This window comes from Flavobacteriales bacterium, assembly GCA_016715895.1.
In the GTDB taxonomy this organism is placed as follows: Bacteria; Bacteroidota; Bacteroidia; order Flavobacteriales_F; family PHOS-HE28; genus PHOS-HE28.
In genome coordinates, this window is record JADJXH010000004.1 from 229,125 (window position 1) to 459,810 (window position 230,686).

180 protein-coding genes, 5 tRNA genes and 3 pseudogenes (2 of these 188 only partly in view) are annotated in these 230,686 nt (G+C 66.2%); 82 read left to right on the forward strand and 106 right to left on the reverse strand.

Annotated features, from left to right (window positions below; translation table 11 throughout):
• The 16 genes from IPM49_09600 to IPM49_09675 all read right to left on the reverse strand — a co-directional run.
• Window positions 1-1,247: the 5' portion of a S9 family peptidase gene (locus tag IPM49_09600; protein ID MBK9274780.1), read on the reverse strand. 820 nt of this gene lie to the left of the window's left edge; 1,247 of the gene's 2,067 nt are visible here — the first part of the coding sequence; the start codon lies at window positions 1,245-1,247; its stop codon lies beyond the left edge, outside the window.
• A 146-nt stretch (window positions 1,248-1,393) separates the two neighbouring features.
• Complete coding sequence (locus IPM49_09605; GenBank protein MBK9274781.1) at window positions 1,394-1,654, reverse strand: hypothetical protein; 261 nt, start codon at window positions 1,652-1,654, stop codon at window positions 1,394-1,396.
• A gap of 29 nt (window positions 1,655-1,683) precedes the next feature.
• Window positions 1,684-2,241, reverse strand: coding sequence for a DUF420 domain-containing protein (locus IPM49_09610; protein ID MBK9274782.1), 558 nt, complete (start codon window positions 2,239-2,241; stop codon window positions 1,684-1,686).
• A gap of 30 nt (window positions 2,242-2,271) precedes the next feature.
• Window positions 2,272-2,976, reverse strand: a complete 705-nt coding sequence (locus tag IPM49_09615) for an SCO family protein (GenBank protein ID MBK9274783.1) — start codon at window positions 2,974-2,976, stop codon at window positions 2,272-2,274.
• A gap of 8 nt (window positions 2,977-2,984) precedes the next feature.
• A complete protein-coding gene (locus IPM49_09620) occupies window positions 2,985-3,356 on the reverse strand; it encodes a cytochrome C oxidase subunit IV family protein (GenBank protein MBK9274784.1) in 372 nt (123 codons plus the stop codon).
• Between the two features lies 1 nt (window position 3,357).
• Entirely contained in the window at window positions 3,358-4,227 is an 870-nt protein-coding gene (locus IPM49_09625) for a cytochrome c oxidase subunit 3 (GenBank protein MBK9274785.1), read from the reverse strand.
• Between the two features lie 25 nt (window positions 4,228-4,252).
• On the reverse strand, window positions 4,253-4,981 hold the full coding sequence (locus IPM49_09630; GenBank protein MBK9274786.1) for a cytochrome c oxidase subunit 3: 729 nt from the start codon (window positions 4,979-4,981) through the stop codon (window positions 4,253-4,255).
• Window positions 4,978-5,832 (reverse strand): protoheme IX farnesyltransferase, encoded by an 855-nt coding sequence (gene cyoE / locus IPM49_09635; GenBank protein ID MBK9274787.1) that lies wholly within the window; start codon window positions 5,830-5,832, stop codon window positions 4,978-4,980. The genes IPM49_09630 and cyoE overlap by 4 nt, the downstream gene beginning before the upstream one ends.
• A gap of 93 nt (window positions 5,833-5,925) precedes the next feature.
• Entirely contained in the window at window positions 5,926-7,524 is a 1,599-nt protein-coding gene (locus IPM49_09640; GenBank protein ID MBK9274788.1) for a hypothetical protein, read from the reverse strand.
• Window positions 7,521-8,639 (reverse strand): undecaprenyl/decaprenyl-phosphate alpha-N-acetylglucosaminyl 1-phosphate transferase, encoded by a 1,119-nt coding sequence (locus IPM49_09645; protein MBK9274789.1) that lies wholly within the window; start codon window positions 8,637-8,639, stop codon window positions 7,521-7,523. Before IPM49_09645 ends, IPM49_09640 begins: the two co-directional genes overlap by 4 nt.
• 6 nt (window positions 8,640-8,645) lie before the next feature.
• Complete coding sequence (locus IPM49_09650; protein ID MBK9274790.1) at window positions 8,646-10,208, reverse strand: hypothetical protein; 1,563 nt, start codon at window positions 10,206-10,208, stop codon at window positions 8,646-8,648.
• An 88-nt stretch (window positions 10,209-10,296) separates the two neighbouring features.
• Window positions 10,297-11,235, reverse strand: a complete 939-nt coding sequence (locus IPM49_09655; GenBank protein ID MBK9274791.1) for a GDP-L-fucose synthase — start codon at window positions 11,233-11,235, stop codon at window positions 10,297-10,299.
• Window positions 11,236-11,334: 99 nt separating this feature from the next.
• On the reverse strand, window positions 11,335-12,456 hold the full coding sequence (gmd, locus tag IPM49_09660; protein MBK9274792.1) for a GDP-mannose 4,6-dehydratase: 1,122 nt from the start codon (window positions 12,454-12,456) through the stop codon (window positions 11,335-11,337).
• 40 nt (window positions 12,457-12,496) lie between these two features.
• Window positions 12,497-13,333, reverse strand: coding sequence for a 3'(2'),5'-bisphosphate nucleotidase CysQ (gene cysQ, locus IPM49_09665; protein MBK9274793.1), 837 nt, complete (start codon window positions 13,331-13,333; stop codon window positions 12,497-12,499).
• 82 nt (window positions 13,334-13,415) lie between these two features.
• The gene (locus tag IPM49_09670) at window positions 13,416-14,714 is read right to left on the reverse strand and encodes an amidohydrolase family protein (GenBank protein MBK9274794.1); all 1,299 of its coding nucleotides are present in this window, start codon (window positions 14,712-14,714) and stop codon (window positions 13,416-13,418) included.
• Complete coding sequence (locus tag IPM49_09675; GenBank protein MBK9274795.1) at window positions 14,711-17,776, reverse strand: amidohydrolase family protein; 3,066 nt, start codon at window positions 17,774-17,776, stop codon at window positions 14,711-14,713. The genes IPM49_09670 and IPM49_09675 overlap by 4 nt, the downstream gene beginning before the upstream one ends.
• A 75-nt stretch (window positions 17,777-17,851) precedes the next feature.
• Between IPM49_09675 and IPM49_09680 the strand changes: the two genes are divergently transcribed.
• Genes IPM49_09680 through IPM49_09695 form a run of 4 tightly spaced genes read left to right on the forward strand, consistent with a single transcriptional unit; the run spans window position 17,852 to window position 22,220 of the window.
• A complete protein-coding gene (locus IPM49_09680) occupies window positions 17,852-18,292 on the forward strand; it encodes a cytochrome B (protein MBK9274796.1) in 441 nt (146 codons plus the stop codon).
• Window positions 18,293-18,294: 2 nt separating this feature from the next.
• A complete protein-coding gene (locus IPM49_09685) occupies window positions 18,295-18,639 on the forward strand; it encodes a cytochrome c (GenBank protein MBK9274797.1) in 345 nt (114 codons plus the stop codon).
• Window positions 18,636-19,868, forward strand: a complete 1,233-nt coding sequence (gene hflX, locus IPM49_09690) for a GTPase HflX (protein ID MBK9274798.1) — start codon at window positions 18,636-18,638, stop codon at window positions 19,866-19,868. Before IPM49_09685 ends, hflX begins: the two co-directional genes overlap by 4 nt.
• Window positions 19,869-19,928: 60 nt before the next feature.
• Window positions 19,929-22,220 carry a penicillin-binding protein gene (locus tag IPM49_09695; protein MBK9274799.1) on the forward strand — a complete coding sequence of 764 codons (2,292 nt, stop codon included), beginning with the start codon at window positions 19,929-19,931 and terminating at the stop codon, window positions 22,218-22,220.
• On the opposite strand, the gene IPM49_09700 is transcribed toward IPM49_09695, so the two are convergent.
• A complete protein-coding gene (locus IPM49_09700) occupies window positions 22,221-25,499 on the reverse strand; it encodes a glycoside hydrolase (protein MBK9274800.1) in 3,279 nt (1,092 codons plus the stop codon).
• A 53-nt stretch (window positions 25,500-25,552) separates the two neighbouring features.
• Window positions 25,553-27,196 (reverse strand): hypothetical protein, encoded by a 1,644-nt coding sequence (locus tag IPM49_09705; GenBank protein ID MBK9274801.1) that lies wholly within the window; start codon window positions 27,194-27,196, stop codon window positions 25,553-25,555.
• Window positions 27,197-27,392: 196 nt separating this feature from the next.
• Here IPM49_09705 and IPM49_09710 point away from each other — a divergent pair, with 196 nt between their 5' ends.
• The 5 genes from IPM49_09710 to IPM49_09730 are packed head-to-tail and all read left to right on the forward strand — an operon-like array spanning window position 27,393 to window position 31,618.
• Window positions 27,393-29,330, forward strand: coding sequence for a T9SS type A sorting domain-containing protein (locus tag IPM49_09710; protein ID MBK9274802.1), 1,938 nt, complete (start codon window positions 27,393-27,395; stop codon window positions 29,328-29,330).
• Window positions 29,327-30,130, forward strand: coding sequence for an MOSC domain-containing protein (locus IPM49_09715; GenBank protein MBK9274803.1), 804 nt, complete (start codon window positions 29,327-29,329; stop codon window positions 30,128-30,130). Before IPM49_09710 ends, IPM49_09715 begins: the two co-directional genes overlap by 4 nt.
• Window positions 30,127-30,915, forward strand: a complete 789-nt coding sequence (locus IPM49_09720) for a queuosine precursor transporter (GenBank protein ID MBK9274804.1) — start codon at window positions 30,127-30,129, stop codon at window positions 30,913-30,915. The genes IPM49_09715 and IPM49_09720 overlap by 4 nt, the downstream gene beginning before the upstream one ends.
• Complete coding sequence (locus IPM49_09725; GenBank protein MBK9274805.1) at window positions 30,912-31,439, forward strand: GNAT family N-acetyltransferase; 528 nt, start codon at window positions 30,912-30,914, stop codon at window positions 31,437-31,439. The genes IPM49_09720 and IPM49_09725 overlap by 4 nt, the downstream gene beginning before the upstream one ends.
• The gene (locus IPM49_09730; GenBank protein ID MBK9274806.1) at window positions 31,436-31,618 is read left to right on the forward strand and encodes a hypothetical protein; all 183 of its coding nucleotides are present in this window, start codon (window positions 31,436-31,438) and stop codon (window positions 31,616-31,618) included. Before IPM49_09725 ends, IPM49_09730 begins: the two co-directional genes overlap by 4 nt.
• Here IPM49_09730 and IPM49_09735 read toward each other — a convergent pair.
• A complete protein-coding gene (locus IPM49_09735) occupies window positions 31,615-32,592 on the reverse strand; it encodes a cytochrome C (GenBank protein MBK9274807.1) in 978 nt (325 codons plus the stop codon). The genes IPM49_09730 and IPM49_09735 overlap by 4 nt on opposite strands.
• A 108-nt stretch (window positions 32,593-32,700) precedes the next feature.
• Here IPM49_09735 and IPM49_09740 point away from each other — a divergent pair, with 108 nt between their 5' ends.
• Complete coding sequence (locus tag IPM49_09740) at window positions 32,701-34,395, forward strand: NAD(P)H-dependent oxidoreductase subunit E (GenBank protein ID MBK9274808.1); 1,695 nt, start codon at window positions 32,701-32,703, stop codon at window positions 34,393-34,395.
• A 498-nt stretch (window positions 34,396-34,893) separates the two neighbouring features.
• On the opposite strand, the pseudogene IPM49_09745 reads toward IPM49_09740, so the two are convergent.
• Both IPM49_09745 and IPM49_09750 read right to left on the reverse strand, forming a co-directional pair.
• A pseudogene (locus IPM49_09745) lies at window positions 34,894-35,106 on the reverse strand (hypothetical protein).
• A gap of 156 nt (window positions 35,107-35,262) precedes the next feature.
• A complete protein-coding gene (locus IPM49_09750; protein MBK9274809.1) occupies window positions 35,263-35,811 on the reverse strand; it encodes a cupin domain-containing protein in 549 nt (182 codons plus the stop codon).
• 91 nt (window positions 35,812-35,902) lie between these two features.
• On the opposite strand from IPM49_09750, the gene IPM49_09755 reads away from it, so the two are divergent.
• The 8 genes from IPM49_09755 to IPM49_09790 all read left to right on the forward strand — a co-directional run bounded on the left by IPM49_09755 (window position 35,903) and on the right by IPM49_09790 (window position 43,124).
• Entirely contained in the window at window positions 35,903-36,937 is a 1,035-nt protein-coding gene (locus IPM49_09755; protein ID MBK9274810.1) for an IS630 family transposase, read from the forward strand.
• Between the two features lie 139 nt (window positions 36,938-37,076).
• Window positions 37,077-39,941, forward strand: a complete 2,865-nt coding sequence (gene fdhF / locus IPM49_09760; protein MBK9274811.1) for a formate dehydrogenase subunit alpha — start codon at window positions 37,077-37,079, stop codon at window positions 39,939-39,941.
• Window positions 39,942-39,944: 3 nt separating this feature from the next.
• On the forward strand, window positions 39,945-40,391 hold the full coding sequence (locus tag IPM49_09765; protein ID MBK9274812.1) for a PIN domain-containing protein: 447 nt from the start codon (window positions 39,945-39,947) through the stop codon (window positions 40,389-40,391).
• A complete protein-coding gene (locus tag IPM49_09770; GenBank protein MBK9274813.1) occupies window positions 40,388-40,573 on the forward strand; it encodes a hypothetical protein in 186 nt (61 codons plus the stop codon). Before IPM49_09765 ends, IPM49_09770 begins: the two co-directional genes overlap by 4 nt.
• Before the next feature lie 70 nt (window positions 40,574-40,643).
• A complete protein-coding gene (locus tag IPM49_09775; GenBank protein ID MBK9274814.1) occupies window positions 40,644-40,826 on the forward strand; it encodes a hypothetical protein in 183 nt (60 codons plus the stop codon).
• Between the two features lie 325 nt (window positions 40,827-41,151).
• Window positions 41,152-41,454 carry a hypothetical protein gene (locus IPM49_09780; protein MBK9274815.1) on the forward strand — a complete coding sequence of 101 codons (303 nt, stop codon included), beginning with the start codon at window positions 41,152-41,154 and terminating at the stop codon, window positions 41,452-41,454.
• 138 nt (window positions 41,455-41,592) lie between these two features.
• A complete protein-coding gene (locus IPM49_09785) occupies window positions 41,593-42,747 on the forward strand; it encodes an ImmA/IrrE family metallo-endopeptidase (GenBank protein MBK9274816.1) in 1,155 nt (384 codons plus the stop codon).
• Window positions 42,747-43,124, forward strand: a complete 378-nt coding sequence (locus IPM49_09790; GenBank protein MBK9274817.1) for a DUF4411 family protein — start codon at window positions 42,747-42,749, stop codon at window positions 43,122-43,124. The genes IPM49_09785 and IPM49_09790 overlap by 1 nt, the downstream gene beginning before the upstream one ends.
• 342 nt (window positions 43,125-43,466) lie before the next feature.
• On the opposite strand, the pseudogene IPM49_09795 reads toward IPM49_09790, so the two are convergent.
• The 4 genes and pseudogenes from IPM49_09795 to IPM49_09810 all read right to left on the reverse strand — a co-directional run bounded on the left by IPM49_09795 (window position 43,467) and on the right by IPM49_09810 (window position 47,539).
• Window positions 43,467-44,453, reverse strand: a pseudogene (locus IPM49_09795) (hypothetical protein).
• A gap of 443 nt (window positions 44,454-44,896) precedes the next feature.
• A complete protein-coding gene (locus tag IPM49_09800) occupies window positions 44,897-46,291 on the reverse strand; it encodes a T9SS type A sorting domain-containing protein (protein ID MBK9274818.1) in 1,395 nt (464 codons plus the stop codon).
• Window positions 46,292-46,979: 688 nt separating this feature from the next.
• Window positions 46,980-47,357 (reverse strand): type II toxin-antitoxin system death-on-curing family toxin, encoded by a 378-nt coding sequence (locus tag IPM49_09805; protein MBK9274819.1) that lies wholly within the window; start codon window positions 47,355-47,357, stop codon window positions 46,980-46,982.
• Complete coding sequence (locus IPM49_09810) at window positions 47,354-47,539, reverse strand: hypothetical protein (GenBank protein ID MBK9274820.1); 186 nt, start codon at window positions 47,537-47,539, stop codon at window positions 47,354-47,356. Before IPM49_09810 ends, IPM49_09805 begins: the two co-directional genes overlap by 4 nt.
• 264 nt (window positions 47,540-47,803) lie before the next feature.
• On the opposite strand from IPM49_09810, the gene IPM49_09815 reads away from it, so the two are divergent.
• Complete coding sequence (locus tag IPM49_09815; GenBank protein ID MBK9274821.1) at window positions 47,804-48,934, forward strand: hypothetical protein; 1,131 nt, start codon at window positions 47,804-47,806, stop codon at window positions 48,932-48,934.
• A gap of 48 nt (window positions 48,935-48,982) precedes the next feature.
• Here the strand turns inward: IPM49_09815 and IPM49_09820 are convergent, their stop codons facing one another.
• The 3 genes from IPM49_09820 to IPM49_09830 are packed head-to-tail and all read right to left on the reverse strand — an operon-like array spanning window position 48,983 to window position 51,100.
• Window positions 48,983-50,008, reverse strand: a complete 1,026-nt coding sequence (locus IPM49_09820) for a S41 family peptidase (protein ID MBK9274822.1) — start codon at window positions 50,006-50,008, stop codon at window positions 48,983-48,985.
• A complete protein-coding gene (locus IPM49_09825; protein ID MBK9274823.1) occupies window positions 50,005-50,850 on the reverse strand; it encodes a hypothetical protein in 846 nt (281 codons plus the stop codon). Before IPM49_09825 ends, IPM49_09820 begins: the two co-directional genes overlap by 4 nt.
• Window positions 50,851-50,869: 19 nt before the next feature.
• Window positions 50,870-51,100 carry a hypothetical protein gene (locus tag IPM49_09830; protein MBK9274824.1) on the reverse strand — a complete coding sequence of 77 codons (231 nt, stop codon included), beginning with the start codon at window positions 51,098-51,100 and terminating at the stop codon, window positions 50,870-50,872.
• 283 nt (window positions 51,101-51,383) lie between these two features.
• On the opposite strand from IPM49_09830, the gene IPM49_09835 reads away from it, so the two are divergent.
• The 5 genes from IPM49_09835 to IPM49_09855 all read left to right on the forward strand — a co-directional run bounded on the left by IPM49_09835 (window position 51,384) and on the right by IPM49_09855 (window position 55,999).
• Window positions 51,384-52,463 (forward strand): histidine kinase, encoded by a 1,080-nt coding sequence (locus IPM49_09835; GenBank protein ID MBK9274825.1) that lies wholly within the window; start codon window positions 51,384-51,386, stop codon window positions 52,461-52,463.
• 3 nt (window positions 52,464-52,466) lie between these two features.
• The gene (locus IPM49_09840; protein ID MBK9274826.1) at window positions 52,467-53,228 is read left to right on the forward strand and encodes a response regulator transcription factor; all 762 of its coding nucleotides are present in this window, start codon (window positions 52,467-52,469) and stop codon (window positions 53,226-53,228) included.
• A 176-nt stretch (window positions 53,229-53,404) separates the two neighbouring features.
• Window positions 53,405-54,781, forward strand: a complete 1,377-nt coding sequence (locus IPM49_09845) for a hypothetical protein (GenBank protein MBK9274827.1) — start codon at window positions 53,405-53,407, stop codon at window positions 54,779-54,781.
• A 295-nt stretch (window positions 54,782-55,076) separates the two neighbouring features.
• Window positions 55,077-55,472, forward strand: a complete 396-nt coding sequence (locus tag IPM49_09850; GenBank protein ID MBK9274828.1) for a hypothetical protein — start codon at window positions 55,077-55,079, stop codon at window positions 55,470-55,472.
• Between the two features lie 146 nt (window positions 55,473-55,618).
• On the forward strand, window positions 55,619-55,999 hold the full coding sequence (locus IPM49_09855) for a hypothetical protein (GenBank protein ID MBK9274829.1): 381 nt from the start codon (window positions 55,619-55,621) through the stop codon (window positions 55,997-55,999).
• Here the strand turns inward: IPM49_09855 and IPM49_09860 are convergent.
• The 9 genes from IPM49_09860 to IPM49_09900 all read right to left on the reverse strand — a co-directional run bounded on the left by IPM49_09860 (window position 55,996) and on the right by IPM49_09900 (window position 66,431).
• Window positions 55,996-56,394, reverse strand: a complete 399-nt coding sequence (locus IPM49_09860) for a hypothetical protein (GenBank protein MBK9274830.1) — start codon at window positions 56,392-56,394, stop codon at window positions 55,996-55,998. The two genes, IPM49_09855 and IPM49_09860, sit on opposite strands and share 4 nt — an antisense overlap.
• Window positions 56,391-56,978, reverse strand: a complete 588-nt coding sequence (locus IPM49_09865) for a GrpB family protein (protein ID MBK9274831.1) — start codon at window positions 56,976-56,978, stop codon at window positions 56,391-56,393. Before IPM49_09865 ends, IPM49_09860 begins: the two co-directional genes overlap by 4 nt.
• Complete coding sequence (fdhD, locus tag IPM49_09870; protein MBK9274832.1) at window positions 56,975-57,799, reverse strand: formate dehydrogenase accessory sulfurtransferase FdhD; 825 nt, start codon at window positions 57,797-57,799, stop codon at window positions 56,975-56,977. The genes IPM49_09865 and fdhD overlap by 4 nt, the downstream gene beginning before the upstream one ends.
• 14 nt (window positions 57,800-57,813) lie before the next feature.
• Entirely contained in the window at window positions 57,814-58,389 is a 576-nt protein-coding gene (locus tag IPM49_09875) for a DNA-3-methyladenine glycosylase I (protein MBK9274833.1), read from the reverse strand.
• Between the two features lie 76 nt (window positions 58,390-58,465).
• Window positions 58,466-60,115, reverse strand: a complete 1,650-nt coding sequence (locus IPM49_09880) for a hypothetical protein (GenBank protein ID MBK9274834.1) — start codon at window positions 60,113-60,115, stop codon at window positions 58,466-58,468.
• A gap of 68 nt (window positions 60,116-60,183) precedes the next feature.
• Window positions 60,184-60,828: a response regulator transcription factor gene (locus tag IPM49_09885; GenBank protein MBK9274835.1), complete on the reverse strand. Its 645-nt coding sequence runs from the start codon at window positions 60,826-60,828 to the stop codon at window positions 60,184-60,186.
• Window positions 60,829-60,859: 31 nt separating this feature from the next.
• Complete coding sequence (locus IPM49_09890) at window positions 60,860-62,698, reverse strand: hypothetical protein (GenBank protein MBK9274836.1); 1,839 nt, start codon at window positions 62,696-62,698, stop codon at window positions 60,860-60,862.
• A complete protein-coding gene (locus IPM49_09895) occupies window positions 62,695-63,330 on the reverse strand; it encodes a response regulator transcription factor (protein ID MBK9274837.1) in 636 nt (211 codons plus the stop codon). Before IPM49_09895 ends, IPM49_09890 begins: the two co-directional genes overlap by 4 nt.
• On the reverse strand, window positions 63,327-66,431 hold the full coding sequence (locus IPM49_09900) for a hypothetical protein (protein ID MBK9274838.1): 3,105 nt from the start codon (window positions 66,429-66,431) through the stop codon (window positions 63,327-63,329). The genes IPM49_09895 and IPM49_09900 overlap by 4 nt, the downstream gene beginning before the upstream one ends.
• Window positions 66,432-66,503: 72 nt before the next feature.
• Between IPM49_09900 and moaA the strand changes: the two genes are divergently transcribed.
• Window positions 66,504-67,490, forward strand: coding sequence for a GTP 3',8-cyclase MoaA (gene moaA, locus IPM49_09905; GenBank protein ID MBK9274839.1), 987 nt, complete (start codon window positions 66,504-66,506; stop codon window positions 67,488-67,490).
• 40 nt (window positions 67,491-67,530) lie between these two features.
• On the opposite strand, the gene IPM49_09910 is transcribed toward moaA, so the two are convergent.
• From IPM49_09910 to IPM49_09965, 12 genes are all read right to left on the reverse strand, one after another.
• Window positions 67,531-68,553 (reverse strand): nucleoid-associated protein, encoded by a 1,023-nt coding sequence (locus IPM49_09910; GenBank protein MBK9274840.1) that lies wholly within the window; start codon window positions 68,551-68,553, stop codon window positions 67,531-67,533.
• A gap of 58 nt (window positions 68,554-68,611) precedes the next feature.
• On the reverse strand, window positions 68,612-69,520 hold the full coding sequence (locus tag IPM49_09915) for an NAD-dependent epimerase/dehydratase family protein (GenBank protein ID MBK9274841.1): 909 nt from the start codon (window positions 69,518-69,520) through the stop codon (window positions 68,612-68,614).
• A 90-nt stretch (window positions 69,521-69,610) separates the two neighbouring features.
• Window positions 69,611-70,528, reverse strand: a complete 918-nt coding sequence (locus tag IPM49_09920) for a bifunctional molybdenum cofactor biosynthesis protein MoaC/MoaB (GenBank protein ID MBK9274842.1) — start codon at window positions 70,526-70,528, stop codon at window positions 69,611-69,613.
• Between the two features lie 81 nt (window positions 70,529-70,609).
• Window positions 70,610-71,095: a molybdenum cofactor biosynthesis protein MoaE gene (locus IPM49_09925; GenBank protein MBK9274843.1), complete on the reverse strand. Its 486-nt coding sequence runs from the start codon at window positions 71,093-71,095 to the stop codon at window positions 70,610-70,612.
• 25 nt (window positions 71,096-71,120) lie between these two features.
• Window positions 71,121-71,345 carry a MoaD/ThiS family protein gene (locus IPM49_09930; GenBank protein ID MBK9274844.1) on the reverse strand — a complete coding sequence of 75 codons (225 nt, stop codon included), beginning with the start codon at window positions 71,343-71,345 and terminating at the stop codon, window positions 71,121-71,123.
• A gap of 4 nt (window positions 71,346-71,349) precedes the next feature.
• Entirely contained in the window at window positions 71,350-71,916 is a 567-nt protein-coding gene (locus IPM49_09935) for a molybdenum cofactor guanylyltransferase (GenBank protein ID MBK9274845.1), read from the reverse strand.
• Window positions 71,913-73,088: a molybdopterin molybdotransferase MoeA gene (locus IPM49_09940; protein MBK9274846.1), complete on the reverse strand. Its 1,176-nt coding sequence runs from the start codon at window positions 73,086-73,088 to the stop codon at window positions 71,913-71,915. The genes IPM49_09935 and IPM49_09940 overlap by 4 nt, the downstream gene beginning before the upstream one ends.
• Window positions 73,085-73,840 (reverse strand): sulfite exporter TauE/SafE family protein, encoded by a 756-nt coding sequence (locus IPM49_09945; protein ID MBK9274847.1) that lies wholly within the window; start codon window positions 73,838-73,840, stop codon window positions 73,085-73,087. Before IPM49_09945 ends, IPM49_09940 begins: the two co-directional genes overlap by 4 nt.
• Window positions 73,807-74,475: a ThiF family adenylyltransferase gene (locus IPM49_09950; protein MBK9274848.1), complete on the reverse strand. Its 669-nt coding sequence runs from the start codon at window positions 74,473-74,475 to the stop codon at window positions 73,807-73,809. Before IPM49_09950 ends, IPM49_09945 begins: the two co-directional genes overlap by 34 nt.
• Window positions 74,476-74,562: 87 nt before the next feature.
• The gene (locus tag IPM49_09955; protein ID MBK9274849.1) at window positions 74,563-77,376 is read right to left on the reverse strand and encodes a VCBS repeat-containing protein; all 2,814 of its coding nucleotides are present in this window, start codon (window positions 77,374-77,376) and stop codon (window positions 74,563-74,565) included.
• Between the two features lie 92 nt (window positions 77,377-77,468).
• On the reverse strand, window positions 77,469-78,590 hold the full coding sequence (locus tag IPM49_09960) for a bifunctional 3-deoxy-7-phosphoheptulonate synthase/chorismate mutase type II (protein MBK9274850.1): 1,122 nt from the start codon (window positions 78,588-78,590) through the stop codon (window positions 77,469-77,471).
• Between the two features lie 58 nt (window positions 78,591-78,648).
• Window positions 78,649-79,599, reverse strand: coding sequence for an OmpA family protein (locus IPM49_09965; protein ID MBK9274851.1), 951 nt, complete (start codon window positions 79,597-79,599; stop codon window positions 78,649-78,651).
• A 98-nt stretch (window positions 79,600-79,697) separates the two neighbouring features.
• On the opposite strand from IPM49_09965, the gene IPM49_09970 reads away from it, so the two are divergent.
• Window positions 79,698-80,441, forward strand: coding sequence for a hypothetical protein (locus IPM49_09970; GenBank protein ID MBK9274852.1), 744 nt, complete (start codon window positions 79,698-79,700; stop codon window positions 80,439-80,441).
• Here IPM49_09970 and IPM49_09975 read toward each other — a convergent pair.
• Window positions 80,431-82,164 (reverse strand): ABC transporter substrate-binding protein, encoded by a 1,734-nt coding sequence (locus IPM49_09975; GenBank protein ID MBK9274853.1) that lies wholly within the window; start codon window positions 82,162-82,164, stop codon window positions 80,431-80,433. The two genes, IPM49_09970 and IPM49_09975, sit on opposite strands and share 11 nt — an antisense overlap.
• 71 nt (window positions 82,165-82,235) lie before the next feature.
• On the opposite strand from IPM49_09975, the gene IPM49_09980 reads away from it, so the two are divergent.
• Entirely contained in the window at window positions 82,236-85,781 is a 3,546-nt protein-coding gene (locus IPM49_09980) for a hypothetical protein (protein MBK9274854.1), read from the forward strand.
• A 14-nt stretch (window positions 85,782-85,795) separates the two neighbouring features.
• Here IPM49_09980 and IPM49_09985 read toward each other — a convergent pair whose 3' ends face one another.
• Window positions 85,796-86,710, reverse strand: a complete 915-nt coding sequence (locus IPM49_09985; GenBank protein MBK9274855.1) for a hypothetical protein — start codon at window positions 86,708-86,710, stop codon at window positions 85,796-85,798.
• A gap of 86 nt (window positions 86,711-86,796) precedes the next feature.
• Between IPM49_09985 and IPM49_09990 the strand changes: the two genes are divergently transcribed.
• Window positions 86,797-87,507 carry a ComF family protein gene (locus tag IPM49_09990; GenBank protein ID MBK9274856.1) on the forward strand — a complete coding sequence of 237 codons (711 nt, stop codon included), beginning with the start codon at window positions 86,797-86,799 and terminating at the stop codon, window positions 87,505-87,507.
• 14 nt (window positions 87,508-87,521) lie between these two features.
• Here the strand turns inward: IPM49_09990 and IPM49_09995 are convergent, their stop codons facing one another.
• Together IPM49_09995 and IPM49_10000 are read right to left on the reverse strand one after the other, a co-directional pair.
• Window positions 87,522-88,967, reverse strand: coding sequence for a hypothetical protein (locus tag IPM49_09995; protein MBK9274857.1), 1,446 nt, complete (start codon window positions 88,965-88,967; stop codon window positions 87,522-87,524).
• Entirely contained in the window at window positions 88,967-91,741 is a 2,775-nt protein-coding gene (locus tag IPM49_10000; GenBank protein MBK9274858.1) for an SBBP repeat-containing protein, read from the reverse strand. Before IPM49_10000 ends, IPM49_09995 begins: the two co-directional genes overlap by 1 nt.
• A 135-nt stretch (window positions 91,742-91,876) precedes the next feature.
• Here IPM49_10000 and IPM49_10005 point away from each other — a divergent pair, with 135 nt between their 5' ends.
• The 4 genes from IPM49_10005 to IPM49_10020 all read left to right on the forward strand — a co-directional run bounded on the left by IPM49_10005 (window position 91,877) and on the right by IPM49_10020 (window position 103,803).
• On the forward strand, window positions 91,877-92,365 hold the full coding sequence (locus IPM49_10005; GenBank protein ID MBK9274859.1) for a GAF domain-containing protein: 489 nt from the start codon (window positions 91,877-91,879) through the stop codon (window positions 92,363-92,365).
• Complete coding sequence (locus IPM49_10010) at window positions 92,362-93,930, forward strand: Ig-like domain-containing protein (GenBank protein MBK9274860.1); 1,569 nt, start codon at window positions 92,362-92,364, stop codon at window positions 93,928-93,930. Before IPM49_10005 ends, IPM49_10010 begins: the two co-directional genes overlap by 4 nt.
• Window positions 93,931-94,074: 144 nt before the next feature.
• Window positions 94,075-98,679: a gliding motility-associated C-terminal domain-containing protein gene (locus IPM49_10015; protein ID MBK9274861.1), complete on the forward strand. Its 4,605-nt coding sequence runs from the start codon at window positions 94,075-94,077 to the stop codon at window positions 98,677-98,679.
• A 120-nt stretch (window positions 98,680-98,799) separates the two neighbouring features.
• Complete coding sequence (locus IPM49_10020) at window positions 98,800-103,803, forward strand: gliding motility-associated C-terminal domain-containing protein (protein MBK9274862.1); 5,004 nt, start codon at window positions 98,800-98,802, stop codon at window positions 103,801-103,803.
• Between the two features lie 5 nt (window positions 103,804-103,808).
• Here the strand turns inward: IPM49_10020 and IPM49_10025 are convergent, their stop codons facing one another.
• From IPM49_10025 to IPM49_10065, 9 genes are all read right to left on the reverse strand, one after another.
• Window positions 103,809-104,588, reverse strand: coding sequence for an amidohydrolase (locus IPM49_10025; protein ID MBK9274863.1), 780 nt, complete (start codon window positions 104,586-104,588; stop codon window positions 103,809-103,811).
• Window positions 104,576-105,718, reverse strand: coding sequence for a pyridoxal phosphate-dependent aminotransferase (locus IPM49_10030; GenBank protein MBK9274864.1), 1,143 nt, complete (start codon window positions 105,716-105,718; stop codon window positions 104,576-104,578). Before IPM49_10030 ends, IPM49_10025 begins: the two co-directional genes overlap by 13 nt.
• A gap of 106 nt (window positions 105,719-105,824) precedes the next feature.
• Entirely contained in the window at window positions 105,825-106,574 is a 750-nt protein-coding gene (locus IPM49_10035; protein MBK9274865.1) for a succinate dehydrogenase/fumarate reductase iron-sulfur subunit, read from the reverse strand.
• A gap of 37 nt (window positions 106,575-106,611) precedes the next feature.
• On the reverse strand, window positions 106,612-107,076 hold the full coding sequence (locus IPM49_10040; protein ID MBK9274866.1) for a four helix bundle protein: 465 nt from the start codon (window positions 107,074-107,076) through the stop codon (window positions 106,612-106,614).
• Between the two features lie 47 nt (window positions 107,077-107,123).
• On the reverse strand, window positions 107,124-109,139 hold the full coding sequence (locus IPM49_10045; GenBank protein ID MBK9274867.1) for a fumarate reductase/succinate dehydrogenase flavoprotein subunit: 2,016 nt from the start codon (window positions 109,137-109,139) through the stop codon (window positions 107,124-107,126).
• A gap of 28 nt (window positions 109,140-109,167) precedes the next feature.
• Complete coding sequence (locus IPM49_10050) at window positions 109,168-109,845, reverse strand: succinate dehydrogenase cytochrome b subunit (protein ID MBK9274868.1); 678 nt, start codon at window positions 109,843-109,845, stop codon at window positions 109,168-109,170.
• A gap of 147 nt (window positions 109,846-109,992) precedes the next feature.
• Window positions 109,993-110,415 (reverse strand): DUF1801 domain-containing protein, encoded by a 423-nt coding sequence (locus IPM49_10055; GenBank protein MBK9274869.1) that lies wholly within the window; start codon window positions 110,413-110,415, stop codon window positions 109,993-109,995.
• Window positions 110,416-110,418: 3 nt separating this feature from the next.
• Window positions 110,419-110,691: a hypothetical protein gene (locus IPM49_10060; GenBank protein MBK9274870.1), complete on the reverse strand. Its 273-nt coding sequence runs from the start codon at window positions 110,689-110,691 to the stop codon at window positions 110,419-110,421.
• 269 nt (window positions 110,692-110,960) lie between these two features.
• A complete protein-coding gene (locus tag IPM49_10065; protein ID MBK9274871.1) occupies window positions 110,961-111,995 on the reverse strand; it encodes an IS630 family transposase in 1,035 nt (344 codons plus the stop codon).
• 176 nt (window positions 111,996-112,171) lie between these two features.
• Here IPM49_10065 and IPM49_10070 point away from each other — a divergent pair, with 176 nt between their 5' ends.
• From IPM49_10070 to IPM49_10085, 4 genes are read left to right on the forward strand one after another with little or no spacing between them, the layout of a single operon-like run.
• On the forward strand, window positions 112,172-113,476 hold the full coding sequence (locus tag IPM49_10070; GenBank protein MBK9274872.1) for an aminopeptidase P family protein: 1,305 nt from the start codon (window positions 112,172-112,174) through the stop codon (window positions 113,474-113,476).
• A 38-nt stretch (window positions 113,477-113,514) separates the two neighbouring features.
• Window positions 113,515-113,805, forward strand: a complete 291-nt coding sequence (locus IPM49_10075) for a hypothetical protein (GenBank protein ID MBK9274873.1) — start codon at window positions 113,515-113,517, stop codon at window positions 113,803-113,805.
• 38 nt (window positions 113,806-113,843) lie between these two features.
• A complete protein-coding gene (locus IPM49_10080) occupies window positions 113,844-114,173 on the forward strand; it encodes a nucleotidyltransferase domain-containing protein (protein ID MBK9274874.1) in 330 nt (109 codons plus the stop codon).
• Window positions 114,145-114,483, forward strand: coding sequence for a DUF86 domain-containing protein (locus IPM49_10085; GenBank protein MBK9274875.1), 339 nt, complete (start codon window positions 114,145-114,147; stop codon window positions 114,481-114,483). Before IPM49_10080 ends, IPM49_10085 begins: the two co-directional genes overlap by 29 nt.
• 202 nt (window positions 114,484-114,685) lie before the next feature.
• On the opposite strand, the gene IPM49_10090 is transcribed toward IPM49_10085, so the two are convergent.
• The 3 genes from IPM49_10090 to IPM49_10100 form a co-directional block, all read right to left on the reverse strand.
• The gene (locus IPM49_10090; GenBank protein ID MBK9274876.1) at window positions 114,686-116,521 is read right to left on the reverse strand and encodes a T9SS type A sorting domain-containing protein; all 1,836 of its coding nucleotides are present in this window, start codon (window positions 116,519-116,521) and stop codon (window positions 114,686-114,688) included.
• Between the two features lie 101 nt (window positions 116,522-116,622).
• On the reverse strand, window positions 116,623-116,799 hold the full coding sequence (locus IPM49_10095) for a hypothetical protein (GenBank protein ID MBK9274877.1): 177 nt from the start codon (window positions 116,797-116,799) through the stop codon (window positions 116,623-116,625).
• The gene (locus tag IPM49_10100; GenBank protein MBK9274878.1) at window positions 116,799-117,095 is read right to left on the reverse strand and encodes a hypothetical protein; all 297 of its coding nucleotides are present in this window, start codon (window positions 117,093-117,095) and stop codon (window positions 116,799-116,801) included. Before IPM49_10100 ends, IPM49_10095 begins: the two co-directional genes overlap by 1 nt.
• A 282-nt stretch (window positions 117,096-117,377) precedes the next feature.
• Between IPM49_10100 and IPM49_10105 the strand changes: the two genes are divergently transcribed.
• From IPM49_10105 to IPM49_10130, 6 genes are all read left to right on the forward strand, one after another.
• Window positions 117,378-118,151: a response regulator transcription factor gene (locus tag IPM49_10105; GenBank protein MBK9274879.1), complete on the forward strand. Its 774-nt coding sequence runs from the start codon at window positions 117,378-117,380 to the stop codon at window positions 118,149-118,151.
• A 110-nt stretch (window positions 118,152-118,261) separates the two neighbouring features.
• Complete coding sequence (locus IPM49_10110; GenBank protein ID MBK9274880.1) at window positions 118,262-119,014, forward strand: response regulator transcription factor; 753 nt, start codon at window positions 118,262-118,264, stop codon at window positions 119,012-119,014.
• Window positions 119,014-122,046 (forward strand): histidine kinase, encoded by a 3,033-nt coding sequence (locus tag IPM49_10115; GenBank protein MBK9274881.1) that lies wholly within the window; start codon window positions 119,014-119,016, stop codon window positions 122,044-122,046. The genes IPM49_10110 and IPM49_10115 overlap by 1 nt, the downstream gene beginning before the upstream one ends.
• Window positions 122,043-122,354 (forward strand): hypothetical protein, encoded by a 312-nt coding sequence (locus tag IPM49_10120; protein MBK9274882.1) that lies wholly within the window; start codon window positions 122,043-122,045, stop codon window positions 122,352-122,354. Before IPM49_10115 ends, IPM49_10120 begins: the two co-directional genes overlap by 4 nt.
• Before the next feature lie 157 nt (window positions 122,355-122,511).
• Complete coding sequence (locus IPM49_10125; GenBank protein ID MBK9274883.1) at window positions 122,512-124,071, forward strand: hypothetical protein; 1,560 nt, start codon at window positions 122,512-122,514, stop codon at window positions 124,069-124,071.
• A gap of 129 nt (window positions 124,072-124,200) precedes the next feature.
• Entirely contained in the window at window positions 124,201-125,118 is a 918-nt protein-coding gene (locus tag IPM49_10130; protein MBK9274884.1) for a hypothetical protein, read from the forward strand.
• Between the two features lie 82 nt (window positions 125,119-125,200).
• On the opposite strand, the gene thiL is transcribed toward IPM49_10130, so the two are convergent.
• A complete protein-coding gene (gene thiL / locus IPM49_10135; GenBank protein MBK9274885.1) occupies window positions 125,201-126,256 on the reverse strand; it encodes a thiamine-phosphate kinase in 1,056 nt (351 codons plus the stop codon).
• Window positions 126,257-126,395: 139 nt separating this feature from the next.
• On the opposite strand from thiL, the gene IPM49_10140 reads away from it, so the two are divergent.
• The 11 genes from IPM49_10140 (at window position 126,396) to IPM49_10190 (ending at window position 137,148) form a co-directional block, all read left to right on the forward strand.
• Complete coding sequence (locus tag IPM49_10140) at window positions 126,396-126,722, forward strand: iron-sulfur cluster assembly accessory protein (protein MBK9274886.1); 327 nt, start codon at window positions 126,396-126,398, stop codon at window positions 126,720-126,722.
• Between the two features lie 78 nt (window positions 126,723-126,800).
• The gene (sufB, locus tag IPM49_10145) at window positions 126,801-128,249 is read left to right on the forward strand and encodes a Fe-S cluster assembly protein SufB (GenBank protein MBK9274887.1); all 1,449 of its coding nucleotides are present in this window, start codon (window positions 126,801-126,803) and stop codon (window positions 128,247-128,249) included.
• Between the two features lie 172 nt (window positions 128,250-128,421).
• The gene (locus IPM49_10150) at window positions 128,422-129,642 is read left to right on the forward strand and encodes a T9SS type A sorting domain-containing protein (GenBank protein ID MBK9274888.1); all 1,221 of its coding nucleotides are present in this window, start codon (window positions 128,422-128,424) and stop codon (window positions 129,640-129,642) included.
• A 29-nt stretch (window positions 129,643-129,671) separates the two neighbouring features.
• Entirely contained in the window at window positions 129,672-129,875 is a 204-nt protein-coding gene (locus IPM49_10155; protein ID MBK9274889.1) for a hypothetical protein, read from the forward strand.
• A gap of 131 nt (window positions 129,876-130,006) precedes the next feature.
• Window positions 130,007-130,753 (forward strand): Fe-S cluster assembly ATPase SufC, encoded by a 747-nt coding sequence (gene sufC, locus IPM49_10160; protein ID MBK9274890.1) that lies wholly within the window; start codon window positions 130,007-130,009, stop codon window positions 130,751-130,753.
• Window positions 130,754-130,867: 114 nt separating this feature from the next.
• A complete protein-coding gene (gene sufD / locus IPM49_10165) occupies window positions 130,868-132,133 on the forward strand; it encodes a Fe-S cluster assembly protein SufD (protein MBK9274891.1) in 1,266 nt (421 codons plus the stop codon).
• Window positions 132,130-133,428 (forward strand): cysteine desulfurase, encoded by a 1,299-nt coding sequence (locus IPM49_10170; protein MBK9274892.1) that lies wholly within the window; start codon window positions 132,130-132,132, stop codon window positions 133,426-133,428. Before sufD ends, IPM49_10170 begins: the two co-directional genes overlap by 4 nt.
• A complete protein-coding gene (locus IPM49_10175; GenBank protein ID MBK9274893.1) occupies window positions 133,425-133,856 on the forward strand; it encodes a SufE family protein in 432 nt (143 codons plus the stop codon). The genes IPM49_10170 and IPM49_10175 overlap by 4 nt, the downstream gene beginning before the upstream one ends.
• 106 nt (window positions 133,857-133,962) lie before the next feature.
• Entirely contained in the window at window positions 133,963-134,283 is a 321-nt protein-coding gene (locus tag IPM49_10180; GenBank protein ID MBK9274894.1) for an SUF system Fe-S cluster assembly protein, read from the forward strand.
• Between the two features lie 151 nt (window positions 134,284-134,434).
• Complete coding sequence (locus IPM49_10185; GenBank protein ID MBK9274895.1) at window positions 134,435-134,950, forward strand: DUF2480 family protein; 516 nt, start codon at window positions 134,435-134,437, stop codon at window positions 134,948-134,950.
• Window positions 134,951-134,967: 17 nt separating this feature from the next.
• Window positions 134,968-137,148, forward strand: a complete 2,181-nt coding sequence (locus IPM49_10190) for a hypothetical protein (GenBank protein ID MBK9274896.1) — start codon at window positions 134,968-134,970, stop codon at window positions 137,146-137,148.
• Here IPM49_10190 and IPM49_10195 read toward each other — a convergent pair.
• Window positions 137,142-139,043 (reverse strand): amidophosphoribosyltransferase, encoded by a 1,902-nt coding sequence (locus tag IPM49_10195; protein ID MBK9274897.1) that lies wholly within the window; start codon window positions 139,041-139,043, stop codon window positions 137,142-137,144. The two genes, IPM49_10190 and IPM49_10195, sit on opposite strands and share 7 nt — an antisense overlap.
• A 142-nt stretch (window positions 139,044-139,185) precedes the next feature.
• Here IPM49_10195 and IPM49_10200 point away from each other — a divergent pair, with 142 nt between their 5' ends.
• Window positions 139,186-143,049, forward strand: coding sequence for a gliding motility-associated C-terminal domain-containing protein (locus IPM49_10200; GenBank protein ID MBK9274898.1), 3,864 nt, complete (start codon window positions 139,186-139,188; stop codon window positions 143,047-143,049).
• Here the strand turns inward: IPM49_10200 and IPM49_10205 are convergent.
• From IPM49_10205 to IPM49_10230, 6 genes are read right to left on the reverse strand one after another with little or no spacing between them, the layout of a single operon-like run.
• Window positions 143,046-144,059: an amidohydrolase gene (locus IPM49_10205; protein MBK9274899.1), complete on the reverse strand. Its 1,014-nt coding sequence runs from the start codon at window positions 144,057-144,059 to the stop codon at window positions 143,046-143,048. The two genes, IPM49_10200 and IPM49_10205, sit on opposite strands and share 4 nt — an antisense overlap.
• 11 nt (window positions 144,060-144,070) lie before the next feature.
• The gene (locus IPM49_10210) at window positions 144,071-144,601 is read right to left on the reverse strand and encodes a 3-hydroxyanthranilate 3,4-dioxygenase (protein ID MBK9274900.1); all 531 of its coding nucleotides are present in this window, start codon (window positions 144,599-144,601) and stop codon (window positions 144,071-144,073) included.
• A gap of 52 nt (window positions 144,602-144,653) precedes the next feature.
• On the reverse strand, window positions 144,654-145,199 hold the full coding sequence (locus IPM49_10215) for a carboxypeptidase regulatory-like domain-containing protein (GenBank protein MBK9274901.1): 546 nt from the start codon (window positions 145,197-145,199) through the stop codon (window positions 144,654-144,656).
• A 55-nt stretch (window positions 145,200-145,254) separates the two neighbouring features.
• On the reverse strand, window positions 145,255-146,319 hold the full coding sequence (locus tag IPM49_10220) for a hypothetical protein (protein ID MBK9274902.1): 1,065 nt from the start codon (window positions 146,317-146,319) through the stop codon (window positions 145,255-145,257).
• A 45-nt stretch (window positions 146,320-146,364) separates the two neighbouring features.
• Complete coding sequence (locus IPM49_10225; GenBank protein ID MBK9274903.1) at window positions 146,365-148,356, reverse strand: T9SS type A sorting domain-containing protein; 1,992 nt, start codon at window positions 148,354-148,356, stop codon at window positions 146,365-146,367.
• Between the two features lie 18 nt (window positions 148,357-148,374).
• Window positions 148,375-150,441, reverse strand: a complete 2,067-nt coding sequence (locus IPM49_10230; GenBank protein MBK9274904.1) for a T9SS type A sorting domain-containing protein — start codon at window positions 150,439-150,441, stop codon at window positions 148,375-148,377.
• 152 nt (window positions 150,442-150,593) lie between these two features.
• Here IPM49_10230 and IPM49_10235 point away from each other — a divergent pair, with 152 nt between their 5' ends.
• Complete coding sequence (locus IPM49_10235; GenBank protein ID MBK9274905.1) at window positions 150,594-151,370, forward strand: SDR family oxidoreductase; 777 nt, start codon at window positions 150,594-150,596, stop codon at window positions 151,368-151,370.
• Here the strand turns inward: IPM49_10235 and IPM49_10240 are convergent, their stop codons facing one another.
• Entirely contained in the window at window positions 151,371-152,090 is a 720-nt protein-coding gene (locus IPM49_10240; GenBank protein ID MBK9274906.1) for a response regulator transcription factor, read from the reverse strand. It abuts the gene before it with no gap.
• Entirely contained in the window at window positions 152,053-153,444 is a 1,392-nt protein-coding gene (locus IPM49_10245; GenBank protein ID MBK9274907.1) for a HAMP domain-containing histidine kinase, read from the reverse strand. Before IPM49_10245 ends, IPM49_10240 begins: the two co-directional genes overlap by 38 nt.
• Window positions 153,445-153,570: 126 nt before the next feature.
• Between IPM49_10245 and IPM49_10250 the strand changes: the two genes are divergently transcribed.
• Window positions 153,571-153,786, forward strand: a complete 216-nt coding sequence (locus IPM49_10250) for a hypothetical protein (protein MBK9274908.1) — start codon at window positions 153,571-153,573, stop codon at window positions 153,784-153,786.
• Window positions 153,787-153,894: 108 nt separating this feature from the next.
• Window positions 153,895-155,337 carry an aldehyde dehydrogenase gene (locus tag IPM49_10255; GenBank protein ID MBK9274909.1) on the forward strand — a complete coding sequence of 481 codons (1,443 nt, stop codon included), beginning with the start codon at window positions 153,895-153,897 and terminating at the stop codon, window positions 155,335-155,337.
• Here IPM49_10255 and IPM49_10260 read toward each other — a convergent pair.
• Complete coding sequence (locus IPM49_10260) at window positions 155,303-155,470, reverse strand: hypothetical protein (GenBank protein ID MBK9274910.1); 168 nt, start codon at window positions 155,468-155,470, stop codon at window positions 155,303-155,305. The genes IPM49_10255 and IPM49_10260 overlap by 35 nt on opposite strands.
• Before the next feature lie 68 nt (window positions 155,471-155,538).
• The gene (locus tag IPM49_10265) at window positions 155,539-156,558 is read right to left on the reverse strand and encodes a hypothetical protein (GenBank protein ID MBK9274911.1); all 1,020 of its coding nucleotides are present in this window, start codon (window positions 156,556-156,558) and stop codon (window positions 155,539-155,541) included.
• Between the two features lie 79 nt (window positions 156,559-156,637).
• Here IPM49_10265 and IPM49_10270 point away from each other — a divergent pair, with 79 nt between their 5' ends.
• Together IPM49_10270 and IPM49_10275 are read left to right on the forward strand one after the other, a co-directional pair.
• Window positions 156,638-158,485, forward strand: coding sequence for an HD domain-containing protein (locus IPM49_10270; protein MBK9274912.1), 1,848 nt, complete (start codon window positions 156,638-156,640; stop codon window positions 158,483-158,485).
• Entirely contained in the window at window positions 158,374-159,327 is a 954-nt protein-coding gene (locus tag IPM49_10275) for a hypothetical protein (GenBank protein MBK9274913.1), read from the forward strand. Before IPM49_10270 ends, IPM49_10275 begins: the two co-directional genes overlap by 112 nt.
• Before the next feature lie 4 nt (window positions 159,328-159,331).
• Here the strand turns inward: IPM49_10275 and IPM49_10280 are convergent, their stop codons facing one another.
• On the reverse strand, window positions 159,332-160,156 hold the full coding sequence (locus IPM49_10280; protein MBK9274914.1) for a universal stress protein: 825 nt from the start codon (window positions 160,154-160,156) through the stop codon (window positions 159,332-159,334).
• Window positions 160,157-160,277: 121 nt separating this feature from the next.
• On the opposite strand from IPM49_10280, the gene IPM49_10285 reads away from it, so the two are divergent.
• From IPM49_10285 to IPM49_10310, 6 genes are all read left to right on the forward strand, one after another.
• A tRNA-Ala gene (locus IPM49_10285) sits at window positions 160,278-160,351 on the forward strand.
• A 159-nt stretch (window positions 160,352-160,510) separates the two neighbouring features.
• Window positions 160,511-160,578, forward strand: a tRNA-Val gene (locus IPM49_10290).
• Between the two features lie 159 nt (window positions 160,579-160,737).
• Window positions 160,738-160,805: transfer RNA gene (locus IPM49_10295), tRNA-Val, on the forward strand.
• Window positions 160,806-160,964: 159 nt separating this feature from the next.
• Window positions 160,965-161,032, forward strand: a tRNA-Val gene (locus tag IPM49_10300).
• A gap of 159 nt (window positions 161,033-161,191) precedes the next feature.
• Window positions 161,192-161,259 (forward strand) — tRNA-OTHER (locus IPM49_10305).
• Between the two features lie 37 nt (window positions 161,260-161,296).
• Window positions 161,297-162,181 carry a fructosamine kinase family protein gene (locus IPM49_10310; GenBank protein MBK9274915.1) on the forward strand — a complete coding sequence of 295 codons (885 nt, stop codon included), beginning with the start codon at window positions 161,297-161,299 and terminating at the stop codon, window positions 162,179-162,181.
• 66 nt (window positions 162,182-162,247) lie between these two features.
• Here the strand turns inward: IPM49_10310 and IPM49_10315 are convergent, their stop codons facing one another.
• Both IPM49_10315 and IPM49_10320 read right to left on the reverse strand, forming a co-directional pair.
• Complete coding sequence (locus IPM49_10315) at window positions 162,248-163,471, reverse strand: hypothetical protein (protein MBK9274916.1); 1,224 nt, start codon at window positions 163,469-163,471, stop codon at window positions 162,248-162,250.
• Window positions 163,411-164,199: a PQQ-binding-like beta-propeller repeat protein gene (locus tag IPM49_10320; GenBank protein ID MBK9274917.1), complete on the reverse strand. Its 789-nt coding sequence runs from the start codon at window positions 164,197-164,199 to the stop codon at window positions 163,411-163,413. The genes IPM49_10315 and IPM49_10320 overlap by 61 nt, the downstream gene beginning before the upstream one ends.
• Before the next feature lie 981 nt (window positions 164,200-165,180).
• Here IPM49_10320 and IPM49_10325 point away from each other — a divergent pair.
• Entirely contained in the window at window positions 165,181-165,357 is a 177-nt protein-coding gene (locus IPM49_10325; protein ID MBK9274918.1) for a hypothetical protein, read from the forward strand.
• A complete protein-coding gene (locus IPM49_10330) occupies window positions 165,324-166,169 on the forward strand; it encodes a hypothetical protein (protein MBK9274919.1) in 846 nt (281 codons plus the stop codon). Before IPM49_10325 ends, IPM49_10330 begins: the two co-directional genes overlap by 34 nt.
• A gap of 526 nt (window positions 166,170-166,695) precedes the next feature.
• Here the strand turns inward: IPM49_10330 and IPM49_10335 are convergent.
• Window positions 166,696-168,888, reverse strand: a complete 2,193-nt coding sequence (locus tag IPM49_10335; GenBank protein MBK9274920.1) for a histidine kinase — start codon at window positions 168,886-168,888, stop codon at window positions 166,696-166,698.
• Between the two features lie 86 nt (window positions 168,889-168,974).
• Between IPM49_10335 and IPM49_10340 the strand changes: the two genes are divergently transcribed.
• The 5 genes from IPM49_10340 (at window position 168,975) to IPM49_10360 (ending at window position 176,821) form a co-directional block, all read left to right on the forward strand.
• Entirely contained in the window at window positions 168,975-170,072 is a 1,098-nt protein-coding gene (locus tag IPM49_10340) for a hypothetical protein (GenBank protein MBK9274921.1), read from the forward strand.
• Window positions 170,069-170,842: a hypothetical protein gene (locus IPM49_10345; GenBank protein ID MBK9274922.1), complete on the forward strand. Its 774-nt coding sequence runs from the start codon at window positions 170,069-170,071 to the stop codon at window positions 170,840-170,842. The genes IPM49_10340 and IPM49_10345 overlap by 4 nt, the downstream gene beginning before the upstream one ends.
• Entirely contained in the window at window positions 170,826-173,675 is a 2,850-nt protein-coding gene (locus IPM49_10350) for a tetratricopeptide repeat protein (protein ID MBK9274923.1), read from the forward strand. Before IPM49_10345 ends, IPM49_10350 begins: the two co-directional genes overlap by 17 nt.
• Complete coding sequence (locus IPM49_10355; protein ID MBK9274924.1) at window positions 173,662-174,288, forward strand: Crp/Fnr family transcriptional regulator; 627 nt, start codon at window positions 173,662-173,664, stop codon at window positions 174,286-174,288. Before IPM49_10350 ends, IPM49_10355 begins: the two co-directional genes overlap by 14 nt.
• Window positions 174,289-174,451: 163 nt before the next feature.
• Window positions 174,452-176,821, forward strand: a complete 2,370-nt coding sequence (locus IPM49_10360; GenBank protein ID MBK9274925.1) for a TonB-dependent receptor — start codon at window positions 174,452-174,454, stop codon at window positions 176,819-176,821.
• 63 nt (window positions 176,822-176,884) lie between these two features.
• Here IPM49_10360 and IPM49_10365 read toward each other — a convergent pair whose 3' ends face one another.
• Entirely contained in the window at window positions 176,885-177,400 is a 516-nt protein-coding gene (locus IPM49_10365) for a hypothetical protein (protein ID MBK9274926.1), read from the reverse strand.
• 229 nt (window positions 177,401-177,629) lie between these two features.
• On the opposite strand from IPM49_10365, the pseudogene IPM49_10370 reads away from it, so the two are divergent.
• Both IPM49_10370 and IPM49_10375 read left to right on the forward strand, forming a co-directional pair.
• Window positions 177,630-178,852, forward strand: a pseudogene (locus IPM49_10370) (IS256 family transposase).
• A 248-nt stretch (window positions 178,853-179,100) separates the two neighbouring features.
• Window positions 179,101-180,750, forward strand: a complete 1,650-nt coding sequence (locus IPM49_10375) for a leucine-rich repeat domain-containing protein (GenBank protein ID MBK9274927.1) — start codon at window positions 179,101-179,103, stop codon at window positions 180,748-180,750.
• A 13-nt stretch (window positions 180,751-180,763) separates the two neighbouring features.
• Here IPM49_10375 and IPM49_10380 read toward each other — a convergent pair whose 3' ends face one another.
• From IPM49_10380 to IPM49_10430, 11 genes are all read right to left on the reverse strand, one after another.
• Window positions 180,764-181,471, reverse strand: a complete 708-nt coding sequence (locus tag IPM49_10380) for a LytTR family transcriptional regulator DNA-binding domain-containing protein (protein MBK9274928.1) — start codon at window positions 181,469-181,471, stop codon at window positions 180,764-180,766.
• Window positions 181,468-183,294, reverse strand: coding sequence for an ATP-binding protein (locus IPM49_10385; GenBank protein ID MBK9274929.1), 1,827 nt, complete (start codon window positions 183,292-183,294; stop codon window positions 181,468-181,470). Before IPM49_10385 ends, IPM49_10380 begins: the two co-directional genes overlap by 4 nt.
• Entirely contained in the window at window positions 183,295-185,553 is a 2,259-nt protein-coding gene (locus tag IPM49_10390) for a hypothetical protein (GenBank protein MBK9274930.1), read from the reverse strand. It lies immediately after the preceding gene.
• Between the two features lie 120 nt (window positions 185,554-185,673).
• Window positions 185,674-189,378 (reverse strand): right-handed parallel beta-helix repeat-containing protein, encoded by a 3,705-nt coding sequence (locus tag IPM49_10395; protein MBK9274931.1) that lies wholly within the window; start codon window positions 189,376-189,378, stop codon window positions 185,674-185,676.
• A 103-nt stretch (window positions 189,379-189,481) separates the two neighbouring features.
• Window positions 189,482-191,266, reverse strand: a complete 1,785-nt coding sequence (locus IPM49_10400; GenBank protein ID MBK9274932.1) for a tetratricopeptide repeat protein — start codon at window positions 191,264-191,266, stop codon at window positions 189,482-189,484.
• Window positions 191,267-191,304: 38 nt separating this feature from the next.
• Window positions 191,305-191,619 (reverse strand): LytTR family transcriptional regulator, encoded by a 315-nt coding sequence (locus IPM49_10405; protein ID MBK9274933.1) that lies wholly within the window; start codon window positions 191,617-191,619, stop codon window positions 191,305-191,307.
• Between the two features lie 3 nt (window positions 191,620-191,622).
• Window positions 191,623-193,470, reverse strand: a complete 1,848-nt coding sequence (locus tag IPM49_10410; protein MBK9274934.1) for a T9SS type A sorting domain-containing protein — start codon at window positions 193,468-193,470, stop codon at window positions 191,623-191,625.
• Entirely contained in the window at window positions 193,467-194,792 is a 1,326-nt protein-coding gene (locus tag IPM49_10415; GenBank protein ID MBK9274935.1) for a hypothetical protein, read from the reverse strand. The genes IPM49_10410 and IPM49_10415 overlap by 4 nt, the downstream gene beginning before the upstream one ends.
• A gap of 136 nt (window positions 194,793-194,928) precedes the next feature.
• Window positions 194,929-196,560 (reverse strand): right-handed parallel beta-helix repeat-containing protein, encoded by a 1,632-nt coding sequence (locus IPM49_10420; GenBank protein MBK9274936.1) that lies wholly within the window; start codon window positions 196,558-196,560, stop codon window positions 194,929-194,931.
• A gap of 107 nt (window positions 196,561-196,667) precedes the next feature.
• Entirely contained in the window at window positions 196,668-197,408 is a 741-nt protein-coding gene (locus IPM49_10425) for a response regulator (protein MBK9274937.1), read from the reverse strand.
• A 119-nt stretch (window positions 197,409-197,527) separates the two neighbouring features.
• Window positions 197,528-198,508 carry an aldo/keto reductase gene (locus tag IPM49_10430; protein ID MBK9274938.1) on the reverse strand — a complete coding sequence of 327 codons (981 nt, stop codon included), beginning with the start codon at window positions 198,506-198,508 and terminating at the stop codon, window positions 197,528-197,530.
• Between the two features lie 323 nt (window positions 198,509-198,831).
• Here IPM49_10430 and IPM49_10435 point away from each other — a divergent pair, with 323 nt between their 5' ends.
• On the forward strand, window positions 198,832-199,242 hold the full coding sequence (locus IPM49_10435) for a RidA family protein (GenBank protein MBK9274939.1): 411 nt from the start codon (window positions 198,832-198,834) through the stop codon (window positions 199,240-199,242).
• Window positions 199,243-199,265: 23 nt separating this feature from the next.
• Window positions 199,266-199,859: a hypothetical protein gene (locus IPM49_10440; GenBank protein ID MBK9274940.1), complete on the forward strand. Its 594-nt coding sequence runs from the start codon at window positions 199,266-199,268 to the stop codon at window positions 199,857-199,859.
• On the opposite strand, the gene IPM49_10445 is transcribed toward IPM49_10440, so the two are convergent.
• From IPM49_10445 to IPM49_10505, 13 genes are all read right to left on the reverse strand, one after another.
• Complete coding sequence (locus tag IPM49_10445; protein MBK9274941.1) at window positions 199,856-201,064, reverse strand: DUF418 domain-containing protein; 1,209 nt, start codon at window positions 201,062-201,064, stop codon at window positions 199,856-199,858. The two genes, IPM49_10440 and IPM49_10445, sit on opposite strands and share 4 nt — an antisense overlap.
• Before the next feature lie 16 nt (window positions 201,065-201,080).
• The gene (locus tag IPM49_10450; GenBank protein MBK9274942.1) at window positions 201,081-202,340 is read right to left on the reverse strand and encodes an agmatine deiminase family protein; all 1,260 of its coding nucleotides are present in this window, start codon (window positions 202,338-202,340) and stop codon (window positions 201,081-201,083) included.
• Complete coding sequence (locus tag IPM49_10455; GenBank protein ID MBK9274943.1) at window positions 202,337-203,557, reverse strand: agmatine deiminase family protein; 1,221 nt, start codon at window positions 203,555-203,557, stop codon at window positions 202,337-202,339. The genes IPM49_10450 and IPM49_10455 overlap by 4 nt, the downstream gene beginning before the upstream one ends.
• A 16-nt stretch (window positions 203,558-203,573) precedes the next feature.
• Window positions 203,574-205,130: a hypothetical protein gene (locus tag IPM49_10460; protein MBK9274944.1), complete on the reverse strand. Its 1,557-nt coding sequence runs from the start codon at window positions 205,128-205,130 to the stop codon at window positions 203,574-203,576.
• A gap of 87 nt (window positions 205,131-205,217) precedes the next feature.
• The gene (locus tag IPM49_10465) at window positions 205,218-205,955 is read right to left on the reverse strand and encodes a response regulator transcription factor (protein MBK9274945.1); all 738 of its coding nucleotides are present in this window, start codon (window positions 205,953-205,955) and stop codon (window positions 205,218-205,220) included.
• Window positions 205,956-205,964: 9 nt separating this feature from the next.
• Complete coding sequence (locus IPM49_10470) at window positions 205,965-207,737, reverse strand: histidine kinase (protein MBK9274946.1); 1,773 nt, start codon at window positions 207,735-207,737, stop codon at window positions 205,965-205,967.
• Window positions 207,734-209,206: an SLC13/DASS family transporter gene (locus tag IPM49_10475; GenBank protein ID MBK9274947.1), complete on the reverse strand. Its 1,473-nt coding sequence runs from the start codon at window positions 209,204-209,206 to the stop codon at window positions 207,734-207,736. The genes IPM49_10470 and IPM49_10475 overlap by 4 nt, the downstream gene beginning before the upstream one ends.
• 52 nt (window positions 209,207-209,258) lie before the next feature.
• Window positions 209,259-212,831, reverse strand: a complete 3,573-nt coding sequence (locus tag IPM49_10480) for an efflux RND transporter permease subunit (protein MBK9274948.1) — start codon at window positions 212,829-212,831, stop codon at window positions 209,259-209,261.
• Between the two features lie 42 nt (window positions 212,832-212,873).
• The gene (locus IPM49_10485) at window positions 212,874-214,031 is read right to left on the reverse strand and encodes an efflux RND transporter periplasmic adaptor subunit (GenBank protein ID MBK9274949.1); all 1,158 of its coding nucleotides are present in this window, start codon (window positions 214,029-214,031) and stop codon (window positions 212,874-212,876) included.
• Window positions 214,032-214,068: 37 nt separating this feature from the next.
• Window positions 214,069-215,400 (reverse strand): TolC family protein, encoded by a 1,332-nt coding sequence (locus IPM49_10490; GenBank protein ID MBK9274950.1) that lies wholly within the window; start codon window positions 215,398-215,400, stop codon window positions 214,069-214,071.
• Complete coding sequence (locus IPM49_10495) at window positions 215,400-216,014, reverse strand: TetR/AcrR family transcriptional regulator (protein ID MBK9274951.1); 615 nt, start codon at window positions 216,012-216,014, stop codon at window positions 215,400-215,402. Before IPM49_10495 ends, IPM49_10490 begins: the two co-directional genes overlap by 1 nt.
• A 265-nt stretch (window positions 216,015-216,279) precedes the next feature.
• Window positions 216,280-217,350 carry a hypothetical protein gene (locus IPM49_10500; protein MBK9274952.1) on the reverse strand — a complete coding sequence of 357 codons (1,071 nt, stop codon included), beginning with the start codon at window positions 217,348-217,350 and terminating at the stop codon, window positions 216,280-216,282.
• Complete coding sequence (locus IPM49_10505) at window positions 217,260-219,086, reverse strand: hypothetical protein (protein ID MBK9274953.1); 1,827 nt, start codon at window positions 219,084-219,086, stop codon at window positions 217,260-217,262. The genes IPM49_10500 and IPM49_10505 overlap by 91 nt, the downstream gene beginning before the upstream one ends.
• Before the next feature lie 133 nt (window positions 219,087-219,219).
• Between IPM49_10505 and IPM49_10510 the strand changes: the two genes are divergently transcribed.
• The 6 genes from IPM49_10510 to asnS all read left to right on the forward strand — a co-directional run.
• Window positions 219,220-221,571 (forward strand): tetratricopeptide repeat protein, encoded by a 2,352-nt coding sequence (locus IPM49_10510; protein ID MBK9274954.1) that lies wholly within the window; start codon window positions 219,220-219,222, stop codon window positions 221,569-221,571.
• Window positions 221,572-221,600: 29 nt separating this feature from the next.
• Window positions 221,601-222,245: a response regulator transcription factor gene (locus IPM49_10515; GenBank protein MBK9274955.1), complete on the forward strand. Its 645-nt coding sequence runs from the start codon at window positions 221,601-221,603 to the stop codon at window positions 222,243-222,245.
• A gap of 78 nt (window positions 222,246-222,323) precedes the next feature.
• On the forward strand, window positions 222,324-223,892 hold the full coding sequence (locus IPM49_10520; GenBank protein ID MBK9274956.1) for an SUMF1/EgtB/PvdO family nonheme iron enzyme: 1,569 nt from the start codon (window positions 222,324-222,326) through the stop codon (window positions 223,890-223,892).
• 93 nt (window positions 223,893-223,985) lie between these two features.
• Window positions 223,986-226,244: a hypothetical protein gene (locus IPM49_10525; protein MBK9274957.1), complete on the forward strand. Its 2,259-nt coding sequence runs from the start codon at window positions 223,986-223,988 to the stop codon at window positions 226,242-226,244.
• A 160-nt stretch (window positions 226,245-226,404) separates the two neighbouring features.
• Entirely contained in the window at window positions 226,405-230,628 is a 4,224-nt protein-coding gene (locus IPM49_10530; GenBank protein ID MBK9274958.1) for an FG-GAP repeat protein, read from the forward strand.
• A 36-nt stretch (window positions 230,629-230,664) separates the two neighbouring features.
• On the forward strand, window positions 230,665-230,686 hold the beginning of the coding sequence (asnS, locus tag IPM49_10535) for an asparagine--tRNA ligase (protein MBK9274959.1). 1,436 nt of this gene lie beyond the right edge of the window; only the first 22 of its 1,458 coding nucleotides appear in the window; it begins with the start codon at window positions 230,665-230,667; the stop codon falls past the right edge of the window.

The window sequence follows — 230,686 nt, forward strand, 5'->3', positions numbered from 1 at the left end:
ACCGTGGCGCCCTGGTCGATGAGCTTAGCCTTGGGCGCGCTGGCGTACAGCTGTGCCGGACCGCTAAGCCCGCTCTTCTGGTACACGAAGCCCTTGGGCGTTTCCACGAAGGCATCCAGGTGCCCGTCCGTGCTCAAGGGCGTGACGGTGTTGGTCTTGAGGTCGATCCGGAAGAGGCGGTGCTTGCCGAGGTCGTCGGCGGTGACGAGCAGGTTCTTGCCATCGCGGCCCCAGGCCAGGCTGGCGACGCTCCGGTCCCAGGTGGCGGCCACGTCGGTCACCGTGCCGGTGGTCAGGTCCATCACCTTCAGTTGGAAGCGGTCGGCCTCGTAGCCCGGGCGCTTCATGGCCTTGTAGGCCAGCCTGGTGCCGTCGGGTGAGATCACAGGCGATGCGTCCCACGCGGGGTTGCTCGCGGTGAGGTTCGTCGGGGTGCCGCCGGTCACCGGCACACTGTAGAGGTCGAAGTTGGTGCTCCACGGCTCCTTCTTCCCCGCGATCCGCGCGCTGAAGTACACGGTGCGGCCATCCTTGCCGATCACGAAGTCCTCGTTGCCGCCGAACGGCTTGGACGGCACATCCCCATCGAAGCCGGTCATCAGCGGCACGGGCTGGGCATTCGGATCCTTCAGCGAGAGGTAGTAGAGGTGGTTTCGGGTGCCGTCCTTCCAGGTGTCCCAATGGCGCATGAACACACGGTCGTACACCTGACCGGTGCTCTTCCCACCTTCTTGCGCGCTCATGCGTTCCAAGGTGCAGGCGATGGCGTCATCGCATTCCGGGAACACGGCCAGGGCCACCACCAGGCCGGAGCCATCCGGTGCCACGCGATAGGCCTGCACATCCAGCGGCAGGAAGGTGATCGGCTCGGCCGCCTTGCCAAGGGCGTCGGCCTTCCACACCTGCGTGAGGCCTCCATCCCCGCGGGCGCTCAGGAAGTAGAAACCCGACCGGTCACCCGACCACTGGATGTCACCGGCGCCCCCTTCACCGGCAGGCACCTTCACCTCGGGCTTCTTCAGGTCCGCGAGGTCCTTCATCCACAGCGTGCTCACCCCCCGGTTCGCCTCCATATCGGTGGCGCGCACATTGAACACCGCGGTGGTGCCCGCGGGATCCACGGCCAGGCCGCCGATGCGGTCGAGCATCAGCATGTCGGGATACGTGAAGGGGGCCTTCTGCTGGGCGGTGGTCGTGAGCGCCAACAGCAGACCTGTGGCGATGGTAAGGGTTCGACGGTGCATCATGGTTTCGACCGGGATGGGACGCAATGAACGAAGATCGGCGCTTCAGGCCATGGCTGAGTCCTAGGATCTTGATCCCTTGAGCCTTGATACTTGAAGCTTGAAGCTTGAAGCTTGCCTCGTCCGCCAAAGCCTTGGCGGAGGCGGGTTCAGCCTTGCGCCCCCGAGAACTCCTTGAAGAAGCCCACGATCCGCTTGCGGAAGAGCAGGAACAGCAACAGGTAGGGGACCGCCATCAGGTAGAGGATGCCCAGGTTGAGGCCACGGCCCACGTTCTGCTCGCCACCGAACGGTTGCTGCTGCCCCTCCACGGTGGCCTTGCACATGGCGCAGCCCTGGGCCAGCCCATCAGCCGGCAGGACCAGCAGCAGGGGTAACAGGAGCAGCAAAGGCCAGGCGCGGCGGAGCACGGGGCAAAGGTAGGCTGACACGCCCTGTCTCAGTAATACGGGCTGATCATCAGGTACACCACCACGCCGGTGACGCTCACATAGAACCACACGGGCCACACCCGTTTGGCCAGGCGGCGGTGCTCCGGGTACTGCGCCGACAGCGCGCGGTAGGCCGTGAACAGGATGAAGGGCAGGCTGAGACCGGCCAGCACGATGTGGCTGAAGAGGATCACGTAGTACACCAGCTTCACCGCGCCGGTGCCGCCAAAGGCCGTGTCGCCGGCGAAGAGGTGGTGGACGATGTAGCTCACCAGGAAGAGCACGCTGAGCGCCATCGCCGCCATCATGGCCGCGCGGTGGGCGGTCCAGCGGCCGGCCCTGGCGGTGAAGAGGCCCGCGAGCAGCAGCACGCTCACCAGGCTGTTGAGCACCGCGTTGATGCGGGCGAAGACGTGCACGTCCAACCCCTCAGGCGCCGGCACCTGCACCCGGTTGAGCACCACCACCGCGGTGAAGACGATGGCCGAGAAGGTCCAGATGAGGCGTTTGGCGGGACGCTCCTCCAGGCGGAGGCTGCGGGGCGGATGGGCTTCGCGGGGGGGCATGCGGGGTGAACGCTCGGCGGGCGGCGGGGTTCACGAGCTGCGCTCGGCGGCTTCGCGCCGGCGCACCTTCTCCTCCTTCAGCAGCATCTTGATGTCGCCCGCCAGGCGGCCCACCTCGGCCGTGCTGGTGCCATCGTAGTAGCCGCGGATGTGGCGGTCCTTGTCCACCAGCACGAACATCTCCGAGTGCAGGAAGCCGTCCGGGGCCATCACGTCCTCGCGGGCGGCCAGGAAGTAGCCTTCGCTGCCCAGCAGGTAGAGGTCGGCCTTGGGGCCGGTGAGGAACTTCCAGCGGGCGGTGTCGGCCTGGTGGCGGCGGGCGTAGGCGTTGAGCACCTCGGCCGTGTCGTTCTCCGGGTCCACGGTGTGGCTCAGGAACACCACGTCATCGAAGGCCTCGTCGTCGAGCTTGAGCTGCAGCTGCTGCATCTGGCGCGTCATGCGCGGGCAGATGGTGGTGCAGCGGGTGAAGAAGAAGTCGACCACCAGGATGCGGCCCTCCACATCGCGGTCGCTGAAGGGGCGGCCGAACTGGTCGGTGAAGGCGAAGGGCGGCACGGTGAAGTAGGTGGTGTCGCCGGGGGCGTTCACCTCCTTGGGGCCGTAGTAGGGCAGAAAGGCGTAGCGGTGCTTCGCCAGCCCCAGGGCCGGTGCGAAGAACAGGAACAGGAGCAGGATGAAGAGCGGGATGCCGCCCAGGATGGCGAGCTTCTTCCAGCGTGGCGCGGGGCGCATCCCTCGGCTCAGAGGAACTGCGTCCACAGGCTGTGGACATAGTTCGACTCCCAGATGGCGATGAAGAGCAGGTACAGGATGAAGAGCGCGTAGGGCAGCAGGATGATCGCGCGGATGTTGCGGCGCTCATCGCCCAGGTGCATGAACACGGCCACGATGTAGCCCGCCTTCACCAGTGTGAGGACCACGTACAGCAGCTTGATGGTGTTCCACGCCGAGGCGTCGAACCACTCCTTCCAGTAGGCGCCCACGGCCACCTCGATGGTGGTGACCACGGCCAGCAGGCCGGTCACCTGCCAGATCTTGCGGCGGATCCTGCGGCCCTCCTCCTCACCATGGTGGGCGTCCAGGCTGTACTCGATGATGTCGTCGCGCTCCATGTCAGAGGAGGTAGAAGAAGGTGAACACGAACACCCACACCAGGTCCACGAAGTGCCAGTACAGGCCGGCCTTCTCGACCATCTCGTAGTGGCCGCGGCGGTGGAAGACGCCCCGCATCACCATCAGCAGCACGATGAGGTTGATGACCACGCCGCTGAAGACGTGGAAGCCGTGGAAGCCGGTGATGAAGAAGAAGAAGTTGGCGTACTGGGGGGGGCCGTACTCGTTGCGCACCATGTTGGCCCCGTCGATGTAGGCCACGCGCTCGTTCCAGAGGGCCAGGGCCTCGGCGCCCTCCACATGGGCATGGTCGCCCTCGGCGGGCTTGAGGTAGTGGCCGGGCAGCGCCTTCACCAGGTGGAAGCCCGGGGCATTGGCCGGGTCGTGCGTATCGTGCGTGTCGTTGTGCACCCAGTATCTGGCGCCGTCGGCCGTGGTGATGTAGCCGCCGCCGCCATGGATGAAGTGGCTCCACTCCCAGGCCTGGCTGCCCACGAAGAAGGCGCCGCCGATCACCGTGAGGAAGAGCCACTTGATGACGCCCTTCTTGTCCATCCGGTGCCCGGCCTCCACGGCCAGCACCATGGTGACGGAACTGAAGATGAGGATGGCCGTCATCAGGGCCACGTAGATCAGCGGGTAGTCGCCGTGGAGGAAGGGCAGGGCGCGGAACACCTCCTCGCCGATGGGCCAGGTGTCCGTGGTGGCGTGGCGGGCGAAGCCATAGGCCACCAGCAGGCCGGAGAAGGTGAGGGCGTCGGACACCAGGAAGAACCACATCATCATCTTCCCGTAGCTGATGCTGAACGGGGAGCGCCCGCCGCCCCAGAGGACGTCGTTGCTCAGTGCCTTGGTCGCTTCTCCTGCCATGGGTTCCGTTTGTCCGGCCGCAAACCTAGTGAACGAAGGTCAAGAACAAAAAGAGGTAGACCCACAGGATGCCCAGGAAGTGCCAGTACATGGTACCGGCCCACAAACCGGCGTGGTCGGCCTGGGTGTAGGCGCCGCGGGCGGCCAGCACGAGCATCACCACAAGGCTCACCAGACCCAGGCCCAGGTGGGCCAGGTGGGCGGCCGTGAGGGCGTAGATGTAGGAGCTGGCCGTGTTCTTCTGCTCATCCAGATCGGCGTTCAATGCGGTCCGGCGCTGGGTGTCGTCCGGCATGTAGAACTTGCCATCCTCCAGCACCAGTTCCTGGCCCTGATGGCGGATCGTCCAGTCCTGGCCGTAGGTGCCGGTGTTCTGGAGCACCTTGCCCACCACGAAGTTGCCCTTGTCCACCAGCTGGCCCCAACCTTGGAACTGGCTGACGGTGAAGCCGATGCCGAAGGCCAGCGTGAAGGCGATCAGGAGCGGCACGCCGCCCATCTCGCCGCGGCGGACCCGCGTCAGGGCCATCTGGATGAAGAGGCTGCTGACAGCGATGCACCCGGTGCTCACCAGGAAGGCATCGGGCAGGCGGATGTCCACCCAGTAGCCTCCGCTCATGCTCACCACGTAGGCGCTGGTGAGCCCCGCGAAGAACATCACGATGGCGAAGAGCAGAAGCCAGGTGAGGAGCTTGCGGGCCTTGAGCTTGCGCGGAAGGTCCTCGATGGCCGGGGAGTAGGTGAAGGTGGTCATGAGCGGTCCAGCACGTAGGCGAGCTGCACCGCCGGGAGGTAGAGGAAGCTGGCGAACATCAGGCGTCGGGCCTGGCGCGTGTCGCCGGTGCGGTAGAGCTTCCAGGCGGGCACCAGCATCACCAGGCCGGCCACGATGGCCACGACCGGCGCCACGGTCCCCACACGATCGAACACCCAGGGCAGCATGCCGACGGGGATAACGAACAAGGTGTACAAAAGGATCAGGAAGGCGCTGGACCGGTCACGCTCCCCGCTGGGCAACAGGCGGAAGCCGGCGCGGGCGTAATCGTCGTGCAGCACCCAGGCGATGGCCCAGAAGTGGGGGAACTGCCACATGAACTGGCCGGCGAAGAGCAGGCCGGGGGTGAGCCCGAACTGGCCGGTGGCGGCCACATGGCCGAGCATGGGCGGAAAGGCACCGGGGAAGGCCCCCACGAACACGGCCCAGGGGCTGAGGCGCTTCATCGGGGTGTAGAGGGCCACGTACATGAAGAGGCTCAGCAGCCCGAGGATGGCGGTGAGCACCCCGAAGGCCGCCCACAGCATCCACAGGCCGGCGATGCCCGCCGCAGTGGCCAGCACCAGGGCGGTGGTCACGCTCATGCTGCCGCGCACCAGGGGCCGTTCGGCGGTGCGCTGCATCAGCGCGTCGGTGTTCAGCTCCCACACCTGGTTGAAGGCGTTGCTGGCCCCGGTGACCAGGGTGCCGGCGAGCAGCAGCAGCAGCAGGCCGCCCACGTCGAGCGCGCCGGCCGGGCTGCCCATCCAATAGCCGAGACCGGCGGAGAAGACCACCAGGCTGGCCAGGCGCAGTTTGAACAAGGCGGCCGCGTCGCGCAACAGGCCCACGGGGGCGGTGACGGCGGTGGCGGAGGAGCGCTGCACGGGGAGGCGGGGGTGTTCCGGAGCGGCGCAAAGGTAGCCCTTCGGCCGGCTCGCGGCTCAGGGCCTTCCGGTGCGCAGCTGCTGGTCGGTGTAGCGGTCGCGGAAGGTGGCGGCGATGCCGACGCGCACCCAGTGCTGCACCTGGGTCTCCCCCAGCTCGGGCACGAAGGAGCGGAACACATAGGCCGCCTCCAGCTGCAGGCCGGCCCGCTCGCTGAGCACATAGGCGCCGCGCAGCTCGTTGTGCAGCAGGTTGGCCTGCACCGGCGCCGCCAGGTAGAAGCCGTAGTTCTCCAGACGGCCTTCGGCATCGCGTACCGGGCGGTCCTTCTCCGGGCGGTACAGGTCGCTGCCCCAGGAGTAGAGGCCGGTGTCCACCCCCATCACCGCGAAGCTGATGTGCTCCCGCAGGCTCCAGCGCCCGCGCCGCCAATCCACGATGGCGAGCGACTCGTGGAAGTTGCTGCCGTAGGGGTGCGCCAGCGGCTGGGCGAAGTGGGCGTGGTTCTGCCGCGTATCGCTGTGGGTGTACATGAAGGGCCGCACGTAGTTGAACTCCAGCCGCACATCGAGCCCCTTCACCTTGAACGCGTCATAGGAGATCCAGCCGAGCTGGAAGCCCTGCTTGTTGGCGAACCAGCCCTCCCCGCCGCGCACCTCGCGCAGCAGGAATTCGTCCAGCACCAGCTGGCTGTAGAACAGGCTCTGCCAGCCGGCCTTGATGTTGAGGGCGAAGCCGAGGATGGCGTTGTCCGGCGAGCCCAGCCCGAACTCGATCGGGCGATAGAAGATCACCGGGTTCCAGTAGTTGAAGTCGAAGCCTCGGGGGTAGTTCGGGTCGTTGTCCTGCCAGATCACCGCCTCGAAGAGCCCGAAGTTGATCCGCGGGGTCACGTTGTAGCTGAGGTAGTGCATGCTGGTGGCCTTCCGCTGGAACCGGCGGGGCACCCCGTCCGCGCCACGGATGTCGTCCATCAGGGCGTAGAGGTTCACATAGCGCACCTTCCAGAAGGTGGTGGCGATGCGCAGATAGGGGTAGCTGGTGGCGTTGTCCGACAGCATCAGCGAGCGATGGCCCTCGCCCCAGAAGTTGCGGCCGCGCCCCACGGTGATGTTGAAGTAGGTGGAGGTGGTCCAGTTGAGGTGGGCGTTCCAGTCGTAGTGCGCGTAGGTGGGCGCGGTGCCGTAGGCGTAGCCCTCGGAGGGGGCGGCCCCGGAGGCCTGCACCAGGGTGTCCAGGTGGGCGGGAAAGCGTTCCAGCCAGCCCATGCCGTCGGCGTGCAGGGTCAGCGAGGGATGCAGGTCCACCTCGGCCCAGCCGCCGGCGCCCAGGCGGTAGGCCGGGTCGGTGGTGCGGGCGCTGGAGAGGCCACCGAGCAGGTCCACGAGCGGGGCACCACGGAAGCGGCCGCTGTCGCCACGGGCCCAGCGGTCCAGGAAGGGCAGCGCACCGGGGCGCGGCATCGTGTCGGCACCGGGCAGGGCGGCGAGGTCGCTGCGCAGGTAGGGCCGAACGGCGGTGTGCTGGTCGCCCTTCCAGCGGTGCAGGGCGGCGGCATAGGGGGCCTCCAGGGTACGGCTCAGGGGGAAGAGGCCCGGCTGGGCGGAAGCGGCAGTGGCCCACAGCAGCAGGCCGGACAGGAGCAGCGGCCTCATGGCGTGGCGCGCCGCTGTGGCAGGGCGAAGGGCAGCAGCGCGAGCACCACGGCCGTGCTGCCCAGCACCATCAGGCCCACATTGGGGTGCCACTTGCGGGTGAGCAGGCTGAGCCCGATGATGGTGAGGGCGTAGGCGTAGAGGGCGAACGTGGTGCGGCGGTGGCCCAGGCCCATGTCCATCAGGCGGTGGTGGATGTGGTTGCGGTCGGCGGCCAGGGGCGACACCCCGCGGGCGGTGCGCACGATGAAGATGCGCAGCGTGTCCACCAGCGGGTAGGCGATGACGGCCATGGTGAAGATGGGCGTGGGGATCTGCCGCAGCGGCAGCGGCAGGCGGCTGGTGTCGTGGTCCACCACCTTCATGGCCAGCACGGCGATGATGGCGCCGATGATCAGCGAGCCACTGTCGCCCATGAAGATGCGCGCCGGGTGGAAGTTGAACACCAGGAAGCCCACCAGCGCGCCGGCCAGCACGAAGGCCAGCAGGCTCAGGGCGATGTCACCGGCCATGTACAGCCACACACCGTAGACCGTGGCGGCGATGAGGCCGATGCCGCCCGCCAGGCCGTCCACCCCGTCGATCAGGTTGAAGGCGTTCACCAGCACCACGTAGGTGAAGAAGCTCAGCGCGATGCTCATCGCCGTGGGCAGCTCGTACACGCCGAACAGGCCGTGCATGTCGGTGATGCGGATGTCGGCGGTGATCACCAGGATGTAGCCCACGATCATGTGGCCCACCAGCTTCTTCACGGGGCTGAAGCCGATGATGTCGTCCTTGACGCCGATGAAGAAGAGCAGCACCATGGCCGCCAGCACGAACTTGAAGTCCTTGTAGGCCTGCCCCATGGCCTGGTAGAGGGCCTTGTAGCCCTCACCGTCCTCGCCGATCAGGGCGGCCTGAGGGAACCAGAGGGCATAGGAGAAGATGACGGCGGCGAAGATGATGATGCCGCCGATGGTGGGCACGCTGCGGTGGTGCACCTTGCGCGCATCGCCGGGCTCGTCCACCAGGTGCTTCAGCCGGGCCACCTTGATGAGGCTGGGCATGGTGAAGAGCACCACGATGAAGGCCGTCACCGCGCCGAGGATCAGGATGTAGCCGTGCTCCTTCATGGGCGGTCAAAAGTCGGCATACCGGTTGAACAGCGCCATGCGGAAGGCGGCGTAGAGGTGGCCGCTGTTCTGTTGGTCGGGCGCCGGGCTCAGGTCGCGCATCGAGTAGCCGATGGTGAACCGCATGTTGCTCATTTGGTTGATGAGGTAGCTGGCGTTGAGCTCCAGGTAGGTGAGCTGGCGGACGATGGGCCCGTCCGGCAGGGCCGAGAGCTGATCGGGCAGCAGCAGGTCGCTGCCATGGTTGGCGGCCAGGCTGTCGGGGCCGTCCGTGCGATAGGTGGCCAGGTTCAGCTTGGCCTGCAGCAGCACCTTGCCGCGGATGCGATGGTCCAGGATCACGACGGCCTCGTCGAAGTTCGCGCCGTACGGATGCGCCAGGGGCTGCTGCGTGTGGGTGTACGCGGTGAGCGCATCCCGCTGCATGTACAGGAAGGGCTGGGCGCTGTTGTACTCGGCCTGCAGGTGCATGTCGAGGCCGAAGAGGTCGAACCAGCGGAAACCGGCCTGCCAACCGTAGCGACCAGGCTTGTCGGTGACGCCCTGGCCGTACACGTACAGCTTGTCGGTGAGCTTCACGCGCAGGTCGAGGCCCAGCACCTGCTTGTGGTCGCCGTCAAAGCCGTTCACCAGCGTGTTGATGCCGATCACCGGGTTCAGGGTGAGGGCGTTGAACGGGCGCACGCCGCTGCTGTCGATGCGCTTGAAGATCGTGGCCTCGAAGAGGCCGACCGTCACGCGTCCCAGGTCGAGGCTCAGGTGGGTGAAGGTGGCGCGCTTCCACAGGAAGAGGCTCTCACTGCTCTCGCCGGTGGGCAGGCGTTGGAGCATGTTGAGCTGGGCGTAGATCGTGCTGTACTGCAGGCGGTCCTTCCAGCCCAGGTGGCTCAGCTTCAGGAAGGGATAGGTGGGGCTGGCATCGCTCAGCAGCATGCTCCGGTAGCCGTGGCCCACCTGGTGGCGCCCCTGTCCCAGCTGCACGTTCAGCCAGCGGCGCGGCGTCCAGCTCACGTTGCCCATGGCCCAGGCGTAGTCGAAGGCACGGCCGTTGAAGGGTTTCACCCGGGCCTCGCCGGGCACCACGCCCAGCTCGCGGGTCCTGTTCCACAGGTATTGCGGATAGATGGCCTGGTTCTCGAAGAAGGCGGTCTGGAAGGAGAAGCGCGGGCCCAGGTCCCCGGCGACCCAGAAGCCGCGCGTGTTGCGGTAGAAGCGGGTGGTGTCGGCGAAACGGCTCTGGTCGCGGAAGTCCTGACCGAGCTGGAGGTCGAGCATCAGGTCGGCGTGCAGGCGCACACCCTTCTTACGCACCTGCAGCAGGTGGCGGCGGAAGAGCACCTCGGTGAGCCAGTAGTAGCGCCGGGTGCTGTCGGGGCGGAAGCCCATCACACCGGTGAGGTCGGCGCGGCTCTGGATCACGGGCTTCAGCCCGGTGTGGATGCGCGCGGTGCGGCAGGCCGCGCTGCGTTCCACGTCCAGGTAGATGTCGCGCTGCAGGGGGATGTCGTTCTGCTGGGCGGCGACGCGCAGGGCCAGGGGCAGCAGCAAGAGGAGCAGGCGGCGGCGCATCAGCGGGGAAGGCCCGCCGAAGGTAGCCGATGCCGGAAAAGCAAAAGCCCCGGCGGACCGGGGCCTCGATGCGTTCATGGTCCAGGCCTCACACCTTCGCCAGCTCGCTCTTGGCGAACTCGGCGTACACGGCGGTGATGCCCTCGCGCAGCCCGATGCGGTGCTTCCACCCCAGGTTGTGCAGGCGGCCCACGTCCATCAGCTTGCGCGGGGTGCCATCGGGCTTCTCGGTGTTCCACTTCAGTTCACCGGTGTAGCCCACGATCTCCTTGATCATTTCGGCCAGGGCCTTGATGGTGAGGTCCTCGCCCGTGCCGATGTTCAGGAAGAGCTCCTCGTCGTAGTTCTTCATGAGGAAGTAGCAGGCATCGGCGAGGTCGTCCACATGGAGGAACTCGCGCATGGGCGAACCCGTGCCCCACACCTCCACGCTCGGCGCGACCGTCACCTTGGCGGTGTGGAACTTGCGGATGAGCGCCGGCAGCACGTGGCTGTTGTTGAGGTCGTAGTTGTCGTTGGGCCCATAGAGGTTCGTGGGCATCGCACTGATGTAGTTGCACCCGTACTGGCGGCGGTAGCTCTCGGCCAGCTTGATGCCTGCGATCTTGGCGATGGCGTAGGGCTCGTTGGTCTGCTCCAGCAGGCCGGTGAGCAGGCTCTCCTCCTTAAGCGGCTGGGGCGCCATCTTCGGATAGATGCACGAGGAGCCCAGGAAGAGCAGCTTCTTCACCCCGTGCTCGTAGGCCGAGTGGATGATGTTGCTCTCGATCATCAGGTTCTCGTACAGGAACTGGGCGCGGTACACGTTGTTGGCGTGGATGCCTCCCACCTTGGCCGCGGCGAGGTACACGTACGCGGGTTTCTCCTGGGCGAAGAAGTCGCGCACGGCCTGCTGCTCCTTCAGGTCGAGCTCCTTGCTGGTGCGCACCACGATGTTGGTGTGGCCCTCGGCCTGCAGCTTGCGCACGATGGCGCTGCCCACCATGCCGCGGTGGCCGGCCACGTAGATCTTGTCTTGCTTGTTCATCTGTCGGGGCGACGTTAACGTCGCCATGGATTTGAGGATCTCATCAAAAGGCGTGGGCGACGCGAACGTCGCCCTTACGAAGAGTGATCGCGTGGGCGATCACTCCTGTTCGTGCAGGATCTTGTGGCCGCCCTTCTTCAGGTACACGTCGCGCTTGAAGAGCTCCAGGTCGCTGGCCATCATCTCCTTCACCAGGGCCTTCAGGTCGTACTTGTGCTTCCAGCCCAGCTCGCGCATGGCCTTGGTGGGGTCGCCCTCCAGGTGGTCCACCTCGGCGGGACGGTAGTAGCGCTTGTCGATGGCCACGAGCACCTTGCCGGTCTTCCTGTCGACCCCCTTCTCCTTCTCGCCCTTGCCCTTCCACTCGAGCTTGATGCCCACCTCCCCGAAGGCGAGGTCAACGAAGTGGCGCACGGTGTAGGTCTTGCCGGTGGCGAGCACGTAGTCGTCGGGCTTCTTCGCCTGCAGCATCAGCCACATGCCTTCCACGTAATCCTTGGCGTGGCCCCAGTCGCGCTTGGCGTCCAGGTTGCCCAGGTAGAGCGTATCCTGCAGGCCCAGCTTGATCTTCGCCGCGGCGCGGGTGATCTTGCGGGTCACGAAGGTCTCACCGCGCAGCGGGCTCTCGTGGTTGAAGAGGATGCCGTTGCAGGCGAAGATGCCGTAGCTCTCGCGGTAGTTCTTGGTGATCCAGAAGCCGTACAGCTTGGCCACACCGTAGGGACTGCGCGGATGGAACGGCGTTTCCTCGTTCTGCGCATGCGGACGCACACCGCCGTAGAGCTCGGAGGTGGAGGCCTGATAGAACTTGGTCTTCTTCTCGAGGCCCAGGATGCGGATGGCCTCCAGGAAGCGCAGCGTGCCGATGCCGTCGGCGTTGGCCGTGTACTCGGGCATCTCGAAGCTCACGTGCACATGGCTCATCGCGGCCAGGTTGTAGATCTCGTCCGGCTGGATCTGCTGCACCAGGCGCAGGCAGTTCACGCTGTCGGTGAGGTCGCCGTAGTGCAGGTGGAAGGGACGGCCCTTCTCGTGCATGTCGTGGTAGAGGTGGTCGATGCGGTCGGTGTTGAAGAGCGAGCTGCGGCGCTTCACGCCGTGCACCTCGTAGCCCTTGTTCAACAGGAGCTCGCTCAGGTAGGCGCCGTCCTGTCCGGTGACACCGGTGATCAAGGCGACCTTGCGCTTCTTTCCGCTCGACTTCGTGCTTTTCTTGGCCATGGGGTCGGGGCGACGATGGATCGCCCATGGGTTTGGTTGTTCAGTGGACGATGAACCAGTTGTTCACCAGGGAATGCTTGTTGTAGCGCAAAGGCGCGTTCGTGGTCACATCGATGAGCGTGCGACCCGCCTCGTTGGCGATGGCGTGGCCGGCGGCGCTGTCCCACTCCATGGTGGGGGCGTAGCGCGGGTAGGCATCGGCGCTGCCTTCGGCCACCAGGGCGATCTTCAAGGCGCTGCCCATGCTGGTGAGGGCCACCTCGCCGTGCTGCTGTCGCATGCGTGCGATGTAGGCCTCGGTCTCGGGGCTCGCATGGCTGCGGCTGGCCACGATGGTGAAGGGGCGCTGGGGCATGGATAGCGGCAGGCGCTCGGCCTGTGCGGCAAGTTCATACGCCGAGGAGGCGCCCCGGGTTGCCGCCCGCTCGATCCGGTGGGCCCCACCCCCACCCCAGGCGAAGTAGAGCAGGTCCTTCACAGGCACGTAGAGCACCCCGGCGATCGGCCGCGCTGCGCCCAACGCACCGGAGGGTTCGCCGTCGCGCTCCATCAGCGCGATGTTCACCGTGAACTCGCCGTTGCGCTTGACGAACTCCTTGGTGCCGTCCAGCGGGTCCACCAGCCAGTAACGCTCCCAGCGCTGGCGCTCCTCCACGGGCAGTTCCTGGCCTTCCTCGCTGAGCACCGGCAGCCCCGTGGAGGCAAGCGCGGTCACGATGGCCCGGTGTGCGCGGCGGTCCGCCTCCGTGAGCGGCGAGCGGTCGTCCTTCAGCTCCACGGCGATGGCGCCGGCGTAGACCTCGAGGATCGCGCGCCCGGCATCGAACGCCGCGGCGATCGCCGGACCGAGCAGGTCACCGGGGGCCGTGTGCTGCATCGGGGGCCAAAGGTAGCCGCACCCGATGCGGGTGTTCCGCGCCGGCGGGTGCTTCCATCAACAACGCGTGTGCACGACGGCCTCAGGGCCTCGCGAGACGCGACCGATGCATCTCGAAGAGCTCCTCCTGCACGCTGTCCAGGGTGATGGCGCGGCCATCGATGAAGGCATAGCGCACCGCGTTGGTGCGCATGTCGAGCGCGTCGCCGGCCGAGAGGAAGAGGGTGGCGCTCTTGCCCACGGCAAGGCTGCCGTAGCGGGCGTCGATGCCCAGCACCTGTGCGGCACCCAGCGTGACGCAGCGGACGGCCTCCTCGGCGGGAAGGCCGTAGGCACGGGCGGTCCCGGCCAAGAAGGGCAGGTTGCGGGCGCCCATGCGCTCCATGTCGCCGGAGTAGCTCAGGCAGAAGGGCACCCCGCGTTCGTGCAGCAGGGCGGGCAGCCGATAGGGCAGGTCCACGTCGTCGTCGTTGCGCAACGGGAGGCTGTGCACTCGACGCAGCAGCACGGCCACGCGCTTGTCGCGCAGCAGGTCGGCGACGCGCCAGGCATCGTGGCCACCCACGATCACGGTGCGGTGCACGCCCATGCGGTCCGCGAAGAGCACGGCCTCCTGGATGTCCTGCGCCTGTTCGGCATGCACGAAGAGGGTCATCTCCCCGGTGAACAGGCCGGCCAGCGCCTGGATGCGGACATCGGCCGGTGCGGCCTCGGGCCGGCGGGCGCGGGCGGCGGCCTCGGTGAAGAGCTGCTCCAGCTCGCGCAGGCGGCGCTCCCGTTCCTCGGCCTTCTCCTTCACCACGGGACCGGGCTCGGCCCACCACCCATGCCGGCTGAAGGCCCTGGGCCAGGTGATGTGCATGCCATTGTCGTGGGCGATGAGCGCATCGCGGCGGTCCCAGGCATCGAGCTGCACCACGCTGCTGCGCCCGCTGACCACCCCGCCGCGCGGCACGATCTGGGCGATGAGCACACCGTTCCGGCGCACCGTGGGGATGATCCGCGAATCCACGTTGTAGGCCGTGGAGGCCCGCACCTCCGGAGTGATGTCCCCGGCCTCGTCCTCATCGATCGTGGCGTGCACCTGATCGATCTCGGCCAGGCCCAATGTGGCATCGGGCAGGATGAGACCCGGGTAGAGGTGACCGCCCGCGGCATCGATCACCGTGTCGTAGCGCGCCGCCGGGGCCGTGGGGCCCACGTGATCGATCACGCCGTTGCGGAAGCCGACGAAGCCGCCGGTGATCAGCCGGCCATCGCCGGTATGCACCTGCGCCTCGCGGATGAGCACGCTGCGGGACTGGGGCGGGGCGGGCGCCGGCCGCTGGGCCTGCACCGCACAGGCGGCCAGGGCCGCGAGAAGGGTCAGTGCGGTCCTCATGGTTCCTCGCCGAGGGTCTCACAATGCCAGTGTCCGTCCTTCTTCGGTGCGGGCGCCTCGGTGCGGGCGCCCAGTCGCTGCGCGGCGAGCACCTTGGTCACCAGGCGGTCGCGTTCGGTGCGGATCATCGCGCGGAGGCGCTCGTCACGTGACCGTTCGTACAGCGGCCTTCCGTCGACCAGGGTCATCTCGGCGCGGGCGTCGATGCTCAACGGATGGGCGCTCCACAGCACAAGGTCGGCGTCCTTGCCGGGCTCCACGGTGCCCATCCGGTGGTCAAGATGCAGCATGCGTGCGGGGTTGAGGGTCACCATCTTCAGGGCCTCCTCCTCGGGCACCCCGCCGTACTTCACGGCCTTGGCGGCCTCCTGGTTCAGGCGGCGGCCCATCTCCGCATCATCGCTGTTGATGCCGGTGAGCACACCGGCCTGCCAGAGCAGCGCCGCGTTGTAGGGGATGGCCTCGTACACCTCCCACTTGTAGGCCCACCAGTCGCTGAAGGTGCTGGCGGCCACCCCGTGCTCGCGCATCCGGTCGGCCATCTTGTAGCCTTCGAGGATGTGGGTGAAGGTGTTCACCGTGAATCCAAGGCTGTCGGCGAGGTCCATCAACATTTCGATCTCGCTCTGCACGTAGCTGTGGCAGCTGATGAAGCGCTCGCCGCGAAGGACCTCGGCGAGGGCCTCGAGCTCCAGGTCGCGGCGGGGCGCGGGAGGCGGGGCCGTGCGGCGACGGCGCGCTCCGGTCCTGGCGACCGCGGCCGCGTGGGCGTCGTGCAACGCACGGTGATCGCGGGCGCGCAGGAAGGCGTCCAGCATCACCTGCTCCACGCCCATGCGCGTGCGGGGGTACCGATGGCCATGCGGCGAAGTGCTCTGCTTGACGTTCTCGCCCAGGGCGAACTTGATGAAACCCCGTGCATCATCGATCGGAAAGGCGTCAGCAGAAAGGCCCCAGCGCAGCTTCACCAGGGCGCTCTGGCCCCCGATGGGGTTGGCCGATCCGTGCAGCAATTGCGCGGCCGTGACCCCGCCGGCGAGCTGGCGGTAGATGTCCACATCGTCCGGATCGACCACATCGGTCATGCGCACCTCGGCGCTGATGGCCTGCCCTCCTTCGTTGACGCCGCGCCGCAACGCGATGTGCGAATGCTCGTCCACGATGCCCGGGGTGAGGTGCAGGCCCGTCGCGTTCACCTCGCGCACCGCCGGTGGGGTCCGTCCGGTGAGCACGGTGGTGGGATCGAGGGCGGTGCCGACCGCGGCCACACGCCCCTGATGCACGAGGACATCCGCCTGGCGGAGGATGCCCCGCTCGGTGTTCGTCCATACCGTGGCGCCTTTGAAGAGGATGGTGGCGGAGTCGGGCACCAGGGTATCGCCGTAGGCGGAGAACGGCGCCCATACGGCCCCGGGCGCGCTGGCGAGCAGACTGTCCAGGGTCGCCTTGCGGGCTGCGGGATCCTTCACGGGCGCGGCATCGGCGCGGCGCACGGCGCTCCACGGTGTCCAGATATCGCCGGGGATCACCCCCTGGCCGTCCCAGATGGCACCCTCGGCGTGCACCGTACCGTTGAGCCGAACATCGCCAGCGCGGCCGATCGCCCTGGCATCGAAACGCAGTCCGATGCGTTCGCCACTGTGCGTGAGGTCGGCGGCATACTTCGCGGTGTCACCGGCGGCACCGCGGAGCGTCGCCTTGCGGTCGCGCCACCGTCCACCGGTCACCTCCAGGCGCAGGGTCCGCCCGTCGATGTTCAGGTCATAGGTGCCCCGCACATCAGGCAGGCTCCGGTCGGCCAGCACGAACCGTTCACCCGCCACCCAGGTCTCCTGCACGGCATTGTCCTCGGCCAGCAGGTGGTCCGTGGTGATGAGCAGGTTGGCCAGGGCCCCGGTGGCGAGGACGCCCAGGCGGTCCTCCAGACCGAGGTAGGCCGCGGGCACGGTGGTGCAGGCGGCGATGGCGGTGCTGCTGTCGAGGCCGCAACGCACCATGCGGCGCACCGCGGGCCACCAGTCCTCCGGCTCCTTCAGCCCGTGGCGGGTGAAGGCGAAGCGCACCCCGGCCTGGTGCAGGATACGGGGACCGTGGGGCGCGAGCTCCCAGTGCTTGAGCCGGGCGATGGGCACCTCGAGGGCGTCGTGCGGGTCACGGACATCGGGCGCATCGGGCTGCACCACGGGCAGGATGAGGTCGAGACCGGCGTCGGCCACCTCGCGCCATCGGGCAACCTCATCGCCGCCGCCTTTGACGATGGCCCGGAACCCATGCTCGCGTCCCAGGGCGGCGATCCGCAGGACATCCTCGCGATCGCGGGCCTCGAACACCCAGGGCAGGCGTTGCTGAGAGGCCAAGGCCTCCAATTCGGCATCGCGCAGTTCGGCGGCGCCCCCTTCGCCATACCAACGGGCATCCAGCAAGGTCTGCCGCAACAGGGCGATCGAGCCGGTGAGCGAGGACGGGTAGGGGTCGGTGGAGCTGCCCTTCTGAAAGGAGAAGTGCGCCGAAGCGTCGGCCACCAGCACATCCAGTTGCGGGGACCGGCCTGCCGGGAGCACCACCGCGCCGGTGCCGCGCACGATGCCATCGGGCTGGTGCACCCACACGGCGGTGACACCCTGCGCGCGAAGGCGGGCGGCCTGATCGGCATCGGGGGCGTAGCGGGCCGCCGCCCGCTGGGTGGCCCGCACGGCCGGGTTCCAATGGCGCGCTCCGGCCAGTGTGCGGGCGGGTGCCGGTGCGTCCTTGGGCATGCCGAGGTCGCCGTACGGCTCCACGAGCCCCGGCCACACATGCGCGCCACGCAGGTCGTGCACCACGGCATCCTTCGGCACGCTGACGTCCCTGCCCACGGCCGTGATGCGCTCCCCGGTCACCACGAGGGTGGCGTCGTACACAGTGCGGCCCGGCTCGGGATGCAACGTGGCGTGCACGAACGCGTGCACCGGCACGTTGCGGTCGTGCGGCCCGTTCACCGGGGCGGTCACCTGGGCCATGGCCGTCCCCAGGAACGTCACGGCGCACAGGAGGCCGGAGGCCGGCGGAAGAAGGGACCGCATGGGCGGCGAAAATAGGGGTGCGGACGCGGCGGCCCCGGCGACGGCTACCTTTGCCGCCCATCAGCAGCATCCCGCATGGAGACGAACATCCTGGGTTTCTTCCACAGCCTGTTGCGCTACGGTGTGCTGGCCTTCGTGGCCGCTGCCGGCCTCACGGCGCTCAACGGCCTGCTGCGCGGTCGGCCCATCCTGGTCTATGAGCGCACCTTGGCCATGGTGGCGGTGCTGCTGTGCCATGTGCAGCTGGTGCTCGGCCTCATCCTCTACTTCATGCGGTTCAAGGCCTTCGGCATGATGCAGCCCGCCCACCAGCGATTCTGGAAGATGGAGCACATCGGAACGATGGTGGTCGCCATCGTGCTGGTGACGGTGGGACGTGCGATGAGCAAGCGGGCCAAGGAGGAGCCGCGCAAGCAGCGGCTCATCGCCATCTTCTTCCTGATCGCCCTGGTGCTGATGCTGTGGGCGACGCCCTGGCCGTTCAAGGAGGTGGGGCGCGACCTGGGCTGGTTATGAGCATGCGCCTGCTTCCCCTTTTCGCGATCGTGTTGCTGGCCTGCACAGCAGGCGGTTCCACGGAGGATCCGGTGATGGCCGACACGCTGCCGAACGGCTCCCCGAACGGTCCGGCGCTGTTCCAGATGCACTGCACCCTCTGCCACGGCAAGGACGGAAAGCTGGGGCTGAGCGGTGCGAAGGACCTCACCCTGTCGGCGCTCACGCGGGAGGAGGTGAGCACGGTGGTGGCCGGTGGCAAGGGGAAGATGATGGGCTACCGCAACATGCTGAAGCCCGTGGAGCTCGACGCCGTGGTGGACCACGTGATGGCGCTGCGCACAAGCGCACCCGGGGGTCGGCCATGATCGAGACCACGCGGGCGAAGGCCGAAACGGCCGTGCTGGTGGGCCTGGTGACCGATGAGCAGGACGCCGGGCGGGTGAAGGAATACCTGGACGAGCTGGAGTTCCTGGCCACCACGGCGGAGATCCGCACGGTGAAGCGGTTCACGCAGAAGCTGCACCGGCCCGACGGGCGCACGTACGTGGGCAGCGGCAAGCTGGCCGAGGTGAAGGCCTGGATCGAGGCGAACGGCACCGACAGTGTGATCTTCGACGATGAGCTGACGCCCGCCCAGCAGCGCAACCTGGAAAAGGAGCTCGGGCGGCCCGTGCTCGACCGGCCCCGCTTGATCCTGGACATCTTCGCCCGGAGGGCCCGCACGGCGCACGCCCGCACGCAGGTGGAGCTGGCACAGTACGAGTACATGCTGCCCCGCCTCACCAAGCTGTGGACGCACCTGGAACGGCAGCGCGGTGGCACCGGCACGCGGGGCGGGGCCGGCGAAAAGGAGATCGAGACCGACCGTCGCATCGTACGCGACCGCATCGCCCTGCTGAAGGCCCAGCTGCGCGACATCGACCGCCAGAAGGCCACCCAGCGCGGCAACCGTGGCAAGCTGGTGCGCGTGGCGCTCGTGGGCTACACCAACGTGGGCAAGAGCACGCTGATGAACCTGCTGAGCAAAAGCGATGTCTTCGCCGAGGACAAGCTCTTCGCCACGCTGGACACCACCGTGCGGAAGGTGGTGCTCGGCAACCTGCCCTTCCTGCTCAGCGACACGGTGGGCTTCATCCGCAAGCTGCCGCACCAGTTGATCGAGAGCTTCAAGAGCACCCTGGACGAAACGCGCGAGGCCGACCTGCTGCTGCACGTGGTGGATGTGAGCCACCACGACTTCGAACAGCAGTACGCCACGGTGAAGCAGACCCTGAACGAGATCGGCGCCGGCGACAAACCCGTGATCGTGGTGCTGAACAAGATCGACGCGTACCGCCCGGCCCCGCACGACCCGGACGACCTGGCGCCCAAGCGCCGCGATCAGTTCACACTGGAGGAGCTGCAGCGCACGTGGATGTCGAGCATGGACGGTGCGGAGTGCATCTTCATCAGCGCGGCGCGACGCACGAACATCGACACCCTGCGCCGGTTGCTGTATGACCGCGTGAAGGCGCTGCACATCGCGCGCTACCCGTACGAGAGCGATCTGCTGTTCAAGGACGCCTACCTCGAAGGTCGCGTGGAGGAGGAGTGAGCCCGGGAGCGCCCGGCAGCGCATACGCACCGGTGCGGGAGGCACGTTGCACAAGGACCGATGGCGAGGAAGCGCGGCAAGGGGAAGGGGAAGCGGAAGGCGCCGGGGATCGGGGCCATCCTGCTGCTGCTCGTGCTCGCCGCCGTAAGCGGGCTCGGGCTGCTGGTGGCACTGGTGTCGTTCAACGTGTTCGGTCGGCTGCCCAGCCAGGCCGAGCTGGCCGCCATCGAGCATGAGGAGGCCACGCTGGTGTTCGCCGAGGACGGCACCTTGATCGGCAAGCTCTTCGCGGAGGAACGCACCAACATCCGCTATGAGGACCTGCCGCAGCACCTCATCGACGCCCTGGTGAGCACCGAGGACGCGCGCTTCTTCGAGCACCAGGGGGTGGACGGCACGAGCTACGTCCGCGTATTCTTCCGCACCATCCTCGGCGGTGACCGCAGCGCGGGCGGTGGCAGCACCATCAGCCAGCAGATCATCAAGAACCTCTATGGTCGCGAGCGGCACGGGCTGCTCACGGTGCCCGTGAACAAGATCAAGGAGGCGCTGGTGGCGCAGCGGCTGGAGCGCGTGTATGACAAGCGCGGCGTGCTCGTGCTCTACCTGAACAGCGTGCCGTTCGGCGAGAACCTCCATGGCATCGAGTCGGCCGCGCGCCGCTTCTTCGGCCGTTCCACGTCGCGGCTGAGCGTGGAGGAGGCCGCCGTACTGGTGGGCATGCTGAAGGCGAACACGGCCTACAACCCGCGCCTGCATCCCGACCGCGCCCGCGAACGCCGCAACACGGTGCTGGGCCTGATGGAGAAGCACGGCCACCTGGACGCGCGCACGGCGGACAGTCTTCAGGCCCTGCCGTTGAAGCTGCGCTACACCGGGCTCGACGCCTACGACGTGTACGGCTACTTCGTGGCCCGGGTGGCCGAGGAGGCCGAGGCCCTCCTGCGGGAGCAGGCCGCGGCAGCCCCCTCCGGCGGGAAGAAGAAGAAGGTCCTGCGGGCCCCTGTTCCGCCCGCGGCCCTCCCGGACCTGCGCAAGGACGGCCTGCGCATCCACACCACGCTCGATCCCGAGCTGCAGCACCTGGCCGTGGAGGCCTCGCGGGCACACCTCGCACGCATGCAGCCCAGGCTCGATGCGGAACTGAAGGCCTCAAAGGCCCGCACGGCATGGGAGCGCGCCAAGGGGCGGAAGGCCGACCGCGCTTGGAAAGCCGATGCCACCGCACCGCGCGAGCTGTACGACCACACCGGTGTCCGCGTGGACACGATCGGCCATCGCGACAGCCTGTGGCACTACCATCGCCTGCTGAACGCCGCCGTGCTGATGATGGAACCGGGCACCGGCAACGTGCGGGCCTGGGTGGGCGGCGGCCACCCCCGCTATCTGCCGTACGACCTGGTGAAGGCGCGTCGCTCCATCGCCAGCGCGATCAAGCCCGTGATCTATGCCGCCGCGCTGGAGGCCGGTCACGCGCCATGCACCTACCTCAGCAACACGCCACGCACCTATGCCGAATACGATGACTGGGCGCCGGGCAACTTCGACGGCGATACCACCGGCGGCGAGGTGGCCATGTGGGCGGCGCTGGCGCGCAGCATGAACCTGCCCACGGTGGACCTCTACTTCAGGCTGGACCAGGACTCGCTGCGCGACGTGGTGCGCGCCTTGGGCATTCCCGGTGTGCAGGTGCAGCATCCGTCGGTGTGCCTGGGTTCGTCCGACCTCAGCCTGCTCGACATGGTTCCGGTGTACGCGGCCTTCGCTGCACGCGGTCAACGGCCACGCCCACGCCTGATCACGCGCATCACCGACGCCGACGGCAAGGTGCTGTACGAAGCACCCCGTCCGCGGAGCCGGCGGGCGCTCACCGCGGAGGTGGCTGATGCCATGAACGCCATGCTGCGCCGAGCCGTGGACCAGGGCACGGGCACGGCGCTGCGCTCACGCCATGGCGTGGGTGGCGCCCTGGCCGGCAAGACGGGGACCTCCCAGGACCAGCGTGATGCCTGGTTCTTCGGCTACACGCCCGGGTTGGTGGTGGGCACCTGGGTCGGCGCGCGCGATCCGTCGGTTCATTTCCGCGGGGCCCTGGGCACCGGTTCGCAACTGGCCCTGCCCATCGCCGGGCAGGTGTTCCACGGCATCGAGGCGAGCAGTGAGCTGCGCCGGCGCTACATGCGACCCTTTACCGCGCCGGACTCCGCACGGTTCGTGATGGACTGTCCTGCCCGGCATGAGCCCGGTTGGATCGAGCGGCTGTTCGGGGGTCCGCCAGAAGACCCGACGGATACGAACGCGCGGCCCGGATTTCTGCAGCGCCTCTTCCGCGACCGGGAGCAGGAGCGCTGATCAGGGCAGTTGCGCCACACGCACCGCCGTAGGTACGCTGCCACCGATGTTCACCAGGATCGGGTCGCGGTCGTTGGTGCCCCCCGCGTACTTCACCACGCCGTCCATGTTCACATCCTCGCGCAGGTACCCGCCCACGGTGGCCGTGGGCACCGTGCCGCCGATGGCCGACAGGATGGGATCGCGGTCGTTGGCGGCGCCCGCGTACTTCACCTGCCCGTTGAAGGTGACGTCACCCGCCCAGAGCACCATGGTCCCGCTCAGGTTCTTACGCGCATCAGTGCCGAAGGTCGCCGTGGCCGGAGCGGTGAGGTCCACCGCCAGCGGAGCGCCGCTGAGCGTGTAGGCCGAGGCCGTCATCGCGCCGAGGTGGTTGCGATGCCGGACAGCGATGCGGTAGCTGCCCGTGGCCACGGTGAACGACAACGGCGACACACCGTCCGCCGCCACCACATCGCCATCTCGTTGAAGCAGGCCGCAGCGCGTGGCGATCACGGTGGAGGGTGTGGTGGCATCCCGCAACTCCACCACCACCCAGTCCACCACGGCATTGACGCCGCTGGTCTGCAGCACGGTCGGTGTGGTGGTCTCCCCTCCCCCGCCCACATGGGCATAGCTCAGGGCCGTGTACGGTTCGGTGAGGGGAAGGAGACCTGCGGTGCGGAGGTCGTCGCGCATGAGCTGATCGCCGGCGGACCACGGTCCCTCGAGCACGGCGCACAACGCGAGCTGCACCGCAGGGCTGTTGGGGGTCAGCCGGAAGGTGCGTAGCTGCTGCGGGGCGAAGGAGGCGGTGACGGTGCCGTTCACCAGCGGGGCGGCGCCCGTGTTCGTCTCGATGTGCGTGGTGGTCTGCACCGCGCCCAGGCCCCAGGTGGAGGCGATGGTCGTGCTCTGTGCCGCGTCGCTCACGTTCCACAGGCGTGCAATGATGCCGCTCGCCACGCCTTCCTCAGCCGGTTTCAGGGCCCAGAGCAGCACGTCGGGATCACTGAAGGTGAAGGCGCCGAAGGTGGTGGCGGGATACGGACCACCGTTCCCGGTGCAGGTGCCGACCACGAACGGGTTCTGGTGCTCCAGGGCGAAGCGCATGGCGGCCACCTGGTCGTAGGCGCCTTCATGCGGCCGCAGGCTGAAGCCGTAGTGGAAGAGCGTGTCGCCGTGCTGGTCGGGAATGCCCGGGCCGCTGCCCTGGAAGTTGCCGCCCGCGGTGAACCGCAACTGGCTGCTGCCGCTGTCGAAGGTGCCGGTGGTGCTGTTGCCGAGCTTCAGGAAGGCGGGGCCGCTGGCGCTCACCGTGAGCCCGTACTGCGCGTTGCTGATGTCGGCGAAGTGGCCGAGGGTGAGCTGGTCGTACCGCGCGTTCTGCGTGGCGTAGTGGCCGCCGTTGCTTTCCAGCTTCGCGGTGAGGATGGCGCCCAGCTCCTCATGGCGGACCGTGGCGTTCACGATCTGCACACCGTACGCCCAGTCCAGCATGCTGCTGAAGTTGTCCGTGATGCGGTCCTCCACGTCCACACGGTGCAGGTCCTTGTACAGGGTGACGCGCACGTCGTGGCCCAGGGGGATCACGCCTTCGGTCTGCACCGTCGCACTGATGGGGCCGTTGTTCACCAGGTACTTGATGCCACCGGGCGCCGTATAGGCTCCCAGGTCGTTCATGATCCGTCCGTTCACCGTGCCGGCGTAGCTGCGGTTGGCGAGCTTGTCGCGCAGGCTGGTGATCACCCCTTCGCCGCTCATGCTGATGCGGAAGCGATCGCTCTCGAAGAGGTGGATGTCCAGCGTGGCCGTGTTGGGCGCGACCGGCGGGTTACCCGGTTGCAGGGTGTACACCTTGTACCCGGCGGCAGGCACGTCCGTGGCCAGGATGCGCACGAAGGTGGCGCCGTCCTTCACGATCACCTGCGAGGGGATCACCGTGGCCGTGGTGCGGTCCACCACCTGCACGGGCTGCGGACCGGCATAAGGCAGGTCGGCCACATCGGTGCGCAGATGCCCCAGCGGGTTCACCACCACGAAGCGGAGCTCACCGCCCGCGTCGATCTGCGACCCCAGCGAGGCCAGCGCGTTGCTGAGGAGCTGGGTGCCGTAGCCGGTCACCTGGGCCTCCAGCCCACGCTGCCACAGTGCACGGTCGTTCGCGGGCACCACACCACCCACGCCGAAGTTGTGTTCCCAGTAGAGGCTGATGGCGGTGTGGGCCTCTTCACGCTGCGCGGCCATGTTCGACCACACGGCGGGGTCGTGGCGTGCGGCCAGCGTGGCCACGGCCTCGGCACTGCGCAGGCGTTCGATGCCGCGCCGCATGCGACCGGTGACCTCGGCGATGCTGGCGCAGTCCAGGTCCCACTCGTTGCCGAAGCTCAATGCCTGGCTGGGCAGCGTGCCGCCGTAGGTGGCCTCGATGTCCTCGAAGAAGTCCTTCATGTTGCTCACATGGCACTGCGTGGTGGCATCGCTGCGCGCCTGGGCCACGGTGGGAAAGCTGCTGTCCAGCGTGAGGGTGTTGTCCCATCCACGGCCGAAGGCACCGGCCACGGTATAGGGGTAGTTGTGCGGGAAGGCGACGCTGTTGAGCTTGTCCAGGCACTGGTCCACGGCGGTGTTGGGCACGAAGGCCTCGGCATAGCCGCCCAGGCCCTGGTTGTAGGTGAGGCTGTACCACTTCATCAGCACGCTGGAACCATCGAGGCCGGTGTACCGGTACAGCTCGTGCTCACGCTGGCCCAGGCCCGTGACCTGGGTGGCGCAGCCGCACACACCCTTCCAGCTGTAGCGCGCGCCCATGCCGTTCCACAGGGAGGCGAGCCCGAGCGGCTGGGTCTGGTTCTCCATGCTGATGGCCATGGGGATGTCGATGCCGTATTGCCGTTGCAGACGGCCGGCGTAGTAGCCGCTGCGGATGACACCCTCGGTGATGTTGCCGCCGTGCGTGCACACCAGTCCGTTGAGCGGCACGGTCATCTGGCCGCTCTGCAGCTGGGCGATCAGCCGGTCGAACTGGGCCGCCGGCCGGTTGCGCTTGTAGATCTCCACCCAGTACCAGCCGTCGCAGTTCCACTTGTTGCGGTAGGGTGCCGGGTTGCCGGCGGTGGCATCGTTGAGGTCCAGGTAGTGGTCGATCATCTGCGGGATCCACTGCTCGTGGTCCGCCACCGTGCCGCTCCACAGGTAGTCCGTGTGGTCGTCCGGGGCCAGGTAGATCCGGTTGGTCTGACCTTCGGCGAGGGTCGCCACGACGAGGGCGGGCCATAGGAAGTGGGAACGGCGCAGCATGGCGCAGGGGTTGGGTCCGGTCAAGGTACCGGATCGGCCGGACCTGGACAGCGTCAGCGCCGGCGGTCCATGCCGGGCACGGAGGCGGGGGCGCGCTCCTGCTGCGAAGGTGGCGGAGCCTTCACCTGCATGCCGTCCTTGTACTCAATGGACCGCGTCACACGGCCGTCGGTGTCCAGGAACTCCATGGTGCCGTGCAGGCGGCCCTGCACATAGCTCATGCGCTGCACCACACGGCCGCGGTGGTCGTACACCTCGCAGCGCCCGTGGGGGTCGCCGTTCAGCAGTTCCTGCTGGCGCAGCTTCACCCCGGCATCGTCGAAGTAGGACCACTGGCCGCTGGGCATGCCGTTCACGTAAGTGCCCTCACTGATCGGCAGGCCGGCGGTGTTGTACGCCACCCAGCGACCACCCCGCTTGCCGGCCGCGTAGTAGCCTTCCTCCTTCAGCTTGCCGTTCTCGTACCAGAACTTCCATGCGCCATCCTTCAGATCGTCCTTCCAGCTGCCTTCGTACTCCTGCTGACCATCGGGGTACCAGCCCTTCCACAGGCCGCTGATGCGCCCTGCCGTGAACCCGCCCTGGTCCTTCATGCGGCCGTTCTCGAACCAGCTGGTCCACTGGCCTTCGCTGAGGCCGTTCACGTAGGGGCCCTCCTGGAGCTTCTGTCCGTTCTCGTACCAGGTGGTCCATACGCCCTGCTTCACACCGTCCACGAAGCCGCCCTTCTTCCAGAACTGACCGCCCTCGTAGAAGTAGACCCAATCGCCCTGCTCGCGATCGTTCGCGTAGATGCCGGTGCTGCTGAGCTGGCCGTTCGGATACCAGTACTTCCACACCCCCTGCCGCTTGTCCGCCACGAATCCGCCCTGCATGTCGGGCTGGCCGGTGGTGGTGGTCCACACCCAGATGCTGTCCTTCAGGCCATCGCGGTAGTGGCCGGTGATGTTGGCCTGGCCGCTCCGGAAGAGGAGGCGGAAGGGCCCATGAAGCCGTCCGCGCTCGTAATGCTCCTCCTTCTCAAGCCTGCCATCGCTGAAGGAGTACGACCATGCCCCGTGTTTCACTCCGCCGAGGTAGGCGCCCACGGCCTTGGGGTTCCCCGCGGGATACAGTTCCCGGTAGGCGCCGCTGGGCACGCCGCCCACGTATGCGGTCTCCGTCTGCAGGGCCCCGCTGGCGTACCAGGTGCGCAGGGTGCCGGTGCCGTCCGTCACGGTGCGCTCGCCGGCCTTGTCCCATGCATCGAGCAGCAGGCAGATGGTGTCGGCGCACTGTTCGCGCATGTAGGGCCGGCCGTCGGTGTACCAGTACTCCCAGAGACCTTGCTTCCGGCCGCGCTGGTAGGTGCCGCGCTCCATGAGGGTGCCGCTGCGGTAGTAGCTCTGCATGAGGCTGTCCTGTTCGCCGCGGCGGAACCAGCCGTCGTGCTGCACCTGGCCGTTGTCGTAGAAGAGCCGCACGTGACCGTCGCGTTCGCCGCCTTTGAACTCTGCCTCCTCGTAAAGTCGTCCCTGCGGGTCCCAGAAACGCCACTGGCCCCACTCGCGCCCATTGACGAAAAGCCCTTCGCTGCGCTTCACGGTGCGGGTGCTGTCCCAGTGGTCCACGAAGGGTTGCACGGACTGGGCACGGAGGGCGCCGGAAGCGAACAGGAGGAGGAGGAGGAGGAAGCAGCTGCGCAGCAGGAGGGGCATGGCCTCAAAAGTACCCGGCGAGGCAGGCACCTTGTCAGGAGGAACGACGGATCATCCACGATCCGCATGGGGTGCGAACGGATCGCGGCCCTGCCGTGTTCCCACACGCGCCCCCTGTTGGGTCACCAAGGACCACGTACCGATGGATGAGCGTGAGGAGCACACGCGGAGCAGGGTCCCGGCTACCTTGCAGGCCATGAACGGGAACCGGGGCCGGCGCCTGGCGATCCTCGCCGGACTGGCGGGCGTGGTGCTGCTGCTGGCCGGCTGGAGCGCCGCCCTGGAGCCGCGCGGCCACCACAACCGGCTGGAGGATCTCCTGTTCCGCTCGGCGGACACGGACCTGGTGGTGCTGTACAGCACCTATTTCGCCACGGCCGGCCGCTGCGCGGGCTGCCACGGCCATGATGTGAACGGTGTGGCGAGCGTGGACGGCAGCGGCCGCGACGTGAACGCGGCCGACGACTGGCGCAGCACGATGATGGCCAACAGCGCCCGCGACCCCTTCTTCCGGGCCAAGCTGGAGCACGAAGTGCTGGTGAACCCCGGCCACCAGGGGGCCATCGAGGGCAAGTGCCTGGGCTGCCATGCGCCCCTCGGCTTCCACGAGCAGCGCATGCTGGGAGGCGCCCCCTTCACCGCGGCCATGCTGGACACGAGCACCATCGGGCTTGACGGCGTGAGCTGTGCGGCGTGCCACCAGCAGGACCCCGACAGCGCCGGCCGATCCTTCAGCGGTGACCTGCGCTTCAGCATCGACACGGTGTACGGCCCGTATCAGGAGGACGAGATCAACCCGGCGATCATGGAGTTCTTCGTCGGCTTCAGGCCCACCTTCGGGGAGCACATCGTGGATGGACGCACCTGCGCGGGCTGTCACACGCTGATCACTGAGACGGCGGACCTGCAGGGCAACCTCACGGGCGACCGGTTCGTGGAGCAGGCCACCTGGCACGAGTGGCTCAACTCGTCGTACAACGGCACCAGCGCCAACTGCCGCAGCTGCCACATGCCGCGCATCCAGGACAGCATCATCCTGGCCTCCGACTATTCGTTCCTTCCGGGGCACACACCCTTCGGGTTGCACCATCTGGCCGGTGGCAACGTGTACATGCTGGAGCTGATGAAGCAGCACCGCCAGCAGCTGGGCATCCCCGCCACCGACGTGCAGTTCGACAGCACCATCGCCCGCACGCTGCACAACCTGCGCCACCGCTCGGTGGACCTTGACGTGCAACTGGTGGACCGCAGCGCGGACACCGCATGGATCGATGTGACCCTGCAGAACCTCACGGGGCACAAGTTCCCCAGTGGTTACCCCAGCCGCCGCGCCTTCGTGGAGGTGGACGTGCTGAACACCGATGGCGACACGCTCTTCCACAGCGGGCGTATCGATGCGGCCTGGGAGGTGGAGGGCCATGATCCCGCCATGGAGCCGCACCACGATGTGATCCGCGGTCCGGACCAGGCCCAGATCTATGAGCTGGTGATGGGCGACGTGAACGACGACGTCACCACCGTGCTGGAGCGCGCCAAGAGCCCGTTGAAGGACAACCGCCTGGTGCCGGTGGGCTTCAGCACCACGCATTCGGCGTACGACACCACGCGCATCGCCGGCGTACCGGCGGCGGACATCGACTTCAACCACGATGCGCTCGGCCTGGAGGGCAGCGGCTCGGACCGTGTGCACTACCACGTGCCGCTCGGTGGCTACGAGGGTCCGCTGCAGGTGCAGGTGCGGGTGTGGTACCAGCCGGTGCCGCCCCGCTGGAACGCGGAGATGTTCGCCTTCAACGGCCCGCGCATCGACAGCTTCCGCACCATGGTGGACGGGATGGACGGCAGCCCCACGCTGGTGACGGCGGACAGCCTTTTCGTGGGCGCGCTGGGCCTCGGGGAGGGCGGAGCCACGACGGTGCTGGTGCATCCCAACCCCGCGCCAGACGGTCGCGTGACGGTGACCGGCCCCGCCGAGGTGCTGGAGGTCTTCGACGCGCAGGGGCGAAGGGCCGTCGTTCAGGTGGTGCGCCAGGGTGATCGGAGCGTGTTGCAACTGCCTTCGGTGCCAGGCACCTATCTGGTGGTGCTGCGCCACCGGGGTGTGGACCGCGTGGAACGCGTGGTGCGACCATGACCGCTCCTGTTCTCGCCTCCCTGCATTGCTATCCGATCAAGTCGGTCGGCGGCTTCGCCATGCACGAGGCGCGGCTCACCGACCGTGGGTTCGCGCACGACCGGCGCTGGATGCTGGTGGATGCCGCCGGGCGTTTCCTCACCCAGCGCGAGCTGCCCTCCATGGCGTGCCTCCGCACGGAACCGGCGGAGGACGGCTTCACGGTGATCGACCATCGCGATGAGGAGCACCTGAGCCTGCCCTGGACCTTGGAGGACGGCCCCGAACCCGAGGTGGACATCTGGGGAACGCGCGTGCGCGCGCGCGAGGCACCATCGGGCTGGTCCGCCTGGTTCAGCACGCGTGTGGGCGGTGCGGTGCGGCTGGTGCACATGCCCGATGCGACGCATCGCCCCATCGACGAGCGCTATGCCCGCGGGTTGACCTCGCTGAGCGATGGCTTCCCCTACCTGATCGTGTCGCAGGCCTCGGTCAATGCGCTGAACGAACGCCTCGACGTGCCGGTGCCCGTGGACCGCTTCCGCCCGAACCTGGTGATCGGCGGTGGCGTGGCGCATCAGGAGGACGGTTGGCGCGAGGTGCGGATCGGCACGGCGCGGTTCTCCCTGGTGAAGCCCTGCGCACGCTGCATCATCACCACCACCGACCAGCGCACGGGTGAGCGTGGCAGGGAGCCGCTCCGTACGCTGGCCACCTACCGCACGATGGACGGCAAGGTGCACTTCGGCATGAACGCGGTCGCCGATACGCAGGGCCTGGTGCGTGTGGGCGATCCCATCTCGATCCCGGACCGGCCATGATCCACTCCATCCTCGCCGACAAGGCCACCCGCCTCTACCTCATCCTGGGCGGCTTCTTCGTGGCCAACGCGCTCATCGCCGAGATGATCGGGGTGAAGCTGTTCCAGTTGGAGACCTTGCTGGGGATGCCGAAAGCGGACTTCACGCTGCTCGGCCAGCCGCACCTGAGCTTCGTGCTGAGCGTGGGCGTACTGCCCTGGCCCATCGTCTTCATCATGACGGATGTGATCAACGACTACTACGGCGTGCGCGGGGTCCGCTTCCTCACCCTCCTCACCACGGCGCTCATCGCCTTCGCCTTCGTCGTGATGTTCTTCGCCATCCGCATGCCGGCGGAGCAGGGCTGGTGGACCGGCAGCAGCGCGGCGCAGGGCGTGCCCGACATGCAGGCGGCCTTCACGGCCATCTTCGGCCAGGGCATGAACATCATCCTCGGATCGCTCACCGCCTTCGTGGTGGGGCAGCTGGTGGACGCCTTCGTGTTCCGCCGCATCAAGCGCATCACCGGCGACCGGCGGATCTGGCTGCGCGCCACCGGCAGCACCGTGGTGAGCCAGCTGGTGGACAGCGTGGTGGTGACCTACATGGCGTTCTGGGTCCTCAAGGACATGAGCTTCCCCATGGCCACGGCGCTGGTGCTCACCGCATACAGCTACAAGCTCGTCGTGGCCGTTCTGAGCACGCCGCTGGTATACCTCGTCCACGCCGGCGTGGAGCGCTATCTTGGCACGGAACGGGCGGCGGCGATGCGCCTGGCCGCGCTCCGCCAGCACGAGGTAGCATGAGCGATTCGGTGATCATCGAGCCGGTGAGCAAGGTGGACGACGCCGGCTTCCACAGGCTGGTGAGCCGGGAACAGGACCGTCTCCGCGCCTACTTCCCGGTGACCTTGGGCCGCTGCACGGACGTGGGCGCCACCCGACGCTACCTCAAGGAGCTGGTGTCCATGGCGAAGGACGGGACCTTCTTCTGTTTCGTGCTGCGCGACTATGAGGGTTCCGACCCCATCGGCGCGGTGTTCCTGAAGCAGTTCGACCGCACGGTGGGCCGCTGCGAGGTGGCCTACTTCATCGATGAGCCGCACAGCGGGCAGGGCTACGGCACCCTGGGGGTGATGTGGGCCGTGGACCATGCCTTCAGCCGGCTGGGCATGGGCAAGGTGGTGGCGCGCATCGCGCCGGACAACACCGCCAGCATCCGGGTGGCCGAGCACTGCGGCTTCCAGCGCGAGGGCCTGCTGCGCCGCGAGTTCCGCACCGGCCATGGCGAGCTGGTGGACCTGTTGTACTACGGGAATCTGCGCCCATGAACCGGCGACGACGACCCACGCGCCGCACCCCCGCCTCGCTGGACCGTTCGGCGAAGCGCGCCGCGCAAAAGGCCGCCGGGGCCTTCGACGGTCGCTTCCGCCCGCGCGTGGTGCGCAGCCGGAAGACCTACAGCCGCAGGCCCAAGCACCGCGGGGAAGGTCCCGAAGGCGCGGCCTAGGGGGCCGGCGTCCACTTCTCCACCCGACCCGCCACCGGCTTCAGCGCCGCCAGGTGGTCGTAGATCGCCCCGAGGTCCTGCTCGGTCATCGTGGCGTACATCGTCCACGGCATCACCGTCTGGAAGTCGCCCGGGCCCACCTTTGGATGGACGTAGGCACTGTCGGCGTACTGCTTGAACCGCGCGATGAACATGGCCTTGTCCCAGGCCCCGATGCCGTCCGTGGGGTGCGGCGTGATGTTCGGTGACCGCAGCACGGAGCCATCGGGGAAGGCGAAGGTGAATCCTCCGGCGAAGGGCTGACCCACACGTTCGCCCTTCACGGTGTTCGTGTGGCACTCGATGCAGGCGGCCGCATTGGTCACATACTCGCCATAGAGCGCGTCGGTCGGAGCGGGACGGTCCATGGGCTTTGGCGGCTCGGGCACCGTGCGCATGATGAGGTTCACCGGGAAGTCGATCGTGCTCTCCGGATAGGCCGGCGTGGCGATGGGGTCCAGGGAGCGCAGGTAGGCGATGATGCTGTGCACGTCCTCGGTGGCCAGCCTGTTGTAGTTCGGATAGGGCATCACCGGGAAGAAGGGATGACCGTCCTTGCTGACCCCGCTGGTGATGGCCCGGTACAGTTCGCCATCGGTCCAGTCCTTCAGTGCGAAGGGGGTGATGTTGCGTGCGAAGAACTCGCCGGGGAACTGCATGGTGCGGTCGAACTTGTCGCCGCCGGCCCCCAGCGTCCCGGGTTTGGGCGGACCGGCAAAGAGGCTCCAGTCACGCTGCGCGTGGCAGTCCATGCACACGCACACACTGTTGGCGAGGTAGCGCCCCCGTTCGATCCGCTCGGGGGTGAGCTCCACCTTCAGGTCCGCAGGCGCGTCCACATCGGGCAGGGCCTTTGTGATGTAAAGCAGTCCTGCACCGACGACCACGGCCAGGAGCAGGAGCACGGCAGCAAGGATCTTGATGAACCGTTTCATGGGACAGGTGGTGTTGGATGGAACGAAAGTGGCGAATGACGGATCACCACACAACCGGAAGCAGCGTCACCTGCGATCGAGGATCAACGCCTGTTACCTTCGGAGCGCATGTCGAAGAACATCACCTCCCTCTCCGGCCGCGACGGCAAGGAGCTGGACGACGCCCTGTGGGACCGGTTGCAAGCGGCCGCCGACCTTACGGGCACGCCATCAACGGACGCGCTCACCCGCATCGCGGATGAGTACCTCATCGGCGAGGCCATCACCTATGGCACCAGCACCTTCTACGACTTCCTGAAACCGGAGAACAAAGGCATCAAGGCCTACGTGTGCAACGGCAGCGCCTGCCTGGTGGCGGGCACGCAGGACAAGGTGCACCACGCACTGCGAAAGCACTTCAAGGAGGAGGAGATCGGGCACATGTGCTGCCTGGGGCGCTGCCACGAGAACAGCGCCTTCCACATCGGCGGTCGCAACTACAGCGGCGACAGCGTGGACCGCGTGGACGAGGTGGTGAAGGCGGTGCGTGAAGGTGGTGCGCACGGCGTGGCGGCGAACGGTGGGCACCATGTGGGCACCACCATGGAGGCCCCCATCCTCACAGCGCCCATGCCGCCGCTGCCGGAGTTCTACGCGGTGTGGGAGCGCGTGCTGCAGAGCGATCCGGCGGACATCCTGCAGGAGATCAAGGTGGCCACGATCCGCGGAAGAGGAGGGGCCGGTTTCCCCATGGGCTTCAAACTGGAGGCCTGCCGCAACGCCACCGACACCACCGGCAACGGCACCCCGCGCAAGTACATCGTGTGCAATGCGGACGAAGGCGATCCGGCGGCCTTCAGCGACCGGTACCTGCTGGAGCAGCGTCCGCACCGTGTGCTGCTCGGCATGATGATCGCCGGCTACTGTGTGGGGGCCGATACGGGTGTCCTCTACATCCGGGCGGAATATCCCGAAGCGATCGCCGCGGTGAAGGAGGCCATCCGGGAACTGGAGGCGGCCGGCTGGATCGGCACCGCCATCAAGGGCAGCGGCTTCCACTGGCGCTTCAAGGTGATCAAGGCGGCGGGTGCCTATGTGTGCGGTGAGGAGACGGCGCTGCTCAACAGCATCGAGGGCAAGCGCGGCGAGGTGCGCACCCGTCCCCCCTATCCGGCGCAGCAGGGTCTGTTCAACCGGCCCACGGTGGTGAACAACGTGGAGACGCTCGCCTGTGTGCCCTGGGTGGTGGAGCATGGCGGTGCGGCCTTCGCACGGCTCGGCTCCGAGAAGAGCAACGGCTCCAAGCTCGTCTGCCTGGACAGCGGCTTCAACCGCCCCGGTCTCTATGAGGTGGAGTGCGGCACCCCCCTCGCCCGTGTCATCGACGAGCTCGGCCAGGGCTTCGCCCGCCCCACCAAGGCGCTGCATATCGGCGGACCGCTCGGCGGCATCGTTCCGATGGAGAAGATCAACGCGCTCTCCATCGATTTCGAGAGCTTCCAGAAGGAGGGCTTCCTCCTCGGGCATGCGAGCGTGCTCAGCATCCCCGCCGGCTTTCCGATGATCGACTACCTGGAGCACCTCTTCGCGTTCACGGCGGCGGAGAGCTGCGGCAAGTGCTTCCCCTGTCGCATCGGTTCCACCCGTGGACGGGAGCTGATCCAGGGTGCACGCGACGGCCGGCGGATCGACCGGGCGCTGTTCCAGGACCTCATCGAGACGATGGAGATCGGGTCGTTGTGCGCGCTCGGCGGAGGACTGCCGCTCGGTGTACGCAATGCGCTTCAGTACTTCGGCGACGAGCTGCGTCCGGCGTTCACCTGATCGATGAAGGCGGCGCCCGAGCCGGCGCTCCCAACGCACGACGCGCCGCGATGCGGCGCGCCGGAAATGGCGAAGGGCCCGGAACCCGGGCCCTTCGATCGTATGGAGCCAGGCTCCTTACTTCTTCTTCGCGGCCTTCTTCGTGGCCTTCTTCGCGGCCTTCTTGGTGGCCTTCTTCGGAGCGGCCTTCTTGGTCGCCTTCTTCGCGGCCTTCTTCGTGGCCTTCTTAGCTGCCTTCTTTGCCATGACGGTTAAGGGTTTGAGACAAACGTATCACCTCGAACGCATCCACGCATCAAATGGTTGCAAGGATGTACCAACCAAATAGTGTTGATAACGATGAAGTGCGATCATCGATCCTCGCATCGCATCGCGGTCATGCGCGCATCCGTTCGTTCGCATCGGTCGCATGCATCACGTGATGCACATGGTGCTCCTGCATCGCGTCGCCGCCATCACGCATCGCTCCTGCCATCGATGCGTTCGGTGCCAAGCCGATCATCCCACCGCACGCATCCGGTTGCCCTTCGCCTCGTGCGTGAGCTCGCACAGGCCGAGCGCCTCCATCAGCGGTGGCAGGTACACGCCGAAGCGTCCACGCAGACCCTTCTTCAACCCATACCAGCCACCCACCGGGTTCTGCGGTGAACGCCCCCAGGCTTCCACGGTGCCTTCCTTGGCCGGCTTCTGCTCATCGGCCCCGCCGAGCTCCCTGGATCGCATGCGGACGTCCAGATGAGTCGCATGGGCTCCGATCGGCATGCGCAAGGGGACTGATCATTGATCGAAGCGCGTTCGCGCGATGCCTTGCGGAAGGGCAGCGTCCGTCATGGCCGCGTTGCCGGCCCTGGTGCGGAGCGCTTCCGCTCAGCGGAGACCCGCAGGCAGCGGCCACCGCTTATGCGCGCCGGTGAGCCGAGCGAGCAGCAAAGCGAAGCCGAAGAGGGCATCCTGCAACCAGAACGGCATGCCCGCCAGCCGGTACTCCTTCCGCATCTTCCACAACAGGTGCATGGCGGCCAAGGGCGGCACCTTGTTCCAATCGCCGCCGCGTTCCATCGCCGTATCGCCCATCGACTGCAGCATCCATTCGATATGCAGCGCCGGCTCGTACCAGAACTCCGCCTCCACCCGCTCGGTGGCGCTCCCATTGCGGAAGTTGTGCGCCTCGCCAGAACGGATCACAGTGCTCTGCCCGGGACCGAGGGTCACCTCCTTCTTGCCGATGGTCACGATCAAGGTCCCGCTGTTCACCTTGAAGCCCTCTTCCTGCCCGAAGTGGACGTGCGGACCCGGGCCTTTGTTGCCAGGCCCAAGGCTCAACGTGGCCTCGCTTCGTTGGCCGTTGGTGCGCTCGCGGGCATCGTTGAACTGGATGCGCTCGCCGATGGCATGGAGGTCGATCGTCCGTTTCATGCCGTTGCGGTTTCCAGCAAAGCTGATCGGTCTTATTGATCCGGCATCGATATAGCGGACGATCGGCACGATCTGTGGATCTTGCCGAGGCATGCGCGAGAACGACTCCAGGAAGCTGTCGATGCCCGAGCTCAATGAGCGTCGTAGGCAGGCGGTGCAATGCAGGCTCAAGGGCATGGGCCTGAAGGAAACGGCCGAACTCTGTGGCATGTCCCGCAACACGGTGAACGAAGCCTGGCAACGGTACAAGGCCGGTGGCTGGAAGGCCATTCGTGTGTGGAAGACCGGTCGCCCGGTGGGCAAGGGACGCATCCTGACAAGTGAGCAGGAGAAGGAGACACAACGGCTGATCCGTGACAGAACGCCCGATCAGTTGAAAATGCCTTATGCGTTGTGGAACCGGCAAGCGGTGCGCGAGCTGATCGAGCGGCGCTACGACCGCAAGCTGGCCATACGCAGTGTGGGGCTCTATCTGGAGCGCTGGGGATTTACGCCGCAGAAGCCACTGCGCAAGGCCTACGAGCAGCGACCGGAGGCGGTGCGCAAGTGGCTGCACGAGGATTATCCGGCCATCCGTGCACGTGCCAAGGCTGAAGGTGCCGTGATCCACTGGGGCGATGAGACCGGTCTGCGCAGTGATGACGTTCGCGGGCGCAGCTACTCCCTGCGAGGCCACACTCCCGTGGTCAGGGTGAACCACAACCGCCACGGCTGTTCGGTGATCTCCACGGTGACCAATCGCGGGGAAATGCGCTGGATGGTCTTCAAGGGCGCACTGAACAGCAGCATCCTGATCGGCTTTCTGAGAAGACTGGTCAAGGATAGCGACAACAAGGTGTTCCTGATCTTGGACAACCTCAGGGTCCACCACAGCAAGCCGGTCAAGGAATGGCTCGAGGAGCATCTGGAGAGCATCGAGGTCTTCCACCTGCCGAGTTATTCGCCCGAACTCAACCCGGTGGAAGTAGCGAACGCAGCGCTGAAGGATGCCGTCACCAAGCACGCTCCAGCACGCAAGAAGGGGCAGCTTGAACTCTTCACATCACGCTTCCTGCGTTCCCTCCAGCGACACCCCAAGCGCATCATCGCACTGTTCCAGAAAGACACCGTTCGTTACGCAGCCTGAGTCCAGATCATGAATGCCGGATCAATAAGCAATGCTGTGCAAGTCTCGCTCCACCGGCACTTCCATGCCCTCCTCATCCGAGGAGCAGGGTTCGAAGCTGGACGCGCCCTTTCTATCTTCGTGCGTTACGTATCTCGCCATGAACCAGCCCCAGGCCAAGACCGGCACCTCCGCCCCTCCCGCCGCCAAGACCCAGTCCGCCCCGGCCTCCTCCAACAAGGCAGCCGTGGAGGTCGACCTCGCCTACATCGATGGTGTGGCCTACCCCATCCACAAGGGCGAAACGATGCTCGCCTTCCTGAAGCGGCACAAGGGTCCCAACCCGGTGCCCACGCTCTGCGACGCGCCCAACCTGGAGCCCTTCGGCAGCTGCCGCGTGTGCAGCGTGGAGGTGGCCCTTCAGGAGGACGGCCCCAGCAAGGTGATGGCCAGCTGCCACATCCCCGTGGGCAAGGGCATGTACATCACGGTGAACAGCCCGCGCATGGAGCGGCTGCGCAAGAACATCGTGGAGCTGGTGCTCACCGACTACGACACCGAGCGGCTGAAGACCGAGGACCACGGGCGGAACGAACTGTACAATGTCGTCCAGCAGATCGGCTTCGACATCGACAGCGTGCGCTACCCCAAGGGGAAGAACCACCTCGACACGCCGATGGACACGAGCCATCCGTACATGGTGAGCGACCTCAGCGCGTGCATCAGCTGCTACCGGTGCGTGCGCGCGTGCGACGAGGTGCAGGGCGAGTTCGTGCTCACCATGGCCGGCCGCGGCTTCGACAACCACATCGTCAAGGGCACCAACGAAAGCTTCAAGGACAGCGATTGCGTGAGCTGCGGCGCCTGCGCACAGGCCTGCCCCACCAGTGCCATCACAGACGTGTTCCGCGCCAAGGAGACCAAGGCCGATGAAGTGGTGCGCACCGTGTGCACCTATTGCGGCGTGGGCTGCAACCTGGAGGTGAAGGTGAAGGACGGCAAGGTCGCCGGCATCACCGCACCGCTGGAGGCCGAGGCCAACCAGGGCCACACCTGCCTCAAGGGCCGCTACGCCTTCCGCTTCTACGACCACCCCGAGCGCTTGCGCACCCCGCTCATCCGCAAGAACGGCGAGCTCGTGCCCGCCACCTGGGACGAGGCCTACGACTTCATCGTGGACGGCTTCATCCGCATCCGCGAGCAACATGGTCCGGACGCGCTGGCCGGCGTGAGCAGCGCGCGCTGCCCCAACGAGGAGAACTACCTCATGCAGAAGTTCTTCCGCGCGCAGGTGGGCACCAACAACATCGACGCGTGCGCGCGCGTGTGCCACAGCCCCACGGCCCTGGGCATGCAGAAGACCTTCGGCACCGGCGCGGCCACCAACAGCATCGACGACCTGAAGGACACGCACACCATCATGGTGATCGGTGCGAACCCCACCGACGCGCACCCGGTGACCGGCGCCAAGATCAAGCAGCAGATCATGAAGGGGAAGACCCTGATCGTGATCGACCCGCGCCGCACCGAGCTGGCCCGCTACGCCCACTACCACCTGCAGCTGAAGCCCGGCACCAACGTGGCCCTGCTGAACATGATGATGCACTTCATCGTCAAGGAGGGCTGGGTGAAGCAGGAGTTCATCGACCAGCGCACCGAGGGCTGGGCCGATTTCAAGAAGGAGATCCTCGCCGTGGACATCGACGCCATGGAGCGCGAGACCGGTGTGGACCGGAACCTGGTGCGTGAAGCCGCGAAAGCCTACGCCAGCTCGCCCGCCGCCATGAGCTTCCACGGCCTGGGCGTCACCGAGCACTACCAGGGCACCTTCACCGTGATGCAGATCGCCGACCTGGCGATGATGACCGGCAACATCGGTCGCCGCGGCGTGGGCGTGAACCCGCTGCGTGGCCAGAACAACGTGCAGGGCGCGGCCGACATGGGCTGCCAACCCCACCAGGGGGCAGGCTACTTCGCGGTGGACGAGCCTGCGAACATCCGGATGTACGAGCAGTTCTACGGCGTGGAGCTGCCCCACCACGCGGGCAAGAAGATCCCGCAGATGTACGACGCCATGCTCGCGGGCACGCTGAAGGCCTTCTGGGTGGCGGGCGAGGACATGGCGCAGACGGACCCCAACACCCTGCACGTGCGCAAGGCCCTGGGCCAGCTCGAGCTCTTCGTGGTGCAGGAGCTCTTCATGACCGAGACCGCCAAGCTCGCCCACGTGGTGCTGCCCGCCAGCAGCTTCCTGGAGAAGAGCGGCACCTTCACCAACGGCGAGCGCCGCATCCAGCGCGTGAACGCCGTGGTGGAGCCCATCGAAGGCACCAAGAGCGACGGGCAGATCACCTGCGACATCATGGAGCGCTACGCCGCGAAGACCGGCAGGCGCAGCGGCAACGCCAGCAAGGAGTACCACCCGAGATGGGTACTGGAGGAGATCAGCCGCATCGTGCCCTTCTTCGCCGGGGTGAAGTGGGACGAGCTGGGCGAGAACGGCAAGCAATGGCCCGTGAAGCCCGACGGCAGCGACACCAAGATCCTGCACGCCGACACCTTCAAGCGCGGCCTCGGCAAGTTCATCTTCAACCAATGGGAGAAGAGCCCCGAGGTGCGCGAGAACGAGAAGGACTACCCCTACATCATCACCACCAACCGCGAGCTGGAGCACTACAACTGCGGCGCCATGACGCGGCGCACCGGCAACGGCGAGATCCTCACCGAGGACGTGCTGCTGATCAACCCCGCCGACGCGGAGAAGAACGGCATCGCCGAGGGCGACATGGTGTGTGTGGAGAGCCCGCGTGGCAAGGTGGACATCAAGGCCCGCATCACCGACGAGGTGAAACCCGGCATCCTCAGCAGCACCTTCCACTTCCCGGAGATCATGCTCAACATCATCACCAGCAGCGTGAGCGATTCACTGGCGATGTGCCCGGAGTACAAGGTGGTGACGTGCAGGATACGCAAGGCGAAGAAGGCGCACCTCCGTCAGGCTGGAGAAGTGGTACTGAAAGCCTGATCGATGCGCATCTACATCGACACCTCGGTCTTCGGTGGTTGTTTCGACGAGGAGTTCGAGGAATGGTCCTTGAAACTCTTCGAGCTGGTCGCAACCGGCAAATACACGGTGGTGATCTCGGATGTGACCGAGGATGAGTTACGGGATGCACCCGCACATGTCCGCGAAGTATTGAAGGACCTTTCGCAGAAGCAGTTGGAGGTGGTCAAACTCACGGAGGAGTCAAGAGCATTGGCCCATGCCTATGTCAAGGAGCGCATCGTCACCGCCAGGTGGAAGGCGGATACGGAGCACATCGCTGTCGCCACCATCGCCCAGGTTGACCTTCTGGTGAGCTGGAATTTCAAGCACATCGTGAATTACGACCGCATCCGGCTCTACAACGCTGTAAATTTGAAGCACGGCTACAAATTGCTCGAGATCCGTAGCCCAAGAGACCTGACCACATGAACACCGAAGCCAGAAAGAAGAAGCGCTTTGACGCCGTGGCCATGGTGCGCGAGATACGTGAGGCCCACTATCGCCGAGACACCGACCCCAACTTCGATCCAGCGGAGTTGAAGCGCATCAAGGCAAAGTGGACCAAGTTGCTTGAGGAGGACCTGAAGGCGCGGGGTAAGAAAGCGGCTTAACAACCGACGAGGTGAAGCCTGCCTACCGGCAGGCAGGCCCGGCATCCTCAGCAGCACCTTCCACTTCCCCGTGATCATGCTCAACATCATCACCAGCAGCGTGAGCGACAGCCTGGCGATCCCGTTAGGGCGGGACAGGTCGTGCCCGGAGTACAAGGTGGTGATCCCGCTGGGGCGGGACAGGCTGTGCAGGATCCGGAAGGCGCGGAAGGCGCACTTGAGGAAGGCCGGCGAAGTCCAGGTGAAGGCATGAGCTTGAGAGCACTGCTGACAGCGGTTCTAGCGCTATGCCTGATCGGGGCAACGCTGCCATCGCACCCGCTTCATCTGTCCGGTACAGTTCGGTTCAAGAGTGAGCGAGTGGACTTACGCGTGGAAGGGCTCAGCCTCTTTGTGAAAGCAGGTGGTCGGATCCTTGCGAAGAGCGATGTTGATAAGGATGGTCGATACGCCATCAACTTTACTCCAGGTGACCAACCTACTGTCGACTTCTACTATGCGGGCCTTGGTCACGATACCACCTTCATCAGGTCCTTCACTCGTTTCGAGAGCGATGTATTGATCTGGAATATTGACTAATGAGCACGCATTGGAACCTTAGTGCGCCTGCCTGCCGAAGGCAGGGCCAGGTGGACATCAAGGCCCGCATCACCGACGAGGTGAAGCCCGACATCCTCAGCAGCACCTTCCACTTCCCGGAGATCATGCTCAACATCATCACATCAAGTGTGAGCGACTCACTGGCGAGCCAGCTTTGGCGGGACAGGTCGTGCCCGGAGTACAAGGTGGTGATCCCGCTTGGGCGGGACAGGCTGTGCCGGATCCGGAAGGCGAAGAAGGCGCATTTGAGGAAGGCGGGAGAGGTGGTGCTTAAGGCGTAGGTTCTTGGGGCGTTCCGGCTCGAAGACTCGCCGTCGGGCCATCCGCTCGTAGTCCTCGCCGCCCTCGTTCCTCAGTCGGCTGTGGGCTTTCCGCTTCAATGCGTCGCGCGGCTTAGTTTTGACTTGAGCAATTGACCGATGGCAAAGAAGCAGTACAAGGTTCCGGTTTCCGGGGTGGTGGCGCAGTACGCCAGGACGAGCCTTGGCCTATCGGTCGTGGATGCCTGCAAGATGCTGGAGATTGAGGCTGAGGAATTGGAGGCCATTGAATCCGGTGTGGAGCAGCCAGGGATTTTCTTGCTCAAGTCGATGGCTAGGGTCTACAAGCGGTCTTTGACTTTCCTGCTCCTCACCGAGGTGCCTTACGAGAAGCCGTTACCACGCGACCATAGGACAGCCGGCTCTGTCAAGCTTGACCATTTCCATTCGAAGACCATCCTTACAGTTCGGAAAGCCCGTACGCTCGCCATCTCTCAAATAGACCTGCTCAGGAACTTGAACTTGCCGGTGCCGGCGTTCAAGCACCGCTCGACGTTGCAGGATGATCCCAAGGCATTAGGACAAAAGCTGAGGCAACAGCTTGAGTTGTTCCACCTCCGCGAGGAGGGTATTACAGATGCGCAGGCCTTGGAACATACCATCGAAGCGGTCTCAGCTCTTGGCGTGCTGGTCTATCAACTGAGTCTGACCCAGGACGGCCTACGGGGCTTCTCCGTTTTGGACGAGGAGGTACCGATCATCGTTCTGAAACGGCGAGGGGAAATGCCGACCGCGAGATTGTTCACGCTTTTCCATGAACTCGGTCACGTCATCCTTGGAGAAAGCGGCATGTGCGACCTGCACGCAGCAGATGGGGAGGCAATAGAACATTGGTGCAACAGCTTTGCCGCAGAGGTCCTGTTGCCGAGAGAGGAGCTGCGGCAACACACGGTGGTCGTTCAGCACCTCGCTGCAAATGCGGGTAAAGAGTGGGCAAGGGTGGAGTTGGCCAATATCGCCAAGGGATACCATGACGGCTTGGAGGTGGTATTGCGGGCATTGCTTTCTGAGAAGCTCACCACGCCAGAATTCTATGAGGAGCACCACCTGAAATGGAAAGAGAAAGCCTTTGGACGGGCAAAGAAGGGCCAGCCACGCGATACGATCAAAGGGAAAGTGCAGGAACGCGGACGTTCGTTCGTGCGCTTGATCTTCAATGCCTTTGACCGTGAACGGATCGGCGCCATTCAAGCCTCGCAACTCCTTGATGTGCCGATGGACCGCTTCTCCCAAGCCCGTCAACTGGTAGTATGATGAACTTGTTCGATGAGGATGAGGCCATCTATGCGTTCGACAGTGATGCGTTGGTGACACTTGAGCGATACTACAGCGACCTATCCGTCTTCGATGCGCTTTGGCAGGACCTGGCATGGCTTTCCCTCGCAGGCCGCTTCAAAGTCATCGACTTCGTGTACGACGAGGTAGTGGATAGCTACAAGGGCGACCGGGGGTTCCTGAAGTCCTGGTTGAAGAAGCAGCGCAAATACTGCTTCTGGGAAACCGATGAGAAGGCGATGATCTTATCGCAGCGGGTCATCAACGAGAATGTTAGGTCTGGGTTTCTGAAGCCTGGCAAACTGATTGGAGAGCGGGATGAGGCTGATCCATTCCTGATCGGGACGCTGCGGTAGAAGGTTTCATCATTGTCACCAAGGAGAAGACAACGGTCTCCAACAAGTTGCCGCAAGTGGCAGCGAAGTATGGTGCTCGCACCATCGGCATCGCGGACTTCTTGAAGGATCGCGGATTCAAGCTACAGCGCGGGTCTTAAACTCCCCCGCTGCCGCGAGTCTGTGAATCGTGGCCTTCACCGCACCCCAGCCACCCCCTTCATCACCGCTGCGCTCATCCGTTAGGCTTGTTCGTCGTGCCGCAGTCCGACCGTGTGGTCGATGGTATGTACCGGCTTGCCCAGTACCATGATCGCTGAGGTCAAGTGCGTGGCCCCACCATTGGGAACGAACGTTCCGGGCTCACATCAAGAAGCCGTTCTCCTGCTCCACGGGGCCGGGGATGTCGGTATCGCCGATCATTTCGCGCAGGTCGATCTCAATTCCGCGTGCGATCGAGGTGATGGGCACATCGTTGTAGGTGCCTTCGAAGGGGTTCTCGGAATAGTCACCGATCATCTCCATCAGGAAGAAGATCCAGATGATGAGCGCGCTCAGGAAGGGTGATACCCAGAAGAGCCAACCCGCTGAACGGCCGATGACATCGAGCATGCCCAGCGGCACGAACACGGCGAAGACAAGCGTCAGCCACAGCGCTGTGCTGGCGTACTGGCGCGGGAAGGGGAAGTTCTTGATCCGCTCCGCACGTCCCTGTTCCGCATACAGCTCAGCGACATGTCCGTGGAAGGCCATGTGCCGGAAGTCATCGAAGTAGCCGGCATCCCGCAGCTCCTGCAGACGGATGCTCTGGTTGCGCAGCAATTGGGTGGCCAGGTTGCTTTGCTGGTACACGCCGGACAGCTCCTGCTCGGGCAGGTATTTGGACATCTCCGCCTTGCATACCGGTCCGGGTTGCTCGCTCATCCGGGGCAGGTTCGCACTGTGCTCCAGCTCACGCGGATGCTCCCAAGCACGGGGCATCCGGAGCTGGTGGCGAAGGGCGGTGAGCCAGGCGATATGGCGATGGACGAGCTCGCGGCGGATGGCCTGGTCGTCCGGGCCCTTCACGAACGAGCAGACCGCAGCACCGAACGCGCGGCTGCTGTTCACGATGCCGCCCCAGATCTTGCGCGCCTCCCACGTGCGGTCGTACGAACTGTTGTTCTTGAAGCCGAGGTAGAAGGCCACCGCGATGCCGATGACGCTGATGGGCTGCCAGGGGATGCTGAGATCCGTGTGGAGCAGGTGAACAAGGATGTTCACCACGGTTGCGTAGGCCAGCCCGATGACAAAAGACCTCCTGGATCAGAAAAAGGTCATGAAGAAGCCGTAGTTGCGCTTGATGTACATGGGTGTGCTTGGGAGCGTGAAGATGGGGAATGCGGCAGGTCGTCGCTTGCATCCGCGATCGACCGGTCCGGAGATGCACGGGACAAGGGCCTCCACGGTTGAGCTCATGCCTGGCATCGCACCACGGTGGCCATCACCCACTCGCCCGCGTTTGCAACGCGGGCGATGATCCCGGCGCGCTTGCAGCGCGCACCGCTTCCGGCTCACATGGGTCATGGTCGTTGCAAACGACCTGCTTCCACGCCCGCGTTACAAACGCGGTCGAGCTCTGGCCAACGCGGGTCAGCGAAGGCTACCCCATCGGGTGGAAAGCCCGCGCGGGCACGCCTGCCCCGGGCCTGACCCGGGGGTGGACATCAAGGCCCGCATCACCGATGAGGTGAAGCCGGGCATCCTCTCTGGCACCCTCCACTTCCCGGAGATCGTGTTCAACATCATCACCATCAGCGCGCATGCACCACCTCGAACCGTGCCCGTGCCAGGCTGCGGCCGTTGGCATCACACAGGGTGGCCACATAGAGCCCCCCGGCCAGCGGGGAGGTGTCCACAACGACGCCGTCCGCTGATGCACCCGCCTGCTCCACCAACCGGCCAGCAGCATCCGTGATCTCGATCCACGCCGCCTGGGCCGCGCCGTCAAGGCGGATGTACATCGCATCATCCGCAGGATTGGGGCCCAGCGTCATGACGTTCATGTCGGTCGCTTCTTCCACAGCCGCGACCAGGCAGTTGAGGATCACGCCCACGTAGGCACCGCTGCTGGCGGCGATCACGATGTCCGGGAGCGCATCGGCATTGAAACGGCCCACGGCGAAGTCGATGGGATTCACGGCGGCGATGGAATGCACGGGAGGGCCGAACTGGCCCGCACCGTAGCCCGGGAACACCCGCACCGAATTGTTGGCGTAGTCCGCCACCACCAGGTCGCCGAAACCGTCGAGGTCCATGTCCACTGACCGCACCAGCGCGGGACTGATGCCGCCGTACATCGTCACGGGCGCCGCGAAGCCACCGGTACCATCGCCCATGCGGAAGGAGAGGGAGTCCGGGGACGGATACGAGTTGGACACCACCACGTCCATGTCGCCGTTCGCATCCACATCGATCGCCGAGGCGAAGATGCTGGTGTGCGGATGCGTGACGTGGGTCCGCGTTCCGAAGGTGCCGGGCCTTGTGCCCCACAGGATGCTCCAGAAGTGGACGACCTCGCCCAAGCCGGCCAGGTGGGTGTAGAGCACATCGAGGTGGCCATCCTCATTGAAGTCGGCGAGGTCCAGGGAAGTGGCCGGGACATCGGTGGGATGATCCGCGTGCGGCTGGAAGGTGCCATCGCCGTTGCCGATCAGCACGGCCAGGCCACCGCCACCCGCGCCATGGGGAACGAGCAGGTCGATGGCCCCGTCGTTGTCGAGGTCGCGCGCCATCAGGGTCCACGTTTCCCCGGAAGGGATGGCGTACGGGACAGGGGCATCAAAAGCTCCGCCGCCCAGGTTGAGCAGCACCTGCACATGGTCCACATGCGCGGTCACCAGGTCCGCGCGCGTGTCGCCGTTCAGATCGGCCGCGATGATGTCCACCGGGTACATCCCCACCGGCAGCGTGACGGCGGGCTGGAAGCTGCCGTCCCCATTACCGAAGAAGATCGACAGGTCGCCAGTGAGGTGGTTGCTCACGGCCATGTCCAGCAGTGTGTCATCGTTCAGGTGGCCGGCGGAGATGCCCCAGAGGTCAAGGCCGCCCGAGGCGACGAAGCCGGTATGGTCCAGGCAGATGTTCTGGCTGCGGAGCCCGCCGCCCAACGTGAGCAGGACCAACGCGCATGGAACGTCGAAGCGCATGGTCCGAAATTATCACCCTGGATGCGCCGCGCTCCGATCCTGGTGCCGCTCCGTTCAAAAGGATGGGCGATCGTTATTCACCGGCACGGTGCTGATCGTGCCTTAGCCCGCACGGCTACGCGTCTCCTACTTCCGCAGCTGGCGCGGATCTGTGATCCGTGTCCACCTCATCCAGCATAAGCAAGCCAGCCGATCGGCTGTCACTTCCGCATCCACCTTGCATTGGGGCTCATCCGATAGTGCTTGTCATCATAGGCCATCAATCGAGGGTCAGCAGTGGCCTTCTTGGACACATGCGGCTCTCGCCCGGCGCGGATGGCTGCGCGTTCCACACACCGGAAGTGGTGGTTGGCTAGTCGCTTGTAGGGCTTCGCCGTACTGCCTTTACAGATACCGAAGTAAGGTGTATGTTTCCTTGAACGGGCCATAGCAGGTCAAGACGACTGTTGTGCGGCGCGGGTTGTCCGACTCGTGCCTCTCCCGCTCGCCCGCGTTTGCAACGCGGGCGATGATCCCGGCGCGCTTGCAGCGCGCACTGCTTCAGGCGTACATGGTTCATGGTCGTTGCAAACGACCTTCTTCCACGCCCGCGTTGCAAACGCGGGCGAGCTCTGACCGTGCCGGACCCGGAAGGCGAAGAAGGCGCATTTGCGGAAGGCATTCGCTGCCGCGGGTCTGTAGCTCACGCCTATACCGCCACCACCCGCCCCTGCATCCACTCACCGATCTCATCCGCAGACGAACGACCTTCAGCGACGCGGATGGTCAGCTCGTAGAGTTCATCCTGCGTTGCTTCGATCCGGAAGCCCTCCTTGCGCAAGAGCAGAAGTGCGAGACCGAGGCCTGTGCGCTTGTTACCGTCCAACCACGGATGCCGGATGATCACGCTCTCCATCAGCGCGGCAGCCTTGGCGACCGGTGAAGGATAGAGATCCTCACCACCGAATGTTTGGTATGGCCGTGCCAAGGCGGCTTCCAAAGCACCCTGATCTCGCAAACCCTGCGCTCCTCCGAATGCCTCGATGGAACGCGCGTGAAACTTTTCGGCGAGGTCCAACGAGATCATTTCGCGAGCCGGGCCAACACCTCCCGGTTCTCCTCGATGATCTTGTCGATCAACTGATCGTCGCTCTCCTTGGTAGAGCCGACCTTCAGCTCATCGAGCAGATCGATGAGCTTGATCAACGCCTTGTCTGAAAGGCCTTCGATGGCTTTCGCGGCCTTCTCGCGGAGTTCCTTGGTGCTCATGGGTTGCGCCGTAGCACGGCGGAGGTGTATGGTCCAACAAAACTAACGCAACAGCCCCCCCCCCAATGCAGGGCCACCTGCTTTGGGCTCGTTCGCCCGTGCCGGTCCGTCCGAGTGGTCGATGATATGTACCGGCGCGCCGCCCACACGCGGCGCAGCGCTGATGGGAACAGACTCTAGTACTACCTTCTTAACGATCCTTGTGCTCCAGCTGCCAGCGTGGACCGATCTGCGCCACTACCTTGTCCGAACATCCAAGCCCGCGTGCACACCAGCCGTTCCTTCCTCGCTTCGCCGCTCCTTTCATCGCTGGTGATCATGGCCTCCTGCGACGCGCAGGTCCCGGCATCCACAGCGGGTGATGTGGTCGTTGCAGCATCGCCGGGACAGGAAGTGCGCATGGACACCGCCCAGATCTCCGACTACATCGTTGCGGCCTTGGAGGATAGCCAGGGCAACCTTTGGTTCGGCACCGTGGGCGATGGTGTGGTCCGCTACAGCGCCGACCCATCGGTCGTTCCGGGAGAACGCCTCCGCTACTTCACCTCGAAGGATGGCCTCGCCGACATGGTGGCCTCCAGCATCGTGGAGGATAAGCAAGGCCACATCTGGATCGGATCGCACGATGGCGCTACACGTTTCGACGGCAAGACCTTCACCGCCTACAAGGCACCGGAGGGATTGCACGGGGCGGGCTGCGTTCTGCTTGTGGACCGCAACGGGACCTTGTGGGCCGGCACCAACGATGGCGCCTTCCGCTTCGATGGCACGCGCTTCCAGCCTTTCGACATTCCCACTCCAGCGATCAAGGAACCTTCTCACAAGTGGGTGGCCGGCAAAGTGTGGGAGATCATCGAGGATAGCCGGGGTAACATCTGGTTCGGGCGCGATGGGTACGGCGCGTGCAAGTATGACGGCACGTCCTTCACCCATTTCACCAAGGAGGACGGTCTCTGTAGCAACAACGTGGCGAGCATTGTGGAGGACCCGCAAGGCCACCTCTGGTTCGGATCCATCACCTCGGACTTTCCGCCAGTACAGGAAGGTGGTTTGGCCCGTTACGATCCTTCGGCTTCGCTCAGGACAGGTGGCAAGGCGTTCACGCAGTTCCCCCACATGAAAGGGCTGACCGCGAACGACATCTATAACGTCTATAGGGATCGCTCAGGGAACCTCTGGATAGGTGCGGTCCGTGTGGGCGCGTACAAGTACGACGGGAAGACCTTCACACTGTTCGACCGCACCGACCGGCCTGACCTTACCAAGTATTTCGGCATCCAAGCGTTCGTGGAGGACCGGCATGGAACGTTGTGGTTCGGCTTCAGCGGTGGGTTGTTCCGCTTCAATGGGACCGTGTTCAAGAATGTGACACGGGGTGGGCCGTGGCAGCCCTGATGCCCGTCATGCACCCCCTGCCGCGGGTCTCTGACCCGTGGTCCTACCTCACGGCAACGCATCCATCGCCGCTTCCAACGCGGCATCCACCCCGGCATTGAGCTCCTGCCGATCGGCCACCGCCACCACGGCCGGAGACAATCCACGGCCCTCCCAGCTGATGCCGTTGGCATCGCGGTGGTCGGCGATGGAGAGCGTGACGCCCCAGCCGTTGGGGAGTTCAAAGAATGCGTTGTCCGCGAAGGCCCCGGCGGTGGTGTCGCCGATGTGCACCACGTGGGTCTGCGTGCGCATGGCCAGGGCGAAGGTCTCGGCCGCGCTCTGTGAGCCACGACCGGTGAGCAGCACCACCGGCTTCGCATACGCCGGTCCCGTGGGGGTGGTGGTCCAGGCCACTTCCTGCCCGAAGTCGTCCGGACCGGGACCGGTCTTACGGCGCACCCGCATGTACGTGGCGGCCTGGCCGGTGAAAAGCCCCGCACTGTACTGCGCGAAGGGATCGATGCCACCGGGGTTGTCGCGCACGTCCACCACCAATCCTGATGTGCCGGCCAGCGCCTGCACCGCATCGCGCAGGCCCTTGTCGTAGTCGTTGTTGCTGCCATCGAAATGACGGATGTGGATGTAACCATGCCCGTCCACGAGCCGGCCGTACGCCACCGCCCCGTTCACTTCCTGGTATTCCGTGAGGTAGTGGTCCTTCACCGTGGGAAAGTGGAAGGTGGAGTCGATGTAGGCCCCATCCACGAGGTCGATGGACCAGCGCGGTAGCTCGGTGCTGTTCGGATAGAGCGTGATGTGTGCATCGTTCAGGGGTGTGAGCATGGCGGCCAGCACCTCGCGCAGCTGCGCATCGGTCATGCCCTCGTGCACCTGGGGCCGGTACACGTTGCCGAGGCTGTCCCAATCCAAGGTCTTCACCCGGAAGAGGCCGTAGTGTTCCTTCACTGTTCGGTGCAGGCTTTCGAAGACGCTGACGGGATCGGCGGCGGGTTCATCGCCGAAGACCATCTTCTGGCAGGAGCTGAGCAGGACGGCGCCGGTGGCCAGGGCCAGGAGGTGCGAGGTTCTCATCGCTTGAGGAGGTTGTAGGTCAGGGCCGCTTCGAGTCGGCGGTGGAAGAGGCGCAGCTCGGCGGGATGATCGAGAATATCACGTTCGGCATCGTTCAGGTAGCCGATGTACAGGCCGAGGCCGATGGCGAACCGGCCCGAGAGCTGGTAGGCATAGCGCAGATCGAGCTGCGCCTGGAACAGCTGCCAGGGCGCCGCCCAGGTGGTGCCACTGTCGAAGAAGGAACTGATGCGACCCATGTTGCCCGGCACGGAGACCGAACGCGACCAGGGCTCGCGGGTCATGAGCGCCACGAGGGTGAGCGAGAACTCGGCGTTGATCCTGTGACGCCCGGACACGTACGACCTGCCGACCAGGCCGTCGAAGGTGGCGCAGGCCATCTGGCCCACCGGGGCGAAGCCCTGCGGCCGGTTGGCGGTCCACCCCAACGCCGGTCCGAAGTACCAGCCATTGCCATCCACCTGCGGACTCGCGTGGAAGGTGCGCGCCACGCGCAGCTCGGCCATCCACATGGGACGGTCCATCGGTATGCGCTCGTCGGTGATGCTGCCGTCCCATTCCCAGATCGGGAAGAGCGTGGTACGGGCACCGGTGCTCGTGGGTGCGAGCAAACCCCTGCCGTAGGCCAGGTGGAAGACCCAATCGCCCTTGGGGCCCGTGTGCGCATAGGTGAGGCCGAGGCGGGCGAGGTCGGCACGGTGCACCAAGTCGCCTACCTGCCGATCGCGCACCAGCAGCCGATCCAAGCCCGGGGTCAGTTGGAAGTAGCCTTGCTGGCCGTGGGCGTCCATGAGCATGCCTGCAAGTAGCAGGAAAAACAGGAGGTGGAAGGTGCGGTACATGGGGTGACCGATGATGAGTTCAGCGTACGGAGATCTTCAGGCTTCGGCCTGCCTGGCGCGCGATCCATCTGGCAAGGGTGTGACCCTTGTGCGGCCCATCACCCTTGGCAACCTGATGCAGGGCCTCGCGCAAGGTGGGTTGCCGTTCCTGCACGGGCGCAGGCACCGCCCCCTTGGACACGGGTCCCACTGCTGCCTGGGCATGGGCTGCCAGTTGAAAGAATGCCAGGAAGAGAATGCAGATGGGCATGCGCCGATGCATGGCGTTCGGTTCTCGGATGCAAACCTCCGCGGCCGGGCTGCCCTGCCAAATAGGAGGTGGTGTGAACCGGATAAAGAGCGACATGAAGTGGACACCGTGTCGCATGAGTATCCTTTGGGCACGGTCACGCGCTCCGCGCCATTGAACGTCGGAGTTCAGTCAGCGGACCATGCGGTCCATACGCACTTTCCGTCGGTACATGTCGATCAGACGCTCATCCTTCCGCAGGAGCGATCAACTTCGTACCGCGGTGGGTGCCACCCTGCCCAACATGACCAGAGCAGCGCAGGATCGATCGCTTGGAATGCCCGGAGCCTCGTCCGGCAGCCTCCTCTTCATGCGGCGGCCGCTCGCGCTCAAGCTGATCATCATCTTCCTGCTCTCGGCGCTTAACCTCACCGGCGATTACGATTGGAGCCGCACCAGCGCGACCCAGGAGCTCCTGATGGTGCTCACCACCCTCGGGCGCTGGGCCGTCACGCTCTTCGGCGCCTACGCCATCATCCAAGGGTACCAGCGTCGCTACCCGCAGGCGGACCAGAACTTCGACCGCCGTCGCGGGGCCTTTGTGTTCGTGCTGCTGCTCTGCTTCGCCACCAGCGTGGCCTCCGACTTTCCGGAAGAGCTGATCCTCCAGGGCGACCTGGATGAGCTCGGCTTCAACTGGGTCAATCACGTCTTCGGGGCGGTGCTGGTCAGCATCATCGTGCTGGGCGTGTTCGAACTGAACTACACCGGCCAGTTGAACGCCCGGCTCGTGGCCGAGAAGCAGGAGATGGAACGCCTGCACATGCAGAGCCGCTACGAGAGCCTGAAGAGCCAGGTGGACCCGCACTTCCTCTTCAACAGCCTCAACTCGCTCAGCGCCCTCATTCGCACGGACCCGAAGCGGGCCGAGCAGTTCGTGGAGGAGCTCTCCCGCGTGTACCGCTACCTGCTGCGTGGCCGCGAGCACGACCTCAGCTCCCTGGAGGATGAGCTGGAGTTCATCCGCTCCTACGAGCACCTCCTGAAGACCCGCTTCGGCAAAGGCTTCGTGCTGAAGATCGCCGTGGACGAGCACCTGCTGGGCCGGCGCCTGCCCGCCCAGGCCCTGCAGCTGCTTGTGGAGAACACCGTGAAGCACAATGTGATCTCCGAGGCACAGCCCCTCACGGTGACGATCCGCACGGTGGGCAACGACCGAATGGAGGTGCACAACAACCTGCAGCGCCGCAACAGCCGCATGCACTCCAACAAGGTGGGCCTGGTCAACATCACCGAGCGCTTCCGGCTGCTGGGCGCCCCGCCCGTGCAGGTGGAGGAGACCGCATCGGACTTCCGCGTAACCCTGCCCCTGCTGGGGGAATGAACCATGGACATCCTGATCATCGAGGACGAACAGCTCGGGGCGGAACGCCTTGCCGCGCTGGTGCACGAGATCGATCCCGCCCATCGCGTGCTGGCCATCTGCCCCAGCATCCGCGACAGCGTGGCATGGCTGGGCAGCCATCCGGCACCGGACCTTATCCTGATGGACATCGAGCTCGCGGATGGGCAGTGCTTCGACATCTTCACGCAGGTGGAGGTCAAGGCGCCCGTGGTCTTCACCACCTCCTACGACGAATACGCTCTGCAGGCCTTCAAGGTGAACAGCATCGACTACCTGCTGAAGCCCGTGCGCAAGGAGGAGCTGCAGGCCGCACTGGACAAGCTGTCAAGGCTTCGCTCGCAGTTCGGGGGTGGCACGATCGACGTCAACCGGCTGTTGGGGCAGTTGCAACAAGGACGGAGCGCGTACCGCACACGTTTCCTCGCCAAGCAGGGGAACAAGCTCATCGCCATCGGCATCGAGGAGATCGCCTACTTCTACGCCGAGGACCGCATCACCCTCTTCCGCACGTGGGATGGAAGGCGTTTCGTGGCGGAATACAAGCTGGAGGAACTGGAGACCATGCTGGACCCTCAGGACTTCCACCGGATCAACCGCTCCGTGATCGCCCACGTGCGCTCGGTGCAGGAGATCCACAACCACTTCAACGGCCGTCTGAAGGTGATCCTGAGACCGGCCTTGGACAAGGAGACCATCGTGAGCCGCGAAGGCGCCATGGCCTTCAAGCTATGGATGGGTAAATGACCCGGTCACATCATTAACTCAACCTCCCGACCATGGAACACCTGAAGCGCGCACCCAAGGCATCCCGCAGCTGGATCGACCGCCAAGCTGCGGAAGCGTTCATCCATGGTGGTCTGGTTCGGGCACGCGGGCTGAGTGCTTTCTTGTCCTTGTTGATCTGCCTGACCACGAGTGTCGTGCACGCGCAGGTCTGTGCCTGCGAGCAGGCCTTCCGATCGGTGCGCGCCTACTATGAGGAGAACCATCCGGGCTACAACGCCATGGACGCGCAGGAGAAAGCGTTGGTGAATGCCTCAGCGGATGCACTGCTGCAGGAGGTGGTCGCACGACGGCCTGCGGAGGAGTGCATCCTGTACTTGCAGCGCTATGGACAGTTGCTGCGGGACAACCACAGTTATATCGATGCCGTGCTACCTGCTCAGCAGGACGTGGACGAGAACGACCCCGAGGCGCTCGCGTCGTTCCGGCAGAGCGAGGTGTTCCGGTCCACCGAACGCATGCAGCTGGACACGGCAGCCTTGCTTCCAAGGCTACGCACGCTTCCGGTGGACTCCATTGAAGGCCTCTGGAGCGACCGCAACGGGACGTACGTCCTCGCGGTCGTTCGCCGCGGCGCCCCGCATCATGACCTCGCCGGGGTGGTCGTGTCCTCTACGAGCCGGTGCTGGGAACCTGGGCAGGTGAAGCTCACCTTGAGGCCGGTAGGGCATGGTCGCTACGAATGCCGGATGCTCACCCGGACCTATGGAGCGGTGTACTCCATCATCACCGTGCATTCGGGACGGATGGTCCCCTTTGGATGGCGCAAGCAGGTCAACAGTAGGGAAGCCGCCACCGATGCCCGCGCCTTCCGGTTCCAGCGCCTCGATCCGGGTGCCGTTGTGCTGCGACTCCCAAGCTTCAATGGCGCGCTGCAGGCCCAGCTCGACTCGTTCTACCGGGCGCACGACGCAGAGATCCGCGCGGCAAAGGACCTCATCATCGATGTGCGTGGCAATGGGGGCGGATCGGAGGCCTGCTGGATCGGCCTGCTGCCCTACTTCTACACCGCGCCCATCGACCTGGACCGCACGGAACTGCTGGTCGCGGCGGGCAATATTGAGCGCTACCGGGAGCGGCTGGCCGTGATGCGCGCCGATAGTGCCAACTTCGGGGAGCAGGCGATCGCTTCCATGCGCGAAATGATCAGAAGGATGGAAGTGGCGCCGCAGGGATCCTTCATCCCGCAATTCGCCCAGGCTCCCGCACCGATCGTGCTCGACACCGTCCTTGCTCGGCCGGAGCGGGTATGGATCCTGCAGGACCGCCAATGTGCCAGCGCCACGGAAAGCCTGCTCTACTACGCCGGTAAAAGCCGCAAAGTGACCACGGTGGGCAGCCGGTCGGGCGGGTTGTGGGCTTTGGCAATGTGCTGCCGACCACGGTGTGCGGCTATCCGATCGGCTGCACCACCACACGCTACCACGATCTGGCGCAGTACGAGTTCGTGGGGATCCCGCCGGTACTGCAGATCGCTGCGGATGAGGATGCGCTTAAGCGGGTGCTGGATATGATCCACGCGCGCTGAACGCCCGGCGTGGCACACGTCACCGGGAGCGCGGTGCCACCTGTCATCCGTCAGCTTTCCTGTTGCGGACACCTTGTGACCATGGGATCTGCTCCATTGTTCGCTCTCTAGCCCGGTCCATCCCATTACTGGCAGCCCCCATCCTACCACTGCTGTCCTTGGTATCGATGCTATCAGGCTTGGCTCGTGCGCAAGCGTTGGACTTCGTGAACCACAAAGGGCGGGTCATCGGATCTCACAACCTATTTCATCGGTAGCGAACTTTCGCAAAACCTCCAGCCATGTGGTGGAAAGCCCTCCTCTTCTGGTTCGTACTGATGGTGCTTGCCATTGGCAACGGCACGGTGCGCCTCAAGTTCATCATCCCGTTCACCGGCCTCACCGCCGGGCTGGCCATCAGCACGCTGATGCTTTGTGCGTTGATCCTGGGCGCCACCTGGCTGGGCATCGGTTGGATCGGCCCTTCGGATGCGAAGCAGGCCTGGGGCATCGGCGTGTTCTGGCTGGTGATGACGCTCGGCTTCGAGTTCGGTGCGGGGCACTTTCTCTTCAAGAAGCCTTGGTCCGAACTGCTGGTGGACTACAACATCGCGAAGGGACGCATCTGGGTGCTGGTGCCGATCGTGACGACCCTTGCGCCGTGGTGGATGGCGAAGGTGCGTGGCCTCGTCCCCTGAACCGCGCCGCTGCTCCCAGCCACGTCGAAGGTCCACGGCCCAGGGCCCGCCCTGATGTTAACCCTGTGTTATGTACATCTGAAGTTAGCTGCTACAGGCCGCTCCGTATGCGCAACCGGGCGATCTTCGAGGGCCAATTCACCGGTATGAGCAGCGCCCCGACCATTGCCCGCCCCATCGCAGGCACGTTGCGCGACACCGGCGCACACCTGAGCCGAACGGGCACCCTGCACATCCTTCGCGTGGGACGATTGGTACAGGAGCGGCCCACAGGGCTGACCTTCTCCGGGAGCGCATTCCCCCGTGCGGGCAAAGCGCGCAGCCTGCAGGTCACGTTCGTCCCCGCCGGTTCGGTGGTGCCACCGGCCACGTTCGATGAGGCCACGGGACGGATCCACCTCCACTACCCCGACCGCGACCACCCGGAGGTGCAGGACCTGCTGGCCAACCGCCGGTCGCGGCTGTGCTACTTCTGGCGCAGCGCGGACGGTCTGCGAAGCCGTGCCTGGCTGGTGATCTCCGGCTAGGGAAGGCGCGTGCCGATGGCTCCCCACCACGGAGCGATGCTGTACTTCAACCGGCCCACCTTCACGAAGGGGTCCTGCTTCAAATACCCCTCCACCTCTTCGCGCGTGTCGCAGTCGTAGAGCAGCAGACCGCGCCACCCCTCCCCGTTGGTGTCGAAGGGGCCGGCCATGACGATGAGGCCGCGCTTCGCCTGGTCACCCTGGTGGGCCAGGTGCTCCCGCTGAAGCGTGGCGGCGGTAAGGCTGTCCAGGGCGGGTCCATCGCCCCGGGTGTACAGCACGAACCAGTATTGCTTCATGTGGTAGGTGCTGTCCGCGATGGTGACGTCGAAGGTGCGCTGGGCCTGGACGGCACCGGAGAGGACCGGGAGGAGGAGAAGCAGGATGGTTCTCATAGCGGCGGAAGATGAGCGGCACGGGCGCGACGGAGCACCCCGTCGATGAAGGGTGTTTTGGACCGGGTATAGGCCGCGCGGTCGACGGGGTGGGCGGAGGCCAGTTCATGCTTCAGCGCCTCGTACTGCCGGGCCACGTCGGGATGCGCACGGAGGAAGTCGCGGAACAACAGCCGGTCCACCGTCGCCTCGTCCGGCTCGACCATGTGCACGTGGAAGGCCCGTCGACCGTCGGGATGCCGCCCGATGAACCACGCATAGTAGGGGGCCTTCTCACCCATCGTGGGTCTCCAGACGAACTCGTAGCCCAGGGCCTCCAAAAGGGGCACCACCTCTGAACGGACCCGTTGGAGGTCGTTGACCTCCACCTGGATGTCGACGACGGGCTTGGCGCTGAGGCCGGGAACGGCCGTGCTCCCGATGTGGGCGATGCGGGTGCAGAGGTCGGGCGGCAGCATGGCGCGGAGCCGGGCCTCCTCGGCGGCATAGCGGACCGGCCATTCCTCCGAATAGGGCACGATGGCGATGGGCTCGCAGGACAGTTCGGCGATCCGCTGTGCGCTGATGTTGGTCGTGTCCGTCATTCGCCGCCCGCGTAGAGGTTGAAGCGGTCGCCCCTCAGGAAGCCCGCGAGCGTGAGCCCGGCGTCCCGCGCCAGTTGAACGGCCAGGGAGGAGGGTGCGCCCACGGCGGCCATCAGCGGTATGCCGGCCACCACGCACTTCTGCACCAGCTCGAATCCGGCGCGCCCGCTCACCAGCAACTGACACCGGCCGAGGGGCAGGCTCGCCCGCAACGCGGCCCCGATCACCTTGTCCACGGCGTTGTGACGGCCCACGTCCTCGCGCAGCAGCACCAGCTCACCTCCGCGATCGAAGAGCGCGGCCGCGTGGATGCCGCCGGTGTGCCTGAACACGGTCTGGGCCGCGCGCATGCGATCGGGCAGCCCGATGAGGGCGGCCGCATCCACCGGCCCCCACGGTGTGATGGACCGCGCGCATTGGGCGTGCACGGCCTCGATGCTGCTCTTGCCGCACACCCCGCAGCTGCTGGTGGTGTAGACGTTGCGCTGCCAGCGGGCCGGGTCGAGGTCCACGGAGGGATGAAGCTCCGCGCGCACCACGTTGCCGCGCTCCTCCTCCTTCACGTTGGCGCATGGCTCCACGCGCAGCACCCGGGCGGGTCCGTCGACGAGGCCTTCGGTGAACAGGAAGCCGAGGGTCAGTTCCTCGTCATGCCCCGGTGTGCGCATGGTGACGCTGAGGCGCATCTCCCTTCGGGCCTCCAGGGGACCATGGCCCAGCCGGATCTCGAGCGGCTCCTCGGTCACCAGGATGTCGTCCATGCTCGCGACCATGCCCGCGTCCACGCGCTGGACCATCACAGGAGCGACCGGCGTTCGCATGGTGCAAGGTACCGCTAGCCCATCGCCTTGCGGAAACAGCCCACCAAGTGGTCATCCACCATGCCGATGGCCTGCATGTACGCGTAGACGATGGTGGTGCCCACGAAGCTGAAGCCCGCCTTTTTGAGTTCCTTGCTCAAGGCATCGCTCACCGCTGTGCTCACGGGCACCTGCCGGCTCTCCGTCCAATGGTTCACCACGGTGCGGTGGTCCACGTGTTTCCAGAGAAGGTCATCAAAGGAGCCGGTGCCGTTCTCCAGGATCCGGAGCCACGCCTGGGCGTTCTTGATGGCGCTCTCCACCTTGGCCCGGTTGCGGATGATGCCTTCATCGGCGAGCAGGCGCGCGATGTCCTTGGGGCCGTAGCGCGCGATGCGCTCCACGTCCCAATCGTCGAAGGCCTTGCGGTAGCCCTCGCTGCGGTGCAGGATGGTCTTCCAGCTCAGCCCGGCCTGAGCACCATCGAGCACGAGCTTGGCGTAGAGCTTCACATCGTCGTGCTCGGGCACGCCCCACACGGTATCGTGGTACGCGATCATCCGTTCGTCGGTGCCCGGCCAGGGGCAGCGGACCAGGACCTTCGTCGCCATGCCACGAAGTAATCGGAAAGCGGATCATGACGGGCGGCTTCCCCAGTGCCCGGAAGCTCATACCTCTGGACCGAGGTCAGTTGTCGCTGAAGGCGATCTCCACCCACTTGACGCCGTTCCAGACCAGGGTCATCGAATCGTCCTGGGTCAGGCTTCTTCCGAAGAACCCCCCACCGACAGCTTGGGTCGGTGAGTCGGAGATCAGGATACCATTGCCGCCAGTGGCGGTGCATTCGATGATGAGGAGCTGGCCGGCTGCCGAACCGGCACCCAGTGCGACCTGGCGAAACCCGGGAGTTCCCGTGGATCCGATCTGGAAATAGGTCCGATCGGTGGGATCGATCGGGAATCCTGTGAACGTGGCGGTCACCACGGCAGGCGTGGCCGTCACCGCGCCGTTCACATGCAGGGTGGTGGCGGGTGCCGTGGTGCGGATACCCACACGCCCGGTGGCGTCGATCCGCATGCGTTCTCCGCCGCCGTTCACGAACTGGATGTTGCGGCTTACGGAGTTGTGCCCGATCTGCAACCCCACATCGTTGAGCTCCATGGTGGCGGTATACCCGCTGCTGCTGTTCGCGCGGAACTCGAACTGGGCATTGGTCTGATTGAAGCGGACCTTTCCGCCCGGCACGTTCACGTCCAGGCCGTTGGCATTGCCCGCCGAGGCATTGGCACTGCCGAAGAGCGCGATGGCGGCACCGTTCGCACTGCTGCCTGACTGAGGACCGAGGAACATGTAGTCCGTGTTGTTGCGATACAGCAGCGCCGCGTTGTCCGCACTGAAGCCACCGTGGAAGAGCGCGCGGCCGACCACATGGAATCGCTCCAAGGGTGTTTGCGTGCCGATCCCCACGCTGGCGGTCACCGTGGCGCCATTCTGGCCGGCGATGGCTCCGAGCACGATGGCGTGGCTCTGGCTCACCTGGGCCCGGGCACCGACCGCCGTGGCATCGGTCAGCGAACCGGAGCCGAATCTGGTCATGAAGCCGAGGCCGGTGTTCCGTGATCCGGTGGTGAGGTCGATCCCTGCATCGGTCCCCACGAACGTGTTGCCGAGCCCGGCGCCGTTCAACCAGGACCCGGCACTTCGGCCGATCGCGGTATTGGCCTGCGAGAACGGCGCGGCCACACCGGCGTTCGCGCCGATGAAGGTGTTGAAGGACCCGTTCGCGTTCATCCGTCCGGCCTCGGCACCGACGTAGGTGTTGTCCGTGCCCGCCACGGTGGTGAACCGCCCGGCCTCCGCACCGATGCTCACGCCTCTTGTACCGCCGTTCGTTGCGCCGGCCAGGGTCCCGTACGCCACGCTCAACACTGGCGCGGCCTTGATGTAGCCGGAGGGAAGGTTGTTCACCCTGAAGTTCAAGCTCTGTGCGTCCGTGGTGCCGATGAACTGGGTGGCCGGGTCGGTGCCTGAGTTCCCCGCAAGCCGCCAGCCGGGACCCATGCTCAGCGGGGTCCACACCGTGCCATCGAAGTAGAAGAAACCGCCGGCCGTGCTGTTGAACACCAACAGACTGGTGGCCGGGGCGGGGATGGCGTTCATCTCGGCCGCGGTGACCCGAGGGATCAGCAGGCCGCGCTTGGTGCCGGCGATGGCGCTGCCGTCGATGTCCAGCAACGCGCTCGGGTGGGGCACCGAACCGTCCACGTTGATCCCGATGTTCTGCGCGGCCAGTGGAAGGGCCGCGGCGAGGACGAGGAAAAGCTGAAGGGCACGCATGGCGGGATCGTTGGAGCCTCAAAGCTCCAGGGCGGGCCAGACGGGCACAATAGAACCTTCGTTGACGATCAGCGCCCGTAGTAGCGGTTCACCGCCTCGGTGCGGTTGCCCACATGCATCTTCTTGTAGATGCGGTGGATGCTCTGCTTCACCGTGCCCTCACTGACGCCGAACCGGTCGGCGATCTCCTTGTAGAGGGAACCTTCGGCCAGGAGCTCGAGCACGGCCATGTCGCGATCGGAAAGGCCGGCGGCGACCTGCAGTCCGCCGGCCGGTGCGGGACGGAAGTGACGGATCACACGGCGCGCCACGGTCATGCTCATCGGGGCGCCGCCCTGATGGATGTCGAACACGGACGCGGCGATGCGCTCGGGGGATGCGTTCTTGAGGAGGTAGCCGTTGGCGCCGGCACGAAGGGCCTCGAAGACGAGCTCATCGGTGTCGTTCACGGTGTACATCATGAACTGCGCATCGGGCCATCGATGGCGCAGCCCGATGATGCACTCGATGCCGGAGGCCCCGGGCAGGTTGATGTCCATGATGACCACATCGGGCGCTTCCTGCACGTCGGCCGTGGCCAGGATCTCCTCGGCCGAACCGTGGACACCGCGAAGCCGGATGCCTTCGGTGGCGATGAACACGGCGCTGAGGACCTCCCGGATCACGGGGTCGTCCTCCACGATCCGCAGGGCGATGGGCGGGCGGGCTGCCATGGGGCGAAGGTGGCCGGTGGCGGCCATCCCATCAAGCTAACTTTCGTTGCCCGAGGGGCACGGTGAAGCGCAGATGCGTGCCCCGCCCGACGGGAACGAGCTCCACGCCGCCTCCGATGCCGGCCATGCGCTTGCGCATGTTGGGCAGGCCATTGCCACTGGAGCCGTTCAACCCCGACAGCCCGCGGCCGTCATCGATCACCTCGATGATCAGGCCCTCTGACCACCGCAGCACCAGGGTCACCCGGGTGGCATCCGCATGCTTCACGATGTTGTGCAGCGCCTCCTTCACGACCAGGAAACAATTGCGTCGCTCGGTGGTGCCCACGGTCAGGGACGGCCAGGGACCGTCGGCCTTCACGTCGAGCGGGATGCCGTGCTCCGCGAGGTAGGTGCGCGCGTGGTTGTTGATGTAGGCCACGAGGTCGGCGAGCTCGCCCTGGTCGTCCTGCAGGGCCCAGATGATGTGGCGCATGCTGGCCATGAGCTCCTCGGCGCGGCGGGCCTGTTCGCGGAGGAGCGCCTCCCGGTCGATTCGGCTCCCGGGCATCAGGGCCATCTCGCTGCGCAGCTTCAACCCGCTGAGGCCCACACCAAGGTCGTCGTGCAGATCGCGGCCCACCTGTTCGCGCACCCGCAGCTCGGCGATGGTCCGGTTCTGCCGTTCACGCATCAATTCGCTCTCCGCAAGACGACGACGCGTCTTCTGCCTGCCGGAGACGAGCAGGAAGATGACCACGATCACCCCCAGGAGCAGCCCGCCGATGGCCAGGATGAAGAGGCGGACGACGCGCGCGCGATCCAGCTCGGCGGCGATGCGCTGGCGCTCCAGACGCTCCACCTCCAGGTCGTTGTCCGCGCGGAGCAGCTCGTCCTGTGCGGCCAGGCCCGACCGGATGTTGCGGGCGGTGATGGTGCTGTCGATGCGGTGCCAGTCCGCCAGATCGGCCAGGGCCCCCTGGACATCCCCCAGCTGCCTCAGCGTGGCGCTGGCCACACGAGCGAAGTTGCGCTGGGTCACCAGCCCGATGCCGGAGCGGTTCTCCAACAGGTAGGCGCGGGCGCGTTCCAATGCACGGAGCGCATCCTCCCGCCTCGCGGCGACGGCCAGCGCCCGTGCGCGCCCCACCAGCGCATCCACGCCGATGTCGTGATCGGCGTGTTCGGCGGCGATCGCGAAGGAGCGGTCATACCGGTGCAGGGCGCTGTCGGCGCGATGCCGCTGCACGGCCAGGTTGCCAAGGCCCCACCAGGCCACGGCGGCGGCACGGCCCACCCCGGCCTCCTCGGCCAGGGCCAGCGAACGGCGCAGATGCCATTCGGCACTGCCATGCGCGCCCAGGGTGGTGAGGTAGGTGCCGAGGTTGCCATGGATGTGGTGCAGCTCGGTGACGGGATAACGCGCTTCGGGCCGCTGCGGGAACAGCCGCAGGGCCGCCCTGAGGTAGGGCAGGGCGAGCCGGTTGTCCTGGATGTTCTCGTGCAGCAGGCCCTTCATGTTGAGGACGTTCGCCATCAGCGTGCTGTCGCCGAGCCGGTCGGCCAGCGCTCCGCACGCATCAAGGTCCCGCATGGCCTCGTTGAAGAGGCCTTCGTAGTAAAGCACCTCGGCGCGATAGCTGAGCAGGTAACAGCGCGCCTCCTCATCGGCCTGCGTGCGAACCAGGGCCTCGTTGATCAAGCGCAGCGCCGAGTCCGCGTGGAAGGCGTCCATCTGCAGCAGGATGCCCTCCATCCTGCGGTGGAGGTCGGCATCGGGAAAGGGCGGGAGCTGGCGCATGGTGCGGCCCACGCGCTGCTGCGCACCAAGCGGTGGGACCATGCCGATCAGCACGGCCACGCACATGCAGGCCCTGACGAACGCCGTCATCGACCGAAGTAGCGGTTCACCGCCTCGGTGCGGTTCTGCACGTGCAGCTTCTCGTACATGCGGTGGATGTGCTGCTTGATGGTGCCCACGGTGATGCCCAACCGCTCACCGATCTCCTTGTACAACAGGCCTTCGGCCAGCAGCGAGAGGATCTGTTGCTCCCGTTCGGTGAGCCGCGCCCCGTCCACCGGGGCCGTCGACCGCGGCCTCAGATGCGCCACCACCCGTCGTGCGACATGGGCGCTCATGGGGCTGCCTCCACCGTGCAGCTCCCTCACCGCCTCGATGATCTCGTCGGGGGTGGCGCTCTTCAGGATGTAGCCGTTCGCGCCGGCCTTCAACGCCTCGAACACCCGGTTGTCGTCGTCGTGCACGGTGTACATCAGGAACTGCGTGCCGACGCACCGCCGGCTCAGCTCGCGCACACAGTCGATCCCGCTCAACCCCGGAAGGTTGATGTCCATGATGGCCACCTGCGGGCAGTTGGTGCCCAGTCGCAGCAGGGCGTCCTCCGCGCTGCTGTGGGCGGTGAAGAGCTCAAGCCCCGGCTCGTCCCCGAACAGGGTGCGGAGCGTCTCCCGGATGATGGGGTCATCCTCCACGATGCTCACACGGATGGGATCGGTGCTCATGCGCTGCGAAGGTCCTCCGGCCGGGTCGGACGTCCTATAGAACGAAGGTTAGGGGGGGCTTCCATCGGCACACGGAAGCGGAGGCAGGCCCCGGGGTGGTCGGGATCCGTGGAGCGCTCCAGGGTGAGCGTTCCGCCCAGGGCCGCGATCCGCCGGCCCATGTTGCGCAGGCCGTTGCCCTCGGTGGCCTCGGCGTGGGCGGGAGGCCCCGGCCCATCATCCGCGATGCGGACGTCCAGCGCCCCCTCACGCCAGGCCATCACCAGGCGCACCTGACGGGCGGCGGCATGCTTCACCACGTTGTGCAGGGCCTCCTTCACGACGAGGAAGATGTTGCGCCGCTGCTCCGCGCTCAAGGTCCGCAGCGGCATCCGCTCCTCCACGTCCACCCGCAGACGGATGCCATGCTCATCGCAATAGCGGCGGGCGTGGTTGGTGGTGTAGGCCACCAGGTCGGCCAGCTCGGCCTGGTCGGCGTTCATGGCCCAGATGATCTGGCGCATGCTGCCGATGAGCTCCCCGGCGGTCCGGGCCAGGGAGCCGAGGTGCGCGCGTTTGGCGGGGTCCTGTTCCACGCGAAGGGCCATTTCGCTGCGCAGCTTCAGCGCGCTGAGCCCGGCCCCCAGGTCATCGTGCATGTCCCCGGCGATCCGCATGCGCTCGGCCAGTACGGCCTGCTCCCGCTCGAACGCCTCGCGCTGCCGCCGCAGCCGCGCATGGAGGTAGGCCTTGAACCCGGCGAAGGCGGCCGCACCGATCGCCAACAGGGCGAGCGCCCGGAACCACCAGGTGGCGTGAAAAGGGGGCAACACCTGCACGGCCACTGCGGCCTCCTCCGGCGCCCAATGCACGCCGTCAAGGCTCATCTGCACGACGAGCTGATGCGATCCGGGGTCCAGATCGAACAGATCGATCCGCTTGGCGGCACCGATCTCCTTCCAGGCGGTATCGGCGGGAAGGACGCGGTAGCGGAAGAGCGGGACCTCACCGGGCATCACGCCGAGGCCGCCCAGTTCGAGCATCAGGGCCTTCCGGTCGGGTTCAAGGACCAGGTCCGCCGGCGCACCGAGCACGGTCGCATCACCCACGCGGTGGGCGGTGAACACCGGGACCGGCGGCAGCCCGTGTCGTTCGCGCAGGGGATCGTGCAGCAGGATCCGCGGACCGACCCCGATGGCGATGCGGCCGTCGGGAAGCTCCACCAGGGCCCGGGAGAACGCCTGCCCGTCCAGTGCCGAGGGCAGCAGCATCGCGGCGAAGGTGGCCGCGCCCGGTGGTCGACGCGCCAGCCCCTGTGGCGTGGCGGCCCAGATGGTACCGTCCCGCGTGGCGCACAGCGCCAGGATGCGCGTGCCGGGCAGTCCGTCGCGCCGCCCGATGTACCGCTCGGATACGCCGGCCGGGTCATGCACAACCAGCCCATGCTCATGGGTGCCCAGCCACAGCAGGCCATCCGGACCCTGGGCCATGCAGCGCACCACGCCGCCCACATGGGCGCCCGCCGCGTTCATCACGGCCGACCAGCGGCCCGCATGGAACCGGGCCAGTCCTCCGCCGTTGTTCAGCCCGGCCCAATGGCCACCGTCGGCCGTGGAGAGCCAGCTGAGCAGCATGAGGTTCGGCAGCCGCCCCCATGGACCGTCCGCGGTGTCCACGCGCTGCGCTTCACCCGTACGCGGGTCCACGCGCCACAGCCCGCGCTGCCAGGTGCCGAGCCACAGCGCATCATCGGTGCGCTCTGCGAAGGTGAAGGCGCTGACCGCACCGTTGGGCACCAGCGCGGTGATGCCGTCGGCGGGACGAAGGGTGGCGGCGTGTACATCCAGCTCGGCCAGGCCACGGCCCGTGCAGACCAGCACGCGCCCATCGACCGTGGCACCGAAGGCATGCACCAGGTTGGCGGAGTAGCGGACATCATCGGGCGCTCCAGGCACCTCGACCCGGAGTGCGGTGGATGCGCCGGTCCGGTGATCGACGAGGTGCACACCACCACCCTCGGTGCCCACCAGCAGCGTATCCTCTCCCCAGGCACGGATGACCGAGACCGCGAAGGGCGACGCATCGAAGGGAAGGACGGTATGCGCCTGCGCCCCCGGCCGCAGCACGGCCAGGCCCCCTGCGGTCCCGAGCAGGAACACACCGGAGCGCATCGTCCGCAGGCACCCCGCACGGGTGGATGGCGATCCGATCCCATCCGGTCGCACCTCCGACCAGGGCCCGTTCGGCGCGCGTACGAACAGGCGGTGCGTCCAGGTGGCGATCCAATGGCGGCCCTCGGCATCGAAGGTCTGGCAGCGCAGCTCGAACCGATTGGGCTGTTCCTCGACATCGGGCAATGCGGTAAGGTCGCCGGTCCGCAGGTCGTACCGGAACAGCGTGTAGGGGCCATGCCGCATGTACCACAAGGCCTGGTCATGCACGACCGGCGCCCCGGTGGCCGAGAGGTCCGACCATGGCAGCATCGTGCTGTTGCGGTGGTCCGTCCACCGATCGGTGGCCGCGTCCCACGACGCGATGCCCCGGGCCGTGGCGGCCCAGATGGTGGCCCTCGGTGCATCCCAGAAGAGCGAGGAGTTCGATCGCATGCGGCCGGCTGGTCCCTCCCCGGGTGGACGGTCCTGCACGCTGTGGAGCCGCCCGTTCCGCGGGTCGCCACGGAAAAGCCCCGCCTCGGTGACCACCCAGAGCAGGGTGTCGCCCACGGCCACCACCTGGCGCATGCGGTTGGCCTGCAGGGCGTCGTTGCCCGAGGCCGTGACCCGCACGTTGACGAAGGTGCCGGAGCGGGGCACGAACCGGGACAGCCCGCTCATGGTGGCGAACCAGAGGGTGCCATCAGGCGCCTGGTCGATGCAGTTGACCTGATCATGCGCCAGGCTGCTGCTGTCGACCGGGTCATGATGGAACGTCCGCACACGGGTCCCCTCCAGCCGGGCGAGGCCATCGGTGGTGCCCACCCAGACGAACCCATCACGGTCCTCGAAGACGGCGTGCACCTCGTCGGACGGCAGGCCCTGCTCCACACCGATACGGTCGAACAGCAGCTGGGCGTCCATGGCGAGGACCCTCAGCAAGGTGGCGATCAGCAGGATGGGACGCATGCGGGCCGGGCGGAAGCGCACAGGGCAAAGCTCGGCAAGCGGGACACCCGGGCGCGGGTCTATTTTTCGGGCATGTTGACCGACCGGCACGGCCGCACGCACCGCAGCCTGCGCATCAGCATCGTGGACAAGTGCGACCTGCGCTGCACCTACTGCATGCCGGAGGATCAACATTTCCTGAAGCGCGAGGAGTTGATGACCCGCGCGGAGATCCTCACCATCGCACGGCTCTTCGTGGAGCGCTATGGGATCGCCAAGATCCGGCTCACCGGAGGCGAACCACTGGTGCGACCCGATGTGGTGGACATCGTGCGCGACCTTTCGCAGCTGCCGGTGAAGCTGGGACTCACCACCAACGCGCTCAGTCTGCACAAGCACCTGGATGGGTTGATGGATGCCGGTCTGAAGGGGGTGAACGTCAGCCTGGACACCTTCGATGCGGATCGCTTCCGGAAGATCGCGCGACGCGATGGTTTCGACACGGTGCATGCCAACATCCTGCTCGCCCTGCGGAAGGGCCTCCGGGTAAAAGTGAACATGGTGGTGATGCGCGGGGTGAACGACGACGAGCTCCTGCGCTTCGTGGAGCTCACCCGCGACCACGACCTGCACGTCCGTTTCATCGAGTTCATGCCCTTTGCGGGCAATCAATGGGGCCGCGATCGCGTGTACACCTACGCCGAGATGCTGGGCCGCATTGGCAGTGCGCATGCCTTCGAGAAACTGAACGACGACCCGCACAGCACGGCCAAGGCCTACCGGGTACCGGGCTGGCCCGGCACCTTCGCGGTGATCAGCACGGTGACGGAGCCCTTCTGCGGCACGTGTGACCGGCTGCGGGTGACCGCGGAGGGCAGGATGCGCAACTGCCTCTTTGCCCGCGAGGAGACCGACCTGCTCTCCGCCCTGCGCCGTGGAGAGGACATCGCGCCCTTGATCGAGGCGAATGTGCTGGCCAAGCACGCCATGCTCGGCGGCCTGCCGCCCTTCAGGCCCGAGAAGCAGGAGGAGGTCCTGCACGACCTGAGCGAACGGCCGATGGTGGCGATCGGGGGATAGTTCATGTGCACATGTGCTCATGAGCACATGTGCACATGCCCTAGAGTTCCTGCTCGTAGTAGATCTTGTAGAACTTCCGGCCCTGGTCATCCACCCCCCGCTCGATCTTGTTGCGGTCGCCGTGGATGTAGATGTGGAAGTTCTTGTCCAGTTTCAGCACGCTCTTGAACACACGGGCCTGCTTCTTCACGGCGTCGGCGCTGATGGCGAAGCGGTCCTCCAGGTCCACGGCGCGCTCCTCCTGGAAGCGGTCGCCGAAGCGCTCGAAGGAGCCGATCACCTCCTCGCTTTGGAACACCTCACGGGCGAAGGAGCTCCGGTCGAACTCGGTGTTGTCCTTGAAGTACTGGACGGAGCGGTTCAGCAGGTCGATCTGGTCGGCCTTGGGGATCTCGTAGTCCTGCGGCAGTTGCTCGGTGATGAACGAGCGCGTCATCTCCAGCAGGTTATTGGTGCTGTTCACGTGGTCCTGTTTGGCACGGAGCCCGGCGAAGGCCTGCTGCCAGAACCCGCTGCGCGGATCGTCATCGATCACCAGCACGGTGTGCTCACCCGGGGTGAAGAGCACCAGCAGGGCCTGGTCCGGCCTGCGCCCCCCCAGCCCGCGTTTGAGGCGCATGCCGATGTGGCCCCCACTGACCTTGCTCTCCAGGAAGACCTCCTTGTCGTCGAACTTGAGGATGCCCAGCGCATCATGCACCGCCCCGGCCAGCTCCACGGCGTGGAAGCGGACGACGAAGAGGTCACCGCCGCGCACCTCATGCTCCGCGGCGGTGTCGATGAGGAGCTTGGCGATGGCCCGGGACACCCCGACCAGGTCCTTCGCCTTCGCCGCCTTGGCGCACAGGGCCTGAAGGGCATTGCCAGCACCCTGTGCTCCGTCGCCGAAGGTGTGGGTGACGGCCACCGAGGCGAAGGGCTTCAGGAAGAGGCGGCGCAGGAACTCCTGCTCCTCGGGCCCCTGCAGCACGGCGCTCACGTCGGAGAGCACGCTGGGCGATCCATCCGTGCCCACCCGGTGCAGCACCAATTCCTCCACCATCGCCTCCTTGCCGTTGATCATGCGTTGCGCGCCTGGCCTGTTGGCGAAGGCGAGGCGGCGAAGGTATTGGGGAGGGCTCTTACAGCGTGGCCTTGACGCCCGTGCGATAGTCCGTGGGGCGCACGTTCAGCGCCCGCTCCAACTTGCTGCTGTCGAAGCGGTAGTCGTGCTCGAACTGGTACATCATCTCCTTGTTCTCGCGCAGCACGGGCATGACCAGGCCCATCAGCGAGAGCATCCAACCCGGTGCCACCTGGATCGCGTAGGGCTTGCCGGCCAGCTCACAGGCCATGCGCACGAACTGCTCGCCGGTCATGTCCTCTTTGCTGGTGAGCGCATGCCACACCTGTCCGTAGGCGGAAGGCGTATTGCCCAGCAGCGCCACGCTCCTACCAGCATCCGGCGTGTAGGTGAAGGTGTGCACGGCCTTGGCATTGCCCACCCACTGCGGGGTCTTGCCCGCCCGCAGCCGCTCGAACACCGTGGCGTGGGTGAGGCTCAGGGTCGCGTTCGGTCCGTAGAAGTCGGCCGCCCGGATGATCATGGCCTGCAGCTCGCCACGCTTCACCTCGTCCATCAAGGTGGTGGCGATGCGGGCCCGCACTTCCCCTTTCCGGCTGCAGGGGTTGTAGGGCGTGTCCTCGGCCATCACGCCGTCCACCCGGCCGTAGGCGTAAACGTTATCGAAGAAGACCAGCTTTGCGACGTGGCGCTTGCAGGCATCGATGGTGTTGCGCATGACCCGCGGCCATTGGTCGGCCCACACGTTGGCATCGTACTTAAGCCCGGCCACCAGGTAGGCGACGTCGCTGCCCTTCACGGCCTCGCTCAAGGCATTGGCATCCAGCAGATCGGCGGAGAACAGCTCATCGGTGGCGTTCACCTGCTTCGGGTGGCGGCTCACCTGACGGACCTTGTCCGTGTACTGGGGTAGGAGCATGGAAAGTTCGTTGCCGATGACGCCGTTGGCGCCGAGGATGGTCTGCATGGCCGTGCGTTTGAGGCTCACAAGCTAGGATCGCCCCAGGCGCATCGCCCAACCGTTCCTGTAATTGACAGTGGATGGATCACACCCTGATCACATCCCATGCCTGAACGCATGTTCCTGCACCTTCACCACATGAAGCACGAACGGAAAAAGCGCATCCATCGTCTCCTGCGCCCCACGCGTGGATCCCGGCAGGGTGATCACCAGCGTTCTTCCGATCATGCCGGCGATGCCCCGGCTCATCATCGCCCAGGGCATGCGCTCCTGGCCATAGCTGCGCGCGGCCTCCATGATACCGGGTACCTCCCGGTCCATCAGGGGTGCGATGGCCTCGGGCGTGCGGTCGCGGGGCGAGAGGCCCGTGCCGCCTGTGGTGAGGATGAGGTCCAGGCCCTCGGTTGACCATGCGTTCACCCTGTTGGCGATCTGCTCAGGCTCGTCAGCGCACACGGCCTGCACGGGCACCTCAACACCCAGCTGCGCCAAGCGTTCCACGATCGCCGCGCCCGCCTTGTCCTCCTTCTTCCCACCGGCCACCCCATCGCTGATCACCAGCACGGCCGCCTTCACGGGCGTGTCGAAGCGGTCCTTCCAGTCGCTCTTGCCGCCCTTCTTCTCCAGCAGCCGGATGCCCGCGATCACCACGCCCTTGTCGATGGGCTTGAGCATGTCGTAGATGGTGAGGGCCGCCACGCTGGCACCGTGCATGGCCTCCACCTCCACCCCGGTGCGGTAGATGGTGCGCACCCGCATGGTGACGACGATCTCCATCGCCCCCACCTCGAACGTGCACGCCGCATGCTCGATGGGCAGCGGATGGCAATCGGGGATCAGCTCGTGGGTCTTCTTTACGCCGAACAAGGCCGCCACGCGGGCGCTCTCCAGCACATCGCCCTTGGGCACCTGCTTCCCGATAACTGCGGCGATCGTCGCAGAATTGGAAACGGTCACCAGCGCGGTCGCCGTGGCCTCGCGCAGGGTGGTGGGCTTGTGGGTGATGTCGATCATGAATGCAGGCGAATAGCGAATGGTCATTGGAGAATGGAACCAGGATCGGCACCATTCGCTAATCGCCAATGACCATTCACCCTATCCATTGGATTTCCAAATATGCCCACCACCCTCCACGATCTCCTTCCCGAAGATGGGCAGCTCGGCCTTGATGCGGTCCACCACCCAGGCCACGGCCTCGCGCGCGGCAGCACGATGCGGTGCGCTGGCGAAGACCATGAAGCACAGCTCGCCGGCCTTGATGGTGCCCAGGCTGTGGTGCACATGCAGACAGGTGATGTCCGGCCATCGGGCGAAGGCCACCTCGCGGATGTCCGTCATGCGCTCCAGGGCCATGTCCCTGTATGCGGTGTACTCGATGGCGACCACCGTTGCCGCAGGCGGATGACCATCCGCCCCTGCAACGTGGTCCGCGCGCACCTGGCCCAGGAAGATCTCGTGGGCACCGATGTCCGTGCGGGTGGCATGCCTGGCGATGCTCGTGGCGATGAAGGCCGGTTCGATCGGCCCCTCCACGAAGATGTCCCGCTTCTTATGCGCGGATCTTGTCGCCTCGGGATCCATCGGTGTCATCTGTGCCATCTGCGGATCAACCTCCGGCGAACGGGGGCAGCACGGCGATCTCCTCGGTGCCTGTGAGGGGCATGTCGCCGTGCTGGATCCTCCGGTCCACGGCGATCGCGTAGCTCAACGCGGCCAGGCCTTCGATGCGCTCCGCCAGCCGGTCCTTCAGTTCGCTCGTGCTGCTGGCGGACAGCTCGATCCTGTGCGTACCCGCGCGTTCCGCGATCAGTCCGAAGAGCAGCACCTCCATGGGCTCAAAGATCGGCCGGCGTATTGATGTTGCGGAAAAGATCGGGCGGCCAGCCCCCACGCCCCGGGGTCACGTCCACGGAAGCCCACCGGACCCGCTCCAGCGCATCGGTGAGCTTCAGGTCGCCGGCGTCGGCCGCCTGCTCGAACGGCGACAGGCACCTGAGGTGGTACGCCGCCGCGAGCGGCTCGATGCCGCGATCGTGCACGGGCACCGCCGCATCCACGGATGCGTCGCAATGGGCCTTCAAGCGAAGGATCAGGCGGTCGTTCACCGCAGGCATGTCGCAGGCCAGGGCGATGATGCGGCCATAGCGGCTGCGTTCAAGCGCCGTGATCAGACCGCCCAGCGGGCCCAGACCGGGGCGGCGGTCGCCGATGGTGCGGGCATGCGGATGACCATGCCGGTCGACATCACCGATGATGAGCAGCTCCCGCGCATGCGGGCGCAGCAGCTCCACCGCACGGTCCAGCAGCGTCGACCCGTCCAGTTCGATCAGGGCCTTGTCCGTGCCCATGCGGCGGCTGCGGCCGCCGGCCAGCACCACACCGGTCCAGGTCCGATCGTTCATGGCAGGGGACGGATCACGCGCACGCGGTCGCCGCTGTTGAGGCGGGTCCGCGCGGCCTCCAGGTGACACAGGACGGCGCCGCCCACCAGGCCGCCGAGCAGATGGGAGCCTTCATCCGGCAGCAGCTCCACCCGGCCGTCGCGCACGCGCGCCGCGCGGAACTCGTCGCGTTCGCCCTTGCGCTCCACGGATCCAGCCAGGGGCAGCAGCTCTTCCGCAGGACCGGGATGGCGGGCACCCTGCAGCGCGCGGAGGAAGCCGCGCACATACACCTCGAAGAGCACCAGCACCGCGCGGGGGTTGCCCGGCAGCCCGATCACGGGCGTTCCGTCCAACGTGGCGAAGAGCATCGGCTTGCCCGGTTTCTGGCGAACACCGTGGAAGTGGAGCGTGGCGCCCAAGTGCTCCAGCACGGGCCGCAGCAGGTCGTGCTCCCCTACGGAGGCTCCGCCGGTGGTGAGCACCAGGTCAGCTCCGGCACAAGCCGTTCGGAGCGCTTCGCACAAACCGTCACGATCATCCTGCACGGCGATGGGGGGCGAGGCCATGGGCGCGCCCACCTCCTGAAGCGCCGCCTGGAGCATCACCTCATTGCTGCTGTGGATCCGCCCTTCGGCGGCGCCATCGAGCGTGATGAACTCACCCCCGGTGCGGACCACGGCCACCCGTGGTCGTCGAGCCACGGTCACCGAACGGATCCCCGACGAGGCCAGCAGACCGATGGCGGCGGGGTCCAGGCGGTCGCCGCGATGCAGCAGCAGGTCGCCCTCGCGATAGCCCTCGGCACGGCGACGGATGTTGGCGCCGGGCGTGGGAGGTCCGACCAAGGTGCGGACCTGCCCGGCGGTCTCATCGCAACGCTCCTGCATCAGGACGGCCACCGCGCCTTCGGGCACGCAGGCGCCCGTGAAGATGCGCGCGCACTCGTCCGCACCGATGGGCCGGTCCAGCGTGTCCCCCGCGGCTACGGTGCCGATGCGTCTCCAAGGGCCCGGGCCGGAGCCCACGGCGTAGCCGTCCACCGCGCTCATGTCGAACCGCGGAAAGGCATCGGTGGCCACGACATCCGCGCACAGGAAGCGACCCACGGCACCGGACAGGGGTGCGACCTCCGCGGGAAGTGCGCGGACATGCCGCATCAGCGTGGCCCGGGCCTCCTGTACGTCGATCATGCCATCAGCAGCTTGGTGGAGGCGAGCAGAAGAACGGCGCCCAGCACCTGCCGCAGCCGGAGGTCGGGCAGCACGCGGGCACCCAGTGTACTGCCGATCAGCGCACCGGCCAGCGCGGCGAAAAGCCAACCGATGTGCAGGCCGGCCGGCGGGCCGACGGCGTGAAGCCCGACGAGCCCTGCGGCGCTGTTCACCAGGATGAAGGGTGCACTGACCGCGGCGGTGCGATGGGCATCGCCCCAACGCAGCAACAGAATGGCCGGGCTCAGCAGCACGCCGCCGCCGATCCCGACGAGGCCGGAGACCAGACCGATGGCCGCACCGAGGACGGGCGCACCCAGCGGATGAACGCGGCGCAGCGCAGTGGCCGGCGCTCCGAACACGCCCAGGAGGCGCAAGGCCGCCAGCAGCAGGCAGAACGCCAGAAGGCGCTCGTAGGTCTCCGCCTCCAGGGTGATCCGCGCTCCGAGGTAGGCCATCGGTACGGACAGGAGCGCGAAGGGCAGGAAGAGGCGCCATGTGAAGTGGCCGGCACGCGCGTATTGGACCGTGGCCACGGCGCTCACCAGCAGATTGAGCCACAGCGCGGCGGGGCGCATGTCCGCCGGGGCCTGCCCCATCAGGGCCATCAGCGCCAGGTAACCGCTGGCCCCACCGTGGCCCACGGAGGCGTACAGCAGGGCGATGATGGCGATGCCAAGGGCAGCGGGCATGGCGGTCAGGTCGGCTGCGGTGGCGCGAACCGGGTCCATCGGCTCCCCGCGTACAGGTCCAGGGCACCGTTCTCCACAGGTCGACCGGCCATGAGGTCGCCCACCCGTTGCTGCATGCATGCGCCCACGGCCTCCAGAACCTCCAACGGCACCTGGCGCATGTCGCACTCGTCCTGCCCCGGACCCGGCCGTCCGGCGAACACCTGCACACGCGTAAGCGACGGATCGCCTTGACCGTCCGGCGCATGCAGCACCAGCACCTGGCCCTCGCTCCCATGCACGGCTCCGCTGACGAGGGGGATCCGATGTTCCATGCATACCCGATCGATCAGGGTCCGCGCATGCACATCGTCCGTGCAGTCCACCACGATGCTGTGCTGCTCGACCAGGTTCGGCAGCGAGTCCGCGTCAGCGAAGGCGTCCACCACGTCGATGAGGGTGCCCGGCATGGCCTGGCGCAGCCATGCGGCGGCCACGGCCACCTTGGGCCGTCCCAGGTCCACCGGCGCGAAGAGCGGCTGGCGCTCCAGGTTGTGCGGCTCCACCCGGTCGCCGTCGACCAAGGTGAGTCGCCGGACCGGCAGCCGGGCACAGCGTTCCAACAGCGCATGGCCCAACCCGCCGATGCCGATCACCAGCACAGTGGACCGGAGCGGTGGAGCCGTGGAGCGCATGCCGCCAAAGTAAGCCGACGGAACAGGCATCAAACGAAGGAGCCTCCGGCGCGCGGCCGGAGGCTCCATTCACTCAATGACGATCGATCAGCGCACCGTCAAGCGGGTCACGCGCTGGCGATCGGCGGAGGCGAGGCGGACGATGTACTGTCCTGCGGCCAGATCGCTCACATCGAAGGTGAGGCGTCCCGCGTTGCCGGCACCGCCCACACTGCGCACCACACGACCGCTGAGGTCGGAGACCTCGACGGTGACGCGGGCTTCGCTGGCGGGGAACACCACGGCCACGGACTCATCGGCCGGGTTGGGCATCAGCTGAAGTGCATCCGCACCATCGTTCTCCCCGATGCCCACGGAGCTCACGGTGACGATGGCCTCGGTGCGCGGGCTGGCGCAGTCCACGCCGAAGGCCTCCACCTGCCAGTCGTAGAAGAAGTAATAGTACTGCAGGGCGTTCTGCCCACCGATGTTGGTGCCGGTGATGGCGCCGAGGGTGCCCAGGGCGTAGGGGTACGTGGGATTGCTGCCGAGGCCGTCCCGCCACAGGTTCGGCGTGCCCACGCAGCGCAGGGCATAGTTCCCGGGGCCCGGCACTTCCAGGCCGAGGGTCACCACCTGAGTGCCGGTGGGGATGTTGGGCGTGACGCTGGCCACCGTGCTGTTGTCGCTCATGTCGATCACCGAGATGGTGCGCACACCGGCGGTGTTGGAGTAGACCTTCACCGTGTTGATGGTGAAGCGCTCATACGCATCGAACAGCAGGTAGAAGCCATCGTTCTGGTGGTACTGACCGCTGGTGGTGTTGTCCACACGGCCTCCGCTGGCCGCGCCACCTCCGAAGGTGTTCACATCCTCGGCCCAGAAGCTGGTGGTGCTGTTCACGAAGGGCGTCGTCCACGTGTTGCCGCCGCCCAGTGCGGTGCCGCCGGAAGGCAGATCGTACCAGGTGATGGCCGCGCCCGTGGCACTGATATCGGCCGTACCCGGTCCCAGGATCGTGGCGCCCGTGGTGGCCGGTGCATCAGGCGTGTCGATCACCTCCAGTTCCACAGGGGCGGAGGTGAAGTTGCCACAAAGACCGGCCACGGTCACCGTGATCGGTCCGTCCGCTGTGGCCTGCACCGTCTGCGTGGTGGCGCCGTTGCTCCACGTGTAGCCGTTCGCCGGCGAACAGGTCAACTCCACCGCACCTCCCTCACAGAAGGTGGTCTCGCCGTTCACCGTCACTGTCGGCGTCTCATCGGGGTTCTCGGTGACGGTCACCGAGGCCTGGCTCCAGCAGCCCGTACCATCATCGATGGTCACCGTGTAGGTACCCCCTGCGGTGACGTCGATGCTCTGGGTGGTGGCGTTGGTGCTCCAGGTGTACTGGAAGCCGGGGTTCGCCGTGAGCGTCAGCGGGGTTCCGCCTGCGCAAACGACCAGATCCCCACCCGCCGCGATCTCGGCCACCGGCGCGATGCAGATGCCTTCGAGGAGGGTGATGGTCTGGTCCGCGTCGATGTCGGTGTAGCTGTCCACCTCACCGCTGGGCCATTGCACGACCAGGCTGTCCACCTCGGTGATGGAACCGAGGCCGAAGTGGAGGGTGGCGCTGTTCACCACACCATAGCTCTCGCCGCTGCGCACCTCGCGCACCTGGATGCCCCAGGGGCCCCAGATCTTCACCTTGGCACCGATGGCCTCCTTGTTGCTCTGCACGCCCACCAGATCGATGTCCAGCCAGTGGTTCCCGTTCGGGGTGTTCATCCACAGCCGGTCGGGGAAGCTGGGGTCGCCGTCCACATAGGCATCCCCATAGCTGGCGTACACGTCCGTGAACCCGTCCTCGTTGAGGTCGCCGAAGGCGAAGCTCAGCATGTTCTTGCCGGACGGGAACATGGAGGGCACCTCGGTGAACGTGCCGTCCCCGTTGCCCTTGAAGTAGTAGTCCGCCGAGCCGGTCATGATGTCCAGCCAGCCGTCATTGTCCAGGTCGCGGAACAGGCCCTGCAGGAAGAAGCCGGTGTAGGAGTCCAGGCCGCTGCCCGCCGTGACGTTCACGTAGTTGTTCGTGCCGTCGTTCTCGAACAGCATCAGCGTGGTGCTGTGGGTGGTGCTGAAGGCGTCGAGGTCGCCGTCGTTGTCGTAATCGCCGAAGTCGGTGGTCCACACCTGCTCGCGGTTCTGAAGACCGTAGTTGATGGCCAGGTCGGTGTAGTTGTTGTTGCCGTCGTTCACGAACAGGCGGTCCCAGCGCCGGGGGTCGTTCGGGTTGTTCACGCCCTGGCGGCAGTGGCTGATGTGCAGGTCGATGTCGCCGTCGTCATCGAAATCGGTGAACACGCTCGCGTAGTTCCCGCTCATGTCCGAGGCCGGGTTCGTGTTCCAGTCGATGAAGTTGCCATCGTAGAGCAGGTTCCCCGTGCCGTCGTTCATCCAGATGTTGTTCGGACCCACATCGTTGCAGGCGTACAGATCGGCCCAGCCATCCCCGTTCATGTCGGCGATGCTCACACCCTGGTGGAAGATGGTGGGACCATTGAGGTCGACGAGCTGGGACACGCCGCGCGAGGTGATGCGCAGGTACCGCGTGACGGACACGCCGCTCATGATGTCCTTGTGGCCGCTGCGGTCCATGTCCGCGATGGCCCAACCCCATTGGTTGCTGCCGTCCACCACCCCGTAATCGATCGTGGTGAAGGAGTGGTCGGGGTTCTGGTACAGGATGTACACATGCTTGCTCATGTCGAGCTGCACGATGTCATCCAGCCCGTCGAAGTCCATGTCCACCACGGCCATGCAACCTCCGCTGCTTGCGTTGTGCGACAGGTTGGTCGACTGGTTGGTGAACACGGGCTGCGCAAAAAGCCCGGTCGCGGACAACAGGAGCGCCGCCGCGGATGAGTAACGATGGACCATGTGAATGTTCGTGGTTGGGTGGTTCGGTTCCTTGCGGATCCCCCAAAGCTAGGCGGCTACCGCAGGCCGGACAACTGATCGTTGGCAGGTGCTTAGGATCCTGCCGCGGGTTCGAGGGCGCGTTCCCAGGCTTCGGTCTGTCGTCGGATGCTCTCCTGATGGACGGCGTTCATGAAGGCTTCGACGAAGGCCGGGCTGAGGCCTGAGCGGCGGCCCAGGTCGTGCTGGGCGGCCATGATGCGTTCCCAGCGCTCGGGCTGCAGGATGGCCACGTTGTGCTCCTTCTTGTACAACCCGATGCGTTCGGCGATGTCCAGGCGCTCGGCGAGCTTCTGGGCGATGTCCGCGTCCAGTTGGTCGATCTGATCGCGCAGTTCGTCCAAAAGATCCCGCAACCGGGGGCCCGGGGCTGCTTCGCGATGCGCCAGACCGGCCAGAAGCGCGCCCAAGGCCTCAGGGGTCACCTGCTGATCGCCATCGCTCAGGGCGTGCTCCGGATCGGGGTGCGCCTCCACCATCAGCCCGCTGAAGTTGAGATCGAGCGCCTGCTGGGCCACATCGGCAAGCCGGTCGGGGTGGCCGGCGATGTGGCTGGGGTCGCACACCATGGGCAGCCCCGGGCAGGCGGCCATCAGCCGGATGGGGAACTCCCACATCGGGGTGTTGCGGAACGGGGTATGCCCCGACCAACTGAATCCGCGGTGCACGGCGGCCATGCGTCGGATGCCGGCGCGGTGCAGACGCTCCAGCGCACCCACCCACAAGGGCAGGTCCGGGTTGATGGGGTTCTTCACCAGCACGGGCACGTCCACCCCGGCAAGGGCGTCGGCGATGGCTTGGACGCTGAACGGATTGGGCGTGGTGCGGGCCCCCACCCAGAGCAGGTCGATCCCCGCCTTGAGCGCGGCCTCCACGTGGTGGGGTGTCGCCACCTCCGTGGCCACCAGCAATCCGGTGGCATCGGCCGCGGAACGCAGCCAGCGCAGCGCGGGTTCGCCGGCCCCCTCGAAGGCGCCGGGCCGGGTGCGCGGCTTCCACACCCCGGCGCGCAACACCCGTACACGGGGGGCATGCCGCCGGATGCCTGCGGCCACGGCCATCACCTGCTCCTCGCTTTCGGCACTGCACGGTCCCGCGATGTGCAGTGGACGCTCCAAACCCAGACCCCATTGGTCCAGGGGGAGCGGGTCCAGTTCCGGCGTAAGGCGGCTCATGCTGCAAAAGTAGACCGCTGTCCCCGGGACATTGTTCGCGGCGTGGGCCCAGGCCGGATCAGTCCTTGACCAGGTTGTACAGCGCGGTAAGGTCCGGGGTGAGGATCACTTCGATGCGGCGGTTCTTCGATTTATCGGCCGGGTCCACCGGCACGAACTCGCTCCGCCCCGCCGCCGTGATCCGTCGCGGTTCGATCGCGCTGCCCTCCTGGAGGATGCGCACCACGCTCGTGGCGCGTTCCACACTGAGCTCCCAGTTGTCCTTGTAGGTGCTGCCCGGCAGGATCTTGTCCGTATCGGTGTGGCCCTCCACCAGGATGCTGATGTCGCGGTCGGACTCGATGGCCTTGGCCAGTTTCACCAGGGCGTCGCGCCCCTGCTTGTCCACCGTGGCGCTTCCGCTGGGGAAGAGCAGCTTGTTCTCCAGGCTCACGTGAATGCGCCCGTCGCGCTGCTCCACGGTGAGGCCCTTGCCCTCGAACCCGGTGAGCGCCCGGCTCACACGGTCCTTCAGGTCGCGCATGGCCGCGTCCTTGCGGTCCAGCTCGGACTGCAGTTCCGACAACCGGGCCTCGCGCTCGGCCAGGCGCTTGCTGCTGCGGGCGATGGAGTCCTCCTTGTTCTGGAGGTCGAGGCGCAGGGCCTCCAGATCGGTGAGCAGTTTGCGGTTCTCGCTGCGGTCGCCCGCGAGCAGCTTGTTGTACTTGTCCAGGAGCTCGTCGTTCAGTGCATTGATCTTGTCATACTGCTGCTGCATCTTCCGCAGGGAGGTGCCCAGCGTGGTGGTGTCCTGCTCCAAGAGCTTCACACGACGCTTCAGGTCGCTCATCTCGTTGGCCTGGGCGTCCAGGGTCGCCTGGGCGTCACGCGCTTTCGCCAGCGCGGCCTCGGATTCGGTGCGCATGGCGTCCATGGAGGACTGGAGCTCCTCGTACTTGCGTTGCGGCACGCAGGCGGTGAACAACAGGGTGAACACGAGGGCGGCCGGGGCGATGGAACGAAGCTTCATGACATTACCTTTCGGTTCACACAAAGGTCCCGCCCCCCCGCGTGCGCCATCACCAGGGAGCAACCTTTTTTGTGAACACGCCGTTCATCGTACAAGCCATGGCCCAAGCCCAGCTGCCCAAGGACTGGATCCTGATCCCGGCGATCGACCGGGAATTGAAGCACTATACCCTGCTGGCCTACCTGCAACGGGTCCGGCAGCGGTTCGCCGAGCGCAAGCTCTACCCCTACCTGCTGGATGTGGCCGACCACCTGAACGACCTGCTCGAACTACAGCAGCGCGCGGAGGGTCTGCGGGCCACCATGCCGCGGGACATCACCGGGCTAGACCCGCGCACGGGCACCGTGGCGTATGCCCCGCTGCCCGAGCCGACCGGTGCGCTGGGGGTGATCGATGAGGTGATCGACGATGCCGTTCCGGAGCTGCGCGACCACCTGGCCCAGGGCAGCGAGCTGCGCGAGCGCATCCGCGAGCACATCCAGTTCGGGCCGGTGGGGGTGCTTCCGCTCGATCCGCGCGCGGGCTACCTGCTGCTTCGCCAGGGCCCTGAGGCGCGCATCTACACCTATTCGGTCTCGCTGCTGCGTGATGCGGATGTCGACCTGCACTGGCGCAGCGTGGTGACGCACTACGTGGGCAGCCGGCCCCTGGGTCTGCGCACCACGTACGAGGTGATCCGCGCGGAGCTCATCGCCGGCCGGCCGCACCTGCCGGTGCCGGCCACCTTCGGCTTCGAGTGCGACTGGGAGGTGCCGCACATCGAGACCTTCATGCCGCTCGCCAAGCAGCTGGTGCACCGCTTCATCGCCACGGAAGTGGCGGGGGACCGGTTCAGCGGCTGACGCCGGGATCGGACCACACGCGGCCCAGGTCGCGCAGGTCCATCGCGTTCAAGGGCATGTCCCGCACATCGGGTCGCAGCAACCGGATGGTACGCTCGTGGTAGAGCGGGGTCACCGGCGCATCGGCCATGGCCTTGTTCTCCGCGGCAGCATAGAGCTGCATGCGCCGGGCGTCATCCACGGTGCGCTGCGCTTCGGCGAAGAGGGAGTCGAAGCGCGCATCGGCATAGCGGGTGGTGTTCAGGTAGGTGGGCAGGGCCGTGTCCGCCTGGGCGTTCTTGCCGTACAGCAGGGAGAGGAAGTTCTCGGCGTCCGGCAGGTCGGCCACCCAGCCTTCGCGCCAGAAGCGTGCGCGTCCGCGCTCGATGGACGTGTAGTGCTGGTCCATGGGCAGTACGGACAGGATGAGGGGCACGCCGAGATGGCGCTGCAGCATGTCCTGCACGGCCTCCGCCACCTGGATGTACCCAAAGCCGGGGCTGGCGTTCAGCACCACCTGGGGAAAGCCCTTCCCGCCGGGGAAGCCGGCCTCGGCCAGGAGCGCCCGCGCCGCCTCGGGGTCGAACCCGTGCCCGGCGACAACATCGTAGGGGTAACCGGACAGGCCGGGCGCCACCAGGCCATGCTCGGCGGGCACGGCCAGCCCGCCCAGCACACTGTCCACCAGATAGCGCCGGTCGATCGCGAGGCTGAAGGCCCGGCGCACCCGGGGGTCCTCGAACGGGGGGGCGTGCAGGTTGAAGCCATAGAACTGCACCGCCGAACCCGGGACGGACTGGAGGATGAACCGCTTCCGGCCGGACGCATCCACCGAGTCCTTCACCAAGCCGAGGCGGTCCACCGGCAGTTCGGTGAGGCAGGACAGGCGCCCGGCGAGGAAGGCCTCAAGCTCCTTGTTCTTGTCGGGGTCGAGGGTGATGCGGACGGCATCGAGGAAGGGAAGCGGGTTGCCATGCTCGTCGCGGTCCCAGTGATCGGGGTCGCGCTCCAGCACGAAGGCCTCGGCCGGCGAATAGGTGCGCAACTTGAACGGTCCCGTGCCGATGGCGTGCGCCATCAGGTCATCACCGTAGGCCTCCACCAACTGCCGCGGATAGATCCAGCAGCCCTGGTGCGCCAGCACCTGCAGGAAACCGGCGTTGGGGTGGGCCAGCTTGATGCGGAAGGTGTGCCGATCAAGCACCTCAAGCCCGGCGATGGGCGCTTCCCGGTCGCCGCCGGCGGCGGTGTTCGCATAGTGGGTGTTGGCGCCGAGCACCTTGTCCTGGAACAACCAGAACATGCGGTTCTCAGGGTCGGCCGTGCACAACGCGCGGAAGCAGTACAGGACGTCCTCCGCGTCCACCAGGCGGTCGTCCTCGGAGGTCAGCGCCGGATCCGCGTGGAAGCGGACGTCCTTGCGCAGGTATAGGGTGAAGGTGGTGGCGTCGGCATCCACCTCCCAGCGTTCGGCCAGGCAGGGCAGCACCTTCAGGTCGGCCGGATCGAAGCGCACCAGGCCTTGATAGATCTGCGAGGCGATGCGATGCTCGGCGGCCTGGGAGAGATGGAGCGGGAAGATGCTGCGCACCCCGCCGGCCTCGTTCATGTTGAAGACCCCGCCGTACTGCTTGCCTCCTTGAACGCGCCGAACGCGGTCCTCACCGTCGCCACCGCAGGCCATCAGCAGGGCCAGGGCCGCGGTGCACAACAGCCACGGGTTCCGTGCGTTCTCCAAGGTCACCGGCCAAATGTACCCGGGCCCTCAGCGGAAGGTCAGCGGCCTCCGGGCCGCTCATCAACGATCGGATCTTGATGGGCACCGGCTGCGTGAACGGGCTGGGTAATTTTCCGCCCTTGGGGCGCCACCCTTCCACCACCGCACCACGTCCGGCCCGTTCCCGGGGGGTCGTGCTCCTGCCCCTGCTGCTGGTGCTGGTGCCGGCGCTGCAGGTCCTGGGTCAGGGCCCCGGTGACAACCGGCGCACGCGCAGCATCGTGCTCACCGGCGACACCCTCGTGCTCGACACCCTGAGCATCGCACCGGGCAGCCTTTCCCTGTGGCGGGCAGGCGTCGAGATGCCGTCCACCGACCACTGGCTCGACCCCTACCGCGCCAGGCTCTGGGTGATCGGCGGCGCGGTCGGCGACACGCTCATCGCCCGGTACCGGGTGTGGCCCCTGCTCTTCGCCGGTGAACGGCGGCACAAGGACCGCATGCGGCTGCTGAGCGAGGACCCCGACCGGCGGGACCCGTTCAAGTACGAGGCGCCCTCGCAGCGCGAGGACCTCTTCGGCAACGCCGGCCTCAACAAGAGCGGCAGCATCTCGCGCGGCATCCTCTTCGGCAACAACCAGGACCTGTCGGTGAACTCCTCGCTGAACCTGGAGCTGAGCGGCCGCATCACGGACCGCATCCAGGTGCAGGCCTCGATCACGGACAACAACATCCCCATCCAGGCCGAGGGGAACACCCTGGAGCTGCAGGACTTCGACCAGGTGTTCATCAAGCTGTTCGAGGAGAACTGGGAGCTGATCGCCGGCGACTTCGTGCTTCAGCGCCCGAACAGCCACTTCCTCACCTACCTCAAGAAGTCGAAGGGCCTCTCGTTCAACACCCGCATCAAGGGTGCGAAGGCCACCAATGCGCTGGGCACCTCCGTCGCGATCTCCAAGGGCAAGTTCGCCCGCAATGTCATCCAGGGGGTCGAAGGCGTGCAGGGCCCCTACCGCCTGCGCGGTGATGCCGGTGAGACCTTCATCATCATCCTTTCGGGCACCGAGCGTGTGTTCATCGACGGCCAGCAACTGGTGCGCGGCCAGGAGAACGACTACGTGATCGACTACAACACCGCCGAGCTCACCTTCACCGCCCGCCGCCTGATCACCAAGGACCGCCGCATCACGGTGGAGTTCCAGTATTCGGACCGCAACTACATGCGCACGCTGGTGCGGCTGGACGACACCTGGACGCGCGGCCGGACGACGCTGCGGCTCAATGTGTTCAGCGAGCAGGACCACAAGGGGCAGCCGCTGCAGCAGGACCTCACGGACGAGGAGCAACGGGCCCTTGCCGAAGCGGGCGACGACCCCCTGGCCGCCGTGGCGCCCGGTGTGGATACCGTGGGCTACAACCCCGACCAGGTGCTGTACAAGGCGGTGGACTCCCTGGGCTACAGCCCGGTGTACGTGTACAGCACCTCACCGGACAGCGCGCGGTACCGCATCACCTTTTCCACCGTCGGAGCCGGGCTGGGCGATTATGTGCAGCAGGAGTTCACGCCCAACGGCCGGGTGTTCCGCTGGGTGGCGCCGGACACGGTGGGCGGTGCCATCGTGCGGCGCGGTGACCATGCCCCGGTGCGTGTGCTGATCCCGCCCCGCTCCCAACAAGTGGTGACCCTGGGCGCGGACCACAGCACCGCCGGCGGGCTGAGGCTGAGCACCGAACTGGCCTACGGCCGCTACGACCGCAACACCTTCAGCAGCCGGGATGCGGCGGACGACCAGGCCTTCGCCGCACGGGTGAAGGCGGACCAGGCCATCCCCCTGCGTGCGGCCGACAGCACCTGGGCGCTGGAGCTGGGGCTGGAGACCGAGGCGCTCACCGCCTCCTTCACCCCCGTGGAACGGTACCGTGCGGTGGAGTTCGAGCGCAACTGGAACGCCGTGGGCCGTCCGCTCGACGGCGACCAACTGCTGGCCGGTTTGGGCGTGGGCCTTCGGGCGGGCAAGGCCGGTCGCCTTCGCTATGTGATCAACACCTTTCAGGTGCGCGACCGCTACGCCGGATGGCGCCACGACCTGATCAGCGACCTGCACCCCGGCCGCTTCGACCTCACCGGCACCGCCAGCCTGCTGACCACCACGGACCCGGTGCGCACCGAGTTCATGCGGCACAAGGCCCGGCTGGCGCGGCGCATGCGCTGGTTCACCATCGGCGTGCAGGATGAGCACGAGCGCAACCGCTTTCGGGCGGACACGGGCTCGGCCCTGCTGGCCGGCAGCTATCAGTTCTATGACTGGGAGGCCTTCATCCAGAGCCGCGACACGGCCCGCACCACCTTCCGCGTGGGCGGCGGCCAACGCTACGACCAGGGCCTGCGGGACGGCGGGCTCGCCCGCAGCACCGTGGCCACGGCCGGCACGGCCACCCTGGGCGTGGGCCGCGATGCCCGCCACCGGCTGGCCACCACCTTCACCTACCGGCAGCTCCGCATCGTGGACAGCACCCTCACCACCCAGCGGCCGGAGGACACCTACCTGATGCGCATCGACCACGACCTCACCCTGGGCAAGGGCGTGGCCGTGTGGGACCTGTTCTATGAGCTGGGGTCGGGGCTGGAGCAGCAGCGCGAGTTCCTCTACGTGGAGGTGCCCGCCGGGCAGGGCCTGTACATCTGGAACGACTACAACGGCAACGGCATCAAGGAGCTCAACGAGTTCGAGCAGGCCAACTTCGGCTACGAGGCCAACTACGTGCGCGTGTTCGTACCCAGCAACACCTACTCGCGCACCTTCAGCAACCAGCTCAGCGCCTCGCTGGACCTGCGGCCGTCGGTGGCCTGGGGCGGGCGCACGGGCATCCGCCGGTTCATCGCCAAGTTCTCCGACCTGGCCTCCTTTCGCAGCGACCGCAAGACGAGCACCGATGACCTGGGGCAGGCGCTCGACCCCTTCCGCATCGATCCGGCGGATACGCTGCTCACCGCCTTCACGAGCTCGCTGCGCAACACCCTGTTCTACGACCGCACCAGCCCCAAGTGGAGCGTGGACCACACCTTCCAGAGCGACCGCACGAAGACCCTGTTGTTGAACGGCTTCGAATCACGGCTACGCGAGCTGAACCAGGTGCGCATCCGCTGGAACGCCACCCAGCAGTGGACAGCCGACCTGGAGAGTGAGGCCGGGCGGGTGGCCAACGCCTCCGATCTGCTGAGCGGCCGCACGTACAGCATCCGCCAGTACACCACCCGGCCACGGATCACCTGGAGGCCCAACACCGACCTGCGCGCAGCCTTGAGCTACCGCTACACCGACAAGCTGAACCGCGAGGAACTGGGCGGTGAGGCCGCCACCGTGCAGAACCTGGGTCTGGAGGCCCGCTGGAACACCGCCGGCAAGGGCAGCATCCAGCTCAACCTGGACCTGGTGGACATCCGCTACGACGGCGACCCCAACACCAGCCTGGGCAACGAGATGCTCGCGGGCCTGAAGGTGGGCACCAACTGGACCTGGAGCCTCAGCATCCAACGGCGGCTGAACCAGAACCTGCAGGTGGACATCACCTACAACGGACGCAAGAGCGAGAACACCCCTGCGGTGCACGTGGGCGGCGCGCAGATCCGCGCCTTCTTCTGAACGCCTGGAACGCCCTACTTCAGGTCGAAGGTGGCACGCCCCACCTTGCCCCCGCCCTCATACACCTCCACGATGTACTGACCGGTGGGCATCTCGCCGCTCGCGGTCCAGAACATGCAGGCATCCACCGGCACGCCCTGATAGTTGACCTCACGCTTCACGCTGAACTCGCCCTCCACGCCCTCGAACTGGAAGCGGTTGTTGGACTCGCTGGCCGGCAGCACCTGGCCGTCCGGGCTGATGATGCGCATGTACAGCGTCTTGTCGCCGGTGCGGGCCACCCGGTTCTCCCCGATGGTGAAGCAGCACTTCACCATCTCGGCCTTCTTGGCCCGGTCGGTGTCCACCTGCTTGCCGTTGTTGCGCAGCATCACGGCGCCGGCGCTCATGGTGGTGGCCGTGAGCACCGAGCCCTTGGCGATGAGGGCCTGCTGTTCAGCGGTCTGTTGCTCCAGCGCGTCCTTCTGTCCCTTCACGGTCCCCAGCTCCTGCGTCAGGTTGGCCTTGTCGGCGGTGAGCTGCAGATTCACCTGATTGAGCGAGTCGATGGTGGCCACATAGCCCTTCATGATCTTGCGCAGCGTGGCAGCCTCTTTCTGGGCCTTGGCGAGGCTGTAATTGCCCTTCTTCACCTGCTCCAGCAGGTTCTCGATCTGCTGCTTCTGGGCCTCCATCTCCACGTTCAGCTGCTCGTTCTCCGTCTCCAACGTGTCGTACTGGGCCAGCATGTCCTCCAGCATGCGCGTCACGTTCTCCTTTTCACTCGTCACCTTCACCACCTCCCCCTGCGTCACTTCCTCCTGGCGCTTGCTCTGCATGAGCAGATAGAGCATCACCACGTTGCTGATGAGCAGCAACACCACCAACGCCAGCAAGGCGACGTTGGAGCGGGGCTTGGCGGGTTGGGAGGGGCTGGAGGTCTGGTCCATGGGGGTTCGGGCTCGGGCGGCTAAATTACCCCCGTGATCAGCGGCCTTCAGGGCTTTCGATGGCAATTATCAACACATCGACCGGGATGGACCAGCGCTCGACGGCGGGCATCGGCCGGTGGGTGTTGGACGCCGTGGACCTGTTCCTGCCGCGCCGCTGCAGCGCCTGCGACCGTCCGCTGATGTCGCATGAGAAAGCCGTGTGTCTGCCCTGCGTGCACGACCTGCCGCGCACCGGCATGCACCTGCAGGCGGACAACCGGGTGGAGCGGCTCTTCCACGGCAAGGTGATGGTGGAGGCCGCCGCGGCCCTGCTCCAGTTCAACCGCCGGGGCCGCACCCAGCGGATGCTGCACCGCCTCAAGTACCAGGGTGACCACGCCGTGGGGCTCGAGATGGGCCGGTGGATGGCCGAAGCCCTGCGCGCCAGCCCCCGCTTCGCCACCGTGGACCACGTGATGGCCGTGCCGCTGCACCCGCAGCGGCTGCGCGAGCGCGGCTACAACCAGAGCCAGGTGCTGGTCGACGGCTTTCGCGAAGTGTGGCCCCTGCGCCTGCCCGACCAGGGGCTGATGCGCGTGGTGCGCACCACCACCCAGACCCGCAAAGGCCGCTGGGAACGCTGGACCAACGTGAAGGAGGCCTTCGAGCTGGGCGATACCCGGTCGCTCGCCGGTGCGCATGTGCTGCTGGTCGATGATGTGGTCACCACGGGGGCCACCCTGGAAGGATGCATCCGTGCGTTGCTGCGCGTGCCCGACCTGCGGGTGAGCGTGTGCACGGCGGCGACGGCGTGAGGGCGATCAACCCATCACCGCAGGGCCTTCACCGATCGAACCGCACCGTTCGCTTCCTCCAAACGCGCCAGATACACGCCTGGTGCAGCTGCGGCCAGGTCCACCACGTGGCCGTCGCGGGCATGGCTTTGCATCAGCACCAAGCGGCCTTGCGCGTCCCACACGGCCAACTGGCCCACCACACCTGCCGGCAGCCGAAGCCGCCACTGGCCGGGCTCCAGGGGGATCAACCAGGGGGCTTCGTCATCCTCCGCCGCTTCCATCACCGCCACCGGGGCGCTGCAATTCTCCACCTGGCCCAGCCACCGCGCCACGTGCCACAGGGTGTCGCCGTCGATGGTGATGAAACCGCCTGACATGTACAGCTCATCGCGCCACACGGTGAACCCGTTCGCTTTTCCACCCGGGGTTTGCATGGCATAGCTGCCCCCCAGGCCACACCAGCGGCTGCCGTCCCAGCGCGCGGCGTTCTCCGCCGGCACCCCGCCGGCGTAGTTGAACTGCCCGGCCACGTACAGGTCGCCGTTCCACGCGTGCAGGTCCAGCGCCACGCCTTGCGTGCTTGCGGGCAGCGCCGCCAGCAGCCCACTACCCAGGGTCTGCCACTGGGTTCCGTTGAAGCGCGCCACCATGTTGCCCGGCGCTCCGCCCGCCTCGAAGAACCACCCGCACACGTACAGCCAGCCGTCCTTGATCAGCACGTCCTTGATCGGGTCCAGGGTGCTCCACCCCGGCACAGCCTCCCAGGCCGCGCCGTTCCAGCGCATGAAGCTGTAGTGCTGCCCTTGCAGGGGGTCGAAGAACAGGCCGGTGATGTAGGGCACGCCCTGGTACTTGAAGGCGAAGCCCACGTAGCTGGTGGGCCCGTGGTGCAGCACCGGCGCCCGGTAGGGGCTGGGCACGATGGTATCGCCCACGTAAGCGAACACGCAGCTGCTGTCGTAGCCGCACAGAGTGCCCCGGTAACCGGTGAGGTACATGGTGTCCTGCGGAAAGTGCGGCACCAGGGTGGCCATACCGCCCACGCCGGGGTTCACGCAGGGCAGGCGCTCCCACCCGTTGGTCTGCTCGTTCCAGCGGGCAAAGGACTCGTTCACCACCGAATCGGCGTCCCAAAAAACGAATGCACCATTTGCGTGCAAGCGGCCGTCGATCCGCATGAACTCGTACATGTTCGAACAAATATTCCCGCCACCACAAACGCCCACCGGAGCAGGCAGTGCAGACCAAGTTGCCCCGTCCCACATGGCCGCACCAGCGGTGTAGATCGAATCAGCCCCCACTACAGCCCACTTGAAATTGCCGCCAACTAAGAGCTTATCCCACACACTGTCCCCGTAAACCACATTCACCTGCGAGTGCAGCTTTGCCAAGGGCTGCAAGGGTGCCCAGTACTGCCCCATGCCCGCCGCTCCGGTACCGCACATCAGCAGCACCGCCAAGGTCCTGGCGCTCCTCATCACCGCAGGGCCTTAACCGATCGAACCGCACCGCTCACCTCCACCAAACGCGCCAGGTACACACCCGGTGCGCGGTCGGCCAGGTCCACCACATTCCCGTCCTGCGCCCTGGCGACCATCTGCACCAAGCGGCCCCGCGCGTCCCACAGCTCCAGGCGGCCCGCATGGCCCTGGGGCAAGCGTACCTGCCACCGCCCGGGCTCCAGGGGGATCAACCACGGGGCTTGGTCCTCAGGGGCTGTCTCGGACACGCTCAGGTTGGGCGAGAGCCCGAAGCTGCAGATAAAGCCATCGTGGCTGTGGCCGGGATGCGGGTCGGTGGCGAAGAAGTCGTCGATGGGGTTGTAGTAGTGGGTGTTGTTGGTGGAGATCCAGCCATAACCACCGCCCAGGTTGTTGGTGAGGTCGCCATCGTACCAATCCAGCGGACTCAGGGGATCGAACTCGCGCAGGGGAAAGCTCAGCTGGTCGCTGATGGCGCCGCCGGCCAGGTAGAGCTCCGTGACGCTGGCGGCCACGCCCCAGCCACGATCGGCGTGGATGCCGCCCCAGTAGGTGGTCCAGATGGGCTCCTGGGTGGCGCCGTTCACCGCCAGCACGAAGGCATCGCGCCGGTCGCCACCGAAGGTGCCCAGCAAGGGCTGGTCGTACAGGGTGCCCGCCCCGGCATGCCAGATGCCGGTGGCGCTGCCGGTCTCCCCGGTGGCGTATAGGCGGCAGCCGGTGCCACCTGCGTTGCAGGCCGGGTCCACCTCCAGGTCCAGCACGGCATCGGGGCCCTCGCCGCCGTAGAGGCTACCCCAGAGCAGGGCGCTGTTGCCGTGGCCGAACTTGAGCAGGTAGCCATCGCCCTGGCCACCGGGCACATCCTGGTGCAAGGCGATGGGACCACCGGCGGGCAGCTGGGCGGCGGTGAGGTTGGTGCTGCGGGTGGTGCCCCCCACCCAAATGAAGGTGCCGAAGGCCTCGCTGCTCATCACCTCCAAGGCAAGCCCCAGTTCGCGGCCATTGCCACCCCAGTAGGTACACCATTCGATCTGGTAGGCGTCCAGGTTCAAGCGGTCCACATAGGCATCGCGCTGGCCGCCGCCGGGGGTGCCTTGGTAGAAGTCGGCCGTGCCGGGCAGGTCCACCACGTCCAGGGGAAAGAGCGCCGGGTCCGCCAGCCCCGCCGTGGTGCCGGTGAGGTAGGCGTAGCGGCCCTGGGTGGTGTTGAGCAGGCGCAGGTCGGCCAGGCCGGTGATCTCGCCCATGCTGCCGAAGGGGGTGCGCCACTCGGCCTGGTAAGCGCTGTTGAAGAGGGTGAAGAAGCCCCCGCCTACCGGCTTGCTGAAGGCGCCCGACGGCGTCACATACGGATAATCGTATTGCAAGGGGTCCAGCGGCGTCTCGCTCAGGCGGCCGCCCCAGGCCACGATCCCGTCCGCATCCACGTCCACGGCCATGCCTTCGGCCAGCCACACATCGCCCAGCGGGGCGCCGTGCGTGGTGCTCCAGTCCATGCGCCCATCCAGTTTCCGGAACGCGCTGAGGTAGGCGTTCGGCTTGGACCAGACCTGAACAGGATCGGTATCCGCATTCGCAAATGCCGATCCCGGCCAAGCTTGCAAAGGAAAATTCAAGCTCACCGTACTTCCGGTGACGAAGACATAATCCTTGTCGGTGTCGGGTCCGCGGTACACGGCCAGGTCATAGGCTTTGTCCAGGTCGGCCGCGCCGCCGCCGGCCGCGCCACCGCCCAGGTAGGTGGCCCATAGGATGCGCTTGGTGCTGCCCTCGAACTTCATCACCACCGCATCCTCGCCGCCCATCAGGTTGTCGAAGGCAGGTGGATAGAACTGCGTTCCCGTACCGATCGGAAAGTGCGACTCGTATGCATACCCGCAGACGTAGGCGTTGCCGTCCTCGTCCACATCAGCGGCGGTGAGCTCATCGGCATCGTTGCCGCCCACATAGGTGCTCCAGCCGAGGTTGCGCGGGTCGGTGGGTTCCCAGGCGCCCAAGGGCGGCGGGCCGATCTGGAAGATGAGGGGCAGGTGAATGTCGTAGGGGCCGAAGTCGAAGGTGACCTGCGTGCTGCCCTGCACGTGCTCGTACTCGGCGCTCCAATAAACTGGCACAATGGTCCCCTGGCCGTCCACTTGGAAGGCGATCGCCTCCTCCAAGCGGAGGAACTTCTCACCGAAGTACATGCGCAGGGCCCCTTGCCAGTCCACGTTCAGGCTGTCCTGCCCGGTGAACTGGAGGATGATCTGCCCGGGTTCGCTGCCCGGCTGGCACACGAAGGCCATCTTGGGCCCGGAGCGGCCGCCGTAGAAATGCTGGTCGATCTTGGGGTACACCTCTTTCTTGATGATGCGGCCTTTGGGATGCAGTCCGGTGGTGGCCGATGTACACCAAGGGAAGTAGAAGTTCTGTACCCAAGGCAGTTCGGCCGCATGGCCGATGATCGGCTCCTCGTTCGCGGATTCTCCCACAAGGGCCAGCTCCACGGAGCGCAAGGTGTCCGGTGTGCTCGCTGAGGTGTCGCGTTGGGCGAGGACGAAGCGTGAGCGGGTACCGGTCTGCACATAAACGCGCGGCAGCGTGCCACCGGTGTAGGCGATCACATCCTCATTCACGCTGCCATCATCGTTCAGGAGCTGCCCGGCGTTCAGGGTGTACCAAGCATTCCCCACGGTATCGCCGAAGAAATCGGGAACCTGTGCGCACAACGGGCCTGCGGCCAATATCCATGCAACAAGGAACGATACGGGTCGAAGTTGCTGTTCCATGGTGATGCGGGTTGATGTCCCGAAAGTAAGGCCTGTTGATCACGAATGATCGACTTTTTATCCACCGTTCCTCGATCCATAACGACCGGTCCGCCCCACCCCGCCCCCTCAGATACCTTTGCGGCCCTTCCCCCTATGGAGACCACGCTTTCACTGCCCGCCACCACGGACCGGGTGTCGCTCTACGCCGCGCTGATGCCCCAATTGCGGGCGCTGTTGGCGGAGGAACGTGACCCCATCGCCGCCATGGCCAACGTGAGCGCCGCCCTGCACCAGGCCTTCGGCTGGCATTGGGTGGGCTTCTACCGCGTGCTGGGCGCCGAGCTGGTGCTGGGTCCCTTCCAAGGGCCGGTGGCCTGCATGCGCATCGGCTTCGGCAAGGGCGTGTGCGGGGCGGCCTGGCAGCAGGAACGCACGTTGGTGGTGCCCGATGTGGAGCAGTTCCCCGGGCACATCGCCTGCAGCCCCCTGAGCCGGTCGGAGATCGTGGTGCCCCTGCGCGACCGGCACGGGCACGTGGCCGCCGTGCTCGACATCGACAGCAGCATGCTGAACGACTTCAGCGAGGTGGATGCCCATGCCCTGGCGCAGGTGGGCGCCCTGCTGGAACCCCTCTTCGAATGAGCCGGCACGCGGCGACCGCCCTGGTGGTGTTCCTAGCAGCCTGTGCCCAGGTGCGCGACCCCACCGGCGGCCCCAAGGACGAGGATCCACCACAGCTGGTGTCCGCCGAACCACCGAGCGGCACCACGGGCTTCACGGGCGGGGCCATCACCCTGCGGTTCGACGAACGGATCGACCTGCGCAAGGTGCGCGATAACGTGGTGGTGTCACCACCCTTGGAGACCCCCTTGGAGGTGACCCGCACCGGTCCGCGGGACGTGCGGATCGACCTGCCCGGCCCGTTGCTGCCCAACACCACCTACGTGATCAACCTGGGCCAGGCCGTGGTGGACCTCACCGAAGGCAACGCCGCGGACGAGCTGGTGCACGTGGTGGCCACGGGCGATGTGGTGGACAGCCTGGAGGTGGCCGGAGCGGTGCGCCACGCCTACACCGGGATGCCGGAAAAGGCCGTGGCCGTCCTGCTCTACGCCGAAGGCGACACCGCGGCCTTCACCACCGGCCGCCCGCGCTACATCGCCCGCACCGATGCCGAGGGCCGCTTCCGGCTGCGCTACCTGGCCGGGGGCCGCTACGCCCTTCGCGCGCTGCGCGACATGAACGGCAACCTGCGCTACGACCTGCCCGGCGAGGAGATCGCCTGCGACACCGCGGTGGTGGCGCTGCCCGGCGACAGTGCCATTCATGTGCTGGAACTGTACCGCGAGCCGGGCCTTCAGCCGCAGGTGATGGACGACCGAGTGCTGCCGGAAGGCGCGCTGCAGCTGGTGTTCAGCAAGCCGGTGGACAGCCTCTCGGTGCTCACCCCGGCGGATGGGCCCCGTCCCGTCTGGACCTTGGAGTGGGGCCTCGGAAGGGACACGGTGTTGGCGTGGCCGCAGGACACCACCCTGCTGCACGGCGTGCGCGTGATCCTGAGGCCGGATACCGCCCCGGCGGACACGGTGACCTATCGCAGGCCGCCTCGCCCCCCCTTCAACCTGGTGCTGCGCGCGGGTGGCCCCGGGCCCAAGGGGGTGCCCCTGCGCGCCTCCCGTCCGATCGACCGGGTGGACACGGATCGGATCGCGGCCACCGGCCCGGGGGCGGATAGCGTGCGCTTCGCGGTGGAGCGGGATACGACCGACCGACGCGTGCTTTGGATCAGGCCGAAGGCCGGACCGTCGGGCTCCATCCTGCTGAAAACCAAGGCCGTGCACGATCTGTATGGCGGCTGGAACGACAGCACCACGGTGGCCTTGGCGGCGCCTGACCCGGACACGTTCGGCAGCCTGAAGCTCACGTTCGACGGCGGATCCGAGGAGGCCCTGATCGCCCTGCTGCAGGATGCCCAGGGGCGGGCCGTGCGCCGGCAGCCGCTCTCCGGCGGGCTGCGAAGCGTGGTGTGGGAGGGGCTCACCGCCGGCACCTACGCCATCCGCGTGGTGCGGGATGCCAACGGGAACGGCCGCTGGGACCCCGGACGCTGGCGGGAGGGCACTCTGCCGGAGCCCGTGCTGACCCATCCCGAGCCCGTGAACGTGCGCGCCGGCTGGGACCTGGAGGTGAACTGGACCCTGCCCTGAGATGTTTTTCTGCGGCTGGCAACGCCGGGCGGACCCTTCGCGTCATGTAGTCGGTCCACCAGCGGCTGTGCACGACCGGTTCCCGTTCCCTGCGGTACCTTTCAGCACCGGCCGACCTTTGAGACCCGAACGAACCTGACGATGATGATGCGATCCTTTCTGTGCGCACTGCCCGTGGTGGCGGTGCTGAGCCTGGGCCAGGTCCATGGCCAGGGTGTGGTGCCTACGATGGGCAAGGAGTTCTGGCTCGGTTTCATGCAGAACTACCAGGGCAACCCCACCCAGAGCCTGGACATCTTCATCAGCTCCCCCGTGGCCACGGTGGGCGTGGTGACCATGCCGCTCGTGGGCTGGACGCAGGCGTTCAACGTGAGCCCGAACGTCACCACCACCGTGACGATCCCCATCGCCACTGCGATGCACTATCAATCGGACATCATCGACAACAAGTCGGTGCTGGTGCAGACGCAGGACACGGTGGCGGTGTTCGCCATCAACTTCGAGCAGTACACGGCGGACGGCACCACGGTGTATCCTGTGCAGTCCCTGGGCACCGAATACCGGATCCACGCGTATGGCGGTCTATCCGGTGTGGCCGGCCTCGCCTCCGAGTTCCTGATCGTCTCCACCCAGGATGACACCGAGGTGGAGATCACCACGACGGTGAACACCGAGGGTGGCCACGTGGCCGGTGTGCCATGGACGGTGCAGCTGGACTCCGGGCAGACCTACCAGGTGAAGGCGGCAGGAACCAACGTCACAGACGACTTCACCGGGACGACGATCATCGGGACGGCGCAGAGCGGTAGTTGCAGGCCGTTCGCGGTCTTCAGCGGTTCGGTGTGCACCAACATCCCCACCGGCTGTTACGCCTGTGACCACGTGGTGGAACAGAACCTGCCCAGGAACGTGTGGGGCCGGAAGTACTATTCCGTCCCCTACTCCACCACCACGGGCTACACATACCGCATCCTGGCCGATCAGAACGGCACGGTGGTGACGGTGAACGGTGGTCCGCCCATCAACCTGAACGCCGGACAGTTCACCGAGGTGAACGCTTACGGACAGGCGGCCTGCTTCGAGGGCAACGTGCCCTTCAGCGTGGCGCAGCTCATGGAGGGCATCACCTGCAGCGGCAACGGCGACCCTGCGCTGCTGATCCTGAACGCCGAGGAGCAGCAGATCGACAACATCACCTTCAGCACGGTGTCGTCCACGGTGATCACGAACCACTACCTGAACATCATCACGGAGACGGCGAACATCAACCAGGTCTCGCTGGACGGTGTGCTGGTGCCGGCGGCCAGCTTCACGGCCTACCCGGCCTGCCCCACAGCGGCCTATGCCAGCGTGCCCCTGACCCAGGGAAGCCACACGCTCACCTGCCCGGGTGGCCTGTCGGCCTATGTGTACGGCATGGGCAGTGCGGAGAGCTACGCCTACTCGGTGGGCTCCTTCACCCCGCTGCCGCCCATCAACATCGACTCGGTGTTCTGTGGTGTGGACAGCACCGGCACGCTGACCCTGGCCCCGCCCAACCCGCTCTTCAACCCGTTCTGGACGGTGATCTCCGACCCGACGGACACCCTGCACTACGGGTTCTCCTACACCTTCACGCCCCCCGGTAGTGACGTGTACGTGGTCACGGGTTATGAGAACCTGAGCCAGTGCGAGGAGCAGTACTTCTTCAGCGTGGAAGTGGACACGCCGCCGCTGCTGACACCTACCGCCAATGGGGTGCCTTCACCGGCCTCGATCACGATCTGTGAGTATGAGACGGTGCAGTTGAACGTGGATGTGGACCCACCCGGCACCTACCTCTACAACTGGTGGCCGGACCCGCAGTTGAACGATGGATCGCTGCAGAACCCGATCGCCACGCCCACGCAGAGCGGCTGGTTCTATGTGAGCGTGAGCACCCTGAACGGGTGCGCCGTGAGCCTGGACAGCGTGTACATCGACGTGATCCAGGGCGACATCCTGCTCTACGAGGCCAGCACGGCCGTGGACGCCCTGTGCCTGGGTGATTCCTCGCAGCTGGACCTGCAGGTGCACCAGATCATCGCCGAGGACCCCTTCGACCTGGTGTTCTCGCCGATGTGGAGCTCGATCCAGGGCGGCACGATCAGCAATGCCTGCGGATCGGTGTTCGGCGATGCGCTCTATTTCGACGGCGTGAATCCGCGGCAGGCCACCACGGGTGCGATGAACGTGATCAACGGCGGCAGTGTGAGCTTCGCCATCAAGATCGGTGCGGCGGCCCCGCCCTGCGACGATGCGGACCCGGGCGAGGACGTGGTGCTGGAATACTCCACGAACGGCGGTGGTGCGTGGACCGTGATGGCCACCCTCTGGGAGTACCTCTACCCGAACTTCACCACGGTGAGCTACCCCATTCCCCCTGCCGCGCAGACGGGAGCCACCCTCTTCCGTTGGCGGCAGCTGGCCAGCAGCGGCCCCGGCAACGACAACTGGAGCCTGGACAACGTCGCCATCGGCGCCCAAGGCACCACGGGGCTCACGATCAACTGGTCGCCCGCCGCCACCCTCAGCGCGGCGAACATCACCAACCCGATGGCCTACCCCACCAGCACGGGGTGGTACTATGTGCAGAGCACGCTCACCGGCACCCAGTGCAGCTATCAGGACTCGGTGTACATCGAGGTGGGTGCGCCGTTCAGCATCGCCATGACCCCGGACACCGCGATCTGCGACCTGGGCGGCATCCAGCTCGATGCAGCGCCGAGCTCGGGCACCAACCACACCTGGACGTGGACCCCGAACAACGGCACGCTCTCGGCCACCTTCGTCCAATCACCCATCGCCACACCGGCCACCACCACGGAGTACTTCGTGACGGTGACCACCGGCCAGGGCTGCAGCGCCACCGACAGCGTGACCATCACCGTGAACCAACTGCTGGGGCTGACGATCACCACACCGGATGACGACCTGTGCCAGGGGGAAAGCACCCTGCTCGATGCCACCATCGCCGGCAACACCACCAACCTGGTGTACAGCTGGACGCCTGCCGGCTCGTTGAGCGACGGCACCGTGCAGGATCCCACGGCCACGCCGTTGACCACCACCACCTATGTGCTGGCCGTCACGGACACCATCAGTGGATGCGTGCTGACGGAGGACATTGACATCACGGTGAGCACGGCCTACGTGGTGGAGGCCACCCCGGACACCTCGCTCTGCGATCCGGTGGGCTTCGTCCTTGACGTGCAGCACAACGTGCCGGGGGCCATCATCAGCTGGACCCCGACGAACCAGCTCGTGGGGGCCAACACCGCGAACCCGGTGATCACGTTCGACTCCACCGCCCAGTACATCGTGGTGGTGCAGGATGCCCTAGGCTGTTCGGCCCGTGACACGGTGAACATCAACGTTCCTTTCGACGACCTCACCTTCATCTCCGACTCGTCGCTGTGCGCGGGCCAGAGCATGGTGATCGATGCAGGATACCCGGGCAGCACGTATGCCTGGAGCACCACCGCCACCACACAGAGCATCACCGTCTCCGCAGCGGGCGCCTACACCGTGGTCATCACCGACACGCTCGGCTGCCAGGCCACCTTCACCACCAACGTGACGGTGGACCCCCTGCCGGTGATCGTCCTCGGGCCTGACACCTCGCTGTGCATCGGACAGAACTGGACCCTGGACGCCGGCAACCCGGGCAGCCAGTACCTGTGGAACACCACGGCCGTCACGCAGGCCATCACGGTGAGCACGAACGACCTGTACTGGGTCGAGGTGACGGATGGGAACGATTGTGTGAACACCGACAGCATCAACGTCGTGTTCGACCCGCTGCCGGTGATCGACCTGCGCGACACCACGGTGTGCATCAGCGAGACGATCACGCTGGACGCGGGCAACGCGGGCAGCAGCTACCTCTGGAGCACGGGTGAGACCACCCAGGCCATCCAGGTGGACAGCGTGAGCGCGACCTACTCGGTGGTGGTGACCACGCCCACCTGGTGCGTCGATTCCGCCGATGCGGTGATCGACATCATCCCCTTCCCCATCGTGGACCTTGGTCCGGACACGGCGCTGTGCGACACCGACACCATGGACCTGAACGCGGGCAACCCCGGCCAGGCCTACATCTGGAGCAACGGCGCCCTGACGCAGACGACCTTCGTCACCACCACGCAACAGGTGTGGGTGGACGTGTTCAACGGGTATTGCACCACGCGCGACACCGTGGAGGTGGTCTTCAACCCCCTGCCGAACATCATCACCGAGGAGGAGCAGGTGATCTGCCTGGACCACTGGCCGAAGAAAACCCTCCTGGATGCCGGAAACCCCGGTTGCACCTACCTGTGGAGCACCGACGAGGAGACACAGACCATCGAGGTGAACACCTACGGCTGGTACATCGTGGACATCACCACCCCGCTGAACTGCACCATCACCGACTCGATCGAAGTGGTGGAGTACTGCCCTCCGCAGTGCTTCGTGCCGAACAGCTTCACGCCGGACGGTGACGGGGTGAACGACCTGTTCATGCCGAGCGGCTACAACATCGCCACCATGGAGATGAAGATCTTCGACCGGTGGGGCGAGGAGATCTTCGCCGGCAAGGATGCGGAAGTGGGATGGGATGGCAAGCGCAACGGCACGGACGTCCAGGACGGCGTGTATGTGTGGAAGCTGAAGTACCGCTTCATCGAGGACGTGAACGGCATGATCGGCGCGGAGAAGGAGAGCGTGGGCCATGTGACCCTGATCCGCTGACGACGGGCGACCGTTGCTGCGAAGGGCCGGGGTTCTCCCGGCCCTTCGCCGTTCCAGGCCGGGAACCTTGACGGGTGGATCCCGTATGCACGGCGCGAACCACCCCGCTCTTCGGTGGACATGACCGCCCGAACCCCCTTCCTGCACATGCGCCCGGCACTGGTCGTCGGCCTTGTCGTCCTGTGCCTGAGCAGTGCATCGGCCCAGGTCAACGGCCCGATGCCGACCCTCGGCACGGACCTGTGGACCGGCTTCATGCAGAACGCCTATGGTGCCCAGGAGACGCGGTTGTACATCAGCGCGCCCTCCGCCACCACTGGCACGGTGAGCATTCCCCAGACCGGCTGGAGCCAGGCCTTCAGTGTTCCGGCGAACGGGGTCGTGCAGGTGAACGTCCCCAACACCGCCGAACATGTCGGTTCCGAAACAGTGACCGGAAAAGGGGTCCGGATCCAGGCGGTCGCACCCGTGGCCGTCACCGCGGTGAGCTACCAGAGCTACACCCATGATGGCACCCAGGTGCTTCCGGTGGAAGCGCTGGGCACCGACTACTTCGCCGAGGCCTACCGCGGCCTCCCCGGGTTCAACGAATTCTACAAGAGCGAGCTGCTCATCGTGGCCACCACCGATGACACGGAAGTGGAGATCACCCCCAGCGTGAACACCGCCGGGGGGCGGCCCGCAGGCGTCCCCTTCACGGTGATGCTCGACGAGGGCCAGAGCTATCAGGTGCAATCGGCCCTGTCGTCGCTGGACCTCACGGGCACGCGCGTCCGGGCCACAGCGGCGAGCGGTCCCTGCCGTCCCTTCGTGGTGCTCAGCGGGAGCATGTGCGCCAATGTGCCGGTGGGCTGCCCGGCCTGCGACCACGTGGTGGAGCAGATGCTCCCACTGGAGCGCTGGGGCACCTCGTTCAAGACCTTCCTGCCCGGCGGGATCTCCAATGCGACCGTGCGCGTCCTTGCCGGCCAGAACGGCACCAGCGTCACCGTGAACGGAGGCGCGCCCATCTCCCTGAACGCCGGCCAGGCCCACGAACTGAACGGACTTGCAGGCACCGCGTGCATCAACGCGTCGGCGCCCGTCTCGGTGGTCGTCATCTATGAAGGGTACAACTGCGCCAACGCGGGCGACCCCTCGATGGTGGTGATCGAACCGGACGACCGCACGACCACCTCCACCACCTTCAGCACGGTGAGTTCGCCGCAGATCACCGGCCACCGGGTGGAACTGGTGGTGCCCACCGCCGTGGTGGGCCAGGTGGCCGTGGATGGCACAGCCGTGCCGGCCGGCAGCTTCACGGCCTTCGCCACGTGCCCCACCTGGTCGCATGCCAGCCGCACGATCACCTCGGGCACGCACCGCGTCACCGCTCCGCAGGGCATCCATGTGTACGCCACCGGCTTCGGCACGGGCGAGAGCTATGCGTTCAACGCCAACGCCACCGAGGTACCGGTGGTGGTGCAGGACTCGCTGCTGTGCGTGAACGGGCCGGTGACGTTGACCTCGCCCGAGCCCATGGACAACCCGCAGTGGGAGGCCGCCAGCACACCGGGGGTGGTGCTCGCCAACGGGCTGAGCTACTCGTTCACACCCACCACCAACGACACGTACACGGTCTCCGGCACGGCACCGGGATCCACCTGTCCCCTGGAGTTCACGTTCCATGTCGGCATCCAGGTGCCCGTGACGGTGGAGGCCACGGCCAACGGAGGGAACGCGGCCCAGATCTGCCAGTACCAGCCCGTGCAGCTCGGCACCACGCCGAACCTCGACCCCAATGCCTATGCGCTGAACTGGACACCGGCGGCCGTGGTGAGCGACCCCACCATCCCCGACCCGGTGGCCTATCCGATGACCACCACGTGGTTCAAGCTGAACGTGACCAGCCCACTGGGCTGCGGCAGCGCCACCGACAGTGTGCTCGTTCAGGTGACACCGAACACGGTGCACAGTGTGGAGGCCATCACGGCCGACAGCATCATCTGCCTGGGGGACGCGGTGCAACTGGGCACCCGCACGCAGCGGATGATCGGCTTCGACCCGTTGGACAACACCACCTCGGCGATGTGGGCCCAGGTGCAGGGCGGTGGCGTGAGCGGCACCTGTGGGGCGGTCAACGGCAACGCGCTCCTGTTCAATGGAACGGGCACGCGGCAGGCACGCACCACCCCCGCCAACGTGCCCCAGGGCGGCACCCTGATGTTCAGCCTGTGGATCTCGGGCGGCACGGCACCCTGTGACGGTGCCGAACCCGGGGAGGACGTGGTGGTGGAATACAGCTTGAACGGGGTGGCCTGGACGGTGATCCAGACCTTGAACGAGTCGCAATACCCGGCCTTCACCCCGCTCACCCTGGCCATCCCGCCCGCCGCATGGTCCGCCGCCACGCACTTCCGCTGGCGCCAGCTGGCCAACAGCGGTGCCGCGCAGGATGTGTGGGCACTGGACAACGTGACGCTCACCCGGGTGGACAACACCGGGGTGCCGCTCCTGTGGTCGCCTGGCGCCACGCTGAACGATCCGACGAGCGCGAGCCCGGTGGCCACACCCCTGGCCGACACCTGGTACACCGTGGAGGCCACCAGCGGAACGGGATGCACGGTCAGCGATCCGGTGTTCGTCCAAGTGGCCCCGGCCTTCACCATCAACGCCGGGAATGACGTGCTGCTCTGCGGCGGCGGACAGATCCAGCTGCAGGCCACCGCCAGTTCCGGCCAGGGCATCCAATGGAGCTGGGCCCCGAACAACGGAAGCCTGAACAGCACGACCATCGCTGCGCCCATGGCCAGCCCCACCGCCACCACGACCTACACCGCCACGGCCACCAGCAGCATCGGATGCACGGCGAGCGATGCGGTGACCGTGACGATGGGGCCCCAATTGGGCCTCAGCCTCAGCGCCAGTGACCTCACGCTGTGCCAGGGGGAGAGCAGCCAGTTGAACGCCGTGATGCAGGGCACAGGGACCTTGCAGCTCCTCTGGAACAACGCCGGCAGCCTCAGCAGCGCCACCGCCCCGAACCCTGTGGCCACGCCAAGCGGGACGACCACCTACACGGCCACCCTCACGGACACGCAGACCGGCTGCAGCACCCAGGCCTCGATCACGATCGCGGTGACCACCGCGTACAGCATCGCGGCCACGGAGGACACCACCCTGTGCAACGCACTGGGCTTCCAGCTCGATGTGCAGCACAACGTGCCCGCACCGTTCACCATCGCGTGGACCCCGGCCGCCCTCCTGAACTCAGGGAGCATCGCATCCCCCACGGTGATGGCCGACACCACGATGCTCTTCGAGGTGACGATCACCGATGCGAACGGCTGCTCGGTGACGGATTCCGTGCGCATCACCGATGCGTTCGACAGCATGGTGAACCCGGTGAACATCGCGGGATGCGTCGGCCAGAACGTGGTGCTGGACGCCGGGTTCCCCGGAAGCACCTACGTCTGGGCGCACGGCCCGACCACGCAGACGGTCACGGTGACCGCCAGCGGCACGTACGTGGTGGAGATCACGGACGCCCAGGGCTGCCAGACCACCAAGACCTTCAACGTCGCGCTGAACGCCTTGCCAGCGCTCGACCTGGGGCCTGACAGCCTGCTCTGCGGGGTCACCGCGTTCACCATCCAGGCCAACAGCCCGGGCAGCACTGTGGTGTGGGGCAATGGCAGCACGGGGCAGCAGTTCCAAGCGACGGGCAGCGGCACCTACACCGCCACCGCCACCAGCGCACAAGGATGCGTGAGCACGGACGCGGTGACCCTCACCTTCGCGCCGATGCCGATCGACGCATTGCAGGACATCACGGCCTGCTCCACCACTTCGGTGACGCTCGACGCGGGCAACCCCGGGAGCTCCTACCTGTGGAACACGAACGCGACCGGCCAGTCGATCCCGGTGACCACGAGCGGCACGTACAGTGTGCTTGTGACCGATCCCCAGGGCTGCAGCGCCACGTTCGATGCCCAGGTCGTTCTGGTGGAACCGCCTGTGGTCGACCTGGGACCCGACACCACGGTTTGCACCGGTCCGGGTGTCGTGCTGGACGCCGGCAACCCGGGCAGCACCTACCTGTGGAGCACCGGCGCCACGGGACAGACCATCAGCCCCTCGCAGAGCGGCCTCTACGGGGTCCTGGTCAGCAACTCCGTCTGCCAGGCGTCGGACAGCGTGATGCTCACCGTGCTTCCCGGGCCGGTGGACGGACCGATCGACGCCACCGCGTGCACCGGCGAACCCGTGCTGCTCGACGCCGGCAACCCCGGAAGCACCTACGCCTGGAGCACCGGGGCGACCACACGGACCATCACAGCTGCCACGGCGGGAACGTACACCGTGCTGGTGACCACGGCGCAGGGCTGCACCGGTTCCTTTGATGCCGCGGTGACCTTCGTCCCCTGGCCCGTCGTGGACCTGGGACCGGACACGGCCCTGTGCCAGGGCGATGTGCTGACCCTGGATGCAGGCAACCCCGGCGCAGCGTACACCTGGAGCACGGGCGCCACTGCACGCACCATCGACGTGGTGCAGAACGGCACATACAGCGTCACCGTGGACAACGGATACTGCAGCGTGAGCGACGCCGTGGTGACCGGTTTCAATCCGCGTCCCAGCAGCATGCCCGTGCACCAGATCTTCACCTGCCTGGACGAGGAGCCGCATTTCGTGGTGATCGATGCCGGCAATCCGGGCTCGCGCTTCGACTGGAGTTCGGGGGAGACCGCACAGATCATCCTTGCCGGCGCGTACGGCTGGTACTTCGTCGACATCACCAACACGTTCAACTGCGGTCTGCGCGACTCGGTGAAGGTGAACGAGTTCTGCCCGGCGAGCATCTATGTGCCCAACACCTTCACCCCCAACGCCGATGGCATCAACGACACCTGGGGGCCGGTGGGCAAGAACGTGGCCACGATGGAACTGATCGTGTTCGACCGCTGGGGTGGAGTGCTTTGGCAGACCAACAGCCCCACCGACCAATGGGACGGCACCGCACATGGTGCGGAGGTCCCCAACGAGGTCTATGTGTGGAAGATGCGCTACCGCTTCGTGGACGACGAGCAGGGTGGCGTGGGCATGGAACAGGAGCGCATGGGGCACGTGACGGTCATGCGCTGACCCGATCAGAGGCGCAGCTCGAACGCATCGGCCTCCAGGGCCACCGGGAACTTCGCCCGGAAGTCCTCCAGCTCCGCACGATCCAGGATGGCGGTCACCAGGCCCTCCTGGGAGGGCTCCACAGCGGCCACCGCGGCCCCACGGGGACCGATCACCACACTGTCGCCGCTGTAGTGGATGCCCTTGCCGTCCATGCCCACTCGGTTGACCCCGGCCACGTAGCACTGGTTCTCGATGGCGCGTGCGATGAGCAACTGGCTCCACGGATAGCGCCGCGCCTCCGGCCAGTTCGCGACGTACAGGATGGCATCGTAGTCGCCGCGGTTGCGCGCGAACACCGGGAAGCGCAGGTCGAAGCAGATCTGCAGCAACAGCCGCCATCCCTGCCACTCCACCACCACCCGCTCACGGCCCGGGCTGTAGTGGTCCGTCTCGTTCGCGAAGCGGAAGAGGTGCCGCTTGTCATACACGGTGACCTGCCCGTCGGGCTTCACGAAGAGCCCGCGGTTGAAGCGGTGGCCGCCCTCGGCAATGATCACGCTCCCATAGAGGGCCGCATCCAGCGCGGCGGCCTGCGTTCGCATCCACTCCACGGTCGGACCATTCAAGGCCTCCGCGAGTTCATGGCTGCGCATGCTGAAGCCCGTTGTGAACATTTCCGGCAGCACGACGAGGTCGGTCGTGCCTTTCGATCCAGCGAGTTTATCGCTGAACATCGCCCGGTTCGCGGCCGCATCCTCCCAATGGAGCATGCTTTGCACCAACGTCATCCTCAGATCCCGCATAGCTTCTCGATCGCTGCGTCCAAGGTAGCGTCCTGCTTGGCGAAGCAGAAGCGCAGCAGTCGTTGACCGGGCGGAGGCTCCTGGTAGAAGGGAGAAAGCGGGATCGTCGCCACCCCGAACTCCCTCGCCACGCGTTCGGCAAAGGCCCGATCGCCCTCGTCGCTGATGGCACTGTAATCGGCCGTCTGGAAGTACGAGCCCTCGCAGGGCAGCAGCGTGAACCGCGAGTTCCTCATGCCGGCCACGAAGCGATCCCGCTTGGCCTGGTAGAAGGCCGAGACCTGCTCGTAATGCGCGGGCTCCTGCATGTAGGCCGCCAAGGCATGCTGCATCGGTGTGTTCGCGCTGAACACGTTGAACTGGTGCACCTTGCGGAACTCAGCCATCAGGGCCTTCGGGGCCAGGGCATAGCCCATCTTCCAGCCGGTGGCGTGGAACACCTTGCCGAAGCTGAAGATCACAAAGGCGCGTTCGCGCAGCTCCGGGTAGTTGATCGCGGAAGCGTGGGGCTCGCCATCGAAGACCAAGTGCTCGTAAACCTCGTCGCTCAGCAGCAGGATGTCGGTGCCGCGCAGCAGGTCGGCGATCCGCCGCATGTCCGCATCGCGCAGGATGGTGCCTGCCGGGTTGTGCGGCGTGTTGATCATCAGCATGCGGGTGCGGGGCGTGATGGCCGCCTTCACCGCTCCCGCATCGAACTTCATGTCCGCACCCAGGCGCACATGCACCGGCCTGCCGCCGAACAGCTCCACCGTGGGCGCGTAGCAGTCATAGGCAGGATCGATGATGATCACCTCATCGCCGGGATGGACGACCGCCCCCAGGGCCGTGAAGATGGCCTGGGTACCGCCCGCTGTCACCGTCACCTCCGTGTCGGGATCATAGTTGAAGCCGTACAGCCGCTTCACCTTGACCGCGATGGCCTCCCGCAAGGCCGGCAGACCCGGCATGGGCGCGTACTGGTTGTGCCCGGCCCGCATGGCCTTGTCCACCAACTCGATGAGCCTGCTGTCGATGGGGAAGTCGGGGAAGCCCTGGCTCAGGTTGATGGCGCCGCACTCCTGCGCGAGCTTGCTCATCACCGTGAAGATGGTGGTGCCGACGTGGGGGAGCTTGCTGGTCAACCGCATGCTCGGCTAAGCTAAATGGACGCGGGTCCGAGTTCACCACGGGCCATAGATAGGGAACAAGAAAGGCCGTCGATGACGGCCTTTCCAGTAGTTCATCAGTGATCTTTCACTCCTTCGTCACGCTCGCCGCCAGGTATTCCCTGTTCATGCGGGCGATGTGCTCCAAGCTGATGCCCTTGGGGCATTCCACCTCGCAGGCGCCGGTGTTGCTGCAGTTGCCGAAGCCCTCCTTGTCCATCTGGTCCACCATGGCCAGCACGCGGCGCTTGGCCTCGGGACGACCCTGGGGCAGCAGGGCGAACTGGCTCACCTTGGCGGCCACGAAGAGCATGGCGCTGCCGTTGGGGCAGGTGGCCACGCAGGCCCCACAGCCGATGCAGGTAGCGGCGTCGAAGGCCTTATCGGCATCATCCTTCGGGATGGGCACCGCGTTGCCGTCCACCAGGTTCCCGCTGGTGTTCACACTGACGAAACCGCCGGCGGCCTGGATGCGATCGAAGGACCCGCGGTTCACGGCCAGGTCCTTGATCACGGGGAAGGCCGCGCTGCGCCAAGGCTCGATGAATATGGTGTCCCCATCCTTGAACTTGCGCATGTGCAACTGGCAGGTGGTGATGCCGCGGCCCGGGCCGTGGGGTTCACCATTGATGAACAGGCTGCACATGCCACAGATGCCCTCGCGGCAGTCGTGGTCGAAGGCGACCGGGTCCTTGCCCTCGCGGATCAGCTGGTCGTTCAGCACGTCCAGCATCTCCAGGAAGGACATGTCCTCGGACACGTCGTTCACGGGATAGGTCTCCATGCGGCCCTTGTCGTTGGGACCGTTCTGGCGCCAGATCTTCAGTGTCAGTTTCATGGTGAATGGTCAATGGTGAATGGCGAATGGGCAGGCCTCATCTGCCATCACGGTCCTTGCGAAGTGATTCGTAACGGGCCTCGATCTTCACGATCATTTTGTTCAACATCCGCGCTATCGAGGTGAGGCGAGATGTGATCGGCGTAGGGTCCAAGCGGAGCTTGCGGTATAGCCGACGAGCAAGTTCCAGATGTGTTTCGAGCTCGTACAGTGAACCACGCGTGATCCGGAGGTAACTGAGCAGTTGGCGATCACTACTGGTGCCGCGGCCCCATCCTTCTGCGATGTTGGCAGGCATGGAAACCGCCGCCCGGCACATTTGGCTGACCAGGCCGAAACGCTCCTCGTTGGGCAGCAGCGCCGCGAACTCATACACCATCTCTGTGGTGTCCATGGAGTGTTGCCAGATGATGAGGTCACGGTAGCTGCTGATGGACCCATAGGGCTCGTTCGGCTCCTCCACGCAGAGTTCATTGAAGGCATCCAATCGTTCCTGGCTCATGTCAGCTCCGGGTATTTCCCATTCACCATTGACCTTTCGCCATTCACCTACTTGTAGCTCCGCTGCGTCAGTTTCACCTCCTCGAAGGTCAGCGGCTCCTTGTGCAGCTCGGCCTTGCCGGCCTCGCCCAGCCACTCCCAGGCGGCCACGTAGGCGAAGTTGGCGTCGTCGCGCTTGGCCTCGCCCTGCTGCGGCCCCTCCATCTCCTGGTACTCCTCGCGGAAATGGCCGCCACAACTCTCGTTGCGGTGCAGTGCATCCATGCACATCAGCTCACCCAGCTCCAGGAAGTCGGCCACGCGACCGGCCTTCTCCAGTTCCTGGTTGAACTCGTCGGCCTTGCCGGGTACGCGCACATCCTTCCAGAACTCTTCACGGATCTGGCGGATCTCCTGGATGGCCTCCTTCAGGCCCTGCTCGTTGCGCGCCATGCCGCACTTGTCCCACATCACCTTGCCCAGTCGGCGGTGGAACTCATCCACCGGCTTGGTGCCCTTGTTGTTGATGAAGTGGTTGATGCGGTCGGTCACCTCCTTCTCGGCGGCGTCGAACTCGGGACGCTTGGTGTCGATGGGGCCGGTGCGGATGTCGTCGGCCAGGTAATCGCCCACGGTGTAGGGGATCACGAAGTAGCCGTCGGCCAGGCCCTGCATCAGCGCTGAGGCACCGAGGCGATTGGCGCCGTGGTCGCTGAAGTTGGCCTCGCCCAGCGCGAAGAGGCCCGGTACGGTGGTCTGCAGGTTGTAATCCACCCACAGGCCGCCCATGGTGTAGTGCACGGCGGGGTAGATCTTCATCGGCTCCTTATAGGGGTTCTCGCCGACGATGTTCTCGTACATGTCGAAGAGGTTCCCGTACTTCTCGCTCACGACCGCCTCGCCCAGCTCGCGGATCTTCTCCTTGCTGGGGTTCTCCAGCTTCAGGATGTTCGCCTGGAGCTTGCCGTAGCGCTCGATGGCCGCGCTGAAGTCCAGGTAAACGGCCTCACCGGTCTTGTTCACGCCGAAGCCCGCATCGCAACGCTCCTTGGCGGCACGGCTGGCCACGTCACGCGGTACCAGGTTGCCGAAAGCCGGGTAGCGGCGCTCCAGGTAGTAGTCGCGGTCGGCCTCGGGGATGTCGCTGCCCTTCTTCTTCCCTTCGCGGATGGCCTTGGCATCCTCCAACTTGGCCGGCACCCAGATGCGGCCGTCGTTGCGGAGCGACTCCGACATCAGCGTGAGCTTGCTCTGGTGCGTGCCGCTCACCGGAATGCAGGTGGGGTGGATCTGCGTGTAGCAGGGGTTGCCGAAGAAGGCCCCGCGCTTGTGCGCCTTCCACGCGGCGGTGACGTTGCTGCCCATGGCGTTCGTGCTCAGGAAGAACACGTTGCCGTAGCCGCCGGTGCACAGGAGCACCGCGTGCGCGCCGTGCCGCTCGATCTCGCCGGTGATCAGGTTGCGGGCGATGATGCCGCGCGCCTTGCCGTCCACGACCACCACATCGAGCATCTCGTGTCGGTCGTACATCTTCACCGTGCCCTTGCCCACCTGGCGCATCAGCGCGCTGTAGGCACCGAGCAGCAGCTGCTGGCCGGTCTGTCCGCGGGCATAGAAGGTGCGGCTCACCTGCACCCCGCCGAAGGAGCGGTTGTCCAGCAGTCCGCCGTAGTCGCGGGCGAAGGGCACTCCCTGCGCGACGCACTGGTCGATGATGTTCGCGCTCACCTCGGCCAGGCGGTACACATTGGCCTCGCGGGCCCGGTAATCGCCGCCCTTCACGGTGTCGTAGAACAGACGGTACACACTGTCACCGTCGTTCATGTAGTTCTTGGCGGCGTTGATACCCCCCTGCGCGGCGATGCTGTGGGCGCGGCGGGCGCTGTCCTGGAAGCAGAAGGCCTTCACGTTGTAGCCCATCTCCGCCAACGAGGCCGCGGCGGCACCACCGGCCAGGCCGGTGCCCACCACGATGACATCGATGCGGCGCTTGTTCGCAGGCGCCACGATGCGCATGTGCCCCTTGTGGTAGGTCCACTTCTTGTCGATGGGACCGGGAGGGATCTTGCTGTCGAGCTTGCTCATGGAATTGCGGACGGATCTAAGGGAAGGATCAACCGGGGAAAGCGAACATCCACACCGGGATGAGGGCGAAGAGGATGGGCACCACCACGCCGAAGAACACCCCCACGTTCTTGATGATCGGGGTGTAGCGCGGATGGTTCAGGCCCAGGCTCTGGAAGGCGCTCTGGAACCCGTGCAGCAGGTGGAAGCCCAGCACGGCCATGGCCACCACATAGAACAGCACGTACAGGGGCTGCTGGAAGGCGGCCGCCACCACGGTGAAGAGGTCGGTGTTGCCCTCGGCATCCATCGGCAGGCCACCCCAGTGCATCTCGTACCAGAAGTGCTTCATGTGCATCACGATGAACACCAGCAGCAAGGTGCCCAACAGCGCCATCTGGCCGCTGTACCAGGTGCGGTTGGCGGAAGGCTTCTCCTTCACGTAACGGGTTGGACGGGCCTGGCGGTTCTGCATGGCCAGCAGGATGCCGTCAAAGGCGTGGAACAGGATGCTGAAGTAGAGCAGGTAGCTTACCACCTTGATCAACGGGAAGGTGGTCATGAACTTGGCGTAGGCGTTGAACTTCAGCCTGCCTTCCGGGCTGGCGTCCAGCAACTGCAGGTTGCCGGCCAGATGGATCACCAGGAACAGGCAAAGGAAAAGGCCCGTGAGGGCCATCCAATACTTCTTCGTGAGGGAGGAACCGAGGAGGGCTGTTCGTGCCATGTCTTCTTAACAGCGAACCACTGAGGTTCGTTCGGCCGCAAACTTACGGGGCGAGCGGTTGGCATGGAAGCCGAGGGGGGTGCGTCCCTTGTTTAGAACGGTTCTGATCAGGGCTGCCGCCGCCAATGGCAGATGGTCGGGCACGGCTTACTGACCTGGGTAGGCCTTCCGCGTGGCCGCGATGGACCGCTTGATCATCGCCTTCAACACCCTCAGGTCGATGTCGGCCAGGCGCTTCACGTACAAGCAGCCCTTCGTGGCCTTGTGCTTCCCCAGTTTGGCCAGCACCTCCGGCTCCAAGGCCTCCTGGCCCAGGTAGATGACCAGCTCCGGCTTGCGCGGGCTGAAGGCCGCGAGGGGCGCGCTGCCCGAATGACCGCTGGCGTAAGTGTAGTGGTAGGTTCCGAAGCCGATGATTGACGGGCCGTACATGTGGGGCTGCTCGCCGGTCAGCTCCTGCATCAGATTCACAAGCACCCGGCTGTCATCGCGCATCTCCTCCTTGGGGTGCTTGTCGATGAAAGCCTCCACATTAGCGGTGGTGGCCTGGGTCTTGTTGGCCTTCGCCATGGCTCAGAACTGCTTGTCCAGCTCGACGTACTGCACCTGGGCCATGTGCGGGAAGTAGGGCAGGGTGCCGATCAGCTCCTTCGCCCGGCCCAACTCCACCCCGCTCAGGAGCAGGAACGCCCCCGTCCGGTCGGTGCTGATGAAGAAGCTCTCGAGGAGCCCCTCCTCCTTCCACCGGTTGACGAACTCCATCTCCACCTTCTGTAGCTCCGGGGTGGCCCGGATGTGCGCCATGCCTTCGGGGGAAAGGGAGATGGAGACGAGGATGCGTTTCATCGGGATCGGGTTGGACGGGGCAAGAATAAGGAGCGGAGGTGATGAAGGTGGTATGGCCCCATGTGGTCAGTAATCCTGGGGATGATGTGCCGCGTGAGGGATAGGAGCAAGTAGCCCGCACCCCGAGGCTTTGCGAGGGGGAGGACTACTGCGGATAGCCCGACGGCGCGCTCCCGAGCGGAGGCTTTGCGCAGCGAAGGGACGGCGCCGGCACGCCCAGAACAAGCCTCAAGTCACAAAGCTATTGATCCGGCATTCATGATCTGGACTCAGGCTGCGTAACGAACGGTGTCTTTCTGGAACAGTGCGATGATGCGCTTGGGGTGTCGCTGGAGGGAACGCAGGAAGCGTGATGTGAAGAGTTCAAGCTGCCCCTTCTTGCGTGCTGGAGCGTGCTTGGTGACGGCATCCTTCAGCGCTGCGTTCGCTACTTCCACCGGGTTGAGTTCGGGCGAATAACTCGGCAGGTGGAAGACCTCGATGCTCTCCAGATGCTCCTCGAGCCATTCCTTGACCGGCTTGCTGTGGTGGACCCTGAGGTTGTCCAAGATCAGGAACACCTTGTTGTCGCTATCCTTGACCAGTCTTCTCAGAAAGCCGATCAGGATGCTGCTGTTCAGTGCGCCCTTGAAGACCATCCAGCGCATTTCCCCGCGATTGGTCACCGTGGAGATCACCGAACAGCCGTGGCGGTTGTGGTTCACCCTGACCACGGGAGTGTGGCCTCGCAGGGAGTAGCTGCGCCCGCGAACGTCATCACTGCGCAGACCGGTCTCATCGCCCCAGTGGATCACGGCACCTTCAGCCTTGGCACGTGCACGGATGGCCGGATAATCCTCGTGCAGCCACTTGCGCACCGCCTCCGGTCGCTGCTCGTAGGCCTTGCGCAGTGGCTTCTGCGGCGTAAATCCCCAGCGCTCCAGATAGAGCCCCACACTGCGTATGGCCAGCTTGCGGTCGTAGCGCCGCTCGATCAGCTCGCGCACCGCTTGCCGGTTCCACAACGCATAAGGCATTTTCAACTGATCGGGCGTTCTGTCACGGATCAGCCGTTGTGTCTCCTTCTCCTGCTCACTTGTCAGGATGCGTCCCTTGCCCACCGGGCGACCGGTCTTCCACACACGAATGGCCTTCCAGCCACCGGCCTTGTACCGTTGCCAGGCTTCGTTCACCGTGTTGCGGGACATGCCACAGAGTTCGGCCGTTTCCTTCAGGCCCATGCCCTTGAGCCTGCATTGCACCGCCTGCCTACGACGCTCATTGAGCTCGGGCATCGACAGCTTCCTGGAGTCGTTCTCGCGCATGCCTCGGCAAGATCCACAGATCGTGCCGATCGTCCGCTATATCGATGCCGGATCAATAAAGCCCCAAGCTTCAAAGGCGTGCCTTGGGCCTTGATGCTTGTAGCTTGAGAATTGAAGCTTCGCTCCCTCCCCTACCTTCGCCCTATTCACCTACGCCGAGGCTTCGGCGAATTACAATGCGATACACACCGCTCTCTGCGTCCACCTACCGCGAGCACCGCGCCCGTTTCCGCCAGCACCTGGAGAAAGGGGGTCTGGCCGTGTTCCACAGCAACGACATCATGCCCACCAGCGCCGATGGCACGATGCCGTTCAAGCAGGCCAGCGACATCTTCTACCTCACCGGCATCGACCAGGAGGAGACGATCCTGCTGCTGTTCCCTGATGCGGTGGACCCGAAGGACCGCGAGATCCTCTTCGTGCGCGAGACCAGCGAGCTGATCGCGATCTGGGAGGGCGCCAAGTTCAGCCAGCAGGAGGCACGCGACCTGAGCGGCATCGCCACCGTGCTGTGGACGAGCAGCTACGAGGCCACGATCAAGCGCCTGGTGCCGCAGTGCGAGCACCTGTACCTGAACAGCAACGAGCACCTGCGCCAGCACAACGAGGTGGAGACGCGCGAGGACCGCAAGAACAAGGAACTGCGCGCCCAGTACCCGCTGCACAGCGTGAAGCGCAGCGCGCCGATCATGCACCGCATCCGCAGCCGCAAGACGCAGGAGGAAGTGGCGCAGATGAAGCGCGCGATCGCCATCACCGGCAAGGCCTTCGAGCGGGTGTGCGGCTTCGTGAAGCCCGGCGTGAAGGAGTACGAGATCGAAGCGGAGATCACGCACGAGTTCCTGCGCAACGGCTCACGCGGCCATGCCTACACGCCCATCATCGCCAGCGGCTACAACGCCTGCGTGCTGCACTACATCACCAACGACCAGGTGTGCATCGATGGCGATGTGATCCTGATGGACTTCGGCAGCGAGTACGGCGGCTACGCCAGCGACCTCACCCGCTGCATCCCCGTGAACGGCCGCTTCACCGACCGCCAGCGCGCGGTGTACAACGCCGTGCTCCGCGTGAAGAACGAAGCCACGCAACTGCTGCGTCCCGGCACCCTGCTGGCCGACTACCACAAGGAAGTGGGGAAGATCATGGAGAGCGAGCTGATCGGCCTGGGCCTGCTGGACAAGACCGATGTGGCGAAGCAGGACCCCGAGCGTCCGCTGTACAAGAAGTACTTCATGCACGGCACCAGCCACTTCCTGGGCCTGGATGTGCACGATGTGGGCCTGTGGAACGAGATGATCCAGCCGGACATGGTCTTCACCGTGGAGCCGGGCATCTACATCCGCGAGGAGAAGCTGGGCATCCGCTTGGAGAACAACATCCTGGTGACGCGCGACAACCCGATCGACCTGTTCGCGGACATCCCCGTGGAGGCGGAGGCGGTGGAGGAGTTGATGAGCCGGAGGAAGGTTGAGGCGTGAGCGGCTCTGCTCTCCGGGTTCGTGGCATCGTTCGGAACGTGGGACGCACACTACAGTTCCTGCAACTGGGGCTCATCCTGTTCTTCGTGTACCACATCGTGGACGCATTCATCACGCCGTATCAAAGCGAGTGGCTCACGGCTGAAGCCTTTGTACCCGGGCTTATCCTCGCGATCCTCTTCTACAGCTTCTGTCTGCTGGTCACCCAATGGGTCGTCGTGTTCGCGGAACACCGGCTTGCTTGGTTGCTCTTGATCCCGATCGCGGTGGTCACGCTGGTGCCCTTTGCACTCCTCCTGCTGGAGCCGATACGCGTGATGGGCGCGTGATCGCGCATGAGCCCTAGCATTGCATTTAACTTCGCTCCATGCTCGCCGACCTGATCAACGGCCATCGTCAACAGTTCATCGACCTGTGCAAGGCGCACCGGGTAAAGGAACTGTATGCCTTTGGATCGGCGGTCAACGGCCCGTTCACGGCGCAGAGCGACGTGGACCTGTTGGTGGAGATCGAGCTGGACAACCCCGTGGAGGATGGTGAACGGCTATGGTCGTTCTGGGATCGGATGGAAGCGTTCTTCCAGCGCAAGGTGGACCTGCTTACGCCCCGCTCTTTACAGAACCCGGTGAAGAAGCGCGCCATCGAGGCCTCCAAGAAGCTGATCTACGATGGAGCGACTGGACGGCTACTATGCTGATATCCTTCGGGCCATTGACCTGATCGAGGCCTTCATGGCCCAGGGGAATGTCTCCTCGTTCGAGGCATACACCCGGCACGCACTGGTGAAGAGCGCCGTGGAGCGCCAGCTTGGCATCATCGGTGAAGCAGTGAACAAGATCCGGAAGCTCGACCCGTCACATCCGATCCCCGAGGCGGACCGCATCGTGCAGTTCAGGAACCGGTTGATCCATTCGTACGATACGATCGACGACACGTTCGTGTGGCCCATCCTCCAGAAGCACCTACCTGCTTTGAAGAACGCCATTCAGCAGGCGCGGAAGAGCTGAACACCTAGGGCAAACGCGTGGAGAACAACATCCTGGTGACGCGCGACAACCCGATCGACCTGTTCGCGGACATTCCGGTGGAGGCGGAGGCGGTGGAGGAGTTGATGAGCCGGAGGAAGGTAGAGGCGTGATCCGCTCCTCCATGCACCAGGGAGCCCCGCGAACGATCGCGGGGCTCCTATGGTCGAGATCGGGCCTGCCGCTACTCCTTCACCACCATTCGGGTGAAGCGTGCTCCGCTGCCCATCACCTCACAGAGGTATACACCCTTTGCCAGGTCGCTCACATCAACGGCCGAGCGTTCACCGGAAGTGCGCATCGCACGGACGACGCGCCCGGAGGCATCACGCAGCGTGAGCTCGGCGCCAGCGGCGATACCCGGTGTCAGCACCACGAGCTGCTCGGTCGCCGGGTTGGGGAACACCTGAACCCCCATGGAGCGGCGGTGGTCCGACAATCCCACGGTGACGAGGTGCGGAGCACAAACGGACAAGGCGTTCTCCTCGGCGATGCCGAACACTTCGGCCATGCCGCCCACGTCGCCGATGACGCTGGCGAGCGCACTGTCCGCCGCGGCCTGCAGGGCGTTGACACTGGCCAGCGGACCGCCGGAGGGTGCTTGGGCGAAGAGGTAGGCGAACAGCAGGTCGGCATGTTCGCCGGACTCCAGAACGAAGGGTCCGGTGACGCCGATCATGCGGCGGTCGCCCGGTGTGTTGCCCTCACCCACCTCGGACCACGGCGCCTGTGCCGCACCATCCGTGCCCGCTCCGAGGGGATCGCTGTCGCCAGGGTACATGAACCGCGCTGGCACCGCGTTCGGGTCCTGCGAGTACCCGTTCCCCCCGTAGGTCTGCGGCAGGCCGTCCAGCCATTGCCCGGCCAGGTAACGCTCCACATCAACGGCGGTCTGAGGGATGCCGGTGGCGCCGGATGCCGTGGAGTAGATGCGGCTGCTCGTGAGCCCGAAGCGCTCATTGTCGATCTGCTGGTCTGCAAAGCCCTGGCCGTTGAAGCCGGGGATGAGGGGAACGACCGGGTCGTCATTGCCATCGGCCTCCACCAGCGGACCCTTGATGAGCCGCACACCGAAGGCGGGGGGCTGGCCGCCATAGCCGGGGCCCCAGAAGGACGGACCATCGAATCCATCCCCGTTGTACGCGTACCACAGGTTGCGCGACGGGTCGGTCCCGATCATGTCATCCTCCGGGTCTCCCAGGTCGAAGTCGGTGTGCAACCCGATGCGCACATCGGTGTACGCGTTGCTGCTGCGGTTGATGACGTGCGCGCGCAGAAAGAGCGTGTTGGCCAGTTCGGGGTCGTTCGTATCGAAGACGAAGGGCATCAACCTGAGCTCGATGCCGAGCGGCGGACCCTGCGAGAAACTGTGCGGCCGTTGGTCGTTCAGCACCATGAAGCAGGCACGATCGCCCAGGATGCAGGGCACATCACCGAAGGCCGGATCGTAGGTGCCATCCCCATCGCGGTCCACGAACGGTGCCTGATAGGGGGCCAGGCCGAGGGCGATATCCCCCATCGCCGGCCAGTCGAGCAGGGACTGCGCGGGTTGGTATCCAGGGTACACGAGGGCCTCCTCGCAATCGGGGTCGTCCACACAGTCGTGGTAGTTCAGGTGCTGTTCGATGTCGAAGCGCTCCACGCACCAGATGCGGTCGTAGGCCTGGGCCACACCGGGCAGGGCGGTGGCGGAGCCGTCGGTGGTGAGCGGACCGGTCCAATAATCGGAATCGAACAGACCTCCATAGTCCGCCCCGGCGGCATGCAGCGTATCACCCGGACCACGCCCGGTGACCCACAATCCGCTGCCCCAGAGGACATGGGCGCCCGTTCCCGGCGGCACTTCGAACGCGGGGCTGGCCCCATCGGCCCCCGCACCGATCAAGCCCCAGGAGGTGAGCCCCACCTCCAGGCGGTCGTTCCCGATGGATGTGATCGCGGTGCCCTGTGCGGTCCCGTCAACGGGGATCGCCCAGGCATGCGCGGACAACAGCGCGAGGCAGAGTGAAGATCGGATCATGGCAACAGGGTTTGCCGCCAACCTATCGGAAGGTGAAGCGACCCGCATGCGCCGATCGACGGAAGGCGGTATCGGTTCAGGGACCGGTGCGGGAGAACGGCTCAGCTGCGCTCCCCGGTTGCGCCGGGCACCAGCACAAAGACCACCTCGACCTCTTTGCCGGCCGTGGTGCCGCTCTCGAAAGGAACATGGGCCATGCCGTTGCGATCGATGCGCAGCACATTGCCCACGATGGTGAGGGCCCGGTAAGAGGGAATGACGGCGGCGGGTGCGTGCATCAGACGGCGCGGCGCAGGTGGATGGGCTTCACCGTGCTCACTTCGCCATCGAGCACCATCAGGAAATACTCCTCCCCATCCAGGTCGGTGATGCGCACGCGCGTGACGGGTCCACTGACATCGCCGGTCTTGACGATCCGGCCGCTGGGGTCCACGATGTCGAACAGCGCATCCTGGGAGGCGGGGTCATAGTCGAACATCAGCAGGCGCTCGAGCTGGTCGATGCGCACGTGGATCTCGTGGGGGGTGGTGTGCTGGGCCATGGGCCTGTTCTTCACCCCGTTGTACGACATCATCGGGGGCAGGGTTGCCCAAGAACGCCGGAGGGCCGGCCCACCACCCGGCGGACCGACCCTCCACACCAAAACCTGACATGAGCACTGCGCGGTTCAACTGCCCTGGTCGGAGAAGATCCAGAGCTTGTGATGGGAGTTCATGGAAGCCATGGCAACAAGGGGTTTGCGTTCAATGGTGACCCCAACCTACCATGCCCGACGCCCGATCGCCAGCGCGATCCGGGCAACGGTCGCGACGAAGAGAAGAACGGTCGCTCCGGTGGTGCCGCTATTTTCGCCGGCATGGGGTCGCGGCGGATGCGGGCATTGATCGTGGACGATGAGGAACCGGCCCGGGAGAACCTGCGCCTGATGCTGGAGGACCTCTGCCCCGAGGTGGAGGTGGCGGGAACGGCCGATGGACCGGCGAGCGCGCGCGAGCGGATCGCGGAGCTTGACCCCGACCTGCTCTTCCTGGACATCCGCATGCCCAGTGGCACCGAGGGCCTCGACCTGCTGGCCGAGCTCCGCGACCTGCGCGCCCTGGTCGTCTTCGTCACGGCCTTCAAGGACTACGCGCTGCAGGCCTTTCACACCCATGCGGTGGACTACCTGTTGAAGCCGATCGATCCCGATGAGCTGCGGGCGGCGGTGATGAAGGCCCTCGAGCGGGTGCGTGAACAGCATGAACGGCCAGCGGAGGCCACGGCGTATCGCGCAAGGTTGAACGCCGCCGTCCGCGAGGCCTCGCTGCCCGCGGGCCGCATCGTGATCGATCACGCCAAAGGGTTCAAGCTCTTCGACCCGCACAACATCAGCCACCTGGAGGCCGAGGGCAACTGCACCCAGCTGCACTTCAGCGATGGCACGCGCTACCTCGACACCCGCACCCTGCGTGTGTATGAGGAACTGCTCGATCCGTCCTTGTTCCTGCGGGTGCATCGCTCGCACATCGTGAACCTGGAGCACCTGCGTGAATACCTGCGCGACGACGGCCATTGGGCGGTGCTCCGCGACGGGCGGAGGGTCCCGATCGCTCGCGAGCGCGTGGCCGAGTTCCTCGAACGCGTCCGCTGACGGTCCACATGGCCGGGATGACGGTCCGCTCGATCGGGCGCACCGGTCAGGCGACGGTCACCCAAGCCACCGCGGACCGACCTAGCTTGAGCCCACCAAACCCATCGGCCATGCGTGTACTGATCGTGGACGACGAACCCGACGCCCGGGAGAACCTGCGGATGATGCTGGAGGAGCACTGCCCCGACCTGGTCGTGGTGGGCTCGGCGGGAAGCGCCCAGGAGGCGCGCGAACTGATCGCGATGGAACACCCGCAGGCGCTCTTCCTCGACATCAAGATGCCGGGAGAGGATGGCTTTGCGCTGCTTCATTCCCTGCAAGGGCAGGAGCTTCCGGTGGTCTTCACCACCGCCTACGACGAATATGCGCTGCAGGCCTTCAAGGAGAACGCCCTGGACTACCTCGAGAAGCCGATCGATGTGGAGGAGCTCAAGCGGGCGGCCGCAAAGCTCCGCCGCATGGCGTCGGACCCCGCGGCCGCACCGCAACAGACCGGTGCCATCGCGGCGCTGCTCCTGGACCCCGCCTCCCCCTTGAGCAAACGCATGGCCGTTCCGGGTCGCGACGGGCTCACCTTGGTGAAGCATGAGGACATCCTCTACCTGGAGGCCAGCGACAGCTACACCACCATCCACACACGCGACGGCAAGCGGCAGATCAGCAGCAAGCACATCCGGGTCTTTGAGAACAACCTGGACCCGAAGCGCTTCTTCCGCGTCCACAAGTCATACATCATCAACCTGGAGCACCTGCGCGCGTTCAGCCGGGGGGAAGGCAACATGGCCGTGCTGGACAACGGCGCCATGATCCCCGTTTCGCGCCGCAAAATGCCCGACTTCCTTGCCCTGATCCCCACCTTCTGATGCGGCGCACGGGCTTGCTGCTCGGGCTGTTGCTCGGTTCCATGGGCCTGCTGCGGGCCCAGCAGTTCGGCTTCATCCACTACACCACCAGGGACGGGCTCGCCCAAAGCCAGGTGCGCACGATCGCACAGGATGAGCAGGGCTTCCTCTGGATCGGCACACTGGGCGGCGTGAGCCGGTTCGACGGCAGCGGGTTCCGCAACCACGCCCTGCAACAGGGGTTGCCCGATGCGCAGGTGAACGCCCTTCTTCCGCGTCCCGACGGCTCGATGTGGTGCGGCACCGGAGGAGGCCTCGTGAGCTTCAGGCACGGCACGGAGGTGATCCCCATCCCGCTGCCGGGCCTCGACCGCCCGCGCATCACCGCCCTGGCCACGGATGCGCGTGGGCGGGTGCTGATCGGGGTGGAGGACCGGGGTGTGCTGGTGCACGAGGACGGCAGGGTGCATGGTCTGGAGGGCTTTCCCACAGATACCGCCGGTACGGTGCGATCGCTGCTCTGCCTGGCGGATGGCACCGTCTACATCGGCCTGCGCAATGGCCTGCTCCGATGGGCCGATGGCCGCTGCACGACCGTGATCCTGGGCCGCGAGGACCGCTCCAACGTGAGCAGCATGGCCGCAGGCGAGGATGGCACCCTTTGGGTGGCCACGTTCGGACAAGGGGTCTTCGCGCTCCGGCCCGATGGCACCGTGGAGGAGATCGATGAGACCGACGGGCTCCTGCAGAACAATGTGCGCAGCGTGACGATCGATCGCCAGGGCCGCGTGTGGCTGGCCAGCAAGTTCGGCGTCAACGTCATCGAAGGCGGCCGCATCCGGGCGCTCACGGTGAACCAGGGCATGCCGAACGACAACATCTGGTGCGTATCGGTGGACGACAATGGCGACCTGTGGCTCGGAACGGATGGAGCGGGGATCCTGCGCTGGACCGGGGACCGGTTCGTCACCTACACGCAGCGCGATGGATTGTGCAGCGATCAGGTGATGTGCCTGGTGGCCGACAGCGCGAACGACCTGTGGTTGGGCACATATGGCAACGGGATCTGCCGGATGGATGGCATGGCGCTGGTGAGCACGTTGGACGGGCTGCCGAACAACACCGTATGGACCGGGCTGCGGCGCCGGGACAACAGCCTGTGGTTCGGCACCAGCGACGGGTTGTGCAGGCTGCGCAACGGCGTGGTGGTGCCGCTTCCGGACAGCTTGTCCCTTCGGGATGAACGCATCGTTGCCCTGCACGAGGACCCCGACGGCACGCTGTGGTGCGGCGCCCGGGAAGGGCTCTTCTCGATCCGCGAGGACCGGTTGCGGCGGGAACCCGGGCCGCCCGGCGTACCGCTCCGGTCCATCCGGGCCCTGCATCGCGACGGCGATGGCCGCTTATGGGTGGCCCATGAGGTGGGCGTGGCGCGGCGGGGCGCGAACGGCTGGACGACATGGGCCGCCGGGCGGGAGCTCCCGACCGGGGCGGTGTACTGCCTGGCCGAGGACCGCCGCGGAAGGGTCTGGGCCGGCACCGCGGACGGGCTGGTCTGCTTCACCGGATCCGGCCCTCGTGTGCTCCGCCTGGCACCGGACTTCGGCTCCAACTACATCGACCTGCTGCGTGTCACGAGCGACGGACGGATCTGGGTGGGCACCAACAACGGCCTGTTCCAGGTGGCACCGGACAGCCTGCTGACCACCGGGGGCGGGGTGACCCACTACACCAGCAGCGACGGGCTGCTGAGCCTGGAGTGCAACCTGAACGCATCGCATCTGGACACCAAGGGCCGGCTGTTCTTCGGCACTTCGCGCGGCCTGGTCCTGCATCCGCCCGCATCCGAGCCCACCCGGCACACGGACGTCATCCCGCTCCACATCACCGGCCTGCGCTGGTTCCTCCGACCCTCGGGCTGGGAAGGGCGGTCCACCGGTACCGACCGCTTTTCGGGGCTTCCCACAGGCCTTCTGCTCCCCTACGAACGCAACCACCTGACCTTCGATTTCACCGGCATCAGCCTGAGCGCGCCCGAACAGGTGGTCTACCGCTATCGCCTGCTGGGCCATGACAATGACTGGCTGCCGGAAACGGACGTGCGATCGGCGAGTTTCAGCAACCTGCCCCACGGTCACTACGTGTTCCAAGTGATGGCCAGGGGGCGCAACGGCCGATGGAGCCCACCGAAGGAATACGCATTTGATGTACAGCCGCCGTTCTGGGCCCGGTGGTGGTTCTTCGCGCTCACCGGGGCGGTGGTGATCGGCTCGGTGGGCGGTGTGGCCCGGTATCGTTCCGTTCAGCGTCATCGCCTGGAGCGCACCCGCCAGTTGATGCTCCGGTCACGCATGCTCCAGCTCGAGCAGCAGGCATTGAACGCCAACATGAACCGGCACTTCATCTTCAATGCCCTGAACAGCATCCAGTTCCACATCAACAAACAGGACCGGGCCACGGCGAACCGCTATCTCACGAGCTTCGCCAAGCTCATCCGCAAGAACCTCGATGCCAGCCAGAGCGACACCACTTCCCTGGCCGAGGAGCTCGAACGACTGGAGCTGTACCTCGTCCTGGAGCACATGCGCTTCAAGGACCGCTTCCGCTACATCCTGACGGTGGATCCGGGGGTGGACACGCTCCAGGTGCGGTTGCCGGCCATGATGCTGCAGCCCTACGTGGAGAACAGCATCTGGCATGGCATCCTGCCCACCGAGCGCCAAGGTCAGGTCACCATCCGGGTCGACCCGGGAGAGGCCGGCCGGGTGCGGGTCATTATCGCCGATGATGGGCTGGGCATCGAACAGAGCAAGGCGCGCAAGCAGAGCGGTGACCACATCTCCAGGGGGATCGAGATCACCAAAGGCCGGGCGGACGTGCTGCGGAACCTCCAAGTGACGGACATCAGGATCACCGGTCCCGAGCAGGTGCAGGGCGCGGACGGTCGGATCATGGGCACACAGGTCACCATCGACCTGCCGAGCAACGGTCCATCCCCTTCCACCGGTCCGGATTTGCGATCCGGCCCCGGGCACCTTACCTTTGGAACATGATGGTCCGGAACCTCATCGTCTTCCTGCTCATGGTGGTGGCCTTGGCCGCCTGCACCAAGGAGCAGGTCGCGCCTGCAGGAGAGGTGCTGACCGGAGAGGACAAGCGTCTGCAGCAGGGACCGAACGAGGCTGACCACGGTTCGACGTCCATCCTGAAGGAAGAGCCGCAGAGCTCGGAAGGCATTCTGCGCTCCGGTGACCTCGATGAGCAGGGGGGCGAGGACGACGGTGACATCTCCGATGATGGGGATGAGGATGCCGATGGTGAGCGCAACAAGAAGAAGAACATCGGTTCGTCAGGGAACTGAACCTGACGAACGAACGTGATCGACGCCCTGGTCTGGTCCAGGGCGTTGTCGTTCCGGCCGGTCCGTGCCGCTGCCCGCAGCAAGCGGGCCGTTCCTCGTGGTCGAGCACCCGGGCTGGGGCATACCGGCTAGCTTTCCTCTATCCAAGTCCGGAACCATGTCCAGGAAAGCGTCCGATCAGGTCCACCGGCTGATCCGTTCCATGGACGCGGCGGAGAAGCGCTATTTCAAGCTGTATGCGGGACGGCACCTGATCCGGGGGAAGAGCAACCACCTGCTGCTCTTCAACGCGATCTCCGCCATGGAGACGTACGACGAGGAGGCGCTGCTGCAGCGCTTCAAGGGACGCGGCTTCACAGCGCGATTCGCCATCGCCAAACAGCGGCTGCACAACACGATCCTGGAAAGCCTCTCGGCCTATCACGCGCAGTCATCCGTGGATGCCCGGCTCCGCCGGCGCATGCACGAGGTGGAGGTGCTCTACCAGCGCGCCCTGTACGCCGATGCGGAACGGCACCTGGCGGGTGTGGAGCGACTGGCCACCCGGCACGAGAAGCTGCACGTGCTGGTGGAGGTGCAGGTGTGGCAGCGCCGGCTGATGGAACGAACGCACTATCAACAGGCGACCATCGCCACCCTGAGCGACCAACGCGAGCGGGCCGCATGGCTTCGTTCACGGCTGACGGAGCTTGATGCCCTCTGGGACCTGAAGAGCGAAGTGTTCCTGACCCTCTACGGGGAAGGTCAGGCCCGCAGCATCGCACAGGTGGAACGGGTCCGGGCCATCATGGCACGGCGTGACCGCCCGGAGGTGGATGCGCACAGCTCGGCCCAGGCGCGCTACCTGCACCATCACCTGGAGGCCGTGGCCGCCTTCGCCACCGGCGACCTGGAGACCAGCCGTACGCACCTGCTCGCGAACCGGGAACTGCTGGAGGCCGAGCGTCCGAAGTTCATGGACGAACCGTACCGGCTGTTGGCGGTGCTGAGCAACCTGGCATACGTCTGCACCCGCACGGGACGCTTCACCGAAGCGAGTGAACACCTCCGAGCCTATCGGCTGGCCCCATCTGCCTGGCAGATGCCCGAAACGGAGGATCTGGAGATGAAGCTCTTCGCCACGGGCACCTCCCTGGAGCTCAGCATCCACTGCGCGAGCGGTGCGTTCGAGCAGGCCCTGGCGATGGTGCCCGCGGTGGAGCGGGGGCTGGAACGGCATGGCCAGGCACTGGGCACGCTCCGACGCACCGGGTGCATGTTCCAAGTGGCCGTGGCCCTGTTCGGCGGCGGCCGGCCGGTGGAGGCCCTGCGCTGGTGCCATCGCCTGTTGAACGAGGCCCGTGATGACCAGGGCGGCATCGTGGCCTACGCGCGGATGCTCGAGCTGATGCTCCGGCTGGAGACCGACGACAAGGAACTGCTGCCATACACCCTGCGCAATACGGAGCGGTACCTGAAGGACCGTTCGCGCACCCATCGGTTCGAACAGGTCTTCCTGCGCCTCGTCCGCGACCTGCTCAAGCCCTTGGACCACCGTCAGCAGCACGCGGCCTTCCGGCGCTTCCACGACGACCTCACCCTGCTGGCCGAAGACCCCTTGGAACAGCCCGCCTTCGAGCATCTCGATCCCCTGACCTGGGCCGAGAGCCACCTCACCGGCAGGCCCTACGGTGAGCTGGTCCGTGAGAAAGCGCGCGGTGGGAGCCGGGCGGCCTGAGGACGACGACGCGGCGGGGTGCTGAGGGACCTCGTTCCAGATCTTCGGGCGCCCAGGACCCCAACACAACGGTCCTGCGGATCAAACCCACCCTGCCATACCGTGTCCAATTGGAACAAACCTGTCAACATGCGCCATCCCCTGCTGCTCGCCTCGCTCATCCCGATGGTGCTGAGCGCCCAGGATCCCCTGCCCACGGACAGTACCGGTCTTCCCGGGGACCACTTCAGCCTGCAGGGGGCCTTGGAGCTCTTCAAGGACAACATCGAGCTGGAGGTGTTCGAAAAGGTCCTGAACATGGAGGACAACGAGGTGAACAACCTCGACCTGAACAACGACGGGCAGGTGGACTACGTGCGGGTGGAGGCGCTGCGCGAGGGTGATGCCGTGGTGGTGACGCTGCGCGTGCCGGTTAGCGCCACCGAGGACCAGGACGTGGCGGTGATCGAGATCGAAAAGGTGGGACCGGACAGTGCCATCCTGCAGATCCGGGGCGACGAGGACCTGTACCCGGAAGGCACCATCGTGGAGCCGTTCGCCGAGGTGGAAGGTGCCGCCAAGGAGGGCAAAGGGCCCTCGGCCCCTGCGCTCGTGCACATGCAGGTGGTGGTGAACGTGTGGGGCTGGCGCCCCGTTCCGTTCTGCTTCAGCCCGCGCTTCTCCCCTTTCTCCTCGGAATGGGCGTGGGGCAACTACCCGCCCTGGTGGCGCCCCTGGCGCCCGCATCCCTGGCGGATCTGGTGGAGCCGGGGTATTCACTACCGCACTTGGTACCGCCCATGGCCGCATTGCCGTGTCGTGCATGCCCATGCACTCTACATCCCGCGGCGTGTGCGCAGTACCACCGTGCAGGTCCGGTATCGCGATGCGCACCTGCACCATGCGAAGACACGGACGGCCCTGGCGCCCGACCACAGCCGCACACTGATGAACACCGGCCAGGCGAAACCCGCAAAAACGCGGCTCACGAGCAAGCCCGGCGTGCGAACCGCACCGCCCAGGGTCTCGCCCAAGCCGGCTAGGACGCCAAAGGGAGGAAAGAAATAGGGTGCCAGCCACCCTTGGTCAGTTCCGGATCACCGCCAGTTCGTCACCACGGCAGCGTGCCGTCCACGATCGATGCACTGGATCAAGAACGGGACCGGCCTGTGCTCAGGAACGCATCCCAACCTTGGGCCGTGAGCTCGTGCTCGCCGCCCTGCTTGTCAACAAGGCGGTAGCCGCTGTTCGCATCGGTCATGTGGCCCACCACCGTGAGGTCCGGGTTGCCCTTGATCTTGTCGTAGTCGCTTTGCGCGATGGTGAAGAGCAGCTCGTAGTCCTCACCCCCGCTGAGCGCGCACACCGTGGGGTCGAGGTGGAAGTCCCGGGCCGTGCTGAACGTGTGCGGGTCGATCGGCAGCTTCTCATCGTAGAGCCGCACGCCCACGCCAGAGCTGCGGGCGATGTGCAACGCTTCGCTGGCCAGCCCGTCGCTGATGTCGATCATGGCCGTGGGTTTCACTCCCAGTTGCTTCAGCAGGGCCACGATGTCCCTGCGGGCCTCCGGCTTCAGCTGGCGCTCCAGGATGTAGTCGTGGCCGGCCAGGTCGGGCTGGGCACCCGTCTCGGTGAACACCGCCTTCTCCCGCTCCAGCACCTGCAGGCCCATGTAGGCGCCGCCGAGGTCGCCGCTCACCACCAGCAGGTCGTGCTCGCCCGCGCCACTGCGGTACACGATCTCCTCCGGCTTGGCGGCACCGATGGCCGTCACCGCGATCACCAGGCCGCTCCTGCTGCTGCAGGTGTCCCCGCCGACCAGATCCACTCCGTAGTTGCGGCAGGCCAGCAACATGCCCTCGTAGAGCTCGTCCACCGCCTCCACCGGGAAGCGGTTGCTCAAGGCCAGCGCCACCGTCACCTGCCGGGGCTCGGCGTTCATGGCGTACACGTCGCTCAGGTTCACCACGATGGCCTTGTAGCCCAGATGCTTCAGCGGCATGTAGGCCAAGTCGAAGTGCACGCCTTCCACCAGCATGTCGGTGGTGATCACCTGATGAAGGCCTGAGGCGTCGATCACAGCCGCATCATCGCCGATGCCCTTCACGGAAGAGGGCTGGGCGAGCTGCACCCTAGAGGACAAGCGTTCGATGAGGCCGAACTCGCCCAGGGCGGAGAGCTCGGTACGGGAGGGGGTGTCTGCCATGGTCCTTGGGCCGCGAAGGTACCCGGCGAACCCCGGGACCGAGACAGGTGTTCCACCGCCGCCCTTGGCCGCCACGGCCGCGGGGTGTACCTTTGCTCTGGAACTTGTTTAGACTAATTCTAAATAAGCACAACGGACGATGATCAAGGTCTCCGAACCCGCCAAGGCGGAAGTCACCAAGCTCCTGGGCCAGGAAGGCCGCGGCCCGAACCACTTCGTGCGGGTGGGCGTGAAGGGCGGCGGTTGCAGCGGCCTGATGTACGACCTAGACTTCGACAACGAAATGAAGGAGGGTGATAAGGTCTTCGAGGACAACGGCGTGAAAGTGGTGGTGGACAAGAAGAGCCTGCTGTACCTGCTGGGCACCACCCTCGATTTCAGTGGTGGCCTCAACGGCAAAGGTTTCCAGTTCATCAACCCCAACGCCAACCGGACCTGCGGCTGTGGCGAGAGCTTCAGCATCTGAGTGTGGAACCAACGTCCCAGATAGGCACCTGTAGCGTCGACCCACTGGGTCGACCTACCCCCTAATAGCCTGAGCGAAATGGCACAAGACACCGACGATATCCTCCGCGAGGTCACCGAAAAGGAATACGCCTACGGTTTCGTCACGGACATCGAGAGCGAGAAGGCCGCCAAGGGCCTGAACGAGGACATCGTGCGCTTCATCAGCGCCAAGAAGAACGAGCCCGAGTGGATGCTGGAATGGCGCCTCGAGGCGTACCGCATCTGGGAGAAGATGGAGGAGCCGCACTGGGCCCACGTGCACTACCCCAAGATCGATTACCAGAACGCCTACTACTACAGCGCGCCGAAGAAGAAGCCGCAGCTCAACAGCTTGGACGAGGCCGATCCCGAGTTGGTGAAGACCTTCGAGAAGCTGGGCATTTCGCTGGAAGAGCAGAAACGCTTGGTGGGCGTGGCCGTGGACGTGGTGTTCGACAGCGTGAGCGTGAAGACCACCTTCCAAGCGGCGCTGAAGGAGAAAGGGATCATCTTCATGAGCTTCAGCGAAGCCGTGAAGGAGCATCCCGATCTGGTGAAGAAGTATCTCGGCAGCGTGGTGCCGCGCACGGACAACTACTTCGCCGCGCTCAACAGCGCCGTGTTCAGCGATGGCAGCTTCTGCTACATCCCGCCGGGTGTGCGCTGCCCGATGGAGCTCAGCACCTATTTCCGCATCAACGAGGCCATGACCGGTCAGTTCGAGCGCACCCTGCTGATCGCCGACGAGGGCGCGTACGTGAGCTACCTCGAAGGCTGCACCGCCCCCATCCGCGACGAGCACCAGCTGCACGCCGCCGTGGTGGAACTCGTGGCGTTGAAGGACGCCGAGATCAAGTACAGCACCGTCCAGAACTGGTACCCCGGCGACAAGGAAGGCAAGGGCGGCATCTACAACTTCGTCACCAAGCGCGGCCTCTGCCTGGGTGAGCGCAGCAAGATCAGCTGGACGCAGGTGGAGACCGGCAGCGCCATCACCTGGAAGTATCCCAGCTGCGTGCTGAAGGGCGACAACAGCATCGGCGAGTTCTACAGCGTGGCGGTGACCAACAACCGCCAGCAGGCCGACACCGGCACCAAGATGGTCCACATCGGCAAGGGCACCAAGAGCACCATCGTGAGCAAGGGCATCAGCGCGGGTCTCAGCAACAACAGCTACCGCGGACTGGTGAAGATCGGTCGTGGCGCGAAGGGCGCGCGCAACTTTAGCCAGTGCGATTCGCTACTGCTCGGTGACCGCTGCGGCGCGCACACCTTCCCCTACATCGAGAGCGAGAACCCGAGCGCGATGGTGGAGCACGAGGCCACCACGAGCAAGATCGGCGAGGACCAGATCTTCTACCTGAATCAACGGGGTATCGAGACGGAGAAGGCGGTGAGCCTCATCGTAAACGGCTATTGCAAAGAGGTGTTGAACCAGTTGCCGATGGAGTTCGCTGTTGAAGCCCAGAAGCTGTTGGCTGTAAGCCTTGAAGGATCTGTAGGATAGGAGTTTGGGCGTGCCCCCTCGCAAAAGCCTCGGGGTCGCGCTTTTCGCTGCTACTCCTCGCTCCTTCGTCGCTGCGGGGTATTCGCTTCAATCGCTCACGCAACCGTCCCGAATGATGTTCGCCACCATTTCAAAGATGCGCAGTACCTTGCCACAACAAACACCATTGCCCATGCGCCTCCTCTACTCTTTGGCCCTTGTCTCTCTCAGCATCGCCGCAAATGCTCAAGTGCCAAGCTACGTGCCCACGAACGGGCTCATCGGATGGTGGCCATTCAGTGGCAACGCGAATGACGCGAGCGGAAATGGGAACCATGGTGTCACCAACAACGCGTCACTCACCGTGGACCGATTCGGCAACTCGAATAGTGCATACAGCTTCAATGGTGTGGACCAGCTCATTGCGGGTAACATCAACGCGATATCGAACACTGCCTCCACCACAGTAACTGCTTGGATGCGCTATGTAGGGGACGCCGGAGGCCAGCCCTACGACACATACTTTCAACTTGGCACATACGGAAGTCACACCTTCGCTTATGCCTACGAATACGGCTCCCAAGCTTTCAACCTTTACTCGTTCTGCACTTACATACCAACTGTACCCCTGGGTAACCTGAACAATGCATGGCACTTTGTCGCCATTGTCGACTCAGAAACAGAATCCTTTCTATACGTCGATGGGAATCTCCTTGCGTCAGGCTCCGGCGGTCCAGCTGGCAATTGTTTTCAGGGCAGTTCTGCATTCAGCATAGGGTCAGCGAATTCCGTCACCGACAATCAATGGGTAACAGGCGACCTCGACGACATTGGGTTTTGGACCCGCGCATTGACCGCAACTGAAATCGATGCGCTATATAGTGCTGCCCTTGTTCCCCCTTGCGTCTCAACTGAGGTGCTAACTATGACTGGTCTAGATGCGAGTTATCAAACCACGGACGGTCCCGCGACATTGACCGGAACCCCTCCCAACGGCGTCTTCCTTGGTCCTGGCGTTTCTGGTGTGTCGTTCGATCCGGCAGCAGCAGGTGTCGGAACTCATACCATCATCTACACCTATGTCGATGAGAACGGATGCGTGAACTCCACCGGCCAATGCACGAGCGTTTCTCTTGGCATCGGCATCGGCGACGAGGATAACATGCCGCTCCAAGGCGTGCGCGTCTTCCCCAATCCAGCCAATGGTCTGTTCAATCTCGAATTGGAACTGCAAGGCATGGTGTCCTTGGTCGTGTTCGATAGCCGAGGCAGACAGGTGATGAACCAGACGTTCATGGCCAATGGCTCCAAGACTTTGCGCGTACTTGACCTGAGCCGGGAAGCTGCTGGGACCTATTCACTTCAAGTGAGCACAGCCAACGGCTCCGTCAGCCAGTCCTTGGTGCGCGAATAACCAGCTAACCACTCAACTAGAGCAAGCAAATGAGCGCCTGGATTGATCAAATCTTCTCTGCGGCCGAGGCAAATGGTGAGGGGGTCGTTCGGAGACAGAAATCTGACGTTGACGGTATGGGCCTGTTCCAAGAACTGATTCGCGAGGTCCGGAGGCGGAACTTCCATCTCCTCGAGATCGGAGACCAGTATGTCATCATCTGCAACACAAATGCGATCATCACGCATTGCTGACAGGGCTAGGCTCTCACGCGAACCATTGATTCGCTAGACTGTTCCATACTCACCCTTGGTCGCCTCCCACAGCGGCCCTACCTTTGGCCTCCGTTCGACTTTAGAACGGTTCTAAATAGTCGTATGAGACCATGCTGAAGATTGAAGGACTGCACGCCCGAATAGAGGGCAAAGACATTCTCAAGGGATTGAACCTTGAGGTCAAACCCGGGGAGGTCCATGCGATCATGGGTCCGAACGGATCCGGAAAGAGCACCCTGGCCAATGTGCTGGCCGGACGCGAAGAGTACGAGGTGACGGAAGGCTCCGTGACCTACCTCGGTGAGGACCTGCTGGAGCTGGCACCGGAGAAACGTGCCTGGAAAGGCATCTTCCTCGCCTTCCAGTACCCGGTGGAGATACCCGGCGTGAGCAACATGAACTTCCTGCGCACCGCACTGAACGAGACGCGCAAGGCGAACGGCCTGGAGGAGCTCGGCGGCAAGGACTTCCTTGCGCTGGTGCGCGAACGCGCCAAGCTGGTGGAGATGGACGCTGATCTCATGAACCGCAATCTGAACGTGGGCTTCAGCGGCGGCGAGAAGAAGCGCAACGAGATCTTCCAGATGGCGATGCTGCAGCCCAAGCTCGGCATCCTGGACGAGACCGACAGCGGCCTGGACATCGACGCGCTGCGCATCGTGGCCGGCGGCGTGAATAAGCTGCGCTCCACCGACAACGCCTTCATCGTGGTGACGCACTACCAGCGCCTGCTGGACTACATCGTGCCGGACGTGGTGCACGTAATGGCCGATGGCCGCATCATCAAGAGCGGTCCGAAGGAACTGGCGCTGGAGCTGGAGGCGAAGGGCTACGACTGGATCAAGGAAATGGCGTGATCGATCAGAAGATCAGATAATCAGACGATCAGATGATGAAATACCAAGGCCGCGATAAGGCACCCGTAGCGTCCTCCGATATGTATCGGAGCCATTGGGTCGACTGATGAAGCCATGACCACATTGACCCAGACCGACCCCAAGACAACGGTGTTGCCGTTGTTGCAAGCCAGCACCTGGCCCAACGCCGCCGAAGCCCTGGCCCAGGTAAACACCCTGCCAGTGCCCACCACCCGCACCGAGGCCTGGAAATACACCCGCGTTGGCAAGCTGTTCAAGGACGCATACAGCGCCCCGCAAGGTGATGCGACCGTCGCACTGCCCGCCCGCCTGCCCTTCGATACCACCCGCATCGTCTTCGTCAACGGCCACTTCCGCGCGGACCTCAGCGACGACCTGAAGGCCGACAAGGGCATCGTCGTCGACAGCCTGAAAAACCACTTGGCACACGGCCCGGTGAAGGCGCACTACGGCACACTGGCCCCCATCGGCGATCGTCTCTTCACGGCGATGAACACCGCTGCGCCTACGGATGGTCTGATCATCCTCGCCACCAAGGGCACTAGGACCAGCAAGCCGATCCATGTTCTGCACATGTCAAGCGGTGATCGGCAATTGATCCAGCCGCGCGATCTCTTCATGCTTCATGAAGGCACGAGCGTGGAAGTGATCTTCGAACACATCGGAACGGACGCATCATCATCACTCGTCAACAGCATCCGCGAAAGCGTGATCGGAGAAGGCGCGAGCCTCACCATCCACCTGTTGCAGAATGAAGGGAATGGTCCCGCACACATCGGCCTCGATGGCGTGTCGATCGGTGCGAAAGGCCGCTTCAGCATCGACACCACCACATTGAACGGTTCGTTGGTGCGCAACGAGGTGAACGTTTCCCTTGCTGGTCGGGAAGCGCATGCCGAACTGAACGGCGTGTACCTGTTGAACGGCACCACGCATTGCGACAACCACACCTACATCGGTCACGACGTGCCGGACTGCACCAGCGACGAGCTCTACAAGGGCATCGTGGCGGGCAAGGGCACCAGTGTGTTCAATGGCAAGGTGTACGTGGCGCCCGACGCGCAGCGCACCCGCGCCTACCAGAGCAACGCGAACATCCTGCTGGGCGACGACGCCAAGGTGTACACCAAGCCCGAGCTGGAGATCTACGCCGACGACGTGAAGTGCAGCCACGGGTGTACCATCGGTCGCCTGGACGAGAAAGGGCTGTTCTACCTGCGCAGCCGCGGGGTGAGCGAGGCAGAAGCGCGCAAGCTGATGGCCCATGCCTTCATCACCGAGGTGGTGGAGCGCATCCAGAACGAGGAGTGGAAGGCGGTGTTGACGGCCTTGATCGACAACAAACTCGCACACCTGTGAGCACCAAAGCGGCACCGGTCTCCCAAGCGTTCAACATCGCCGAGATCCGCTCGCAGTTCCCGATCCTGAAGGAGCTGGTGCACGGCAAGCCGCTGGTGTACTTCGACAACGCCGCGACGAGCCAGAAGCCGCGCCGCGTGATCAAGGCCGAGAGCGCCTACTACGCCACGACCAACGCCAACGTCCACCGCGGCGTGCATACGCTGAGCACCAAGGCCACCGAAGCGCAGGAGGCCGCGCGGGAGATCATCCGCAAGCACATCAACGCCAAGCACGCGCACGAGGTGATCTTCACCAGTGGAACCACGGCGAGCCTGAACCTGGCGGCGTTCAGCCTGGGACAATTGCTGTGGGGAAGTTCGCCTTCGCGCAAGGCTTTGGCGAACGAGGGCGACGAGGTGCTGATCAGTGGGATGGAGCACCATGCGAACATCGTTCCCTGGCAGCTGGCGTGCGAACGGCACGGGGCGAAGCTGAAGGTGATCCCGATCACGGACAGCGGCGAACTTGAACCGCGACGACGCGACGACGCGACGGGTAGCGCGACGAGCACTTTCACCGAGCGGACGAAGGTTCTCGCTATCTCGCATGTCAGCAACACGCTGGGCACCATCAACCCGGTGAAAGAACTGGTCGCGGAGGCGAAGAAGCTTGGCATCATCACCGTGGTCGACGGGGCGCAGGCCATCGCGCACCTGGATGTGGACGTGCAGGACCTCGGCTGCGACCTCTACGCCTTCAGCGGGCACAAGGCCTACGGGCCCACCGGCACCGGAGTGCTCTATGGCCGCGAGGAGCTGTTGGAGCGCATGCCCCCCTGGCAGGGCGGCGGCGAGATGATCGACGTGGTCACCTTCGAGAAAACCACCTACGCCAAGCTGCCCTTCAAGTTCGAGGCGGGCACGCCGCACATCGCCGGCATCATCGGCCTGGGCGAGGCCTTCCGCTGGATGGAGGACTACGACAAGGCTGCGATGGCGAAGCACGAGCACGCGCTGCTCGAGCACGCCACCAAGGAACTGCTCACCATCAATGGCCTACGCATCATCGGCACGGCGAAGGAGAAGGTGGGCGTGATCAGCTTCGTCGTTGAAGGCGTCCACCACTACGACCTCGGCACCCTGCTCGACCAGCAGGGCATCGCCGTGCGCACGGGCCACCACTGCACCCAGCCGCTGATGGAGCGCTTCGGCGTGAGCGGGACCACGCGGGCGAGCTTCGCGTGCTTCAATACGGTGGAGGAGGTGGATGTGATGGTGGCGGCGACCAGGAAAGCTGTCAAGATGCTACGATGAGCACCACGACGACATTGGCCCAGACCCAACAAGAGCTCATTGACGAGTTCGCCATGTTCTCTGACTGGCAGGACCGTTACGAGCACCTGATCGAACTGGGCAAGGACCTGCCCCTGATCGCGCCGGAGCAGAAGACGGACGACAACCTCGTGCGGGGTTGTCAATCGCGGGTATGGCTGCATGCCGCTCCGCAGAACGGCCTCGTGCACTTCACCGCCGATAGCGACGCGATGATCACCAAGGGCATTGTGGCGCTGCTGGTGCGCGTGTTCAACGACCGCACACCGCAAGAGATCCTGGGCGCATCAACTGAGTTCATCGATCAGATCGGCCTGCGGGCACACCTGAGCCCCAACCGCGCGAACGGGCTTAGCGCGATGATCGACCAGATGAAACGCTACGCCCTCGCCTACTCTTCCAAGTCATGAGGGAAATTCATTTCACCGCAACGGCGCAACGAACGCAACGGGTTACGCCACGTTGCGCATTCTTGGCGTCCGCTGCGGCGTGGCGGTTAGAAACTGAGCGTGCATCATGACCCCCGAGGAGAAGAAACAACTGGAGGAGAGCATCATCAACTCCCTCAAGTCGGTGTACGACCCGGAGATCCCGGTGGACATCTACGAGCTGGGGCTGATCTACGACGTGGTGATCCACGACGACGCCAGCGTGTACATCAAAATGACCCTGACCAGTCCGGCATGCCCGGTGGCGGGGACCCTGCCCGGCGAGGTGGAGCAGAAAGTGGCGGACGTGCAGGGTGTGAAGAGCGCCAAGGTGGAGATCACCTTCGAACCACCGTGGGACAGGACCATGATGAGCGAGGCGGCGCAGTTGGAGCTGGGGTTCATGTGAGTACATCCACAGATGGCGCCGATGACACAGATGAACACCTGGAATGATGGCAGGTTGGCAACAACCTGGCTACAGGGCACCTGTAGCGTCGACCCACTGGGTCGACCTATCAGCGTTGCCCCTGGATGTTGACCAAGCGTTCAAACAGGACATGTCGGATCAACCCATCATCAACAAAGTCGCCTCCTCCGGCATCATCACCCTCGACCTGGAGGAGATGTACCCGGCCGGTGAGCGCGTCGTCTTCGACCTGAAGCCGCTGCTGTGGCAGGAGATCGCCCTGAAGGAGGATGACCTGCGGGCCTTCTGCAAGGAGCACAACTGGTCGCAGTATGCGGGCAAGTTGGTGAGCGTGCACTGCAGCGCCGATGCCATCGTGCCCACCTGGGCCAATATGCTCGTGGCCACGCACCTGCAGCCGCACGCGGCCTTCGTCACGCAGGGTGATGCGGACCAATTGGAACGCGCCGTGTTCACCCGATTCGTGCAGCAACTGGATGTTGAGCCCTACCGCAATGCCCGTGTGGTGGTGAAGGGCTGCAGCAAGCTGCCCGTGCCGCTGAACGCCTACGTGGAACTGAGCGCGAAGCTGCTGCCTGTGGTGAAGAGCCTGATGTTCGGGGAGCCGTGCAGCACGGTGCCGCTGTACAAGGCGCCGAAGGGGTAGGGCGTATCTTCACGGGCATGCGGACCAGCCTGCTCTTCTTCTTCGTCTGTTCGTGCATCACGGCGTTCGCACAGGGTGTTCCGCGCAATGCCGCTGGTTCGCCGGTGGCGCCCGGTGCGGTGCCGACCAGCGGATCGCCCGATACCGCGCGCATCCGCAGTGAACATGGCTGGTACCTGAGCCCGCATGGCACGTTGCGCGTGCTGGTGCTGTTCGCCGAGGTGGTGTACGACAAGGACCCCGCACGCGACCCGCAGCCCGATGGGGCCGCGCACTGGCCGAAGGGCCGCCTGCCCCTGTGGAAGGACGAGGTCTTCGACCCACAACCGCTGCCGGTGCCCAAGGCGATGGTGACGCGCTACTACCACGACATCAGCCTGGGCCGCTACACGGTGCTGGGCGACCATGTGGACCAGCTGCTGCGCCTGCGTCAGAGCGAGCACGGCGACCTGCGCAGCGCCAATGACCTCAGCAGGGCGGCGGTGGCCGAGGCCAACAAGCTGGGCGCCCTGCGCACCGCGCATCGTCTTTCGGTGGCTGACTTCGACCTCTGGAAGGACGGGCGCACGCCTGGCGTGGCCAAGGAGGCCGGTCCGGACGGTCCGCACAGCTACGACCACGTGATGCTGATCCTGCGCAACAGCGGCCTGACCCATGGCCAGGGCAGCACGGACCCGGGCAGCAGCGGTGCCTTGTACGGCTACGAGAGCGACACCCAGAGCCGCTTCGGTGGGATGAACGCCCTGCCTTTCGAGATCCTGAAGCACGAGTTCAACCACCTGCTGCTGGGGGGCAACAACTTCCACAGCGGGGGCGGGAACGCTTCCAACTTCCAAAGCCACTTCATCCCCTTGCAGGGCGGCCACAGCATGATGGGGGCGGCGAGCAGCGCCCTGCTCACCTGCAGCGGGTGGGACCGCGACCGGTTGGGCTGGCGGGCCGATGGAGCGCCGTATCGCATCAATGCCCGTACCACGGACGGACGCTGGACCGACGGCGACCTGGACCCCGCCGAAGGCGATACGGGCGTGTATGTGCTGCGCGACTTCGTGACGACCGGTGATGCGATCCGGATCCGGCTGCCTTACCTGCCCGCGGATGTACACCCGCAATGGCTGTGGCTGGAGAACCACCTGGGCTTCGCCCGCAACGGCAGCCCGACGGACCGTTTTCACTGGGAGGCCGACAGCCGCTGCATCGATCCGGTGGAGCCCGGAGTCTTCGCCCTGGTGCAGGTGGCGCACGAGGAACGTGCCGGCAAGGACACCTACCAGGGTCATGCCGACTACCTGCGCGCAGTGCCTGCCACCGGCCTCTTCGACCTGGAGCTGCGCGGGGATACGCTGTCCACGGATTGTCCGTTCGGCGGAGGCCGCAGCATGCCCTTCTTCGCCGACAGCCGCGATGCGAACCCCTTGAGCGGCGGCCACGAGCTGGAGCTTCCGGTGTACGATCGCAACGGCGATGGCCGTCTCGACCGCCGCGAGCACTACATCCCCGGCACCCGCATCGTGGACGGTCGCACCACGGAGGAGGCCGTGTTCTTCGGCCGGCCCGAGCACGCCTTCCGTATGATCGGGAACCGTGCGCTGGGCCTGGCCACCAACCCCGGCACCGCCAACCTGATGACGCTGGTGAGCGCGGGCGGCAAGGCCCTGCACAAAGGCGGGGCGCCCGATGCGCGGCTGGTGGTGCTGAACGGGCTGCGCGTGGAGCTGCTCGCCCAGGCGGCGGACGGTGCGGCCACCGTGCGCGTGCGCACCGACGACAACGTGGTGGACCGGGAAGTGCGCTGGTGTGCGGACAGCATCGTGCTGCCGCCCTTGCGCGGACGCGGCGGGGTGGGCCTGAGCGTGGAGGCGGGCGCCCGCCTGCTGCTCGACCGGTCGGCCACGCCCACCCGCGTGGACCGTCCCGAGGAGGCCGACGGCCGCACCTGGTTCAGCGCACCGACGCGCTTCGTGGTGACCACGGGAGCCACCCTCCTCGTACGGTCCTCGGCGTCGCTGGAACTGGTGCGGGCCAGCGAACTGCACGTGCTCTCCGGTGCGACGCTGCGGCTGGAGCCCGGCGCGCGCGTGCAGCTCGACCGGTCATCGCGCATCGTGCTGCATGGCGATGCGGTGCTCGAGCTGCCGGCGGAGGAACGCCAGCGCCTGGAGAAACGCGGGCGGATCGAGCGGCGTGAGGGTCAGTAGGCCCGGACGTTCTTGCCCTGGCGCCAGTTGATGAAGGCCCGCAGGGCCACGCGGTCGCCGCCGGGCGTGGGGTAGTCGCCGGTGAAGTACCAGTCGCCCAGATGCCCCGGACAGGCCGCATGAAGGCCCTCGATGGTCTGGAACAGGATGCGCACCTCGGCGTTGATCCCCGGTGGGGTGAGCAGCTCGGTGATCTTGGCGCTGATGCGGTCGGCGCTGAAGGGGCGGTAGATGTCCTTCACATGGTTCACCATGCTGCCGAGCGGCTTGTCCACGTCGGCCATGCAGCGCTCGTACACATCGTCGATGATGTTCTCCTGCTTGGTCTCCTTCAGCAGGGCGATGGCCGCCTGGAAGGCCACGAGGTCGCCCAGCTTGGCCATGTCGATCCCGTAGCAATCGGGGTAGCGGATCTGCGGGGCGCTGCTGGCCACCACGATGCGCCGCGGACCAAGCCGGTCCAGCATGCGCAGGATGCTCTGCCGCAGGGTGGTGCCGCGCACGATGCTGTCGTCCAGCACCACTAGGCTGTCCACCCCGGGGCGCACGGTGCCGTAGGTGATGTCGTACACGTGCGCCACGAGGTCGTCGCGGGTGTCATCGCCGGTGATGAAGGTGCGCAGTTTCGCGTCCTTGATGGCCACCTTCTCCATGCGGGGCCGCAGGGCGAGGATGCGGGCCAGCGCGTCGGGATCGGGTGCGGGGCCGAGCTCCAGGATGCGGCGCGCCTTGATGCGGTCCAGTTCGTCCTCCAACCCCCGGACCATGCCGAAGCAGGCCACTTCGGCGGTGTTGGGGATGAAGGAGAGCACGGTGTGCTCCAGGTCGTGGTCCACAGCCTCCAGGATCGCCGGGCACAGCGAGCGGCCCAGGGCGATCCGTTCCTGATACACATCGCGGTCGCTCCCGCGGCTGAAGTAGATCCGCTCGAAGGAGCACGAGCGTTTCTCGCGGGGCTCCCGCACCAGGTGCTCGCCGTAGCTGCCGTCCTTGCGGATGATGAGGGCGTGCCCGGGGGTGAGCTCATGCACGGCCTCGGTGGGCACATGGAACGCGGTCTGGATGGCGGGGCGTTCGCTGGCCACCACCACCACGTCCTCGTCGGCGTACCAGAACGCGGGGCGGATGCCGTTGGGATCGCGCAGCACGAAGGCATCACCGTGGCCGATCATGCCGGCCAGGGCATAGCCGCCGTCGAAGTCCAGCGCGCTGTTCACCAGGATCTGCCGCACATCGAGCTTCTCGGCGACCACCTGCGTGATCTGCCGGTCGTTGTACCCCAACTGCCGGTGGATCTGCGCGATGCGGTCGTTCTCGACGTCGAGGAAGTGACCGATCTTCTCCAGCACCGTCATGGTGTCGCTGCGCTCCTTGGGGTGCTGGCCGATGCTGACGAGCAGGTTGAACAGCTCGTCCACATTGGTCATGTTGAAGTTGCCGGCCACCACCAGGTTGCGCGTGATCCAGTTGTTGAGGCGGCGGCGGGGATGGCAGTTCTCCAGGCTGTCGCGGCCGAAGGTGGCGTACCGCAGATGGCCCAGGAGCACCTCGCCCAGGAAGGGCACATGGGCCTTCAGCCATTCGGCGTCATCGGGCCGGGCGCCTGGCAGCCGCAGGGCATCCTCGTGGCCTTTCTGGACGCGGCCGAAGATCTTCTGGATGGCCTGCTTGTCAGTGCTGCGCTCGCGGTCGATGTAGGGCGTGCCGGGCAGGGGGTCCAGCTTGATGGACGCCACTCCCGCACCGTCCTGGCCGCGGTTGTGCTGTTTCTCCATGAGGAGGAACATGCGCTGCAGGCCGAAGAACGGGGTGCCGTGGCGTTCGGCGTAGTGCGCCAGCGGCTTGCGGAGGCGGATGAGCGCGATGCCGCACTCGTGCTGGAGGACGTCGCTCATCGGCGGCGGGCCGGCCGGGAGAGGGACCGGACCGCAAAGGTACGCCGCCCCGTCCGGCCGCTTCCCGTTCCATCGCCTCCCCTACCCGTTCCAAGCAACTTCCGGGGCCCGGGGCCTGTCTACCCAGCGTAATTTCGACGACGTGCTCCCCGCCCACCGGTCCATCGGCCTGGCCTTCGGCTTGTTGCTCGCCTGCGGCGCGTCGGGTGGCAGCGGGGTCACCTTCACGGAGAACCGCGGCCAGTGGCCCTCGCAGGTGCTCTATCGGGCCCATATCCCCGGCGGCGCCCTCTTCGTGGAGCGCGGCGCCCTCACGTTCGTGCTGGCGGAAGGCGGTGCCCACCACCGCCATGGACATGCCGGGGATGCGCACGACCACGCCGAACAGGACCCGTACAGGGCCCATGCCTACCGGGTGACCTTCGAGGGGGCTTCGGGCGGTGTGGGTGAGGGCCGACAGGTGCTGGGCCATCGCGAGAACCACTTCATCGGCAACGACCCGGCGCGCTGGGGCGCGGATTGCGGGGTGTTCCGGGAGGTATGGGTGAAGGACCTGTACCCGGGCATCGACCTGCGGGTGGATGGCAGCAAGGGCCTGAAGTACGACCTGCTTGTCCAGCCCGGCGTCGATCCGGGGCGGATCCGCATGCGGTACAGCGGCCAGGATGCGCTGGCGCTCGAGCAGGGCCGGCTGGTGGTGCGCACCAGCGCCGGCACTGTGGTGGAAGAGGCTCCCATCGCCTTCGGACCCGGTGGGGCCATCGCCTGCCGCTACCGGCTGGAGGGTGACCGTCTCGGCTTCGAGCTGCCGGACGGGTACGACGACCACGGCCTGCTGGTCATCGACCCCACCCTCACCTTCGCCAGCTACTCGGGCAGCACGGCGGACAACTTCGGCTTCACCGCCACCTACGATGCGGCGGGCAACCTGTACGGGGGCGGCATCGTGTTCGGCTTCGGCTACCCGGTGACGGTCGGCGCGCTTCAGACCAACCTGTCCGGCGGCACCATCGACGTGGGCATCAGCAAGTGGGACGCCACCGGCAGCACGTTGTTGTGGAGCACCTACCTCGGCGGTGGGCAGAACGAATCGCCGCACAGCCTGGTGGTGAACGATGCGGGCGAGCTGTTCGTGCTGGGCAGCACGGGCTCCAGCGACTTTCCCACCACGGCGGGCTGTTTCGACAACAGCTTCGGTGGAGGCCCCTCGCTCAACTTCACCATCGGCTACGGGTACAACCATTTCTCCGGCGTTGACGCCTTCGTGGCGCGGTTGAGCGCAGCCGGCAACGCACTGCTGGGGTCCACCTACGTGGGCGGCGCCGGTGCCGATGGCATCAACAACGACGGTGCCCTGGCCTACAACTACGGCGATTCGTTCCGCGGCGAGATCGCCCTGGACCCCAATGGGAACCCGGTGGTGGCCACCAGCACCGAAACGACCGGGCTTCCCGTCACGCCCGGTGCTCCGCAGGCGGCCTTCGGAGGCGGACAACAGGACGGCTATGTGTTCCGGCTCAACGCCCCTCTCACCAATCTGCTCTGGGCCACCTATGTGGGCGGCACCGGGGACGACAGCGCGTTCGGCGTGCAGTTCGACAGCAATGGCGAGGTCTACGTCACCGGGGGCACCACCAGCACGGACCTGCCGATGGCCGGCACCCCGTACGACGCAAGCCACAACGGCAGCGTGGACGGCTACATCATGCGGTACAACGCCACGGGCAACGCCCTTCTGGGCTCCACCTACCTGGGCACCGCCGCTTACGACCAGAGCTACTTCGTGCAGCTGGACACGGACGACGAGGTGTACGTGGTAGGTCAGACGAGGGGCAATTACCCGGTGACGCCCGGCAAGTACGCCAACCCCGGCAGCAGCCAGTTCATCCACAAGTTCAACCATGCGCTCAGTGGCTCGCTGTGGAGCACGCGCATCGGCAATGGCAGCGGTACGGAGGACATCGCACCATCCGCTTTCCTGGTGAGCGACTGCGGGCAGATCTACTTCTCCGGCTGGGGCGGCGCGGTGAACAACAACGGCGTGCCGAACACCAGCACCACCACCGGCCTGCCAACCACCCCGGGCGCGTTCCAAACGACCACGGACGGTAGCGACTTCCATCTGATGGTGCTGGAGCCCGATGCCATCGGTCTCAACTACGCCACCTTCTTCGGCGGCAACCTCAGCTCCGAGCACGTGGACGGCGGCACCAGCCGCTTCGACAAGAACGGCAACGTGTACCAGGCGGTGTGTGCGGGCTGCGGCGGCAACAGCGACTTCCCCACCACTCCGGGCGCGTGGAGCAACACGAACAACAACCCGAACTGCAACCTAGGCGTGTTCAAGTTCGCGCTGTCGCAGACCCTGGCGGTGATCGCCATCGACGGCCCGCAGTACGTGTGCCATCCGGGAACCGCGCAGTTCGCCAACCTGAGCAATGGCGGCAATACCTACACCTGGTACTTCGGCGATGGCGCCACCAGCACCGATTTCGAACCGACGCACGCCTATGGGGCACCGGGCACCTACACGGTGATGATGGTGCTGGAGGACAGCCTGGACTGCACGCCGCCGGACACGGCCTACGTGACCATCGAGGTGGTGGACCCGCTGGACGCTTCGGTGGACAGTGTGCCGGCGGTATGCGCCGGGTCCAGCGTCCAGCTTCAGGCCAGCGGAGGCACCAGCTACCTGTGGAGCCCCGGCACAGGGCTCAACAGCACCACCGTGCCCGACCCGGTATGCACCCCGTTGGCCATCACCACCTACCAAGTGCTGGTGACCGACCAATGCGGCACGGACACCGCCTTCGTGGACGTGGTGGTGGACGACCCCTCCGGTTTCGCCGGGCCCGACGTGGTGATGTGCGCGGGTGATGCGGTGGCCATCAGCGCGAGCGGAGGCGCCACCTACAGCTGGAGCCCGGCCGGCTTCGTGAACGACCCCACGAGCCCCACACCGCTGGCCTCCCCGCCGGACACCACGCTCTTCACCATCACCATCGTGACGGCCGATGGTTGCGTGGGCGTGGATTCGGTGCTGGTGATCGTGCAGTTCACTCCGCCCGACCCGGTCTCCGCGGACACGGCGGTGTGCGTAGGGGGCAGCGTGCAGCTCCAGGTGAGCGGCGGCGACAGCTATGGGTGGGTGCCGGCCCCCGGCCTCACCACGCTCACTGTTCCCGATCCGGTGGTGACCCCGCCCACCACCACGGACTACGTGGTGCTGGTGAGCAACACCTGTGGCACCACGCCGGACACGGTGACCGTGCTGGTGGTGGTGCCGATGGCCGATGCCTGGCCGGACACCCTGGTGTGCCCCAACGCGCCGGTGCCGCTCTTCGCCAGCGGCGGGGTGAGCTACATCTGGAACCCCGCACAGGGCCTGGACAACGACACCAGCGCCACCCCCATCGCCACGGTGGGAACGCCGACCGTCTTCACCGTGATCTCCACGGACGCCTACGGCTGCAGTGACACGGCCCAGGTGTCCATCGACCTGCTGCCACAACCGGTGGTGAACGCGGGCCCCGATATGTCCATCGATTACGGCGACGCCACCACCCTGGCGGCCACCGGGGAAGGCGCCTTCATGTGGAGCCCGGAGCTCTATGTGGAACAGGCCAACGGCGCGCTGCTCACCGTGCGACCGGAAACGAGCACGCTGTACACCGTGCAGCTGACGGACCTGAACGGATGCGTGGCCACGGACCAGGTGCTGGTGATCATCGACGGCGCGTTGTACGTGCCGAACACCTTCACCCCCAACGAGGACGGGATCAACGACACCTTCTTCGCGCTGGGCAAGGAGATCGACACGTTCCGGATGATGGTGTTCAACCGCTGGGGCGAAATGATCTTCGAGACGGACGTGCTGACCGGACGCTGGGACGGCACCTACAAGGGGGTGGGCTCACCGATCGACACCTACGTCTGGCGGGTGGACTACACCGAACTGAACGGCGAGGACCACATCCTGTACGGGCACGTGAACCTGGTGCGCTAGGAGCCTGGCATGAAGCGCTGGCGGGGCAGGTCGAGCCAGCTCAGCGCGGCACCGCTCAACAGCATCTCCTTGCGGGCATCATCCCAGGGCATGCTGCGGATCAAGGACCCGGGCTCCAGCTCACCGAGGGGGAACGGATAGTCGGTGCCCAGGGCCACGCGCTCGGCGCCCAGCATGTCCACGACGAGCTTCAGGATGGCGGGGTCGTGCACCAAGGCGTCGATCCAGAACCGGCCGAGGTAGTCCTTGGGCGGCACCTGGTTGTCCACCGCGCACAGGTCCGGACGCACCTCGAACCCGTGCTGGATGCGGCCGAGCGTGGCGGGAAAGCTCCCTCCGCCGTGGGCGAAGGCCACGCGCAGGCGCGGCAAGCGCTCCAGGAGCCCGCTGAAGATCATGGAGGTGATGGCCAGGGTGGTCTCCGCGGGCATGCCCACCAGCCAGGGAAGCCAGTACTTGTCCATGCGCTCCTTGCCCAGCATGTCCCACGGGTGCACGAACACGGCCATGCCCAGGGCCTCGCACGCCTGAAAGACATCCAGGAACCGGGGGTCGCCCAGGTTGATGCCCTCCACATGGGTACCGATCTGGATGCCGCTGAGACCGATCGACCGGCAGCGCTCCAGCTCCTGCACGGCCAGCGCGCTGTCCTGCATGGGCACCGTGCCCAGGCCCACGAAGCGGTGCGGCCAACGGTCCACGATGCCGGCGATGTGGTCATTGAGGAACACGGAAAGCTCCAGCGCGTCCTGTGGTCGGGCCCAATAGCTGAACATCACGGGCACCGTGCTCAGCACCTGGGCATGCACGCGGTGGCCGTCGCACTCGTCCAGCCGTACCAGGGGATCCCAGCAATTGGCCTGCACCTCCCTGAAGAACTTGTCATCCATCATCATCCGTGCACAGCCCGGGCGGTGATGGTCGAGGTGGATGAAGCCCTTGTATCCGAAGCGGGCCCCGAAATCGGGGATGTGCTCCGGCAGGATGTGCGTATGGACGTCGATGGCCAGCAGCTCGGCCATCAGGAGAAGCGCGGATCGGTGGCCATCACATGACCGCAATTGCGGCAGGTCCGCAGGGCCTCGTTGCCGTAGAACTCCCGGAAGCGTGGCAGGAAGTCCTTCTCGATGTTGTGCAGCACGAAGCGGTACTCGTGCAGCAGGGTGTTGCACTTCTCGCAGTACCACTGCAGTCCGTCCTCCAGGGCGCGGTCATCGCGTTTGCACTCGATCACCAGGCCCACGGTATCGGGACCACGACGCGGTTGATGCGGCACGTTCGCGGGCAGCAGGAACATCTCGCCCTCCCTGATGGGGATGGTGACGGCCTTGCCATCCTCCTGGATGCCCACCTCGATGTCGCCCTCCAGCTGGTAGAAGAGCTCCTCGGTCTGGTTGAAGTGATAGTCCTTGCGTGCGTTGGGGCCGCCGACGATCATCACGATGTAGTCGCCGGCATCGGCGTACAGGTTCTTGTTGCCGACCGGCGGCTTGAGCAGCGCGCGGTTGTCGGCGATCCATTGCTTGAGGTTGAACGGTCGACGGACGGCCATGGCGGTGGAGGGGTTCCGCCGCAAGTTAGGGCCGCTCTGGCGAAGGCCGGCGTCAGCGCTCGCGCTTCTCCACGCGACCGGCCATCAGCAGCAGGGCACCGTTGGTGCGTTGCATGCCCATGGTCCATTCGGGGTCCTGGGCGAACATGCCGGCCTTCTCGTCGTAGCGGATGCGGGCGAAGGGGAAGTCGAGCTCATCGGTGCTCACGCCGTTGTACTTCGCCTCGGCCAGCATGCCGATGTCCATCACCAGGGGTTCGAAGACCAGATCGTCCGCCGCCTTGGGGAAGTGCGTGTCGATCTGAACGCGCTTGGGCACGAATCCGGCCTTTCGGAACTCGATGCTGAAGCTCCGGTTCAGGGCCAGGCCCAGGGCGAACCTGCCGCTCCTGTCCGTGGTGATGGAGCCCACTTGTTCATTCTCCCTGTAGGTGATCACTTCGCAGCCTTCCAGCTTGCTGTCACCGTCGGTGATCCGGCCGGTGATCGGCAGCACGACCTCCTCCCCGCCCGATTGAGCGCGGGCCGTTGGGATGGAGAACAGGCCGGCGATCGGGATCAGGAGCGCAACGGCGGAACGGAATGGTCGGGAACGCATGGTATCAGGGATGGTGGCCCTGATACGAACGCATGGGTCCGGTGGTTCCGAACGGTCAGCGCACCACCCGCCGCACGACGGGAGGCGAGCCCTCGCTGTCCAGCCGGACCAGGAGGGCACCGCGGGCGACTTCCGGCAGGGTGATGCGGCTTGTGGAACCGGCTGACACCCAGCTTCGGTGCACGGAGCGGCCCACGGCATCGAGGACGGTGACCCAGGCACCCTGTTGGTCCCTGTCCGGCCCGATGCAAAGGACATCCCCATCCATCCACACGGCACGCTGGCCCACCTCCACTCCCTGCACACCCGTGCAGATCTCCACGAAGAGCTCCACGAAGTTGTCGCTGAGCTCCAGGCAGGCCCCATCGCTGGTGAGGTCGCGGATGGACAGGCCTGCTTCAAGACCGAACAGTGCCCCGTCCCAGCTCACGGCGTGGATCCGGTAAGCTCCATCACGAAGGGTGTCCGCCTCCAATAGGCCGCCGGGCAGTTCAGCGACGATGTTGTCGCCATCATCGGTCAGCACGAGGATCACCGGGGAGGTCCCCTGGGAGAAGCTCACGAAGGTCAGCAGGTCGGAGAGCCCGTCCTTGCAGATGGTCAGGGTGGTGTCGCCCTGGTCCGTCTTCACGATGTTGCCGTCGCAAAGCAACGGGGGCATGGCCGCACTGAGACAGATGCCGAAGGTGCCGGGGGCACCGAAATCGGTGTTGGTGAAGACCCGGACGCGATAGTTAGTGCCGGGTGTGGTGGGAATGGTGAACTCGAAGAGCGGCCAGACGCCGCAGACGAAGGAAGTGGCCAGGCAGCTGTCGGGCATCACCTCGATGCCCCAATCGGTGATGGAACCGGGGACCAGGCGGAGGAAGACCTCGCTGTGGATGTCGCTGTTGAAGGTGTACCAGACATCGGGGAAGGAGAGTCCGTTGCCATCGCACACCGGCAGGTCACCGCCCCAACTGGCCTGCCCGTTGTCGCCCGGCGTGGCAAGCAAGGGGCATTCCAGCAGGTCGTTGATGGTCAACGGCTGCGGGAAGGCGCAGCTGTCGTTCGTGGGGATCTGCGCAGCCACGCGCAGCGTGAGGGCGGCTGCGGCAAGGAGGGTCGGGATGCGGGCCATGGGGCGGAATAGGACCCGCCAAGGTAGCCGGAAAGGAGGAATGCCCTACCGGACGGTGAGCCGCTTCTGCCAGCTGCCATCGGCCGTCTCACAGCGCAGCACGTACCCGCCCGGCGCCATCCCGGTCAGGTCCAGGCGGCTCACCCCACCGGCCACCAGGCTCCGCTGCTCCGTCATCACCACCCGACCCATCAGGTCGGTGAGGCTCAGGCGCACGAGGCCGGCAGCGCCCGACCAGCGCAGGTCGGCGAAGCCCTGTGCCGGGTCGGGGAACACCGCGAAGGGAGCCTCATCGGCGGGGTGGCCCACCGTGGTGGTGATGTCCGCGGCGATGCACAGGCGGAAGTCGCCACCGAGACCGAGGTCCGTGTTCGTCATCACGCGCACGTAGTACGGTTGGTTCGGGATGGTGGTCACCGTGACGGGGCCTGAAGGGAACTGCACGCAGGCCACCTCGGCGCCGCCGCAAGCCTCGTACACGGCCATGGACCAGTCGCTCATCGTGAGGTTCTCGAGGGTGACCTCCACCTGGGTGTTGACACCGGGCTCGAAGGTGTACCAGACGTCCAGGTAGCCATTGGTCGACGAGTCGCAGGACGGATCATCGGTGGACAGGACCGCACCGCTGTTATATCCACCGGTGGAGCTGCCCGGGCAATCCGGAAGCGGAAGCACCTCGATGTAGGCGGCGTTGGCACAGTCATCGTTCGGCGGGGGGGCCGGGCAGGCGTTGGCCGAAACGGTCAGCACGTAGTCGCCTGAGGAGCCGCTACCGAAGTTGCCCACGGGGATGTAATAGGTCCCTGGCGCCAGACCCACGAAGGTGATCTCGGCGTTGGTGTCCACGCAGGTGAAGTCCGCCTGCGCGGTGAACAGCGTCTGGGCGGCCGGACAGCTGGTGGTCAGCGCCGGATAGACCTCATCGAAGGGGGGCGTGGAGCCGCAGTAGGAAATGGTCACGATGGCGCAGTCGCTCAAGGTGAACGCGTGCCAGACCTTGGGGACGCCATCGTTCAGGAGGCTGGTGATGTCGGCATCGGCCAGCGTGGTGGCACCCGCGTTGTTGCCCGTGAACGTGAGGGTGCCGCCCAAGGCAAGGGGATCGGCGATGACCGCGGAGCAGAGGTCGTTCGCCGGTGCCGATCCGCCACCCTGTACACAGATGGTGAAAGTGGGCCCTGCGGGCTGACCGCCGTACCAGTCGTAGACGCGCACGAAGTAGGTGTTCCCGATCGTCAGGTTCGAGAGCACCACGGTCTCGGTGGCCCCGAGCGCACCTTGATCGCCACAGGCGATGCTCGTCGTGGCGCCACAGGCCCCTTCCAGGACATCGACCACAGGGTTGAAGCCCAGCGATGGCTCCACCACCACCGAATGGTCGCTCGAGCTCGCCACGAAGCTGAACCACACATCGTCATTGGCGTCACCGGTGATCCCGGCGCAGGTGATGGCCGGCAGGGATTCCGTGGCGCCGAGCGTGGTGCCGTTGACAGGTGTGCATCCGGCATCGGGCACCAGCGCGATCGCTCCGCTGCATTCATCGTTCGCCGGGGGCGGGGTGGTGCAGACCTGGCCCGTGAACGTCAGCGTGTACGGACCGGTGGAGCCCGGCTCATTGATCACCGGGAAGTAATAAGTGCCTGCAGGCAGGTTGGGGAAGAGGATGGTGACGTTGCCGTCCCCGCAGGTGACGAACTCGAACACGCCGGTGTTCACGATGTTGGCGATCGGGCACCCGATCACCAGGTTGATGAACGAGTTGGGAAAGGCCGGGGTGGTGCCGCACAGGTCCACGGTCACATCCATGCACTGGCTCAGGGAGAAGGCCTCCCAAACCTGGGCGGCGCCGAAACCCACCTCGTCGGTGGATCCTCCGCTATCGCCGTTGCGCACGGCCGGCACACCGGGGGACAGGGCCACCACGGTGGCGCCGGTGCACAGGTCGTTCACCGGGACACCACCGCCTTGTGCGAAGAGCTGCGGTGCGTGGGCGGCGAGGAGAGCGGCCAGGGCGGTGAGGGCGGTGCGGTACGGCATGGGCGGAAGGAATTCGGGTCAGTGGATCACGAAACGCTGTTCGGTGCGGGCGTGCGGCGTGGTGGCGCGCAGGGTGTAGGCACCGGGTGACAGGCGGTCGAGCTGCAGGCTGTGCGAGGCCCCTTGGGCGATGCGGGCACGCTCGGCATGCACGGCACGGCCGGCCATGTCCAGCACTTCCAGGGTGAAGGCCGCGTCAGCCGCCGGATTGCGCACGTTCAGCACACCGGTGGTCGGGTTGGGGAAGAGGCTCAACGGGGCGGTCTCCATGGCGGCCACGCCCGTGTTGATGCAGTTCACCCCGTCCACGGTGATGGCATAGGGTCCGATGGCGTTGCTGTTGGCATCGAGCACCACCGGCAGCAGGTAGGTTCCCGCATCGAGCTGGTAGAAGTAGTAGGTGAGGTTCTGGTCGCCGCAGGCCGTGTCATTGAAGGTGCTGAAGTACACCACCGAATCCGCCGGGCAGCTGGTGGCCAGGAAACCGAAGGCATTGGTCCACGCGGGGTTCTGTCCGCAATAGCTCACCGTCACGTCCATGCAGCTGTCGAGGCTGAAGGCATGCCACACCACCGGGGCCAGGCTGAAGGGGCTGCCGCTCACCCAGTCATCGGTGAAGGTGGCACCGGTGTTGTCACCGGTGAAGGTCAGCGGTGCACCCGGCTCCAGGGCCTCCGGGACCACGTTGGCGCAGTTGTCGTTGGGCGGGGTGTTGCTGCCCTGGCAGGCCACGGCCGTCACTTGGATGCTGTAGGGGCCGATGGCGTTGTTGTTGGCGTCACGCACCACGGGCAGCAGATAGGTGCCGGCGGCGAGCTCGTCGAACACATAGGTGAGGTTGCCATCGCCACAATCGGTGGTGTTGAAGGTGCTGAAGAGCACGATGCTGTCCGCAGGGCAGCCGGTGGCCAGGAAACCGAAGGCATTGGTCCAGGCCGGGTTCAACCCGCAATAGCTCACGGTCACCGTGGCGCACTCCACGGTGGTGAACATGTGCCACACGACCGGGGCGCCGGCGAAGGGGCTGGTGGGCACGAAGTCGGCCGTGGGGGTGGCGTTGGTGTTGTCGCCGGCGAAGGTCAGCGTATCGTCCACATTGAGGGCCACCGCGATGGCGTCCGCGCAGAAGTCGAAGAAGGCCGGAGGCGTGGAACATTCGGTGGCGAGCACATCGATGCTGTACGTGCCCACGGCGTTGTTATTGGCATCCAGCAGCACCGGGACGTAGTAGGTGCCTGCGGCAAGTTCGGAGTACACATAGGTGCGGTTGCCGTCGGCGCAGGTGGTGTCGTTGAAGGTGCTGAAGAAGACGAGCGAATCGGCCGGGCAGTCCGTGGCCAGGAAGCCGAAGCTGTTCTCCCACACCGGGTTCTGCCCGCAGTACCGCACTTCCACGGTGGCGCAGGTGGTGGTGGTGAAGGCATGCCACACCACCGGAGCACCGGCGAACGGCGAGCCCTGGGCGAAGTCGTTCGTCGCGGTGGCGTTGGTGTTGTCGCCGGTGAAGGTGAGGGTGTCACCGACCGCAAGCCCCTCTGCCGTCACCTGCCCGCACTGATCGTTGGGCGGGGCCTGCGATCCGCCGCAGGCCTCGGCCGTCACATTGATGACGTACGGACCGAAGGCGCTGCCGACCGCCGTCCATACCGGAAAGAGGTAGGTACCGGCAGGCAGGTTGTTGAAGCTCACGGTCGGGTTGCCGTCCCCGCAGCTGTTGTACTCATACAATTGGGTCACGATCAGGGCGTTGGTGGCCGGGCAGCTGGTGGCCAGCACGTTCCAGAAATCCACGAAGACCGACGGCGATCCGCAGTAGTCGATGGTGACATCCGCACAGGCCGTGGTGGTGAAGGCGTGCCACAGCACGGGGATCCCGAAGCCCTCCAGGACCGAGCCCGGTGCATAGTCACCGGTGATGGTGGCGTTGCTGTTGTCACCGGTCCATTGAAGGGTGCCACCAATGGCCAGGGGGTCGGCGACCACCTGGGAGCAATCGTCCACCCCCTGGGCGGCGATGCGGCTGATGCCAAAAAGAGCGACCGCGGCGAACGCGGTGCAGTGGATCAAAGCGGAATGAAGGGTCATGCGGTTGGGGTCGATGGGTGACGGGATACCGAGCGCAAAGATGTCCTCTCCGCGTAAAGCGAAGGTGAACGGGGACGGGTGGTTATCAACATTCGCCCGCGGATGGCGGAAGGTGCCGGCTACCTTTGGCCGCACATGAAGCCCCTTCCATGATGAACCCCGATCTGCAGGGCCAACGGGCGCTCGTGTGCGGCGCCACGCAGGGGATCGGAAGGGCGGTGGCCATGGCGCTGGCCGCACAGGGGGCCCGGGTGACGGTGCTCGCGCGCAAGGCCGAGGCGTTGGATCACCTGGTGACCGCGCTGCCGGGTGAGGGCCATCAGGCCCTGCCGGCCGACCTGTCAGCAACGGCCGAACTCGAGCAGGCGGTGGACCGTGCGCTCGGCGAAGGGTCCTTCACCATCCTGGTGAACAACGCCGGAGGGCCACCACCGGGGCCCGCGCACAAAGCGCAGGTCATGGAGTTCGAGCAGGCGATGCGGCTCCATCTGTTCGCGTTCCACACCCTGGTCAGGCGGCTTCTTCCGGGCATGCGCGAGGCCGGCCACGGCCGCATCATCAACATCATCAGCACCAGCGTGAAGCAGCCGCTGCCCGACCTGGGGGTGAGCAACACGGTGCGGGCGGCGGTGGCCAACTGGGCCAAAACGCTGGCGAACGAGCTGGGGCCATGGAACATCACGGTGAACAACGTGCTTCCGGGGGCCACGGCCACCGAGCGTCTCGAGGCCATCATCCGGGCGAAGGCCGAGCGCACTGGGTCGAGCGAGGAGGAGGTGGCGGCCCATATGCGTGCGGAGATCCCCTTGCGTCGCTTCGCCCTGCCCGAGGAGGTGGCGGCAGCCGTGGCCTTCCTGGCCGGACCGGGCGGCTCCTACGTCTCGGGGATCAACCTGCCGGTGGATGGCGGGCGCACGGCGAGCCTGTGATCAAGCCTGCTCCCGGGCGGCCAGGCGGAAGCCCTGACCGTGGATGTTGATGATCTCCACCTCGGGGTCCGCGCGCAGGTGCTTGCGCAGCCTGGCGATGTACACATCCATGCTGCGGCCATTGAAGTAGTTGTCATCGCCCCAGATCTCCCGCAGGGCCTGCCGACGCTCCAACAGGCCGTTGCGGTGCAGGCACAGCAGGCGCAGCAGTTCGCTCTCCTTGGTGGTGAGCTTTCGCTCCTCCTCCCCACGCCTCAGCAACTGCTTGCGCACATCGAACGTGTAGCTGCCGATGCTGTGCTGCTGAGGCTGCTCCGGGCCGAGACCGATGCCCGCACTGCGCCGCAGCACGGCCTGTACGCGCAGCACCAGCTCCTCCATGCTGAAGGGCTTGGTGAGGTAGTCGTCCGCCCCCGCCTGAAAGCCCTGGATGGTGTCCTGCTTCATGCTCTTGGCGGTGAGGAAGATGATGGGCACCTGGGCATCGGTCCGGCGGATCTCGCGGGCCAGGGTGAAGCCGTCCTTCACCGGCATCATCACGTCCAGCAGCAGCAGGTCATAGCGGTCCCTGGCCTCCGCGGCGGCACGAAAGGCCTTGAGGCCGGCCTCGCCATCGGCGCGCAGGTCCACCTCGAATCCTTTCACGCGCAGGTACTCGGCCAGCAGGGCGCCGAGGTTGGGGTCATCCTCGACCACCAGGAGCTTGGGTGTTGGAGCCATGTTCAAAGGGGAGGGTGATCGTGAAGGTGCTGCCCTGGCCGGGTTCGCTGGCCACCTGGATGCGTCCGCCATGCCGCTGCACCACGGCGCGCACATAACTGAGACCGAGGCCGAAGCCCTTCACGTTGTGGACGTTGCCGGTGGGCACCCGGTAGAGCTTCTCGAAGATGCGCCGTTGTTCGGCGCGCGGAATGCCGATCCCGTTGTCCTGCACCTCCACGGCGATCCCCTGGTGATCGCTGCGGGTGCGCACCTGGATGCGGGGTTCGCGGGCGGCGTACTTGATGGCGTTGTCGATCAGGTTCTGCAGCACGTTGGTCAGGTGGATGCGGTCGCCCTGCAGGCGATGCAGCACGGCCCCGAAGGCCACCTCGATGCCTCCTCCGCGCCGCTCGGCCTGGATGCGCATGTTGCGCACCACGTCGTCGATCAGCACGTGCAGGTCCAGGTCCACCGGCCGCAGCCGCATCTGCCCGCTGTCCTGCACGGCGCTCTGCAGCACGTTCTCCACCAGCACCCCGAGGCGCTTGTTCTCCTCGCGGATCATGTTCACGAAGGTGCGCGTCTGCTGTTCGGTGTGCGGCATGGACGGGTCGTTGAGCGCCTCGCAGGCCAGTGCGATGGTGCTGATGGGGGTCTTCAGCTCGTGGGTGAGGTTGTTCACCAGATCGTTCTTGATGTCGCTGATGCGCTTCTGCCGATGGACGGTGCGCAGGGTGATGACGAAGACGGCCACGATCACCAGCAGGAAGGCGGCGGACATCAGCAGCATGGGCCGGATGGCGGCACGCACCAGACGCTCCTGCCCGGGCAGGAGCACATGCAGACGCAGGCGTGCACCGGGCGCGTCGTTCCGGAAGAGCGGCACGGTATGCGGGGAGCTGACGAGCGCTGCGGTGTCGGCACCGGGCGAGGCCATCACCACCTGGTCCACGGCATCCAGGATGGCGTGGTCCACAACTCCTGTGATGCCGCGCAGTCGCAGCTCCTCGCCCAGCAGCGAATCGAGCACCGGGGCGGGCACACGTTCCTCCACGGGACGCACATCGTCCACAGCGATGAGGCCGCGGAGCATGTCGGCCACCACATCGTCCGACCCGGTGGGCGCGCCGATCACGGTGAGGCTGTCGGTGGAGCGCAGGCGGTCGAGGCCGCTGTGCGCGCGCAGGCGCTCCAAGGTCTCGAGGCGTTCCAGGCGCTCGCCCACCGCGATCAGGGCGTTGTCCACGCTGCGGCCCAGCTGCACGTCCTTCAGGTCCATCGACTCACCGATCCACCGCACCTGGATCACCACCAGGCCCACGAGCGCCAGGGTGATGGCCAGCGTGAGCCCCAGGATCGACCGCTCGTTCACGGTCCGAAACTATCCGGGCCCTTCTCCCCGGCCGGAACCACTTAACGTTCTTTAACGGCGATCAACGTGTCGTTAACGTTCGACGGGGCGTTCAGCGTGTACGTTCGCAGCATCGAACGCCGAACCATGCGCCGCACCACCGCCTCCCAGCTGTTCTGCCTCGGCCTCGCCATCGGCGGCGTCACGTGGACACAGGCCGCATCCCCCTTCCGCTATCCCCCTCAGCGCAAGGCCATCGAGCCGGCGACCACCACCGCGGGGAACACGGTACGCCCCGTGGCACCGACCGATCGGTTGGCCTGCCTTCCGTCCAACACATTCACGAAGCTTGTCATCGAGTAGGTTCGTTCAATGACAGCGCAACAAGGGGCTGGAAGGCTTCCACGATGTGGGGGCTTTCGGCTTTTCGGGGGGGTGCGGTCCGGTGCCTGTACCTTCGGCGCAGCAGCCATGGAGACGATCCTGAACCACATCGGCGGGCGCTTCGCCGCCGCGCATAGCGGCGCCACCCTGCCGGTGCATGCACCCGCCACGGGCGCGGTGTTCGCCACCGCACCGGACAGCGACGCACGCGATGTGGATGATGCGGTGGCGGCCGCGCGGGCCGCACAACCCAGGTGGTGGGGGCTGGGGCGCGAGGGGCGCAGCAACGCCCTGCTGCGTGTGGCGGACCAAGTGGAACGCGACCTGGAGCGTTTCGCCCAGGCCGAGTCGCGGGACAATGGCAAGCCCGTTCATCTGGCGCGCGAGGTGGACATTCCACGCGCCGTGGCCAACCTGCGCTTCTTCGCCACGGCCATCCTGCACCAGCAGAGCGAGGCGCACCTGATGGACGAGGTGGCGCTGAACTACACCGACCGGCAGCCGGTGGGTGTGGCCGGCTGCATCAGCCCGTGGAACCTGCCGCTCTACCTCTTCACCTGGAAGGTGGCCCCCGCCCTGGCGGCCGGCTGCACGGTGGTGGCCAAGCCCTCGGAGGTGACACCCCTCACGGCGCATCTGCTGGCCGAAGCCTGCGCGGCCGTGCAATTGCCCCCCGGTGTGCTGAACATCGTGCACGGACTTGGCGCCAAGGTGGGGGCCGCCATCAGCGCGCACCCGGACATCCCCGCGATCTCCTTCACCGGCGGCACGCGCACCGGCGCGGAGATCGCCCGCACCGCGGCGCCGATGTTCAAGAAGCTCAGCCTGGAGCTCGGCGGCAAGAACCCCGTGGTGGTGTTCGAGGATTGCGACTTCGACCGCATGCTGGACACCACGGTGCGGTCCTCCTTCCGCAACCAGGGACAGATCTGCCTGTGCGGTTCACGCATCCTCGTGGCACGCAGCATCTACGACCGCTTCAAGGAGGCGTTCGTGGCGCGCACCGAAGCCCTGCGCGTGGGTGATCCGTCGGACCCTGCGACCGACCTGGGCGCGCTGGTGAGCGAGGCGCATCTGGAGAAGGTGCTCGGCCATGTGGACCTGGCGCGTGCCGAAGGCGGCACCGTGCTGTGCGGCGGAGAGCGCGTGCGGCTGCCGGGCGCCCTGTCCGGCGGCTGGTACATGCGCCCCACGGTGATCGAGGGGCTGGGTCCGCAGTGCCGCACCAACCAGGAGGAGATCTTCGGTCCGGTGGTGACGCTGCAGCCCTTCGACAGCGAGGAGGAGGCGCTGGCGCTGGCGAACGCGACGCCTTACGGCCTGGCCGGTGTGGTATGGACACGGGATGTCCAGCGGGCGCACCGGGTGGCGCGCGGCATCCAGGCGGGCATCGTGTGGGTGAACTGCTGGATGGTGCGCGACCTCCGCACGCCCTTCGGGGGCACCAAGCAAAGCGGCGTGGGGCGCGAGGGCGGCTGGGAGGCGCTGCGCTTCTTCACCGAGGCGCGGAACGTGTGCGTGCGCTGGTGAACGCCGTGCCCTTCCGCTCCCGGTCCTTCATCCCGTTGGTGAAGAACCAGCCGAAGCGGCGGTCGAACCAGGCCTCGAAGCGCTCCAGCGCATGGAACAGGGCGGCAAGCATCGTGCGTGCGGGGTTGCTCATGGATAACACCAACACGGGACAGGAATTGTGCCAGGGGCCGGGCGATCCGGCGAACGGTGCGTTGGGGATCAGGAACGGGCCTCCACCCAGGCCAGGGACAGCTCCGCGTCCAGGTCGCACCGACCGGCGGTGAGCCCCCCGGTGGCGCGCATGGCCAGTTCCAGCAGCCCGGCACCGGCGGGGTCCTCCCCCTGGAGGGCCGCGCGGTAGCGGCGTTTGAGGTGAAAGGCCGTATCCCGGCCGATCCCCTCCACGACCTCCTGCAGGTGACGGGCCTCTGAAGCCGGGCCCACCGCACCAGCCAGCATGCTCCAGCCGACGGGGGAACGGCGCTGGACGGCCAGCAGCACGGGCCCGCTGCGACGCGCGGCGCTGTCATCGAAATACTGGGTGGCGGCCAGCAGGCAGGCGTGCAGCGGTTCCCCGCCCACCCCCGACTCCTGCACCAGCCCCAGCAGCGCGTTCAACAGGGCCGGCGCGGGTTCTCCGAGCATGGCGGCCACTACGCGACACGCCTCCTGCGCGCGGCAGACCCCGGCCACGCGGTCGAACGGCAGGGGCTCCGCATCCCCGAGCAGCACCTGGAGCATGAAGCGGTGCATGCCGGCCTCGAGGGATTCCAGCGCATGGCCCGGATCGCGGCCGCTGCGGCGCGCCATCTCGATGAGCCCCAGCCCGGCGCCGCCCTTGGCCGATGCGGCGTTGGCCTGCAGCCCGCGGAGGAAGAGCGCCTTCAACGTGTCGGCATCCTTGCCGAGCACACCGTTGAGCGCGCGGTGCAACGCGGGCAGGTCGGCGTCGGCCACCGGGTTGAAGGTGATCACCTGCTGGCCCTGCGGCACCACGCCGAACAGGAGACCGCTCCGGTGCTTGATGCCTTCGGTTTGGGGGCGGTGGCGGATGATGTTCTGGAAGGCCTCCACCAGCACGAAGGCCAGTCGCGCGCGGGCCCCTTTGGACAAGCCCTGCCGCTCGGCGATGGCCTCGGCCAGCTCGATCAGGGCGGGCGGTCTGCGCGTCGCGGAAGGGATCGCCGAGCAGGAGGGCGAAGGTGCCGCCGGACAAGGCCCGGTACAGGCTGAGCGCATGGGGGACCTCCATCGGCCGAAGCGTTCAAAGATAGCCGCGGCCCCGAACGGGCCCCGGCGCACCGATAACTTGCGCCCCATGCGGTCGGGTGAACGCGAGGCGGTGCTGGAGCAGGCGCGGCTCCATGTGCGGCGCCACTTCAGCAAGCACATCGGTGCACGCTTCACCTTCCACGACCTGGACCACACGCTGGCGGTGACGCGCACGGCGCTGGAGATCGGTCGGGCCCACCGCCTGTCCGGGACAGACCTGTGGGTCCTGGAGATGGCGGCCCTGTTCCACGACACGGGCTACGCGCAGGCCTACGCGGGGCACGAGGGGGTGAGCGCGCGCCTGGCCGCGGCCTTTCTGAAGGAGCAGGGTGTACCGGCGGCGCTGGTCCGGCGTGTGGTGGGGCTGATCCAGGCCACGCGCATGGGTGCCCGGCCCCGGAGCCTGCTGCAGCGCATCCTGCGCGATGCGGACAGCGCCAAGGCCGGCCAGGTGGACTTCGAGGAGCACAGCGAGCGCTTGAAGCTGGAGCAGCAGGCCGTGACGGCGCGCTCCGTGAAGCGCGGCGAGTGGGCGCGCGAGAACCTGGCCTACCTGGAGGCGCATCGCTTCCACACACCGTACGCCGAGCGGCGCTTCGGGGCGCAGAAACGCATGAACCTGAGCCTCGCCCGGCGGCGTGTGCGCGAGGGTGTGCTGCCCGCACCACGGGTGCAGCACGACCCCTTCTTCGACCGCGACCTCAGCTGGCTGGCCTTCAACGACCGGGTGCTGCAGGAGGCCAGCGACCCGCGCGTGCCGCTGCTGGAGCGCATCAAGTTCCTGGCGATCTACAGCAGCAACCTCGACGAGTTCTATCGCGTGCGCGTGGCCTCGCTGCGCTCGCTGGCCAAGCTGGGGCGGCGCGACCGCACGGCGCTGGGGGTGGCCACCGAGGCCTTGATCGCCCGGATCAACCGCACCGCGCTGCAGCAGCAGAAGCAGTTCGGCCGCCTCTACCGGCGCACCCTGCTGCCCGCCCTGGCGCGCCATGGCATCCGGCTGCTGCGCGACGACCAGCTGGACCCCCGCCAGGAGGCCTTCGCCCGCACTTTCTTCACCGCGCGGGTCGCGCCGCTGCTGCACACCGCCGAGGTGCGCGACGGCAACGCCCTGTTCATCGAGGACCGCAAGCTGTACCTCGTATGCCGGTTGCGGCCGGCGGGCAAGGGCAAACGCCGCGAACGGCTGGTGCTGGTGAACGTGCCCAGCGATGCGGTGGGCCGCTTCCTCACCCTGCCGGCCGCACGTGGCCGCACCGCGGTCATCTTCCTGGACGACGTGATGCGCCTGGGCCTGCAGGACCACTTCGCCGGTCACGTGCTGGTGGACAGTTACGCCATCAAGCTGAGCCGCGATGCCGAGCTGTACCTGGAGGAGGAGTTCGGCGAACGCGTGGTGGACAAGGTGCGCCGCAGCCTGCGCAAGCGCTCCACCGGTGTGCCCAGCCGCTTCCTGTACGACGAGCGCATGCCGGCACCCGTGCGCAAGGCGCTGCGGTCGCTGCTGGGGCTGAAGGGACCCGACCTGGTGGCCGGGGGGCGCTACCACAACTTCAGCGACCTGATGGGCCTGCCCGTGGAGGGCCATCCGGCCTTGCGCGATCCGGAGCGGGCACCCCTCCCCGCCCCGGACCCAGGGCGCGCCGTCGGCTCTTCGACCGCATCGCGCAGCACGACCTGCTGCTGCACTTCCCCTACCACGACTTCGGTGTGGTGGTGGACTGGCTGCGGCAGGCCGCGCACGACCCGCAGGTGCGGAGCATCGCCCTCACGCTATACCGCGTGGCCGAGCGCTCGCAGGTGTGCGAGGCGCTCCTCGAGGCGCTTCGCGCCGGCAAGCAGGTCACCGTGTTCGTGGAGGTGCAGGCGCGCTTCGATGAGCGCACCAACCTGAACTGGGGCGAGCAGCTGGAGGCCGACGGCGCGCGGGTGCTGTACAGCTATGAGGGGCTGAAGGTGCACGGCAAGCTCGGCCTCATCGAACGGCGCGAAGGCCGCGCCACAAAGCGCTACGCCTACCTCGGCACCGGCAACTTCCACGAGCGCACCGCGCGGCTGTACGCGGATTGCGCGCTCCTGACGGCCGACAACGAGCTGTGCCGCGAGGTCAGCGAGGTGTTCCGCCACCTGGCGGACCGGCGGCATGTGCCACAGCTGCGGCACCTGATGATGGCACCCACCGGTCTGCGCAGCGGCCTGGAGGCCCTCATCGACCGGGAGATCGAGCAGGCCCGTTCCGGCAAGCCCTCGGGCATCCTGCTCAAGATGAACAGCCTGGAGGACAAGGCCATGATCGGCAAGTTGTATGACGCATCGCGCGCCGGAGTGCCCGTCCGCCTCATCGTGCGCGGCATCTGCTGCCTGGTGCCCGGCATCCCGGGAACGAGCGACAGCATCTCGGCCATCAGCATCGTGGACCGCTACCTGGAGCATGCGCGGGCCTACGTGTTCCACGCGCAGGGGCGGCAGCTGGTGTACCTGGCCAGCGCCGACCTGATGGAGCGCAACCTGGACCGCCGCGTGGAGGTGGCCTTCCCGCTGCGCGATGCGGCCGCCAAGGCCGAGGTGTTGCGCATGCTCGAACTGCAGTGGGCCGATACCACGAAGGCCCGCGCGATCGATGTGCGGCAGGAGAACCGATACCGCAAACCTCCGCGCGGGACCAAGGCCGTGCGGGCCCAGGAGCAGTTCCGCGCGTGGCTGGCCACCCGGGACAGGCCGCAGGGTGGCCGATAGACGCCTAGACCGGCAACTGGGAGGGTGCGACCAGCACCGGGGTGCGGGCGCGACGGAGCACCTGCTCGGCCCGGCTGCCCCAGAGCGCATCCCCCAGGCTGTCGTGCCCTTCGGTGGCCATGGCCACCAGGTCGACCGCCAGGCGATCGGCGGTGTCCACGATGGCATCCACCACCTCTCCGTCGGCATGGTGATGGGTGAAGGAGGCGCGTCCGTTCAGGCGATCGTGCAGGTCGGCCGGCAGGGCGGCCTCCCCCACCGTCAGGGTATGCACCTCCACCCGCTCCACGCCACAGCGCTGCAGCAGGTCGTGCAGGGCGATGCCGGCGGTGCGGGCCAGCGCGGGCGGTCCCACGGGCAGCAGCACCCGGTGCAGGGCCACGCGGCCGTGGTCGGGCAGCACGAAGCCGGGCACGCCGGCAGGCACCACCAAGGCCGGCACACGGGACTTGCGCATGAGGCCCTCGGCCACCGAGGCCTTCAACAAGCGATCGGTACCCGTGCGCTGCCCGGTGCCCAGCACAAGCCAGTGCGCAGGATGCCGGATCAGGTGGTCCAGGCAGGCGGTCACCGGATCGCCCTCGGCGCTGATCACCTTGCGCACGGCGAGGCGCAGGGCGCTGAGGCCCTCCTCGTCCTCGGGATGGCGCAGCAGGCCCCAGTCGACCAGGGCCTGGCGCACACCGGGCAGATCGCTGCGGTGCGCCTCACCGTCGGTGACATGCAGGATGGTGAGCTTGCCGGGCGCCGCCACGGCCAGCCGCAGGGCGTGCCGGAAGGCGGTGGCCCCGGCCTCGGACAGGTCCGTGGGGTGGAAGATGTGGGTCATCGGCGGAGGGCTCTGCAAGATGGGACGCAGGCGGAAGATGTGCGTTGCCCTCCCGTGTTTTTGGTACGTGACCGATCGTTTATCTTTGTGCCCCTTCGCGAAGAACGGAGGGTGACATTCTGGGGAATTAGCTCAGCTGGCCAGAGCGCTTGCATGGCATGCAAGAGGTCACCGGTTCGACTCCGGTATTCTCCACCCAAGGCCGCTTCCCTGTGAAGCGGCCTTTCCGTTGATGGCAGCGACCACCTCCGTTCCAAGCAGCGCCTCCGTGGATCGCCATCACGTGTCTCCTGGATCTGTTCCTTGCCCGGCACCCGCACGGGACTTGGATGCATCATGTCCTGGGCAAGGTCCCGCCCAGCTGGCCAGAGCGTCCCGCACCACGTGCGGGAAGGTCACCGGTTCGACTCCGGTATTCTCCACCCAAGGCCGCTTCCCTGTGAAGCGGCCTTTCCGTTGATGGCAGCGACCACCTCCGTTCCAAGCAGCGCCTCCGTGGATCGCCATCACGTGTCTCCTGGATCTGTTCCTTGCCCGGCACCCGCACGGGACTTGGATGCATCATGTCCTGGGCAAGGTCCCGCCCAGCTGGCCAGAGCGTCCCGCACCACGTGCGGGAAGGTCACCGGTTCGACTCCGGTATTCTCCACCCAAGGCCGCTTCCCTGTGAAGCGGCCTTTCCGTTGATGGCAGCGACCACCTCCGTTCCAAGCAGCGCCTCCGTGGATCGCCATCACGTGTCTCCTGGATCTGTTCCTTGCCCGGCACCCGCACGGGACTTGGATGCATCATGTCCTGGGCAAGGTCCCGCCCAGCTGGCCAGAGCGTCCCGCACCACGTGCGGGAAGGTCACCGGTTCGACTCCGGTATTCTCCACCCAAGGCCGCTTCCCTGTGAAGCGGCCTTTCCGTTGATGGCAGCGACCACCTCCGTTCCAAGCAGCGCCTCCGTGGATCGCCATCACGTGTCTCCTGGATCTGTTCCTTGCCCGGCACCCGCACGGGACTTGGATGCATCATGTCCTGGGCAAGGTCCCGCTCAGCTGGCCAGAGCGTCCCGCGCCACGTGCGGGAAGGTCACCGGTTCGACTCCGGTATTCTCCACCCAAGGCCGCTTCCCTGTGAAGCGGCCTTTCCGTTGATGGCCCTTTCCGGCTCCCTGATCGAGCGGCTGTGCGAGCAGCTGAGCCGCCACCTCGGTGAGCATGCGGACATCGAGCATCAGGAGCCGGTGGACGGCGGCAGCATCTGTGCGTCCTACCGGCTGCACACCACGGCGGGGCGCTGGTTCGTGAAGGTGGTCAATGCCGGTCGGCACCCCGGCCTCTTCGCCGCCGAAACGGACGGGCTGGAGCGGTTGCGGGCCACGGGCGCGGTGCGCGTGCCGCTTGTGGTGGGCCACGGCGAGGACCACGACGAGGCCTACCTGCTATTGGAGCACATCGATGGCGGCCTGCGCAGCACCGCGTTCCGGGAAGGCCTGGGGCGCGGGCTGGCCGCGCTGCACCGCCACACGGCGCCGCACTTCGGGCTGGAGCGCGACAACTTCATCGGCAGCCTGCCGCAGGTGAACACCCGCGAGGCGGACTGGCCCACCTTTCTGGTGCGCCACCGGCTGGAGCCCCTGGTGCGGCGGGCGCGCGACCGTCGGCGGCTGGATCCGGCCACGGTGCAGCGCTTCGACCGGCTGTTCGCCCGGCTGGACATGCTCTTCCCGCCCGAGCCGCCGACCCTGCTGCACGGCGACCTGTGGAGCGGCAACGTGCTGTGCGCGACCGACCATGCGCCGGTGCTGATCGATCCCGCCGTGTACCATGGCCACCGCGAGATGGACCTGGCGATGGCACGGCTCTTCGGGGGCTTCGACGAGGCTTTCTTCAGCGTCTACCAGTCAGAATACCCGCTGGAACCCGGCTGGGCGGAACGGGTGGAGCTGTGCCAGCTCTACCCGTTGCTGGTGCACGTGCTGCTCTTCGGTGGTGGTTATGCGGCGCAGGTGGAGGGGGTGCTGCGGCGGTTCGCGTGAGGCGGGGGAGCGCCGGCCGATGGAAAGGACAACTCGGCCATTCCGGCCCGCCCACACGCCCCTCCCCTACAACTTGAACCCCTTCACCGCGTCGCCCTCGGCCAGGTACACGGTGTTGGTGAAGGCGTCCACCTCGTAGCGCGGCGCCTTCTCGGTGCCCAGGGGGATGCTGCCGACCTCATGGCCATCGCTGCGGCGCAGGGCCTTCAGCACGTGCTCGCCTTTGCCTGCCACGGTCATCATGAAGTGGATGTCGGCGGTGGTGGCGCTGGCGGTGAAGCGGGCGTTGGCCTCCTGGAAGAAGCGGGCGGCGGCGCCGGTGGCGGCCACGGCCCCCTCGCCGTACACCTGGCTCACCGCGCCGGTGATGTCGCGCGCGGCGGCACTGCCCGCATCGGTGACCTGGATGCTCTGGCTGGCGGCGCCGAAGGCCGCACTGGTGTAGCTGTAGGCCGCAGCGGCGTAGATGGCGCGCACGGCGCTGGCGTACTTCAAGGCGCGCACCAGGCCGCTCTCGCGCGGCGCGGGCAGGTATTTGCGGTACTTCAACGACCCGTCGGTGCCCAACAGCGCGAGGTTCTGGTCGCTGCTCAGCACCAGGCCGTCGGGAGCGCTCTCCAACGCGGTGGGCTTCTCCTTGCCCTCAAAGACCACGGGCGTGGTGCCCAGCGCGCGGGCCGCGCCGCCGTTCTCCGGCACGGTGTGCAGCAGCCCATCCTTGGTGTTGAAGACGTAGGTGGTGCTCGCGTCCACGGCCACCAGGTCGGCGCCGCCCTTCAGGGGGCTGGGCAGGCGCGAGAGGCCGGTGGCGAGGTCGATGACGTCGACCTCCTCCGCGGTGGCCACCAGCACATCGCCGCCCAGCAGGCGCACGCTGCGCACCACGCCGTCCAGCTTCACGGGCTTCTTCCACAGCTCGGTGCCGGCGGCGTCCACCAGGCTCACCACGCCATCATCGCCGCCGCTGGTGAGCAGGGTGCGGTCGCCCAGTTCCACGGCGCCGGCCAGGATGCCCTTCACGTTGATGCCCTTGCCGTTCTTGCCCCACTTGCCCGCGCCGGTGGCGTAGTCGAGCAGGTCCACGCTGCGGGTGTCGCCGGCGCCCACCAGCAGGCCCTGCTTCAGCGGCACGATGGTGCCGAGCTTCTGCTGCATCTGCAGGGGCGCGCTCCAGGCGTAGCTGCCATCGTCGATGCGAAAGGCGTTCACGAAGGTCTTGTAGGTCACCGTCACGGTCTTCTTGCCCTGGCTGTCGGTGCTCTCCTTGCGCTGCTCGGTCTGCATGCCCATGAAGCCCAGGCCGGGCGCGTGGGGGTGGTGACGAAGAGGCCGGTGACGCCGGGCAGGTTGATGTTGGCGCCGCCCTTGTCCAGCATGGCGGCCAGGCCGCTCATCTTCTCGAAAGCGGGGTCGGGGCTCTTCTTCCAGAGCTCGGCGCCGGTCTTCGCGTCCAGCTTGTAGGCGAAGAAGAGGGTGCTGAGCAGGATGGCGTCGGGGCCGGCGCTGTTGCAAGCGGTGAGGCGGCTGAAGCTGTCGTCCTTGGTCCAGCGCACGGCGCCGGTGCCCATGTCCACGCAGGCCATGGCGGCGGTCTTGTCGGCCTTCTGGCCCACCACCACGATGGCGTTGTTGGCGTAGAGGAACCAGGTGCCGGTGACGTTGCTGATGCCGGCGGCATCGCTGCTGAAGACCACGGATCCGCCGAAGGGTTCCACCACGAAGAGGGCTTCGGGACGGCCCTGCGGGGCGAGGGCGATGAAGGGGCTGCGCTCCACCTCGCGGTAGCCGTCCACCGGGGCGTTGGCCAGTTCCTTCAGCGACCAGGCCACCGTGCCGGTGGCGGGGTCCACGCCCTTGAGGGCGTCGGCGGTGGCCACCACGAGGGCGCCGGCGCTGGTGGTGCGCATCCATTGCACGGGGCCGGTGGCGGCGGTCCAGGCGGGGCTCAGCTGGGCGCTGGCGGCGGTGGCGAGGGTGACAAGGAGCAAGCTGGCGGAGGTGCGTAGGGCGTGCGTCATGGTCGGTGGGTTCGGCGGGAGCGGTTCGCAAAGGTCGTGCCCGGGAGGGGGGTGGGACATGTGCTCATGTGGTCATGTGCCCGTGTGACCATGTGCTCATGTGGACATGTGCTCATGTGGGCATGTGCTCATGTGGCGATCCCGCAGGGCCGGAGCAGGAAGGAAGAAGGAACAAGGAGGAAGAGCCAAGAAGAAGGATGGGTGGCGACCTGACGGTGGTGGTGGACACGAACTCACGCAGAGGGCGCAGAGGACGCAGAGCGCCTCCGCATCGTCACTGCGAGGCGCTGCGATGGACCGGTGGATGGGGCGCCGTGGCAGTCTCCCCTGAGCGGACGGGAGCACCGGCACGCGTACCTTAGCTACCGGAGTCTACACGGCCATGCTGGAAGCGGACGGCATCCGCATCGGGGTGACCAAGTTCGAACTTGTTCGATGAAGAGAGATCTGGTCCCAGGAATACTCTTAGCGGTTTCAGTTCTGGGGCCTGCAAGAAGTGGCGCCCAAGAGTACATGAGGCGGTACGACGCCTTGGGACAGGACCGGGCGCAAGGTGCCGTCGGGATCGAGCTGTTGGCCGATAGCACGTGGCTGGTGGTATTGAGCGGCAAACTCCAAGTTGGCGGTCTCATCTACAGCTCGGTCGTCACGGGGCTGCGCATTGATCGGTATGGGGTACCGTTGGATACGGCCTTTGCTTTCACAGAAGGGCACGCTACCTATCCGGGTTGGGTGAACACCGCATGCCCACGACCGGGGGGTGGAGTTGTGGTTGGAGGAGGGGACAAGGACTCGACGAACATTGACCGAGCGGTGTTGTATTTCTTCGCCCCAACAGGGGCTTTTGATAGTTTATTGGCTTACGGAGGAGCTGGGGATGAACGTATCGGACGACAGGCGAGGACCACCCCTGATGGCGGGTATGTGATCACTGGGGAAACCAGCGCCAGCGGGACCAGCGTAGACGGCTTTCTGCTAAAGGTGGACAGCCTGGGGAACCCGGAGTGGGTGCAGACCTACGGGTTGCCGAACCGGACCGAGGTACTGACCACCGTGGACCTGGCGCCTGGGAACGGCTACTACCTGGGCGGCCAGGTGAACATGGGCAGCGGGAACTACGACCAATGGCTGCTGCGCGTGGACGCGAGCGGGGGGTGATCTGGGAAGAAGACTACCCCACCCCCTACCACGACCCCAGTACCCATGTGACCACCTTGGCGGATAGCGACCTGGTCTTCGCGACCGCGTGGTCAGTGAACCCCGCTGATGACCAAGTACTGGCCCTGGTGAAGGTGGACCCGAACGGGAGCACCCTGTGGTCGAAGACCTATGATGGTGCAGCTTACAACACCGCACTGTTCGCCGTGAAGGAGGTGAGCCCCGGAGGGGATCTGATCGCGGTGGGCCAGAGCTCGTATCCCAGCCTCTTCAACGGTGTGTTGCTGCGTACAACTGCACAAGGGGATAGTTTATGGATGCGCTACTATCAGTACGCCGATAGTTTGTGGACACAGGGCTTCGGGAACTTGCGCGACGTGATGCCCACTCCGGACGGCGGCTTCATTGCCGTGGGCACGGCCTATCCGAGCAGCAACAACCCGAACGATCCGCCGATCTACGGGCAGGACACGTGGGTGGTGAAGGTGGACAGCATGGGTTGCCTGGAGCCGGGCTGCCACCTGATCACGGGCCTGGAGAGCCAGGTGACCACCTGGCGCGGTGCGCTGACGGTGGCGCCGAATCCGGCTCGAGGCGTGGCGCAGCTGGCGTGGGAGTTGCCAGATGGGCTGGTCGGCAGTTGCCAGTTGTCTTTGGTGAGTGCCGCGGGACACTTGGTGGAAACGGTGCCGGTGGCGCTCGCCGAGAAGAACTATTCCCTGGATGTGTCGGGCTATCCGGCCGGGCTCTATCATGTGCACCTGGTGGTGGATGGGCGGTGGGTGAGCGGGGGGAGGATGGTGGTGGAGTGAGGGAGGCAAAGCGGAAAGCTGAAAGTTGAAAGTTGAAAGCTGAAAGAAGAGACGACCTGACGGCGGCCGTGGACTTGGCCTCCAGCTTCCGGCCACGAGCCTCCAGCCTCCGACCGCAGAACCGGACCGCGTGATGATGGCTGGGAAGGGGAGATCGCTTCGGCGGAAGAGCCCGCTTCGCGATTACGTTGATGACAAGGGTGCGGAGGGAGTCCTCTGAGTCGGGAGTCCTCTGAGTCGGGAGTCCTCTGAGTCGGAAGGCTGTGGCGACCTGACGGCAGCGGTGGACAAGCACTCACGCAGAGGGCGCAGAGGACGCAGAGCACCTCCGCATCGTCACTGCGAGGCGCTGCGATGGACCGGTGGGTGGGGCGCCGTGGCAGTCTCCCTTGAGAGGGGATGGAGCACTTCCGGGGAGATCGCTTCGGCGGCAAATGCCCGTCTCGCGATGACGGTGTGGGAAGGGGAGATCCCTTCGCCCGCGGAGCCGGGCTCGTGAGGACGTGTGGAGAGGCGCGTTAAACCGCTACCCGTCGCGCAACAATGGCATCTCCACCTCCACGCGGGTGCCGGTGGGGCGGTCCACATAGCGGAAGCCGGCGTGGCCGCCGTGCTGCTTCTGCACCAGATCAAGCCGGCTGCGGGTGATGGCCGTGCCCAGGGAGGTCTTCTTGGTGGGCTGTTCGGGTGCGGCGGCCTTCGGGGCGTGGCGCCCCACACCATCGTCCTCAATGATCCACAGGAGCTGTCCGCCGCGTGGCTCCACGGTGAGGGTGATGTGGCCCTTGCCCTCCATCTGGGTGACGCCGTGCCAGATGGCGTTCTCCACGAAGGGCTGCACCACCAGGGGCGGCACCTGCACCTCCTGCGGGTCGATGTCGGGATGCACCTTGATGGTGAAGTCGAACTTCTCCTGCAGCCGTCGGCGTTCGAGGTCCATGTAGCCGCGCAGGGTCTCCAAGTCGTCGTGCAGGGGCACGGTGGCGTGGCGGCTGTTCTCCAGCACGCTGCGCATCACGCGGGCGAAGCGGGTGAGGTAGGAGCCGGCGGCGTCGGGGTCGTTGCGCTGGATGTAGGCGTTGATGGAGTTGAGGGCGTTGAAGATGAAGTGGGGGTTCATCTGGCTGCGCAGGGCCTGGGTCTCCAGGTGGGCGGCCTCCTTCTCGAAGCGCTCGCGGCGGCGCTTGCGATCGAGCCGGAAGAAGAGCACGCCGCCGGCCATGAGCACCAGGGCGACGACCCCGAGGAGCTGCATGCGGTCGCGCGCCTGTGCGGCCTCGAGGCGCGCCACGCGGGAGGTGAGCCGCTCGCGTTCGATGGCCTCGGCGCTGGCGATGCTGTCGGCGACGATGCGCTCACGCATGTCGGTCTCGATCTGGCGCTTCAGCAGGCCGAGGCGGAACTGTTCGCGGTCCAGCGAGTCGGCGCTGGCGAGGTGCAGTTCGTGCATGGCGAGGGCGGTGCGGGTGTCGCCGCGGCGTTTGTGCACTTCGTAGAGCAGGAGGCTGGCGCGGGCCACCAGGGCAAGGTCGCCGCGCTGCCGGGCGGCGCGGAGGGCCTCCTCCCCGCTCTTCAGCGCCTGCTCGGTGCGGCCCACGGCGAAGGCCACCTCGCCGTGCTCCACGCCGGCAGCGATGCCGGCCAGGCCCGCCTGGCGCACCAGGGCCTCGCTGGCGGCCAGGTAGGCGAGCGCGCTGTCCGTGCTGCCGAGCGCGCGGTGGGCCCGGCCGAGGTCGAGCAGGAGCTCGGCGCGTCGCGGGGTGAGGCCGCCGAGGGTGGCGGGGTCGAGGGCGTGCGGACCGGCGCCACCGGCGAGCTGCAGTCCCTCGCGCAAGGGCGGCAGGGCCTCGCGTGCCGATCCGCGTTGGATGTGGAAGCGGCCCAGGCGGTCGCGGAACCGGGCGATGTCGGCGGGGTTGCCACGGGCCTCGGCCTTGGCCGCACCCGCGAGGATGAGCTCGCGCAGCGGGGCTTCCTGAGCGGTGAGGGCGTAGGTGGTGATGAGCAGGTCGATGGCCCCTATGGCACCGGTCGCATCGCCCAGGGTGTCGAAGGCGGCGTGTGCGGAGCGGGCCTTGTCGAAGGCGGCGGTGAGCCCCACGCGGGCCATGGCGCGGGCGATGCCGAGCTCGGCATAGGCGGCATCGCGCCGGTCGCCGAGGGCGTGGTCGATGGCCACGATGCGCTCGCCGGCCGCGATGGCCCCGCGCAGGTCGCCGCGGTCGGTGAGCAGGGCCATCTCCTCGTGCAGCAGGCGGCGCAGGCCGAGGCTGTCGCGGGCGGCGATGGCGCGGGCGGCCGCGCGGTGCAACACGGTGCGGGCGCTGTCCGTGCGCCCTGCGGAGCTCCAATGCTGGGCGAGCAGGGCCGCAAGCTCCACCTGGCGCCCGCGCAGGGCGGGCTGCTCGTTCAGGGCCCCGATGGCGGCCTCGAACGCGTCCGCGGCCTCGCGGGTGCGGCCGGCCCGGCGATGCACGGTGGCCTCCAGGACGGCGAGCTCCGCCAAGAGGCTGTCCACACGGCGCACGGTGGCACCATCGGTGGCGGTGCGGGCGAGGTCCAGGTCCGTACGCAGGGAGGCGAGGCCCCGCAGGGTCTGGTCGTCGTCGGTGCCGAGGCGCAGCACCTCGAGGCGGGCCTCCAGTTCGCGCCCCGCCCGGTCCTGCGCGTGCGCCGGAAGGACGGCGACCAGCAGCGCGATGAGGAGGAGGCGGGCCATGACGGTGCGAAGATCGACCGGGATGGCCCACGGTGGCGTTCCGCCCCATCGATCGCTGGTGCCGTAGTTTAGGCTCCCTGATCGCCATGCGCCTCCATCTTCTTCTCCCCCTGTTCGTGCTGATCGGTGCACGCGGCGCTGCACAGCAGACCGTGGTGCGCGCCGATGGATCCCAGCTGCACGGCCAGGTGCAGCGGGTGGCGGCGGACCGGATCGACCTGCTCGTGACGAGCGGCCTGCGGAAGGGCCCCAGCTCGGTGCCGTGCAGCGAGGTGCTGTGCGTGGTGGACGGTGCGCTCACGGTGCACACGCGTCCCTGTGGCGAGCCGCTCGCCTCGTTCGCCCAGGGCGGGGCGGCCTGCAATGCGCTGGTGCGCGTGGACCAGCAGGTGTTGAAGGGCACGATCGTGCGGTGGGACGACGACCGGCTGACGATCCGCACGGCGGCGGGTGACGTGAACGTGCCGCGCAGCGAGCTGGCCGGTGTGCTCTCGCCGGGGCTGGTGGAGTTCACCGCGCCGGCCGACCGGCTGAAGGGTCTGCTGGCCGATGCGGGGGTGGTGAGCGCGCTCAACGATGCCTCGCGCTGCCCGCCGGTGGCCGAGCCGCGCACGGTGCGGTACACCGAGAAGTGGATCGCACCGCGCTTCGAGCGCACGGTGAGCGAAAGCGGCAAGGCGGAGCTCGACTTCACCTACTTCAAGGACGTGGCGCTGGAGAAGACGCGCCGGCTGAGCGGGTACATCGCGCAGATCACGAACAAGGAGCTTTCGGCCATCGTGAAGGACAAGGCGGTGGAGCAGGCCATCGGCCTGTTCGAGCGGCCGGACAACCTGGTGCACGTGAGCAACGTGGCCTCCGGCGCCTCCAAGGCCCATCCGGTGCACAAGTACCTGAGCACGCACCTGCGCTACCTGAAGTACGACGCGGTGACCATCGAATGGGCCGACATCCAGTACGTGAGCGACTTCGAGCTGCAGCCCGATGGCAGCTACACGGCCGTGGTCTCGCTGCAGCAGCGGTTCCAGGGCATGGTGGACGGCCAGGTGTACTACAGCGACATCACCAACAAGAACATCCAGATCAAGCTGCGCACGTACGACAAGGTGGTGGAGGGCCGCACGGAGCGGTTGTGGGACGTGTTCCTGGGCGATATCGGGGTGGTGAGCACCATGGCCGAATGAAGCGCCGTCTTGCCCTGCCCGCCCTGTTGTTGGCGCTCGCACCGGCCGCCGCACAAACGCCCGACCAGCAGTACGAGCTGTGCGTGAAGCAGTTCAACGAGTTCCGCGACCGCTTCAATGGCCGCTTCGCCGGCACGGTGCCCGACGGGGTGGCCGCGCCCGACCGGCGTACGCTGCTGCACAGCCTGATGGCCGCGACGCTGGACGAAGGGACGCGTGAGGCCTTCGTGAACGACATGCTGGCGCGCGGGGCGGCCTCGGAACTGCAGCTGGACGGCACCCCGTGGCTGGCCCACGTGGTGTGTCACACCTGGAGCGGTGGGGACACCTCGGCGGTGGGGTTCTGGCTGGTACGCGAGCAGGTAGGCGCCGCCCGCAAGTGGTCCATCCTCAGCACCGACCTGGCGCGCGTGGCCCCCGGCACCCAGCTCTACATCGATTCCAAGAGCCACGAGTACGGCTTCATCGACCTGCTCCGCATCGACGATGAAGGTCATCCCGGTGTGTACCCGTACATCGGCCCACCGGGGATCTCGGCGCTCTTCGAGCTGCAGGAGGCCCTGTTGCGGGGCGGCCTGCGCATCCTGGCCATCGAGCGGGTGACCATGCACCTGTTGCAGGTACCGGGTTGGACGCTGCAGGTGGAGTATCGGCCGCCGCCGCTCCGCGCCAGGGACTTCACACCGTCCGGCTGGAACGTGGTGCGCGCCGACCGGATGAGCGAGGGCGACAAACTTCAGTACCTCTGGAAGCATGTGCTGGGCCTGTGATCGAGCGGCGCACCTGCTGGTGATCGTGGCGCTGATGGCGCATGGCGGAGCGGCACACGCGGCTCCGGGGGATACGCTCTCCCTGAAGGACAAGGGCCTGATCAATGCGCACGCGGAGAGCCTCTTCAAGCGGTACATCGCGCTGCTTGACAATGTGGCGGGGATGGATGCCGCGGATGACGAGAGCGCGATGCTCGTGCAGCAGTTGATCGCGAACGCGTGCGAGCCGGGCCGCGACCGCATGTTCCTGGGCCCGCAGGTGCGCATCGAGGACAACGTGGACCCGGCCAACGACGCCCGCACGGCCGGTCGCGACCGCCCGCTCGCCGAGTACATGAACGACCTGCTGCTCTACTTCCAGAGCACCGACCCGCTGGGCACCGCGGTGGAGGCCCGGCTGCTGAAGAAGCGCGAACCGGCCATCACCGACCGGGCCTTCACGCAGGTGCTGTACGAGCTGCGCTTCCTGGGTCGCCACAGTTCCAGCGCCCGGAGCTACGAGCGGCACCTCCGCGTGCTGGAGCTGGTGGCCGAGCGGCGCCCCGAGGGAGGCTGGGACGTGGCCATTGCGACGGACAACTTCTTCGCGCCCGGATCGGCGTTCGCGGAGGCCCTGATGGAGCAGGACATCGACTCCCTGGCGCGGGCGGGGCGGGGCGAGCTGGGCGAGCTGAGCCGGGCGCTGGCCGAGTACCGCGGCTCCTTCGACCAGGCGCTGCGCCGGGACGAGGAGGAGCGGGCCCAACGCCGCAAGGCCTATGCCGATGCGGTCTCGACCGGGCGGAGCTTTCTGGAGCGGGGCGACCATGAGAGCGCCATGACCCTCTTCGAGCAGGCGCGCACCCTGGACCCGCTGGCCGTGGAGCCGCTGGTGCTGATCAACGAGGTGAAGCGCGCCATGGAGCGCAAGCGACTGAAGGATGAGGCCGAGGCCGCCGCCGCCATCGAGGAGGGTGGCGTCCTCACCACGCTCCGGTGCTACGACCGCGCCATCGCCGCCTTCGAGCGCGCCGACCGTGTGAAGCCCGGCGACGCCTCGGTGAAGGCCCGCATCGACGGGCTGCGCGCCCTTGCCGCCAAGCAGGCCGAGCGCGAGAAGCTCTATCGCATGGGCGACCTGGACAAGGCCCTTGCCGAGGTGCAGGCCGCGCGCAACGGCGTGGGCCGGAGCGACGACCCCGACCTGACCCTGCTGCACGCCCGGATCCTCATCGCGCGCGACCAGAACGGCCAGGCGCTGCAGCTCCTGGGCACGCTGCTGGAGCGCATGCCCGACCACGTGCCCGCGCGCGACCTGCGGGCCTCGCTGCTGGAGCGCAGCACCGTGCCCGCCGACCGGCAGACCGCCGCCAGCGACCTGTACACGCTGCGGCTGAAGGACCGCTGGAACCCGGGCTACGACCATCGGCTGGCAATGCTGCTGTGCCAGGACCAGGGCAAGTGCACCGAGGCGATCGCCCTGCTGGAGGAGACGCGGACACGCTGGCCCTTCGACCTGGAGACGCGCTACCAGCAGGGGGTCATCCACCTGATGGCCGCCCGGCCGCGCGAGGCATTGGACCACCTGGACGAGGCGCTCACGATCGATGAGGACTGCGCGCGCTGCCATGTGGAGAAGGGCCTCGCCCTGTTCGAGCTGGACAGCATCGCCGCCGGCGAACGCAGCCTGGAGCGCGGGCGGGCCATCGGGTTGGATGAGGCGCAGCGCTCGGTGTTGCACGAGCGGGCGGCGCATCACCTGGAGAAGGCGCACGAACTGCAGGCGTTGAACGCCAACGCCGAGGCGGACCGTCATTTCCGGGTGGCCTGCGCCCTGCGCGACGACCAGCCCGACCTGCGGCTGGAAAAGGCGCGCAACCTGATGCGCATCGACCGCTACGCGGAGGCCATCCACGACCTCGACCAGTACATCGCGAGCTCGGTGACCCCCTTCGTCGGCATCCTCGAACGGGGCCACTGCCGGCTGGGACTGGGCGAGCACGCCAGGGCCATGGAGGACTTCGATGTGATCCTGCGCAACAACGTGGAGCGCATGAAACACCCGGCGATGCTGGGCAAGGCCCGGGCGCACTACGCCATGGGCGATGCGGCCAATGCGGAGAGCCTGTTGAAGGCGGTGCTCAAGGAGGAGCGGCGCAACGCCGAGGTCCTGTCGATGCTGTCGCGCATCGCCCGCACCTCGGGCCGGCTGGCGGAGGCGAAGGAGCTGGGCGAGCAGGCCGTGGACGCGGACAAGGACAACGCGGAGCTGCACTACGAGCTGGGGCTGGTGTACCAGGCGCTGCGCAGCGACGAGGCCGCGGTGAAGTGCTTCGACCGGTCCATCGAACTGGGCAAGGACAAGGCGGAGGCCAAGAAGCAGATGGGCCGTGCGGCGATGCTGGCCGGCAACCTGAAGGAGGCGGTGCCGCAGTTCGACGAGAGCCTGCGGATCCGCGACGATGTGGAGGCCGCCCGCTGGCGTGCCGAGTGCCTGCGCCGCACCGGCGATGCCCGCCAGGCCCTGGAGCAGCTCAACCTGGTGTACGAGAAGAACCCCGCGCTCAAGAACGACGTCACCATCCTGGCGGACCTGGCGTACCTCTACGTGCTGAACGACATGCTGCCGCTGGCGCGTGACCACATCGACCGGGCCCAGGCCGCCGACCCGCTGTACCGCTACACGCAGCTGGTGAAGGCCTGCTACCTGCACCGCACGGGGCAGACGGAGGATGCGGCCACCCTGGTGCGCAGCCTGGTGAACGGCGGGGAGGTGAAGGAGGAGGACCTGCGCCGGATGGACGTCATGAAGGAGGTGCTGTCCTCGAAGGCCTACCGCAGTGGAAGCCGTTGAGCCCTTCCGCGATCCCGCCGAGCTTGAGGCGGCGCGTGCGCAGCTGCGTGCGTTCACGCAGCGCATCGTGGAGGTCGACGACGCCGTGATGGACCGGCTGATGGGCGCGCTGGTTCCCGCGACCCTGGCGAAGGGCGGGGTGCTGCTGCAGGACGGGGAGGTCTGTGAGCACGTGTGGTTCATCGGGCGGGGGCTGGTGCGCGCCTACTTCCTGAAGGACGGTGAGGAGATCACCCAGCAGTTCTTCTTCGAAGGCAGCTACACCACCGACTACGAGAGCTTCCTGACCCGGCGGCCCACGCAGCTCCACCTGGAGGCGCTGGAGCCCACCCTGTTGCTGGCCCTGCACCGGGAGGCGATGCAACGGCTCTACGCCGCCGACCCCGGAGCGGAACGCATGGGCCGGCGCATCGCCGAGGAGATCTTCCTGTCCGTCTCGCGGCGCAACCGCTCCTTTCTGCTCGACAGCGCCGAACAGCGCTATCTGGACCTGATGCGCGAGCGCCCCAAGGTGATGCAGCGGGTGCCTCAACGCCATATCGCTTCATACCTGGGCGTGAAGCCCGAGAGCCTCAGCCGGATCCGGGCGCGGGTGGCCCGCGGCGGTCGATGATGTCCCGCCGATCGGACGCTCATCCCGCGTTCCGACCGTTCCTCCCACCGCTGTATTCTTAACCCATGTCAACGCGTCGCATGGCCGTCAGCAAGCTCCTTTGCACCCGAAACGACCTGCCATGCGCCTGCACTTCGCTCCCCTCCTGCTCGTCCCGATCCTCATGACCGCCACGCCCATCGCTGCGCACGCGCAGGGCACGCAGACCGTCCGCGGCCGCGTGCTGGACCAGGAGAGCGGCTACCCCGTGTTCATGGCCAACGTGGTGGTGGCCGGCAGCCAGCCCACGCTGGGCACCTCCACCGACGAGGAGGGCCGCTTCACGCTTGCGACCGTGCCGCTGGGCCGGGCGGTGCTGCAGGTGGCGGCGATGGGGTACCAGCCGCTGAGCACCGCCCCGCTGCTGGTGGTGGCCGGCAAGGAGCTGGTGCTCGACCTGGAGCTGGCCCCGAGCGTGGAACAGCTCCAGGAGGTCACCATCCGCGCCGCGGAACAGGACCGCAACGCGCTCAACAACGAGATGACCACCCTGAGCGCGCGCACCTTCGATGCGGAACTGAGCCAGCGCTTCGCCGGAAGCCGCGGGGACCCCGCGCGGATGGCCACCAACTTCGCGGGGGTGAGCGGCGCCAACGACGGCCGCAACGACATCATCATCCGCGGCAACTCGCCCGCAGGCCTGCTCTGGCGCCTGGAGGGTGTGGACATCCCGAGCCCCAACCACTTCAGCTCCTTCGGCAGCACCGGCGGTCCGGTGAGCATCCTCAACAACAACGTGCTGGCCAAGAGCGACTTCATGACCAGCGCCTTCCCGTCGAGCTACGGCAACGCCCTCAGCGGCGCCTTCGACCTGTTCATGCGCAGCGGCAACGACGAGAAGCATGAGTTCCTCGGCCAGCTCGGCTTTAACGGCTTCGAGCTGGGCGCCGAGGGTCCCATCAACCGGCGGTCGCGCGCGAGCTACCTGGTGAACTACCGCTATTCCACCCTGCAGGCGTTCCAGGCCATCGGCCTCGACTTCGGCACGGGCAGCGCGGTGCCCAAGTACCAGGATGTGAGCTTCAAGCTCGACCTGCCCACGGCCAAGGCCGGCCGCTTCACGCTGTTCGGCCTGGGCGGCAAGAGCGGGGTGGACCTGCTGGGCCGCGAGACCGACCTGAGCGCCGCCAACGAGAGCGAGCTGTACGGCTCTGCGGAACGCGACATCTACAACCGCTCGCGCACGGGCGTCGTCGGCGCCTCGCACACCTACTTCTTCGACCCGAACACCAGCTACCGCCTGGTGGTGGCCGCCACACATCAGCTGGAGGAGAACATCGCCGATTCGCTCACCTGGGGCGATGCGGCCAACGGCTATCCCCTGCTGGACACCGATCCGGTGTACACGCAGCGCGGCGAGCAGAACAGCTACCAGGTGCATTTCGTGCTGCGCCGGCGCTTCGGTGCGCGGGACAATGTGCATGTGGGGGTGATGGCGAACCATGCCGTGGCCGGGTTCGAAGAGCGCTACTTCGCCCTGTCACCGCTGGGCGACCGCTGGGTGCAGTTGAAGCAGGGCGATGGGGCCAGCACGCTCTACCAGGCCTACGCCACCTGGAAGCACAGCTTCACCGACCGGTTGTCCACCACCCTCGGTCTGCATGGCCAGCTCTTTGACCTGAACAGCAGCACGGCGGTGGAGCCGCGCTTCGGCCTCACCTACCGGGTGAGCGACCAGGGCACCTTCGGCCTGGGCTACGGCCTGCATGGACAGACCCAACCCCTGCCGGTGTACTACACCACCGAGCGCGACGGCAGCGACGGCGGGAACATGGGCCTCGACCTGACGCGCAGCCATCATGCCGTGGTGAGCTATGAGCAGCGCTTCGGGAGCACGATGCGCCTGCGCACCGAGGCCTACTACCAGTACCTGTTCGGCGCGCCGGTGGAGTCCGTGCCCAGCACCTTCAGCATGTTGAACGCCGGTGCCGACTTCGGCACTCCTGACGCCACGCAGCTGGTGAACAAGGGCCTGGGCCGCAACTATGGCCTGGAGATCACGGCCGAACGCACGTATGACCAGGGCTTCTATGCGCTGGTGACCGCCTCGCTCTTCTGCAGCGAGGTCATGGGCAGCGACGGCGTATGGCGCTCGTCGGCCTTCGACGGCAACTACGTGTTCAACGCGCTGGCGGGCAAGGAATGGAAGCTGGGCAAGGGCAACAGCCACCTCGTGGTGGACCTGAAGGCGACCTATGCCGGTGGGCGGCGCTACACGCCGATCGATCTGGACGCGTCGATCGCGGAAGGGGAGCAGGTGCTGATCGAGGAGCGCACGAACAGCGAGCGTTACCTCGACTACTTCCGCACCGACCTGAAGCTGATGTACCGCCGTTCGGGCCGGAAAGCCACGCACGAGGCGGGCATCGACCTGCAGAACGTCACCGGCCGGCGCAACATCTACACGCAGTACTACGACGACCGCACCGGCAAGCTCGCCACCGAGTACCAGCTGGGCTTCTTCCCGATCCCGATGTACCGGGTGTTGTTCTGAACCACCGCACCACAACGCGAAAGGGCGCCCGAAGGCGCCCTTTTCCGCATGCCGCGATCCGGTTCACCGGGCACTGGTGGCCTCGGCGCGCAGTTCGGTGACGGACAGGTCCTGTTCCACCGGGCGGATCACAGGCACGGTGATGCCGTCGTTCTCCGCGAAGGCGATGTGACCGACCGGGCCGGCATAGCAGAGATGCAGGTCATCGGGCTGGCGCTCCAGCTCCAGGTCGAAGGCCACGCGCACCGTGCGGGCGAAGAGGCCCCGGGCCTCGGGCACGCCGTGGGTGTCGATGGTCACTTCCTTGGTGATGTGGCCGGGGCTTTCGAGGGTGAGCGTCACGCGCTCCTTCACCGGGATGTGGAAGCTGTAGGCACCGTTGCGGCCGAGCACCACGTCCATGGTCTCGTGGCCATCGCTCACGGTCATGCGCACGGGGTGCAGGTCCTGGTCGGGCATGCGCACATCGCCGGTGAAGGTGACGAAGGTCTGCGCACCGGCGGCGATGCTGAGGGTGATGCAGGCAGCGATGAGGGTGGCCTGGATCAAGGTGCGGCGGATGTGGGGCTGGAGGTTCATGGCGTTCAGGTGTTGGGGTTTTCCGTGTCGTTGGTGGGTCAAAGCAAGCCCCGGAGGAGGGGGTGCGTGAGCCCGGCCGAGCAGGTGGCGGGGGACAGGGAGCAAGTGGCGGGAGTGAGCAGCGAAGGGCCTCACGCAGAGGCGCAGAGGACGCTGAGGAAGCACGAGCAGGGGCGAGACTGTTCAGTAAAGTGTGTCAGGCCGGATTGCGAACTTCAACACCTGACCCATGGAGGACAAGACGGACAAGTTCGATTACGAAGCCTTCGAGAAGGAGGCCATGAAGCAATTGCTACTGGGCAAGCCCTTGAGCGGCAGCGATGGGGTGCTGACCCCGCTGGTGAAGCGACTGATGGAGGCCTCGCTACGGGGCGAGCTGAGCGCTCACCTGGCCGAGGAGCCGCCTGGAGGTAACCGGCGCAACGGACATGGGCGCAAGCGGGTGAAGACCGCCCACGGAGAGGTGGAGATCGCCACGCCGCGCGACCGTGAGGGAACCTTTGACCCGGTGCTGCTGCCCAAGCGCGAGCGCGTGCTGAACGCCGAGCTGGACATGAAGATCATCAAGCTCTACGGGCTTGGGATGAGCCAGCGCGACATAAGCGACCATGTGCGGGACCTGTACGGCATCGAGGTGAGCGAGGCCACGATCAGCGCGGTGACCGACCAGGTGATCGCCGACGTGCAGGCCTGGCGGCAGCGGCCCTTGGAGGCGCGCTACGCGATCGTGTGGCTCGATGCCATCCACTTCAAGGTGAAGCAGGAAGGGCGCGTGGTGAACAAGGCCGTATACACCGCCTTGGGCGTTGGCCCCGATGGCCACAAGGACCTGCTGGGCCTGTACGTGGGGCAGAGCGAAGGGGCCAAGTTCTGGCTGGGCGTGCTGGGCGACCTGCGCCAACGCGGCGTGGAGGACATGCTGATCGCATGCATCGACAACCTGAGCGGCTTCTCCGACGCGATCTCCTTGGTGTACCCACAGAGCGATATCCAGCTCTGCATCGTGCACCAGGTGCGCAATACCCTGAAGTACGTCAGCTACAAGCACTACAAGGAGGTGGTCAAGGACATGCGGGCCATCTACCGGGCCCCTGGTGAGCAGCAAGCGCTGCATGCCCTGGAGGTCTTCAGCGACAAATGGGGGAACGCTACCCGCAGGCGGTGAGCTCCTGGCACACCAACTGGCCGCTGCTGGCCAGCCAGTACCGCTACAGCGAGCGCATCCGGCGGCTCATCTACACCACCAATCCCATCGAGGGCTTCCACGCTCAGCTGCGCAAGTACACCAAGACCAAGCGCGTCTTCGACAACGACATGGCCCTGCTCAAGCTGCTCTATCTGGCCCAGCAGCGCATCGTGGAGAAAATGGCCGCCAAGCCCATCTTCGCTTGGAGGGAGATAGCCGCCGAGCTACGCCTGCTCTTCGGCCCACGCTTCGATCCACAGGCGATCAACACCGATCAACAGGTTCTGAGTCTCCCCCGGACCCCCTCGTTCAAAACCCAACAACATCAACATCATCAGCAATAACGATGATGACACACTTTATCTAACAGACCCGGAGTCAAGGATGACGCCCTCCAGCGCAGGGGCAACCCTATTCGCCGCTCGACGTCCAACCAGGGAGCACATCACCCATGCGCCTGATCCACCTCCTACTTACCGTCCTTTCGCGCCTCTCGTGCTGTGCCTTGATCCCCATGCCAGACGCAGCGTTGCGCGCATGGGCGAACACCCAGTTCCCGGGGTGCATCGTGGGCACGTCCATCGACGAGACCCACCCCGGCGTACAGTCGGCCTACCAGGTGGACATCAGCTTCGTGGGCACGGTGACGGACCTGCGGGGAATGGAAGCCTTCCTGAACGCTGAGGAGATGATCGTGAGCAACAACCCGATCGCCATTTGGATGGGCCCGCCGAACCTGTTGATGTTGGGTGCCGTGAACTGTGGTATCACGGGAACCTTCCACGTGCCGTACCATATTCACACGCTGCAGATCTCCTTCAATGCCATCACCACCTTGGTCATACCTTCCGGGTCGAACCTGGGCGCACTGTATGCCCAGCACAACCAGATCAGCTCCATCGTGGGCAACTGGGATGCGACGTTCGTGGACGTGAGCCACAACCAGCTGACATCGCTATGGGGGATCGTGAACAGTTCGTGGTTGGTGACCCTCAACGCCAGCCACAACCTGCTCACGACCATGCCAGCGTTCAACTCCGGTCATATGAACGCCTTGGATCTGAGCTGGAATCAGATCACGGGAGTGGTGCCGGTGAACGGGAACAACGACCTGGATGTGGACCTGAGCCACAATGCGGTGGATGGTGTGAGCGGTACGGTGACCGCCCACAGCTTGAATTTGAGCCACAATCCACTAACGCAAGGGATCGCCCGGCTGAACAACCTGGTGCGAAGCTTGCGCGTGAGCGACACACAACTGCCCTGTCTGCCTCGATTGAACACTGGTCTGCAGACCTTGTACTGTACCGGCAGCCCTATCAGCTGCCTGCCCAACCAGCCGACGGGGTTGAACACAAGCGTGGCCAACCTGGGATTCACCGCCGTGCTGTGTGGCAACACCTCGCCATGCTTCCAGGCGCCCACGGCCGTGGACCTGCGGATGCTGTTGCAGGGGCCCTACGATCCGGTCACGCAATTCATGCGGACCGACCTGCGCACCCTGGGTGTGCTGCCCACCACCGACCCCTACCCGGGCCTGGGCATCACCTATGTGGGCAACGGCTGGCCGGGCGTCCAGGACCCCGCCGTGCTGAACGCCACGGGGGTGGATGCGGTGGTGGACTGGGTGGTGGTGGAGCTGCGCTCCACCATTGCGCCATACCCGGTGGTGGCCTCGCGGCCCGCGCTGCTGCAGCGCGATGGCGACGTGGTGGGCACCAACGGCTCGCTGACGGTGGGCTTCAACGCGCCGGCCGGCAACTACCGCGTGGCCGTGCTGCACCGCAACCACCTGGGGGTGATGACCGGGAACGCCTACAGCATGGGCAGCACGCCCGCTGCGGTGGACCTGACGGTGAGCAGCACGGCCACCCACGGCACCAACGCACGGAACACCGTGGGCACGCGGACGGTGATGTGGCCTGGGGATGCCACGCGCGACGGCAGCGTGAAGTACATCGGTGCGGCCAACGACCGCGACGCGATCCTGGTGGCCGTGGGCGGGAGCACACCGAACACGGTACTTTCGGGCGTGTACGACAGCCGCGACGTGAACCTTGACGGGACAGTAAAGTACACGGGCAGCGCGAACGATCGGGACATCGTGCTGCAGACGATCGGCGGCAGCACCCCCACGGCGGTACGCACCGCACAGCTACCGTGAGCGCACCGCGCGATCACCGGTCCGCGGTGCCTCCGATGCGCAGACGCGCCTTCAACGCATCGCGGTGCGTGCGGCCCACGGGCACGCGATGGGGCCCCACGAGCACATGCCCATCGTGCAGGGCGGACACGCGGTGGAGGTTGACCAGGTAGGAGCGGTGCACCCGCGCGAAGCCTGCTGTACCGAGCCGCTGCTGGATGTGGGCCAGCGTGGCCACGAGCACATGCCTGCGCTCGGCGGTGTGCAGGATCACATAGTTGTCGTCGGCCTCCGCGAAGAGCACTTCGCCGACGGGCAGCCGCACCAGGCGGCCCTTGTCGCGCACGAACAGATCGGCGGGACCCGTGGGCGCGGTGCGGGAGAGGGCCACGGCCAGCTGGGCGCGCAGGTCCTCCTCATCGAACGGTTTGCGGATGAAGCCTGCCGGGCGGGTCTCGCCCATGCGCGCGAGGGTGTCGGCATCGGTATGGGAGGTGACGTAGAGGAAGGGGATGCCGCGTTGCTGCAACCCCGCCGCCACCGCGAAGCCGTCCGGACCATCGCCCAGGCGGATGTCGAGCAGGACCAGATCGGTCGTGATGGTGTGGAGCAGATGCAGGGCCTCCGCGGCATCGCGGGCCCGGCCGCTCACGGCATGCCCCAGGTCGACCAGCATCGTGGCCAGGTCCTCCGCGATGAAGGGCTCATCCTCCACGATCATCACCTGCAGCGGGCGCATCATGGGGCGTGGGGCGGGGTGTGAAGACGGAGTTGCACGGTGGTGCCGGGACCGGTGCGCACCAGTTGCTCGGCCTTCAGCTTCTCGGCGAAGGTGCGCACGAGCACCAGACCGGAGCCGTCAACGATCCCGGGAAGGGGCTCGGACAGGCCCACGCCATCGTCGGCGACGGTGAGGAGCAGACCATCGCGCTGGTGGTGCAGGCTCACCTCGATGCGGCCCTTGCGCCCGTCGGGGAAGGCATGCTTGAGGGCGTTGGTGATGAGCTCGTTGATGACGAGCCCGAGCGGGATGGCCGTATCCACATCGAGCCAGAGGGGTGCCACATCGAGGTGGATGGTCACGTGATCCTCGTCCACGGCATGGCTTCGCCGCAGGCCTTGCGCGAGGCGTTCCACGTAGGGCGCCATCTCGATGCCCTGCACCCCGTCGTGCTGGTAGAGGTCCTGGTGGATGAGGCTCATGCTGCGGATGCGGTCGAGGCCGTCGCGCACGGGCGCTCGCGCGGCGGGATCCCGTATGGCGCGAAGCTGCGCGCGCAGCAGGCCGCTCACGATCTGCAGGTTGTTCTTCACGCGGTGGTGGATCTCTCGCAACAGGAGGCCCTTGGCCTGAAGGGCATCCTCCAGCGCGTGGGTGCGGTCGGCCAGGGCGTTGCGGTGGCGGCGTTCGCGTCGCAGCACGAAGGCCAGGGCGAAGGCGATGGCGGCCAGAAGGAGCACCGCCGCACCCACAAGGACGAGCTGCGTGCGCTGGCGGGCGATGACGGCGGCGCGGTGCTCAAGCTCGGCCTTGGAGAGCGCGTCGCTCGCGCGGCGTTCAAGGGCGAGGATGGCGGCGGCGTCGGAGCGCGCGTCCAGGGTGTCGTTCCACTGGATGAAGCGGCGCAGCTGGGCCAGTGCGCTGTCCGGTCGGCCGAGGGCCACCTCCAGGTCGCTCAGGGCCTCGTGCACCAGTGTGCGTTCCAGCACGAAGCCCCCGTCCACGGCCAGGCGCAGGGCACGGCGCAGGAGGCTGTCCGCGTCGGCGGGCTGGTCGTGCGCGAGCGACCAGCGGCCCGAACGCAGGAGGAGCCGGATGAGGACCAGGGGTGCGGGGACACCGACGGATGCGCTGTCAACGGCGCGGAACCGGTCGACAGCCTCCGTGGTGCGGCCCGAGCGGAAGAGGGCACCGGCCTCGTCGAGCAGGATCTCGTGCGCATGGCGGGCCATGCCGTGGCGTTCGAGGGCCTCGGCCGACCGCCGGTAGTGCAGCGCGGCGCTGTCGTGCCGCCCCAGCACCTGGAGCACCTGGGCCAGTTCACGCTCCACTCCGGCGGCCCATTCGTGCTCGCCGGCCTGTTCGAGGTCGGCCAGCGCACGCGCATACGCCGTGCGGGCCTCGTTCCAATGGCGGGCATCGGCCAGGATGCTGGCGATGTTGGCCTGCACCATGCCGGATCCCCCGAGGAGGCCCTCGGCGCGATAGGTGGCCAGTGACCGTTGAAAGTGCGGCAGGGCGCTCAGGCCATCGCCGCGCACATAGAGCGCCTGGCCCAGCATGGCCTGCGCCTGTGCGCGCTGATGTGCGGTACCGCCGGCATCGGCCAGTACGGCGAAGGCTTCGGCATGCATCGAGGCCCGGGCGGGCCTGCGGAAGACCTCGGCATGGAACAACGCGCGCAGCACCGGCAGTCGCGAGGTGTCCTGCGGCAGCCCGGCCAGCACGCGCTCCAGGCTGTCCACCTGGGCGGGAAGGGACAGGGCGCCGAGCAATGCCCACGGCAGGACGATGGCGCGCCACCCGGGGAGGGCGGCCACCATCGACCCGGGCATGCGGCGCATTCAGGGCAGCTGTTCGGTGCGGGTGCCGGTGGGCAGCGGCGGTCCGATGGTCATCAGGATCGGATCCCGGTCGTTGGCGCTGCCGGTGTACTTCACCACGCCGTCCATGTTCGCATCCTCAGGCCAGTAGCCCGCGACGGTGGCGGTGGGGATGATCCCGCCGATCCGCACGAGGATGGCATCACGGTCATTGGCCGCGCCGGTGTACTTCACCGTGTTGTCGAAGCGGGTGTTGTTGGGCCAAAGCACCTGGGTGCCGTTCACATCCCTGCGGGCATCGGTGCCGAAGACGAGCGTGCCGGGCAGGGTGAGGTCGATGGTGAGCGGGGTGCTACCCAGGCTCACGGGCGCGGCGGTCATCACGCCCAGGTGATTGCGGTGGCGGAGCGCCACATGGTAGTCGCCCGGGAAGCGACAGAAGCCGACAGGCGCCACGCCGTCCACGCCCACCACATCGCCATCGCGCTGCAACAGGGCCGCCCTGCGGGCCAGCACCTGGGTGGGGTCCACGGGATCGCGCAGTTCCACCAGCACCCAGTCCACGATGGCGCTGGATAGCGTCCAGCCCAGGACCAGAGGAGTGGTCACGGCGGGCTGTTCCAGGGTGAAGCCCATGGCCGTATACGGCTCCTCCAGGGGGATGAGCCCGGCCGTTCGGAGCTGATCGGACATGGCCAGGAAGTCGGCCGGTGTGTGCACGGCGCCCAGGATGGCCTTGAGGCGGACGAAGACGCCGGCGCAATCGGGTTTCTCGAACTGGACGGTGAAGGCCTCGGTGGAACCGGCCGACACGAGGAGCAGGGTGTTGGCCCCGGGGTCCGCGTCGAAGGTGCCGAGGAAGGCGCCGGTGACGTGGATGCGGCCATCGGCACCGACGGCCACTCCGCGGCCCACGTCGTTCTGGGCACCACCCAGGTTGAAGCCTTGCAGAAAGGTGCCGGCGGCCGAGTAGCTGGCCACGAACACATCGGCGGCCCCGTTGGAGGCGATGGTGGAAACGCCCGCACCGGGGTCCAGGTCGAGCGGGTTGCCCGTGGTATTGCCGAAGGTGCCGGTGACGTGCGCGGCTCCCTGGGCGTCCACGTCGACATCGAAGCCCTCGTTGAGGAAGCTCTTGAGCATGAAGGCCCAGGCGAAGGTGCCATCGCTGTTCAGCTTGGCCACGAAGGCGGGCTCGCTGAAGTCACCGGCCAGGGGGAAGCTTCCGGGCCCCGGATCGAAGTCGGTGCTGCTGCTGATGCGACCGGTGATCACCGGTCCACCATCGGGTCCGACGTCCAGGGCCTGGGCGCGTTCGCTGCTGGTGCCGCTGAAGCTCGCGGCCCAGAGGACCGCTCCTCCGGAGGAGACCTTCATCACGAACGCGTCCTCAATGCCCGCGCTGGTGCGCGACAGCACGGCCGCCCCGGGATCGAAGTCGACGGTGTTGCGGAACTCGCCGCACAGCAGCACATCGTCCAGCGCATCGGCGGCCACCCCGAAGGCCTGGTCGTTGCCGGTGCCGCCCACCGCGAAGCCCCACACGAACTGGCCGGCCGGGTCGAGCTTGAGCACGAAGGCGTCCTGCTGGCCGTTGCCGCCGGCGGTGGCCACGCCGGGCCCGGGATCCAGATCACCGGCGGCGCCCAGCACACCGCAGACCAGCACACGGCCGCTGGCGTCCACGCTGATGTCGTTGCCGACATCGGTGCCATTGCCTCCGATGAGGTGGCCCCACAGGTAGGTGCCCTGCGCATCGAGCTTCACCACGAACACATCGAAGGAGGTGTTGGCGCTGGTCCGCAGGTCCACGCCGGGGCCGGGGTCCAGGTCCACCGTTCCACTGGCACGGCCGGTGAGGTACACTTCGCCCCCTGTGTTGGTGGCCACACCGAAGGCCCAGTCCGCTCCGCCCGCACCGATGGAGCCCCCCCAGAGGAAGCCGCCCGCACTGTCCAGGGCTTGCACGAACACGTCGTTGCTGCCGTTGCTGGTGACGTTGAAGGTACCGGGACCGGGATCGAGGTCCACCGTCAGGGTGAAGGTGCCCACGGTGATCACCATGCCGTTCAGGCCGATGGCTACATCATAGGCGAAGTCGGCCTGGGTGGATCCGAGAGCATGGGCCCACGTCGGGGCCTGAGCGAGGGTGTGGGCGGTGGACCCGAGGGCCGTCGCAAAGAGGAGGTGGCGCAACTGCATGGTGGTGGGGCTGAGCGACCCGAACGTAGGCACACGATCAGTGCGCTCCAAGCCGATCGGGGCGAACGACCGATCCATGAGGGCCTGTGAAGACCGGCCCCGCTGAAGGAACGCACCGGCCAAGGAAGAACTCCGGGCTGATGCCGCGATCGACGCATCGCATGCGGAGCCCGGGTGGTCACCGCCGGAGGGCCCTCGTCACTGCAGCATGACGCGCAGCACGCTCCTCGCCCCGTGCGCTCGCTCCACGACCAGGGTGTAGCAGCCGCGTTGCAGCCCGCCCAGGCCGTCGATGCGGGGCGCCGGTGACCATCCACGAACCATGCGACCCGCGGGATCGAAGAGCGCAATGCGTGCTTCGCCGGTCGCTCCCTCCACACGCACGTGGTCCGTGGCCGGGTTCGGGTAGGGCACGAGACCCCCGGGCAGGGTCGCACCCGCCACCGGCACCACGGCCGTCCACACATGCCGTCCGTCCAGGTCCACCTGCTTCAGCTTGTAGTAGCTCGTACGGTCCGCCTCGTTCGCGTCCACATGCCCGTAGTCCGTGCGCTGCTGGCTGTCGCCGGCGCCATCCACCCAGCCCACCTCGGTGAAGTCGTCCTCGCCTTCGATCATGCGCCACACCTCGAAGCCCGCATTGTTGTGCTCGGTGGCGGTGGACCAGTCCAGCCGCACCTCGCGATCGTTGATGCGTTCGCCGGTGAAGGAGAGCAGTTCGACCGGAAGGGGTGCCCCCATGATGGTGATGTACAGCTCGCCGTCCGCGCCGAGCAGGGCGGTGTAGCCATGGGTGCCACCGGTGGCCTGTATGCGCGGCTCCAGCGCAGGGGATGCCGGGAAGGTGGGCATCCACACGTTGCCGGCCGGGTTGTTCAGCAGCGCACAGTCCTCCATGGGCCCGGCGTAGTGGGCCACGCCGGCATCGGCGTACACGTTCACCACCGGGTCGGCGGCCGCATAGGTGCCGAACTCCGCTCCGCTGTGGAAGAGCCGGACGATGGCGGTGCCGGACATGGGCAGGCTGGTGGTGAAGTGCCAGTTGCGGTCCAGGTAGTGCTGTCCGATGAGGCTCTGGCGCACCGGACCGCTGTTGAGGAACACGCCGAACTGCACGATCCCCAGGGGCTGCCCGTTGTCGTTGAAGCGCGCCACCACCATGCGATCCTTGTAGATCCATTGGTCGGTGCCCGTGCCGGTGCTCGTGATGGGATCCGCGGGCACACAGAGATCATAGGTGGCCGACCACAGTTGCGGTTGGAACTCATCCGCCCCGATATCCGGCGCAGTGGTGCTGCGCGCCTCTCCATCCATGTCCGTGGGGTAGAGGGCGAAGGGCAGTCCGCCGCCATCGGCGTCCATGCTGTAGCAGTGCAGGTCGCTGGCGGGATCGAAATAGCACGACTCGCCGGCGAAGCTGTTGGCGAACATGCCGCTCACGGACTGCAGCGCAGTGAGGGTGGTGACGGTGGCGCCGTTCCAGGTGGCCAGGGTGCTGGCCGATCTGCGCAGCAGGTTGTGGCGCACGTCGCTGAACGCGGTCCCGGAGGGGGCATCCAGCGGATGGCTGAAGCGGCTCGCCAGGATGTTGTTCACCAGCCAGAGGTCCGACGAACCAGCGGCGGCGCTCGCGAACAACGCACGACCGGAGTACGCGCTCACGGAGTTGTGCACGATCCGAACGTGGTTGTTCAGGCCGAGGATGCGCAGGGTGTGCCCGGCGAACAGGTCCGAAATGAGGGTATTGTTCGTGACCCATGACGGCGCGCCCACGGTGGCGGCCACCGTGAGCTCCAAAGCGCTCCCTCGGGTCAGCACCCGGTTGTCATCGATGGTAGCACCGCAGCCACAGGTCACCTTGATCGCCGGGAACAGGGCGCTGCCGAGCATGGTGACCTTGTTCCTTGAGATGGTGACGGACGAAGCCTGGAACACGGTGATGCCGCCTTGCACGTTCTCGATCACATTGTCCGTGATGGTCCATTCATCGCCCGCATTGCCCGGGTTCCCGAACGCATAGACCCCACCGTTGAAGTAGTTCCCCTCGAAGACCGTACCCACTTCGTTGAGGGCCGGCGAATTGGCCGCGCTCACCATGACGCTGTTGAAGCCGATCGCACCCGTACGCAGGAACCGGCAGCCGGTGAAGCGGATGTGCTCGGAGGGGTCGTTGGGCGTGCCAACACCGGAACGGAAGCGGAAGATCGTTCCATAGGTCGCCACACCGTACCGCTCCAGGGTGATGCGCTCGAAGGCCACGTGATCGGCGCCCTCCATGCGCACCACGTGATCGATGGGCGTCGAGGTGGTCGTGGCGGGATAGCGCAGGGTGACCGCCGTGCTGTCCGACACATTGCCGCGGAAGGTCACCGTGTTGGTGGAGGACGATCCGGTGATGGCCGGCAGGCTGATGGCCTCGGTGTACACCCCGTCCTCCACCAGGAAGAGGACCGGCCCGGCGATGCCGCAGATGCCCAGCTTCAGCACGGCCGCGCTGAACGTGGGGAAGTCCGCTCCGAGGGACGGGCCGATGGTGTAGGTCCCGTTGAGGGTGAAGCAGTACTCGTCCGTTTCATCCGCTCCGATATCCGGGTCGCTCAGCGCAGGGCGCGGTCGCAGCTCCGCATCCCGATCATCAGCCACGCCCGCCGCGAGCGTCCCCGTACCACCACAGGGGGACGTGCTTTGGATGTGGAGGTCGGTGAGCGGGTCCACATAGACCGGGTCCATGAAAAGGCTGTTGGCATCAAGGCCGGTGGCCGCTGTAAGAGAGGTCTGGTTCGAGTGGATCCCGGACCAGTTGACGGAGGCGCCGGACACCGTGTGGTAGCAGTTGTGGTCGGAGGCGATCACGGTGGCCGTGGCGCCCACGGTGAGCGCGTAGCCCAGGTCGCGGTACCAGCTGTTGTTCAGCATCCGGATGGCCGTGTTCCCATTGGAGATGTTGCCTGCACCTGACACGCTGTTGTGCAACAGATCCACCCGGTCACAGAACACCAGGCTCACGGTGCTGCTGCTCCCGATCACCATGTTGTTGGCCACCCGGATGGGCAGGGCAGGCGTCCCGGCGAGCTGCTGCAAGGCCAGGGTGGTGTAGAGCCCAACTGAGCGCAGCGTGTTCCGGCTGATGTCCACATCCCCGCTCAGGCTCAGGGCGGTCACACAACTCGCTGCCTGGGTGTGGAAGGAGGTGTTGCCCAGCAGGTGCACCTGTCCGGAGATCCCCTGGAACCACATGCGCGCCTCGTGGAGATCGCAGCCCTCCACGGTCACTTCATCGGCCTCGCCCGTAGTGGCCCACCAATAGAGACCATGGTTGCCATGTTCGATGCGATCGGCCTCGAAGCGGATGGCGGCCTGCACAGCGTTGCTCGCGCTGTGGATCACGTTCCGGTCCTGCACGGCGGCGGTGAAATTGGTGGGGCCGCGCAGCTTGCAGTGCCGAACGGTGAGGTGTGCCGTGGTGCCGTCGATCACCAGCACGTGCGCATACTGGTTGGTCCCGGTGCGTTGCAGGGTCATGTGCTCCAGCGTGATGTACTGGGCACCGTCCAGGCGCAACAGGCTGTTGTGGCCCTGCCAGGGGATGGAGGTGTAGCTGGCCTCGGTCCAGGTCACCAACGAGCTGTCGAGGCTTTGCCCGCGGAAGGTCACCGTGTTCACGGCGGACACACCGGCCACCGCCCCGATGGTCGCACGACCGGAGTAGGATCCGTCGGTCACCTCGAACAGCACCGGGCCGTTCACACCAAGCGCGTTCAGGTCGTCGATGGCCGCGCTGAACGTGGTGTAGTCGCCCCCACCGCCGCCATCGATCACATAGGTGCCGTTGAGCTGGGCGGATGCCGAGGGCGCAAGGATCATTGACCCTGCGACGACCAGGGAGCGGAACGGACGGGCCATGGGTCGGAACGATGGACCTTGCAAGGTCCCCGAAGCCGACGCCCGTGGTCCAGCACGATCGGGTGAACGGCCCTCAGGATCGGGTGAACGTCCGAACCCATGCTCAGCCGGTACGCTTGTAATTGCGCACGACGATCCGCACCGTGGTGCCCCGTGCCCCGCTGATGGTGTGCTCCGCCTTGAGCTTGTTGGCGAACGTGCGGATCATGCCCAGTCCGAAGCCTGTGCCACCAGCCGAGACCGCCTCCGGGTCGGCGATGCCCACGCCATCGTCGGCCACCTCCACCACCAGCGCGCCTGCGGCTTCCTCCACAGCGATGGCAAGCGTGCCCGTTCGAGCATCGGGCCAGGCGTACTTGAGCGCGTTGGTGACGAGCTCGTTCAGGATGAGCCCGACCGGCACGGCCGTGTCCACGTCCAGGTTGACCGGCGCCACCCGCAGGTCGGCGGCAACACGATCGGTCATGCCGTAGCTGGTGATCAGGCCATGGACGAGCTTCTCCACGTACGCAGGCATCGCCACCCCGGTGAGGTCGCCCTCACGATACAGGTCCTGGTGGATGAGCGCCATGCTCTTCACGCGCAGGCGGCTGTCGTTCACCGCCTCCTTCGCCTTGGTGTCGGTGATGCCGCGACCCTGGATGCTCAGCAGGCTGCTGACCGTCTGGAGGTTGTTCTTCACGCGGTGATGGATCTCGCGCAGCAGCAGTTCCTTCTCCTTCAACTGCGCCTCGATCACCTTCTTCTGGGCCATCACCTCCCGCTCGCCATTCCGCTTGAGGCGATAGGCACGGTAGGCGAAGAGCGCCACCCCGAGCAGCAGCAGGGCTCCTGCGGCAATGGCTTTGATGGCAAGGGAGCGGCGTTCGAGCTGGGCCACGCTCTCGGCGATGAGGGCATCCTTCCTCCCGCTCTCGTACTTCTCCTGCATCTCGGCGACCTGCGCGCTGCGCTCCAGGCCGAGGATGGTGTCGCGCAGGGCAACGGAACGCCGGAGGTGGCGAAGCGCCGAGTCGGGCATTCCGCGCTGCTCGAACCACTCGCTGAGGAACTCATGGGCGTTGGCCTGCACATCGCCGGCCTGCACTGTGGTGGCCAGCGCCAGGCCTTCGCGCATGCGCAACAGTGCACTGTCCGGATCGCCGGCCTTGCCGTGCAAACGCCCGAGATCGGCCAGCATGTTGGCCCGCGTGTTCTCATCCTCGCCCACGGGCATGATGGCCATGGCGCTTCGCAGGATGCCCAGTGCCTCCTCGCTTCGGCCCAATTCGTCCAGGGCATTGGCCAGGTTCATCCGTGTGGTGGCGGCATAGCGGTCGAACCCCAAGGCGGTCAGGATCGTGTCCGCCTGCCGGTAGTACGCCACCGATCGGTCGAATCCCCTCTGTTCGTAGAGGATGTTCCCCATGTTGTTGGACACGTTCGCCATCCACACGGAATCCGGGATGCTCCGGAACCCCTTCAAGGCCATCTCATACTCGGCGGCCGCTTTGTCCAAGCGGTGCAACTTCTCGTGCACGGTGCCGATGTTGTTGTGGGCCATGGCGGTGTACCAGGGGTCGCCTCCGCGTTCGAAATGGGGCAGTGCGGCCAGGTAGTGCTGCAGCGCATTGTCATGGTCGCTGCGGTTCGTGTAGCACATCCCCGTATAGTTGTGCCCCTTCCCGATCTCCAGGTCGATCCCGCTCTGCCCGGCGAGGGCCCTGTACTCCCGGGCAAAAACCAGCGCGCTGTCCGGATCGTTGAACACCGTCGCACGCAGCAGCTCGGTCAGCACGGGTAGGCGCGATGTGTCCGCTGGCAGGCCCTCACGGATCCGGAGCAGGCTATCCAGCTGGCCCTGGGCCGCACCCGCAATGAGCATCAGGATGATCGCCACCGCTCGCATGGCCGCAAGATGAGGGATACCGTTCGATCCGACCACCCTCACAGCACCTTCGCCCACTTCATCCGCTCCGCCCGGAAGCTCCGTCCCCCGGGCAGCCACTGCCCCCTGACCTGCGGTCCATCGTCACTGATGGCCAGCACGAGGCCCAGGTTCACGGCATGGCCGCGATGGACCCGCTCCAGGGGATCCTGTGGCAGCTCCACGAGCACATCCTTCCGCATACGCGGTACCGTGAACCGTTGTTGGGCCCTGTGCACCTGGGTGCTGTGGTCTTCGGCCTCCCCATGGAGGATGTCGCTCACGGTCGGTCGCACATGCCGGTCCCCGTCGCGCACGAAGACCGCATCCGCCATCGCTCACTGCTTCACGAACCGGAAGGCGCTCGGTGCGCGGCCGTCCAGTACCCGCAGGAGGTGCATCCCGGAAGCCAGGTCACCGACCTCGATCACCGGCGTCGCATCGAAGCGGCCCGCGCGAAGGACCCGTCCACTCGCATCGGAGAGCTCGAACCACGCGCCGGCCCGCACCCCCGGCACGACGAGCTGGTCGAGGGCCGGGTTCGGGAAGGGCGTTGCCTGCGCATCTGATGCGTCCGTGATCCCGGTGCTGATGTCCACCAGGACGGTGATGTTGATGGCGTACGAACACAGGTTCGCGTCCAGCACATCGCAGCTGTAGGTGCCGCCGGCGGTGATCGTGGTGGTGGGCGTGTTGTCCCCGGTGCTCCATTGGTAGGCATTGAACGATGCGCCCAGTCCGAGCTGGTAGGGCAGGTCGCCGCTGAGGATGGTGATGGTGGGGGCCTGCATCGCATTGGTGCTCGCGGTGTATTCATCGGCACCCATGTCGCACATCGGGTTGCCGCGTGCATCGCCATCGATATCGCTCGCCACCACGAAGAAGTATTCACCCATGTTGTCCATGGCGCAGTTGTTCAGGTGAAGATCGGGCTGGATGGGGAACACGGGATCGATGTCCGTATCGCCCGCTCCCTGCCCCGTGCCGGCCTGGTGCGCCGGGATGGTGAAGTACTCGTTGCCCGCTACATTGCTGATGGTGCTGCCGGTGGTGAACAGGCAGTTGTGGTCCTCGGTGGCCACATTGCCGGCAACGGGGACGTAATATGCATAGCCCCCGGCATTGTTGGCGAAGATGTTGTTCCGCACCAGTGCGTCCTGACCGTCGGGGAAATTGCTGAGATGGTAGAAGGCGTAGCTCTGGAATTGATTCCCGGCGGCCACCAGCACGCTGTTGTGCACGATCTTCATGTCCCACAGGTTGTACACCGCCAGGCCCCACACATCGCCGGTGCCGTTCACGTACACCATGTTGTTGCTGATCATGTTCCCGGTGGTGCTCTGCGTGTTGCCCACCTCGATGCCCGAGCAGCCGTTGGTGGCGTAGGCCTGGATGTCGTTCCGGCGGATCTGGCTTCCGCCGTCGAAGAAGGTCGTTCGGATGCCCACGTACCAATTACCCACCGTGGTGCTGAAGGCATTGTCGCTGATCGAACCGATGCAGTGGTTGAGGCGGATGCCCGTGCCCACCTGCTGGCGGAACTCGTTGCCGCTGATGATCAGTCCCGCGCTGCGCGCGCCATTGAAGCCGTAGGCATCGAGCTCGATCGCGGTGTTGCCGTTGAAGAAGCTGTTGTCCAGGATCAGCACATCCTGCGGGTTGTTGTCCGTGTTGATGGTGAACTGATCGCAATGCACCAGGATGCGTTCGAAGTAGGCCGACCCCGATGGGTTGGTGCTTCCGTGGAACACGCACTGCTCGATGGTCATGCCCGCGATGGCATTGAAGAGGTGCACGGCGCGGGCGTATGTGTTGTCCAGCGGCCGGAAGGTGAGCTTCTCCAGGCGGACATCATCGGTGCCATCGATGCGGAAGATGAAGTTGTCCGCCGAACCACTGGCGTCGTGCTCCAGGTTCACGGCCTGCGCCCCGTTGGTCGCGTTGCGGAAGGTGATGGTCCCCGGCGTTCCGGGCACCGCGCCCAGCGCGTACTGCCCGGTATAGGTGCCTGACCGGATGTTGAAGGTGACGTTGCCCATGGCGCCCTGGCTCATGAGCGCGTCCACCGCGGCGGTGAGCGTCGGGTAGTCCGGATTGAGCCCGCCGACGGTCAGGGTACCAGTGAGCTGGGCCACGGTGGTCGTGTGCACCAACAGGGTAGGGATCAGGGCGGCAAGCTGCTTCATGGGGTGGCGAGTTTGTTCAGGAGTCCTTTTCCCTTCTTCATCAGGTCGCTGCCCGCACCCTGCTGGGAGCCGGTGGCCGAGCTCGGTTCCGGGGCGGACGCGCCCACCTTGTCCGCGGACGTCCCCACCGCTCCCACCGGCTTGCACAGCATGCCCGGTTCATAGCTGCGGATGCGCGCGATGTTGTCCGCGTCGGTCCACATCCACACCTCGAGCGCGATGAACCTGTACTGCTCGCCCACCTTCTGCCCGTTCTTCCAGCCGCCGCCGAACCGACCGATGTGCATGCGGGTGTGCTTGTCCTGCGTGGCGTTCCAGATCTCGATGGCGTCCTGCTGCCGGTGCTTCACCCCGGGATCGGGGCAGTACTGCGCCGCATAGCTGCTCTTTCCGCCGAACGCGGCGGCCACGGCCCTGTTGACCACTTCGGCCCCCTGCGGTGTGAGCCGCGTGGTGCTGCCCTCCACGAAATAGGTTGGCGCCAGCATGCGCATAAGATAAGCCTCGAACTCCCTGGCGTCGCTCTCGCGCAGGAGCTTGTGCGTGTGCAGGAACACCTCCATGTCGCTCTTGAACTCCGGGATGCCCACCTCGCCCAGGGCGGCCAGTTCGGTGCGCGCCTGCTGCTCCTCCAGCTGGTCGCGGAACGTGGGCATGGCCCTGAGCTCCTCCGCAGGGAAGGTGCGCTGCCCGCCTTCGGTGCGGTCGCGCCCGATGGAGACGATGTTCTCCTTCCACGGCGCGCTCACGGCATCGCGGTAGAAGCGGGTATCGATCTTCTCCCGGATGGTGGTGAGGTGCACGTTGCTGGTCTTGGCGTCATACTCGACCTCCACGGGTATGGTGAACGAAAGCGGCGTATGCCAGATGACGCCCTCGCCTTCGGGGATGCGCAGGTAGTGCAGGTCGCCGAACATCCTACCCGCGCGGTGTCCAAGGAATTGCAGGTAGCGCTCGCGGATCATCCCGAGCATCTCGTCCTTGCGGGGGGCCGGCAGGCCGAAGTACTCGTTCTCCGCCACCTTGAACTCCCGGAAACTGGTGCTGGCGCCATAGTGGTAACGGGCGATGCCGGTGATCCTCACCGTCGCCTCCGGATACTCGGCCACCTCGGCGCTCCGCGTGACGTACGCCACACGGTCCCACATGTACTGTCCATGCGCGCTGTGCCACTCCTTCGTCGTGGGACCGGGCGCAAGCTCCACCTTGAGCACACCGGGTCTGGTGAGGTCCTTGATGATCTGGGCATCGCCGGGTTGTGCGTGTACCGCAAGCACGGCGAGGCCGAGCACGGCAAGCAGGAGGAGGAGCCGATCGCGCATGGTAGTGGACATGGGGCACCACGAACGTCCGGGATCGGGGGCGCGAACAGCCTTTCGATCGGGTGAACGCCTCCCCTGATCGGGTGAACGTCAGAGGACCGGCGCCATGTTCCCGTCCCTACCGGTCAGCGACCGCTCAGTGCCGCACCACGATCGGACCGGCGTGCCCGCCCTCATCCGAGGTCCAACGGAGGATGTAGGTGCCGTTGGGCAGCTCGCCCAGCGCCACACCCATCCCCTCGACCGACAGGACAGCGATGCGTTGCCCCATGGTGCTGAACACCTCAACGCCGCCCTGCGGCCGTGGTTCGAGCCGCACATGGTCGTCCGCCGGGTTGGGATAGGCCCGGAACTCCTCGACGGCCGGCAGGGAGGGCTCCATCTCCACCACCGACTTCAGTCCGAGGTTGCCATGCTCGTCGGCGCCGATGTCGTACGGGATGTCATAGTACTGCCTGGGGTCCTTGTCAAAGTCCACGGAAAGGCTCAGATCGATGAGCGCGCGGTTGATGTTCGCCGACATGTCCTTGATGTGCAGGTCCGTGTTGCTGAAGTACCACGGGTCCGCGCTGATGGAGTGGGCTTCCATGCCCGTTTGCGCGGCGATCTGATTGTGTGTGGCGAGGATCCCGCACATACTGCCTGCGCCCACCTTGTACACGTTGTTGTAGTCCGAAGCAGGCCAGACCTGGCAGAGTGAATCCACAAGGCCGATGCCTACCATGCCGGAGCCTACCAGCTTGATCGAGTTGGAGAGCAGGTAAAGGCCGGTCGAGGACGTCTTGCGAACACGTATCCCGGTCACGTTCGTTTGGTCTGAAACACAAATAAGGCTGTTGTGCGATATTCTTCCAGAAAGCAGTCCTGCTTGCCCAGTACCTGGAGTCGTGTAGACATGGATCCCGGCAATAGCGGACACATTCGCGGGTGCCATTGCGCGCACACTTATCATATTGTTGTTGATGTCCACATGCATATCATCAGCATAGTAGTTCTCAAGTTTGATCCCTTCTGCCATTGAGGATCCGTACAACTGGTTGCGCGCGATCACATGGTCCGTCCCTCCGATCACGATACCCGTAAGGCATTCTTGAATGAGGTTGTCAACTAATGTGACCCGCTCATTCTGATATACGGCCAATACGCCGATCTGGCTCTCAACTATTTCATTTCCCAACACCTCCGCGTCTATAGCAGTATTCAGATTGAGACCGCATGTCGCACCCCCATTCCCGATCAGCGTGTTACCCTTAATGCGGACGTTCGCCCCTTGTACTGCGACCAGGCCATTCCAGTCGTTCACCCCACAGTCCAGACATTCCACCTCACAGTCCTTCAACAATAGATGATCCGCCCCTAGGAACACCCCTGCATTCGTGTTCGCTGAGCCATAGGTGAGTTGATGTATGGTCAGGTCAGTTACGAGGACATACGGACAGTTGATGCGGAAAGATCCCGGAGGACGGCAATCCACCGCGAACGTCACAGCGCTCTTGCTCCCGCTTTGTGAAGTGATCTTGATCCGGTTCGTGGCCGATACACCAGGCACCGCGCCCAGGGTGATCGTTTCCGTGTAGGTCCCATCCATGATCTCTATGTCCACTGCCCCGGAAACTCCGGTCTGCATCAGCGCAGAACAAGCTGCAGCAAGAGAGGTGTAGTCAGGAGCAGGAACGGCTCCAGCAGGCCCTACGGTGTAAACCCCGCTCATCTGCGCCTGCGCAATGCCAGAGCATCCGATCATCATGAGGGTAAGCATCGTGCGCATGGGTCGGAGGTTTGGCCGCAAGCAAGCCTTCGGGGAAACGTCGCCGGGCCGCGATCCGGTGAAGGACGACCGGGATCACGTCAACAGGCCCGCGAGCCGGGCGAACGTCACAAGGTCCTGATCCGGGCCATCAGCGCCTCGCGGTGGGTCTTGCCCACGGGCAGGCTCAGCGCCCCGAGGCGTACATAGCCATCCTCCACGGCGGTGATGCGACGTGTATCCACCAGGTAGCTGCGGTGGATGCGCAGGTGGTGCGCGCTCTTCAGCTTCTGCTCCACCGCGGCGAGCGTGCTGGTGATCACATACTTCCTCGCGGGGGTGAAGAGCGTCACGTAGTTGTCGTCCGCCTCGGCGTAGTGGATGTCATCCATGGCCACCTTCACGAGCTTGCCCTTGTCGCGGATGAAGATACTGTCGGCGATCACGAACTCGTGACGCTGGGCTTCGGTGGGCGCCGCGGTCGCCTCCACATCGTTGGCGAACCGGGCAAGTGCCAGCTCGATCTGCGCGCGCAGGTCGTTCTCGTCGAAGGGCTTGATGATGAAGCCGGCCGGACGCAGGGCTTTCACGCGGTCGAGCGTGGCCTTGTCGCTGTGGCTGGTGACGAAGATGAAGGGCACGCGGTGCTTCACGCTCACCTTCTCGGCCAGCTGCACGCCATCCGCCCCATCGCCCAGGTTGATGTCAAGCAGCAGCAGGTCAGGCGCTGTGGCGGCGACCTCCGCCATGGCATCCAGGGCATTGTCGCACGCGGCGGCCACTTCGTAGCCCAGCTCCTCCAGGTGCGCACGCAGGTCCTCCGCGATGAGCGGTTCATCTTCAACGATGAGGATGCGGACGGCCGGCATGGCCGCGCAAGTTCGGTCATCTCATCAGTACCTGGGCCATCAAGCCGGGCACATCGCGTGCTCCAGGGGCTGGCGCACCTGTCCATGTCCGCCCGAGGGCATCGCCCGGGCGGGCACGCTCACCATGTGCTGAGCTTCTGCCCTGCCAGCACCTGTTCCACGCGGGCCATCACCTCCGGCGTCAGCAGGTCCTGCGCGTCCACCGCCTTCAGGTTCTCCTCCAGTTGCGCCACCTTGCTGGCCCCCAGCATCACCGTGCTCACGCGCGGGTTCTTCAGGCACCAGGCGATGGCGAACACCGGCAGCGAGAGGCCCAGCTCCTGCGCGATGGCCTTCAGTTCGTTCACCTTCTTCAGTCGCGCCTCGTTCAGCTCGCGCTCCTTCAGCCACTCCAGCCCGGCCATGCGCAGGCGCGACGAAGCATCGCCCTCCAGCGTGTGCTTGCCGCTGAGGATGCCGCTGGCCAGCGGGCTCCAGATGGTGGTGCCCAGGCCCACGGTGTCGTAGAGCGCCGCGAACTCCTCCTCCACCTTGGCGCGGTGGAACAGGTTGTACTGCGGCTGCTCCATCACGGGGCCGATCAGGTGGTGCGCCTGCGCGAAGGCGTGGGCCTCCTTGATCTCCTCCGCGCTCCACTCGCTGGTGCCCCAGTACATCACCTTGCCCTGCATGATCAGCTGGTGCATGGTCCACACCGTTTCGCCGATGGGCGTGGCGGGGTCGGGGCGGTGGCAGAAGTAGAGGTCCAGGTGGTCCACCTGCAGCCGCTTCAGCGCCGCATGGCAGGCCTCCACCACATGCTTGCGATGCAGGCCCACCTGCGTGGGCAGCTTGCCACCGGTCCCGAAGAACACCTTGCTGCTCACCGTCCACGTGTCGCGCGGCCATTCCATCTTCCGCAGGATGCGGCCCATCACGCGCTCGCTCTCGCCGCGCGCATAGATCTCGGCGTTATCGAAGAAGTTGACGCCGTTGTCGTAGGCGAGCTTCATCAGCGCCTCGGCGGTGTCGTCGGTGATCTGCTTGCCGAAGGTGAGCCAGGAGCCCAGGGACAGTTCGGAGACTTGGAGGCCGGCGTGGCCGAGGCGGCGGTAGCGCATGGGGTCGGTGCTTGGTCGGGGATGCAAAGATCGTCCGCCGAACGGTGGACACGCGGTGGATAACTCATGCGGTCTACGAGGAACCCTAAGGCTGGCCGAACATGCTGTTCACATGGGCGCCCGACCTTGGTCGCTGAACCGATGCGCGCTCCAGGTTGTTGCTTGGTCAAACCGTTCGAGCAGAACGGTCGGTGTGCGCCGGGCCCGGGAGGGCGGAAGCGGTGACGGCACCGCAGGCGCATGCGGCGGATGTGAACGACGAGGCCCCGGGGACGGGGCTTCGCCGCTTTGCTGCCTGCGTGGCGGCGTCCCATCTTCGCACCATGTCCAGCATCTCCTCCAACAAAGCCCCCGAACCCGTCGGCCACTACCCGCATGCCCGCCGCGTGGGCGATCTGCTCTTCCTCAGCGGCGTGGGCCCGCGCGAGCGCGGCACGAAGAAGATCCCCGGCGTGGAGCTGAACGCGGATGGCAGCATCGCCACCTACGACATCGAGACGCAGGTGCGCAGCGTGTTCCAGAACGTGCGCTGGATCCTGGAGGACAGCGGCAGCAGCTGGGAGAAGATCGTGGACGTGACGGTGTACCTCACCAACATGAAGGACGACTTCCCGACCTACAACCGGTTGTGGAAGGAGTACTTCGAGAACGACCCGCCGTGCAGGACGACGCTCGAGATCAATTGCCTGCCCACGCCGATCGCCATCGAGCTGAAGGTGATCGCCACGGTGTGAGGGAGGACAACAGATGGACACGGATGAACACGGATAAGTTCCTCTGCGTCCTTCTTGGCCCGGTGCTCGTGCTTGTAGCCTGCTCCACAACCCGCACGATCGACCGCGGCGAGATGGATCCACGGCAGGACGCGGGTGGGACCGGCACCCTGCACCTGCACGCCACCTACACCGCACCCTATTGCGGCGGCGCCGACCCGGGTCCCGAAGGCATGCCGCGCCCCGTGCCATGGAGGGGGGCGATGTTCCTGCGGGCGGCCACGCCGGACAGCACCGGCATCATGGCACAGAACGAGTTGGGACGACCGATCATCGACACGATCCGCACCGATGGCACCGGCAACGGATTCCGGGTGCTTCCTGCCGGGCACTACCTGCTGCTCGACCAGGACCGCGTGGACGACCGACGCTACCGTCAGCTGCTCATGGACCATGCACGTCCGGCCCTGTACACCGAGCCCGTTGACAAGACCTGCCTGGATCGCTGGTTGCGCGGGCCTTTCGGCGTGGTCACCATCCGTGGCGGCGACACGACGCATGTGGAGCTGCCGCTCTTCGACCAATGCCCGTGGTACAACACACCGTGCGTGAACTATCACGGGCCATTGCCGCCCTAGCCCTTCCGCATCGGCATCATCCTGCCGTAGGTGAGCGAGCGCCAGGCCCACTCGAAGGGGCCGAACTGGAACCGCGCCAGCCACCAGCGGCTCCAGATCACCTGCACGATGAAGACGGCCAGGGCCATCGCCTCGAACGCCACCGCGCTCACGCGCGTACCCCATCCCATTCCCACGCCTGTGAAGAGCGCCAGTGCGAAGATCGTCTGCATGAGGTAGTTCGTCAGCGCCATGCGGCCCATCGGGGCCAGCACCTGCAACCGCGGCCTCCACGCATCACCTCGCCAGAGCAGGGCGAACCCGCTCGCGAACGCGATGGCCAGGGGCACCACGCTCAGTGCGTAGCTGGTGGTCCGCAGCAAGGATGAGGGCTCTGGCGGATATCCGGCGTGCTCCTCGGCCCACCACATGAGCACGGAGGAAGGCAGCCCGACCGTGAAGCCGAGGATGCACAACCGCTTCAGCAGGGCGGAGTTCGCGCTCACATCCGCGAAGAGCCTGCGGCGCGCGATCCAGAGTCCGAGGAGGAAGAGTCCGAGCACCTTGGGCGGACGGTTGCTCTCGATCAAGTGGACGAAGCGGAACGACCAGGTATGCGTATTGGCGTCCATGAATTCCTTCCAGCCCCCGTTCGGCACGGCGAGCATGGAAGGAATGGTGCCGCTTCCCAGCTCCGCCTCGCGCGCCTCGTGGAAACGGAGCACGGGCGCCAGCGGATCGAACCTCGCGCTCGTGAGGATGATGGTGGCATCGATGAGGATCGGGGACAGGATCAACACCGCAGCCGTGAGCACCAAGGCGCGATCACCGAGCTTGCGGAACAGCGGCAGCAGCAGGCCGAGCACCGCATAGAGGAAGAGGATATCGCCGGCCCAGAGGTAGCGCAGGTGCAGCCATCCGATCACCAGCAGGATGAGCATGCGCCGGTAGAAGCGCCACAAGCCGTCCTTTCCCTTGGCGAGGAAGAAGCCGAACCCGATGCCGAAGAGCAGGGAGAAGATCGAGTAGAACTTGCCGTCGATGAGGATGGTGTGGAAGGCCTCGAGCGGTGCATCCAGGAAGGAGCCGGGTAACGCGGACCGCGCCTCCGGATCCATGAACATCCAGTATGCGAGCACCGCGTAGTTGCTCCACACGACACCGAAGAGGGCGAGGCCGCGCAGGGCATCCAACAGTTCGGTGCGTTGGGTGGCGGGGGCGCTCATGGCACCGAAGGTCGGTCTATTCCTTCACCAGTGGCTGCTGTTGCGTCCAGCAATGCACCCCGCCGCCCCGCCAATTGATCGCGCGCGGATCCACCTGCACCACCGACCGTTCGGGGAACAGCTTGTTCAGCACCTGGAGCACCCGCGCATCCTTCTCCTTCATGGATGCTGGCTTGCCTTCGTGCCAATACGCGGGTGCGAAGACGCGCCCGTTCGTGATCAGGAAGTTGACGTAGCTCGCGGCCGGGATGTAGCGGATGCTGTCGCCCTCGTGCAGGTCCTCATAGCGCATCATCAGCATTTGGTCATAGCTGCGTTTCGAGGTCAACACGTGGTCGTGGAACTCGGTATCCGGCGTGGGCACCTTGATGACGTTCAGCGCACGTCCTTCGCGATCGCGGAACTGCTCGAGGATGCGCAGGTTCACTTCCATCCGCTGACGCGTGATGAGCTGTACACTGTCCGTGAGGTCCGCATCATCGGGCCAGGCCAGCAGCACGGTGCTGTCGTTCACGAAACGGCAGAACTCGTCCACATGCCCGCCGGTGCCTTGGTTGAAGACGTTGCCATGGATGCGCGGCTCCAAGTACCATTGATCATCGGCCGGCCCTTCCTTCAGCCAGATGATGTCGCGGACGCCGAACACGCGCTTCAGCTCATGCTCGATGCTGTCCTTGCCCCATCCCGGATTGCGTGGCATGGTCACCGCATCCACCTGCAACAGGATACCGCTGCCATTGACCTCCACGGCGCCGCCTTCGATCACCAGGTCGCTGTGCACCACAGGCAGCCCCATTCTCCGCGCCAGCATGGTGGGAAAGCTGTCCTCAAAGGCGAGCAGATACTCGGGCGAACCGACCAGGTTGTCGAGGTCGCCATAGTAGTTCCAATCGGCATCCAGCACGGCAAGCGTTCCATCGCGCTTGCGGAGGAAGATCGGACCTGCATCGCGGACGGCGGGTGTGGCAAGGCTGTCGCCCATGACCTCCATGCGATAGCGTGTGCGCGCGATGCCCAGGCTGTCCCAGCGCGCCGCGATCGTCCGGGCAAGGCTGTCATTGTCGGCCGCGCAGATCACCCGCGTTCCGGGATCCATGGCGAGCACCACCTTGTCCAGCACCGTATCCGTGGGTGCACCGGAGTAGGTGAACCAGACGGCCTCGTGGGGTTCCCATTCCGGGGGAAGGACGAACGCCGGCATCGGAGGCTCTTCCTGCGTGCAGGCGAAGAAGCCCAGCAGGGCTGCCAGACATGGTCCGGCGCAAGTATGGCTCATCGTGGTTGCTGTTGTGTCCAGCAATGCATGCCGCCGCCGAACCGGTTGATCGCACGGGGATCGATCGGCACGATCCGCCGGCCGGAGAAAAGCGGTCGCAGGAGCTTCCGCATGCGCTCATCCTTGATCCGCATCTCCTCCGAAAGGCCCTCATGCCAGTAGGCCGGCACGAAGACGCACCCGTTCGTGATGAGGAGGTTGAGGTAGCTGGCCGCATGCAACTGCCGGACACTGTCCCCGTGCTGGACCTCCGGGTAGCGGGCCAGCAGCCGTGCGTGATGGTCCTTCAGGCTGTCCAGGATCAGCCCGCGGTACTCGAGCACCGGCACAGGCGCATGCAGCACGTGGAGCCCCGCCTCCTGCAGGATCCGCTCGTTCACTTCCATGCGGTGCCGCGCGACGGCATGCACCGGATCAGCGAGCTCGTCGTCCTCCGGCCAGGCGAGCAGCACGGTACTGTCGTTCACGAAGCGGCAGAACTCGTCCACATGGCCGCCGGTTCCCTGGTTGAACACCCTGCCGTGGATGCGGGGCTCCAGGTACCACATGTCATCGGCGGGCCCTTCCTTCAGCCAGATGATGTCGCGCACGCCGAGCACCCGCTTCAGTTCGTGCTCCATGCTGTCCCTGCTCCATCCGGGATTGCGCTGCATGGTCACGGCCTCCACCTGCAGGAGCACACCGGCGCCGTTGACCTCCACCGCGCCGCCTTCGATCACCAGGTCGCTGTGGACCACGGGCAGCCCCATCCTTCGTGCGAGCATGCGGGGGAAGCTGTCCTCGTAAGCGAGCAGGTGCGCAGGTGTGCCGACCAGGTTCTCCAGGTCCCCGTAGTAGTTCCAGTCCGGGTCCAGCACGGCCGGGGATCCATCCCGCCGGCGCAGGAAGATCGGGCCCGCGTCGCGCACGGCCGGTGCGTAGAGTCCTTCACCCATCACTTCCACGCGGTAGCGCGTTCGCGCGATGCCCAGGCTGTCCCAGCGCATCACTATGGTAGCGGCCAAGCTGTCGTTGTCGGCGGCGCAAACGACCCTGGTGGCGGTGTCCATGGCCAGCACCACCTTGTCCAGCACGGTGTCCGCGGCTGTCCCAGAGTAGGTGAACCAGACCGCTTCGTGCGGCTCCCATTCCGGAGGGAGCCGGTACGCGGGCGGCTCTTCCTTGGGTGAGGAACAGGCCGCAAGGAGGGCGAAGGCCACAAGCGCGGTGTTCTTCATGGCTGGAAAGTAGGCCTCAGTGCTCAACGGCCACCCGCGCGGCTTTCGGTCCAAAGCCCGCAACACGGAGCACGAGCATGTACACACCTTCCTGCAGCCGGTCGCCGAACTCCACGGTGGCGGTGGTGGCGAGCGCCAGGCGCTCATCGCGCAGGACCCGTCGCCCCGTGGCGTCGAAGAGCTCGATGACCGCTTGGCGGCCGCGAAGGGACTCCGGACAGGTGAGGGTAACCTCCGTAGCAGCAGGGTTCGGCCACAGCTCGAGCTCCGATAATCGCGCTCCTTCCGGCATTCCAACCTGACCTGACAGGAAGGCCATGAGGATAGCGTCATCCCCGTTGCCCGGCACCAGGTCGCTCCGGCCGCACACGAACATGCGGCCTGCATCGTCCACCGCAAAGCCACCGGTCTCACTCCCCACCGTGCCGATCGGGATCGTCGTTTCGGAGACGATGCCCCCGACGCCGAAGTCGGGATCAAGCGTCCCATCCGGCATCCACTTCGCGATGTAGGCCTCCTCATCGCTCAGGCCGAGGGCGAGCGCTCCACCATCCGCCAGCATCCGGGCGCCGCAGCCCAGCAGGGCCACCGTGGGCGCGCACTCATGGAAGGACTGCACGCCGTTGTGCCCGTCGGCGTCATAGCGCACGCCGATCAGGTCGATGAGGCTGCCCAGGATACTGCCATGCCCGACGAGGAAGACCTCATCGTTCGCTCCGACGGAGACCTCCTTCGCGTAGTCGCCATCCTCGAAGTTCAGCAGCAGCCCGTTGTTCCCGAAGCCGGTATCGAGCGTTCCGTCCGTGTGGAGGCGCAGGCCCCAGATGGTGCCATAGACGGTGCTATCGGCACGCCCTTCGGTGGCCACGATGATGCGTCCATCGCTCTGCAGCGCCAGGCCATGGGCCTTGCTGTTGAGGTTGGTGTTGCCGATGAACTGCGGGGCCAGACCACCGATGCCGAAGGATGGGTCCAGGCTGCCGTCCGGCAACAGCTTCACCACCAGCACCTCGGTGTCGCCGCTGTCGTCGGTGTCCGAGAACCCACAGACCAGGATGCCGCCATCGGGCGCAATGACCACATCGTGGGCATAGGACGTGTTGCCGAACGGCGCCACTACAAGGGTGTGGCCCCCGGTGCCGAAGGTGGGGTCGAGCGAACCATCGAGCAGATAGCGGACGACCAGGATGTTCTGGACATCGTTGACCGACGGGCGGCCCGTGCCCGCGCAAACGATGCGTCCATCGGGTTGGAGCGCCATGCCGTGGTAGTCGCCGGGCCGATACCAAGTGGCATCCGGTCCGAGGGTCCAGCCATCGCCGGAGAACGACGCGTCGAGCGCACCATCGGAGGTGAAGCGGGCCAGGAACGGGTGGGTGTCCGAGCCGTAGCTGCCATGTCCGGCCGCCACGATGCGTCCATCGGGCATCACCGCCATCTCCTTGAACTGCTCGAAGGAGCCGTCCACATCCACGATCACATACCCATCGGTGCCGAAGGACGGATCCCTGAAGATCTGCGCATCAGCGAACGAGGGAATCAGGAGGGCGGGTACGAGGACGATGTGCTTCATGACTAATGCTTAAGCGTGGCCAAGCTCATGCGCGCCGCGCCGAGGGGAAAGCCGGATCGAGGCAACGGGCCGGGATCGAGGCTGCGGTCAGGAACGCAGCTCCCGTTCCACCTCTTCCAAGCGCCGCCGGCTCACCTCCACCCGCACCCCGTTGCGCAAGCGCACTCGGCCTTCGGCATCGAGGCCCTCCACATGACGGCGGTTCACCAGGGCGCTCTTGTGCACGCGGATGAAGCCGAAGGGCGCGAGCATCTCGTCGTAGTCCTTCAGCGTGCGCGCGCTGATGAAGCGGCGATCGTCGGCGAGGTGCAGGGCAGTGTAGTTGTCATCGGCCTGGCACCACGCGATCTCGTCCGGCGCCACGGCATGCGCACGGCCACCGTGCGTGATGGTGAGCTTGAGCGACCGTTCATCGCGCGGCTCGATATTGCTCAGGAACCGCTGCTGCACTTCGGGAGTTGTCGTGCCCTTGCGGTGGAGATGCCGATCGATGGCCGCGCGCAGCTCATCGGACTGCACGGGCTTCAGCAGGTAGTCGAGCGCGCTGAAGCGGATGGCCTGGATGGCGTAGTGCTGATGCGCCGTGGTGAAGATGACGTCGAAGTCCCAGCGGCCCAGCCGGCGCAGCAGCTCGAAGCCATCGCCACCGGGCATCTCCACATCGAGGAGGACGAGCCGTGGCCGATGCGTTGCGATCAGCGCGGCACCATCCGTGATGTTGGCGGCCTCGTCCCGAAGGTGCACCTCCGGTGCCACCCCGGCCAGCCGTGCCCGCAGGTGCGCGCGGGCCTGGGCCTCATCGTCGATGAGCAGGGCGGAGATCATGGCCACAAGTTAGCCCAGCACCACATCGACGCGCGTTCCTGAAGGTGCACCGTTCTCTGAGAGGTCGGTGAAGGTGATCCGCCCCTGCTCCTGCATTCGAAAGGTGAGCAGCTGCAGGCGCTCGCTGGTGAGCTGCAGGCCCATGCTCGGGCTGCCGTCGGCATGCGCGCGCTTCGGTGCGGCGCTGCGGCCCACGCCGCTGTCCTCCACCGTGCACACCACCCGACCCTGGCGCTCGGTGAAGCGCACCTTCACGCGCTTCGCGCCCTCCTTGGTGGCCAGGCCATGCCAGATGGCGTTCTCCACGAAGGGCTGCACCACCAGGGTGGGCACCGCGTCATCCTCCTCCAGCAATCCCGGCTCCGCCCCGACCTCGTAGTCCAACCCATCCACGAAACGCAGCGCTTCGAGCTTCAGGTACTGGCGCAGGAAGTCCATCTCCTGGCTCAAGGGCACGCGGTCCTTCACGCTGTGGTCCAGCACCATGCGCAGCAGCCGGGCGAAGCCGTCAAGATAGCTCGACGCGCCGGCTTGATCGCCGCTGCGCACCAGGTTGCCGATGGCGTGCAGGCAGTTGTAGATGAAGTGCGGGTTGATCTGCGCGCGCAGCACCTTGAGCTGCAGCAGCCGGTTGATCTCCTCGATGCGTGTCTTCTGGTCCTTCAGCTCGGCATTGAGCCGCTCCAGCGTCGCCGAGTACCTCCGCTTCTCCCGCAGGTTGCGCCACACCAGCGCCGCTGCGCCGAGCGCGAGCACGGCGAGCGCGAGGCTTCCGTACAGCTGCACGTTGCGCACGCGCAGCCGCTCCTCGCGTTCGCGGGCCTCCGCATCCAGCCGCTGGATCTCCTCCTCCTTCAGCCGCGTCCCGAACCGTTTCTCCAGTTCCAGGTACTGCTCATCGAGGCTTCGCGCGAACAGGGTGTCCTGCAGGTCGCGCGCCAGCTTCACCATGGCATACGCGCCGCGGTGGTCGCCGAGTGAATCGAGCGCATCGGCCCGCAGCTCGGCGAAGTCGATGGCCAGGTCGAGCGCGTTGCCACCGAGCCGGTTGAGCGAGTCACCCTCGTGCATCGTCGCGAGGGCCTCCTTGTACCGCCCGGCGTGGATCAGTGACTGGGCCAGGGTGCGCAGCGACCAGGCGCGGTTGGGCAGGTCCGAGCTGTCCAGCATGGCCAATGCCTGCCGGTGCAGGGCGATCGCATCCGCATGCCGGCTGGTCTCCCCCATTGTCCCGGCCAGATTCCCGATCAGCGCCAGGCGCACCAGTGGCTCATCCGCCTCGCCCAGCACCCGAAGGCCTTCCCGGTAGTGATGCTCCGCGGAGTCGTGGCGCAGCTCGCGGCTGTGCAAACTGCCCACGGCGTTGTGCGCCAGCGCCAGTTGCCGGGCATCCTTGCCATAGCCCTTCGCCCAGGACAGCAGCTCGTACCGCAGCCGATCGGCCTCCTCGTAATGCCGGGCTTCCACGTTGAACTTCACGAGCTGGTACAGCGAGCCCATGATGCGGATGGTGTCCTTCAGGTCACGGGCGATCAGCAGGGCCTCCTGGCCGTTGCGCAGCGCATCCGCAGGGTCGTCCTTTCCGCTGCGGGCGAAGGCGAGGTGGTAGAGGGCGTCGTAGCGCACCTCGTCCGGCCCGGCATGCGCCGCGAGCAGGGCGCGGGCCTCCACCTCGAGCGTATCGTACGCCCCGGCCGCTCGTAAGGCCCGCAGGCGGGCCGATTGGGCAGCGACCTCCATCCCCGCGACCAGGACAGCGAACAGGGCCAGGCACCGGATCACCATCCGAAGATCAGCATCAGCAGGACCACGCCGATCAGGTCCATCCACACCCCCACGCGCACCATCTGCCGCATCGGGATGCGACCCGTGCCGAAGACGATGGTCTGCATGGGCGAGGCCACGGGCAGCATGAAGCCCAGGCTGGCGGCGAGCGTGGCGGGCCACAGGATGCGCTGCGGGTCCATGCCCCAGCGCGCGGCCATGGCGGCGAGGATGGGGATCACCAAGCTGGCGGTGGCGGTGTTGCTGCCCAGCTCGCTGAGGAGGCACACGATGAGCGCCACGGCGGCCACCAGGATGGGCAATGGCAGTGTGCCGAGGCCCACCATGCGCTCGCCGATGATGGTGCCGAGCCCCGCCTTGTCAACCCCTGCCGCCAGCGCGAAGCCCCCGCCGATGAGCAGCAGCACACCCCAGGGCACGCGCCGCTCGGCGAAGCTCCAGCTCATCAGCGATCGTCCCTCCTCGTGCGTGGCATAGGCATCGGGCGGTCGCCGCAGGCGCCGGCCCGCCGGCAGCAGGAAGAGCAGCACCGCCCCCATCACGGCCACGGCCGCATCGCTCACCTCGTTGAGCGTTTCGGCCCGATCGCGCCAGCCGGAGAAGAGCACCGCTTCGCCCTGCTTGATCGAGTCGCCGGTCATCCACAGCAGGGCCACCAAGGCGAAGACGGCGCCTGCGAGCCATTCATCCCGCGAGGGACGACCGAGCGCGTTCAAGCGCTCGCGCACCGCATCGGCGCCGCCGAGCGCATCGCCCTTGAGCGTGAAGGCCACCCGGGTGAGCAGCAGCCATGCGATGCCGAGGAACACGGTCGTCAAGGGCAGACAGGTGGCCATCCACTGTCCGAACCCGATCGGATCCTGACCGGGATAGAGCTGCTTCCACAGCGCCATGAGGACGAGGTTGGGCGGGGTGCCCACCGGAGTGGCCATGCCGCCGATGGTGGCCCCGTATGCCACGCCCAGCAGCAAGGGCACGGTGAGGCGCTTGCGCGCTTCAGCCGGCGCGTCCTCGTCGTCGACGAGGCTCAGGGCGATGGGCAGCATCACCAGCACGGCGGCGGTGCTGTTGATCCACATGCTCAGCAGGGCGCACGCGGCCATGACGCCCAGCACAAGGCGTGACGAGGAGCTCCCCACGGCGGCCATGATGCGCAGGGCGATGCGCCGGTGCAGCCCGCAGCGTTCGATGCCCAGGGCGATGATGAAGCCGCCGAGGAACAGGAAGATGATCTCCTTGCCGTAGTGCGCGGCGGTGGCGGGCACGTCATCGATGCCCAGCACGGGGAACAGCAGCAAGGGCAGGATGGAGGTGACGGGGATGGGGACCGCCTCGGTGATCCACCACAGGGCCATCCAGGCCACCAGGCCGGCCATGAGGGCGGGGGGATCGCCGTGGTGCCGCAGCAACGCGAACACCAGAACGGCCAGCAGCGGACCGGCGAGTTGGACGAGGAGGGGGCGCAATGCAGGAGCGGCCGTCCATGGGACGGCCGCTCCAAGGTATCACACGCGCCGGTCAGGCGGTGGCCGCGCCGCCCAGGTCGGGACGGACCGGCGCGGGTGACGCGACCGGCGGCCGGCGTTTCGCCCAGCGGCGGTGCTTGATCTTGGCGATGATCAGCAGCATCACGGGCACCATGATCAGGGTGAGGAAGGTGGCGAAGGTGAGGCCGAAGATCACCGCCCAGCTCAGGGGGCTCCAGAAGATGCTGTTGTCCCCGCCCATGTGGATGTGCGGATCCAGTTCGGTGAACAGGGTGAAGAAGTTGAAGTTGAGCCCCGCGGCCAGCGGCAGCAGGCCCAGGATGGCGGTGACCGCGGTGAGCAGCACGGGGCGCAGACGCGTCTTGCCGGCCAGCACCAGGGCTTCGCGGCTCTCGGCGATGGGCAGCACCCCGTCCTCCTCCAGGCCCAGCTGGCGGCGGCTGCGCGCGAAGAGCAGGCGCGCGAAGTCCATGAGCACGATGGCGTTGTTCACCACCACGCCGATCAGCGAGATGATGCCCAGCATCGTCATCAGCACCACGAACTCCATGCGGAACACCACCAGGCCGAGGAAGACCCCGATGGTGGAGAAGATCACCGTGCTGAGCACCACGGCCGGGTAGCTGATGCTGTTGAACTGGGCCACGATGATGAGGAACACGATGAAGATGGCCACCAGGAAGGCGGACAACAGGAAGCCCATGTCCTTGGCCTGGTCCTCCTGCTCACCGGTGAAGCGCATGTTGAAGCGCTCGTCGAGGCGGAAGCCGGAGGCCATCTCGTCCTTCACCTGCTGCACCACCTCGTTGTTGTTGTAGCCGGCGATGACGTTGCTGCTGACGGTGACCACGCGCTTGAGGTCCTTGCGCTTGATGGCGCTGAAGCTGCTGCCGCGCTCGGCGGTGGCCACGGCGCTGATGGGCACCTGGCGGATCTGGCCGGTGAGCATGTCGCGGAAGGTGATCTTCATGTCCATCAGGCGCTGCGGGTCGTAGCGGTACTCGTCCTTCAGGCGCACGTTGATCTCGTAGTCATCGTCGTCCCCATCGATGCGGTAGGTGCTCACCTCCTTGCCGAAGAGGGCGGTGCGGATGGCGTCGGCGATGGCATAGGTGCTCACGTTGAAGAGGCGGGCCTTGGCGCGGTCGATGGTGATGGGCATCTCCGGCTTGGCGCGGTCGATGTCGATGCGCAGGGCCTCCACCCCGGGCACGTTGCGCGAGTCGATGAAGGCCTTCACCCGCTCCGCTTCGGCCAGCAGGCCCTCGATGTCGTCGCCGCTGATCTCGATGTTGACGGGCTTGCCCACGGGCGGACCGTCGGCGTTCTTCACCACCGAGACGAGCACCCCGGGGTAGCCCTGCACGCGCTCCTGCAGGTCCTCCAGCACATCGTTGGTGCTGATGCCGTGGCGGTCCACGAACTTCACGAAGCTGATCTGGATGCGGGCCTTGTGCGGGGTGGCGCTCAGCTCCATCTCGCCGCTGCCGGGGTCGCTGGTGCCGCGGCCCACCTGGGTGATCACCGAGTTCACGAGCTTGTTCACCCGCTCGGTGCGGGTGCTGCCGTCGGGCAGGGTCATAGTGCGCTCCTCGGTGTACGCCGGACCGTCGATCACGGCCATCACCTGGGCCTCCACGATGCGGGCCACGCTGTCCGTCTTCAGGATGTCGGTGCCGATGGGCGCCTCGATGAACACGTTGATGTACTGGGGCTCGTTCACCGGGAAGAAGAGGGTCTTGGGCGGTGCGATGCCGATGAGCATGAAGGCCGCGATGAGCAGGCCGATGGTGCCCAGGAAGAAGGTGCGCGGGTGGCGCTTGGCCAGGGCGTAGCGCAGGAAGCGCTCGTAGCGGTCCTCCAGGCGGGGCAGCCAGCTGTTCTGGAACCAGTCGGTGGCCGGCACGATCCACTTGGTGAACACGAGGGTGAGCACGCCCAGGAAGAGGGACAGGGTGCCCAGGCCGAAAACGGCGTTCATGCCGGTGCCGAGGCCGAGGGCGGCCAGGCCCGTGCCCACGGCCATCAGGATGCCGGCGGTGCGCCAGGTGCGGCGCATGGTGGGCGGCGCCTCGTTCACCTTCATGAACTTGGAGGCCAGGGCGGGATTCACCACCAGGGCCACGAAGAGCGAGCTGCCCAGCGCGATCATGAAGGTGATGGGCATCCACTTCATGAATGCGCCCATGATGCCGGGCCAGAAGAGCAGCGGCACGAAGACCATCACGGTGGCCAGGGTGGCGGTGCTGATGGGCAGGGTCACCTCTCCCACCGCCAGGCGGGTGGCCTTCAGCGGAGGCTCGCCGTTGCTCATGTGGCGGTAGATGTTCTCCACGATCACGATGCCGTCGTCCACCAGGCGGCCGAGCGCCAGGATGAGCGAGAAGAGCACCATGATGTTCAGCGTGACGCCGAAGGCGTTGAGCACGGTGAACGAGATGAACATGCTCATGGGGATCGCCAGGCCGACGAAGACGGCGTTGCGCAGGCCGAGGAAGAGCATGAGCACGCCCACCACGAGGAGCACGCCCAGCACGATGTGGTTCATCAGCTCGTCCACGCTGGCGCGGGTCTGGTCGCTCTGGTCCCCGGTCTTGGTGATCACCAGGTCGGCGGGCAGCACGCGGCCGTGGTCCTCGGCGATGATGGCGTTGATCTTGTCGCTGGCGGTGAGCAGGTTCTCGCCGGCGCGCTTGATCACATCGAGCATCACCACGGGCTTGCCGTACTCGCGGGCGAAGCTCTCGGCCTCCTTGTAGGCGAAGGCCACGTCGGCGATGTCGCCCAGCCGCACCTCGCGCTGGAACTCGTTCTTCACCACGATGTCGCGCACCTGCTCCACGTCCTTGAACTCGCCGATGACGCGCACGGCACGGCGCTGGGAGCCCACGAGCAGTTCACCGCCGCTCATGGTGAGGTTCTCCATCTGCAGGGCCATGGCCACGTCGTTGAAGCCCAGCTCGAGGGCCTCCAGGCGGGCGAGGTCCACGCTCACGCGCATCTCGCGCTCGGGCACCCCGCGGATCTCCACCTTGTTGATCTCCGGCAGGTTCTCGATGCGGTCCTCCAGGTGCTTGGCGTAGCTGTGCAGCTGGTCGAGCGGATAGTCGCCGCTGATGTTGATGTTCATCACCGGCATCAGCTCGCTGAAGTTCATCTCGAACACGTTGGGCTCGGCCGGCAGGTCGCGGGGGAAGTTGGCGTCGCCGCGGGCCTTGTCCACCGCGTCCTTCACCTTGCGCAGCGCTTCGGTGGGCGAGACGTTGTAGTTGAACTTCACGTTGATGCCCGAGTAGTTGGGCACGCTGGTGCTCTTGATCTCGTCGACGCCGCTGATGGTGTTGATCTCCTTCTCCAGCGGCTTGGTGATGAGCTTCTCGATGTCGACCACCGAGCTGCTGTTGTAGGGGGTGCCCACGAACACCTCCGGGGTGATGACCTCCGGGAAGCTCTCCTTGGGCATCACGATGTAGGAGTAGATGCCCACGATGCAGATGAGCAGCGTGAGGACGATGACCGTCGTGCGGTTGTTGACGGCCCAGGTGGTGATGGCGAACTGGCGTTCGGGGCCGTGGAGGTCCTTCTCGATGTCGTGTGCGTTCATGACGGATGCGTTGGTGGCCTGGGCGGTGGCGGGGCGGGACGCTTACAGGGCGGCCAGGCGCACCAGCTGGCCGTTGCTCACGTTGCGGGCGCCTTCCACGACGACCTGTGCGCCATCGCGCAGGGCGCCGCGCTCCACGGGTTCGATGCAGATCAGGCCCTTGTACTCGCTCACGCGGCGCACGGGCAGTTTGGTGGCGCGGGCCTCATCGCCGGCACCGGGGGTCAGGGCGAACACATAGTCCTGACCGCTGACGTCCTCCAGCACCGCGGCGTTGGGCACCACGATGGCGCTGTCGATGCTGTGGTCCAGCACGCTGATGTCGCTCAGCAGGTTGGGGCGGATGTAGCCGCCGCCCTTGGGCACGTGCACCACGAGCTTGAAGGTGCGGTTGGCCGGGTCGATGTAGGCACCGACGTGCTCCACATGGGCCTCGAAGGTGGTGTCGAGCGAGGGGAAGCGGACGAGGGCGGGGGCTTCCTTGCGGATGCGGCCCAGGTAGTTCTCGGGCATGTCGGCCTCCAGCTGGGCGCCGGTGAGGTCCACCACGCGGGCGGCCGGCATTTGCGGCGCCGCCATCTCACCCACCCGCACCATGATGTCGTCCACCACCCCATCGAACGGCGCGGTGATGTTGCTCAGGCGCTGCTGCTCCTCCAGGGCGTCCACGCCGGCCTTGGCCTGTTCCATCTGGGCCTTGGCCTGCAGCCACTGCATCTCGCTGCCGATCTGCTGCTTCCAAAGGCGGTCCTGCTTCTCGAAGGCGGTCTTCGCCAGCTCGTAGCCGGTGCGGGCCTGGGCGATCTGCTCGCGCACGATGTCGTTGTCCAGGCTGATGAGCAGCTGACCCTGGCGCACTCGGTCGCCGATGCTCACATGCAGGGCGCGCACGCGGCCGCCACCCATGGCGTACAGCGCCGCGGCGCGGTCGGCCTTCACGCTGCCGTGCAGGTCCACATAGTGGTCGAAGCGGCTGATGCGCACGGGCTGCGCCGTCACCATGGGCAGGTCGCGCTTCACGGCGGTGTCGTTGGCCGCCAGCCAGTCCTCGATCTCACGGATGCGCAGGCCGAGGTCATCGTAGGCGGCCTTCAGGGAGTCGCGCTCGGCGCGCTTGCGGCCCACCTCACCGGGGGCGGGGGCGGCGCCGCAGGCGGCCAGCAGGGCCGCCATCGTCATCAACACGATCGTCTGTTTCATGGGGGTCGGTGCCCGTGGGGCGATGCGGGGTTGCGGTTCAGTAGAGGTCGAGGCTGCGGCGCAGGTCCACCCGGGCCATCAGCAGTTCGGCCAGGCGTTGCACGTAGAGCTGCTGGGCCTGCAGGTACTGGCCCTGGTCCTGGTTGAGCTCGAAGCTGCTGGCCAGGCCGTTGGTGAACTTGATGCTGGTGCGGTCGAAGATGCGCTTGGCCAGGTCGAGGCTGGCGAGCTCGCTGCGGTAGCTCTCCTCGGCGGCGAGGGCCTTCTCGGTGCGCTCCTCGGCCTCGGCGAGCAGGCGCTGTTCGGTGGCCTTCAGGTTCACCCGCGTCTGTTCCAGGGTGATGTTGGCCTGCTTCACCTTGTTGCCCCTCATGCCGCTGCTCCAGATGGGCACCGTGAGGTTCACGCCCCACAGCGTGGCCGGGAACCAGTCGGTCTCGATGGGCCCGTCGGTGCCGAAGCTCTGCCGTTGGTGGCTCAGGAAGCCGTACAGCTTGGGCATGTAGGCGGCCTTCTGGTTGCGCACGTCCATGGTCTGCAGGCGCACCAGGGTGTTGGCCAGCTGGTGGTCGATGTGGGTGTTGAGGTCGATGGCGCGGGCCACCAGGCTCTTCTCGTCGGCATCGTCCACGATGGTGCGCAGGTCGTCGGTGAGGTCCACGGGCGTTTCGGAGGCGAGGCCGAGCACCAGGCGCAGGTAGGCCAGGGCCACCTTCTCCTGCTGGGCGAAGCTGCGGGCGCGGTCGCGGGCGCTGGCCAGGGCGATGGCCAGGCGGTCGGTGTCGGTGTTCTCCATGAAGCCCACCTGCACCATGCCTTCGGCCTCGCGCAGGCTCTTCTCGAGCACGGGCACGCTCTCGGCCGCAAGGCGGGCGCCTTCGCGCGCGGCCAGCGCGCCCAGGTAGGCCTTGGCGGCCTGGGCCATGGCATCGGCGCGGGCCTTCTCCAGCTCCTGCTCGCTCTGGATCCTCAGTTCGCGGGTGGCCTCCAGGCCCACCAGATAGCTGCCGTCGAAGAGCAGCTGGCTCAGCTGGGCGGCGCCGGTCACCGTCCAGGGCACACCGAACTGCACCTCCAGGAACTCCGGTTCGCCGCCGAAGAAGTTCGGCACCACGCTGGTGGGCACATCGATGTAGTTGTTCAGCCCGCCGGTGACCTCCACCTGGGGCAGGCCGATGGCGAGCACCTCCTTCACGCGGGCCCGGGCCTTGGCGGCGGCCAGTTCGCTGTTCTGCACGGCGTAGCTCTGGCGCGCGGCCAGGTCGAGCGCCTGCTTCAGGCTGAGGGCCATGGGGCCTTGGGCCACCGCTGACGGGCGGAAGGCGACCAGGGTGCAGGCAAGGGCCAGGAGGGTGGGCAGGGTTCTCATCAGGCGCGTTGGTTCTTGGCTTTCTTCTCCAGATAGGCGATCCCCTTCTTGCTGGCGATGCCACGGATGTGATACTCCAGGTACTTCCACAGCACGTCGGGCAGGCTGAAGCGCTCCGGGGGGAATACGCGGCCGTCCCACGTGGAATCGATCCGGGCCAGGTACAGGCGCGTGATCACCTCCACGTCCAGGTCCTCGCGGTACAGGCCCTCGGCCACCCCTTTGCGCAGGTTGGTGGATACGCAGCTGTATATGTCCTCCCGCTCGCGGTGCTCCATGATCTCCCACGCCCGCGGGTGGTACTTCTGCAGGTCGAACTGCACGCTGGGGTGCATCTGGCCGATCTGCCCCACCACGAAGCGCATGATCTCCTCGTTCTCGTCGATCGCGTTCAGCCCGCGCTCGCAGATGCCGGTGATCGCGTCGCGGTGGAGGTCGCAGGTCATGGCCACGGCCTGCTCCACCAGGTCGTTCTTGTCGGTGAAGTGCTCGTAGAGGGTCTTCTTGCTGACGCGGAGCTGGGTGGCCACCTCGTCCATCGTCATGCTCTTGATGCCCAGGCGCATGAACAGCTTGAGGGCCTGTTCGAGGAGTTCGCGCTTCTTGGCGTCCATGAGGGAGGTGGGGCGGAAAGGGCCGCAAACGTAGTGAACAGCGGAAACGTTTTGTAACACGTTTTGTTTCCCGTGTGATGGGCGGTTGATGAACGGGGATGAACGGCGGCCTGGCCGAGCGGCAAGGCCGACGAACCGCGATGCGCGTGGAAGTGCGGCGGACCGGACGGCGATCTCGGGCAATCAGGACCGGCTAGGGTGCACCTGGGCGTTCGGCGGTCCTCCGACCGCTCGTGCGGTCAGAGAACCCGCAGATGCACCACGCTCACGGCAGCTGGTCGGTGCGCGTGCTGTTCGGCGTGGTGCCGCCGATGCTCAGCAGCACCTGATCGCGATCGTTCTTGTTGCCGGTGTACTTCACCAGACCATCCATGTTCACATCGGCCGCGCTGTACATGCCGCTCAAGACACTGTTCGGCGTGGTGCCCCCGATGCTCACCAGGATGGGGTCGCGGTCGTTGTTGCTTCCGGTGTACTTGATGGTGCCATCGAAGTTCACATCACCGGCCCACAGGCACAGGGTACCGCTGTTGTTCTTCCGGGTGTCCGTGCCGAACACCGCCGTACCCGGCGCCGTGAGGTCGATGTACGGGCTGGTGGAGAAGTCGACCGGTTGTGCGGTCATTACGCCTAGGTGGTTGCGGTGGCGCACGGCCACGTGGTACTGGCCGTTGGGATCGGGGGCGAAGGTCGGGATACTGATACCGCCTGCCCGTTCCACGCGGCCGTTGGAATAGAGCAACCGGCTCGCGGAAGCGACCACGATGGACGGGTCCACCGCATCCCGGTATTCGACGACGATCCAATCGATGATGCCGCTGGACGGGAAGTTGAGTGTCCACCCAGCGACCTCGCCGCCACCACCGCCCGCATGCATATAGCCCAGGGCCGTGTAGGGCTCGGTGGTCGGCAACAGGCCAAGATCGTTCAGGGTGGGGCTCATGGTGCCGGTGCTGAAGGGTCCATCGAGCATGACGCGGATGGAGATGCTCGGATCGATGCGCACACGGAAGAAACCCTTGTTGGAGGGGATATTATCCGCCACGCCTGCACAAAGCAGGTCCCCGCTTTCCGAGAACAGCAACGCACCCCCGCAGCTCTGCCCGAGGCTGCTCCCGGTGAGCCAGCCTGTTGCGGCATCCCGGGCGGCGAGGTAGGCCTGGCCGCTGAAGACCTTGTTGCCACGCACGGCCAGGGCGTTCCCTTCCATGGGTTGGCGAGGTAGAATGGCGCCGGTGTACGCGTTCAGCACAAGAAGGTCCCACGTGAGGATGTTCTCACCACCCCAGATGCCATCCACCCGGCCCACCCAGAGCCGGTCACCGTCCAAGGCCATCTGCTGCGCCGAACTTCCTGCTGCACAATCGGCGACGAACGGGAGCACGGTACCGGTGGAAAGTCGGATGGCCGCCACTGCGTTGCGCCCCGTACCGCCAACGGCGGTGATGTGGCCGCACACGTACAGCGTATCCCGGCGGAGCAACAGCTTCTTCGGCTCATCGCCGGGCGCCACCGGCAGGTTCCACGGAAGCACCGCCGCGGTGGTGCGCGACAACGCCCGAGGCCCAGGCGGGGCGTTCCGCCCAGGAAGGCGAAGGTGCCACAGGCCACCAGGGTATCACCGCTCACAACGATGGCGTTCACATCGCCCAGGGTGGCACCGCCGCTCCACGAAAGCACCGCACCGGTGAGCGGGTCGAGCGCCACCATGTTCGCACGCGTCACGCCCCCCACCGAGGTGAACGACCCGGCGGCATACAGGGTACCGTCAGCGCCCTGGGCCAGCGAGCGCACCTCGCCGTTCACCCCCGGGTCCCAGGGCAAGGGAAGTCCGGTGGTTTGATCGTAAGCGGCGATGCTCCGACGCGACAGTCCGCACCGGGAGAACGCACCGCCGACGAAAATGCCCGACCCCTGCGCCGCGATGCACCATGCGGCCTCGCCGTGAACGCTCGCGCGCCAATCGCCGATGGCCGGCGCGGCGGTGCCCGGCAGCCCCAACGCCACCAAGCGGTGGCGGAATACGGCATCCACACGCTCGAACGCGCCGGTCGCATAGACCACATCGTTCAGCACGGCGATGCCTTCCACAGCGCCGTCGAGGTCCTTGGTCCAGGTGGACAGCGACGCTATGGTGCCGGCCGAAACAATGGCGATGCGGTTGCGTGTGGAGCCGTTCACCTGCGTGAACGTGCCCCCGAGCAGGATGGACGACCCGGAGAGGGCCATGCAATTCACCGTTCCGTTCGTGTTCGGGTTCCAGTTCAGCACGAAGTTGCCCGTCGGGTTCAACGATGCGGCGCCACCGCGCGCGATGCCGTTCACCGTGGTCAGATCGCCGCCGATGTACACGGCCGAGGCGGTGGCGATGGCACAACGCACCTTGTCGTCCACGGTGGGTGCCCAGGTGGTGAGCACGTGGTTGCTCACGGTGAAGGAGGCGATGCGCGATCGCGCCGATCCGTTCACCTGCGTGAAGTCGCCACCCACGTAGAGCCGGCCGCTGTTCAGGGCCATGCACCGCACCGTGTCGTTCGCTGTGGCCTGGGTCCATGCCACGTTGGTGCCGGTGGAGCGGCGCACGGCCGCCAGGTTGGTCCGTGCCGCACCGTTCACGGTGGTGAGGCCGCCACCGAAGTACAGGGTGTCGCCTTTGATGAGCATGGTGCGCACCGAACCCACCACCACCGGGGCCCATGCCGCCACCGAGCCGTCCGGCAGGATGTGGGCGAGGCGGGCGCGTGGCAGGCCACCGACCACGCTGAAGTCACCACCAATGTACCAGCCCCCGGCGCCATCGGGCAGCGCGCACCGCACCGCCCCGTCCGGGTTCGGCGACCGCCGCACCACGAGCCCGCTGGTCGCGTTGAACTCCACGCAGTTCTCAAGCTCCCGCGGGTCGCGCACCTGCACGAAGTCACCCCCCACGAAGATCCGGTCGCGCACGGTGTCCTCCAGGATCGCGATCCCGCTGCCGGTAAGGCCCCAGCACAGACTGTCGAGCGCGTATTGCTGTGCGGATGCGAGCTGCGCGGTCGTGATGCAGAGCAGAAGGGTGCATGTCCGGTTCATCGGCTGTGGAGCATTGATCAACGGCAAAGCTTCCTGTCGGGACGGTGGTGCGCCATAACCCGTTCGGGTTGATCCGGTCGCTTCACCCGCATGGGTTATTGCCGGTGCCACGCGCACCACGCACCTTCGCAGCATGACCGGCCGTGCCCTTGTCCTCCTGCTGCTGCTTGCGCCCTGGCACGGGGCGTTGGCGCAGGCCGTCAACATCGGCAGGCTCCAGCGCGAACTGGCGAATGCGCGTTTGAGCGATGCCGACCGGGCGCGCAAGCTGGAACGCCTGGCGTGGTACCAGCGCGATACGGACCCGGTGAGCGCGATGGAGGCGGCGCAGCAGGCGATCGCGCTGGCCGAGCGCCTCAACGACCCTTCGTTGCTGGGCAGTGCGATCCCGCGCCGGGTGGCGGCCAGGCAGACGAGCGGATACTATGGTGGCGAGGCGGCGGAGCTGGAACGGGCCGTGCAGCTGCTCACCCAGCACGGACCACAGGAGGACCTGGGTTACGCGCATTGGTGCCTGCACATCGACCGTTGCGAGGAAGCTGGCGAGGACAGCGTGGCGCTTGTGCACTACGCCAAGGCGCTCGAAGGCTTCGAGCGCCACCGTTCGGCCACGGGCCTGTACTGGGCACTGGGCGTGACCAAGTATGGTGGATCGGCCGACCCGGAAACGGTGCAACGCGCCAGCGATCGCATCGCGGAGGTCATCACCGCCTCGCGCGACACCTTTCTGCTCATCCAGCTGCAGCTGGACAGTGCCATGGAGGCCATCACCACCGAGGCGTTCATGCGCACCCTGCACCATTGCGCCGTTGCGGAAGCGCTCATCCAGCGCACCGGCGCGCTCCTGCACGAGCGCGCGGCCTGCCGCATGCGCGCCTTCGCCGCGAACGAACTGGCCGATCAGGACCTGGCCCTACGGAACGCCCTTCGGGCACACACACTGTCCAAGGCGCTGCGGTCGAACGCCATGAACGTGGAGACCGGCCGGGAGCTCGCGGAGCTCCACATCGACTTCGGGGATCTCGCCTCGGCACTGGAGCATCTGAAGGAGGCGCTCGACCTCCTGGAGGGGGTCGAACAGGCGCACGTCAAGGCGACGCTGCTGGGCACCTATGGTGCCTGCCTCCTGGAGCTGGGCCGGCTGGATACCGCGTTGCGGTCCCTGCAGCGGGCGCTGGAACTGGTGCGCGGCCCGCAGGCGATCACCATGGTGCAGGGCGAGCGCGTGGAGGAGGCGGCCATCCTGCTGGACCTGGGCAAGGTGTGCCGTCGGCTGGGGCGCTTCGGTCAGGCCCAGGCCTACATCGAGGAGGGCCTCGCGCTCGCCCAACATCCCGGGCTGCGCATCGATCGGGCGTGGCTGCGGGTGGAGCACGCGCGGATCCTGGCGCATGGCGATGCGGACGATCGCCGTGCCGCCCTTCGCGATCTGGACAGCCTCATCACCCTCGCTGCCCGCGAAGGCTGGCTGGAGACCTGGCGCGATGCCCTGTTCGCGCAGCACGAAGTGCATGAGGCGAACGGCAACACGCCGGAGGCCCTGGCCTCCCTTCGGCTCTACCTCACCGCCAAGGACAGCCTGTTGGACCTCGAACGCATCAAGGACCTGAACGCCTTGAACGTCCGTTTCGCCTCGGAACGCAAGGATGCGGAACTGGAGGAGCTGTCCGCCACGAACGCCGCGCAGGAAAGCGAGCTCGCGGCCCACCGCCGGCGTAACCTCGTGCTGGCCGCGGGCTTCGGCGTGGTAGCCGTGGTGGGGGCGCTCCTCTTCCTGCTCCTGCGCAACGCACGCCGCAGCCGTCGTGCGCTCGCGGAGAAGAACGCGGCCATCCTGGAGGCGCAGGCCCGGCTGTTGGAGAGCGAGCGGGCGCGCGAGGCTTCCGAAGTACGCACGCGCATCGCACGCGACGTGCACGACCAGCTCGGCAGCGACCTCACCAAGCTCGCGCTGCTGAGCACCGAGGCCAGGGAGCTCGCGCAGAGCGACGTGCGGGCCGTGCCCGCCCTGGCCGACGACATCGAGCGCATCGCCGGGGAGGCCAACCGCTCCCTGGGCGACATCGTCTGGTCCATCGACCCGCACCACGACTCCCTGGCGGGCCTGACCGAACGCGTGCGGGCCCATGCCGAGCGCATGCTCAAGTGGAGCAAGGTGGAGCACACGATAGACTGTGTGCACGAAGGGCCGGACCGCACACTGGAACCGGCGATGAAGCGCGACATCTACCTCATCTTCCGGGAGGCGCTGAACAATGCGGTGAAGTACGCCAAGGCGGAACGGATCGATGCGCGCTTCCACACAAGCCCGACCACGCTCGCGTTCGACGTGAAGGACAACGGGGCGGGCATCGGGGCGGACAAGGTGGAGGGGCACGGCTTGGAGAACATGCGGCACCGTGCGGAACGCTGCGGGGCCCGCCTCACGGTGGAAAGCGGCGATGGCCGGGGCACGCGCATCCACCTGCGGATGGAGCTTCCCTGAAGCCGGGGGACCACGTATTTTGCGGTCGCATGGCCGCATCCCCCATTCGCATCGCCATCGTGGAGGACGACGATGAACTGCGTGCGCTCATCCGTCGGCGCATTGAACGGGCCGGGGACATGCAGGTGGTGCGCGTCTTCGAGAGCGGTGATGCGTACCTGGACAAGCTGCCCGAGCTGGAGCTGCACGTGGTGCTGATGGACATCAACATGGAGGGGCGGAACGGCATCGACACCGTACGGGAGGCGAAGCGCCTGAAGCCGGAGGTGCAGTACCTGATGCTCACCATCTTCGAGAACCCGGCGTACATCTTCGAGGCCTTGTGCTCAGGGGCCACCGGCTACCTGCTGAAGAGCACCCCGGCCGAGGAGCTGCTCGAGGCCGTCCGCGACATCCACCGGGGTGGCTCACCCATGAACAGCGCCATCGCCAGGTTGGTGGTGAACAGTTTCCAGAAAGAGACCCAACAGCGCATCAACGACGACAAGCTGAGCGAACGCGAGAAGCAGGTGCTCGATGGGCTGGCCGCTGGTCTGCAGTACAAGGAAATCGCCGACAAGCTGGATCTGAGCACCGAGACGGTCCGCGTGCACGTGCGGCGCATCTACAGCAAACTGCAGGTGAACGGGCGCATGGAGGCGATCCGGAAGGTGTATCCCGGGGCATCGCGCTAACCCGTATGGGTTATTGAGCCGGACACCGGTGCGGCATTGCTTCGCACTCACCTGGACCAACAGGTCCGGGCCGCCACCATGAGGTCCTCTTCCGCCCTTCTCGCCCTATCCGTTGCCCTCTTCTGGGGAAGCGCATCGGCCAACAACATCCAGGTATCGAACACCACGCTCACCGGCAACACCGGCACCGAGGTGATGGTGCAGTTCGACATCGGCTGGGAGAACAGTTGGCGTGGCAATGGTGTGTCCAATTGGGATGCGGCCTGGGTGTTCGTGAAGTTCAAGCTCCCCGGTGATGGCGGCTTCTCCCATGTGCTCCTGGAACCGAGCGGCCATGTCGCTCCCACTGGAAGCCTGGTGGAGCCCGGTCTTGTGCAACCGGGATCGGCCTACAACGCCAGCACCAACCCCGCCGTGGGGGTGTTCATCCGCCGTGATGCGGATGGCACCGGCACCTTCAGCGCCACGGGCGTCCAGCTGCGGTGGAACTACGGCGCGCTCGGCTTCGCGTTCCAGGACATCCGCGAGGTGCGCGTGTACGCCATCGAAATGGTCCACATCAACCAAGGGGCGTTCCACCTGGGTACCGGCGGGACGGAGACGAACGCGTTCCGCAACGGCGCGACAGGCCAGCCGTACCAGATCTTCCAGGAGGGCGGCACCATCAACATCGCCAGCGGGCAATTGTGGGCCGACGGAGCGATCGAAGCCGGCACCCTCCCGCCTGCTTTTCCGAAAGGCTATGCGGCGAGCTACATGATGAAGTACGAGATGAGCCAGCAGCAGTACGTCGACTTCCTGAACAGCCTCACCCGCACCCAACAGGCCGCGCGTGTGGAGAGCGACATCAGCCCGGGCACCTCGGTGATCGCGTTCCCTTATGTGATGACGGAGAACACCATCGTGGAGGACCGCAACGGCATCCGCTGCAACGCCACGGTGGACCCGCAAAGCAGCATCGTGTTCTACTGCGACGCCAACGGCAACGGCACGGGTGGTGAGCCGGACGATGGGCAGTGGGTCGCGTGCAACAACCTGATGACGAAGGATGTACTCGCCTTCCTGGACTGGAGCGGCCTGCGGGTGATGACCGAGTTCGAGTACGAGAAGGCCTGCCGCGGTCCGCTGCCGCCTGTGGCGAACGAGTTCCCCTGGAGGACCACCACGATCGTGCCGGCCAATGCGTACACGCTGAGCAACGCCTTCACCACCACCGAAAGCGTTGCCACCGGCTATTCCACCAGCGCAGGCAATGCCAACTATGGCTTCTCCGAAACCATGCGGGTAGGCATCTTCGCCGCCAACGCCGCCAATACCGGGCGCACGACCGCAGGGGCCAGCTACTACGGCATCATGGAATTGGCCGGCAACCTATGGGAGGTCACCATCAGCGCTGGCAATGCCGCCGGGCGGGCCTACACCGGTATTCACGGTAACGGCGCGCTCTCCCTGACCGGGGGACACGATGTACCCAACTGGCCTGTATTGTCGACGAATAATGAGCTCGGGGCACGTGGCGGGGCGCTGACCACGGTCTTCTTCGATGCGGGTATGCTCCGGGTCTCGGACCGGTACCAGGGTGCAAGCTTCAGTAGTGTAAGCCGCCTTGAATCCACTGGTTGCCGCGGTATCCGTACCGCACCCTGAGCGTTCACGGCGATGGGTACGTCCCAAGGCTCCACAAGCAGGGCCCTGTTCAGGCTACTGTCCACCCTGGCGATCGCGTGCTCCGCTCCGATCATGAGCTCGGCGCAAACGAACCCGGTCCCGGTCTCGATCTCGTACGCCGAGTCGTTCTCCACAACGCCGCACAGCAGCACCGTTCCTCCCCTGGGCTGGCAGGGGTGGCGCATCGGTGCCACGGCCTCCTCCGCGTTCGAAACGGCTGCACCTACGACCGATGTGGCGCTGATCGCCAACAGCACGGCCGCCGTGAACACCGGTGGCATACACAACTACAACGGGGCGATCGGCATACTCAACAGCGGTACTATGAACGCCGCCATCGTGCTCAGCATCAGCACAAGCGCGCACAGCTCCGTGCAGGTGAGCTACCAGCTGTCGACGATCCGGAATCCCTACAACGGCAGCAGCAACACCCGGATCGAAGAGGCGACGCTGCAATACAGGGTGGGCACCAGCGGACCCTTCACCACCTTGCCCGGGCCTGTATACACCACAGGGTCCACCGCCCAGACCACCGCGGTGACCACGCCGCTCGACCCCGTTCTGTTCACGCAAGCACTGCCGATCGCTTGCGATCACCAGCCCATCGTCCAACTGCGTTGGGTGGTCCGGGATCTCTCCGGCTTCGGTTCGCGACCCAGCATCGCCATCGATCAGGTGACGGTGACCGGTGTATCACACCCGCTGTTCAGCGGGGGCGCCGGTCGCGGCGATGTGAGCGACGGGTTTCTGGCCGCACCCGTGACCGCGAACCTCTACCTGGGTGGCAGCGGACGGGGTGAAAAGAGCGATGCCTTCACTGCTGCGCCGATCACCGCCAGCATCTATGGCGGGGGCGCCGGTCGCGGCGATGTGAGCGATGGGTACACCGCTGCACCCATGACCGCGAGCCTTTACCTGGGCGGCAACGGACGGGGTGAAAAGAGCGATGCCTTCACCGCTCCATCGATCACCGCCAGCATCTATGGCGGGGGCGCCGGACGCGGCGATGTGAGCGATGGATACACCGCTGCACCCGTGACCGCGAGCCTTTACCTGGGCGGCAACGGACGGGGTGAAAAGAGCGATGCCTTCACCGCTCCATCGATCACCGCCAGCATCTACAGCGGGGGCACCGGGCGAGGTGATGTGAGCGATGGATACACCGCTGCACCCGTGACCGCGAGCCTTTACCTGGGCGGCAACGGACGGGGTGAAAAGAGCGATGCCTTCACCGCTCCATCGATCACCGCCAGCATCTACAGCGGGGGCACCGGGCGAGGTGATGTGAGCGATGGATACACCGCTGCACCCGTGACCGCGAGCATCTACGCAGGTGGCCACGGACGGGGTGAAAAGAGCGATGCCTTCACTGCTGCGTCGATCATCGCCAGCATCTATGGTGGGGGCGCCGGGCGCGGCGATGAGAGCGACGGGTTCCTGGCCGCACCGGTGATCGCGAGCCTTTACCTGGGCGGCAACGGTCGTGGCGACAAGAGCGATGCCTTCACCGCTGCGCCGATCACCGCCAGTATCTACGCCGGCGGCGTGGGACGGGGCGAGGCGACCGCAGCGTTCGACCTTTCTGACCAACTCGTTGCACTGGTCGTCAGGGCCCTCTTGGGCGGCCCGTTCGACCCGCTCACCGGGCTGCAGCACGATTCCCTGCGCACCAAGGGTTTGTTGCCCAGCCTGGAGCCGTACACGCTCCTCGGCTACGATCTGCCCGGTGGTGGAGGCGAGCTCATCCAGGGCGGCACCCTGGCCATCACCGGCCCGGACGCCCCGGTGGATTGGGTGGTGGTGGAATTGCGCGCCCCCCAGCAACCGTCGCAGATCACCGCTGCACGCTGCCTGCTGTTGCAGCGCGATGGTGATGTCGTGGACCCGGTGACAGGAGGCACGGCGTACTTCACCGCCCCGCCCGGGAACCACTACATCAGCATCCGGCACCGGAACCACCTGGGCGCGATGACGGCCCTGCCCGTCGCCCTGGACCTTGCCGGTCCGCTCGTGGACTTCTCCCAGCCAACGACCGGCACGTTCGGCACCGGGGCACAGCGCATCCTCGCCGGCCGGACCATGCTCTGGCCCGGGGACGTCACCAGCAACGGGACCGTGAAGTACGCCGGAGCCGCCAACGACCGCGACCCGATCCTGACGACCATTGGTGGCACTGTTCCCACTGCGGTCGTCCACAACACCTACGCCACCTCGGATGTGAACATGGACGGGCGGGTGAAATACACCGGCCAGGGGAATGACCGGGACATCATCCTGCAGGTGATCGGTGGCACAGTGCCCACGAACGTGCGGAATGAGCAGATCCCGTAGTGGACAAGGCGGTCCTGGTTCCGTGCCGGGGCATGGCCGCTCAACCATGTCCGCGAGCAGGTCGCCCGATCGGCCGGCATCCGCATAACCCGTCCGGGTTATTTCATGGGTATGCCGGCTGCCGCAGCTTTCGGGTCGCATCATAGGCCAGGTCGTACACATGGGCCGAAGTCCGTTCCTACCGCACATTCAGGTCCTGATCGGCCTCGCGGTCCTTGGGGTCGCCTGCGCCACCACAGGGCGGAAGGAGCGCCATGACCACGACGGCCGGGTCACCGTTCCACGCACAGGCCCCAATACAGGCCTCGCTGTTCCGTCGATCGGCCAGGCCATCGACCTGCACAAGGTCGATGCGACCCCCATGAACGACGGAGCATGGACCTGGTCGAACCCACAAGGCCTGAAGGCCTCTGTTCAAGCCGATGGTGTCGTCTTGTCGGCTTCCACGGAGGACACCACGACCTGGACGGCGGCCCTCCTGTTGCATCGCATCGGACGGGCGGAGGACTGGTCCGTTCCCATCGAAGGGCCGGAGATGGAGCGCACGCCCAAGCGCACCCTGGCCCGGCATGGCCGCTTCGACCTGGAACAGGTGAACAGCGACGACGGAGTGCGACAGAACTTCATCGTGCATCACCGATCGAAGGGGGATGGCCCGCTCCGGGTCGAGCTCGCTGTGGAGGGCGATCTGCGCTGCGCGCACGCCGGTGGCGACCTCTTCGAGTTCAGCGACACCAGTGGGACCGTGCGCATGCGGTACCACGATCTGCACGTGTGGGATGCGCAAGGCGACACGCTCAACGCATGGGCGACCTGGGAGGATGAGCACATTGTCCTCCTGGTGAACGACGCCGGAGCGGCATATCCCATCACCGTTGATCCCGTTGCCACGACACCGGTATGGAGCGTAGAATCCAACGCAACGAACGCCGCCATGGGCAATGTGGTGAGCAGCGCCGGGGATGTGAACGGCGATGGCTACAGCGATGTGCTGGTGGGTTCTTCCGTATGGAGCAACGGCCAGACCGGCGAGGGGCGTGCCCAAGTTTTCCTGGGCGGTGCCACCGGGCCTGCGGCCACGGCGGCATGGTCGTATGAGACCGACCAGCTCGGGGCCAACATGGGCCTGGGCACCAGCATGTCCACCGCGGGTGATGTGAACGGTGATGGCTACAGCGATGTGATCGTGGCCGCGCCCAACTACGACAATGGCCAGACCGATGAGGGACGGGTCCACGTCTTCCATGGCAGCAGTTCGGGCCTGTCCCCTGCCCCGGATTGGACCATCGAGATCGACCAGGCCTCAGCCAGATACGGTCGCTCGGTGGCCTGCGCGGGCGACGTGAACGGTGATGGCTATAGCGACGTGATCATCGGGGCCTACCTGTTCGATAACGGACAGGCGGACGAAGGCCGGGTGTTCGTGTACCATGGTGGACCCACCGGATTGGGCGGCACAGCGGCCTGGACGGCCGAGAGCGATCAGGCGTCCGCATGGTTCGGCTACGCCGTGGCCGGCGCGGGCGATGTGAACGGCGACGGCTTCAGCGATGTGATCATCGGCTCGCCGTTCTTCGACAACGGCCAGACCAACGAAGGCCGGATCTTCGTGTACCACGGAAACGTGACCGGCCTGGCCGCCGCTCCCGCATGGACCGTGGAAAGCGACCAGGCCGGTGCACAGGCCGGCTATTCCGTGAGCACCGCAGGCGACACCAACGGCGACGGCTATGCGGATGTGATCGTGGGCATGCCCTTCTACGATGGGGGGAGCGCGAACTCCGGCCGCGTGGCCACGCACCTGGGTACGGCCACCGGACTGAACACCACGGCCACATGGGTGTCCCTCGCAGGCGCGCTGGATGACAGCAACGGGCAATCCGTGGCCTGCGCCGGGGATGTGAATGCCGATGGGTTCAGTGACGTCATCATCGGCTCTCCCATTGCGGGTACCGGTGATGAAGGCCTGGCCCGCATCTTCCTCGGGAGCGCCACAGGAATGCTCACCTTCGATTGGACCCAGACGTCCACGACGGCCGGGGACAACTTCGGCAACTCCGTGGCCAGCGCGGGCGATGTGAACGGCGATGGCATCAGCGATGTGATCGTGGGGATACCGAACTACGACAATGGACAGACCAACGAAGGGCGGGCGCGGGTCTACCTGGGAAGGGTGCTCGGTCTTGGCGCCACCGGATGGGGCGCTACGGGCGCAGCGGGTTCCCTGTTCGGCCGCCGGATCGCCAGTGCGGGCGATGTGAACGGGGATGGCTACGGCGATGTGATCATCGGCGCGGAGGAGTTCACCTCCGGCCAGACCTTGGAAGGCGCCGCCTACGTGCATCACGGCTCCGCCACCGGACCATCACCCGGAGCCGTATGGACCGTGCAGAGCAACCAGGCAGGATGGGAGTTCGGGTCCAGCGTGGCCTGCGCCGGGGACGTGAACGGAGATGGCTTCAGCGACGTGATCGTGGGCGCACCGCGGGCCTTTGGTGGTATAGGTCGTTCCCTGGTGTACCACGGCGGAGCCACGGGGCTCTCCACCACGGCCGCGTTCACGCACGTGGGCTTGAGCGCGAACGAATGGGGCACCAGCGTGGCGAGCGCCGGTGATGTGAACGGGGATGGCTACAGTGACGTCGTGATCGGCAGCCTCGCAGGCTTCACGCTCCTCTATGGCAGTACCACGGGTGTCACCAACACCGGTGCAGTGGTGTTACCTGGTGCGGTCGGCAGCCTCCTGGGTGCATCGGTGGCCACTGCCGGCGATGTGAACGGCGACGGCTACAGCGATGTCATCGTTGGGGCGGGAGGCATCTCCGGCGGAGCAGGCCGGGTGCAGGTCCATCACGGTGGCCCCACGGGTCTCAACCCCGCACCGGCCTGGACGGTGAACGGCACGCAGGCGGGTGCCAGCCTCGGTTCGAGCCCGATCTCCGGGCCCACCTGCATCAGCGCGGGCGATGTGAACGCGGACGGCTTCAGCGATGTGCTGGTGAGCGAGCACTACTACGACAATGGGCAGGTGGATGAAGGTCGGGTCAACCTCTTCCTCGGCTCCGCCACCGGCCTGGCCACCACGGCCGCCTGGACCATGGAGGGCAATGTGGCCCAGATCTGGTTCGGCGTGGCCCTGGGCAGCGCCGGCGACGTGAACGCCGATGGGTACAGCGATGTGGTGATCGGTGCCTGCGAAGGGGGCACCCCTAGCGGAACCGGGCGCGCGTACGTCTACCACGGCGGCCCCACCGGCTTGTCCCCCGCACCGAACTACTTCTCCACGGGCCCAACCGCCAACGCTGAGTTCGGCCACTCGGTCTCCGGTGCCGGCGATGTGGATGGCGACGGTGACAGTGACGTGCTCATCGGGATCCATGGCATCAACCAGGTCCAGCAGGTCTGCGGCAACGAGTTCCGCAAACCCCGCAGCAATATGCGGCTGTACAACACCGACCTCAGCACCCCCATCAGCGCGGCCAACATCCCCGACCCGCAGTTCGGCATGGGGCTGTTCGTGCGGCCCTTCCTTGGGCGGCAGCGGGTGCGATGCGTCTGGGAGACCCGCATCCAGGGTCAGCCGTTCAGCAGTGCAGGGGGGGCAATCACCACCAGCACGGCGTTCACCGCCCAACAGGCCACGTTCACCCCGGGCGCGGTGGCGGGTGTGGAGCTGAAGAACCTGGTGGACAAGCCCGGTGGAGGCAGCGGCCTCACGGCCACGAAGGTGCGCGCCCGGGTGCGCTACGACCCCACCACCGCGCTCACCGGGCAGGTCTTCGGTCCCTGGCGCACCATGCCGGGATACCAGGATGGCCTGGGCACCCACAATAACGTGCCACTGCCCGTGGAGCTGCTGCGCTTCGATGCGACCTGCAAGGGCGGCGTGGTGGAACTCACCTGGGTGACCGCATCGGAGACGAACAGTGGCCACTTCACGGTGGAGCGCAGCCCGGACGGCGAGGTATGGTCGGAGGTGGCCTTGGTGCAGGCGGCCGGCCACAGCCAGCACCCCATGGAATACGGGCAGCACGATGGCACCCCGCCGAACACCCCGGTGCTCTACTACCGCCTGCGGCTCACGGACCTCGACGGCACGGATGCCGTGCTGGCGACCACCACGATCGCCCCCTGCGCAGCTGCGAACGTTCGCATCCACCCGAACCCGAGCTCCGGCCTCGTCGCGATCGACCTGTCCGCCTTCGCGGGCGCTGCGCGTTCCGTTCAGCTGCTCGACCTGAACGGCCAAAGCGTACTGACCGTGCCGGTGAACGGACCATCCACCATGCTGGACCTGGGTCCGCTGCCGGCGGCCACCTACCTGCTCCGCATGTTGAACGAAGCGGGGTACGTGCTGGCCACGGAACGGCTGGTCAAGCATTGACGTTCAGCCTTCGTTCCTTTGCGGCCCCGTCCGCCCATGGAACCCACCCCCATCAAGT

Excerpts from the sequence above, each read along its gene's own strand:
- IPM49_09610 (MBK9274782.1), bottom strand. The coding sequence starts at position 2,241 with ATGCCCCCCCGCGAAGCCCATCCGCCCCGCAGCCTCCGCCTGGAGGAG.
- IPM49_09615 (MBK9274783.1), bottom strand. The coding sequence starts at position 2,976 with ATGCGCCCCGCGCCACGCTGGAAGAAGCTCGCCATCCTGGGCGGCATC.
- IPM49_09620 (MBK9274784.1), bottom strand. The coding sequence starts at position 3,356 with ATGGAGCGCGACGACATCATCGAGTACAGCCTGGACGCCCACCATGGT.
- IPM49_09625 (MBK9274785.1), bottom strand. The coding sequence starts at position 4,227 with ATGGCAGGAGAAGCGACCAAGGCACTGAGCAACGACGTCCTCTGGGGC.
- IPM49_09630 (MBK9274786.1), bottom strand. The coding sequence starts at position 4,981 with ATGACCACCTTCACCTACTCCCCGGCCATCGAGGACCTTCCGCGCAAG.
- IPM49_09640 (MBK9274788.1), bottom strand. The coding sequence starts at position 7,524 with ATGAGGCCGCTGCTCCTGTCCGGCCTGCTGCTGTGGGCCACTGCCGCT.
- IPM49_09645 (MBK9274789.1), bottom strand. The coding sequence starts at position 8,639 with ATGAAGGAGCACGGCTACATCCTGATCCTCGGCGCGGTGACGGCCTTC.
- IPM49_09650 (MBK9274790.1), bottom strand. The coding sequence starts at position 10,208 with ATGCGCCGCCGCCTGCTCCTCTTGCTGCTGCCCCTGGCCCTGCGCGTC.
- IPM49_09655 (MBK9274791.1), bottom strand. The coding sequence starts at position 11,235 with ATGAACAAGCAAGACAAGATCTACGTGGCCGGCCACCGCGGCATGGTG.
- gmd (MBK9274792.1), bottom strand. The coding sequence starts at position 12,456 with ATGGCCAAGAAAAGCACGAAGTCGAGCGGAAAGAAGCGCAAGGTCGCC.
- cysQ (MBK9274793.1), bottom strand. The coding sequence starts at position 13,333 with ATGCAGCACACGGCCCCCGGTGACCTGCTCGGTCCGGCGATCGCCGCG.
- IPM49_09670 (MBK9274794.1), bottom strand. The coding sequence starts at position 14,714 with ATGAGGACCGCACTGACCCTTCTCGCGGCCCTGGCCGCCTGTGCGGTG.
- IPM49_09675 (MBK9274795.1), bottom strand. The coding sequence starts at position 17,776 with ATGCGGTCCCTTCTTCCGCCGGCCTCCGGCCTCCTGTGCGCCGTGACG.
- IPM49_09680 (MBK9274796.1), top strand. The coding sequence starts at position 17,852 with ATGGAGACGAACATCCTGGGTTTCTTCCACAGCCTGTTGCGCTACGGT.
- IPM49_09685 (MBK9274797.1), top strand. The coding sequence starts at position 18,295 with ATGCGCCTGCTTCCCCTTTTCGCGATCGTGTTGCTGGCCTGCACAGCA.
- hflX (MBK9274798.1), top strand. The coding sequence starts at position 18,636 with ATGATCGAGACCACGCGGGCGAAGGCCGAAACGGCCGTGCTGGTGGGC.
- IPM49_09695 (MBK9274799.1), top strand. The coding sequence starts at position 19,929 with ATGGCGAGGAAGCGCGGCAAGGGGAAGGGGAAGCGGAAGGCGCCGGGG.
- IPM49_09700 (MBK9274800.1), bottom strand. The coding sequence starts at position 25,499 with ATGCTGCGCCGTTCCCACTTCCTATGGCCCGCCCTCGTCGTGGCGACC.
- IPM49_09705 (MBK9274801.1), bottom strand. The coding sequence starts at position 27,196 with ATGCCCCTCCTGCTGCGCAGCTGCTTCCTCCTCCTCCTCCTCCTGTTC.
- IPM49_09710 (MBK9274802.1), top strand. The coding sequence starts at position 27,393 with ATGAACGGGAACCGGGGCCGGCGCCTGGCGATCCTCGCCGGACTGGCG.
- IPM49_09715 (MBK9274803.1), top strand. The coding sequence starts at position 29,327 with ATGACCGCTCCTGTTCTCGCCTCCCTGCATTGCTATCCGATCAAGTCG.
- IPM49_09720 (MBK9274804.1), top strand. The coding sequence starts at position 30,127 with ATGATCCACTCCATCCTCGCCGACAAGGCCACCCGCCTCTACCTCATC.
- IPM49_09725 (MBK9274805.1), top strand. The coding sequence starts at position 30,912 with ATGAGCGATTCGGTGATCATCGAGCCGGTGAGCAAGGTGGACGACGCC.
- IPM49_09730 (MBK9274806.1), top strand. The coding sequence starts at position 31,436 with ATGAACCGGCGACGACGACCCACGCGCCGCACCCCCGCCTCGCTGGAC.
- IPM49_09735 (MBK9274807.1), bottom strand. The coding sequence starts at position 32,592 with ATGAAACGGTTCATCAAGATCCTTGCTGCCGTGCTCCTGCTCCTGGCC.
- IPM49_09740 (MBK9274808.1), top strand. The coding sequence starts at position 32,701 with ATGTCGAAGAACATCACCTCCCTCTCCGGCCGCGACGGCAAGGAGCTG.
- IPM49_09750 (MBK9274809.1), bottom strand. The coding sequence starts at position 35,811 with ATGAAACGGACGATCGACCTCCATGCCATCGGCGAGCGCATCCAGTTC.
- IPM49_09755 (MBK9274810.1), top strand. The coding sequence starts at position 35,903 with ATGCGCGAGAACGACTCCAGGAAGCTGTCGATGCCCGAGCTCAATGAG.
- fdhF (MBK9274811.1), top strand. The coding sequence starts at position 37,077 with ATGAACCAGCCCCAGGCCAAGACCGGCACCTCCGCCCCTCCCGCCGCC.
- IPM49_09765 (MBK9274812.1), top strand. The coding sequence starts at position 39,945 with ATGCGCATCTACATCGACACCTCGGTCTTCGGTGGTTGTTTCGACGAG.
- IPM49_09770 (MBK9274813.1), top strand. The coding sequence starts at position 40,388 with ATGAACACCGAAGCCAGAAAGAAGAAGCGCTTTGACGCCGTGGCCATG.
- IPM49_09780 (MBK9274815.1), top strand. The coding sequence starts at position 41,152 with ATGAGCACGCATTGGAACCTTAGTGCGCCTGCCTGCCGAAGGCAGGGC.
- IPM49_09785 (MBK9274816.1), top strand. The coding sequence starts at position 41,593 with ATGGCAAAGAAGCAGTACAAGGTTCCGGTTTCCGGGGTGGTGGCGCAG.
- IPM49_09790 (MBK9274817.1), top strand. The coding sequence starts at position 42,747 with ATGAACTTGTTCGATGAGGATGAGGCCATCTATGCGTTCGACAGTGAT.
- IPM49_09800 (MBK9274818.1), bottom strand. The coding sequence starts at position 46,291 with ATGCGCTTCGACGTTCCATGCGCGTTGGTCCTGCTCACGTTGGGCGGC.
- IPM49_09805 (MBK9274819.1), bottom strand. The coding sequence starts at position 47,357 with ATGATCTCGTTGGACCTCGCCGAAAAGTTTCACGCGCGTTCCATCGAG.
- IPM49_09810 (MBK9274820.1), bottom strand. The coding sequence starts at position 47,539 with ATGAGCACCAAGGAACTCCGCGAGAAGGCCGCGAAAGCCATCGAAGGC.
- IPM49_09820 (MBK9274822.1), bottom strand. The coding sequence starts at position 50,008 with ATGAGAACCTCGCACCTCCTGGCCCTGGCCACCGGCGCCGTCCTGCTC.
- IPM49_09825 (MBK9274823.1), bottom strand. The coding sequence starts at position 50,850 with ATGTACCGCACCTTCCACCTCCTGTTTTTCCTGCTACTTGCAGGCATG.
- IPM49_09830 (MBK9274824.1), bottom strand. The coding sequence starts at position 51,100 with ATGCCCATCTGCATTCTCTTCCTGGCATTCTTTCAACTGGCAGCCCAT.
- IPM49_09835 (MBK9274825.1), top strand. The coding sequence starts at position 51,384 with ATGACCAGAGCAGCGCAGGATCGATCGCTTGGAATGCCCGGAGCCTCG.
- IPM49_09840 (MBK9274826.1), top strand. The coding sequence starts at position 52,467 with ATGGACATCCTGATCATCGAGGACGAACAGCTCGGGGCGGAACGCCTT.
- IPM49_09850 (MBK9274828.1), top strand. The coding sequence starts at position 55,077 with ATGTGGTGGAAAGCCCTCCTCTTCTGGTTCGTACTGATGGTGCTTGCC.
- IPM49_09855 (MBK9274829.1), top strand. The coding sequence starts at position 55,619 with ATGAGCAGCGCCCCGACCATTGCCCGCCCCATCGCAGGCACGTTGCGC.
- IPM49_09860 (MBK9274830.1), bottom strand. The coding sequence starts at position 56,394 with ATGAGAACCATCCTGCTTCTCCTCCTCCCGGTCCTCTCCGGTGCCGTC.
- IPM49_09865 (MBK9274831.1), bottom strand. The coding sequence starts at position 56,978 with ATGACGGACACGACCAACATCAGCGCACAGCGGATCGCCGAACTGTCC.
- fdhD (MBK9274832.1), bottom strand. The coding sequence starts at position 57,799 with ATGCGAACGCCGGTCGCTCCTGTGATGGTCCAGCGCGTGGACGCGGGC.
- IPM49_09875 (MBK9274833.1), bottom strand. The coding sequence starts at position 58,389 with ATGGCGACGAAGGTCCTGGTCCGCTGCCCCTGGCCGGGCACCGACGAA.
- IPM49_09880 (MBK9274834.1), bottom strand. The coding sequence starts at position 60,115 with ATGCGTGCCCTTCAGCTTTTCCTCGTCCTCGCCGCGGCCCTTCCACTG.
- IPM49_09885 (MBK9274835.1), bottom strand. The coding sequence starts at position 60,828 with ATGGCAGCCCGCCCGCCCATCGCCCTGCGGATCGTGGAGGACGACCCC.
- IPM49_09890 (MBK9274836.1), bottom strand. The coding sequence starts at position 62,698 with ATGACGGCGTTCGTCAGGGCCTGCATGTGCGTGGCCGTGCTGATCGGC.
- IPM49_09895 (MBK9274837.1), bottom strand. The coding sequence starts at position 63,330 with ATGAGCACCGATCCCATCCGTGTGAGCATCGTGGAGGATGACCCCATC.
- IPM49_09900 (MBK9274838.1), bottom strand. The coding sequence starts at position 66,431 with ATGCGTCCCATCCTGCTGATCGCCACCTTGCTGAGGGTCCTCGCCATG.
- moaA (MBK9274839.1), top strand. The coding sequence starts at position 66,504 with ATGTTGACCGACCGGCACGGCCGCACGCACCGCAGCCTGCGCATCAGC.
- IPM49_09910 (MBK9274840.1), bottom strand. The coding sequence starts at position 68,553 with ATGATCAACGGCAAGGAGGCGATGGTGGAGGAATTGGTGCTGCACCGG.
- IPM49_09915 (MBK9274841.1), bottom strand. The coding sequence starts at position 69,520 with ATGCAGACCATCCTCGGCGCCAACGGCGTCATCGGCAACGAACTTTCC.
- IPM49_09920 (MBK9274842.1), bottom strand. The coding sequence starts at position 70,528 with ATGATCGACATCACCCACAAGCCCACCACCCTGCGCGAGGCCACGGCG.
- IPM49_09925 (MBK9274843.1), bottom strand. The coding sequence starts at position 71,095 with ATGGATCCCGAGGCGACAAGATCCGCGCATAAGAAGCGGGACATCTTC.
- IPM49_09930 (MBK9274844.1), bottom strand. The coding sequence starts at position 71,345 with ATGGAGGTGCTGCTCTTCGGACTGATCGCGGAACGCGCGGGTACGCAC.
- IPM49_09935 (MBK9274845.1), bottom strand. The coding sequence starts at position 71,916 with ATGAACGATCGGACCTGGACCGGTGTGGTGCTGGCCGGCGGCCGCAGC.
- IPM49_09940 (MBK9274846.1), bottom strand. The coding sequence starts at position 73,088 with ATGATCGACGTACAGGAGGCCCGGGCCACGCTGATGCGGCATGTCCGC.
- IPM49_09945 (MBK9274847.1), bottom strand. The coding sequence starts at position 73,840 with ATGGACCCGGTTCGCGCCACCGCAGCCGACCTGACCGCCATGCCCGCT.
- IPM49_09950 (MBK9274848.1), bottom strand. The coding sequence starts at position 74,475 with ATGCGCTCCACGGCTCCACCGCTCCGGTCCACTGTGCTGGTGATCGGC.
- IPM49_09955 (MBK9274849.1), bottom strand. The coding sequence starts at position 77,376 with ATGGTCCATCGTTACTCATCCGCGGCGGCGCTCCTGTTGTCCGCGACC.
- IPM49_09960 (MBK9274850.1), bottom strand. The coding sequence starts at position 78,590 with ATGAGCCGCCTTACGCCGGAACTGGACCCGCTCCCCCTGGACCAATGG.
- IPM49_09965 (MBK9274851.1), bottom strand. The coding sequence starts at position 79,599 with ATGAAGCTTCGTTCCATCGCCCCGGCCGCCCTCGTGTTCACCCTGTTG.
- IPM49_09970 (MBK9274852.1), top strand. The coding sequence starts at position 79,698 with ATGGCCCAAGCCCAGCTGCCCAAGGACTGGATCCTGATCCCGGCGATC.
- IPM49_09980 (MBK9274854.1), top strand. The coding sequence starts at position 82,236 with ATGGGCACCGGCTGCGTGAACGGGCTGGGTAATTTTCCGCCCTTGGGG.
- IPM49_09985 (MBK9274855.1), bottom strand. The coding sequence starts at position 86,710 with ATGGACCAGACCTCCAGCCCCTCCCAACCCGCCAAGCCCCGCTCCAAC.
- IPM49_09990 (MBK9274856.1), top strand. The coding sequence starts at position 86,797 with ATGGACCAGCGCTCGACGGCGGGCATCGGCCGGTGGGTGTTGGACGCC.
- IPM49_09995 (MBK9274857.1), bottom strand. The coding sequence starts at position 88,967 with ATGAGGAGCGCCAGGACCTTGGCGGTGCTGCTGATGTGCGGTACCGGA.
- IPM49_10000 (MBK9274858.1), bottom strand. The coding sequence starts at position 91,741 with ATGGAACAGCAACTTCGACCCGTATCGTTCCTTGTTGCATGGATATTG.
- IPM49_10005 (MBK9274859.1), top strand. The coding sequence starts at position 91,877 with ATGGAGACCACGCTTTCACTGCCCGCCACCACGGACCGGGTGTCGCTC.
- IPM49_10010 (MBK9274860.1), top strand. The coding sequence starts at position 92,362 with ATGAGCCGGCACGCGGCGACCGCCCTGGTGGTGTTCCTAGCAGCCTGT.
- IPM49_10015 (MBK9274861.1), top strand. The coding sequence starts at position 94,075 with ATGATGCGATCCTTTCTGTGCGCACTGCCCGTGGTGGCGGTGCTGAGC.
- IPM49_10020 (MBK9274862.1), top strand. The coding sequence starts at position 98,800 with ATGACCGCCCGAACCCCCTTCCTGCACATGCGCCCGGCACTGGTCGTC.
- IPM49_10025 (MBK9274863.1), bottom strand. The coding sequence starts at position 104,588 with ATGCGGGATCTGAGGATGACGTTGGTGCAAAGCATGCTCCATTGGGAG.
- IPM49_10030 (MBK9274864.1), bottom strand. The coding sequence starts at position 105,718 with ATGCGGTTGACCAGCAAGCTCCCCCACGTCGGCACCACCATCTTCACG.
- IPM49_10035 (MBK9274865.1), bottom strand. The coding sequence starts at position 106,574 with ATGAAACTGACACTGAAGATCTGGCGCCAGAACGGTCCCAACGACAAG.
- IPM49_10040 (MBK9274866.1), bottom strand. The coding sequence starts at position 107,076 with ATGAGCCAGGAACGATTGGATGCCTTCAATGAACTCTGCGTGGAGGAG.
- IPM49_10045 (MBK9274867.1), bottom strand. The coding sequence starts at position 109,139 with ATGAGCAAGCTCGACAGCAAGATCCCTCCCGGTCCCATCGACAAGAAG.
- IPM49_10050 (MBK9274868.1), bottom strand. The coding sequence starts at position 109,845 with ATGGCACGAACAGCCCTCCTCGGTTCCTCCCTCACGAAGAAGTATTGG.
- IPM49_10055 (MBK9274869.1), bottom strand. The coding sequence starts at position 110,415 with ATGGCGAAGGCCAACAAGACCCAGGCCACCACCGCTAATGTGGAGGCT.
- IPM49_10060 (MBK9274870.1), bottom strand. The coding sequence starts at position 110,691 with ATGAAACGCATCCTCGTCTCCATCTCCCTTTCCCCCGAAGGCATGGCG.
- IPM49_10065 (MBK9274871.1), bottom strand. The coding sequence starts at position 111,995 with ATGCGCGAGAACGACTCCAGGAAGCTGTCGATGCCCGAGCTCAATGAG.
- IPM49_10070 (MBK9274872.1), top strand. The coding sequence starts at position 112,172 with ATGCGATACACACCGCTCTCTGCGTCCACCTACCGCGAGCACCGCGCC.
- IPM49_10080 (MBK9274874.1), top strand. The coding sequence starts at position 113,844 with ATGCTCGCCGACCTGATCAACGGCCATCGTCAACAGTTCATCGACCTG.
- IPM49_10085 (MBK9274875.1), top strand. The coding sequence starts at position 114,145 with ATGGAGCGACTGGACGGCTACTATGCTGATATCCTTCGGGCCATTGAC.
- IPM49_10090 (MBK9274876.1), bottom strand. The coding sequence starts at position 116,521 with ATGATCCGATCTTCACTCTGCCTCGCGCTGTTGTCCGCGCATGCCTGG.
- IPM49_10095 (MBK9274877.1), bottom strand. The coding sequence starts at position 116,799 with ATGCACGCACCCGCCGCCGTCATTCCCTCTTACCGGGCCCTCACCATC.
- IPM49_10100 (MBK9274878.1), bottom strand. The coding sequence starts at position 117,095 with ATGATGTCGTACAACGGGGTGAAGAACAGGCCCATGGCCCAGCACACC.
- IPM49_10105 (MBK9274879.1), top strand. The coding sequence starts at position 117,378 with ATGGGGTCGCGGCGGATGCGGGCATTGATCGTGGACGATGAGGAACCG.
- IPM49_10110 (MBK9274880.1), top strand. The coding sequence starts at position 118,262 with ATGCGTGTACTGATCGTGGACGACGAACCCGACGCCCGGGAGAACCTG.
- IPM49_10115 (MBK9274881.1), top strand. The coding sequence starts at position 119,014 with ATGCGGCGCACGGGCTTGCTGCTCGGGCTGTTGCTCGGTTCCATGGGC.
- IPM49_10120 (MBK9274882.1), top strand. The coding sequence starts at position 122,043 with ATGATGGTCCGGAACCTCATCGTCTTCCTGCTCATGGTGGTGGCCTTG.
- IPM49_10125 (MBK9274883.1), top strand. The coding sequence starts at position 122,512 with ATGTCCAGGAAAGCGTCCGATCAGGTCCACCGGCTGATCCGTTCCATG.
- IPM49_10130 (MBK9274884.1), top strand. The coding sequence starts at position 124,201 with ATGCGCCATCCCCTGCTGCTCGCCTCGCTCATCCCGATGGTGCTGAGC.
- thiL (MBK9274885.1), bottom strand. The coding sequence starts at position 126,256 with ATGGCAGACACCCCCTCCCGTACCGAGCTCTCCGCCCTGGGCGAGTTC.
- IPM49_10140 (MBK9274886.1), top strand. The coding sequence starts at position 126,396 with ATGATCAAGGTCTCCGAACCCGCCAAGGCGGAAGTCACCAAGCTCCTG.
- sufB (MBK9274887.1), top strand. The coding sequence starts at position 126,801 with ATGGCACAAGACACCGACGATATCCTCCGCGAGGTCACCGAAAAGGAA.
- IPM49_10150 (MBK9274888.1), top strand. The coding sequence starts at position 128,422 with ATGCGCCTCCTCTACTCTTTGGCCCTTGTCTCTCTCAGCATCGCCGCA.
- IPM49_10155 (MBK9274889.1), top strand. The coding sequence starts at position 129,672 with ATGAGCGCCTGGATTGATCAAATCTTCTCTGCGGCCGAGGCAAATGGT.
- sufC (MBK9274890.1), top strand. The coding sequence starts at position 130,007 with ATGCTGAAGATTGAAGGACTGCACGCCCGAATAGAGGGCAAAGACATT.
- sufD (MBK9274891.1), top strand. The coding sequence starts at position 130,868 with ATGACCACATTGACCCAGACCGACCCCAAGACAACGGTGTTGCCGTTG.
- IPM49_10175 (MBK9274893.1), top strand. The coding sequence starts at position 133,425 with ATGAGCACCACGACGACATTGGCCCAGACCCAACAAGAGCTCATTGAC.
- IPM49_10180 (MBK9274894.1), top strand. The coding sequence starts at position 133,963 with ATGACCCCCGAGGAGAAGAAACAACTGGAGGAGAGCATCATCAACTCC.
- IPM49_10185 (MBK9274895.1), top strand. The coding sequence starts at position 134,435 with ATGTCGGATCAACCCATCATCAACAAAGTCGCCTCCTCCGGCATCATC.
- IPM49_10190 (MBK9274896.1), top strand. The coding sequence starts at position 134,968 with ATGCGGACCAGCCTGCTCTTCTTCTTCGTCTGTTCGTGCATCACGGCG.
- IPM49_10195 (MBK9274897.1), bottom strand. The coding sequence starts at position 139,043 with ATGAGCGACGTCCTCCAGCACGAGTGCGGCATCGCGCTCATCCGCCTC.
- IPM49_10210 (MBK9274900.1), bottom strand. The coding sequence starts at position 144,601 with ATGGCCGTCCGTCGACCGTTCAACCTCAAGCAATGGATCGCCGACAAC.
- IPM49_10215 (MBK9274901.1), bottom strand. The coding sequence starts at position 145,199 with ATGCGTTCCCGACCATTCCGTTCCGCCGTTGCGCTCCTGATCCCGATC.
- IPM49_10220 (MBK9274902.1), bottom strand. The coding sequence starts at position 146,319 with ATGGCCCGCATCCCGACCCTCCTTGCCGCAGCCGCCCTCACGCTGCGC.
- IPM49_10225 (MBK9274903.1), bottom strand. The coding sequence starts at position 148,356 with ATGCCGTACCGCACCGCCCTCACCGCCCTGGCCGCTCTCCTCGCCGCC.
- IPM49_10230 (MBK9274904.1), bottom strand. The coding sequence starts at position 150,441 with ATGACCCTTCATTCCGCTTTGATCCACTGCACCGCGTTCGCCGCGGTC.
- IPM49_10235 (MBK9274905.1), top strand. The coding sequence starts at position 150,594 with ATGAACCCCGATCTGCAGGGCCAACGGGCGCTCGTGTGCGGCGCCACG.
- IPM49_10240 (MBK9274906.1), bottom strand. The coding sequence starts at position 152,090 with ATGGCTCCAACACCCAAGCTCCTGGTGGTCGAGGATGACCCCAACCTC.
- IPM49_10250 (MBK9274908.1), top strand. The coding sequence starts at position 153,571 with ATGCGCCGCACCACCGCCTCCCAGCTGTTCTGCCTCGGCCTCGCCATC.
- IPM49_10255 (MBK9274909.1), top strand. The coding sequence starts at position 153,895 with ATGGAGACGATCCTGAACCACATCGGCGGGCGCTTCGCCGCCGCGCAT.
- IPM49_10260 (MBK9274910.1), bottom strand. The coding sequence starts at position 155,470 with ATGAGCAACCCCGCACGCACGATGCTTGCCGCCCTGTTCCATGCGCTG.
- IPM49_10265 (MBK9274911.1), bottom strand. The coding sequence starts at position 156,558 with ATGCGCTCAGCCTGTACCGGGCCTTGTCCGGCGGCACCTTCGCCCTCC.
- IPM49_10270 (MBK9274912.1), top strand. The coding sequence starts at position 156,638 with ATGCGGTCGGGTGAACGCGAGGCGGTGCTGGAGCAGGCGCGGCTCCAT.
- IPM49_10280 (MBK9274914.1), bottom strand. The coding sequence starts at position 160,156 with ATGACCCACATCTTCCACCCCACGGACCTGTCCGAGGCCGGGGCCACC.
- IPM49_10310 (MBK9274915.1), top strand. The coding sequence starts at position 161,297 with ATGGCCCTTTCCGGCTCCCTGATCGAGCGGCTGTGCGAGCAGCTGAGC.
- IPM49_10315 (MBK9274916.1), bottom strand. The coding sequence starts at position 163,471 with ATGGGCATGCAGACCGAGCAGCGCAAGGAGAGCACCGACAGCCAGGGC.
- IPM49_10320 (MBK9274917.1), bottom strand. The coding sequence starts at position 164,199 with ATGACGCACGCCCTACGCACCTCCGCCAGCTTGCTCCTTGTCACCCTC.
- IPM49_10330 (MBK9274919.1), top strand. The coding sequence starts at position 165,324 with ATGGCTGCTGCGCGTGGACGCGAGCGGGGGGTGATCTGGGAAGAAGAC.
- IPM49_10335 (MBK9274920.1), bottom strand. The coding sequence starts at position 168,888 with ATGGCCCGCCTCCTCCTCATCGCGCTGCTGGTCGCCGTCCTTCCGGCG.
- IPM49_10340 (MBK9274921.1), top strand. The coding sequence starts at position 168,975 with ATGCGCCTCCATCTTCTTCTCCCCCTGTTCGTGCTGATCGGTGCACGC.
- IPM49_10345 (MBK9274922.1), top strand. The coding sequence starts at position 170,069 with ATGAAGCGCCGTCTTGCCCTGCCCGCCCTGTTGTTGGCGCTCGCACCG.
- IPM49_10350 (MBK9274923.1), top strand. The coding sequence starts at position 170,826 with ATGTGCTGGGCCTGTGATCGAGCGGCGCACCTGCTGGTGATCGTGGCG.
- IPM49_10360 (MBK9274925.1), top strand. The coding sequence starts at position 174,452 with ATGACCGCCACGCCCATCGCTGCGCACGCGCAGGGCACGCAGACCGTC.
- IPM49_10365 (MBK9274926.1), bottom strand. The coding sequence starts at position 177,400 with ATGAACCTCCAGCCCCACATCCGCCGCACCTTGATCCAGGCCACCCTC.
- IPM49_10375 (MBK9274927.1), top strand. The coding sequence starts at position 179,101 with ATGCCAGACGCAGCGTTGCGCGCATGGGCGAACACCCAGTTCCCGGGG.
- IPM49_10380 (MBK9274928.1), bottom strand. The coding sequence starts at position 181,471 with ATGATGCGCCCGCTGCAGGTGATGATCGTGGAGGATGAGCCCTTCATC.
- IPM49_10385 (MBK9274929.1), bottom strand. The coding sequence starts at position 183,294 with ATGCGCCGCATGCCCGGGTCGATGGTGGCCGCCCTCCCCGGGTGGCGC.
- IPM49_10390 (MBK9274930.1), bottom strand. The coding sequence starts at position 185,553 with ATGGATCGGTCGTTCGCCCCGATCGGCTTGGAGCGCACTGATCGTGTG.
- IPM49_10395 (MBK9274931.1), bottom strand. The coding sequence starts at position 189,378 with ATGGCCCGTCCGTTCCGCTCCCTGGTCGTCGCAGGGTCAATGATCCTT.
- IPM49_10400 (MBK9274932.1), bottom strand. The coding sequence starts at position 191,266 with ATGCGAGCGGTGGCGATCATCCTGATGCTCATTGCGGGTGCGGCCCAG.
- IPM49_10405 (MBK9274933.1), bottom strand. The coding sequence starts at position 191,619 with ATGGCGGATGCGGTCTTCGTGCGCGACGGGGACCGGCATGTGCGACCG.
- IPM49_10410 (MBK9274934.1), bottom strand. The coding sequence starts at position 193,470 with ATGAAGCAGCTTGCCGCCCTGATCCCTACCCTGTTGGTGCACACGACC.
- IPM49_10415 (MBK9274935.1), bottom strand. The coding sequence starts at position 194,792 with ATGCGCGATCGGCTCCTCCTCCTGCTTGCCGTGCTCGGCCTCGCCGTG.
- IPM49_10420 (MBK9274936.1), bottom strand. The coding sequence starts at position 196,560 with ATGCGCACGATGCTTACCCTCATGATGATCGGATGCTCTGGCATTGCG.
- IPM49_10425 (MBK9274937.1), bottom strand. The coding sequence starts at position 197,408 with ATGCCGGCCGTCCGCATCCTCATCGTTGAAGATGAACCGCTCATCGCG.
- IPM49_10430 (MBK9274938.1), bottom strand. The coding sequence starts at position 198,508 with ATGCGCTACCGCCGCCTCGGCCACGCCGGCCTCCAAGTCTCCGAACTG.
- IPM49_10435 (MBK9274939.1), top strand. The coding sequence starts at position 198,832 with ATGTCCAGCATCTCCTCCAACAAAGCCCCCGAACCCGTCGGCCACTAC.
- IPM49_10440 (MBK9274940.1), top strand. The coding sequence starts at position 199,266 with ATGAACACGGATAAGTTCCTCTGCGTCCTTCTTGGCCCGGTGCTCGTG.
- IPM49_10445 (MBK9274941.1), bottom strand. The coding sequence starts at position 201,064 with ATGAGCGCCCCCGCCACCCAACGCACCGAACTGTTGGATGCCCTGCGC.
- IPM49_10450 (MBK9274942.1), bottom strand. The coding sequence starts at position 202,340 with ATGAGCCATACTTGCGCCGGACCATGTCTGGCAGCCCTGCTGGGCTTC.
- IPM49_10455 (MBK9274943.1), bottom strand. The coding sequence starts at position 203,557 with ATGAAGAACACCGCGCTTGTGGCCTTCGCCCTCCTTGCGGCCTGTTCC.
- IPM49_10460 (MBK9274944.1), bottom strand. The coding sequence starts at position 205,130 with ATGAAGCACATCGTCCTCGTACCCGCCCTCCTGATTCCCTCGTTCGCT.
- IPM49_10465 (MBK9274945.1), bottom strand. The coding sequence starts at position 205,955 with ATGATCTCCGCCCTGCTCATCGACGATGAGGCCCAGGCCCGCGCGCAC.
- IPM49_10480 (MBK9274948.1), bottom strand. The coding sequence starts at position 212,831 with ATGAACGCACACGACATCGAGAAGGACCTCCACGGCCCCGAACGCCAG.
- IPM49_10485 (MBK9274949.1), bottom strand. The coding sequence starts at position 214,031 with ATGAAACAGACGATCGTGTTGATGACGATGGCGGCCCTGCTGGCCGCC.
- IPM49_10490 (MBK9274950.1), bottom strand. The coding sequence starts at position 215,400 with ATGAGAACCCTGCCCACCCTCCTGGCCCTTGCCTGCACCCTGGTCGCC.
- IPM49_10495 (MBK9274951.1), bottom strand. The coding sequence starts at position 216,014 with ATGGACGCCAAGAAGCGCGAACTCCTCGAACAGGCCCTCAAGCTGTTC.
- IPM49_10500 (MBK9274952.1), bottom strand. The coding sequence starts at position 217,350 with ATGGCCTTGGACGGTGACCGGCTCTGGGTGGGCCGGGTGGATGGCATC.
- IPM49_10505 (MBK9274953.1), bottom strand. The coding sequence starts at position 219,086 with ATGAACCGGACATGCACCCTTCTGCTCTGCATCACGACCGCGCAGCTC.
- IPM49_10510 (MBK9274954.1), top strand. The coding sequence starts at position 219,220 with ATGACCGGCCGTGCCCTTGTCCTCCTGCTGCTGCTTGCGCCCTGGCAC.
- IPM49_10515 (MBK9274955.1), top strand. The coding sequence starts at position 221,601 with ATGGCCGCATCCCCCATTCGCATCGCCATCGTGGAGGACGACGATGAA.
- IPM49_10520 (MBK9274956.1), top strand. The coding sequence starts at position 222,324 with ATGAGGTCCTCTTCCGCCCTTCTCGCCCTATCCGTTGCCCTCTTCTGG.
- IPM49_10525 (MBK9274957.1), top strand. The coding sequence starts at position 223,986 with ATGAGCTCGGCGCAAACGAACCCGGTCCCGGTCTCGATCTCGTACGCC.
- IPM49_10530 (MBK9274958.1), top strand. The coding sequence starts at position 226,405 with ATGGGCCGAAGTCCGTTCCTACCGCACATTCAGGTCCTGATCGGCCTC.